The organism is Micromonospora sp. NPDC005299, from assembly GCF_042872345.1.
Classification (GTDB): domain Bacteria; phylum Actinomycetota; class Actinomycetes; order Mycobacteriales; family Micromonosporaceae; genus Micromonospora.
In genome coordinates, this window is the sequence record NZ_JBIAKG010000003.1 from 220,216 (window position 1) to 396,224 (window position 176,009).

The 176,009-nt window shown below is 73.5% G+C and carries 185 protein-coding genes, 4 tRNA genes, 2 pseudogenes and 1 riboswitch; of the genes and pseudogenes, 102 read left to right on the forward strand and 89 right to left on the reverse strand.

What is annotated here, in order from left to right; genetic code table 11:
* Positions 1 to 1,479, reverse strand: a 1,479-nt coding sequence (locus ACFYPD_RS10330) for a HAMP domain-containing protein (protein WP_387111081.1), incomplete at its 3' end; no start/stop codon positions are given.
* A gap of 180 nt (positions 1,480 to 1,659) precedes the next feature.
* On the opposite strand from ACFYPD_RS10330, the gene ACFYPD_RS10335 reads away from it, so the two are divergent.
* On the forward strand, positions 1,660 to 3,723 hold the full coding sequence (locus ACFYPD_RS10335; RefSeq protein WP_387111084.1) for a SpoIIE family protein phosphatase: 2,064 nt from the start codon (positions 1,660 to 1,662) through the stop codon (positions 3,721 to 3,723).
* Between the two features lie 547 nt (positions 3,724 to 4,270).
* On the opposite strand, the gene ACFYPD_RS10340 is transcribed toward ACFYPD_RS10335, so the two are convergent.
* Positions 4,271 to 5,698 carry an FAD-binding oxidoreductase gene (locus ACFYPD_RS10340; RefSeq protein WP_387111086.1) on the reverse strand — a complete coding sequence of 476 codons (1,428 nt, stop codon included), beginning with the start codon at positions 5,696 to 5,698 and terminating at the stop codon, positions 4,271 to 4,273.
* A gap of 100 nt (positions 5,699 to 5,798) precedes the next feature.
* On the opposite strand from ACFYPD_RS10340, the gene ACFYPD_RS10345 reads away from it, so the two are divergent.
* Complete coding sequence (locus tag ACFYPD_RS10345) at positions 5,799 to 7,913, forward strand: S9 family peptidase (protein ID WP_387111089.1); 2,115 nt, start codon at positions 5,799 to 5,801, stop codon at positions 7,911 to 7,913.
* A 29-nt stretch (positions 7,914 to 7,942) separates the two neighbouring features.
* Here ACFYPD_RS10345 and ACFYPD_RS10350 read toward each other — a convergent pair whose 3' ends face one another.
* Positions 7,943 to 8,884, reverse strand: a complete 942-nt coding sequence (locus ACFYPD_RS10350) for a threonine/serine dehydratase (protein ID WP_387111092.1) — start codon at positions 8,882 to 8,884, stop codon at positions 7,943 to 7,945.
* 63 nt (positions 8,885 to 8,947) lie between these two features.
* On the opposite strand from ACFYPD_RS10350, the gene ACFYPD_RS10355 reads away from it, so the two are divergent.
* Positions 8,948 to 9,112, forward strand: a complete 165-nt coding sequence (locus ACFYPD_RS10355) for a hypothetical protein (RefSeq protein ID WP_387111095.1) — start codon at positions 8,948 to 8,950, stop codon at positions 9,110 to 9,112.
* A 196-nt stretch (positions 9,113 to 9,308) separates the two neighbouring features.
* Here ACFYPD_RS10355 and ACFYPD_RS10360 read toward each other — a convergent pair whose 3' ends face one another.
* From ACFYPD_RS10360 to ACFYPD_RS10375, 4 genes are all read right to left on the reverse strand, one after another.
* Positions 9,309 to 10,832, reverse strand: a complete 1,524-nt coding sequence (locus ACFYPD_RS10360) for an FtsX-like permease family protein (RefSeq protein WP_387111097.1) — start codon at positions 10,830 to 10,832, stop codon at positions 9,309 to 9,311.
* A complete protein-coding gene (locus ACFYPD_RS10365; protein WP_387111100.1) occupies positions 10,829 to 11,530 on the reverse strand; it encodes an ABC transporter ATP-binding protein in 702 nt (233 codons plus the stop codon). Before ACFYPD_RS10365 ends, ACFYPD_RS10360 begins: the two co-directional genes overlap by 4 nt.
* Positions 11,527 to 12,063, reverse strand: coding sequence for a PadR family transcriptional regulator (locus ACFYPD_RS10370; protein ID WP_387111103.1), 537 nt, complete (start codon positions 12,061 to 12,063; stop codon positions 11,527 to 11,529). The genes ACFYPD_RS10365 and ACFYPD_RS10370 overlap by 4 nt, the downstream gene beginning before the upstream one ends.
* A gap of 77 nt (positions 12,064 to 12,140) precedes the next feature.
* Positions 12,141 to 12,707, reverse strand: coding sequence for a TIGR03086 family metal-binding protein (locus ACFYPD_RS10375; RefSeq protein ID WP_387111105.1), 567 nt, complete (start codon positions 12,705 to 12,707; stop codon positions 12,141 to 12,143).
* A gap of 31 nt (positions 12,708 to 12,738) precedes the next feature.
* Here ACFYPD_RS10375 and ACFYPD_RS10380 point away from each other — a divergent pair, with 31 nt between their 5' ends.
* A complete protein-coding gene (locus tag ACFYPD_RS10380) occupies positions 12,739 to 13,575 on the forward strand; it encodes a DUF6597 domain-containing transcriptional factor (protein WP_387111108.1) in 837 nt (278 codons plus the stop codon).
* 10 nt (positions 13,576 to 13,585) lie between these two features.
* Here ACFYPD_RS10380 and ACFYPD_RS10385 read toward each other — a convergent pair whose 3' ends face one another.
* The 6 genes from ACFYPD_RS10385 to ACFYPD_RS10410 are packed head-to-tail and all read right to left on the reverse strand — an operon-like array spanning position 13,586 to position 19,181.
* Positions 13,586 to 15,124: a SpoIIE family protein phosphatase gene (locus ACFYPD_RS10385; protein WP_387111110.1), complete on the reverse strand. Its 1,539-nt coding sequence runs from the start codon at positions 15,122 to 15,124 to the stop codon at positions 13,586 to 13,588.
* Positions 15,125 to 15,126: 2 nt separating this feature from the next.
* Positions 15,127 to 16,455 (reverse strand): ATP-binding protein, encoded by a 1,329-nt coding sequence (locus tag ACFYPD_RS10390; protein ID WP_387112324.1) that lies wholly within the window; start codon positions 16,453 to 16,455, stop codon positions 15,127 to 15,129.
* A gap of 32 nt (positions 16,456 to 16,487) precedes the next feature.
* Positions 16,488 to 17,501 carry an ATP-binding SpoIIE family protein phosphatase gene (locus tag ACFYPD_RS10395; protein WP_387112327.1) on the reverse strand — a complete coding sequence of 338 codons (1,014 nt, stop codon included), beginning with the start codon at positions 17,499 to 17,501 and terminating at the stop codon, positions 16,488 to 16,490.
* Positions 17,498 to 17,917: an ATP-binding protein gene (locus tag ACFYPD_RS10400; protein WP_387111113.1), complete on the reverse strand. Its 420-nt coding sequence runs from the start codon at positions 17,915 to 17,917 to the stop codon at positions 17,498 to 17,500. Before ACFYPD_RS10400 ends, ACFYPD_RS10395 begins: the two co-directional genes overlap by 4 nt.
* Positions 17,914 to 18,321: an STAS domain-containing protein gene (locus ACFYPD_RS10405; RefSeq protein WP_387111116.1), complete on the reverse strand. Its 408-nt coding sequence runs from the start codon at positions 18,319 to 18,321 to the stop codon at positions 17,914 to 17,916. Before ACFYPD_RS10405 ends, ACFYPD_RS10400 begins: the two co-directional genes overlap by 4 nt.
* The gene (locus ACFYPD_RS10410) at positions 18,321 to 19,181 is read right to left on the reverse strand and encodes an STAS domain-containing protein (protein WP_387111119.1); all 861 of its coding nucleotides are present in this window, start codon (positions 19,179 to 19,181) and stop codon (positions 18,321 to 18,323) included. The genes ACFYPD_RS10405 and ACFYPD_RS10410 overlap by 1 nt, the downstream gene beginning before the upstream one ends.
* Positions 19,182 to 19,342: 161 nt before the next feature.
* Here ACFYPD_RS10410 and ACFYPD_RS10415 point away from each other — a divergent pair, with 161 nt between their 5' ends.
* Complete coding sequence (locus ACFYPD_RS10415) at positions 19,343 to 19,702, forward strand: STAS domain-containing protein (protein ID WP_091264111.1); 360 nt, start codon at positions 19,343 to 19,345, stop codon at positions 19,700 to 19,702.
* Positions 19,703 to 19,712: 10 nt separating this feature from the next.
* On the opposite strand, the gene ACFYPD_RS10420 is transcribed toward ACFYPD_RS10415, so the two are convergent.
* The gene (locus ACFYPD_RS10420) at positions 19,713 to 21,011 is read right to left on the reverse strand and encodes an MFS transporter (protein ID WP_387111122.1); all 1,299 of its coding nucleotides are present in this window, start codon (positions 21,009 to 21,011) and stop codon (positions 19,713 to 19,715) included.
* A gap of 49 nt (positions 21,012 to 21,060) precedes the next feature.
* On the opposite strand from ACFYPD_RS10420, the gene ACFYPD_RS10425 reads away from it, so the two are divergent.
* The 5 genes from ACFYPD_RS10425 to ACFYPD_RS10445 all read left to right on the forward strand — a co-directional run bounded on the left by ACFYPD_RS10425 (position 21,061) and on the right by ACFYPD_RS10445 (position 23,273).
* Entirely contained in the window at positions 21,061 to 21,744 is a 684-nt protein-coding gene (locus tag ACFYPD_RS10425; protein WP_387111125.1) for a FadR/GntR family transcriptional regulator, read from the forward strand.
* Between the two features lie 39 nt (positions 21,745 to 21,783).
* Positions 21,784 to 22,254: a large conductance mechanosensitive channel protein MscL gene (gene mscL / locus ACFYPD_RS10430; RefSeq protein WP_387111128.1), complete on the forward strand. Its 471-nt coding sequence runs from the start codon at positions 21,784 to 21,786 to the stop codon at positions 22,252 to 22,254.
* Between the two features lie 77 nt (positions 22,255 to 22,331).
* Positions 22,332 to 22,580 (forward strand): hypothetical protein, encoded by a 249-nt coding sequence (locus ACFYPD_RS10435; protein ID WP_387111131.1) that lies wholly within the window; start codon positions 22,332 to 22,334, stop codon positions 22,578 to 22,580.
* Positions 22,581 to 22,609: 29 nt separating this feature from the next.
* Complete coding sequence (locus tag ACFYPD_RS10440) at positions 22,610 to 22,975, forward strand: hypothetical protein (protein WP_387111134.1); 366 nt, start codon at positions 22,610 to 22,612, stop codon at positions 22,973 to 22,975.
* Positions 22,976 to 22,997: 22 nt separating this feature from the next.
* On the forward strand, positions 22,998 to 23,273 hold the full coding sequence (locus ACFYPD_RS10445; RefSeq protein ID WP_387111137.1) for a hypothetical protein: 276 nt from the start codon (positions 22,998 to 23,000) through the stop codon (positions 23,271 to 23,273).
* Here the strand turns inward: ACFYPD_RS10445 and ACFYPD_RS10450 are convergent, their stop codons facing one another.
* Positions 23,274 to 24,482, reverse strand: a complete 1,209-nt coding sequence (locus ACFYPD_RS10450; protein ID WP_387111140.1) for a benzoate/H(+) symporter BenE family transporter — start codon at positions 24,480 to 24,482, stop codon at positions 23,274 to 23,276.
* A gap of 59 nt (positions 24,483 to 24,541) precedes the next feature.
* Between ACFYPD_RS10450 and ACFYPD_RS10455 the strand changes: the two genes are divergently transcribed.
* The 5 genes from ACFYPD_RS10455 (at position 24,542) to ACFYPD_RS10475 (ending at position 29,221) form a co-directional block, all read left to right on the forward strand.
* Positions 24,542 to 25,105 carry a helix-turn-helix domain-containing protein gene (locus tag ACFYPD_RS10455; RefSeq protein WP_387111143.1) on the forward strand — a complete coding sequence of 188 codons (564 nt, stop codon included), beginning with the start codon at positions 24,542 to 24,544 and terminating at the stop codon, positions 25,103 to 25,105.
* Positions 25,106 to 25,198: 93 nt separating this feature from the next.
* Complete coding sequence (locus ACFYPD_RS10460; RefSeq protein ID WP_387111146.1) at positions 25,199 to 25,918, forward strand: PP2C family protein-serine/threonine phosphatase; 720 nt, start codon at positions 25,199 to 25,201, stop codon at positions 25,916 to 25,918.
* A 51-nt stretch (positions 25,919 to 25,969) separates the two neighbouring features.
* Positions 25,970 to 27,169, forward strand: a complete 1,200-nt coding sequence (gene eis / locus ACFYPD_RS10465; RefSeq protein ID WP_387111149.1) for an enhanced intracellular survival protein Eis — start codon at positions 25,970 to 25,972, stop codon at positions 27,167 to 27,169.
* A 39-nt stretch (positions 27,170 to 27,208) separates the two neighbouring features.
* A complete protein-coding gene (locus ACFYPD_RS10470; protein WP_387111152.1) occupies positions 27,209 to 27,958 on the forward strand; it encodes a ZIP family metal transporter in 750 nt (249 codons plus the stop codon).
* 72 nt (positions 27,959 to 28,030) lie between these two features.
* Positions 28,031 to 29,221, forward strand: coding sequence for a hypothetical protein (locus ACFYPD_RS10475; protein WP_387111155.1), 1,191 nt, complete (start codon positions 28,031 to 28,033; stop codon positions 29,219 to 29,221).
* A 4-nt stretch (positions 29,222 to 29,225) separates the two neighbouring features.
* Here the strand turns inward: ACFYPD_RS10475 and ACFYPD_RS10480 are convergent, their stop codons facing one another.
* Positions 29,226 to 30,308: an NAD-dependent epimerase/dehydratase family protein gene (locus ACFYPD_RS10480; protein ID WP_387111158.1), complete on the reverse strand. Its 1,083-nt coding sequence runs from the start codon at positions 30,306 to 30,308 to the stop codon at positions 29,226 to 29,228.
* Between the two features lie 36 nt (positions 30,309 to 30,344).
* Positions 30,345 to 30,644, reverse strand: a complete 300-nt coding sequence (locus tag ACFYPD_RS10485) for a hypothetical protein (protein WP_355666357.1) — start codon at positions 30,642 to 30,644, stop codon at positions 30,345 to 30,347.
* Positions 30,645 to 30,793: 149 nt separating this feature from the next.
* Here ACFYPD_RS10485 and ACFYPD_RS10490 point away from each other — a divergent pair.
* The 3 genes from ACFYPD_RS10490 to ACFYPD_RS10500 all read left to right on the forward strand — a co-directional run bounded on the left by ACFYPD_RS10490 (position 30,794) and on the right by ACFYPD_RS10500 (position 32,300).
* Positions 30,794 to 30,865, forward strand: a tRNA-Lys gene (locus tag ACFYPD_RS10490).
* A gap of 170 nt (positions 30,866 to 31,035) precedes the next feature.
* Positions 31,036 to 31,392, forward strand: coding sequence for a PadR family transcriptional regulator (locus tag ACFYPD_RS10495; protein ID WP_387111160.1), 357 nt, complete (start codon positions 31,036 to 31,038; stop codon positions 31,390 to 31,392).
* Positions 31,389 to 32,300 carry a hypothetical protein gene (locus tag ACFYPD_RS10500; protein ID WP_387111162.1) on the forward strand — a complete coding sequence of 304 codons (912 nt, stop codon included), beginning with the start codon at positions 31,389 to 31,391 and terminating at the stop codon, positions 32,298 to 32,300. The genes ACFYPD_RS10495 and ACFYPD_RS10500 overlap by 4 nt, the downstream gene beginning before the upstream one ends.
* 342 nt (positions 32,301 to 32,642) lie before the next feature.
* On the opposite strand, the gene ACFYPD_RS10505 is transcribed toward ACFYPD_RS10500, so the two are convergent.
* A complete protein-coding gene (locus ACFYPD_RS10505; protein WP_387111165.1) occupies positions 32,643 to 33,722 on the reverse strand; it encodes an endonuclease/exonuclease/phosphatase family protein in 1,080 nt (359 codons plus the stop codon).
* 256 nt (positions 33,723 to 33,978) lie between these two features.
* Complete coding sequence (locus ACFYPD_RS10510; protein ID WP_387111168.1) at positions 33,979 to 34,905, reverse strand: hypothetical protein; 927 nt, start codon at positions 34,903 to 34,905, stop codon at positions 33,979 to 33,981.
* A gap of 9 nt (positions 34,906 to 34,914) precedes the next feature.
* On the opposite strand from ACFYPD_RS10510, the gene ACFYPD_RS10515 reads away from it, so the two are divergent.
* The 3 genes from ACFYPD_RS10515 (at position 34,915) to ACFYPD_RS10525 (ending at position 36,749) form a co-directional block, all read left to right on the forward strand.
* A complete protein-coding gene (locus tag ACFYPD_RS10515) occupies positions 34,915 to 35,124 on the forward strand; it encodes a hypothetical protein (protein ID WP_387111171.1) in 210 nt (69 codons plus the stop codon).
* A gap of 112 nt (positions 35,125 to 35,236) precedes the next feature.
* A complete protein-coding gene (locus ACFYPD_RS10520) occupies positions 35,237 to 36,118 on the forward strand; it encodes an SdrD B-like domain-containing protein (protein WP_387111173.1) in 882 nt (293 codons plus the stop codon).
* A gap of 148 nt (positions 36,119 to 36,266) precedes the next feature.
* The gene (locus tag ACFYPD_RS10525) at positions 36,267 to 36,749 is read left to right on the forward strand and encodes a hypothetical protein (protein ID WP_387111176.1); all 483 of its coding nucleotides are present in this window, start codon (positions 36,267 to 36,269) and stop codon (positions 36,747 to 36,749) included.
* Here ACFYPD_RS10525 and ACFYPD_RS10530 read toward each other — a convergent pair.
* On the reverse strand, positions 36,722 to 36,940 hold the full coding sequence (locus ACFYPD_RS10530) for a hypothetical protein (protein WP_387111179.1): 219 nt from the start codon (positions 36,938 to 36,940) through the stop codon (positions 36,722 to 36,724). The genes ACFYPD_RS10525 and ACFYPD_RS10530 overlap by 28 nt on opposite strands.
* A 112-nt stretch (positions 36,941 to 37,052) precedes the next feature.
* Between ACFYPD_RS10530 and ACFYPD_RS10535 the strand changes: the two genes are divergently transcribed.
* Positions 37,053 to 37,682: a phosphatase PAP2 family protein gene (locus ACFYPD_RS10535; RefSeq protein ID WP_387111182.1), complete on the forward strand. Its 630-nt coding sequence runs from the start codon at positions 37,053 to 37,055 to the stop codon at positions 37,680 to 37,682.
* A gap of 21 nt (positions 37,683 to 37,703) precedes the next feature.
* On the opposite strand, the gene ACFYPD_RS10540 is transcribed toward ACFYPD_RS10535, so the two are convergent.
* Positions 37,704 to 38,477, reverse strand: a complete 774-nt coding sequence (locus tag ACFYPD_RS10540; RefSeq protein ID WP_387111184.1) for a prepilin peptidase — start codon at positions 38,475 to 38,477, stop codon at positions 37,704 to 37,706.
* 590 nt (positions 38,478 to 39,067) lie between these two features.
* Between ACFYPD_RS10540 and ACFYPD_RS10545 the strand changes: the two genes are divergently transcribed.
* Genes ACFYPD_RS10545 through ACFYPD_RS10600 form a run of 12 tightly spaced genes read left to right on the forward strand, consistent with a single transcriptional unit; the run spans position 39,068 to position 48,175 of the window.
* Entirely contained in the window at positions 39,068 to 39,634 is a 567-nt protein-coding gene (locus ACFYPD_RS10545; protein WP_387111187.1) for a hypothetical protein, read from the forward strand.
* Positions 39,628 to 40,602, forward strand: coding sequence for a hypothetical protein (locus ACFYPD_RS10550; protein ID WP_387111189.1), 975 nt, complete (start codon positions 39,628 to 39,630; stop codon positions 40,600 to 40,602). The genes ACFYPD_RS10545 and ACFYPD_RS10550 overlap by 7 nt, the downstream gene beginning before the upstream one ends.
* Positions 40,599 to 41,261, forward strand: coding sequence for an SAF domain-containing protein (locus ACFYPD_RS10555; RefSeq protein ID WP_387111191.1), 663 nt, complete (start codon positions 40,599 to 40,601; stop codon positions 41,259 to 41,261). The genes ACFYPD_RS10550 and ACFYPD_RS10555 overlap by 4 nt, the downstream gene beginning before the upstream one ends.
* Positions 41,261 to 42,094: a ParA family protein gene (locus ACFYPD_RS10560; RefSeq protein ID WP_387111193.1), complete on the forward strand. Its 834-nt coding sequence runs from the start codon at positions 41,261 to 41,263 to the stop codon at positions 42,092 to 42,094. Before ACFYPD_RS10555 ends, ACFYPD_RS10560 begins: the two co-directional genes overlap by 1 nt.
* Positions 42,084 to 43,616: a CpaF family protein gene (locus tag ACFYPD_RS10565; protein WP_387111196.1), complete on the forward strand. Its 1,533-nt coding sequence runs from the start codon at positions 42,084 to 42,086 to the stop codon at positions 43,614 to 43,616. Before ACFYPD_RS10560 ends, ACFYPD_RS10565 begins: the two co-directional genes overlap by 11 nt.
* 58 nt (positions 43,617 to 43,674) lie before the next feature.
* Positions 43,675 to 44,574: a type II secretion system F family protein gene (locus ACFYPD_RS10570; RefSeq protein ID WP_387111198.1), complete on the forward strand. Its 900-nt coding sequence runs from the start codon at positions 43,675 to 43,677 to the stop codon at positions 44,572 to 44,574.
* Between the two features lie 55 nt (positions 44,575 to 44,629).
* Positions 44,630 to 45,490, forward strand: a complete 861-nt coding sequence (locus ACFYPD_RS10575; protein ID WP_387112330.1) for a type II secretion system F family protein — start codon at positions 44,630 to 44,632, stop codon at positions 45,488 to 45,490.
* Positions 45,491 to 45,514: 24 nt separating this feature from the next.
* Positions 45,515 to 45,724, forward strand: coding sequence for a hypothetical protein (locus tag ACFYPD_RS10580; RefSeq protein WP_387111200.1), 210 nt, complete (start codon positions 45,515 to 45,517; stop codon positions 45,722 to 45,724).
* A complete protein-coding gene (locus tag ACFYPD_RS10585; protein ID WP_387111203.1) occupies positions 45,724 to 46,212 on the forward strand; it encodes a TadE family protein in 489 nt (162 codons plus the stop codon). Before ACFYPD_RS10580 ends, ACFYPD_RS10585 begins: the two co-directional genes overlap by 1 nt.
* Positions 46,213 to 46,217: 5 nt before the next feature.
* Complete coding sequence (locus tag ACFYPD_RS10590; RefSeq protein WP_387111206.1) at positions 46,218 to 46,679, forward strand: TadE/TadG family type IV pilus assembly protein; 462 nt, start codon at positions 46,218 to 46,220, stop codon at positions 46,677 to 46,679.
* Entirely contained in the window at positions 46,676 to 47,107 is a 432-nt protein-coding gene (locus ACFYPD_RS10595; RefSeq protein ID WP_387111209.1) for a hypothetical protein, read from the forward strand. The genes ACFYPD_RS10590 and ACFYPD_RS10595 overlap by 4 nt, the downstream gene beginning before the upstream one ends.
* A gap of 15 nt (positions 47,108 to 47,122) precedes the next feature.
* A complete protein-coding gene (locus ACFYPD_RS10600; protein WP_387111211.1) occupies positions 47,123 to 48,175 on the forward strand; it encodes a LysM peptidoglycan-binding domain-containing protein in 1,053 nt (350 codons plus the stop codon).
* Between the two features lie 66 nt (positions 48,176 to 48,241).
* Here the strand turns inward: ACFYPD_RS10600 and ACFYPD_RS10605 are convergent, their stop codons facing one another.
* The 3 genes from ACFYPD_RS10605 to soxR all read right to left on the reverse strand — a co-directional run bounded on the left by ACFYPD_RS10605 (position 48,242) and on the right by soxR (position 50,443).
* A complete protein-coding gene (locus tag ACFYPD_RS10605; protein WP_387111214.1) occupies positions 48,242 to 49,093 on the reverse strand; it encodes a Rieske 2Fe-2S domain-containing protein in 852 nt (283 codons plus the stop codon).
* A 51-nt stretch (positions 49,094 to 49,144) separates the two neighbouring features.
* Positions 49,145 to 49,786, reverse strand: a complete 642-nt coding sequence (gene bluB, locus ACFYPD_RS10610) for a 5,6-dimethylbenzimidazole synthase (RefSeq protein ID WP_387111217.1) — start codon at positions 49,784 to 49,786, stop codon at positions 49,145 to 49,147.
* A 34-nt stretch (positions 49,787 to 49,820) separates the two neighbouring features.
* Positions 49,821 to 50,020: riboswitch (cobalamin riboswitch) on the reverse strand.
* 54 nt (positions 50,021 to 50,074) lie between these two features.
* Positions 50,075 to 50,443, reverse strand: a complete 369-nt coding sequence (soxR, locus tag ACFYPD_RS10615) for a redox-sensitive transcriptional activator SoxR (protein ID WP_387111219.1) — start codon at positions 50,441 to 50,443, stop codon at positions 50,075 to 50,077.
* Positions 50,444 to 50,536: 93 nt separating this feature from the next.
* Here soxR and ACFYPD_RS10620 point away from each other — a divergent pair, with 93 nt between their 5' ends.
* From ACFYPD_RS10620 to ACFYPD_RS10630, 3 genes are all read left to right on the forward strand, one after another.
* On the forward strand, positions 50,537 to 51,376 hold the full coding sequence (locus tag ACFYPD_RS10620) for an SDR family oxidoreductase (protein WP_387111221.1): 840 nt from the start codon (positions 50,537 to 50,539) through the stop codon (positions 51,374 to 51,376).
* A 95-nt stretch (positions 51,377 to 51,471) separates the two neighbouring features.
* Positions 51,472 to 52,374 carry a DMT family transporter gene (locus ACFYPD_RS10625; protein ID WP_387111223.1) on the forward strand — a complete coding sequence of 301 codons (903 nt, stop codon included), beginning with the start codon at positions 51,472 to 51,474 and terminating at the stop codon, positions 52,372 to 52,374.
* A gap of 44 nt (positions 52,375 to 52,418) precedes the next feature.
* A complete protein-coding gene (locus ACFYPD_RS10630; RefSeq protein WP_387111226.1) occupies positions 52,419 to 53,183 on the forward strand; it encodes a crotonase/enoyl-CoA hydratase family protein in 765 nt (254 codons plus the stop codon).
* 3 nt (positions 53,184 to 53,186) lie between these two features.
* Here ACFYPD_RS10630 and ACFYPD_RS10635 read toward each other — a convergent pair whose 3' ends face one another.
* Positions 53,187 to 54,671, reverse strand: coding sequence for a dihydrolipoyl dehydrogenase family protein (locus ACFYPD_RS10635; protein WP_387111228.1), 1,485 nt, complete (start codon positions 54,669 to 54,671; stop codon positions 53,187 to 53,189).
* 92 nt (positions 54,672 to 54,763) lie between these two features.
* Between ACFYPD_RS10635 and ACFYPD_RS10640 the strand changes: the two genes are divergently transcribed.
* Positions 54,764 to 55,864, forward strand: a complete 1,101-nt coding sequence (locus ACFYPD_RS10640; protein ID WP_387111231.1) for a serine hydrolase domain-containing protein — start codon at positions 54,764 to 54,766, stop codon at positions 55,862 to 55,864.
* Between the two features lie 194 nt (positions 55,865 to 56,058).
* Entirely contained in the window at positions 56,059 to 56,202 is a 144-nt protein-coding gene (locus tag ACFYPD_RS10645; protein WP_387111233.1) for a hypothetical protein, read from the forward strand.
* Between the two features lie 39 nt (positions 56,203 to 56,241).
* Here the strand turns inward: ACFYPD_RS10645 and ACFYPD_RS10650 are convergent, their stop codons facing one another.
* Positions 56,242 to 57,168, reverse strand: coding sequence for a phytoene/squalene synthase family protein (locus tag ACFYPD_RS10650; RefSeq protein ID WP_387111236.1), 927 nt, complete (start codon positions 57,166 to 57,168; stop codon positions 56,242 to 56,244).
* Between the two features lie 64 nt (positions 57,169 to 57,232).
* Here ACFYPD_RS10650 and ACFYPD_RS10655 point away from each other — a divergent pair, with 64 nt between their 5' ends.
* The 9 genes from ACFYPD_RS10655 (at position 57,233) to ACFYPD_RS10695 (ending at position 63,276) form a co-directional block, all read left to right on the forward strand.
* Positions 57,233 to 58,390: a polyprenyl synthetase family protein gene (locus ACFYPD_RS10655; protein WP_387111239.1), complete on the forward strand. Its 1,158-nt coding sequence runs from the start codon at positions 57,233 to 57,235 to the stop codon at positions 58,388 to 58,390.
* A gap of 29 nt (positions 58,391 to 58,419) precedes the next feature.
* Entirely contained in the window at positions 58,420 to 59,901 is a 1,482-nt protein-coding gene (gene crtI, locus ACFYPD_RS10660) for a phytoene desaturase family protein (protein ID WP_387111242.1), read from the forward strand.
* 55 nt (positions 59,902 to 59,956) lie between these two features.
* Positions 59,957 to 60,562, forward strand: a complete 606-nt coding sequence (gene idi / locus ACFYPD_RS10665; protein WP_387111245.1) for an isopentenyl-diphosphate Delta-isomerase — start codon at positions 59,957 to 59,959, stop codon at positions 60,560 to 60,562.
* Entirely contained in the window at positions 60,552 to 61,499 is a 948-nt protein-coding gene (locus ACFYPD_RS10670; protein WP_387111247.1) for a MerR family transcriptional regulator, read from the forward strand. The genes idi and ACFYPD_RS10670 overlap by 11 nt, the downstream gene beginning before the upstream one ends.
* A gap of 76 nt (positions 61,500 to 61,575) precedes the next feature.
* Complete coding sequence (locus tag ACFYPD_RS10675) at positions 61,576 to 62,376, forward strand: polysaccharide deacetylase family protein (protein ID WP_387111250.1); 801 nt, start codon at positions 61,576 to 61,578, stop codon at positions 62,374 to 62,376.
* Positions 62,377 to 62,531: 155 nt separating this feature from the next.
* Positions 62,532 to 62,604 (forward strand) — tRNA-Glu (locus tag ACFYPD_RS10680).
* 33 nt (positions 62,605 to 62,637) lie between these two features.
* Positions 62,638 to 62,711 (forward strand) — tRNA-Asp (locus ACFYPD_RS10685).
* 75 nt (positions 62,712 to 62,786) lie between these two features.
* Positions 62,787 to 62,860: transfer RNA gene (locus tag ACFYPD_RS10690), tRNA-Phe, on the forward strand.
* Positions 62,861 to 63,120: 260 nt separating this feature from the next.
* Positions 63,121 to 63,276 (forward strand): hypothetical protein, encoded by a 156-nt coding sequence (locus ACFYPD_RS10695; protein ID WP_387112411.1) that lies wholly within the window; start codon positions 63,121 to 63,123, stop codon positions 63,274 to 63,276.
* A 330-nt stretch (positions 63,277 to 63,606) separates the two neighbouring features.
* Here the strand turns inward: ACFYPD_RS10695 and ACFYPD_RS10700 are convergent.
* From ACFYPD_RS10700 to ACFYPD_RS10715, 4 genes and pseudogenes are all read right to left on the reverse strand, one after another.
* Positions 63,607 to 63,945: pseudogene (locus tag ACFYPD_RS10700) on the reverse strand (NUDIX domain-containing protein); the annotation flags it as partial.
* Positions 63,946 to 64,493: 548 nt separating this feature from the next.
* Positions 64,494 to 65,465 (reverse strand): hypothetical protein, encoded by a 972-nt coding sequence (locus ACFYPD_RS10705; protein ID WP_387111253.1) that lies wholly within the window; start codon positions 65,463 to 65,465, stop codon positions 64,494 to 64,496.
* 343 nt (positions 65,466 to 65,808) lie between these two features.
* A complete protein-coding gene (locus tag ACFYPD_RS10710; RefSeq protein ID WP_387111255.1) occupies positions 65,809 to 66,129 on the reverse strand; it encodes a hypothetical protein in 321 nt (106 codons plus the stop codon).
* 343 nt (positions 66,130 to 66,472) lie between these two features.
* Positions 66,473 to 66,940: an ArsI/CadI family heavy metal resistance metalloenzyme gene (locus ACFYPD_RS10715; protein WP_387111257.1), complete on the reverse strand. Its 468-nt coding sequence runs from the start codon at positions 66,938 to 66,940 to the stop codon at positions 66,473 to 66,475.
* 173 nt (positions 66,941 to 67,113) lie between these two features.
* Here ACFYPD_RS10715 and ACFYPD_RS10720 point away from each other — a divergent pair, with 173 nt between their 5' ends.
* The 6 genes from ACFYPD_RS10720 (at position 67,114) to ACFYPD_RS10745 (ending at position 70,985) form a co-directional block, all read left to right on the forward strand.
* Complete coding sequence (locus ACFYPD_RS10720) at positions 67,114 to 67,488, forward strand: ArsR/SmtB family transcription factor (protein WP_387111259.1); 375 nt, start codon at positions 67,114 to 67,116, stop codon at positions 67,486 to 67,488.
* Positions 67,485 to 68,216, forward strand: coding sequence for an aquaporin (locus ACFYPD_RS10725; RefSeq protein WP_387111261.1), 732 nt, complete (start codon positions 67,485 to 67,487; stop codon positions 68,214 to 68,216). Before ACFYPD_RS10720 ends, ACFYPD_RS10725 begins: the two co-directional genes overlap by 4 nt.
* Positions 68,213 to 68,728, forward strand: coding sequence for a GNAT family N-acetyltransferase (locus tag ACFYPD_RS10730; protein ID WP_387111263.1), 516 nt, complete (start codon positions 68,213 to 68,215; stop codon positions 68,726 to 68,728). Before ACFYPD_RS10725 ends, ACFYPD_RS10730 begins: the two co-directional genes overlap by 4 nt.
* Before the next feature lie 15 nt (positions 68,729 to 68,743).
* Positions 68,744 to 69,205 (forward strand): arsenate reductase ArsC, encoded by a 462-nt coding sequence (locus ACFYPD_RS10735; RefSeq protein WP_387111266.1) that lies wholly within the window; start codon positions 68,744 to 68,746, stop codon positions 69,203 to 69,205.
* Positions 69,206 to 69,407: 202 nt separating this feature from the next.
* Positions 69,408 to 70,061, forward strand: coding sequence for a class I SAM-dependent methyltransferase (locus tag ACFYPD_RS10740; RefSeq protein WP_387111268.1), 654 nt, complete (start codon positions 69,408 to 69,410; stop codon positions 70,059 to 70,061).
* Between the two features lie 135 nt (positions 70,062 to 70,196).
* A complete protein-coding gene (locus ACFYPD_RS10745; RefSeq protein WP_387111271.1) occupies positions 70,197 to 70,985 on the forward strand; it encodes a hypothetical protein in 789 nt (262 codons plus the stop codon).
* 11 nt (positions 70,986 to 70,996) lie between these two features.
* Here the strand turns inward: ACFYPD_RS10745 and ACFYPD_RS10750 are convergent, their stop codons facing one another.
* Complete coding sequence (locus ACFYPD_RS10750; protein ID WP_387111273.1) at positions 70,997 to 72,175, reverse strand: hypothetical protein; 1,179 nt, start codon at positions 72,173 to 72,175, stop codon at positions 70,997 to 70,999.
* A 218-nt stretch (positions 72,176 to 72,393) separates the two neighbouring features.
* Between ACFYPD_RS10750 and ACFYPD_RS10755 the strand changes: the two genes are divergently transcribed.
* The gene (locus ACFYPD_RS10755) at positions 72,394 to 72,909 is read left to right on the forward strand and encodes an SRPBCC family protein (protein ID WP_387111274.1); all 516 of its coding nucleotides are present in this window, start codon (positions 72,394 to 72,396) and stop codon (positions 72,907 to 72,909) included.
* 58 nt (positions 72,910 to 72,967) lie between these two features.
* Here ACFYPD_RS10755 and ACFYPD_RS10760 read toward each other — a convergent pair whose 3' ends face one another.
* Both ACFYPD_RS10760 and ACFYPD_RS10765 read right to left on the reverse strand, forming a co-directional pair.
* Positions 72,968 to 73,675 (reverse strand): DUF2786 domain-containing protein, encoded by a 708-nt coding sequence (locus ACFYPD_RS10760; RefSeq protein WP_387111277.1) that lies wholly within the window; start codon positions 73,673 to 73,675, stop codon positions 72,968 to 72,970.
* A gap of 49 nt (positions 73,676 to 73,724) precedes the next feature.
* On the reverse strand, positions 73,725 to 74,114 hold the full coding sequence (locus ACFYPD_RS10765) for a hypothetical protein (protein ID WP_387111285.1): 390 nt from the start codon (positions 74,112 to 74,114) through the stop codon (positions 73,725 to 73,727).
* Positions 74,115 to 74,280: 166 nt separating this feature from the next.
* Between ACFYPD_RS10765 and ACFYPD_RS10770 the strand changes: the two genes are divergently transcribed.
* Positions 74,281 to 75,630, forward strand: coding sequence for an ABC transporter substrate-binding protein (locus ACFYPD_RS10770; RefSeq protein WP_387111288.1), 1,350 nt, complete (start codon positions 74,281 to 74,283; stop codon positions 75,628 to 75,630).
* A 55-nt stretch (positions 75,631 to 75,685) separates the two neighbouring features.
* Here the strand turns inward: ACFYPD_RS10770 and ACFYPD_RS10775 are convergent, their stop codons facing one another.
* Both ACFYPD_RS10775 and ACFYPD_RS10780 read right to left on the reverse strand, forming a co-directional pair.
* Positions 75,686 to 76,429, reverse strand: coding sequence for an enoyl-CoA hydratase/isomerase family protein (locus ACFYPD_RS10775; protein ID WP_387111291.1), 744 nt, complete (start codon positions 76,427 to 76,429; stop codon positions 75,686 to 75,688).
* 52 nt (positions 76,430 to 76,481) lie between these two features.
* Positions 76,482 to 77,339 carry a 3-hydroxyacyl-CoA dehydrogenase family protein gene (locus ACFYPD_RS10780; RefSeq protein WP_387111294.1) on the reverse strand — a complete coding sequence of 286 codons (858 nt, stop codon included), beginning with the start codon at positions 77,337 to 77,339 and terminating at the stop codon, positions 76,482 to 76,484.
* Between the two features lie 167 nt (positions 77,340 to 77,506).
* On the opposite strand from ACFYPD_RS10780, the gene ACFYPD_RS10785 reads away from it, so the two are divergent.
* On the forward strand, positions 77,507 to 77,794 hold the full coding sequence (locus tag ACFYPD_RS10785; RefSeq protein WP_387111296.1) for a hypothetical protein: 288 nt from the start codon (positions 77,507 to 77,509) through the stop codon (positions 77,792 to 77,794).
* A 50-nt stretch (positions 77,795 to 77,844) separates the two neighbouring features.
* Here ACFYPD_RS10785 and ACFYPD_RS10790 read toward each other — a convergent pair whose 3' ends face one another.
* Positions 77,845 to 78,624, reverse strand: a complete 780-nt coding sequence (locus tag ACFYPD_RS10790) for a class I SAM-dependent methyltransferase (protein ID WP_387111299.1) — start codon at positions 78,622 to 78,624, stop codon at positions 77,845 to 77,847.
* A 113-nt stretch (positions 78,625 to 78,737) separates the two neighbouring features.
* Here ACFYPD_RS10790 and ACFYPD_RS10795 point away from each other — a divergent pair, with 113 nt between their 5' ends.
* Positions 78,738 to 79,115: a PPOX class F420-dependent oxidoreductase gene (locus ACFYPD_RS10795; RefSeq protein ID WP_313723643.1), complete on the forward strand. Its 378-nt coding sequence runs from the start codon at positions 78,738 to 78,740 to the stop codon at positions 79,113 to 79,115.
* Positions 79,116 to 79,206: 91 nt separating this feature from the next.
* Here ACFYPD_RS10795 and ACFYPD_RS10800 read toward each other — a convergent pair whose 3' ends face one another.
* Both ACFYPD_RS10800 and ACFYPD_RS10805 read right to left on the reverse strand, forming a co-directional pair.
* The gene (locus ACFYPD_RS10800; RefSeq protein WP_007073996.1) at positions 79,207 to 79,416 is read right to left on the reverse strand and encodes a BldC family transcriptional regulator; all 210 of its coding nucleotides are present in this window, start codon (positions 79,414 to 79,416) and stop codon (positions 79,207 to 79,209) included.
* Positions 79,417 to 79,672: 256 nt separating this feature from the next.
* Positions 79,673 to 80,512 (reverse strand): hypothetical protein, encoded by an 840-nt coding sequence (locus ACFYPD_RS10805; RefSeq protein ID WP_387111302.1) that lies wholly within the window; start codon positions 80,510 to 80,512, stop codon positions 79,673 to 79,675.
* 174 nt (positions 80,513 to 80,686) lie between these two features.
* On the opposite strand from ACFYPD_RS10805, the gene ACFYPD_RS10810 reads away from it, so the two are divergent.
* Positions 80,687 to 81,769 (forward strand): Glu/Leu/Phe/Val dehydrogenase, encoded by a 1,083-nt coding sequence (locus ACFYPD_RS10810; RefSeq protein ID WP_387111305.1) that lies wholly within the window; start codon positions 80,687 to 80,689, stop codon positions 81,767 to 81,769.
* 303 nt (positions 81,770 to 82,072) lie between these two features.
* Complete coding sequence (locus ACFYPD_RS10815) at positions 82,073 to 82,291, forward strand: DUF3073 domain-containing protein (protein WP_091315761.1); 219 nt, start codon at positions 82,073 to 82,075, stop codon at positions 82,289 to 82,291.
* Between the two features lie 142 nt (positions 82,292 to 82,433).
* Here the strand turns inward: ACFYPD_RS10815 and amcA are convergent, their stop codons facing one another.
* The 5 genes from amcA to ACFYPD_RS10840 all read right to left on the reverse strand — a co-directional run bounded on the left by amcA (position 82,434) and on the right by ACFYPD_RS10840 (position 87,183).
* Entirely contained in the window at positions 82,434 to 82,670 is a 237-nt protein-coding gene (gene amcA / locus ACFYPD_RS10820; RefSeq protein WP_151461157.1) for a multiple cyclophane-containing RiPP AmcA, read from the reverse strand.
* Positions 82,639 to 83,742, reverse strand: coding sequence for a cyclophane-forming radical SAM peptide maturase AmcB (gene amcB / locus ACFYPD_RS10825; protein WP_387112333.1), 1,104 nt, complete (start codon positions 83,740 to 83,742; stop codon positions 82,639 to 82,641). Before amcB ends, amcA begins: the two co-directional genes overlap by 32 nt.
* A 123-nt stretch (positions 83,743 to 83,865) precedes the next feature.
* A complete protein-coding gene (purM, locus tag ACFYPD_RS10830) occupies positions 83,866 to 85,020 on the reverse strand; it encodes a phosphoribosylformylglycinamidine cyclo-ligase (RefSeq protein ID WP_387111308.1) in 1,155 nt (384 codons plus the stop codon).
* Between the two features lie 57 nt (positions 85,021 to 85,077).
* Positions 85,078 to 86,661, reverse strand: a complete 1,584-nt coding sequence (gene purF / locus ACFYPD_RS10835) for an amidophosphoribosyltransferase (RefSeq protein WP_387111311.1) — start codon at positions 86,659 to 86,661, stop codon at positions 85,078 to 85,080.
* 168 nt (positions 86,662 to 86,829) lie between these two features.
* Complete coding sequence (locus ACFYPD_RS10840; protein WP_387111314.1) at positions 86,830 to 87,183, reverse strand: sterol carrier family protein; 354 nt, start codon at positions 87,181 to 87,183, stop codon at positions 86,830 to 86,832.
* Between the two features lie 158 nt (positions 87,184 to 87,341).
* Here ACFYPD_RS10840 and ACFYPD_RS10845 point away from each other — a divergent pair, with 158 nt between their 5' ends.
* The gene (locus tag ACFYPD_RS10845; protein WP_387111317.1) at positions 87,342 to 89,393 is read left to right on the forward strand and encodes a carboxypeptidase regulatory-like domain-containing protein; all 2,052 of its coding nucleotides are present in this window, start codon (positions 87,342 to 87,344) and stop codon (positions 89,391 to 89,393) included.
* 37 nt (positions 89,394 to 89,430) lie between these two features.
* Positions 89,431 to 89,586 carry a hypothetical protein gene (locus ACFYPD_RS10850; RefSeq protein ID WP_387111320.1) on the forward strand — a complete coding sequence of 52 codons (156 nt, stop codon included), beginning with the start codon at positions 89,431 to 89,433 and terminating at the stop codon, positions 89,584 to 89,586.
* 119 nt (positions 89,587 to 89,705) lie between these two features.
* On the opposite strand, the gene ACFYPD_RS10855 is transcribed toward ACFYPD_RS10850, so the two are convergent.
* The 4 genes from ACFYPD_RS10855 to purS all read right to left on the reverse strand — a co-directional run bounded on the left by ACFYPD_RS10855 (position 89,706) and on the right by purS (position 94,293).
* Complete coding sequence (locus ACFYPD_RS10855) at positions 89,706 to 90,455, reverse strand: 2-phosphosulfolactate phosphatase (protein ID WP_387111323.1); 750 nt, start codon at positions 90,453 to 90,455, stop codon at positions 89,706 to 89,708.
* A gap of 10 nt (positions 90,456 to 90,465) precedes the next feature.
* Positions 90,466 to 93,222, reverse strand: coding sequence for a phosphoribosylformylglycinamidine synthase subunit PurL (purL, locus tag ACFYPD_RS10860; protein WP_387111326.1), 2,757 nt, complete (start codon positions 93,220 to 93,222; stop codon positions 90,466 to 90,468).
* A 127-nt stretch (positions 93,223 to 93,349) separates the two neighbouring features.
* The gene (gene purQ / locus ACFYPD_RS10865) at positions 93,350 to 94,033 is read right to left on the reverse strand and encodes a phosphoribosylformylglycinamidine synthase subunit PurQ (RefSeq protein WP_091264340.1); all 684 of its coding nucleotides are present in this window, start codon (positions 94,031 to 94,033) and stop codon (positions 93,350 to 93,352) included.
* On the reverse strand, positions 94,030 to 94,293 hold the full coding sequence (purS, locus tag ACFYPD_RS10870; protein WP_030332194.1) for a phosphoribosylformylglycinamidine synthase subunit PurS: 264 nt from the start codon (positions 94,291 to 94,293) through the stop codon (positions 94,030 to 94,032). The genes purQ and purS overlap by 4 nt, the downstream gene beginning before the upstream one ends.
* Before the next feature lie 470 nt (positions 94,294 to 94,763).
* Here purS and ACFYPD_RS10875 point away from each other — a divergent pair, with 470 nt between their 5' ends.
* Positions 94,764 to 95,447 (forward strand): S1 family peptidase, encoded by a 684-nt coding sequence (locus ACFYPD_RS10875; protein WP_387111328.1) that lies wholly within the window; start codon positions 94,764 to 94,766, stop codon positions 95,445 to 95,447.
* A 69-nt stretch (positions 95,448 to 95,516) separates the two neighbouring features.
* A complete protein-coding gene (locus tag ACFYPD_RS10880; protein WP_387112336.1) occupies positions 95,517 to 96,038 on the forward strand; it encodes a YbjQ family protein in 522 nt (173 codons plus the stop codon).
* 5 nt (positions 96,039 to 96,043) lie between these two features.
* On the opposite strand, the gene purB is transcribed toward ACFYPD_RS10880, so the two are convergent.
* The 4 genes from purB to ACFYPD_RS10900 all read right to left on the reverse strand — a co-directional run bounded on the left by purB (position 96,044) and on the right by ACFYPD_RS10900 (position 99,544).
* Complete coding sequence (gene purB, locus ACFYPD_RS10885; protein WP_387111331.1) at positions 96,044 to 97,465, reverse strand: adenylosuccinate lyase; 1,422 nt, start codon at positions 97,463 to 97,465, stop codon at positions 96,044 to 96,046.
* 55 nt (positions 97,466 to 97,520) lie between these two features.
* On the reverse strand, positions 97,521 to 97,772 hold the full coding sequence (locus tag ACFYPD_RS10890) for a hypothetical protein (RefSeq protein WP_387111334.1): 252 nt from the start codon (positions 97,770 to 97,772) through the stop codon (positions 97,521 to 97,523).
* Between the two features lie 11 nt (positions 97,773 to 97,783).
* A complete protein-coding gene (locus ACFYPD_RS10895; RefSeq protein WP_387112339.1) occupies positions 97,784 to 98,149 on the reverse strand; it encodes a TNT domain-containing protein in 366 nt (121 codons plus the stop codon).
* A 102-nt stretch (positions 98,150 to 98,251) separates the two neighbouring features.
* Positions 98,252 to 99,544: an acetyl-CoA C-acetyltransferase gene (locus ACFYPD_RS10900; protein ID WP_387111336.1), complete on the reverse strand. Its 1,293-nt coding sequence runs from the start codon at positions 99,542 to 99,544 to the stop codon at positions 98,252 to 98,254.
* 54 nt (positions 99,545 to 99,598) lie between these two features.
* On the opposite strand from ACFYPD_RS10900, the gene ACFYPD_RS10905 reads away from it, so the two are divergent.
* The 3 genes from ACFYPD_RS10905 (at position 99,599) to ACFYPD_RS10915 (ending at position 102,786) form a co-directional block, all read left to right on the forward strand.
* The gene (locus ACFYPD_RS10905) at positions 99,599 to 100,957 is read left to right on the forward strand and encodes a 3-oxoacyl-ACP reductase (protein ID WP_387111338.1); all 1,359 of its coding nucleotides are present in this window, start codon (positions 99,599 to 99,601) and stop codon (positions 100,955 to 100,957) included.
* A 260-nt stretch (positions 100,958 to 101,217) separates the two neighbouring features.
* Positions 101,218 to 102,108 carry a MaoC/PaaZ C-terminal domain-containing protein gene (locus ACFYPD_RS10910; protein ID WP_387112341.1) on the forward strand — a complete coding sequence of 297 codons (891 nt, stop codon included), beginning with the start codon at positions 101,218 to 101,220 and terminating at the stop codon, positions 102,106 to 102,108.
* 66 nt (positions 102,109 to 102,174) lie between these two features.
* Entirely contained in the window at positions 102,175 to 102,786 is a 612-nt protein-coding gene (locus tag ACFYPD_RS10915; RefSeq protein ID WP_387111341.1) for a DedA family protein, read from the forward strand.
* A gap of 9 nt (positions 102,787 to 102,795) precedes the next feature.
* On the opposite strand, the gene ACFYPD_RS10920 is transcribed toward ACFYPD_RS10915, so the two are convergent.
* Complete coding sequence (locus tag ACFYPD_RS10920; protein ID WP_387111344.1) at positions 102,796 to 103,434, reverse strand: TetR/AcrR family transcriptional regulator; 639 nt, start codon at positions 103,432 to 103,434, stop codon at positions 102,796 to 102,798.
* A 77-nt stretch (positions 103,435 to 103,511) separates the two neighbouring features.
* Between ACFYPD_RS10920 and ACFYPD_RS10925 the strand changes: the two genes are divergently transcribed.
* The 4 genes from ACFYPD_RS10925 (at position 103,512) to ACFYPD_RS10940 (ending at position 108,600) form a co-directional block, all read left to right on the forward strand.
* Positions 103,512 to 103,964, forward strand: coding sequence for an SCP2 sterol-binding domain-containing protein (locus ACFYPD_RS10925; RefSeq protein WP_151465474.1), 453 nt, complete (start codon positions 103,512 to 103,514; stop codon positions 103,962 to 103,964).
* A 1-nt stretch (position 103,965) separates the two neighbouring features.
* Positions 103,966 to 105,180, forward strand: coding sequence for an acyl-CoA dehydrogenase family protein (locus ACFYPD_RS10930; RefSeq protein ID WP_387111346.1), 1,215 nt, complete (start codon positions 103,966 to 103,968; stop codon positions 105,178 to 105,180).
* A gap of 182 nt (positions 105,181 to 105,362) precedes the next feature.
* The gene (locus ACFYPD_RS10935) at positions 105,363 to 106,928 is read left to right on the forward strand and encodes an AMP-binding protein (RefSeq protein WP_387111348.1); all 1,566 of its coding nucleotides are present in this window, start codon (positions 105,363 to 105,365) and stop codon (positions 106,926 to 106,928) included.
* A 100-nt stretch (positions 106,929 to 107,028) separates the two neighbouring features.
* Positions 107,029 to 108,600: a N,N-dimethylformamidase beta subunit family domain-containing protein gene (locus ACFYPD_RS10940; protein WP_387111351.1), complete on the forward strand. Its 1,572-nt coding sequence runs from the start codon at positions 107,029 to 107,031 to the stop codon at positions 108,598 to 108,600.
* Between the two features lie 45 nt (positions 108,601 to 108,645).
* On the opposite strand, the gene purD is transcribed toward ACFYPD_RS10940, so the two are convergent.
* The 3 genes from purD to ACFYPD_RS10955 form a co-directional block, all read right to left on the reverse strand.
* Positions 108,646 to 109,893: a phosphoribosylamine--glycine ligase gene (purD, locus tag ACFYPD_RS10945; RefSeq protein ID WP_387111354.1), complete on the reverse strand. Its 1,248-nt coding sequence runs from the start codon at positions 109,891 to 109,893 to the stop codon at positions 108,646 to 108,648.
* Positions 109,894 to 109,933: 40 nt separating this feature from the next.
* Positions 109,934 to 110,854, reverse strand: coding sequence for a type IV toxin-antitoxin system AbiEi family antitoxin domain-containing protein (locus ACFYPD_RS10950; RefSeq protein WP_387111357.1), 921 nt, complete (start codon positions 110,852 to 110,854; stop codon positions 109,934 to 109,936).
* 212 nt (positions 110,855 to 111,066) lie between these two features.
* Positions 111,067 to 112,356 carry an adenylosuccinate synthase gene (locus ACFYPD_RS10955; RefSeq protein ID WP_387111360.1) on the reverse strand — a complete coding sequence of 430 codons (1,290 nt, stop codon included), beginning with the start codon at positions 112,354 to 112,356 and terminating at the stop codon, positions 111,067 to 111,069.
* Between the two features lie 122 nt (positions 112,357 to 112,478).
* Here ACFYPD_RS10955 and ACFYPD_RS10960 point away from each other — a divergent pair, with 122 nt between their 5' ends.
* Positions 112,479 to 113,477, forward strand: coding sequence for a diacylglycerol kinase family protein (locus tag ACFYPD_RS10960; protein ID WP_387111363.1), 999 nt, complete (start codon positions 112,479 to 112,481; stop codon positions 113,475 to 113,477).
* Between the two features lie 75 nt (positions 113,478 to 113,552).
* Positions 113,553 to 115,877, forward strand: a complete 2,325-nt coding sequence (locus tag ACFYPD_RS10965) for a chromosome partitioning protein (protein ID WP_387111366.1) — start codon at positions 113,553 to 113,555, stop codon at positions 115,875 to 115,877.
* Positions 115,878 to 115,924: 47 nt separating this feature from the next.
* Here the strand turns inward: ACFYPD_RS10965 and ACFYPD_RS10970 are convergent, their stop codons facing one another.
* Positions 115,925 to 116,353, reverse strand: coding sequence for a DUF3151 domain-containing protein (locus ACFYPD_RS10970; protein ID WP_387111369.1), 429 nt, complete (start codon positions 116,351 to 116,353; stop codon positions 115,925 to 115,927).
* Positions 116,354 to 116,615: 262 nt separating this feature from the next.
* Between ACFYPD_RS10970 and ACFYPD_RS10975 the strand changes: the two genes are divergently transcribed.
* Positions 116,616 to 117,830: an LOG family protein gene (locus ACFYPD_RS10975; protein ID WP_387111372.1), complete on the forward strand. Its 1,215-nt coding sequence runs from the start codon at positions 116,616 to 116,618 to the stop codon at positions 117,828 to 117,830.
* 53 nt (positions 117,831 to 117,883) lie between these two features.
* Here ACFYPD_RS10975 and fbaA read toward each other — a convergent pair whose 3' ends face one another.
* A complete protein-coding gene (fbaA, locus tag ACFYPD_RS10980) occupies positions 117,884 to 118,906 on the reverse strand; it encodes a class II fructose-bisphosphate aldolase (RefSeq protein ID WP_387111374.1) in 1,023 nt (340 codons plus the stop codon).
* A gap of 132 nt (positions 118,907 to 119,038) precedes the next feature.
* Entirely contained in the window at positions 119,039 to 119,422 is a 384-nt protein-coding gene (locus ACFYPD_RS10985; RefSeq protein WP_387111377.1) for a phage holin family protein, read from the reverse strand.
* A 136-nt stretch (positions 119,423 to 119,558) separates the two neighbouring features.
* On the opposite strand from ACFYPD_RS10985, the gene ACFYPD_RS10990 reads away from it, so the two are divergent.
* Positions 119,559 to 119,771 carry a hypothetical protein gene (locus tag ACFYPD_RS10990; protein ID WP_262283518.1) on the forward strand — a complete coding sequence of 71 codons (213 nt, stop codon included), beginning with the start codon at positions 119,559 to 119,561 and terminating at the stop codon, positions 119,769 to 119,771.
* Positions 119,772 to 119,803: 32 nt separating this feature from the next.
* Here ACFYPD_RS10990 and ACFYPD_RS10995 read toward each other — a convergent pair whose 3' ends face one another.
* Complete coding sequence (locus tag ACFYPD_RS10995) at positions 119,804 to 120,856, reverse strand: LCP family protein (protein ID WP_387111378.1); 1,053 nt, start codon at positions 120,854 to 120,856, stop codon at positions 119,804 to 119,806.
* Complete coding sequence (locus ACFYPD_RS11000) at positions 120,856 to 121,338, reverse strand: SigE family RNA polymerase sigma factor (protein WP_387111381.1); 483 nt, start codon at positions 121,336 to 121,338, stop codon at positions 120,856 to 120,858. Before ACFYPD_RS11000 ends, ACFYPD_RS10995 begins: the two co-directional genes overlap by 1 nt.
* A 177-nt stretch (positions 121,339 to 121,515) precedes the next feature.
* On the opposite strand from ACFYPD_RS11000, the gene ACFYPD_RS11005 reads away from it, so the two are divergent.
* The 3 genes from ACFYPD_RS11005 to ACFYPD_RS11015 all read left to right on the forward strand — a co-directional run bounded on the left by ACFYPD_RS11005 (position 121,516) and on the right by ACFYPD_RS11015 (position 124,055).
* Positions 121,516 to 122,400: a hypothetical protein gene (locus tag ACFYPD_RS11005; protein WP_387111384.1), complete on the forward strand. Its 885-nt coding sequence runs from the start codon at positions 121,516 to 121,518 to the stop codon at positions 122,398 to 122,400.
* A gap of 41 nt (positions 122,401 to 122,441) precedes the next feature.
* Entirely contained in the window at positions 122,442 to 123,104 is a 663-nt protein-coding gene (locus ACFYPD_RS11010) for an LPXTG cell wall anchor domain-containing protein (RefSeq protein ID WP_387111387.1), read from the forward strand.
* A gap of 186 nt (positions 123,105 to 123,290) precedes the next feature.
* A complete protein-coding gene (locus ACFYPD_RS11015) occupies positions 123,291 to 124,055 on the forward strand; it encodes a DedA family protein (protein ID WP_387112344.1) in 765 nt (254 codons plus the stop codon).
* 182 nt (positions 124,056 to 124,237) lie between these two features.
* Here ACFYPD_RS11015 and ACFYPD_RS11020 read toward each other — a convergent pair whose 3' ends face one another.
* The 14 genes and pseudogenes from ACFYPD_RS11020 to ACFYPD_RS11085 form a co-directional block, all read right to left on the reverse strand.
* Positions 124,238 to 124,615 carry a helix-turn-helix transcriptional regulator gene (locus ACFYPD_RS11020; RefSeq protein WP_076468717.1) on the reverse strand — a complete coding sequence of 126 codons (378 nt, stop codon included), beginning with the start codon at positions 124,613 to 124,615 and terminating at the stop codon, positions 124,238 to 124,240.
* A gap of 57 nt (positions 124,616 to 124,672) precedes the next feature.
* Positions 124,673 to 125,212: an orotate phosphoribosyltransferase gene (pyrE, locus tag ACFYPD_RS11025; RefSeq protein WP_387111389.1), complete on the reverse strand. Its 540-nt coding sequence runs from the start codon at positions 125,210 to 125,212 to the stop codon at positions 124,673 to 124,675.
* A gap of 166 nt (positions 125,213 to 125,378) precedes the next feature.
* Positions 125,379 to 126,188, reverse strand: a complete 810-nt coding sequence (locus ACFYPD_RS11030; RefSeq protein ID WP_387111392.1) for an SDR family NAD(P)-dependent oxidoreductase — start codon at positions 126,186 to 126,188, stop codon at positions 125,379 to 125,381.
* 218 nt (positions 126,189 to 126,406) lie between these two features.
* A pseudogene (locus tag ACFYPD_RS11035) lies at positions 126,407 to 127,012 on the reverse strand (hypothetical protein); the annotation flags it as partial.
* 71 nt (positions 127,013 to 127,083) lie between these two features.
* Positions 127,084 to 127,824, reverse strand: coding sequence for a hypothetical protein (locus tag ACFYPD_RS11040; RefSeq protein ID WP_387111395.1), 741 nt, complete (start codon positions 127,822 to 127,824; stop codon positions 127,084 to 127,086).
* Between the two features lie 69 nt (positions 127,825 to 127,893).
* The gene (locus ACFYPD_RS11045) at positions 127,894 to 128,922 is read right to left on the reverse strand and encodes a hypothetical protein (RefSeq protein WP_387111398.1); all 1,029 of its coding nucleotides are present in this window, start codon (positions 128,920 to 128,922) and stop codon (positions 127,894 to 127,896) included.
* Between the two features lie 10 nt (positions 128,923 to 128,932).
* The gene (locus ACFYPD_RS11050) at positions 128,933 to 130,501 is read right to left on the reverse strand and encodes a polyamine aminopropyltransferase (protein WP_387112347.1); all 1,569 of its coding nucleotides are present in this window, start codon (positions 130,499 to 130,501) and stop codon (positions 128,933 to 128,935) included.
* Between the two features lie 17 nt (positions 130,502 to 130,518).
* Positions 130,519 to 130,941: a DUF350 domain-containing protein gene (locus ACFYPD_RS11055; RefSeq protein ID WP_387111399.1), complete on the reverse strand. Its 423-nt coding sequence runs from the start codon at positions 130,939 to 130,941 to the stop codon at positions 130,519 to 130,521.
* 28 nt (positions 130,942 to 130,969) lie between these two features.
* Positions 130,970 to 131,395, reverse strand: coding sequence for a DUF4247 domain-containing protein (locus ACFYPD_RS11060; protein WP_387111402.1), 426 nt, complete (start codon positions 131,393 to 131,395; stop codon positions 130,970 to 130,972).
* Positions 131,392 to 131,883: a DUF2617 family protein gene (locus tag ACFYPD_RS11065; RefSeq protein WP_387111405.1), complete on the reverse strand. Its 492-nt coding sequence runs from the start codon at positions 131,881 to 131,883 to the stop codon at positions 131,392 to 131,394. The genes ACFYPD_RS11060 and ACFYPD_RS11065 overlap by 4 nt, the downstream gene beginning before the upstream one ends.
* A 2-nt stretch (positions 131,884 to 131,885) precedes the next feature.
* Positions 131,886 to 132,518, reverse strand: coding sequence for a DUF4178 domain-containing protein (locus ACFYPD_RS11070; RefSeq protein ID WP_387111408.1), 633 nt, complete (start codon positions 132,516 to 132,518; stop codon positions 131,886 to 131,888).
* 93 nt (positions 132,519 to 132,611) lie between these two features.
* Positions 132,612 to 132,989, reverse strand: coding sequence for a hypothetical protein (locus ACFYPD_RS11075; protein WP_387111411.1), 378 nt, complete (start codon positions 132,987 to 132,989; stop codon positions 132,612 to 132,614).
* A gap of 145 nt (positions 132,990 to 133,134) precedes the next feature.
* Positions 133,135 to 135,726 (reverse strand): ATP-dependent chaperone ClpB, encoded by a 2,592-nt coding sequence (gene clpB / locus ACFYPD_RS11080; RefSeq protein ID WP_387111414.1) that lies wholly within the window; start codon positions 135,724 to 135,726, stop codon positions 133,135 to 133,137.
* 88 nt (positions 135,727 to 135,814) lie between these two features.
* Positions 135,815 to 136,921, reverse strand: a complete 1,107-nt coding sequence (locus ACFYPD_RS11085) for a hypothetical protein (protein WP_387111416.1) — start codon at positions 136,919 to 136,921, stop codon at positions 135,815 to 135,817.
* A gap of 32 nt (positions 136,922 to 136,953) precedes the next feature.
* Here ACFYPD_RS11085 and ACFYPD_RS11090 point away from each other — a divergent pair, with 32 nt between their 5' ends.
* From ACFYPD_RS11090 to ACFYPD_RS11100, 3 genes are all read left to right on the forward strand, one after another.
* The gene (locus ACFYPD_RS11090; protein WP_387111419.1) at positions 136,954 to 137,454 is read left to right on the forward strand and encodes a cation:proton antiporter regulatory subunit; all 501 of its coding nucleotides are present in this window, start codon (positions 136,954 to 136,956) and stop codon (positions 137,452 to 137,454) included.
* A 7-nt stretch (positions 137,455 to 137,461) separates the two neighbouring features.
* A complete protein-coding gene (locus ACFYPD_RS11095; RefSeq protein WP_387111421.1) occupies positions 137,462 to 138,670 on the forward strand; it encodes a cation:proton antiporter in 1,209 nt (402 codons plus the stop codon).
* Positions 138,671 to 138,840: 170 nt separating this feature from the next.
* Positions 138,841 to 139,269: a hypothetical protein gene (locus ACFYPD_RS11100; protein WP_387111424.1), complete on the forward strand. Its 429-nt coding sequence runs from the start codon at positions 138,841 to 138,843 to the stop codon at positions 139,267 to 139,269.
* A gap of 201 nt (positions 139,270 to 139,470) precedes the next feature.
* Here ACFYPD_RS11100 and ACFYPD_RS11105 read toward each other — a convergent pair whose 3' ends face one another.
* The 5 genes from ACFYPD_RS11105 to dnaK all read right to left on the reverse strand — a co-directional run bounded on the left by ACFYPD_RS11105 (position 139,471) and on the right by dnaK (position 144,253).
* Positions 139,471 to 139,680, reverse strand: a complete 210-nt coding sequence (locus ACFYPD_RS11105; protein ID WP_387111427.1) for a hypothetical protein — start codon at positions 139,678 to 139,680, stop codon at positions 139,471 to 139,473.
* 169 nt (positions 139,681 to 139,849) lie between these two features.
* Positions 139,850 to 140,290: a heat shock protein transcriptional repressor HspR gene (locus ACFYPD_RS11110; RefSeq protein ID WP_387111429.1), complete on the reverse strand. Its 441-nt coding sequence runs from the start codon at positions 140,288 to 140,290 to the stop codon at positions 139,850 to 139,852.
* Positions 140,291 to 140,321: 31 nt separating this feature from the next.
* Positions 140,322 to 141,503, reverse strand: a complete 1,182-nt coding sequence (dnaJ, locus tag ACFYPD_RS11115; protein ID WP_387111431.1) for a molecular chaperone DnaJ — start codon at positions 141,501 to 141,503, stop codon at positions 140,322 to 140,324.
* Positions 141,504 to 141,582: 79 nt separating this feature from the next.
* The gene (gene grpE, locus ACFYPD_RS11120; RefSeq protein ID WP_387111434.1) at positions 141,583 to 142,341 is read right to left on the reverse strand and encodes a nucleotide exchange factor GrpE; all 759 of its coding nucleotides are present in this window, start codon (positions 142,339 to 142,341) and stop codon (positions 141,583 to 141,585) included.
* A gap of 49 nt (positions 142,342 to 142,390) precedes the next feature.
* Positions 142,391 to 144,253 (reverse strand): molecular chaperone DnaK, encoded by a 1,863-nt coding sequence (gene dnaK / locus ACFYPD_RS11125; RefSeq protein ID WP_387111436.1) that lies wholly within the window; start codon positions 144,251 to 144,253, stop codon positions 142,391 to 142,393.
* A 208-nt stretch (positions 144,254 to 144,461) separates the two neighbouring features.
* Between dnaK and ACFYPD_RS11130 the strand changes: the two genes are divergently transcribed.
* The 3 genes from ACFYPD_RS11130 to ACFYPD_RS11140 all read left to right on the forward strand — a co-directional run bounded on the left by ACFYPD_RS11130 (position 144,462) and on the right by ACFYPD_RS11140 (position 149,267).
* A complete protein-coding gene (locus ACFYPD_RS11130; protein ID WP_387111439.1) occupies positions 144,462 to 146,303 on the forward strand; it encodes an ABC transporter in 1,842 nt (613 codons plus the stop codon).
* A 17-nt stretch (positions 146,304 to 146,320) separates the two neighbouring features.
* Complete coding sequence (locus ACFYPD_RS11135; protein WP_387112350.1) at positions 146,321 to 147,979, forward strand: GTPase; 1,659 nt, start codon at positions 146,321 to 146,323, stop codon at positions 147,977 to 147,979.
* Between the two features lie 67 nt (positions 147,980 to 148,046).
* The gene (locus tag ACFYPD_RS11140; RefSeq protein WP_387111441.1) at positions 148,047 to 149,267 is read left to right on the forward strand and encodes a hypothetical protein; all 1,221 of its coding nucleotides are present in this window, start codon (positions 148,047 to 148,049) and stop codon (positions 149,265 to 149,267) included.
* A gap of 16 nt (positions 149,268 to 149,283) precedes the next feature.
* Here the strand turns inward: ACFYPD_RS11140 and ACFYPD_RS11145 are convergent, their stop codons facing one another.
* Positions 149,284 to 150,039, reverse strand: coding sequence for a hypothetical protein (locus tag ACFYPD_RS11145; RefSeq protein WP_387111444.1), 756 nt, complete (start codon positions 150,037 to 150,039; stop codon positions 149,284 to 149,286).
* A 487-nt stretch (positions 150,040 to 150,526) separates the two neighbouring features.
* Between ACFYPD_RS11145 and pdhA the strand changes: the two genes are divergently transcribed.
* The 5 genes from pdhA (at position 150,527) to ACFYPD_RS11170 (ending at position 157,606) form a co-directional block, all read left to right on the forward strand.
* The gene (pdhA, locus tag ACFYPD_RS11150; RefSeq protein ID WP_387111446.1) at positions 150,527 to 151,705 is read left to right on the forward strand and encodes a pyruvate dehydrogenase (acetyl-transferring) E1 component subunit alpha; all 1,179 of its coding nucleotides are present in this window, start codon (positions 150,527 to 150,529) and stop codon (positions 151,703 to 151,705) included.
* The gene (locus ACFYPD_RS11155) at positions 151,705 to 152,694 is read left to right on the forward strand and encodes an alpha-ketoacid dehydrogenase subunit beta (RefSeq protein WP_387111448.1); all 990 of its coding nucleotides are present in this window, start codon (positions 151,705 to 151,707) and stop codon (positions 152,692 to 152,694) included. Before pdhA ends, ACFYPD_RS11155 begins: the two co-directional genes overlap by 1 nt.
* A gap of 5 nt (positions 152,695 to 152,699) precedes the next feature.
* Positions 152,700 to 154,160, forward strand: a complete 1,461-nt coding sequence (locus ACFYPD_RS11160) for a dihydrolipoamide acetyltransferase family protein (protein WP_387112353.1) — start codon at positions 152,700 to 152,702, stop codon at positions 154,158 to 154,160.
* A 223-nt stretch (positions 154,161 to 154,383) separates the two neighbouring features.
* Positions 154,384 to 154,521 (forward strand): hypothetical protein, encoded by a 138-nt coding sequence (locus tag ACFYPD_RS11165; protein ID WP_387111451.1) that lies wholly within the window; start codon positions 154,384 to 154,386, stop codon positions 154,519 to 154,521.
* Positions 154,522 to 154,870: 349 nt separating this feature from the next.
* The gene (locus ACFYPD_RS11170; protein WP_387111454.1) at positions 154,871 to 157,606 is read left to right on the forward strand and encodes a hypothetical protein; all 2,736 of its coding nucleotides are present in this window, start codon (positions 154,871 to 154,873) and stop codon (positions 157,604 to 157,606) included.
* Positions 157,607 to 157,658: 52 nt separating this feature from the next.
* Here ACFYPD_RS11170 and ACFYPD_RS11175 read toward each other — a convergent pair whose 3' ends face one another.
* Complete coding sequence (locus ACFYPD_RS11175) at positions 157,659 to 158,237, reverse strand: TIGR03086 family metal-binding protein (protein WP_387111457.1); 579 nt, start codon at positions 158,235 to 158,237, stop codon at positions 157,659 to 157,661.
* Positions 158,238 to 158,324: 87 nt separating this feature from the next.
* Between ACFYPD_RS11175 and ACFYPD_RS11180 the strand changes: the two genes are divergently transcribed.
* The 6 genes from ACFYPD_RS11180 (at position 158,325) to ACFYPD_RS11205 (ending at position 162,545) form a co-directional block, all read left to right on the forward strand.
* On the forward strand, positions 158,325 to 158,975 hold the full coding sequence (locus ACFYPD_RS11180) for a TetR/AcrR family transcriptional regulator (protein ID WP_387111460.1): 651 nt from the start codon (positions 158,325 to 158,327) through the stop codon (positions 158,973 to 158,975).
* 70 nt (positions 158,976 to 159,045) lie between these two features.
* On the forward strand, positions 159,046 to 159,177 hold the full coding sequence (locus tag ACFYPD_RS11185; protein WP_387112413.1) for a hypothetical protein: 132 nt from the start codon (positions 159,046 to 159,048) through the stop codon (positions 159,175 to 159,177).
* Between the two features lie 24 nt (positions 159,178 to 159,201).
* Entirely contained in the window at positions 159,202 to 160,833 is a 1,632-nt protein-coding gene (locus ACFYPD_RS11190) for a recombinase family protein (RefSeq protein WP_387111463.1), read from the forward strand.
* Positions 160,808 to 161,155, forward strand: a complete 348-nt coding sequence (locus tag ACFYPD_RS11195) for a hypothetical protein (RefSeq protein ID WP_387111467.1) — start codon at positions 160,808 to 160,810, stop codon at positions 161,153 to 161,155. The genes ACFYPD_RS11190 and ACFYPD_RS11195 overlap by 26 nt, the downstream gene beginning before the upstream one ends.
* A 74-nt stretch (positions 161,156 to 161,229) precedes the next feature.
* The gene (locus ACFYPD_RS11200) at positions 161,230 to 161,628 is read left to right on the forward strand and encodes a hypothetical protein (protein WP_387111470.1); all 399 of its coding nucleotides are present in this window, start codon (positions 161,230 to 161,232) and stop codon (positions 161,626 to 161,628) included.
* A 41-nt stretch (positions 161,629 to 161,669) separates the two neighbouring features.
* Entirely contained in the window at positions 161,670 to 162,545 is an 876-nt protein-coding gene (locus ACFYPD_RS11205) for an abortive infection family protein (RefSeq protein ID WP_387111473.1), read from the forward strand.
* A gap of 181 nt (positions 162,546 to 162,726) precedes the next feature.
* On the opposite strand, the gene ACFYPD_RS11210 is transcribed toward ACFYPD_RS11205, so the two are convergent.
* Positions 162,727 to 162,999 carry a hypothetical protein gene (locus tag ACFYPD_RS11210; RefSeq protein ID WP_387111475.1) on the reverse strand — a complete coding sequence of 91 codons (273 nt, stop codon included), beginning with the start codon at positions 162,997 to 162,999 and terminating at the stop codon, positions 162,727 to 162,729.
* A 523-nt stretch (positions 163,000 to 163,522) separates the two neighbouring features.
* Here ACFYPD_RS11210 and ACFYPD_RS11215 point away from each other — a divergent pair.
* The 3 genes from ACFYPD_RS11215 to ACFYPD_RS11225 all read left to right on the forward strand — a co-directional run bounded on the left by ACFYPD_RS11215 (position 163,523) and on the right by ACFYPD_RS11225 (position 166,055).
* Positions 163,523 to 164,473 carry a hypothetical protein gene (locus tag ACFYPD_RS11215; protein WP_387111477.1) on the forward strand — a complete coding sequence of 317 codons (951 nt, stop codon included), beginning with the start codon at positions 163,523 to 163,525 and terminating at the stop codon, positions 164,471 to 164,473.
* Entirely contained in the window at positions 164,470 to 164,679 is a 210-nt protein-coding gene (locus ACFYPD_RS11220) for a hypothetical protein (RefSeq protein ID WP_387111480.1), read from the forward strand. Before ACFYPD_RS11215 ends, ACFYPD_RS11220 begins: the two co-directional genes overlap by 4 nt.
* A gap of 317 nt (positions 164,680 to 164,996) precedes the next feature.
* Positions 164,997 to 166,055 (forward strand): hypothetical protein, encoded by a 1,059-nt coding sequence (locus ACFYPD_RS11225; protein WP_387111483.1) that lies wholly within the window; start codon positions 164,997 to 164,999, stop codon positions 166,053 to 166,055.
* An 862-nt stretch (positions 166,056 to 166,917) separates the two neighbouring features.
* Here ACFYPD_RS11225 and ACFYPD_RS11230 read toward each other — a convergent pair.
* Both ACFYPD_RS11230 and ACFYPD_RS11235 read right to left on the reverse strand, forming a co-directional pair.
* Complete coding sequence (locus tag ACFYPD_RS11230) at positions 166,918 to 167,202, reverse strand: hypothetical protein (protein ID WP_387111486.1); 285 nt, start codon at positions 167,200 to 167,202, stop codon at positions 166,918 to 166,920.
* Positions 167,203 to 168,305: 1,103 nt separating this feature from the next.
* Positions 168,306 to 168,722, reverse strand: coding sequence for a hypothetical protein (locus ACFYPD_RS11235; protein ID WP_387111488.1), 417 nt, complete (start codon positions 168,720 to 168,722; stop codon positions 168,306 to 168,308).
* A 274-nt stretch (positions 168,723 to 168,996) separates the two neighbouring features.
* On the opposite strand from ACFYPD_RS11235, the gene ACFYPD_RS11240 reads away from it, so the two are divergent.
* Together ACFYPD_RS11240 and ACFYPD_RS11245 are read left to right on the forward strand one after the other, a co-directional pair.
* On the forward strand, positions 168,997 to 169,134 hold the full coding sequence (locus ACFYPD_RS11240) for a hypothetical protein (RefSeq protein WP_387111491.1): 138 nt from the start codon (positions 168,997 to 168,999) through the stop codon (positions 169,132 to 169,134).
* A 480-nt stretch (positions 169,135 to 169,614) separates the two neighbouring features.
* On the forward strand, positions 169,615 to 171,447 hold the full coding sequence (locus tag ACFYPD_RS11245) for an NHL domain-containing thioredoxin family protein (RefSeq protein WP_387111494.1): 1,833 nt from the start codon (positions 169,615 to 169,617) through the stop codon (positions 171,445 to 171,447).
* A gap of 59 nt (positions 171,448 to 171,506) precedes the next feature.
* Here the strand turns inward: ACFYPD_RS11245 and ACFYPD_RS11250 are convergent, their stop codons facing one another.
* The 3 genes from ACFYPD_RS11250 to ACFYPD_RS11260 are packed head-to-tail and all read right to left on the reverse strand — an operon-like array spanning position 171,507 to position 173,726.
* Complete coding sequence (locus ACFYPD_RS11250) at positions 171,507 to 172,256, reverse strand: LamB/YcsF family protein (protein ID WP_387111497.1); 750 nt, start codon at positions 172,254 to 172,256, stop codon at positions 171,507 to 171,509.
* Positions 172,240 to 173,115: a biotin-dependent carboxyltransferase family protein gene (locus ACFYPD_RS11255; protein ID WP_387112356.1), complete on the reverse strand. Its 876-nt coding sequence runs from the start codon at positions 173,113 to 173,115 to the stop codon at positions 172,240 to 172,242. Before ACFYPD_RS11255 ends, ACFYPD_RS11250 begins: the two co-directional genes overlap by 17 nt.
* Positions 173,115 to 173,726 (reverse strand): allophanate hydrolase subunit 1, encoded by a 612-nt coding sequence (locus ACFYPD_RS11260; protein WP_387111500.1) that lies wholly within the window; start codon positions 173,724 to 173,726, stop codon positions 173,115 to 173,117. Before ACFYPD_RS11260 ends, ACFYPD_RS11255 begins: the two co-directional genes overlap by 1 nt.
* 76 nt (positions 173,727 to 173,802) lie before the next feature.
* On the opposite strand from ACFYPD_RS11260, the gene ACFYPD_RS11265 reads away from it, so the two are divergent.
* Positions 173,803 to 174,480, forward strand: coding sequence for a hemolysin III family protein (locus ACFYPD_RS11265; protein WP_387111503.1), 678 nt, complete (start codon positions 173,803 to 173,805; stop codon positions 174,478 to 174,480).
* Positions 174,481 to 174,551: 71 nt separating this feature from the next.
* Here ACFYPD_RS11265 and ACFYPD_RS11270 read toward each other — a convergent pair whose 3' ends face one another.
* Positions 174,552 to 174,842 (reverse strand): DUF6458 family protein, encoded by a 291-nt coding sequence (locus ACFYPD_RS11270; RefSeq protein WP_151465410.1) that lies wholly within the window; start codon positions 174,840 to 174,842, stop codon positions 174,552 to 174,554.
* A 116-nt stretch (positions 174,843 to 174,958) separates the two neighbouring features.
* On the opposite strand from ACFYPD_RS11270, the gene ACFYPD_RS11275 reads away from it, so the two are divergent.
* Positions 174,959 to 175,495 (forward strand): SixA phosphatase family protein, encoded by a 537-nt coding sequence (locus ACFYPD_RS11275; RefSeq protein ID WP_387111506.1) that lies wholly within the window; start codon positions 174,959 to 174,961, stop codon positions 175,493 to 175,495.
* A gap of 26 nt (positions 175,496 to 175,521) precedes the next feature.
* On the opposite strand, the gene ACFYPD_RS11280 is transcribed toward ACFYPD_RS11275, so the two are convergent.
* Positions 175,522 to 175,791, reverse strand: a complete 270-nt coding sequence (locus tag ACFYPD_RS11280) for a DUF6458 family protein (RefSeq protein WP_013283345.1) — start codon at positions 175,789 to 175,791, stop codon at positions 175,522 to 175,524.
* Positions 175,792 to 176,009 lie beyond the last annotated feature (218 nt).

Genomic DNA, 176,009 nt, shown 5'->3' on the forward strand with positions numbered 1-176,009 from the left:
GGTGGTGACCGAGGCGATGTTCCGCACCTGGCTGGTCAGGTTCGACGCCATCGAGTTCACGTTGTCGGTCAGGTCCCGCCAGGTGCCGCTCACGCCCTTCACCTGGGCCTGACCGCCGAGCTTGCCCTCGGTGCCCACCTCACGCGCGACCCGCGTCACCTCGTCGGCGAACGACGACAGCTGGTCGACCATCGTGTTCACGGTGTTCTTCAGCTCCAGGATCTCGCCCTGCGCGTCCACCGTGATCTTCTGCGACAGGTCGCCCTTGGCCACCGCCGTGGACACCTGCGAGATGTTCCGGACCTGGCTGGTCAGGTTGCCGGCGAGCTGGTTCACGTTCTCGGTCAGGTCGCGCCAGGTGCCGGAGACCCCGCGCACCTGCGCCTGGCCGCCGAGCTTTCCCTCGATGCCCACCTCCCGGGCCACCCGGGTCACCTCGTCCGCGAACGACGAGAGCTGGTCGACCATCGTGTTCACGGTGTCCTTCAGCTCCAGGATCTCGCCCTGGGCGGCCACGGTGATCTTCTGAGAGAGGTCGCCGCGGGCCACCGCGGTCGAGACCTGGGCGATGTTGCGGACCTGGCTGGTCAGGTTCGACGCCATCGAGTTGACGCTGTCGGTCAGGTCCTTCCAGGTGCCGGCCACGTTCGGCACGTCCGCCTGGCCGCCGAGCTTGCCCTCGGTGCCCACCTCGCGGGCCACCCGGGTCACCTGCTCGGCGAAGAGCCGAAGCGTGTCGGTGAGGTAGTTCATCGTGTCGGCCAGCTCGGCCACCTCGCCGCGCGCGCCCACCGTGATCTTCTGCGACAGGTCGCCCTTCGCCACCGCCGTCGCCACCTGGGAGATCGACCGCACCTGACCGGTGAGGTTCGACGCCATGGTGTTCACCGAGTCGGTGAGGTCCTTCCAGGTGCCGGCCACGCCGCGCACGTCCGCCTGGCCGCCCAGCTTGCCCTCGGTGCCCACTTCCCGGGCCACCCGCGTCACCTCGTCGGCGAACGACGACAGCTGGTCGACCATGGTGTTCACGGTCCGGCCGATGCGCAGGTACTCACCGCGCAGCGGGCGGCCGTCGATCTCCAGCGCCATGTGCTGGGACAGGTCGCCGTCGGCCACCGCCACGATCACCCGGGCGATCTCCGTGGTCGGGCGGCCCAGGTCGTCGATCAGCGAGTTGACCGCCCGCTGCCCCTCCGCCCAGGAGCCGTCCAGGCCCTCGTCGTCGAGCCGCTCGGTGAGCCGGCCGTCGCGGCCGACCACCCGACTGATCCGGCGCAGGTCCAGGTGCTGCCGCTCCTGCAGCGACACCACGTCGTTGAAGGAGTCCGCCACCTCGCCGGCCAGGCCGGCCCGTCGGGGCAGCCGGACCCGGAGGTCGCCGCGACGGACCCGTCGCAGCGCCTCCACCAGCTCGCCGAGAAGCGCCTCGTGGTCGGACGCGGAGTTGTCCGCGGCTACCGACTGTTTCGCCGTGGTCATCATTCCTCGCTCAGCTCGGGGGCCATCCGGCTCGTGCCGACACGCGGCCATCCCACCATTCTGCCGCGTGTCCCGTCGAGGTCGCGGGCTCCGACCGCGCGCCGCGCCCGATCTGTCCCGTGCCGACCGGATCGGCGGAGCGGCTTGGCACCCGGGGCGGCGGCGGTGGAGGATATGAAGGTGTCAGCGGAGGCGGGGCCGGCGATGAACGGCGGCTCGGACGAACACATCCGGCGCGTCCGCCTCCCCGCCGACCGGCGCACGCCCGCGGCGGCCCGGGCGCTGGTGCGGTCCGTGCTCGCCGAGGCGGACCTGCACGAACTGCTCAACGAGGCGCTGCTGCTGACCACCGAACTCACCACCAACGCGGTCGAACACGCGCGCACCGAACTGGACATCGAGGTCGAAGCCGACCCGGCGGGCCTCACCGTCACGGTCACCGACTTCGCCTCCGGCCCCGTCGACGAGCTGATGGTCGGTGTGCGGAACACCACCTCCGACATCACCGAGGTCGCCGAGCGCGGGCGCGGGCTGCTGCTGGTCGACCACTTCGCCAGCCGGTGGGGCACCACCTACCTGCCCACCGGGAAGGGCGTCTGGTTCCGGCTCGACCGGCCCGACCTCGGGGCGGCCACCCGGCCGGCCGAAACCCGTGCCCCGCTCACCGCCCTGGCGCCGACCGACGGGGGCACCCCGAGCGCCGCCGCGATGAGCGAGCTGATGCAGACCATCCCCGACCCGTACGCGGACGACCCGCTGCCCGAATTCGCCGCCGGGCTGCTGACCCGGGTCGCCGAGATGGTCGGCGCGGCCGGCGGCGTGGTGCGGCTGGACCGCGGCGACGGGCAGGGCAGCCAGGTGCTCGCCCGCTACGGCCGGCAGCCCCGGGAGGGCAACGAGCTGCTGCGCGTGCCGCTCGCCGTGCACCGCCCGTACGCCGGGGAGCTGGAGCTGGACGCGGCGCCCTCCGCGTACGCCCGGCCCCTCGCGGTGCTGGCCGCCGAGCGGCTCTCCCTGCACCTGGAGAACGACCGGCTGCGCCGGGCCGACGTCCGCCGGTCGGCCTGGCTGACCTTCCTGGCCGAGGCGAGCGAGCTGCTCGCCCAGTCGCTGGACGTCGAGCTGACCATGGCGCTCGTCCCGCAGCTCGTGGTGCCCCGGCTCGGCCAGTGGTGCGCGGTGCACACCAGCGACGAGTGGGGGCGGCTGCGGCTCGCCGCGGCCAGCCACGCCGACGAGTCGGTGCTGCCGCAGCTGCACCGGGTGCTCCAGGAGACCGGGCCCGACTCGATCCAGGCCCGGCTGCGGGAGGCGTCCCGGAGCGCGGCCCAGGTGCCGCTGAGCGGGCCGATGGAGGGCTTCGCCGTACCCCTGATCGCCCGCGGGCAGCGGCTCGGCACCCTGGCCGTGGGCCGCCACCAGCGGCACCGGCACGACCCCGACGAGGTCTCGGTGCTGGAGGACGTGGCCCGGCGGGCTGCCCTGGCCATCGAGAACGCCCGGATCCACGCCGAGCGCCGGCGCGTCGCGCAGACGCTTCAGCAGTCGCTGCTGCCGCCGGTGCTCCCGGTGGTCGAGGGCATCGGCTTCGCCGCCGAGTACGTCCCGACCGGCGACGACGCCGAGGTCGGCGGCGACTTCTACGACGTGGTGCCGCTGCCGGACGGCCGGTGGCTGGTCGTGGTCGGCGACGTCTCCGGCAAGGGCGTGCAGGCGGCGGCGGTGACCGGGCTGGTCCGGGACGTGATCCGGGTGCTGGTCGGCGACGGCAAGCCACTGCCGGAGGTGCTCGGCCGGCTCAACGAGACGCTGGTCGAGCGGGGTGGCGGCCGCTACTGCACGCTGGCGCTGGCGGCGGTGGGTCCCGGCGACGGCGACCAGCTCGACGTCTCCCTGCACCTGGCCGGGCACGACCGGCCGGTGCTGCTGCACGGCGGCGGCGGGGCGGGCTTCGTCGGCACCGGCGGCACGGCGCTCGGGCTGCTCGACGCGATCGCCACCCCGACCGCCGAGATCGCGCTCAAGCCGGGCGACGCGCTGATCTTCTACACCGACGGGGTCACCGAGCGGCGGCGCGGCCGGGAACTGTTCGGCACCGACCGCCTGCGCGAGGCCGCGGCACCCCTGGCCGGCTACTCGGCGGACGTGATCGCCGCCCGCCTCCGCGCCACCACCATCGCCTTCTCCGTCGAACCCCCACGCGACGACATCGCCGTCCTGGTCCTCCGCAACGACGCCCTCTGACCCCTTTCCCCCTCGGCGTGCGGCCGCCCCCGCCCCGGCCCCGACCCCGTGCCCGACGATCATGAAGTTAGCGGCCGTGATTGCCCCTTTTGTCGCCGCTAACTTCATGATCGATGAGGCAGCGCCAAGCAAAGGCGGACCAGGGGCGGGGGCAGGTGCGCGCCGGGCCGGGCATCCCGGCCCGGGTACCGCTCCCCCAGCCGACCGGCGCACAGCCGACCGGCGCACAGACGACTGGCGCACGAGCAGCCGGCGCGCACCACGAGCGGTCGGCGTGCAGGCCACTGACCCACGACCGGTCGGCTCGCATGCCACTGGCGCCCGGCGCACGCAGCAGCCGGCGAGCGGACATCGCCCACGGCGCCCCCGCCCGGTCGATCAAGAGGTTTGCGTCCACGACGGGCGCGGTCCTGACGCAAACCTCTTGGTCAACTCCGCCACAGGCGGGCGGCTGCGCCACCGCGCTGTTGATCAAGAAGTTTGCGTCGGGAACGGGGCGGATCGTGACGCGAACTTCTTGATCAGCAACAGCAGGCAGGGGTGGGGGTTACAGGCCGCCGGGGAGGCGGCCGGGGGCGAGGCGGTGGTGGGGGTCGAGGTGGGCCTTGGCCCTGCGGAGGCGGGGCAGGGTGGGCAGTTCGCCCCAGAGGTCGACGGCGCGGCGGACCGGCGCGGGGGCGGAGACCACCACGCAGCGGCCCTGGCGGGCCAGGAGCACACCCCGGACGGCGGCGAGGATCGAGGCCACCCGCTCGGGCGGCAGCGAGCCGGGCAGCGCGGCGTGCACGGCGCCGATCCCGGCCGAGCCGCGGACCGGGACGGGGGTGCCGGCCGCGTCGCGCAGCGCGTAGACGGCGGCGTGCAGGTCGTTGATGGGCACCTCGATCCGCAGCGCCGTGTCGCCGGGGGCGAACGGGTAGCGGCCCCACCACTCGGGGGCGGCGTGGTTGACCACGGCCTCGGGGCCGAGCAGCGCGGCGAGCCGGTCGGCCCGTTCCGCCACGTCGGCGGGGCCGCCTTCCAGGAGCACCACCAGGCTGCCCGCGGCGGCGGGCCGCCCCGGACGCCCGGTCACCGCCGGGTGGTCGGGTCGACCGGCCACGGACGGGTGGGACGCGGGGATCCGCCGGCGCGGCAGCGGCACCGGCACCGGCAGGTCCAGCTCGACGGCCGCCGGGTCGAGCCGGGCGGCGAGCACCGCCCGGACCAGGTCGTGCACCTCCAGCGGGGTCCACACGGGACGGGACACCCAGACCCGGCCGGCCGGCACGGCCTGCACCCGCATGGTGGCCGACACCAGCACCCCGAGGCCGCCCTGCGAGCCGCAGAGCAGCCGGGCCACGTCGAGCCCCGGCACCTCGGCCGCGCCGAAGAGTGCCGCCGCGCCGCCCCGCGCCGGCCCGGCCCGGCCGAGCAGCGCGGTGCCGGGCTCTCCCACGCTGACCAGTTCGCCGTCGGCGTCGAGGTAGCGCACCCCGACGAGCTGGGCGCACGGGCTGCCGTGTCGGTGGCGCAGCGGGCCGGCCTCGTCGGCGGCCAGCACCCCGCCCACGGTCGCCCCGGGCGAGGGCGCGTCGACCGGGAGGCGCCGGCCGGTGCGCTCCAGGGTGGCCTGCACCGCCCGCAGCGGGGTGCCGGCGCCGATCTCGGCCACCGCGGAGCCCTGCGGCTCGTGCCAGACCCCGGCCAGCCGGCCGGTGTCGAGCATGATGTCGACCTGCGCCGGGGCGGCACCCCAGTCGATCTTCGTGCCGGCGCCGCGGGGCACCACGGTCAGGTCGTGCGCCGCGGCCAGCCGGAGCACCTCGGCCGCGGCGTGCGGGCCGCCGGGCACGGCCACCCAGCGGGCCGTCCGGCCGGCCACCTCGTCGGCCGGGCCGGCGAAGCGGGCGAACGGCGGGCCGCAGATCTCCGCCAGCTTCCGGGTGATGTCGAGGGCTCCGGGTCGGTCGGTGGATCGCGCTGCAGCCGCCATGGCGGTTATCGTACACATGTTCGAAAGACCTGGCGGCGAGTCGGCGGATTGCGGCGGCGCGCGGCCGCGGCGGCGGCCCGCCGGCCGGTAACGTGACGCCGTGACCACCAAGACCCGCGACCGGGAGCCGTCGCCCGTGCCCGTCGCCAAGCGCGTTCCGGCCGACCGGACCCACCACGGCGACACCGTCGTCGACGAGTACGCCTGGCTCGCCGCCAAGGACGACCCGGAAACGATCGCCTACCTGACCGCGGAGAACGCGTACACCGAGGCGCGCACCGCGCACCTGGCGGAGCTGCGCGCGGAGCTGTTCGAGGAGACCCGCCGGCGCACCCAGGAGACCGACCTGTCGGTGCCGACCCGCAAGGACGGCTACTGGTACTACACCCGCACGGTCGAGGGCCAGCAGTACGGCGTGCAGTGCCGCCGTGCCGTCCGCGACGGCGAGACCACCCCGCCGGTCAGCGCGGACGGCGCCCCGCTCGACGGCGAGGAGGTGCTGCTCGACGGCAACCGGCTCGCCGAGGGGCACGACTTCTTCTCCCTCGGCGCGTTCGACGTCAGCCCGGACGGGCGCTGGCTGGCCTACTCCACCGACTTCTCCGGCGACGAGCGCTTCAACCTTCGGGTCAAGGATCTCCAGACCGGCGAGGTGCTTCCCGACGAGATCCCGGACACCTTCTACGGCACCGCCTGGTCGAGCGACGCCTCGACGCTGTTCTACGTCACCGTCGACGACGCCTGGCGGCCGAACCGGGTCTGGCGGCACACGGTGGGCACCCCGTCGGGTGCGGACGTGGTGGTGCACCAGGAGGACGACGAGCGGTTCTGGGTGGGCGTCGAGCTGACCCGCTCCGAGCGCTTCGTGCTGATCGACATCCACAGCAAGATCACCAGCGAGGTACGGGTCATCCCGGCCGCCAACCCCACCGGCGAGCCGGCCGTCGTCGCACCGCGCCGGCAGGGCGTCGAGTACGCGGTGGAGCACCACGGGCACCGCTTCCTGATCCTGCACAACGACGGTGCGGAGGACTTCGCGCTGGCGTACACCTCGGCGGACGCCCCGGGCGACTGGACGCCACTGATCCCGCACACCCCCGGCACCCGGCTGGAGGCCGTCGACGCGTTCGAGAACCACCTGGTCGTCTCGCTGCGCAGCAACGGGCTGACCGGGCTGCGGGTGCTGCCGGTCGGCGGCGGCGACAGCTTCGACATCGACTTCCCCGAGCCGCTCTACAGCGTCGGGCTCGACGCCAACCCGGAATACCGCACGGCGGAGGTGCGGCTGCGCTACACCTCGCTGGTCACACCGGACTCGGTCTACGACTACGACCTGGTCACCCGGCAGATGGTGCTGCGCCGGCGGAAGCCGGTGCGGCCCGGCCCGGACGGGCGCGAGTACGACCCGGCCGACTACGAGCAGCACCGGGACTGGGCGCTCGCCGACGACGGCACCCGGGTGCCGATCTCGCTGGTCTGCCGCACGGGCACCCCGCGCGACGGCTCCGCCCCCGCCGTCATCTACGGCTACGGGTCCTACGAGGCGAGCATGGACCCCTGGTTCTCCATCGCCCGGCTCAGCCTGCTCGACCGGGGCGTGATCTTCGCGGTGGCGCACATCCGCGGCGGCGGCGAGCTGGGCCGGCGCTGGTACGACGAGGGCAAGCTGCTGGCCAAGAAGAACACCTTCACCGACTTCGTGGCCTGTGCCCGGCACCTGGTCAAGGCCGGCTGGACGGCCGGTGACCGGCTGGTCGCCCGGGGCGCCTCGGCCGGCGGCCTGCTGATGGGCGCGGTGGCCAACCTCGCCCCGGACGCGTTTGCCGGGATCGTCGCGCAGGTGCCGTTCGTGGACGCGCTCACCTCGATCCTCGACCCGTCGCTGCCGCTGACGGTCACCGAGTGGGAGGAGTGGGGCAACCCGCTCGACGACCCCGAGGTCTACGCGTACATGAAGTCGTACACGCCGTACGAGAACGTGACCGAGGTGGACTACCCGGCGATCCTCGCGGTGACCAGCCTCAACGACACCCGGGTGCTCTACCACGAGCCGGCCAAGTGGATCGCCCGGCTGCGGGCGGTCGCCCCGCAGGGCGACTACCTACTCAAGATCGAGATGGGTGCCGGCCACGGCGGTCCCAGCGGCCGGTACGACGCCTGGCGCGAGGAGGCGTTCGTCAACGCCTGGATCCTGGACCGGCTGGGCCGTGCCTGACCGTCGGGCTGAGGGGCGGCAACCGCCCCTCAGCCCAGCAGCGGGGCCAGCACGTGCGGGTCGGCGTTGCCGCCGGTGACCACCGCGACCGTACGCCCCGGCGGCAGCTCGTCCCGGTGGAAGAGCCGGGCGGCCAGCGCGACCGCGCCGCTCGGCTCGGCCACCAGCCGGGCCTCGCCGAGCAGCCGTCCCATCGCCGCGACGATCTCGTCCTCGGTCACCGTGACGATGCCGTCGAGCCGGTCCCGCAGGTGGGCCAGGGTCAGCTCGGACAGGGTGGTGCGCAGCCCGTCCGCGCAGGTCCGGTAGGTGCGTTCGACCTCCCAGACCACCACCTCACCGGCGGCCAGGGAGTCGCGGGCGTCGGCGGCGAGCAGCGGCTCGACCCCGATCACGGCGGCGGACGGGCGCAGCGCCTTGACCGCGGTGGCCACGCCCGAGGAGAGCCCGCCGCCACCCACCGGCACCAGCACCACGTCCACGTCGGGCAGGTCGGCGACGATCTCCAGGCCGACGGTGCCCTGCCCGGCGATGATCCACGGATGGTCGAACGGCGGCACCAGCACGGCCCCGGTGTCGACGACGATCCGCTCGGCCTCGGCGAGCCGGCGGGCCGGCGGGACGAGCCGCACGTCCGCGCCCAGCGCCCGCATCCGCTCCACCTTGACCCGCGGCGCGCCCTCCGGCACGACCACCGTGCACGGCACGCCGAACGCCCGGGCCGCGTACGCCAGGGCCTGCCCGTGGTTGCCGGAGGAGTGGGTCACCACGCCCCGGGACCGGGCGGCCGGGTCGAGCCGGGCCACTGCGTGGGTCGCCCCACGAAGCTTGAACGAGCCGACCGGTTGCAGGCTCTCCGGTTTGAGCCACAGTTCGTCGTCCCAGAGCGTCGGCAGCAGCGGGGTGCGCACCACGGCGCCGGCGACGTCCTCGGCGGCGGCGCGGACGTCGGCGATCGAGACCAGCTCCATCGCCCCATCCTGCCGCGCGCCGGGATCGGCCGCCGCCCCACGCCCGGCGCCTACACTGCCCGGGTGAGCGAGGACGAGCAGCGGGCGGAAAGCGGACCGGGGCCGGCCCGGCGCGCCCCCGTCTGGCTGATCCTCGGGGTGGTCGCCTCCGCCCTGGTGGTCTGCTGCTGCTCGGCGCTGATCGGCCTGGCCGTCTCCTGGTCCGCCGGCCTCCTCGGCGGCCACTGACCGGACCTGCCCTGCCAACGGGTGGCCCCGCCGCCGCCGGAGGCGTTCAGCAGGAGCCTCCCTGCACCAGCGCCGCTGCTTCGCCGGTGCGGACCATCCGCTGCCAGCGGAGGCGGTTGCCGACCACCGCGGTGCGGGAGGCCACGCCCCCGGGCCTCCCGAGCCAAACAGCGCTGGTGGCGCAGCCCGCGTCACGTCAGGTCGTGCGCAGCTCCTCCACGGTGGTGCTGGCGCGCAGGAAGAGCAGGCCGACGCCGACGGTGAGCAGCACCGCCGCCAGCCCGCCGGCCGCGAACCAGGCCAGCTGCTCCCACGGTACGTGCGGCGGGACGGTCACCTCGGGCACCCACTCGGTGCGGGTGTAGCGGGCCCGGGTGTCCGGGTTCCCGCAGAGCCGCTCGCCCGCGTCGCAGACCTCCTGCGCGTAGCCGCCGCCGGTCGGCGCGGGGAACGCGCCCCGGACGAGCAGGTAGCCGACGGCCAGTGCGAGGCCGATGGCGGGCACGGCCGGGGCGAGCGACTGCCAGAGCAGCGAGCGTCCGATGGTGGCGCGCGGCACCCCGGTTGCCACCAGCGCCGCGTACGCCCGGCGTCGGGTGGCGATGCCCTCGACGACCGCCACCAGCAGGCCGCCGCCCGCGATCGCCACGGAGACGGCGACGGTCAGGTCGACCAGATCCAGCGCGCCGAGGTAGAAGGAGTCCGAGCCGGCGAGCCCCGCGCCGGTCAGGCGGTTGAGCTCCATGGTGGCCAGGAAGTCGGCGCGGGTGCCGGCGGCGCCCGCGCCGAAGACCAGGGCCGCCAGCAGGGCGGCGAAGGTCCGGCTGCCCGCCCACGGGTCGGCGGTCAGCCGGCGCGCGGCGAGCAGCGCGGCCGGGCGGCGGCCGTAGCGGTGCAGCAGGCGGCCGGTGGCGTGGGAGAGCCAGCCGGTGCCGGCGATCACCCCGATCATGGCGGCGAGGGCGCCGAGGATCAGCAACGCCGGCAGCAGCCAGGACGGCGGCTGGGTGTGCCGCCGCTCGTACCAGAGGCCCACCGGCCGGAACGCGGCGAACAGGGCCAGCCCCACCAGGATCAGCAGGCCCGGCCACGGCCAGAGTGCCCGGGTGCGGACCCGACGGACCACGCCGAACGGGGTGGTGGTGACCCGGCGCAGCAGCACCGCGCTGACCAGGGCGGCGAGCAGCGGCAGGCCGAGCACCACGGCCAGCACGGCCGGCGGGGCCGGGTGGACGTCGGTGGGCAGCGGCAGCCGCCCGTCGGCGCCGGGCCGGTGCAGCAGCCGACGCCCGACCAGGAAGGCGGCGAGGCCGCCGACGGTGCCGAGCAGGCTGGCCAGCACGGTCTCCGCGGCCGCGATCCGGGTGACCTGGTGCGGGGTCGCCCCGGCCAACCGGAACGCGGCCAGGCGCCGGTCCCGGGCCGGCGCGCCGAGCCGGGCGCACTGCCCGGCCAGCCCGAGCACCGGCACGACGAGCAGCAGCAGGGCGAACGCCAGGCCGCCACGCAGGCCGGGCTCGCGCAGCAGCCCGTTGGTGTACTGGAGGGACCAGCGGACGGAGTTGTCGTCGGTGGCCGGCGGGGTAGGTATGGCCAGCACGGTAAGCGCGGCCAGGCCCGCGAGCGTGGCCAGGGCGGCGCTCAGCGCGGTCAGCGCGACCCGGGCGGTGTCGGTCCGGGTGCCGGCGCGGGCGAGCTGGAGCAGGGTGCCCGGGCTCACCGGTGGCCGCCGGGCACCGGCGCGTCGAGGCCGAGGCCCGACTGGTCGACCGCCCCGTCGCGCAGGGTCACCTCGCGGTCGGCGTACGCGGCGATCCGCGGCTCGTGGGTGACCAGCACGACGGTGGTGCGCTGCTCCCGGGCGAGCCGGACGAGCTGGGTGAGGACCTGCTCGCCGGTGAGGGTGTCCAGCGCGCCGGTGGGCTCGTCGGCGAAGAGCACCCGCGGCTCGGTGACCAGGGCCCGGGCCAGGGCACACCGCTGCTGCTGCCCGCCGGACATCTCGCCCGGCGAGGCGTCGGCGACCTCGGCCACACCCAGCCGCTCCAGCCAGGTGAGCGCCGCCGTCCGCGCCTCTCGCCGCCCCGTGCCGGCGAGAAGCAGCGGAAGGGCGACGTTCTCCGCCGCGGTCAGCTCGGCGACGAGCTGACCGAACTGGAAGAGCACCCCGAACTCGGTGCGCCGCAGCCGGGACCGGGCCGACTCCGACCACTCGTCGATCCGCTCCCCACGCCAGGTGACCTGCCCGGCGTCCGGGCGCAGGATGCCGGCGAGACAGTGCAGCAGGGTGGACTTGCCGCAGCCGCTCGGGCCGGTGACGGCGAGGATCTCGCCCTCGGCCACGTCGAGCGTCACGCCGCGCAGGGCCGGCGTCCTCCCGTACGCGCGGACCACGCCGCGCGCCTCCAGGAAACTCACGAATGCACCTCCCGGTGCCAGTCGGCGACCCGGTCGAGGGTGGTGTGCAGCCACCGCAGGTCGGCGTCGAGATGGGCGATGGCGAAGTCGGCCGCGATCACCTCGTCGAGGTCGGCCGCGGGGGCCGTCTTCACCGCGGTCAGCTCGCGCAGCCGCTCGGTGTGCGCCCGCCGCTGGGCGACCAGGTAGGCGCGGGCCCGCTCGACGTCGGCCACCATGAGCGCGACCACCACCTTGGCGAAGAGGGTGCTCGCCACGTACGGCATCGGCGGCTCGACGGTGGCCAGCCACCGGTCGAGCGCGGCCCGCCCCTCCCCGGTGAGCGCGTAGGACGTGCGGTCGGGGCCGCCCTCGCGGGCCTGCCCGGCCGGGGCGACCAGGCCGTCCCGCTGGAGCCGGGCCAGGGTGGCGTAGACCTGCCCGAAGGCGAGCGGCCGGGCCCGGGGCAGCCGCTCGTCGTGGGCGCGCTTCAGCTCGTAGCCGTGTCGGGGGCCGCGCGCGAGCAGCCCGAGCAGTACGTGCTGAGTGGACACGCCCCACACTATTCGTTGAGTGAATAGTGGTGTCAAGAGCGGCCCGTACGGGCGCGTCGCCGTACGGGCCGGTCGGGTCAGGGAGTCCAGGCGGGGTCGCGGCCGGCCCGGCCGAGCAGGGCGTCCAGCGTGGTCGGCTCGGCACTGGTCGGTACGGGTTCGCCGAAGGCGCCCATCTTCTGCCCGGTGTCGCCCATCCGGTCCATGAAGCCGTGCCCCGCCGCGAGCACCGCCGGGTCGACCTCCAGCCGCTGGCCGGTCGCCCGGGACAGGTCCCAGCCATGCACGACGAGGTCGATCAGGGCCATGTGACCGACGGTCTCCTGCGGCAGCCCCATGCCCGGCGAGACGCCCTCCAGCGCCGCCGGGTCGGCCCACGCCCGCGTCAGGCGGGCACTCTCGGTCGCGAACCGGTCGCGCCAGCCCTCGGTCAGGTGGTCGGTCTTGGCCGCCCAGTCCACCTCCCGCCGGGCGGCCAGGTCCTGGAAGTTCACCACCACGTCGAAGAGGTGGTTGAGCAGGTCGCGCACCGTGTAGTCGGGGCACGGGGTGGGCAGGCCGAGCTGGTCGTCGGAGATGCCCTGGACCACCGCCGCCGTGCGGGGCGCGGCGACGGCCAGCAGCTCACTAGTCTTCGTGGTCATAGGACCAGCGTATGAGGGCGGTCTTGAAGAAATGCGACATGAACCGCGGCGGGACAGCAGGGGGATTCTCGACCCCGGCCGGTTGCTGCGGCGGGTCCGCTTCCGGCGCCTGCTGGCCGCCCCGGCGCTGCAGCCCTGGGTCGAGCACTACTGGCTGGTCGACTGGGCGCTGACCGAACCGTTCGTCCAGCGGATCGTCCCGCACCCGGCGGTCAACGTGGTGTTCCAGGCCCAGGCCGGCGGGCCGGAGCACGGCGAACTCACCGGGGTGGACACCGGCCTGTTCACGGTCACCCTGCACGGCACCGGCAGGGTGACCGCCGTCAAGTTCCGGCCGGGTGGCTTCCGCCCCTTCTGGCGCCGCCCGGTTTCCGAGCTGACCGGCCGGCGCCTCCCACTGCCCGCCGGGCCACCACCGGCCGGCGCGGCCCCCACCGGACCGTTCGCCGCCGGGCCGGTCTGCCCGGGCACGGACGAGGAGCGGTGCCGCCGACTCGACGACCTGCTCACCGCCTGGCAGCCGGCGCCGGACCCGCTCACCGCCGAGGCCACCGCCCTGGTCGAGGAGATCCGCGCCGACCGGAGCGTCCTGCGCGTCGACGACTTCGCCGGGCGGCACGAGGTCTCCACCCGGCGCCTCCAGCGGCTGTTCCTGGAGCACGTCGGCGTCGGTCCGAAGTGGGTGATCCGCCGCTACCGGCTCCAGGAGGCGATCGAGCAGGCCGCCGCCGGGCCGCTGGACTGGTCGCGGGTCGCCGCCGATCTGGGGTACGCCGACCAGGCTCACCTGGTCCGCGAGTTCACCGCGGTGGCCGGGGTGTCGCCGGCCGCGTACGCCCGCTCGCTGGCGGCCTCGCGCGGCGGGTGACCCCGGGGGCTCAGCGGCGGCGGAGGGCCACCACCGCGACGTCGTCCTGGATCTCCGGCGGCGCCAGTTCGACCAGCAGCCGTTGGCAGAACTCGTCGAGGTCGTCGTCGACCCGGGCGGCGACCGCGGCGAGCGCCGCCATGCCCTCGTCGATCGTGGCGTCCCGCCGCTCGATCAGCCCGTCGGTGTAGAGGACCAGCGTGGCCCCGGCCGGCAGCACGAACTCCAGGTCCGGCGGGCGGGGCGCGCGCACCCCGAGCAGCGGGGCGGGCTGCTGCACGAACTCGGTCCGCCCGTCGCTGCTGATCAGGGCCGGCAGGTGCCCGGCGCTGGCCAGCCGGATCAGCCCGCTGCCCGGATCGAGCAGCAGCAGGCAGAGGGTCGCCAGCTCGGTCGGCAGCAGGGTACGCATCAGCTCGTTGACCCGGTCCAGGATCACCCCCGGCGGATGCCCCTCGACCGCATACGCACGCACCGCGTGTCGCAGCTCGGCCATCACCGTGGCGGCGTGCAGGGAGTGCCCGGCCACGTCGCCGATCGCCATCAGCAGGTGCCCGTCGAGCATCACCAGCTCGTAGAAGTCCCCGCCCACCTCGGTCTGGGCGCTCGCCGGCTCGTAGCGGACGGCCAGGTCGAGGCCGGCGACCTCGGGCAGCCGGCGGGGCAGCAGGCTGCGCTGGAGGGTCACCGCGATGCGATGCTCCTGGTCGAAGGAGCGCTGCGCCTCGACCGCCGAGGCGACCGCCTGGGCGAGCTGCACCAGCACCGGGGTGCGTACGGTCTGGGTGGCGGTCGGCACCACCACGTAGAGCGAGGCCCGGTCCTCCCGGAGCCGGGTGGCGGCCACGGTCAGCGTGTCGCCTTCGGGCCAGGCGGTCAGGTCCCAGGTGGCCGGGTCGTCGACCCGGACCCGGGTGCCGAGCGGCTGGCCGGTGTCGTCCACCGTCCACGGCACGATCACCGGCGGCGCCTCCGGCCCGACGGTCACTCCGGCCAGGCAGTCCCCGTCGAACGTCTCCGCCACCACGGCCGCCGGGCTCTTGAAGATCCGTGCCGCGCCGGCGGCCGCCGCCTCCAGCAGCCGGCCGAAGCTCGACGCCGCGTGCATCTCCACGGTCGCGTCGGCCAGCGCGGCCAGCCGCTCGGCGAGCAGTTCGGCCCGCTGCCGGGCCTGGTAGTAGCGGAGCACCGCATGCGCGGTGGCGACCAGTTCCTCCGGCTCGATCGGCTCGGCCAGGTACGCGTCCGCGCCCCGGGTCAGCCCCTGCGCCCGGTCCACCACGTCCACGGCGTGCGCGGAGACGTGGATGACCGGGGTCGACGGACGGAACTCCTTGATCAGCTCGCAGACCTCGAAGCCGCTCATGTCCGGCAGCCGGACGTCGAGCACCACGAGGTCGATGCGGTCCTTGCGTACCCGGTCCAGCGCCTCGGCGCCGTTCTCCGCCTCCAGGGTGGCGAAGCCCGCCCGGGTCAGCCAGTGCACCAGCAGGTACCGCTTCGGACTGCTGTCGTCGACCACCAGCACGGTCGCCGGGCCGCCCCCCACCGTCAGGCTCCGCCCACGGGTAGGACCACGGTGAAGGTGCTGCCCCGGCCCGGTTCGCTGGCCAGCTTGAGCGTCCCGCCGAGCAGCGTGACCAGCCGCCGCGCGTACGGCAGGCCGAGGCCGGTGCCGCCGACCCGGGTCGTGCCGGGCACCTGGTAGAACTCTTCGAAGATCCGCTCGTGCAGCTCCGGCGGGATGCCCGCGCCGGTGTCGGTGACCGTCAGCGACCAGAGTTCGCCCTGGCGTTCCGCCCGCAACCGCACCGCACCCCGCTCGGTGAACTTGAGCCCGTTGTGCAGCAGGTTGCGCAGCACCTGGGCGAGCAGCACCTCGTCCGAGCGGACCGCCGCCGGGGCGGGCGGCTCCTCCACCACCAGCTCCACCTCGGGCCGGGTGGCCAGCGCCCGCAGCGTGCCGCGGAGCTGCCCGAACAGCGCGCGCAGGTCCACCTCGGCCCAGTTCGGTTCGAGCCGGCCGGACTCGGCCTTGGCCAGGTCGAGCAGCTCGTTGACCAGGCCGAGCAGGTCGGCCGCGGACGACCGGATCAGCCCCACCTGCCGGGCCTGCTCGGCGGTGAGCGGGTCGGAGGCGGAGTCGGCGAGCAGCCGGGCCAGCCCGATGATCGCGGTCACCGGGGCGCGCAGCTCATGGCTCACGTTGGCCAGGAACCGGCTCTTCGACTCGCTGGCGGCGCGGAGCTGGGCGGACTTCTCGTCCAGCTCGGCGTAGAGCGCCACCACGCCGCGGTTGGTCTCCTCCAGCTCCTCGGTGAGCTGGTTGTAGAGCGCCATGACGCCCCGGTTGGTCTCCTGGAGCTCGGAGTTGAGCACCTCCAGCTCGTCGCGATGGCTGCGGACCTCGTCGAGGGCGGCGACGAGCTGCGTGTTCTGCGCGGCCAACTCGTCCAGGGCGGTGCCCGGAGCGCTGCTGGCCAGCTCGGTCCGGAGCTGGGCGAGGCGCTCCGGCGTGAACGGCGGCGCCTGCGCCGGGACTCGTCGGGACATCCTCACGACCGTATCGTCCCCGGCGGTCACCACACCCAGCAAGTCCACCAGACGCGCCACCGCACCGGACTGCGGCTCGTAGCGGCCGTCCGGCAGCGGGCGAACGGGGGCCAGATCGACCCGGAGCACCGGCTGGCCGGTGTGGGCGTCGACGACGACCGCGAAGGTGACGTCCGCGCCGCCGACCGCGCGCAGCAGGTCGCGGGCCACCTCGCTGAGCGCGGTGGCCAGGCGTACCTGGTCCTGGTGCTCCAGCCCGACCGCGGCGGCCACCTCCCGGCCGCGCTGCCGGACCAGGAAGATGTCCTGCTCCACCCGGAGCCCCATCTGCAGCAGCGGGTCCTGGGCGGACGGCCGGGTCACGGCTCCGCCCGGGCGACCAGGACGCAGGCGTCGTCGCGGCGGATCCCGGCGTCGCGAATCAGGGTGGCGGCGGCCAGCAGTGGCGCACGGCTGGCCAGGCCGGGGTAGTCGGCCAGGTCCCAGCGGTCCGTCACGCCGTCGCTGTGCATCACCAGGGTCGCGCCGGACGGGAACGGGTAGTCGTACTCCCGCACCGAGGGGCGCTGGTGTCCGGCGATGCCGGGCAGCGAGACGAGGCCCCGCCGCCGCTCGCCCGCGGCCACGATCATGGCTGCGATGTTGCCGAGCCCGGCGTACCGCAGCAAGCCCGACACGGGGTCCGGCTCGGCCACCGCCAGGGCGGCGCCACGGGTGTGCGACATGGCCCGGTGCAGGTGCTGCACCACGGTGGCCGGCGACCCGGCCGGCGCCGTCCGGAAGGCGGCCAGCGCGGCTCCGGTGGCGGCGGCGGCCAGCGGGCCGTGCCCGAGGCCGTCGCAGACCAGCACCTGCCGTCGGCCGTCGACCACCCGCACCGCGTACCCGTCGCCGCTGACCTGCTCGCCGGTGATCGGCCGGGCCAGCGCGCCGGCCCAGTCCGGCTCGGGGACCGGACCGTCCCAGACCTGGACGACCAGCACGGTGCCCCGGCCGGGCAGGGAGTAGCCGTCGAACCGGCTCGCCTGCCGGACGATCGCGCCGAGGCCGATGCCGAGGGTGCCGGTGGTGGAGTGCCCGTCCGCCGAGGAGAGGGCGAGGTCGGCCATGCCAGGGCCGGAGTCGATCGCCACCAGTTCCACCCCGGCCCGACCGCCCCGGCGTACCGGCCGGAGCAGCAGGGTGCCCTCCTGGGCGTGCTTCACCAGGTTGCTGGTGATCTCGGCGGCGACGATGGCCAGGTCGGCGACGCGCTGCTCACCGAGTTCCACCTGCCGGCCGAGCCGCTCGGCGGCCCGCCGCACGCTGCTCGCCGTGGCGCCGCTCTCCACCCGGAACCAGAGACCGTGGTCGGCGACCACGTCGCCGATCATCGGGACCACTTGGTGACGGTGATCCGGGTGCCCTCACCCACGGCGGTCCAGATGTCGAAGTCGTCGACCAGCCGGCGGGCGCCGCTGAGCCCCAGGCCCAGCCCACCACCGGTGGTGAAGCCGTCGGTGAAGGCCTCGTCGAGGTCGGCGATGCCCGGCCCCTGGTCGGCGAAGACGACGCGGACCCCGCGCCGGCGGCCGTCCTCCACCGTGGTCACCTCCGCGCTGCCCCCGCCGCCGTAGATCAACGTGTTGCGGGCCAGCTCGCTGGCGGCGGTGACCAGCTTGGTCTGGTCGACCAGCGAGAGCTTGCCCGCGACGGCGGTGGTACGCACCAGCTGCCGCACCCGGACCACGTCCTCGTCGCTGCGGATCGCCTGGGTCGCCGGCACCCCCAGGTCGACGCCGGCGGTCACGGCGTTGCCGTCGTCTCGGTGTCCTCGTCGTCCGCCTCGTCCCACTCGTCGCCCCGGCTCGCCGCGATCAGCTCCATGCCGCGCTCGACGTTCAACGCGGTACGGATGCCGTTGAGCGACAGCCCGAGCTCGACCAGGGTGATGGCGACGGCGGGACGCATCCCAACCACCACCGTCTCGGCGTCCAGCACCTTGGAGATGGACGCGATGGCGGAGAGCATCCGGCCGACGAAGGAGTCGACGATGTCCAGCGCCGTGATGTCGATGATCACGCCGTGCGAGCCGGTGGCGACGATCCGCTCGGCCAGGTCGTCCTGGAGCTGGATCGCCGTCTGGTCGGACATGTCGACCTGGATGGAGACCAGCAGGATGTCGCCGATCTTGAGGATCGGCACCCGCTCCATCAGAACTCCCGGCGCGCGCGGCGGGCGGGGGTCTCGACGCCGGTCAGGCGCAGCACGTGGCGCAGCGCGTCGGCCAGGCTCGCCTTGGTGGCGATGTCGCCGAACTCGATGCCCAGGGCCACGATCGTCTGGGCGATCTGCGGCCGGATGCCGGAGATGATGCAGTCGGCGCCCATCAGCCGGGCGGCCACCACGGTCTTGAGGATGTGCTGGGCGACCTGGGTGTCCACCGCCGGCACGCCGGTGATGTCGATGATCGCGTACGGCGAGCCCGTGTCGACCAGGGTCTGGAGCAGCCGCTCCATCACCACCTGGGCGCGGGCCGAGTCGAGGGTGCCGACCAGCGGGACGGCGACCACGCCCTCCCACAGCTTCACCACCGGGGTGGACAGCTCCAGCAGCTGCTCCGCCTGGTCGGCGATCAGGCCCTCGCGGGTGCGCACGAAGCTCTCGAAGGTGAACAGCCCCATCTGGTCGATCAGGGCGGAGATGGCGACGAAGTCGCGGAGGGTGCCCGCGTCCTTGTCCTGCTCCATCAGCTCCAGCAGCGCGTCCTTGAGCGCGAACACGCTGATCGCGGTCTCGGTGGCGCTGAAGCCCTGCCGGGCCCGGCTGGCGGAGAGCTCGGCCAGCACGGCCCGCAGCTCGCCGCCGTGCTCGTCGGCCAGGTCGGCGAGCCCGTGCTGCCCGGCGTCGATGAGGCTGCGGTGCAACTCCCGCGCCTGCCGCGCCAGTTCCGCCTGGCTGAGCCGGCCACGCAGCGAGCTCGCCACGATCTCTGTCCAGCGCGCGGTCAGCCGGTCGGCGTGCTCGGTCAGCAGGCGGGCGAGCCGACCACTCTGTTCGGCGCTCAACGCCATGTTGACCTCCCTGAACTCTGGACGGGCGGACTCTATCACCGGGGTCCGCGGCACTAGTTGTCGCGGAGCAAAGAAATGATCGACGGCACCCTTCTCGGCTCCCGTTCTGCACGCCGCCAGCTTCGTGGGATACCGTTCCACCGAACACAGGAGGTCGGCGAATGTCCCTGACGGTGCACACGGAACAGCGCGGCGACGTGGTCGTCGTGTCGGTCGCGGGCGAGCTGGACATGGCGACGGCACCGCAGCTCCAGGACCAGATCACGGACCTGCTGGACAAGGGGCGCAACCGCCTCGTGTTCGACCTGGCCGAGGTGTCGTTCTGCGACTCCACCGGGCTGTCGGTGTTCGTACGCGCCAAGAACAGCTGCGACGAGGCCGGCGGCGTGGTCCGGCTGGCCGCCCCGCAGCGCGGCGTGCTCCGCATCCTTGAGGTGAGCGGCCTGGTCGAGGTGCTGCACACCTACCCGACGGTGGAGCAGGCCGTGGCGGGCGACCCCACGCCGGCCTCCTCCTCCTGACCTTCTCCCCTCAGCGCTCGTCCTCGATGTGCCGGGGACGGGCGATCACCATGCCCGCCGCCGTCTGCACGGCGAGCGCCACCAGCAGGAAGCCGATCGGCGCGGTCCAGCCCCCGGTCGCCTCGTAGAGGATGCCGACCAGCAGCGGGCCGAGCGCGGCGATCACGTAGCCGGTGCTCTGCGCGAAGGCGGAGAGCGCGACCGTGCCCTCGGCGGTCCGGGCGCGCAGGCCGATCGTGGTCAGGATCAGCGGGAACGCGCCCTGACCGAAGGCCAGCAGCAGCACCCAGAGCGGCGCGAGGCCGTGCGGCGCGAGCGCCAGGCCGATGTACGCGGCCGTGGAGAACGCGGTCAGCGACAGCACCAGCGGGCGCAGCGTGGGCAGCCGGCCGGCCAGGGCCGGCATCATGAGCGCCACCGGCACGCCGAGCGCGGTCACCCCGGCGAGCAGCAGGCCGGCCGCCTCCGGTGCGTAGCCGGCGTCCCGGAAGAGCTGGGCCAGCCAGCCCATGATCGCGTACCCGCTGAGCGACTGCGCCCCGAAGTACACCGCCATGGCCCAGCCGAGCCGGGTCCGCGCCGGCCGCACCGGCGCCGGCGCGGCGGCGGTCACCGCCGGGGTCGCCGTGCGTCGCGCGCCGCGGGCCCGCAGCGCCAGCGGCACCCACGGGAGGACGGCCACCGCGGCCAGCCCGGCCCAGACGCCGAGCCCGGCCCGCCAGGAGCCGAAGGCGTGGGCGATCGGCACCGCCGAGGCGGCGGCCACCGTCGTGCCCACGGTCAGGGCCATCGTGTACGCCCCGGTGACCAGCCCGGTGCGGTGCGGGAAGTGCTGCTTGACCAGCATCGGCAGCAGGATGTTCGCGACCGCGATGCCGGCCAGCGCGAGCGCGCTGGTGAGCACGAAGACCGCCGTCGAGTCGGTGACCACGCGGAGCACCTGCCCGACGGTCAGCGCGACCATGGCCACCACCAGCACCCGGGCGGCGGGCCAGCGGCGGACCAGCCACGGGGTGAGCGCGCCGAGCCCGGCGAAGGCGATGGTGGGCAGCGTGGTGACCAGGCCGGCCGTCGCGCCGGAGAGGCCGAGCCCGTCGCGGATCTCGTCGAGCAGGGCACCCAGGCTGGTCACCGCGGCGCGCAGGTTGACCGCGACGAGCAGCATGCCGACCAGGACCAGCAGGCCGCCGCGGGCCGGGGTGGCCTGCGGCGCGGGGGCGGCGGCCGGGGCCGGGGCCGGCCCGGGCGTCACGTCGGTGGTGGGCATGTTGGTGACGGGGCCCGCGGTGGACGGGGGTGGCGGGGTCATGACCTCGAACCTACAATCATGGGATGAATTTCGGCAGAAGGTGTAACCGGTGACACCCGCCGTCGATTCCGTCGCCGTGCCGCCGCGCGGCCACCGGGTGCGCCAGACCATCGAGCAGCTCCGGGGCCGGATCCTCGGCGGCGAGTGGCCGGTGGGCGCGAAGATCCCCACCGAGCCGCAGCTCGTCGCCGCGCTGGGCGTCGGGCGGAACACGGTCCGCGAGGCGGTCCGGGCACTGGTGCACGCCGGGGTGCTGGAGTGCCGGCAGGGCTCCGGGACCTACGTGGTGTCGACCGACGAACTGGCCCCGGTGGTGGCCCGCCGGCTCACCGACGACCGGATGGCCGAGGTGATCGAGGTCCGGCGCGCCTTCGAGGTGGAGGCGGCCCGGCTCGCCGCGCTGCGGCGTACCCCCGAGGACCTGGTGGCGCTCGACGGCGCGCTCGCCACCCGGGAGGCCGCCTGGCGCTCCGGCCGGGTCGGTGAGTTCGTGGAGGCGGACGCCGCGCTGCACACCGCGGTGGTGGCCGCCGCGCACAACGCCATGCTGGCCGAGCTCTACGCCTCGGTCGGCGCCGCGCTGCGCAGCACCGTCGCCCAGGCGATGGGCGAGACCCTGGAGCCCGAGCGGTACGTGGACCACGGCCGGCTGGTCGAGGCCATCCGGGACGGCGACCCCGCCCGGGCGGCGATCGAGGCCGGTGCTTTCCTCGAAGGCCCCTCCCGGGCATAGGTTGTCCCGGACGGAAATTCGGACAGCACGGGAGTGCGGATGCTCAAGGGCTTCAAAGACTTCATCATGCGCGGCAACGTCGTCGACCTGGCGGTCGGTGTCGTCATCGGTGCCGCCTTCACCGGGGTGGTCACCCAGCTCACCAAGTCGTTCCTGGAACCGCTGGTCCGGGTGTTCATCGCGCTGATCACCGGCAGCAAGAACGGGATCACCGGGTCGACCCCGACCTTCCGCAGCATCCCGTTCGACTGGGTGGCCTTCGTCAACGCCGCGATCACCTTCCTGCTCACCGCGGCGGCGCTGTACTTCCTGGTCGTCTACCCGATGAACCGGCTCGCCGAGCGGCGCAAGCGCGGCGAGGAGCCGCCGCCGAAGGCCCCCAGCGAGGAGGTGCGGTTGCTCACCGAGATCCGGGACGCGCTGCTCGCCGGCAACCACGGCACGCCGGCCCAGCGCGGCGCTCTGGACGACGTGCTCGGCCGCCGGCAGGAGCCCCCGGCCGCGCGCTGACGCCATAGCCGATCGGCCCCCGTGGGAATCCCGCGGGGGCCGACGTGTGTCGAACACATGTTCGATAGAGTCCCGGCATGGAGCAGCGCAGGCACTGGTGGAACGGGAAATGGGGGCGGCTGGCCCGGCGGGACGTCTTCCTCCGGGTCGACGGCGACCGCTGGCACGTCGAGCAGCGCGCCGGCGGCGCCGAGGGGGTCTCCAAGTTCTACGAGTACGCCAGCGTCGAGCAGGCCGAGGAAACGGTCCGGGCGCTGCTGGAGGGGCCGGACACCTGGCGGGAGCTGTCCCCCCGCCCGCCGAGCGGCTGGGCTCCGCCCGTTTAGCGCCCGCGCGCCTCGGGAACCGCGCCTGTATGAGCCAGCAGCAGGACAGCGTCTCCCGGGTCACCACCGGCATGCGGGTGGTCGACTCCACCGGCGCGGAGGTGGGCACCGTGGATCTCGTCCAGCGCGGCGACCCGGCCGCCGTGACCGTGCAGGCGCCCGCCCCGGTGGACCCGGGCAGCAGCCTGGACGAGCTGATCGAGTCGGCGGCCGCCGAGGAGCCGGACGTTCCGGCCGACCTGGCCGCCCGGCTGCTGCGCGAGGGCTACCTCAAGGTCTCCACCGAACTGGCCCGCACCGGTGCGGTCTACGTGCTGGCCGACCGGATCGCGGCGGTCACCGACGACGGCGTACGCCTCACCGTCCCCGCCGGCGAACTCCCCCCGGAGGAGTGACTCCGCGCCTACGGTGGGCGGCATGTGGATGGTGATCGGAGAGCAGGGCGGCACGCCGACCGAGGCGGCCGCACGGGCCGCCCAGTTCGCGCACATGGCCGAGGTGACCCGGCAGAGCCCGGGCTTCGTCCGGGGTTGGTGGGGCGTGGACGACGACGAGCCCGACCTCAGCCACGCGCTGGTCGTCCTCGACACGCTGGAGCAGGCGCGGGCGCTCCGGCGGATGGTCGAGCAGAACGTCACCGGCGTCCGCCTGCGGATCATGGAGATCGGCGTCGAGGCGGAAGGCGTCGCCTGATCAGCCGGCCCGGGCCGGGGCGGCCGGTTCCGGTGCGGGCTCGGCCACCGGTGGCGTGGCCGGGCGACGGCGGCGGAACAGCAGGAGCATCAGCCAGCCGGCGACCAGCCCCCAGAACGCGCCGCCCACGCCGAGCAGGCTCACCCCGGAGGCGGTGACCACGAGCGTGACCACGGCGGCCTCCCGGGCGTCCGGCTCGGCAACCGCCGCCGCGACCGCGCCGGCCAGCGCGCCGAGCAGCGCGAGCCCGGCCACGGCCTCGACCAGGACCGGCGGGGAGAGCAGCACCAGGGCGGTCGCCACGCCGGCGCCCAGGCCGAGCAGCGCCAGGCCGATGCCCGCGGTGACCGAGGCGATCCAGCGTCGCTCCGGGTCGGGGTGGGCGTCGGGGCCGGCCGCCAGCGCGGCGGTGATCGCGGCCAGGTTCACCGCGTGCCCGCCGGCCGGCGCGCCGAGCGCGGTGGCGAGCCCGGTCACGCGGAGCGCGGAGCCCAGCGGGGCCCGGTAGCCGTAGCCGGCCAGCACGGCCGTTCCCGGCACGTTCTGCGCGGCCATGGTGACCAGGAACAGCGGCAGCGCCAGCCCGACGATCGCGGGCAGCGTCCAGGCGGGCGCGGTCAGCACGACGGCCGGGGCGGCGTCGATCCGGGCCGGCCCGGACGCGGTCAGCGCGATCGCCACCACCGCCACGGCGAGCGCGCCGGGCACCGCCCAGCGGCGGGCGAAGCGGTGCAGCAGGAGCCAGGCGAGCACCACCGGCCCGGCCAGCCGGGGCACCTCGACCAGCGCCCGGACGGGCGCGGTGCAGAGCGGCAGCAGCACTCCGGCGAGCATGGCGCTGGCGATCGGCGCGGGGATCGCGGCGACGGCCCGACCGAGCGCGGGGACGAGCCCGGCCGCGACGATCAGCGCGCCGGTGAGCAGGAAGGCGCCGACCGCCGCCGGCCACCCGCCGGGCACCGGCCCGGTGGCGACGAGCAGGGCGGCGCCCGGGGTGGACCAGGCGATGGCCAGCGGCAGCCGGTGCCGCAGACCGAGCCAGACGGCGCAGCAGCCGCTGGCCACGCAGAGGGCGAGCAGGCCGGAGGCCGCCTGTGCCTGGTCCGCGCCCACCGCGCGCAGCCCGGCGAGCACAACCGTGAACGAGCTGGCGAAGCCGACGAGTGCGGTCACCACGCCGGCCAGGACGGGTTGCAGTCGACCGGCCATGCTCTCCCCCTCACCCACCGTTCCGTTTACGGAACGGGCCGATGTAGCACGATAGCCGCATGGCAGCTGCCCCACCAGCCGGTGACCGGACCGCCGAAGCCGTCGGCCGGCGGATCCGCGCCCTCCGCGAGGAGCGGGAGATGTCCCTGTCCACGCTCGCCCGGCTGGCCGGCGTCGGGAAGGCCACCCTCTCCGGCCTGGAGAACGGCACCCGCAACCCCACCCTGGAGACCCTGTACGCGATCACCGCCCAGCTCGGCGTGCCGCTCACCGCCGTACTCTCCGGGCCGGCGGAGACGCCGACCGTCCGCGGCGCCGCGGTGGGGGCCACCCTGCTGGAGGTCTTCAGCGACACCGACGCGACCTACGAGCTCTACCGGATGCGGGTCCGCCCGGGTCCCGCGCAGCTCTCCCCCGCGCACCAGGCCGGCGTGACCGAACACGTCACCGTCTTCGCCGGCGTGCTCCGCGCCGGCCCGGTGGACGCCCCGACGACCGCCGGCCCGGGGGAATACCTCCGCTGGACCTCCGACGTGCCGCACAGCTACGCCGCCGTGGGCGACGAGGAGGTGCGGGCGAGCCTGCTGCTGCGCTACCCGCGAACGACCACAATGGATGGTTGATACATACCGCGTGTGCAAGCCGACGACATTTCTTTCAGCAGACCCAGCAGTGCGTAGAGACGCGGAGCCGATGTTCTTGGCAAGCTTGTCTCCATGACGCTGATCCTCCGCTCGGCCATCCTGAACGACGTCGGCCTCGTCCGGACCAACAACGAGGACTCCGCCCTCGCCGGTGACCGCCTCGTGGCGGTGGCCGACGGCATGGGCGGCCTCCCCGCCGGCGAGGTGGCCAGCGAGATCGTCATCCGCATCCTGGACGAGCTGACCCCGCCGACCGCTCCGGACGGGGCCGCCGACGCGCTGCGCGCCGTGGTGAGCACCGCAAACCAGCGCATCCGCGCGGCCATCACCGTCGACCCGGCGCGCGACGGCATGGGTACGACGCTGACCGCCGCCCTGCTCGCCGGCGACACCCTGGTCCTCGCCCAGGTCGGTGACTCCCGCTGCTACCTGCTGCGGGACACCGAGCTGACCCAGCTCACCCGGGACGACACCTTCGTGCAGGCGCTGGTCGACCAGGGCGCGCTCTCCCCCGACCAGGCCCGCCACCACCCGCAACGCTCCCTCGTCACCCGGGCGGTGCAGGGCTCGGACGCGCCGCCGGCCGTCGGGGTGCTCACCGTGTTCGCCGGCGACCGGCTGCTGCTGTGCAGCGACGGCCTCTCCGACTACGTGGAGGACGCCGCCATCACCTCGGCGCTGGTCACCTACAGTGACCGGCAGCAGTGCGGCGAGCAGCTCGTGAAGCTCGCCCACCAGGCCGGCGCGCCGGACAACGTCACCGTGGTGGTCTCCGACGTCACCGAGGCCTGACCCCGCCCGAATCGGGTTGCGCCATCCGGCCGGTCGGGTTGGGATGAGCGGATGCGCATTCGCCGGTTGGCCGCCGAGGAACGCCTGACCACCAGCTTCCCGCTCCAGGCGTACGCCTTCGAGGCATCGCCGATGGCCGCGTCACGGACGGAGGAGTTCCGCGAGTACCTGCCGTACAACGCGGGCAACCGGACGCTGGTCGTCGAGGAGGACGGGGTCACCACGGCCGCCGTCTCGGCGGTCCCGATGCGGCAGAACCTGCGCGGGGCCGTGCTGCCGATGGCCGGCGTCGCCGGGGTGTCCACCCATCCGCTGGCCCGCCGGCGCGGGCACGTGCGGACGCTGCTGCACCGGCTTCTCGACGAGATGCGGGACGAGGGGCACCCGCTGAGCGCGCTCTACCCGTTCCGCGCCTCGTTCTACGAGCGCTTCGGCTACGTCGGGCTGCCCCGGCGGCGTACCGCGGTCTTCTCCCCAGCGGACCTGGCCCCGCTGCTCCGGGCCGAGCTGCCCGGCGAGGTGGTGTGGGAGCGGGTCGGCGCCGGCTACGAACGGTGGCGGGCGTACACCGAACGCTGCCTGCGCGAGCGGCACGGGTTCGCGATCTTCCCCGACTTCCGGGCGGTGGGGCTGCGTGACCGGGACGACCGCTGGCTGCTCACCGCCGTCCGGGACGGCGAGACGGTCGGCGCGGTCACCTACCGGATCGACGACCACGGCGGCGCGCTGATCGCCGACGATCTACTGGCCGGCGACCCGTACGCCCGGGCGTCGCTGCTCCAGTTCTTCGCCCGCCACGTCGACCAGGTGGAGCGGATCAGCGTCGAGCTTCCCGCCGACGAGATGCCCGAGCTGTGGCTCACCGACCTCGCCGTGCACGTCGAGGCGCGGGTGGCCCGGCCCGGCTCGTCCGCCCCGATGGCCCGACTGCTCAGCCTGGACGCGCTCGCCGGCCGGCCCGCCGGGACCGGCCGGGTCGCCGTCGAACTGGTCGGCGACCGCTGGCTCGCCGGCACCCACCTGCTCGACGGCGACACCGGCACGCTGGAGGTGCTCCCCGGGGACACCGCCGCCGCCGGCACCGTGCCGACCGCGCGGCTCACCGCCGCCGGGCTCTCCGCCCTGGCGTACGGGGTGCTCGACCCGGCCGAGGTGGCCGTGCGCGGGCTCGGCGAGGTGCCGGTCGACGCGGCCGCCGAGCTGCGCCGGATCTTCCCGCGGGCGCTGCCCTACCTGTTCGCCGATTTCTGAGCCCGTTTCCGATCTCCGGCTCGGGGTAGGGTCCTGCGGGTGCCGGAGTGGTTGGAAGCGGGATTCTGGGGGCTGGTGGCCGGATCCGCCCTGCTCATCGGGGCGGTCGTCGGATACTTCGCGCGGGTGCCGCGGCGGGCCGTCGCCTCGGTCATGGCGTTCGGCGCCGGGGTGCTGCTCTCGGCGGTCTCGTTCGAGCTGATCGCCGAGGCGCACGAGCAGGGTGGGCTGAAGCCGGTGGTGATCGGCGCAACGCTCGGGGCGCTCGCCTACACGGGGGCGAACATCCTGCTGGCCCGGCGCGGGGCGCGGCACCGCAAGCGCTCCGGCGACGAGCAGCCCTCCGAACAGGAGCAGCCCGGTTCCGGCGCCGCCATCGCGGTCGGCGCGGTGCTGGACGGCGTACCGGAATCGGTCGTGATCGGCGCGAGCCTGCTGGCCGGCGGCCCGGTCAGCCTGGTCACGGTGCTCGCGGTCTTCCTCAGCAACGTGCCCGAGGGCCTGTCCAGCGCGGCCGGCATGCGCCAGGCGGGCCGGACCCGCCGCTACGTCTTCCTGCTCTGGACGGCGATCGCCCTGGTCTCCGGCGCGTCGGCCCTGGCCGGGTACGCGCTGCTCGGCGGCGCCCCGCCCGGGTTGCTGGCCGGCATCACCGCGCTCGCGGGCGGCGCGATCCTCGCGATGATCACCGACACCATGGTTCCGGAGGCGTACGAGGACGCCCACCTGCTGGTCGGCCTGATCACCGTCCTCGGCTTCCTGGTCGCGTTCGCGCTGTCCCACGCCTGACGCGGCTTAGCGGCGGGTTAAGGATCCCGTCCGGAGTCGTGCGGCGGCGGCCGGTCCTCCTAGCATCGGGCGGTGCGCGTGAAGTCCGCTGTCGCCCTCCTCGTCCTCGGTCTCGCCACCGCGGCCCTGCCCGCGTGCGGAGGTGACCAGCCGACGGGCTCGCCCGCGCCGGTCGCCGCCACCACCGGCACCGCCGCCGGCCCGACGCCGCCCCCGACCGGCGGCCCGAGCGCCCGAGCCGGTCTCGGCACCGCCAAGCCCAGCGCCGCTCCCGCAGCGGCGGCGTCCCGGGCCGGCAACCCGGACGGGCACGCCGCCGTGCCCGCCGAGGCGCGGGCCGTGGACACGTCGCGGCCGACCCGTACGGTCGGCACCGGCACACCGGCGAGTTGCACCTCGGCGGCGGTGGTGAAGGCCGTGGCGGCCGGCGGGATCATCACCTTCGACTGCGGGGCGGCCCCGGTGACCATCCGGATGAAGGCGACCGCGAAGGTGGTCAACTCGCACGGCCCGCGGGTCGTGCTGGACGGTGGCGGCAAGGTCACCCTCAGCGGCGGCGGCGAGCGCCGGATCCTCTACCAGAACACCTGCGACCAGGCCCAGGGCTGGACCACCTCGCACTGCCAGAACCAGGACCACCCGCAGCTCACCGTGCAGAACCTGACCTTCGCCGACGGCAACTCCACCGGCGACCGGACCGAGGGCGGCGGGGGCGGCGCGATCTTCGTACGCGGTGGCCGGCTCAAGGTGGTCAACACCCGCTTCGTGGACAACCGCTGCGACCGGACCGGGCCGGACCTCGGCGGCGCCGCGCTGCGCGTGCTCAGCCAGCACGACAACAAACCGGTGTACGTCGTGAACAGCACCTTCACCGGTGGCGTCTGCGCGAACGGCGCGGCGACCAGCAGCATCGGCGTCTCCTGGACCGTGCTGAACAGCGTGTTCCGCGACAACCGGGCGGTCGGCAGCGGGGCGAACCCGTCCCGGTCCGGCACCCCCGGCGGCGGCAGCGGCGGCGCGATCTACTGCGACGGCAACGAGTTCACCGTCCGGATCGCCGGCACGATCATCGAGGACAACGCGGCGAACGAGGGCGGCGGCGCCATCTTCTTCGTCAGCAACAACCGCACCGGCACCATGAGGATCGACGCCTCGACCCTCCGCCACAACCCCAGCAAGGGCTTCGAGACACAGGGCTACCCCGGCATCTTCTTCCTAGGTGCCCACCCACCCACGGTGTCGTCGTCCCGCTTGACGCGGTGAGCGATCAGTAGGGGTTCGGGTGGCCGGGGAGGCGGGCCTTCAGGAGGGCCGTCGGGCGGCCGGGGAGGGTCGGGTCCGCCGACATCGGCGGGGAGGTGGTGCCGGTGGCGTGGGACATGCCCTCGAACAGCTCCTTCAGCGCGGTGACGCTGTCGACCCGGGGCGTCCAGCCCAGTTCCCGCTCGGCGCGCTCGCTCGACATGAGCGGGGCGTTCAACGCCAGGTCCACCCAGCCGGTGTCGACCGGTTGCAGCCGCGCCCGCCAGGTCAGCGCCGCCGCCGCGCGCAGCACCGGGGTGGCCACCGGCACCGTCCAGCCGTGGAAGTGCCGGGCCAGCAGCTCCGGGGTCAGCACCGGGTCCGCGGCCACGTTGAAGGCGCCGTGCGCGTCACCGAGCACCGCCCGGGCGTACGCGTCGGCCACGTCGTCGGCGTGCACCGCCTGCATGCGCAGCCGCCGGTTCGTCGGGACCAGCGGGATCCGGCCGTACCGGAGCAGCCACACCGGCGCCAGCGGCCCGATGAAGTAGCGGCGGATCTCCGTGCCGGCGTCCCGCTGGAAGGTCAGCCCCGGCCGCAGCCGGACCACCCGCAGTTCCGGGCGCTCCCGCCGCACCCCGTCCAGCAACGCCTCCACCTCGGCCTTGTCCCGGCTGTACGACGACGTCTCCACCCCGGTCGCCGGCCAGTTCTCGCTCACCGGATGGTCCTTCGGGCCGGGCGCGTAGGTGCCGACCGACGAGGCGTACACGAGGGCGGGGACACCCGCCCGGACGGTCGCCTCGAACACCGCGCGGCTCCCGCCGACGTTGGTCCGGTGCAGGGTGCGCTGGTCGTGGCTGGGCTGGATCTGCCAGGCCAGGTGCACCACGGACCGCGCCCCGGCGAAGGCCGCAGCCAACTTCTCCACCGCGTCCGGCGCCCCGACGTCGCAGGAGTGCCACTCCACCCCGTCGTACGGCTCACCGGCGTCCGGCCCGGGCAACCGGCGGGCCACGCCGACCAGCTCCGCCCCGGACTCCCGCCGCAGCCGCCGCAGCAGAGCCGTCCCCACGTTGCCGCTGGCCCCCACGATCACGATGCGCATACCGGTGCCGTACCCGTTGAAGCGGACAGCAACCGCTCACGGACGGGGGTTCGTCCGCGCCCAGCCCTTCTCGCCTTCGCGTCGCCCCTGGGTGGCGGCCAGGCAGCGGGGGCAGACGTAGCCCTCGGGGTCCGCCTCGGTGAGCACGTCGGTGTCCGAATAGTCGAAGGGCACGTGGGGGAAGCGGCGCAGCCGGGTGCGGCTGAGCTGGAGCCCGCAGACCGTCTGGTTCTGGCCCGGCAGCCAGGCGTGGACCTCCCCACCGGGTCGGCGCACTCCGTCGTCCCCGGCCACCTCGCTGGACGCCGCCACGGCCGCCGTGCTGCTCACCCTCATGCGTGTTCCGGTTCCCCAGGCGGGCGTCGTCATGCCCGCCGGTCGCAGGCGCTCTCCCGCCAGGTCGGCGAGCTGGCGGGAGTCCGAAGATCGACAGGGGGCGGAAGCCGGAAGCCCCGCGCGGGCGGGTTCCGGTAGCCTGGTCGGACGGGCCGCTAGCTCAATGGCAGAGCTGTGGACTTTTAATCCATAGGTTCAGGGTTCGAGTCCCTGGCGGCCCACTCCTCCGCAGGTCAGCGGCCCCGACCGGGGTCGCTGTTGCCGTGAGCGGGCCGGCACAGCAGTGAAGAACAGCAGTAGACCGGTCAGCGGTCGAGTAAGCCAACCACTCCGCGTCGTCGCGCACGTCAGGTCTTGACCTATGCGTCGATCATCTGCTTATGTCGACGACATGACCAAGTCCTTCGCGTCGATGCGCGAACCCACCTACTTCATCTTGGCCGCGTTGCAGGACGAACCCCTGCACGGCTACGCGATCGTCAAGCGGGCGCAGGAGTTGTCCGACGGGCGGGTGCGCCTCACGACGGGCACCCTCTACGCCGCTCTGGACCGACTCACCGGTGAAGAGATGGTGCGGGTGGCCGAGGAAGCGGTGGTCAACGGCCGTGCCCGCCGTACCTACGAGCTGACCCAGCGAGGTATGTCCGCGCTGCGTGCGGAAGCGGAGCGGATGGCTGCGGCGGCGAGCGTCGTTCGTAACCGTTCCGTCCGCTCGACGCCTGCGGCGGGTTGGGTGGTGCCGGCATGACTGAGCTGGAGCGCCGTTACCGGTGGCTACTGCGGGCTTATCCCCGCGCCTACCGGCAGTATCGGGCCGACGAGATGCTCGAAACCCTGCTCGCCACGGCTGGCGAGCGGCGGCTGAACCTTCGAGAAGCGGTGGCGCTCGTGGTCGGAGGGCTACGCGCCCGCACCGGTGTTGACCGTCTCGGCTCGCGATCGGCGCTGGGATACTCCGCGCTGCGGCTGTCCGCGCTGTCCCTGCTCGTGTACGGCCTGACGCAGCGGGCCGGAGGCCCGATCGGGGTCTTGGTGACGATGCTGTCGGAGGGCCCATACAACCCCGGCGCATGGTGGTTCATCGTCATTCCGGCGCTGCTGACCATCGCGCTCTTCGCTGCGGCGTGGGGTAGCTACCGGCTGGCATTCGCTGCGGCGATCTTGACCGTGGCCGCGCAACATTTGTCGGCAAATGGGTGGGACCTGTCGTTCTGGTTCTCGTCGGTTTATGACCTCCAGGACGCAATGCTTCCCCAGTTCTGGCCAGCGCTGCTGGCTTCGCTGGCGTTGCTGCCACTGCTCCGCGCACCCCGAACGCCCGTAACCAAACCGTGGACCTGGCCCGTCCTCGGGGCACTGGCAGTCGTCGCTTTGGCGCCGAGCCCGATCAACGGCTGGTCGGACGCACCACTGATGTCCCTGTGCGCGTTCGCCGCACTGGCCGTCATCACCGCGCCGGTCGATGCACGGATGCCCATCGTCGCCTCGGTGCTTCTCCTGGCGCCGGCCTTGGCACAAGCCACCTATCTGCTCTGTTCCAAACAAGCGGGGTGGCCACTAGATATCTCCATCACCGCGATCCTTATTCTCGCGGCAGTCATGGTGATCACGCTTGCGGCCGGCACAATCGCAGGCCGCCGCCAAGCTCGCATGTAGACACGGGAGCGCCCCGCCCCCACTTCTCCTAGAGAGCGGCGGGGCGCACCGGTCGCGCCGACAAACTCGGATCGCCCATCTTGCCACCTGCAGGTTTTCCAGGCCGCTCCTGCGCTGCCCGTAGGCGACCGGCCCAACAGGGCACTGCTGGCCGATGACCGACAGCCGCCGACAGCAACCGCACCGGGCGGCGGCGGGCCAGCGGGCATGGACAGGACGGATGGCCTCGCACCGCACCCGATCCGGCCGGCTCGCGGCAATCCATAGGTTCGGGGTTCGAGTCCCTGGCGGCCCACTCACACGTCGGTCAGCGACCCTGACCGAGCCTCGGAAGGCCTTTGATCAGGGCGTGATTCGGGCCGCTACCGGCAGGTGGTCGCTGCCGCTGGCCGGCAGCACCCACGAGCTCTCCGGCTTCACGCCTCTCACCAGGATCTGGTCGATCCGCACCGCCGGGAACTGTGCCGGCCAGGTGAAGCCGAAGCCGTTCCCGGCCGTGTCCTGGACCGAGCGCAGCTGCGAGGTGATGCTGTCGAACGCGCGGTCGTCCATGGTGCCGTTCAGGTCGCCGAGCAGCACCATCCGCTCGTTCTGCTCGGCGGCGATGGCCTCGCCGAGCGCCTGCGCGTTTCTGTCCCGGTGGGCCGTCCAGAAGCCCGCCCTGGGATTCACCCGTGCAGACCCCAGGTGGGCTACGTACACCGCCAGTGGACCCTGGTTCGTGGTCACCGTGGTGCGCAGCGCCCGGTTGTAGGACATCTTGATGTCGGCCGGCTTGGTGTCCGCCAGCGGCCCGTAGTCCATCTTGGTGTCGACCGGCTGGGTGTCCGACAGCGGCAGCTTGCTCCACAGCCCGACCGTGCCCTGCACGGTGTGGTAGGGGTACGTTTTCGCCAGTTCGTTCTCGTACGTGCCCCGGTCCTCCGGGGTCAGCTCCACCAGGGCCAGCAGGTCGGCCCCGGAGGCGGCCAGGTCGCGGGCGGCGCCGGCCGGGTCGGGATTGTTGGCGCCGACGTTGTGCTCGGCCACGGTGAGGTCGCCGCCCGGGTGGGACTTGTCGCCGAGCAGCCCGCCGAAGAGGTTCAGCCACACCATGACCGGCAGCAGCAGCGCGGCCACCGCGGAGGCGGAGCGGCGCCAGAGCGCCCCGATCAGCAGTACGGGGATGAACAGACCGAACCACGGCAGGAAGGTCTCCACCAGGCTGCCGAGGTTCCCGATCCGGTTCGGGATCTGCGCGTGCAGCAGCATGAACAGCCCCAGCAGCAGCGCCAGCGCCGCGAGCACCCGGCCGCGCTTCCAGGGGGCCGGCCGGGAGGCGGCGCGTATCGCCCGGCGGATGCGCGGGAGCGAGGTCCCGGCGCCGGTGTCCCGGCGGCCGGCGCCGCCCTGCCCGGGTTCCGCCGTGTCCACCTGCGTCATCGTCTGTCCTCGCTCACCGCCGGTCACTGCTGCATCCGCGGGTCCTGGATGGGGTCGGCATCCATTCTCGGGCAGCAGCCGTCGTCGATCGCTTCGGGGCGTAATTCCTGGTGCCGGGCCTCGTTGCGGTAGATCTGGCACAGCCCCTGAAAGCCAGGCCGCATGACCTCGGACGGCACCGGATCCGGCCGGCTCGCCGGCAATCCACAGGTTCAGGGTTTGAGCCCTTGGCGGCCCACCACAGCCCGTTCGCTCACTAACTGCCCCGCTGCCACCAGCGCCGTTTCGCAACCGGCGCTGCCGGCGGTTCCTCGTCCTCTTCGTCGTCCTGCTCCGCACGGGCCAACACGGCCGTTGCCAGCGCCCGGTCGTCCTGACGGCAACCGGGCGTGAGGAGCATCAGCCGCGCCAGTGATTCCTCGATGGTGACCAGCCGGTTCGCCGCCACCGCCGCGTCGAGCCGGGCCCGGACGAGCTGGCGTACCTCCGGCCGTAGGTCCGGCTCCCGGTAGGCGGCGGTGACGAGCGCGAACAGCGCGGCGTCGGCGACCCAGTCCTCGACGCCGAAGGCGAGGTCCACCAGCACCTCGCGTCGGGTCGAGGTTGGCCACGGCTCGTCCTTGGCATGATGCAGGATGCCGAGGCACACCCACGGCTGCATGAGCCGGTACCAGTACGTCGGCGTCGATTTGGCGAGGTGCTGCCAGCGCGCGGTGTCCGGCGGGCCGGGCAGGTGCGCAAGTAGCCCGAGCAGGTCGTTCAGCGGCAGCTCGCCGAGCGGGGCGGCCTTCACGTACCCCGACAGCGGCGACTGCCACGGCTCGCCCGCGACTTCCTGCACCAGCCCGACTGCGGTGGCCGACGGCACCGGCCCAGCGGGCAGCGGCTCTGTGCCGTCGTACCGCCACACCGCGTACCGGCCGGGCCGTACGGGTGTCCGGATGTCGGGGGGCGGGAACTCGGCGATACCGATGTCGATCGGGCCGGCGACCCTGCGGCAGGCGGTCATGGCGCTGGCCGGCTCCGCCGCGGACAGTCCGAGGCCGCTGAGTTCGAGCTGCTCGCCGCGCGCCCGGCGGCCACCGACTTCGTTGGCGATGTTGCTGATCGCCTCGCTCGGCATCGGCACCCAGTTGAGCCAGGGCCGCTTCGATCCCGCCATGGCGAACACCACGTCGGTCATCCCGCACGGGTGCGGATCGTCGTGGACGGCAACCAGGTCCGCCACGTCGCCGGAGGCCCGGAACCGCACCGCGTGCCGGGCGGCATCGCGGTGCGGAAAGGTCGCATCGTCGGCCATCTGCCGCAGGTCAGCATCCGCATCGCCCGAAAACATGGCGCGGAGCCTAGCAATCCCGACAGCCAGGCAGGGGGCGGAGATCAGCGGCGCAGCCTGACCTGAATGGCCGGAGGGCCGCGTAACGCGGTGTGGATCGATGACGCCGGATGAGTGGAGACAGTTGATCTCCGCGGTCCGCCGTCCGGTCGGGCCGTCAGCCCGACGTGAGGAAGTCATGCGACCGCACTCCCTGTCCCGCTCGCTCCGACGTGTCGTGCCCACCATCCTGGCCGCCCTCGCCCTCGGCGCCGCGGCTCTTCCGGCCGACGCGGTGGCGGCCGGGAAGACCCAGCCCGACCTGCTTGTCGACCTCGTGATGACCAACCCGCTCAACCCGGCGGAGGGTGAGACCTTCTCCACGCGGATCGACCTGCGCAACTACGGCAACGGCGACTCGGGCCCGGTCAAGCTCACCGTCTCGGTGCCCGCCGGCCTGCGCACCACGACCCCGGACGCCGACACGGGCTGGACCTGCACGGTGGCGAGCGCGACCAGCTACTCGTGCGCGCACGCGGCGCTGCTGGCCGGGCAGCGCAGTCAGCTGTTCGTGCCGTTCGTGGTGGCCGGAGCGACGCCGGGCACCACCGTGCCGATCACCGCGACCATCGCCCCCGACAAGCGGGAGTCGAACACCGGCAACAACACCGGTTCGGTGACGGTGGCCATCGCGGGCACCTGCGTCATCCGCGGCGTCGTCTGGCACGACCTGGACGGCGACGGGCAGCGCGAGGAGGGCGAGCCGGGCATCGGCCCGGACGGCGTGCTCCAGGTGACCCTCTGGGCCCGGCAGGGAGACACGATCGGCGGCGGCTCGGCCAGCGTGAACCCGGACGGCACCTGGTCCATCATGGCCCGGACCGAGCTGCTCTACGAGGTGCGGGTGGAGGCCACCAACCAGTACGACCGGACCGCCGGGAACGTGGGTGACGACGCCACCGACTCGGACCTCGTGACGGCGTACCAGTGGGATCCGACCCTGCTCGCCGCGAGCGCCGAGTTCGAGGCCCACGCCGGTGGCGAGTACGTCGTCGACGCCGGTCTGGTCACCCGGAGCTGACCCCGGCCGCCGCCCGCCCGGAGGACCCGAACCCCGGGCGGGCGGTCCCGTCCTGGCGACACACCGCTGGCCCGTCGTGTCCGTGATCCGGTTGTCGGCGGCGTTCACCTGGTACGACGGTGTAACCAGCCGAGCCGAGGAGGTACCGATGACCAGTGGACGGGAGACCGTGGAGGTCGACCCGGTGGTGTTCCGCGCCGTCTACGATTCGCCCGCCTCGCTGCCGGGCCGGCACTGCTGGACCACCCCAGAGTCGGACGTGCGCCGCCTGGAGAAGCTGCTGAACATGCCGGCACGGAGCATCGGCGCCCCGCTGTGGGTGAGCGGCGACGAGCCGGACTGTCCGAAGTGCGGTCGCCGGGTGAACTGGTACGACATCGTCTCCTCCGCGCTGCATGGGGTGCATGACCGCGGGATGATCGCGCGGGTCATCCTCGGCGAGCGCAAGTACGTCAACACCGAGGTGCCGGAGGCCATCCCCGGGGTGCACTGCGCCGACTGCCGCACGCCGATCGAGGGGCTGCGCAGCTTCAAGTGCCACAACTGGGCGTACGCCTTCGAGGCGCTGGAGGAGATCGTCGGGCGCATGTCGGGCGTGCCGAGTCAGCCGGCGCCGCCCACCTCCGCCTGAGCGCGCCGGGCCGGCCGGCGGCCGGGTGGTGACGGCGGCTCGGGCCCGGGGTCCGGCACCGGCGGCATCGGCCGGCTGACCGGCGCCGCCCCGGTCACCCGGAGCCGTTCGCCGTGGTGCGCCAGCCGGTCGGGGTCCGCCCCGGTACGGCGGATCCGCCAACTCTCGTCGCCCTGAGGGCGGTGCGGCACGGGTCCCTCCCGAGGTCGGTACGTCGACGGCGCCTGAGACTTCGGTCCCCCCACAGTCATTCCCCCACCACCCTCCAGGTGAACGGAGTATGAACAGTTGGTGAGGTGATTCATGACCGACGCCCTGGTGACAGACGTCCCGGATGTCAGTGCCGACTGGTACCACGACATCGTCGAGTTCGCCGACCGCACACCGGAACCGGTGCACTGGTTCGCGCTGCACTTCACCGAGGGGGCGATCGTCCTGCTCGGGGTCCTGCTGGTGCTGGCCGCGCTGGCCCGGCTGGTCGGCGGCGACCTCCGCGCCCGGGCGCTCGCCCTGGCCGCCCCGGTCGCGGTGGTCTGCGCGTACGCCTCGAGTGAGGGGTTGAAGACCCTGATCGCCGAGGACCGGCCCTGCCGTAGCCCGGTCGACCTGGTCATCGTGGCCGGGCACTGCCCGCCGGCCGGCGACTGGTCATTCCCGAGCAACCACGCCACCATCGCGGGCGCGCTGGCCGCCACCACGCTGCTGCTGCACCGCCGGATCGGCCTGGTGGCCGTCCCCCTCGCCGTGCTGGCCGCGGTCTCCCGCACCTTCGTCGGCGTGCACTACCCGCACGACGTGGCCGCCGGGCTGCTGCTCGGCGTGCTGGTCGGCACCCTGCTCACGCCGGTGCTGGCCCGCCCGGTGGCCGACGTCATGCGCCGCCGGGTCCGCCGCGCCGCGACCCGACCGGCGGTCCGGCCCGCCCGGCGCTGACCCGCTCGCCCCCGCCGGCCCTCACGTCGTCAGGACGAGGGTGACGGCGGTGCCGAGGATGAGGAACGGGCCGAAGGGCAGGTGGCTGGACCAGCGGACCCGGCGGGCCGCCAGCAGCGCCAGGCCGGCCACGGCGGACAGAGTGACCGCGAGCACCAGCCCCGCCACCAGCACCGGCCAGCCGTACCAGCCGAGCAGCGCCCCGGCGCCGAGCGCCAGCTTGGCATCGCCGAGGCCGAACCCACGCCGGCCGAGCAGCAGGGTGGTCGCCGCGAAGCCCGCGCCGAGGGCGAGCCCGGCCGCGGTGGCCCGCAGCCAGGGCGCCGGGCCGGAACCGGCCAGCCCGGCCACCCCGAGCAGCACCCACACCCCGGCCGCCGCCGGCCAGGTCAGCCGGTCCGGGAGTCGGTGCACCGCCGCGTCGGCCAGGGCCAGCGGCACCGCCCAGGCGAGCCACCAGGCGACCGCCACCCGCGCGCCGGCCGGGCCGCCGGTGAGCGCCACGGCCGCAACCGCCGCGACCAGGGCCGTCTCCACCACCATCGGCGCCGCGCCGACCCGCGCCCGGCAGGACGGGCAGCGGGCCGCCGGTCCGAGCGCCGGCAGCGGCCGGTCCAGGCCGATCGGCGCGCCGCAGCCGTCGCATCCCGCCCGGTCGGGCACCCCCGGGGGTACGGCGTACCGCGCGACCGCCAGCCGCAGCAGCGGGACGACCGCGAGGGCGGCCAGCAGCCGGACGCGCGGGCGGCGGGCGGGGGCCGTCGGTGGGGCGGCGCGGACCCGTTCGGCGGTCACGCCGGCTCCCCCGAACGGTCGCGCATGTTTCCACTCTGGAGCACGCAGAGTGAATCCTGATCGATCGCCGTGTCACGGATGGCGCGGAAAACGGCGTCCCCCGCGCGGGTGGCGGGGTCCGGGAGGCCGGCGGCCGGAGACGGGCGGGCGGTCCGGGGGCCGGGGGGACGGATCGGACCAGAGGGACGCTTGCCCCCCATTCCACCGTCCGGTGACCCACGCCCGGGACACCGGATGTCGCGTGCGGGTGAACGCACTCCTGCCACCGGCCGACCCGCGTGCGGGCCGTTCGTCGTCGTCCGGACACCCACCAGCCGCCACCACCTGTCATCACGCACAGTGTTCGGATGAATTACCTCTGTTGCATCGGCGGACGTCAGCCTATGCTCGCCCCTTGGGTACGACGCAACCCCCGAACAATTCGCGTCGGAGGCCGACCAGAGACATCAGGATCCGAATTCGTTAAAGATCAGTACAGGTAAATGCAGCGGTAGCAGTTGTGGCCCGGCCGCACACATCCGGGCGCGCTTCCGCATGCCCGGAGTGCGTTGACGTGACCACTCCGGGCCGCCACCGAGGAGGGCCCGGCGTTGCGCACACGGCAATCCCGCCGATGGGAAATCTGCCTGCTCAGCCTTGCTCTGCTGACCGCGACCGCCGGTTGCGGCAGCGAGCCCGAGGCGGCGGCCCGCCCGCTGACCGGGCGCGCCGCGGTGCCCGCGGCGCATTCCACCGCCGAGGAGGAGGCGGCCGGAAAAGCCGCTCTCGCCGCCTATTCCGGCTATCTCGACGCGTCCCGTGCGGCGAGCGCACGCAGCGATCCCGGCCATCCCGCACTGGCCCGATTCGTGGCGGATCCGCTGCTGACCCGGGTGCGGGTCGCAATTCGTGACGCGAAGGAGCACGGCGCGATGCGTACCGGAAAACTCGTATCCGACCCCACCGTGGTGTCGGTCGACCTGGCCGCCGAGCCGCCCACCGTGGAGATCCAGGACTGCCTGGACGCCACCGGCTACCGCCTCGTCTACGCCAAGGATCGCCGGGTCGTCCCCGGCACCCGCGGCGGGCGCTACCTGGCGACCGCCACCGCCTCCCGCTACCCCGACGGCCGCTGGCTGATCAGCGCCGGTGCCGGCCACCAGGACCAGCCGTGTTGACCTGGGGAGGAAGGGGTGTCCCGGCCCGCCCGACCCGGGCCGGGACGCCCCGGCGGCTGCTGCTCACCGCCGGCCTGGCGCTGCTGCTCACGCTGACCGGCGCGCCCGCGCTGCTGTTGACCGGCTCGCCGGCCCGGGCCGGCAACCCCGGCGGCGAGTGCCCGCCCGGGCAGAACGACTGCAACGTCTGGGACGACGAGCCCGGCACCCCGGGCGGGCCGGGCGGCGGCGGGGGCAACCCCGGCGGTGGAGGCGGGGACGGCGGCGGCGCCGCCGCGAAGTGCCAGTGGAACGGCCGGGTCATCCCCTGCTACGACAACGTGCTCGGCTGGTTCAACAACGGCGACGGCTGCTACTACAAGCTGGCCGCACCCCAGCCCAGCGCGCCCGAGGGCCAGCAGTGGTACGTGCAGACCTGCAACGGCGGTGACCTGGGCGCGCAGACCGTCGTCCTGCGTGACGGGCCGCCACCCGGCTACGGCGCACCGCCCGACCCGGAGGAACTGGCCCGCCGCGCGCTGGCCTCGATCTCGCTGCTGCCGCCCCGGGTCGCGGTGGCGCCTCGGCGCAGCAAGGGGCCCGGCCTGGTGGGGCTGCCGGTCTGGATGTGGGCCAGTGGCGGGGAGTCCTATTTCGGGCCGCTGCACGCCTCCGCCTCGGATCGCGGGGTGACCGTCGAGATCACCGCCCGGGTGACCCGGATCGTCTGGGACATGGGCGACGGCACCAAGGTCACCTGCACGGGGCCGGGCACCCCGTACACCGCCGACGGTCCCCGGGCCGGGCGGACCTCGCCCGACTGCGGCTACGACCGCGGCTACGCCCGAGCGCGCACGTACCAGGTCAGCGCCACCACGTTCTGGACCGTCGAGTGGTCCGGCGGTGGCGAGAGCGGCGAGATCGCCCAGAGCCGGGTCAGCGGAAGCGTTCCCGTGCAGATCAACGAACTTCAGGTGGTGACGCGATGAGTGTGGCGACGCGAAACGGGACTCCTCTTGACGCGCCGGTGGCGCCGCCCAAGGTGGTCCGGCAGCGGCGGATCCGCCCCGGCCTGCTCGGCCTGGCCGTGCTGCTGATCGCCCTCGGCGGGCTGGGCGCGGCCTTCGCGGTCACCTCGGTCCGGTCCACCGGCAGCTACCTGGCGGTGGCCCGGCCGGTCGAGGTCGGCCGGCCGCTCACCACCGACGACCTGGTCCCGGTGCGGGTCTCCGGCGGGCGGGAACTCCAGCCGGTGCGGGCCGACCGGATCAAGGAGGTGCTGGGCCTGCGCGCCGCCGTCCGGCTCACCCCGGGCACGCTGCTGACCCCGGCCCAGCTCACCGACGCGCCGCTGCTCGGCCCCGGGCAGCAGCAGCTCGCGCTCGGGCTGGAGCCGAGCCAGGTGCCCGCCCGCAAGCTGCACCCGGGCGACCAGGTGCTCCTGGTCAGCACCCCGGACAGCAGCGCCGGCAGCGCCGGCGCCACGCGCGGCGGCGGCACCCGGTTCGAGGCCACGGTGATCGACACCGCCGCTCCGGAGAACGACGACGTGGTGGTCTACCTGGCGCTGGCCGTCCGGGACGTGCCGGCCGTGGTGGCGCTGGCCGCGGACGACCGGATCGCGCTCGTGCTCACCGGGGCGGCCTGATGGCCGTCATCGCCCTGGTCTCGGCGAAGGGCTCGCCCGGCGTCACCACCGCCGCGCTGGCCGCCGCGCTGAGCTGGCACCGGCGGCTCGTGCTGGCCGAGTGCGACCCGGCGGGCGGCTCGGTCCTCGCCGGCTACCTGGGCGGGGCACTCGACGGACCGCGCGGCCTCGGCGAGCTGGCCGTCGGGGAGCTGCGGGACGGCAACCTGGAGAGCGCGTTCTGGTCGCAGCTCGTCGACCTGGACGCGCCGAAGCGGGAGCGGCTGCTGCTGCCCGGCGTGGTCGACCCGGCCCAGGCCGGCAGCGTCACCCCGCTCTGGCAGCGCTTCGCCGACTTCTTCACCAGCCTGGAGAAGGGCGTCCCGCCGTACGACGTGCTGGTCGACTGTGGTCGGTTGCAGGTCGGCGGTCCACCGTGGCCGGTGCTGCGGGCCGCGGCCGTGGTGCTCCTGGTCACCCGCGCGCAGCTGCCCGACCTGTCCGCCGCCCGCGCCACGGTCAAGGCCATCGAGCGGGACTTCGCCGAACACCGGGTCCCCCCGGGCACCCTGCGCCTGCTGGTGGTCGGGGACGGGCACGGCAGCAGCGAGATCAGCAAGGCGCTGCGGCTGCCGGTGATCGCCCGGCTGCCGCACGACCCGCGTACCGCCGCGGTGCTCGGGCACGGCGGCACCGTACGCGCCAACCGGCCCCTGATGCGCGCGGCCGGCCAGTTGGAGGTGCCGGTCCGGGCGCTGCTGGACCGGCGGCGGGCCCGGCTGGCCTGGCCGGGAGCGCCGGCCCCGCGCGCGGTGACCGCGCCCAGCACGCCGGGGGTGTCCGGTGCGGTTTGAGCCGGTCTCCCACGACCCGCGCGGGCAGCAGCCCGGCGCCACGTCGACGGTGCCGCCGCTGGTCCCGCCGAACGGGCGGCACCACCTGGCCCCGCCGCCCGCCGTGCCGGTCGCGCCGGCGCCCCCGCCGCCCCGTCCCCGGGTCGACTTCGCGGTGGTGCGCGAGCTGCGCCGGGAACTCAGCGAACGGCTCACCCTGTGGCAACGCGGCCGGGAGTTCGACGCGGACGCCGAGGAGGTCGAGCGGGCCCGGCTGGCCGTCGCGGTGGTCTCCGCCTACGCGGACTCGGTGCGCCGGGCCGGCACGCCGATGGCCGCCGACGAGGAGCGCCTGCTGCTCGACCAGGTGACCGCCGAGCTGGTCGGTCTGGGCCGGCTCCAGACGCTGCTGGTCGACGACACCATCGAGGAGGTGCACATCCTCGGCTGCGACCAGGTGCGCATCACCCGGCACGGCGGCGGTGTCGACTGGGCCGAGCCGATCGCCGACAGCGACGACGAACTGGTGGAGATCCTCCAGGCGGCGGCCCGCCGGGCCGGGGCGACCGAACGCTCCCTCTCCACCTCCAAGCCGACGCTCGACCTGCAACTGCCCGACGGCAGCCGACTCGCCGCGGTGTTCCTGGTCAGCCACCGCCCGTACGCGGTGATCCGCAAGCACAACACGCTCGCGGTGAGCCTGGAGGACATCGCCGGTGCCCGGCCCGACCTGGACGAGATGATCGATCCGCTGCTGCGCGACTTCCTCCGCGCCGCCATGCGGGCCGGGTTGAACATCATGGTCGCCGGGCTGGCCGGTGCCGGGAAGACCACGGTCATCCGGGCGCTGATGGACGAGATCCCGGCGGACGAGCCGTACGTGCTGCTGGAGGAGAGCCGGGAGCTGCTGCCGGCCCGCCACGCGCACAAGCACCGGGCGGTGATGAGCTTCGAGTCCCGGGAGGGGCACGGCGAGCGCGGGCTGGACGGCCGACCGGCCGGTGAGGTCAGCATCGCCGATCTGATCCCGGTGTCGCTGCGGATGGGCGTGCTCCGGATCATCGTCGGCGAGGTGCGGTCCCGGGAGATCGTGCCGATGCTCCAGGCGATGACCACCAGCCGCGGGTCGATGTGCACGATCCACGCGCGTACCCCGGCCGGGGTGGGCGAGCGGATCATCGAGCTGGCGCTCGCCCACGGCCGGGAAATGACGGTTGACCAGGCCCGCCGGATGGCCGGCAACGCGCTGGACCTGATCGTCTACGTCACGGTCGAGGACGAGACCGCGATCGGCGGCCGCAAGCACCGTTTCGTGTCGCACGTCGAGGAGGTCATCGGCGTCGGCGAGGGCAACCGGATCACCACCACCAGCGTCTTCGGCCCGGGGCCGGACGGCCGGGCGGTGCCCCGCCACCTCCCCGAGCGGATCCGCGACCAACTGCTGCGGGTCGGCTACGACGCCCGGCTGCTCACCCGGTTCATCGAGGCCGGCACGGGTGCCTGGCGGCGTCCCCGGCACACCCGCCTCGGGCGGCGACCGTGAGCGCGAGGAGTGAGCCGGTCCTGCGAGCCCCGCAGTCGCGATCGAAGACGGGCTCAGCATGACGACGATCGAGCTGATCGCGCTGGTCTCCGGGGCGGCGTGCGTGGCCGGGCTGGTGCTGGCGGTGGTCGCGCTGGTCGGCACCCGCCGGCCGGCCCGGTCGACCCCGGGCGCCGGGCCGGGGCTGAGCCGGCTCTGGACCGGCTCCGGGGCCAGCCGCCGGGAGCAGCACCGCTACCAGCTGCTGCTCGGCGCGGCCGTGGTGGTCGGCGCGCTGGCCTTCCTGCTCACCGGGCTGCCGGTGGTCGGCCTGCTGGTGGCGCTGGCGGTGCCGGGGGTGCCGTGGCTGTTCGCGGTGGGCCGGGCCGAGCAGCGGGCCATCGCCCGGATCGAGGCGGTCGGCGAGTGGACCCGGCGGCTCAAGGACATCTCCGGCACCGGGCAGGGCCTCCAGCAGGCCATCATCGGCACCATCGCCACCGCGCCGGAGGAGATCCAGGAGGAGGTACGCACCCTGGCGGCCCGCCTGCAGGCCGGCTGGCTGGCGAGGTCCGCCCTGCTCGCCTTCGCCGACGAGATCGCCGACCCGGTCTGCGACCAGGTGGTGGCGGCGCTGATCCTGCACCTCACCGATCGGGGCGAACGCCTCGGCGACGTGCTCGGCTCGATCGCCACCGCCGCCTCGGCCGAGGTGGCCACCCGGCGGGAGGTCGAGGCGAAGCGGACGCAGCCCCGGTTCGCGGTCCGCTTCCTCACCGGGATGACCCTGGCCACGCTCGCGTACGGGCTGGTCAACAGCGACTACGTCCGGCCGTACGGGACGGTCTTCGGGCAGTTGGTGATGGCGGTGCTCGGGGCGGCCTTCGTCGGGCTGCTGGTCTGGGTGCGGTCGATGAGCCAGCCGCCCCGCCCGGCGCGCTTCCTGCCGGCGCCCGACCCGGAGGAGGCGATCGCGTGAGCGCGAGGAGTGAGCTTGCGAGCCCCGCAGTCGCGAACGGAAGGCGGGCCCGATGATGGTCAACTGGCAGTTGGCGATCGCCGTGCTGGGCGGGGCGGCGGTGGGGCTGGGCCTGTTCCTGGTGGTCCGCGAGGCGCTGCCGGCCACTCCGGCGCTCGGCCCGGCGCTGCGCCGGCTGCACCAGCCGCCCGGCCGGGCCCCGGTGGCCGGGAGCGGGCCGGACTGGCTCGGCGGCGTCTCCCGCTGGCTGCGGCCGCCGCACCGGCAGCTCGCTCTGCTCGACCGGACCCCCGAGCAGTACGCCCTGTCCGTGGTGCTCTCCGCCCTGGTCGGGTTCGCCACCCCGGCGGTCGCCTCGGCCGTGCTCTTCCTGGGCGGGGTGGCGCTGCCGCTGGTCGTACCGGTGCTCGGGAGCCTGGGGTTGGCGCTGGTCGCCGGCCTGCTCGCGCACCGGGCGGTGCTGGCCAAGGCGGACGCCGCGCGGGACGAGTTCCGCCAGGCGGTCTGCACCTACCTGGACCTGGTGGCGTTGCAGCTCTCCGCCGCGCACGGCCCGGTGCAGTCGCTGGAGCGCGCGGCGGCGGTCTGCGACGGCTGGGTCTTCGACCGGATCCGGGAGGCGCTGCGGATCGCCCAGCTCCAGATGCACTCCCCCTGGGACGAGCTCCAGGAGCTGGCCGACCGGATCGGCATCGCGGAGCTGGGCGACGTGGGGGCCATCATGCGCTCCTCCGGCAGCGAGGGCGCCCAGGTCCACGAGACGCTGCGCAGCCGCGCCGACTCGCTGCGCGACCAGATCCGGACCGACAACCTGGCGCGGGCCGAGGGGGTGACCAGCCGGCTGGACATCCCCGGCTCGCTGCTGGTCTTCGTCCTGCTCGGCTTCGCCGTCTACCCGTTCCTCGCCCGTCTGTGAACCCACCCCGAGAAGGAGAAGCCCATGCACCTCTACACCTACCTGTACGTCGCGGTGAGCAGCCGCCTGGCCGAGCTGCGGCGGGACACCGAGCGCGGCGACAGCCCCGTGCCGACCGCCGTGATCATCTTCGGCCTGGTCGCGGTGGCCATGGCGGTCACCGCCCTCGCCCTGGCCAAGGCCAACAACTGGATGAACGCCATCCCGAACAACACCGCGCCGCAGGCCCCGTGATGCCCCGCCCCGCCCGTACGGACCGGAGCCGGCCGGCACCCGCCGGCCGGCGCACCGGCCGGTGCGGCCCGGGGCGGATCGCCACCGTCCTGCGGGGACGCCTCGCCGCCGACGGGTCCGAGCGGGGGGCCAACCCGGTCGAGCTGGCGGTGGTGATGCCGGCGATCCTGGTGCTGCTCTTCGCCTCGATCCAGCTCGCCGTCTGGTTCGTCGCCCGGTCCACCGCCCTCAACGCGGCGCAGACCGGGGTGAACGCCCAGCGGGCTCTCCAGGCCCCGCCGGACGCGGGCCGGGACCGGGCGACGAACTTCCTGCACGCCGCCGGGGACTGGCTGGTCGACTGGCAGAACCCCGGCCCCACCTGCACGGCGACCGCCACCGAGGTCACCTGCACGGTCAGCGGGCGCTCCCTGTCGGTGATCCCGGGCGTGGACTTCGCGGTCACGCAGAGCGCGCACGGCACGGCCGAACGCTGGACGACGGGGTGAGGCGGATGGCGCGGGACCGGGGTTCCGTCTCGATCGAGGTGGCAGTGCTCGCCCCCGCCTTCATCGGGTTGATGGTGCTGGCCGGGGTGGCCGGACGGACGGCCGTCGCCGACGAGGCGGTGGAGTCGGCCGCGCACGACGCGGCCCGGGCCGCCTCGATCGCCCGGGACGCCCGGACCGGCCGGACCGCCGCCAGCGACGCCGCGCGGCGCCAACTCGACTGGTCGGGGCTGCGCTGCACCGCCCCGCCGACGTTGACCTTCCGCGGCTCGGTCGGGGACACCGGGACCAGCTTCCGGGCCGCGTACCGCAGCGCGCCCGGGGTGGCGGCGACGGTCACGGTCACGGTGACCTGCACCGTCTCCTTCGCCGACCTGCGGGCACCGGGGCTGCCCGGCGTGCCGGGCGGCAGGACCGTCTCGGCGAGCTTCACCTCCCCCCTGGACACCTACCGGAGCCGCCGATGACCGGGCGGCGCGCGTCGGAGAGCGGCCGGGTGAGCCTCTTCCTGGCCGTGGCGATGACCGGCGTACTCGTGATCATCAGCCTGGCGTACGACGGCGCCGGGCAGCTCCGCTCCTTGCAGCGCGCGGACAACCTGGCCGCCGAGGCAGCCCGCAGCGGCGGCCAGATGATCGACCGGGCCCGCGCCATCGAGGGCGGCCCGAAGCAGATCGACGAGGTGGCCGCCCGGAAGGCCGTGGCGGACTACCTGAGCGCCGCCGGCGGGGTCCGCGACCACGACGTCGGCTTCCCGGTGGTCGCGGGCGAGCGGCAGATCCAGGTACGCGTCCGCATCACCTACCGCCGGGACCTGCTCGGTCTCTTCGGCTTCCAGAACACCGCCACCGTCACCGGTGAGGCCACCGCACGCGCGCTCACCGGAGCCCCGTAGGAAGGGAAGGCAGCCATGGGTGCATCGCAACGCTCGGCCGTCCGACGGACCGGCCAGGTCCTCACCGGGCTCGGCGCCCTCGTCGTGCTCTGCGCGGTGCTGGCCGGTGGGCCGGTCGCCCTCCTGGCCTTCGCCGGCAACCCCCTCCCCGACCACCTGCCCACCCTGGCCGAGGTGGGCACGGTGTTGACCAGCCGGGACGACGGGCAGCTCTTCCTGCGGGCGCTGGCCGTGGTGGGCTGGTTCGGCTGGGCCACGTTCGCCTTCTCCGTACTCGTGGAACTCCTCGCGGCGGCGCTGCGCCGGCCGGCGCCCCGGCTGCCCGGGATGCGCCGCCAGCAGCGGGCCGCGGCCGCGCTGGTCGGCTCGGTGGCGCTGATCCTGGCGGCCAGCCCGGCCGCGGCGAGCGCCGCCGCCCTGGCCGCGCCGCAGCCCGTCGCCGCGGCGCCGGCGGTGGTCACCCCGCAGGCCGGTCCCACGCTCGACGCCCCGCCCGTCCGGGCCGCCTCGGTGACCATCGACCCGGCGGTGTACCGCGTCGCGAAGGGCGACTACCTGGGCGAGGTGGCCGAGCGCTACCTGGACGACTTCGACCGCTACCGCGAGGTGGCCCGGCTGAACCGGCTCGCCGACCCGGACCGGATCCGCCCGGGGCAGCTGCTCAAGCTGCCCGAAAGGGCGGTGGACGGGGGCGCCCGCCGGCACGCGACCGGCCGGCTCGTGGTCACCCCGGCCAGCCCGTCCCGGACGGCTCCCGGCTCGGCGGCGACGCCGGGCGGCGGCGGCTCGTCCTCCCAGACGCCGAAGGGCAAGCCTTCCCCGCACCCGGCCGAACGGGACACCACGCCCACGGTGGAGGCGCCGGCCGGGCAGCCGCCGGCCATGTCGGCGGGCGCCTCCCGGGCCACCCCCGAGGACGGGATCAACCGGCCGCTGGCCATCTCGGCGGTGCTGGCGGTGGCCGCCATCGTGGGCGCACAGATCGGCGCGGTCCTCGGCCTGCGGCGACGGCCGGTATCCCGGGCCGGCGTCCGGGCCCTCGTGACAGGCCGCCACCGCAGGGACTGACATGGGGCGATCGTGGACGGAAACGGCCCCCCGAGGGGCAGTTTCCGTCCACGATTCGGCCGGCGGTCAGGGGAGGCGGGCCTCCAGGCGGCCGTTGACCACCCGCGTGGGGAGGACGACCTGGTCGTTGCCGGACGGGCCGTGGACGACCTCCCCGCCGTTGAGGCGGAAGGTGCTGCCGTGCCAGGGGCAGACCACGCAGGCGTGGCCGTCGATCTCCTGCACCTCACCCTCGCCGAGCGGGCCGCTCTGGTGGGGGCACCGCTCCAGCATCACGGTCACGTCGTCGCCGTGCCGGTAGAGGATCACCGACACGTCGTCGATCTCCCGCGTGAGGAGCTGCCGCTGCGGCAGGCTCGACATGTCGCCGAGCGGGTGCCAGCCCTCGCTGACCAGGTGCAGCTCGGAGATGCTCTGGCTGACCTGCGCGCCCTGCTTGTACGCGAGGTGCCCACCCAGGTACGCCCCGGCGCTCACCGCCGACAACCCCAGGTAGGCCAGCGCCCTGCCCATGTTGTGCCGCCCGTTCAGCCGCGCCGCCAGCGAGCTGGCGTAGAGGGTCAGCCCGATGGTGTTCGCGGCGGCGTGCACGAGGCCGATCCGGCGCTGGTCCCGGGAGAGGGCCGCCCAGTCGTTGAGCCCGGCCACCACCGCCGGCAGCGCGCTGACCGTACCGACCCCGACCAGCGCGGTCGCCGCCCGGCGCTGACCGGGCATCAGGTCCACGACGGCGGCCGAGATCCAGGCGCCGACCGGCACCTGCACCATCGCCGGATGCAGTGGGTGCCCCAGCCATACGCCGTGCAGGAAGTCCCGGACCCGCTGGGGACGCAGGGTGCCCTGGACGGCGCGCTGCAACCGGTCACCCACCCGGTCGAACGCCGAGGCCTGTTCGATCTTCGTCAATAGTTCGCGCACGTGGTCCGACTTCCCGGCAGGAGAGGTCCCAAACCGGGCGGCGACGACGGATCACCCCATCGGGTGGTTCTCGTCCGCCCGCCAGCGGTCGACGTGCAGGGCCGCGGCCAGTGGTCGGGGCGTACGCCAGCCGTGCCGAACCAGGTCGGGGACGGTCTGGAGGTGGCTCACCGGGCCCACGCAGAGCCAGGCCACCGGGCGGATGCCGGGCGGGATGCCGAGCAGGTCGGCCAGGAACGGCTCCCGGTAGAAGGAGACCCAGCCGACGCCGAGGCCCTCGGCGGTGGCGGCCAGCCAGAGGTTCTGGATGGCCAGGCAGACCGAGTAGAGGCCGGCGTCGGCGATGGCGTGCCGGCCGAGCACGGCCGGTCCGCCCCGCTGCGGGTCGTACGTGACCACGACCGACAGCGTCGACTCCAGCACCCCGTCGATCTTGATGCGGGCGAACCGCTCGGCGGCCGCACCGTCCAGCGTGGCGGCGAAGGTGTCCCGCTCGACCTGGACGTGGGCGTGGAACCGGCGCCGGGTCTCCGGGTCACGGACCAGGACGAAGTCCCAGGGTTGCGAGTTGCCGACGCTCGGCGCGGCGTGCGCGGCGGTGAGGATCCGGTCCAGGACGTCGTCCGGCACCGGCTCCCCGGTGAACTCGGCGCGCACGTCGCGGCGGCGGTGGATGACGTCGTACAGGTCCACAGGCAGGCTCCCGCTGCACTCGGCCCACGGTCAGGTGGGCGACGGAACGCGAGGCCGGTCTTCGGACTCCCGGATCGACGCCTGACCGTCCGCCTTCCCGGCCGTACGGCCAGTGGCTGCGCGTGACGCGCGTGGACGGGGGCTCCCCGGTCACCGCGGCGGGCCCGTGCCGGATTTCCACCGGCTTCCCGATTCTCCCCGCACACGCGGGGCACCTCACCCGATCGTTGCCGTCGCCGATGCTACCGAGGGTGGCGCCGTCAACGTGAGGGCGGCTCGGGGCCGAGGTCAGGCGGGTGGGGCAAGCTCGCGCAGCACCTGGCTGAGCCGGTCGATGCGGGACTGGGCCTCGCTGCGCAGTCGCCCGGCGAGCGCATCCCAGTCCGCAGAGGTCGGCGCCTGCCCGGGTGGCAGCGCCGCGAGCGCCCGGCCCACCTCGGCCAGGGTGAGGCCGACCCGCTGGCACGCCTCGATCATCGCCAGGCGGCACATCACGTCGCCGTGGTAGCGGCGCTGGTTGCCGGCCGTGCGGTCGCTGCTGATGAGGCCCTGCGCCTCGTAGAACCGGATCGCTGACGCGGAGACGCCGCTGCGTTGCGCGACCTGACCGATCGTCAGGCCGGGCTCGTGCCAGTCGAAGGACGTGTCCTGCTTCACGCCCCGAGTATGCCCACCGGGAGTTGACCTCAACAATTGTTGAAGTTCTACGGTCGGCTCCATCGAGTTCACGAGAATTCCCTGGAGGAGACGATGATTTTGGTGACCGGTGCGACGGGCAACGTCGGGCGGCGCGTGGTCGAGCGGCTGGCTGCCGCGGGTCACGGCGTACGGGCCGTCACCCGCGACCCGAGCCGCGCGAGTCTGCCGGCGGGTGTGGAGACGGTGGCCGCCGACCTGGCCGATCCGGAGACGGTGCGCCCGCACCTGGACGGTGTCGAGGCCGTGTTCCTCATCTGGCCGTTCGTCGACCCGGCCGCGACGGCGCAGCTCGCCCCGCGCGTCGCCACCGTGCTCGCCAGTGCCGGGTCGCCCCGGGTGGTGTACGTGTCGGCCGCCTCCGCCGAGGCCGACCCGGGCTCGTTCTGGGCCGTGGTGGAACGCGCAATCGTCGCGTCCGGCCTGCCCTGGACGATGCTGCGCCCCACCGGAATCGCCACGAACACGCTGGGCTGGGCCGAGTCGATCCGCGCCGAGGGCGTGGTGCGCTGGCCGTACGGCGCGGCGGCCCGTTCGATGGTCCACGAGGACGACATCGCGGCGGTGGCGGTCGAGGCGCTGACCACTGACCGGCACGACCAGCAGACCTACGTGCTCAGCGGTCCTCAGACGGTCACGCAGGCCGAGCAGTTACGCATCATCGGTGAGGTGATCGGCCGCGACCTGCGGTGGCAGGACGTGCCCGCCGAGGCGGTGCGCCCGATGCTGGCCGTGGCGATGGGCAGCGCCGCGTTCGCGGATGCGGCGCTGACCGGCTGGGCCGCCATGGCGGAGACTCCGGAGCAGGTGACCGGCGACGTGGCAGCGGTACTGGGCCGCCCCGCCCGGACGTTCGCCCACTGGGCCGCCGACCACGCGGCCGACTTCGCCTGACCCGCCCGGGAGCGTGCGGTGCGGCACGCCCGGCTCCTGCGCCGTCGCCGGGAAATCCGTCGCGGCGCGCGCCGTCGCCGTCCATCGTGGTCCGGGTGCACGCACATGCCTCCCGTAATCCCTCGGCCGTACCGGCGGCCCGGCTCGTCGCGGCGCTGGGCCGGCCCGAGGCCGTGCCCCCACCGCTGCTGATGCTGCTCGGCATGGTCTCCACCCAGGTCGGCGCGGCGGTGGCCAAGCAGCTCTTCGCCACCACCAGCGCCGGGGGTACGACCACCCTCCGGCTCGGCCTCGGCGCGCTGGTGCTGCTCGCGGTCACCCGTCCCACGCGCTGGCCCGGCTGGCGGGCGGCCGGCGTGATCGTGGCGTTCGGGATGGCCATGGCCGCCATGAACCTCGCCTTCTACGCCGCGCTCCAACGGGTGCCGCTCGGGGTGGCCGTCACCGTCGGCTTCGCCGGCCCACTGGTCGTCTCGCTGCTGGGCAGCCGCCGGGTGGTCGACGTGCTCTGGGCGGTGCTGGCCGGCACCGGGGTGCTGCTCCTGGCCGGGCTCGGCGGCATCGGCGTCGACCCGATCGGTCTGCTGCTCTGTGGGCTCATCGCGGTCGGCTGGACCGGCTACGTGCTGCTCGGCAAGGCGATGAGCGGCCACCTGCCGGGCACCCGGGGGCTGGCGCTGGGGATGGCGGTCGGCGCGATCTGCGTACTCCCGTTCGGGATGGCGTCCGGCGGCGCCGAGCTGCTCGACCTCCGGATCGTGGCGCTCGGGCTGGGGGTGGCGCTGCTGTCCTCGGTGCTGCCCTACTCGGCGGAGCTGGCCGCGCTGCGCCGGATGCCGGCGCGGGTCTTCGCGGTGCTGCTCAGCCTGGAGCCGGCGGTGGCCGCGCTGGTCGGCGCGCTGCTCCTGGGTGAGCTGCTGGCCGGGCCGCAGCTGGCCGGCGTGGCCTGCGTGGTGGGCGCGGCCCTCGGCGCGACCCTGGCCCGCCGCGCGGAATAGCGGGACGCTGGCGCGGCGGGCGCCGTCGAGGGCATGCTGACCCGATGGGGGTACGCGTCGAGCACGCCGGACCGGTGACCACGGTGATCCTGGACCGGCCGGAGGCCCGCAACGCCGTCGACGGCCCGTCCGCCCGGGCCCTGGCCGACGCCTTCCGTGCCTTCGAGGCGGATCCGGACGCGGCGGTCGCCGTGCTCTGGGGCGCGGGCGGCACGTTCTGCGCGGGCGCCGACCTGAAGGCCATCGGCACGCCGCGCGGCAACCGGGTCGAACCCGAGGGCGACGGCCCGATGGGCCCCACCCGGATGCGCCTGTCCAAGCCGGTGCTCGCCGCGATCTCCGGGCATGCCGTGGCTGGCGGCCTGGAGCTGGCGCTCTGGTGCGACCTGCGGATCGCCGAGTCGGATGCGACGCTCGGGGTGTTCTGCCGGCGTTGGGGCGTGCCGCTGATCGACGGCGGGACGGTGCGGCTGCCCCGGCTCATCGGCGAGAGCCGGGCCATGGACCTGATCCTCACCGGCCGCCCGGTCCCCGCCGACGAGGCGTACGCGATGGGTCTGGTGAACCGGCTGGTCGCGCCGGGTGCGGCCCGCGCGGAGGCCGAGCGGCTGGCCGCCGAGATCGCCCGGCACCCGCAGACCTGCCTGCGCAACGACCGGGCCGCGGTGCTGGCCACCGGCGGCCTGCCCGAGCCGGAGGCGATGGCGACCGAGCTCGCCTTCGGCATGGAGTCCCTGGTCACCGACGGGATGCACGGCGCGAACCGGTTCACCGCCGGCGCCGGCCGGCACGGCGCACCGGCCGACTGACGGCTACTTGAGATTGCGCAGGGCGTCCTCGATGGCGCGGTGGAAGGTCGGGTACGCGTAGATCATGTGCCGGAGCTGGCTGACCGGGACGGCCGCGTGCACCGCCACGACCAGCGCGGAGAGCACCTCGCCGCCGGCCGGGCCGACCGAGGTGGCGCCGATCAGCACGCCCTGGTCGGCGTCGGCGATCAGTTTGATGAAGCCGGCATTGCCGGCCTTGTGGATCCAGCCGCGGGCCGACGAGGTCAGGTCGGCGTACCCGGTCTGGACGTTGATGCCCCGCTCGCGCGCCTGCTGCTCGGTGAGGCCGACCGCGCCCACCTCGGGGTCGGTGAAGGTGACCCGGGGCAGCGCCCGGTAGTCGGCGACCGGCACGCTGCCCGGCGCGACGGTCGAGCCGCGCGTGCTCATCGCCCCGCCGACCACACTGACCACGCCTGCCGCGCCGCCGACCATGCTGGCGGTGCCGCTGGCGTCCGGCCCGCCCCGGGTACGCCGCATGTGGTCGAGCACGTCGGCGACCACGATGCCCGCCTGGTACATGGCGATGTGGGTGAACGCGCCTTCGCCGGTGAGGTCGCCGACGGCCCAGATCCCGTCGGTGACGCGCATCCGCTCGTTCACCGGCAGGTAGCGCTGCCCCGCGTCCACCTGCACGGTCTCCAGGCCCAGCTCCTCCAGGTGCGCCCGGCGGCCGGTCACCACCAGCAGCTTCTCGCCGCTGAACGCGCGGTCGCCGGCATGGACGGTGAAGCTCGTGCCGTCGTGCGCGACCCGCTCGGCCCTGACCCCGGTGTGGATCTCCACCCCGTCGGCGCGCAGCGCCCCGGCGGCGATCCCGGAGGCCTCCGGCTCCTCGAGGGCGAGCACCCGGTCGGACGCCTCGACCACGGTCACCCGGACCCCGAACCGGGCGAAGACCTGAGCCAGCTCCAGCCCGATCGCGCCGCCGCCCAGCACCAGCAGCGACTCCGGCAGCTCCTCCACCTCGATGGCCTGGTGGTTGGTCCAGTACGGGGTGTCGGCCAGCCCGTCGATCGGCGGGACCGAGGGGCGGGTGCCGGTGCCGAGGACCACCCCGTACCGGGCCTCGAACACCTGGTCGCCGACGCGGACCCGGTTCGGGCCGTCGAGCCGGCCGCTGCCCCGGACGAACCGGCCGCCCTTACCGGTGAACCGGTCGACGGCGACCTTGTCGTCCCAGGTGTCGGTGGCCTCCTCGCGGATCCGCTTCGCGACCGGCGCCCAGTCGGGTCGCACCTCGGCGCTGCCGGCCAGTTCGTTGACCCGGCGCGCCTCGGCGAGGGCGTTGGCCGCCCGGATCATCATCTTGCTCGGGATGCAGCCCCAGTAGGGGCACTCGCCGCCGACCAGGTCGCGCTCGATCCCGACCACGGTGAGGCCGGCCTCGGCGAGCCGCCCGGCCACCTCCTCGCCGCCGACTCCCAGCCCGACCACGATCACGTCCACCAGCTCCGGCTCCGCCACCCCGCCAGCATTCCGCACCGCCGGGCCACCGGCCACCACGTCGGGCCGGAAATCCCGCGCCGGTGATCATCCCCACGGCCTACGGTGGCCGGATGCACGCACGCTTCGCCCCGGTCCGGGACTGCTTCCACGACCTGTTCGCGACGGGCCGGGAGACCGGCGCGGCGCTGGCCGTCTGGTACGACGGCGCTCCCGTGCTCGACCTGGTCGGCGGCACCCGCGCCGCCGTCCCGCCGGGCACGGCCGTCCCGGCCGTCGGGGCCGAGGCGCCGTGGCGGCCGGACACCCTGGTGAACGTCTACTCGGTGGGCAAGCCGGTGGTCGCGCTCTGCCTCCTGCTCCTCGTCGACCGGGGCCGGGTCGACCTCGACGCGCCCGTGTCGATCTACTGGCCGGAGTTCCGCTCCCCGGCCACCGTGCGGCAGGTGCTCGCCCACACCGCCGGGCTGCCCGCGTTCCCGGTCCCCCGGCCCGCCCCGGCGATCCCCGACTGGGGGCTGCTCTGCGCCGACCTGGCCGCCGCCGACCCCGAGTGGACGCCGGGCAGCCTCGCGGGCGAGCACGCCTGGACGTACGGGCACCTGGTCGGCGAGCTGGTCCGCCGGGTGGACGGGCGGCCGGTGGGGCGGTTCCTGGCCGAGGAGATCGCCGGACCGTGGCGCCTCGACCTGGCCTTCGGCCTCGACGGCGCGGACCAGCGGCGCTGCGCCGACCTGTCGTACGCCGATCCGGACTGGCCGGTGCGGATGCTGGGCGAGCCGGGGTCGCTGCGCGCCCGGGCGATCGGGAACCCGGCCGGCGGGCTGGACCTGGCGGTGGTGAACAGCCCGCTCTGGCGCGGCGCCGAGATCCCGGCGGTGAACCTGCACGCCACCGCGTCCGCCCTGGCCCGCCTCTACGCGGGCCTGCTCGCCGGCGGCACCCTCGACGGGGTACGGCGGTTCAGCCCCGAGCTGGTCGCCGAGGCGACCCGGGTGCAGTACGACGGGCCGGACCTGGTGCTGGACCGGCGGGCGTCCTGGACGTTGGGCATGCAGTGGGAGCCGGACGGGACCTGGGGCATGGGCGGGATCGGCGGCAGCAGCGCCTGGGCCGACCCGGAACGCGGCTACACCTTCGCATACGCGACCGCCCGCCTCGCCGACCACGACCGGGTGGAGGAGCTGGTCGAGGCGTTGCACTCCTGTCTCTGACGGGAAGCGGACTGATCGACACGCGTGGTGGCCCTGTCACGCTGCGTCACTCGCCGCTACGCTCCGGTCCTCGTGGAGAACGAAGCACCCGCGCCGGCCACCCGACTCAAGGAGCACTCCGGGGTGGCGGCCAACGTGGTCTCCGCCGTGGCCGGGCTGGTCGCCCTGGTGCAGGCCATCCGCTCCGACCCGCTGTGGATCGCGCCCCGCACCACTACGTCGGCAGCGGCCAGCAGTTCTGCTTCACCACCTCCAACGGGCACCCCGGCTGGTTGCAGGTGGTCAACCAGGCGGGCGACGGCGGCGCCGTGATCAAGCTGACCGTCTGGCGGGAGTGAGCCGTCAGCGCGGTGAGGAGCACGAGCGCCGTGCGTCGCTCACGCGGCCAGGGCCGGCCGGAGCGCCGGGCCGGGGATCCGCACCGGCGCGCCGGCCGGGGTGACCAGCGCCTGCGCGGCCACCGCCATCCGCCGCCGCCGGGGTACGCGGGCCCGCCGGGTGAACACGTCGAAATCCTGGGCGGCCACCTCGTCGAGGATCCCGCCGTAGAGCGCGTACGCGGTGCGCATGCAGGCCTGCGAGGCCGGGGCGAGCAGCGGGATGCCCGGCGCGGCGGCCGCGTAGTGCGCCTGGGCGCGGGTCACCTCGTACTCGATCAGCTCGCGGAGCCGCGGGGTGGTGCGGCCGGCAGCCCTGGCGGCGAGCAGGTCCTCCCGGGTGACGTCGAACGTGGCCAGGTCCTCGTCGGGCAGGTAGGTCCGCCCCCGGTCCAGGTCCTCGGCGACGTCCCGGATGAAGTTGGTGAGCTGGAAGGCGAAGCCGAGCTGGCGGGCCGGCTCCCGGGCGGCGGCCGGGTCGGAGCTGCCCAGGATCGGCAGCATCATGGTGCCGATGACCGCCGCGGACCCCTCCATGTAGTCGAGCAGGTCGTCGTAGGTCGGGTACGACAGGACCGTCAGGTCCATGGTCATGCTGCGGAGGAATGACGCGAAGTCGTCGCGGTCCAGGTCGAAGACGGCGATGGTGTGCAGCACGGCGGGGAGCAGCGGGTCGTCGACCGGCTCGCCGTGCAGGCCGGCGACGAACCGGGCGGACCACTCCGCGAGCCGGCCCGCGCGCTCGGCCGGCGGACGTTCCTCGATGCGGTCGACGATCTCGTCGGCGTAGCGCGTGAAGCCGTACAAGGCGTGCACGTGCCGCCGTTTCCAGGCGGGCAGCAACCGGGTGGCGAGATAGTAGGTACGGCCGTGACGCCGGTGCAGCTCGCGGCAGCGCTCGTAGGCATCGGTGAGATCCGTGTCCACCGGCCCTCCTCAGATTCGACGCAGCAATCGACGCAACTCGTAACCCTAGGGTACGCTCGCGCACATGGCCAACGACGCAGTTGCCGGTAGTCCGCCCCGCTTCGTCGCGCCGGCACAGCCCGGTGCGACGGACGACCCGGTCCGCGGGGTACTGGCCGCGTTCACGCAGGACCTGGTGAAGGGGATCGACGAGACCCTGACGGCGTTCCTGGCCACCGAGGTCGACGCGCTCGCCGAGATCGACCCGGCGATGGGCGGGTTCGCCGCGACGGCCCGCGACTGCGTGCTCGCCGCCGGCAAGCGGGTCCGGCCCACCTTCGCGTACTGGGGTTGGCGCGGAGTGGTGGGCGGCGACGCGCCCCTGCCCTCGGTGCTGCCGGCGCTCGCCGCGCTGGAACTGCTGCACACCTTCGCGCTGGTGCACGACGACGTGATGGACGCCTCCGACACCCGTCGCGGCCGGCCCACCGCGCACCGGGCCGCCGCCGTGCGGCACCGGGCGGCCGGGCACACCGGCGACCCGGACCGCTACGGCGAGGCCGTCGCCGTGCTCATCGGCGACCTCTGTCTGGTCTGGGCCGACCGGCTCATGGCGCACGCCGCCGTGCCCCCGGCCCGGCTGCTCGACGTGCGCCGCTGCTACGACCAGATGCGGGTGGAGACCGTCGCCGGACAGTTCCTCGACGTGCTCGGCGAGCATGACGCGGCGAACTGGTCGGTCGACCGGGCGCTGCGGGTGGCGCGCTACAAGACGGCCGGCTACACCGTCCAGCGACCGCTGCTCTTCGGCGCCGCCCTGGCCGGGGCCGAGGCGGACACCCCGCTGATCGCCGCCTACACCCGCTACGGGCTGGCCGTCGGCGAGGCGTTCCAACTCCGCGACGACCTGCTCGGGGTCTACGGCGATCCGGCCGCCACCGGCAAGCCGGCCGGGGACGACCTGAGGACCGGCAAGCCGACCGTGCTGCTGATGCTGGCCCGACAGCTCGGCACTCCGGCCCAGCGCCGCGCCCTGGAGCGGGCCGGCACGGTCACCGGGGCGGGCGAGCTGGCCCGGCTGGCCGACCTGGTCCGCGACACCGGGGCGGTGGCCCGGGTGGAACGGATGATCGCCGACCGGGTGACCGAGGCGCAGGTGGCGCTCGACAGCGCGCCGATCGACGGCACCGCGCGTACCGCGCTGACCGGCCTCGCCACCGCCGCCACCACGCGGCGGGCATGATGGGCAACTTCACGAACAAGGGGGCCGGGATGCGCACCGTGAGCGGGCGTACCGACCAGGTGGTGGTCGTCGGCGCCGGGCTGGGCGGGCTGGCCTGCGCGCTGCACCTGGCCGGCAGCGGCCGGCAGGTGACCGTGCTGGAACGGGAGCCGGTGCCGGGTGGGCGCGCCGGCCGGCTCGGCGTCGACGGGTACGAGTTCGACACCGGACCGACCGTGCTCACCATGCCCGACCTGATCGCCGAGGCGCTCGGCGCGGTCGGCGAGGAGCTGACCGACTGGCTCGACCTGACCCCGCTCGACCCGGCCTACCGGGCGTACTACCCGGACGGGTCGACGCTGGACGTCATCACCGACACCACCCGGATGGCCGCCGAGATCGCCCGGGTCTGCGGGCCGCGCGAGGCGGACGGCTACCTGCGCTTCGTCGACTACGCGCGCGACCTGTGGCGCTGGGAGCGGGCGGACTTCATCGAGCGCAACCTGGACGCGCCGACCGACCTGCTCACCGGCAACCTGCTCAGGCTGCTCGCCAACGGCGCCTTCCGGCGGCTCCAGACGAAGATCAACCAGTTCTTCCGGGACCCGCGTACCCAGCGGATCTTCTCCTTCCAGGCCATGTACGCGGGCCTCGCGCCGCACGACGCGCTGGCCATCTACGCGGTCATCGCGTACCTCGACTCGGTGGCCGGGGTGTGCTTCCCGCGCGGCGGCATCCATGCGGTCTCCCGGGGGATGGCCGGCGCGGCGGAGAAGCACGGCGTGCAGATCCGGTACGGCACCACGGTGACCCGGGTGGAGACCGCGCACGGCCGGGCCACCGGCGTGGTCACCGCCGACGGCGAGTTCGTCCCGGCGGACGTCGTGGTGCTCAACCCGGACCTGCCGGTCGCCTACCGGGACCTGCTGCCGGCGAGCCGACAGCGCAAGCTCACCTACTCGCCTTCCTGCGTGGTGCTGCACGTCGGTTCGACCCAGGGCTACGGCCGGATCGCCCACCACAACATCCACTTCGGGCGGTCCTGGAAGGGCACGTTCGACGAGGTGATCCGGCGGGGCGAGCTGATGACCGACCCGTCGCTGCTGGTGACCAACCCGAGCCGGACCGACCCGTCGGTGGCCCCGGCCGGGAAGCACACCTACTACGTGCTCGCCCCGGTGCCCAACCTCCACCGGGCGCCGTTGCACTGGCCGGGCGACCTGACCCGCCGCTACGCCGACCAGCTCGTGGCGACGCTGGAGGAGCGCGGCTACATCGACTTCGGCGACGGCATCGAGGTGCTGCGCACGGTGACCCCGGCCGACTGGGCGGCGCAGGGCATGGCCGCCGGCACCCCGTTCGCCGCCGCGCACAGCCTCTTCCAGACCGGCCCCTTCCGCCCCCCGAACCTGCACCGGACGCTGGGCAACGTGGTCTTCGTCGGCTCCGGCACCCAGCCCGGGGTGGGCGTCCCGATGGTCCTGATCAGCGGCAAGCTCGCCGCCTCGCGGATCACCGGCGGTGTCCGGTGAGCGCGAGGAGCGCGGCGGAGCGGAGCCCCGCGGTCGCGAACGAAAGGTCGGCGCGGTGACGGCCCGGGAGAAGCACCTCGTCGAACTGGTCGACGACGCCGGGCGCGTGCTCGGCGAGACCACCGTGGCCGCCGCCCACCAGCCACCCGGCCGGCTGCACCGGGCCTTCTCGGTGCTGCTGGTCGACCCGCGGGGGCGGATCCTGCTCCAGCAGCGGGCCGCCGTCAAGACCCGGTTCCCGCTGCGCTGGGCCAACGCCTGCTGCGGCCACCCGCTGCCCGGCGAGTCGCTGGTCGAGGCCGCCAACCGCCGGCTCGCCGAGGAACTCGGCGTCGACCCGGTCGACCTCACCGAGGTCGGGATCTACCTCTACTACGCCGAGGACCCGGCCACCGGTCGGGTCGAGTTCGAGTACGACCACGTGCTGCGCGCCGACGTCCCGGCCGACCTGCCCATCCGGCCCGACCCGGAGGAGGTGGCCACCCTGCGCTGGGTCGACCCGCGCGAGCTGGAGGCCGACCTGGACGTGGACCCCCGCGCGTACGCGCCCTGGCTCGGCGGGGTGGTGAACCGGTTGCTGCGCCCGGCCCGTCCCGCCGCCGACGTGGCCCGGGCGGGCGCGCCGGCCGACGAGGCACCGGAGCGGTCGGGTGGCGGGTGAGCCGCTGAGCGCGGGAGCCGTCGCGCGCCGGCTGGGGGTCGCCGTCACCACCCTGCGCACCTGGCACCAGCGCTACGGCCTCGGTCCGAGCGAGCACGTGCCGGGGCACCACCGGCGCTACACGCCGGCCGATCTCGCGCGCCTGGAGATCATGCGGCGGCTCACCGCGGAGGGGGTCGCCCCCGCCGAGGCCGCCCGCTGGGCCCGGCAGGCGCCGGCCGTCCTCCCGCCCGAGCAGCTCGGGCTGAAGCGGCGGGCCACCGCCGTCCGGGACGGCGGCGGGACCACCATCCCCGTCGGCCGCGCCGGACCGGTGGCCCGCGGCGTGGCCCGCGCCGCCATGCGGCTGGACTCGGTGGCGATCGGCGAGACCATCGCGCACGCCCTCGCCACCGGTGGCGTGGTGCCCACCTGGGACGGGCTGCTGCGGCCGGTGCTCGTCGGCATCGGCGAACGGCACGCCGCCACGGCCGGGCTGATCGAGGTGGAGCACCTGATGTCCCGGTGCGTCTCCGAGGCGTTCGCCACCGTCGCTCGGGCGCACCCGGTCGCCGGACCGGCCCGGATCCTGCTCGCCTGCGCCGATGAGGAACAACACACGCTGCCGTTGGAGGCGCTGGGCGCCGCCCTGGCCGAGGCCGCGGTGGGCTACCGGATGCTGGGCGCCCGGGTGCCGGTTGCCGCCCTGCTCGAGGCCGTCAACCGGACCGGCCCGGCGGCCGTGGTGCTCTGGTCGCACACCCGGGTCACGGCCGATCCGGACCAGCTCACCGCGGTGCTGGCGGCCCCGCGCCGCCCGCTGCTGGTGCTCGCCGCCGGGCCGGGCTGGCGGGCCGACACGCTCCCGGCCGGGGTCGTCCGGCCGGTGAACCTGGCCGAGGCGGTTTCGCTGGCCGTGGCCGTACGGGACTCCCTGGACCAGTCGACGACGGGCTGAGGGGCCCCCTCCCGATTCGGCGCGGCGTCCACTACGGTCGGAAGTCCGCCCGACCGACCCCCTCTCGGGAGCGACGATGCGTCCACGCGCCGTGCTGGCGTTCGCCCTCGGCCTGGTCCTCCTCCTGACCGGCTGCGGCGAACCCGGCAATACCCCACCCCAGGCCGGGGCTTCACCGTCCGCCTCGGGCGTCCCGACGCCGACGCCGACTCCCACCCCCACCCCACGGCCCAGCCCGAGCCGCACCACCCCGCCGAAGCCGAAGCTGCGCCCACTGCCGAAGACCCTGCCCGCCGGGCTGCACCGCTCCAGCGGCGACCGGGGCGTCGCCCTCACCTTCGACGACGGGCCGGACCCCCGGTTCACGCCGCAGATCCTCGACCAGCTCCGGGCGGCCCACGTCACGGCGACCTTCTGCCTGGTCGGCAAGCAGGCCAAGCGCTACCCGCAGCTGGTGGCCCGGATCGCCCGCGAGGGGCACCAGATCTGCAACCACAGCTGGCGGCATGACATCAACCTCGGCCGGCGACCGCTCGCCGAGATCCGGGCCGACCTGGTCCGCACCAACCAGGCCATCCGGGCGGCCGCGCCGCGCGCGCCGATCACCTGGTTCCGCCAGCCCGGCGGCCGCTGGACGGCGGAGGAGCTGATGGTGGCCCGCCAGCTCGGGCTGCGCCCGCTGCACTGGAGCGTCGACCCGCAGGACTGGGACCACCCGCCGGCGAAGACGATCATCAAGCGGGTGACCACGGCGACCCACCACGGCTCGATCGTGCTGATGCACGACGCGGGCGGCGACCGGACCCAGACGATGGCCGCCTGCCGGCAGCTGATTCCGGACCTCAAGCGGCGGTACGGGATCTCCCGGCTCCGGTGACATCGCCTTTGACCTGCGGTTTCGCCCGGATCTGCGCCCGTGGCCATACCGGTTTGGCCGGCCGAGGAGACATGGCTTATGCTTCTCATGCCTCCGGCGGGGCCGGATGGGAGCAAGTCCGCTTGAAGTTGCGAGTGTGCAATGATGGCGGGGCCGCCCTCATCGTCTAGCGGCCCAGGACGCCGCCCTTTCAAGGCGGTAGCACGGGTTCGAATCCCGTTGGGGGCACGGTCCGGCTCAGGCCGGATGCAACACCAGCTAGGTCCTGTGGAGCAGTTGGAGTGCTCGCCGCCCTGTCAAGGCGGAGGTCGCGGGTTCAAGTCCCGTCAGGACCGCAAGCGCTGACGCCGCGCCCTTCACGCGCGGCGTTCTGCGTATCGGCCTGTGCGGTAGCATGAGCCGAGCAGCACGGCCAGGTAGCTCAGTTGGTACGAGCGTCCGACTGAAAATCGGAAGGTCGGCGGTTCGACCCCGCCCCTGGCCACATAGCCTTTCGCCGGGCTACAGGAGCGCCGACCAGCGGAAACGCCGGTCGGCGTTCTGCTTTTCACCCCGGAAACCCGGCTGTCCGGTCTGACCCTCGTTGACCCCCGAATCCCTCTGATGGCCGCCCCTTGTTGCACGGGGATTGCACGACCCCTCGTCATGCCGGTCGGCCAAGAGCGCGTCGCCGACCCCTGCCTTGCAGAGATCAAAAATCCTGTCCGCCGGCGTCGGCTACTGCGGGTCTGACATGATCACGACGTGCCCGACCCCGAGCCCGCCGACGGCAGTCCGCCTACGGAGCCGTCTGCGCCGACGGCGCGGAACGAACTGCCCGCACTAATCGTGCTGCTGCTCGCATCGGCCGTTCTGCTGGCGCTGTCTTTCGGCTGTGCCGCCTTGTGGCTGTACAAGTAACTGGCCGTCCGTTCCGCTGGACCAGGAGCGCCAGTTTGGAAGAGCGTGCTCAACTGGTCGTGATGCCCGAAACGCCTGCACCCAGGGGCTTACCCGTTTGCCTCTCGCGCCCGCTCGTGCCCGATGGATGCCATGGCTACTGGCCCACCGATGGCCCGTGAGTCCAGGCGTCACCTGGCTTGGAACCGGCCAGTCAGGCGATACGCGGCGTGCATTTCCAGGACAACTCGGGTCTGTGCTTGCAGCGGGCCGGGGGTCACGTCCCGCGGGGTCAGCGAAAGCCACTTCGAGCACCTCCGTGCTCTCCGGCTCGATCACGCCTGACCATCGTCGCGCTTCGAAGCACATGGCGAAGCAGTGCATCCGGTCCCCGTTGGGATAGGTGATGACGTGAGCATCCGGCTCAGATAGGCAACCGAAGGCAGCGAGATCGGAGCTGTCGACTATGAGTCCGGTCTCCTCTCGGACCTCATCGATCGCGGTACCGACGAAGCTTCCTCCTGGCTCGGCTGCCCCTGCCGGTATCTCCCACAAACCAGAATCACGACGTCGCTGGAACAAGACGTGCTCAGCCGCGTCGAGGAGAACGACCTGTGCTCCGGGCATGAGCAGCAGTCGAGACCCGACCAACTGTCGAAGTTGCCAGGTGTAGGAACCGACATAACCCATCCGGTGATCAAACCAGAAGCGTGGCGTTGCCGCGCTAACCACGGAGCGGCGGATCTCCTCGTCGGGCAGTCGTAGACCGTCCAGCCTCCCTGGACGGGGTCAAGGTGGAGCGCCCTACCGGACGAACGACCTTGGCCCCGTCCAGGGAGGCTGGTAGCCCTTGTGGTGCCCGGCGAGGTGATCCGTGGCGGCATCTCTGAGGAGGGCCGGGGTTCGGGGCGGAGCCCTGAGGTCTTCTGATCCTGTGACTCCCAAGCGTGGCCGGTCGGCCCGGCCGATGCCGGCCGGAGGTCGCCAGCAGGCCGGGGCCGGGCCGGCGCGGCCCGCTTGCGGGCCGCCTTGATCCTAAAGAGGGGAATTCGGCAGTGCGCGGGCCTCAGCGGTTGTCCTCCGCCGGCTGATGTGCGACACACGTCTGTCAACTGCAACAGGCGCGCGGATCGCGGCAGATGTGCGCACTAGATCATGCTCCGCAGGGATTCTGTCGGGCGTTCTCGGGGCCGGGCCGATCACACTGCCGCCAGGGAGAACGCGTTCCGGTAGTGGGCTCACTCGTCGTGGTAGCGGGGGTCGGCGGCTTCCTCGCGGGCCCAGTCGCGCATATTGCGGTAGCGCTCGACGGTCTGCCACGGTTCCTTGCGGACGAAGTCGCTGCCGATGGCGTCGTAGAGGGTGCAGGCCTGCCTGAAGTACCGGCCGTAGGTCAGCGCAAAAGCGAAATGGTTCCAGAGAATGGGTGTCAGGGTTGAGGTCTCGTAGTCGTCATGCCAGAACGACTGCTCGGCCGCGTCGTAGGTCTCTGAGGCGACGTCCGGGCGCTGGTAGTACCGGGTTTCGCCGTTCTCGCTCTCCCAGCGGAAGTTGCGATGCACCTTCATGATCAGTAAGGGAACATTGGTGGCGGGGCAGGCCGCGGTTCGCTCCCGGGCGAACCGGAAGGCTTCGTCCCAGCTGCCGCCCCACTTGGGCAACAGGCTGTCGAGCATTGTCACGTGCCCAAACAAGTGGGACGGATCGATCTCGATAAGTCGATTGAATCGCCGCCAACGCTCCTCGGCTGGCAGTTGACGGTTGCGGCTCAGGGAGATCTTGTAGTGCCACGCCTCGGCCAGCGCCGGATGGCGGTCCAGGGCCTGATCGAGGAGATTCTCGGCGAGTTCCAAGCGCTGGAACCAGACGGGCCAGGCGTCCTTGGGCACGGTGCTAGCCCGGCCATCGCCGCGGGCTTCGCCGGCCCAGGAGATCGCGCGGGCGCCGCCGATGAGTAGCGGCAGCGGATCATCCGGCTGGGCCCGTATTGGTCCGTCGATCCACTCCTCGACTCCGTGGGTAGCGGCAGCAACCTGGACATAGTACATGAAGTGCTCTTTATCGGCCGCCGCGAGGATTCTGCGGGCCGCGCCCCACTCCCGATCCAGCAGCGCCTCGTTCAAAAGTTCTGACTCGTCGTCGAGGAAGCCGCCGATCGCTAACTCGTCGGCGCCGCCCGAAAGCTCCTGCTTCTTCTTGAAGAACCGCACAGCGGTGCAGAGTAGGGGGTGTCTCCCGCATTGCGGATCATGCATTCGGTCGGTGTCCGGCGGGACAAGGGTCTGCAACAGCGCCCAATGCCATCCGCTCATCGGCAGATCCGGATGCCGTCGGCGGTCCGGGCCAGTGGCGGTAGCGGAGGTCTGCAGCGCGCCTCGGCAGCGCGCGCCTGGTCAGAACTTGGGCTCGACCGATGAGGGCAGCATGTCGGCCCACTTGCGTAGTACGTCGACGGGCGTGACCGGGAGATCGCCAAAGCCCTGTCCGAGCTGGCCGCGCATGGCGATGCTGCACGGCTGCCGCGGCACATCACCATGCGGAGTTAGTTGTGGGCTACTCCCGCGATACGACGAACCAACCGAGCGCACCTAGAGCAACCAGCAGTGCTATCGCCAACAAGATGCCGGAGAGCAGGAAGGGCATGGGGATGAGCGACGTGGCCTCCAGGATCAGCACACCGGCCGCGACTAGCGCGACGCCAACGCCGATGCGGACCCTCCGAGCCTGCTGGTTCTCGGTCGGAGGGGCCGGGCGCATCCAAACTGCGGGGAACCGTCGTGACACGGCGAGACGGACGCCGGCCACGAAGAGGAAGAGGAAGAAGACCACGAGCACCAGGCGGACGGCGACCAACACCACGTTCGTGTCACTCATGCGGCCATCGTTCATGGCATGTCAAGGCTAGTCGCACGGGCCATCGCACGACGGGATGCGGCGGCCGTCTGACCTGCGGAAATGCGGGTGCCTGAAAATCGGAAGGTCGGCGGTTCGACCCCGCCCCTGGCCACATAGCCTTTCGCCGGGCTACAGAGATCCCCACCAGCGGAAACGCCGGTGGGGATCTTGCTTTGTGTGCGCCGTGCCGCACCGGTCGCTAGTTGTCCGCGTTCACCCCGGCCAGCCCGTGATCACCGCTACCAGTTGCACGTTCGATGCACGCCGGCAAAGTAACGCGCCCGCCCTCCGAACAGAGGACGGGCGCGTGGATTCCCGGCAGTCAGCAACAGCTCGACTGGGCGCCGCTGGCAACCGGCTCCTTCTCGGCGTCGTTCGGTTCGCCGCAGCGGCATTCGCCCTCAGTTGTCTTGCTGAGGGCGCCGGAGTCGGCTTTGACGGTGTAAACCTCCCACGGCTCGTTGCCGGGGCCGCGTACCCACACCTTGTCCTGGAGGGCGTAGCAGCACTCGGTGTTGTTCTCCTCCAGCGTGATCAGGCCGGAGTCGGTGAGGCGCTTGGTGGCGGCGTTGACCTCGTCGGTGCTGAACACCTCGACGCCTAGGTGGTCCATGACGGTGGGCTGGTCGGCCTCACCCTCCAGGAGGACGAGCTTCAGCGGCGGGTTCTCGATGGCGAAGTTGGCGTAGCCCGGGCGGCGCTTGGCCGGCTCAACGTTGAACAGCTTGGAGTAGAAGGCCACGGAGCCTTCGAGGTCGGACACGCGCAGGGCGAGCTGGACACGGGACATGGTGATCACTCCTGACAGGTTCAGCGGACGTAGTAGGGGAGAGCGGCGGTGCGGTTGCGCTCGTAGCGGGCGTCGGCGCGGCAAGCCGCGGTGCATGGCTTCGTCCTTGCCTAGATGTTTTTCGAAGCAGGACCCACGTTGCCCCCTGTTTTGAGATCTGTCAAGCTAGAGGCATGTCGAAACAAGAGCTGCCGGTGGTGGACCTCAACGCAGTCGCCTGCTGCTCCCCGATCGCGGTCCGCCCCATGGACCCCGAGCAGGCGGCGGTGGTTGCGCCGATGTTCAAGGCCCTGGGTGACCCGGTCCGGCTGCGGCTGATGTCGATGATCGCGTCGGTCCCGGAGATGTGCGTCTGCGACCTGACTCCGGCGTTCGACCTGTCCGGTCCGACCATCTCCCACCATCTCAAGGTGCTGCGGGAAGCCGGCCTGGTCGACTCGGAGCGGCGCGGCACCTGGGTCTGGTACCGGGTGAAGCCGGAAGCGTTCCGGCAGCTCGGCGCGCTCCTGGACATCTCCGCCGCCCCGGCCGCCAGCACCGCAGCGTGAGCCTCGCCCTGCCCCGGCGGGCGTCGGCGGAGTTCGCCGGCACCGCCCTGCTGGTCGCCGCCGTGGTCGGCTCGGGGATCGCCGCGGCCCGGCTCTCCCCCACCGATGTCGGTCTCCAACTGCTGGAAAACGCGATCGCCACCGCCCTGGCGCTGGGCGCGCTGATCCTGACCTTCGGACCGGTGTCCGGGGCGCACTTCAACCCGGTCGTCTCGGCCGTCGACTGGTGGCTCGGCCGCCGCGCCGGCACCGGACTGACCGCCCGCGACCTCGCCGCCTACACGGTCGCCCAAGTCGCCGGCGCGATCGTCGGTGCCGTCCTGGCGGACCTGATGTTCGGGCTGCCCGCCGTGGCCTGGTCCGGCACCAACCGGACCGGGGGGAACCTGTGGCTCGCTGAGGTGGTCGCCACCGCCGGCCTGGTCGTCCTGGTCTTCGCCCTCGCCCGCTCCGGCCGAACCTCCGCCGCCCCGGCAGCCGTGGGCGCCTACATCGGCGCGGCGTACTGGTTCACCTCGTCGACGTCGTTCGCGAACCCGGCTGTCACCATCGGCCGGGCCTTCACCGACACCTTCGCCGGCATCTCCCCGGCGTCGGTGCCCGGCTTCATCGCCGCCCAGCTCGTCGGCGGCCTGGTCGCCGTCGCCGCCCTCGCCGCCTGGTACCCGCACGCCGCCGACACCGCTGACACCGTCGTCGTGCCGCAGCTTGCCGAGGAGAACCGATGACCGCTCCCGCCCGCACCAGCGGCATCACCATCACCGCCATGGGCGAGCAGCACGCCGACGCCGTGCTCGACATCTACCGGCTCGGCATCGCCACCGGCCACGCCACCTTCGAAACCGAGCCGCCGACGTGGGAGCAATTCACCTCGACCCGGCTGCCTGACCACCGCTGGGTGGCCGTCGACGCCACCGGCCGCGTCCTGGGCTGGGTCGCCTGCTCCGCCGTGTCCGACCGGTGCGTCTACGCCGGGGTTGTCGCGCACTCCGTCTACATCCACCCCGACGCCCGCGGCCGAGGAGTCGGCCGGCTTCTGCTCGACGCCCTGATCGCCTCCACCGAGCAGGCCGGCATCTGGACCATCCAGTCCGGCGTGTTCCCCGAGAACACCGCCAGCCTCGCCCTGCACACCGCCTGCGGCTTCCGCACCGTCGGCACCCGCGAACGCGTCGGCCGCCACCACGGCACCTGGCGCGACGTCACCCTCATCGAACGCCGCAGCCCCACCATCGCCTGACAGGAACCCCCACCGATGAGCGACAAGCCCACCGTCCTGTTCGTCTGCGTCCACAACGCCGGCCGCTCCCAGATGGCCGCCGGCTGGCTGCGCCACCTCGCCGGCGACACCATCGAAGTCCGCTCCGCCGGCAGCGAACCCGCCGACCAGATCAATCCCGTCGCCGTGGAAGCCATGCGCGAAGTCGGCATCGACATCACCGGACAGACCCCGGCCCGACTCACCTGGGACACGGCCGAAGCCAGCGACATCATCATCACCATGGGCTGCGGCGACGCCTGCCCCGTCTTCCCCGGCAAACGCTACGAAGACTGGAAACTCACCGACCCCGCCGGACAACCCATCGACGTCGTCCGCCAGGTCCGCGACGGCATCCGCGACCGCGTCGAGAAGTTGATCACCGGCCTTGCATCGGCGCCTCCGGCTCCTGGGAGCGGCCGGAGCGGGGGCTCCTTCAACAACCTGTTCGCGCAGTGACCGGCGCATGTTGCACGCTCGCTGGCGTCCGCGGGCCCTCGTCGTCTCCTACTCGTAATGACCGCTGTTGCCCTTGGTCATCCGTCTGATCGGGCACGAATCGGGCGCGCACGGAGGCTAGGGTGGGCGACCAACACGGTGAGGCCCTTCGCGCCGACCCGGAGCCACGGGTCCAGGGCTTCTCGGAGGCGAGGAGGCGTCCGTGCACGACCACGATCTCACCCACCGGTTGTCTTCCCCGGCCACCGCCGAGGGCGATCCGGCCGGCAGGTTCGAGCGGCTCTACGCCGACGCCGAGCGGGGCGAGGCGGTCGTCCCGTGGGACCTCGCCCGGGCCCATTCCCTACTCAGCGAGTGGACCGACCGGACCCGGCCGGACGGATCCGGTCGGCGCGCCGTGGTCGTCGGGTGCGGCTTCGGCCGCGACGCCGAACATCTGGCCCGCCTCGGCTTCGCCACCGTCGCCTTCGACATCTCTCCCACGGCGGTACGGGCGGCCCGCCGCCGCCACCCGGACTCCCCGGTCCGGTACGAGACCGCCGACCTGCTCGACCCGCCGCACGACTGGCTGGGCGGGTTCGATTTCGTGCTGGAGAGCATGAACGTGCAGGCACTGCCGGCCGAGCTGCGGCAGCGGGCGATCCCGGCGGTCGGCCGGCTCGTCGCGCCGGACGGGACGCTGCTGGTGATCGCGGCCGGCCGGGGGGACGACGAGGTCGTCGAGGGCCCGCCGTGGCCGCTGGCCCGGGCCGAGGTCGACGCCTTCGCGGCCGGCCCGCTGGCCCCGAACCGGGTCGAGGAGATCGTCGCCCCCGACGGTGGGCTCCGCTGGCGCGCGGAGTTCCGCCGCGCCTGAGGTTGGCAACGCCGGGCCGGAGGTTGGCGACGCAACCCTCTTGATCGACAAGGCGTCGGGTCAGGGGCAGGATCGGGGCCGGGCCGGGGTTGGTCCCGATGGTGCATCGGCGGAGTGGGGCGAAGACTGAGCCGTATGACGAGAGCGCAGCGGGACATCTTCGCGCCCTGGTGGGTCACCTACGGGGCCGAGAGCCGGCGACGGCTCGCCTGGTCCGTGGTCGCCGTTCCCCGGGCGCTGGGCGCGTTCGGCGGGGCAGTGCGCCGGCCGGGTCGGCTGGGCGGGGCTCTGCTCGCTCTACCGGTCGCGGTCGCCTCCACCGCGCTGACCGCGGTGCTCGCCTTCCTGATGCTGATCAACGTGCTGGCGTACCCGTTCCGTCCCTGGCTCGGGCTCGGCGAGCAGGCCGGCACCGGCTGGTACGCCAACGCCTGGGGCGGCCCGACCCTGGCCGGCGCGTGGGCGACCCACGCGGCGCTGGTCCTGCTGCTGGTCGTACCGCCGATGGTCTGGGCCGTCCGAGGGCTGACCGCCCTCCAGTGGCGGCTGACCGGCCAGTACCCGGCCGCACCGGCCGTCGCGCCGTCCCCCGCAGTCGGCGTCCGACCCGCCGTCGTCGCCGAGCCGGTGGCCGTCCGGACGGCACCGTCGCTCCCCGTGCCCGTCGCGGTGGTCAGGCGGCCCGGTCGGGAGGACGCCCGGGCCACGCGCGGCCGGCGTCGGGTCGGGGCCGTGCTCGCGGCCGTCGGGCTGCTGGTGGCCTGCTCGCTCACCGCGCATGCCACCGGGATCGGAGACAACCTGGTCTGGGTGCCGCGCGACCTGACCAGCGGCGCCGCCCTCGCCGTGACGATTGCGCCGGTTGCGGGGTTGCTGCTGCTCCGGCGTACGGCCTGGTGGCGGTCCCCGGCCCAGCTTCGCTGAGCCTCCCGGGGCTACCGCTTCGGTCGATGCTGGTTCATGCCGTTCTGGATCGCCTCCCAGACGCTCCGGCCGGCCTGCAACAGCGTCTCCCCGGCCTGGCCGGCGAGCTGGGCGGGTCCGGGCGGGCCACCCGGCCCCTTCTCCGCTTCCTCCGGCTTCCCGGCGCCGCCCGGCTTCCCCCGCTCCCCGGCCCCGGGGCCAGGTGCGTTTGCGCGGCCGGTGGTCGGTTGGCCGGCACCCTCGCCGGACCGGCCGCCCTGCTGACCGGGCTGCCAACCCTCGCGGGACGGGCCGCCCTCGCCGCCGGCCTGCCCACCTTCGCGGGTCTGCCCACCTTCGCGGGACGGGCCGCCCTCGCCGCCGGTCTGCCCACCCTCGCGGGACGGGCGGCCACCCTCGCGGGACGGGCCGCCACCCTGGCCGCTCAACGGGCCGCCCTCCCGGCAGGCGCCGGCGCTCTCGCCGCCGCCCCCGCGACCGGACGGCTGCCCGCCACCACCGGCAGCGGGCGGAGCGCCGGCAGCGCCGGACGGCGGCCGCCCCCCGCCGCCCGCTGGCGGCTTCGGCTGACCCTGGTCGCCCGTTGGCGGCTTCGGCTGACCCTGGTCGGCCGTTGGCGTTTTTGCCTGCCCCCGGTCACCCGTCGGCGGCTCGGGGGCACGCGCCCCGCTCGGCGCCGCCGGGGGCGGCGGTGCGGGCTGGCCGAGGCCCTCCCGGAGGGCCCGGTCGGCCACCGCACCGACCGTCCCGATGCGCTGCCCGCGCTCGTCCAGGACGGGGGCGCTGGCGAGTTGCTGGGTCGCCCGGTTCTCGTCGCTGCCGCCCCCGGCCGAGCGGGCCAGCGCTTCGATCAGGTGCGGATTACGGTCGATGGTGGTGAGCGCGCGGTCCAGGATCTGCACCAGCTTCTCCAGGCGTATCTTGAGCAACACCTCGGCACTGGCGCCGGTGACGTCCAGTTCCACGTCGTCCAGGTGCACCCGGACCCCGGCGTCGAGCTGGAGCAGGTTGGCCAGCCGGGCGCGCAGGGACAGGTCGGCGTCGAGCGCTTTGACGGAGAGCCGGATCTGGTCGACCGTCACCTCCGGGATGTCGAGCAGGACGTCCGGCTCGGACTGCCCGCCGCCCCGGTGGGCGGCTCGCCCGCTCGTCGGGTCCGGCTCCCGCTCGGTCGCTCCGTTCTCGCTCATGCTTCCCGCTCCCCGCTGGCCCGTCGGCTGGGCCGAATCAGCCGCGGTTACCCGGTTTCCGGTCCGGCATCCCTGGTGGTCCGGTACGCCCTTCGCGAGCGGCGGCGACGACCGGCATCGCACGGCCCGGGGCTGTCGGGAAGCGGGTCTTCCGCTGTCCGGAAGCGGCCGAATATGAAAGCTGCACAGCGGGGCATCAGCCGGTATGGTCCGGGCCTATGGGACAGGGGATGGCCGATCCGGATGAGGTCCGCCAGGAATTCGACCGATTCTCCCTCCGCAGCACACTCTTCGCCCCCGCCTCCGCCGACCGGGCGTACGCCGTGTTCACCGGGTCGCTGACCGACTGGTGGGTGCGCGAATACACCTGGTCGGGGCCGGAGGCGCTGGCCGAACTGGGCATCGAACCCCGGGCCGGCGGCATGCTCTACGAGATCGGCCCGTACGGCTTCCGTGGCGACTGGGGCCGTGTGCTGACCTGGGATCCACCCCGGCGGCTGGTCTTCACCTGGCAGCTCGGGCCGGACCGGGTGCCGGTGCCGGATCCGGCGCGGGCCAGCGAGGTCGAGGTCCTCTTCCAGCCCGAGGGGCCGGAGCTGACCCGTGTCGATGTCGAGCACCGCTACTTCGACCGGCACGGCGAGGCCGCCGAGGGCTACCGCGAGGCGCTCACCGCCGGCTGGCACGAACTCCTCTGCCGCTACCTGGCCACGGTCGCCCGCACCACGGACTGACGACGGCGGCTCAGCCGCCGATGCCCGGTCGCCCGTACCACCGTCTGACGGCGGCGGGTCAGCCGCCGATGCCCCTCGCCGGGGTTCCGGTGCCGGTCACGCCGGTGCTGCCGAGGTCGGCGCGGCGTCCCGCGGCCGCGCCCGGACCGAAGCCGCTGCCCGCCAGCCGGCGACGTGGGGCGGTGCGCAGCCGCGGGTACACCTCGGCGAGTCGGCGCTGGACCCGGTCGGAGCGGTCGGCGAGCACCAGCGCCACCGAGGGCACCCCGGACCCGGCGACCGCCCCGGCCTCGGCGGTACGCAGCCGATCGGCGACCACGTGGGCGAAGCCGGCCAGCCAGGTACGCCGGAAGGCGGCCGGATGCTCCCCGCCCGGTACGGCGGTGCCGGCCAGCCCGTGCGCGGCCTGCACGAGCAGCGAGGTGAAGAGCAGCTCGACCCGTTCCAGGTCGCTGGCGAACCCGAACAGGTGCAGGTCGAAGCCGCTGCCCTGCCGGCGGCGTACGCAGCGGCAGCGCAGCGGGTCGGCGACCGCCGCGAGCAGGCCGGCCTTGTCCCGGGCGTACGGGGCGACCACCTCGACCACCCGGTCGCCGACCGGGTCGGTGCCCGGCTCGCGGGCGGCGAGCAGCGCCCGGTCGACGCCGTAGCGGGCGATCAGCTCGGTGGCCTTGGCCATGAAGGCGGCCGACTCGGCGGGCGTGCAGGCCGGGTCCTCGGCCTGGGCGAGCAGCTTGCGGACCTTGCTGAGCATCGCCTCGGACATGCACCACAGCTACCACAGCGGTGGGACCCGGACGGGATGAGGCGGTGGGTCAGCCCGCCCGGCTGCGCAGCGTCGCGACCGTCGACCCGGCGAGGGTGAGCAGGCAGTCGGGCAGCAGCCCGTCGGCCGCCGCCGCTCCGAACAGCGCTTCGCCGGTGTCGGCGTCGTCGTTGGCGTACGCGCTGACGAAGCGGGCCACCCATCGCGTGTCGTAGTCGGCCTGGTCGATCCCGGGAAAGTCGAGCGCGGCGCCGCCCGCGGGGGCTTCGTCGCCGACCATGGTGGCGGCCAGGCACCAGGCCACCCCGTACGCCCCGGCCAGCCCGGAGCGGTCCACGACGGCGTCGAAGGTGCCCACCACGCCGTCGCCGTCGCCGGCCAGCGCCGAACGGAGCACGGCGGTCGCATCGTCCAGCGTCTGCTGTGCTTCGTCGGTCACCTGCGGAACAGTAGTTCTGAGGGTCAAGCGGTGACCCCGGAACGGCCCAGCCGTCACGGAGAGTGATACGGGCAGTCGGGGTGCCGACGGACCGACCTCCACGGTCCCGCTCTCCGCGCCGGCACGCTAATGTGCGCAGCGGACCTTCGCCGGAGGAAGGACGACCATGCTCAAATCTCGCGCGTCGCGTGCGGCCCTGTCCACGGCCTGCGCGGCGCTCCTGCTCGCCACCAGCGCCTGCGGGAGCGACAAGCCCGAAGAGGCCACCGCCACCCAGGTGCGCCTCTACGGCACCGACGGCAACATGCAGAACTCGTACGTCGACGCCCTGAAGGACCGCGCGGACCTTCTCAACGGCATGAAGGGCACCACCCCGCTCACGCCGCTGCCCGAGAGCTTCAAGGAACGGCTACGCACCGTAGACCCGAGGCTCAAGGACTTCCTCTACTCGGCGGAAACCTACGACGCCATCGTGATAAGCGTGCTGGCCGCCCAGCTCGCCGGCACGACCGAGCCCCGCGAGATCGCCCAGCAGGTCGTCGGCGTGACCACCAGCGGCCAGCGCTGCGATGAGGTCACGACCTGCCTCCAGCTGGCCCGGGCGGGCCAGGACATCGAGTACCGCGGGGTGTCGCTGACCCGGGCCGGGTTCACCGACGTCGGAGAGCCGGCCGCCGCCAGCTACGCGACGCTGCACTTCGGCGACCGGCAGCTCGACGACGGCAAGACCGAGTTCGTCGGCGCCGGGGACGAGTCGGGGGCGAGCACCAAGACGCCGCCGCGGGGCAAGAAGTCGCGTCCGGGCAAGTCCTACAAGGAGGACGGCTCCCCGCTGGTGCTCGGCGGGCTGCTGCCGAAGACCGGTGACCTGGCCCTGGCGTACCCGCCGATGGCGGCCGGCGCGGCGCTGGCGATCCGTGAGATCAACGCGGCGGGTGGCGCGCTCGGCGAGCCGGTGGTGTGGATCGACGGCGACGACGGCACCGACCCGAAGGTGGCGAAGGCGACCGTGGCCTCGCACGTCCAGCAGGGCGCGCACGTCATCATCGGTGCCGGGGCCTCGGGCATCTCCCGGGCCGTGCTGCCCGACGTGGTGGCCGCCGGCCGGATCCTCTTCTCCCCGTCGAACACCGACGCCGGGCTGAGCACGGTGGACGACAAGGGCCTCTACTTCCGCACCGCACCGCCGGACGGCCTACAGGGTCGGGCGCTGGCCGACGTGATAATGCGCGACGGACCGCACAAGATCGCGATCGTCGCCCGTAAGGACTCCTACGGCGAGGGCCTCCAGGAGAACGTCCGCTCCGAGCTGGAACGGGCGGGCATGGGCGCCGACAAGGTGAAGCTGCTGTCGTACGTGCCCCCGGACGGCGCGTCGGCGCCGCCGGTGGACTTCGCCGCCGGCGCCAAGGAGATCAAGGACTACGGGGCGGACGCCGTGCTGGTGATCGGCTTCGGTGAGTCGGCGCGGGTGATCACCGCGCTGGCCGACGCCGGGGTGCAGATCCGGCAGTGAGACGACGACGAGGGCCGCACCGGGCGAACCGGTGCGGCCCTCGTCGTGTCCGCGGTCAGCGGGAGCGGCGCCGCTCCAGGAACTCGGTCATCCGCCGCTGCTTCTCCTCGTCCTCGAAGAGCACCGCCTGGCTGAGCAGGTCGAGCTGCGGGTGGGCGGCCGCCGGGGCGTCCATCGCCAGCTTGGTCAGCCGCAGCGCCAGCGCCGAGCCCTTGGCCATCTCGTCGAGCAGGCCGTGCGCGGTGGGCAGCAGCTCCGCCGGCTCGGCCACCACCCGGTTGACCAGCCCGATCCGCAGCGCCTCGTCGGCGTCCACCCGCCGGCCGGTGAAGAGCAGCTCCTTGGCCCGGGCCTCCCCGACCAGAGCGGGCAGCCGGTAGGTCGCGCCGGCGCCGGCGAGGATGCCCAGCCGCACCTCGGGCTGCCCGAACACCGCACGCGCCGTGCACACCCGCAGATCGCAGGCGTACGCCAGTTCCGCGCCGCCGCCCAGCGCCGGGCCGTCCACGGCAGCCACGGTGGGCATCGGCAGCGCCCGGATCCGGGCGAAGGCGGCCTGGTTGATGGCGGCCAGCGCGTCCAGCCGGCCGCGTTCGCGAAGCTGCGCGATGTCCGCGCCACCGGCGAAGATGCCGTCCGTCCCGCCGGTGAGCAGCAGCAGCCGGGGCCGCGCCTCCAGCTCGGCGCAGACGGCGTGCAGCTCGGCGATCAGGTCCGCGTCGATCGCGTTGCGCTTCTCCGGCCGGTCCAGGGTGACCACCAGCCGGTCCGGCAGCTCCTCGATCCGCAGCCCGCTCACCGTGCCTGCCTTTCGTTCGCGACTGCGGGGCTCGCAAGCTCACTCCTCGCACTCACTGCTTGACCCCGCCTTCCCAGGTGTAGAAGCCCTGGCCCGACTTCTTGCCCAGCCGGCCGGCGGCCACCATCTCCGCCAGCAGCGGCGGCGGCGCGAACCGGTCCCCGTACGCGGCCTGGAGCGTGCGGGCGATGTCGAGCCGGACGTCCAGCCCGACCAGGTCGGTCAGCTCCAGCGGGCCGACCGGGTGCCGGTAGCCGAGCACCATCGCCTTGTCGATGTCGGCGGGGCTGGCCACGCCGTCGGCGACCATCCGGATCGCCTCCAGGCCGAGGGTCACGCCGAGCCGTGAGGTGGCGAAGCCGGGCAGGTCGCGTACCACGACGGGGTCCTTGCCCAGCCGGCCGGCGAGCGCGACGGCCGCCTCGGTGGTCTCCGGCGCGGTGGCCGGGCCGACCACGACCTCGAGCAGCGCCATCGCCCAGACCGGGTTGAAGAAGTGCAGCCCGAGGAAGGCGGCCGGCCGCTGCAGCCCCTCGGCCAGCTCGGCGATCGGGATGCTGGACGTGTTGCTGCCGAGCAGGGCGGGCCGGCGGGCCTCGGCGTCCCGGAGGACGGCCCGCTTGAGGTCGAGCCGCTCGGGGACCGCCTCCACGATCACGTCGGGGCCCTCGGCCACCTCGGCGAGCCCGGCCCGCAGCGTGACCCGCTCGCGGTTCGCCGTCGCCGCCTCGGCGGTCAGCTTGCCGCGCTGCACGCCGCGCTTCCACAGCTCGCCGAGCCGCCGCACCGCGTCGGCCCCGCGTGCCGGGTCCACCTCGACCAGCTCGACCGCGTAACCGGCGCCGGCCGCCACGTACGCGATGCCGAGGCCCATGGTGCCGGCCCCGACGACCACAAAACGACCACTCATCGATGTCCCTCCGCCGCGGCCTCCAGGACGGGCGGGGTCTCCGCCGCGCCGGGTGGGTCCGCTCGCTCGTTCCTGGGTGCGACCCTATGCAGGGCCGGCCCGCGGGCATGCGTGGGGGCGCGCCGGATCGGGTACAGACGGCCGTCAACGCCGAGGGAAGGATCGAGATGAGCCAGGCACCGGAGAGCGCGGAGAGCACCGAAACCGTGGAGACCCGCGGCGACGAGCGGGTGGACCTGCTCCGCGCGGACACCAACAACGACGGGAAGACCGACGTCTGGGTGGTGGACACCGACGGCGACGGGAAGGCCGACCTGTTCCAGTTCGACACCGACGGCGACGGCAAGGTGGACATCACCATGGTCGACCTCGACGAGGACGGCACGCCGGACGAGGTGGTCGACGGCGACGGCGGCCTGCCCCCGGAGCAGACCACCCCCACCGTGCAGGTCTAAGAGCGAAGGAGGGGCCCTTGTTGTCGCCTGCGCGACAACAAGGGCCCGTCCTAACGCTTCAGCTTGAGGGTGGCCAGGTAGTACGGGCGATCTTCGGCGTCCACGTCGACCAGTCGCCACGGCGAGCCCTGGACCAGCTCGGCGAACTCCTCGACCGAGCACACCAGATAGTCGAACCACTCGGTGCCGAGCTGCCGGTAGCGCAGCCGCAGCCGGAGCTGCCCGCCCAGCCGCCCCCGCCGCCGGTTCAGCTCGTGGTAGCCGGTGTGCACCGGATCGGTCGTGCCGTACGGGTCGGTGCCGTGCGCGATGACCTGGGCGCCGGGGCGGGCCAGCGCGGCGAGCGCGGCCAGCAGCACGGGGGCCCGCTCCCGCCCCTCGAACAACCCCAGGTTGTTGCCGAGCAGCAGGAAGGTGTCGTAGCGCCGGCCGTCGGCGACGTGCTCGTCCACGGTGCCGTACACGAGGTCGCGTACGCCCCGGTGCCGGCTAACCCGCAGCGCCCCGGCCGAGGTGTCCAGCCCGGTGACCGGCACGCCGCGCTCCTGGAGGTGCAGCGCGATCCGGCCGCCCCCGACGCCGATGTCCAGCACCTGCCCGTGCACCCGGTCCACGGCCCGGTGGTCGTACGGCTGCCACCGCTCCGGCGGGTCCAGGTAGTGCTCGGTGGGTGCGCCGTTGACCAGCCCGTCGTCGCGCTCGATGATCTCGATGACCGGCCGGGGCAGCCGCCCGCCGACCAGCGGCCGCGGTCCGATTCCGGTGCTGACCGCGTACGCGTCGCGGATCATCTCGCCGAACACGTCGCCGATCGTGGGTTCCCCGGTCACGGCGCTGTCTCTGTTCGCGACTGCGGGGCTCGCAGACCCGGCTCACTCCTCGCGCTCACGGCGATCACGCTATCCGGGCTCGGCCGGCCTGTCGCGGCCGTATCCTGAGCGGCGTGACAGACCTCGACCGCCTGGCGGCGGAGAAGTACGTGCTGCTCACGACCTTCCGCAAGGACGGGCGGGCGGTGCCGACTCCGGTGTGGGCGGTGCGGGACGGGGAGGCGCTGGCGGTGTGGACCGTGTCGGACTCCGGCAAGGTGAAGCGGATCCGGCGCGACGGCCGGGTCACGGTGGCCCCGTGCGACGTGCGCGGCCGGCCGCACGGCGAGGCGGTGCCGGGACACGCGACCGTCAGCGGCCCGGAGTCGACCCGGCGGATCCGGGGGCTGCTCAAGCAGAAGTACCGGCTGATCGGCCGGCTGAGCCTGCTGGGCAGCCGGCTGCGCCGGGGCGAGGGCGGCACGGTCGGCCTGCGCATCGTGCTCGACTGAGCCGCCCCCGGAAACGATTGAGGGCGGCGGATCGTCGCTGGCGCGACGTCCCACCGCCCCTGATCGGAACGCCTGAGAAACGTGCGGGTCGTCAGTCCCCCTGACGCTGCTGGGGAATCTGCCCCTGCAGCAGGGCCCGAACCTCCGACTCGCGGTAACGGCGGTGGCCGCCCAGGGTCCGGATGGCGCTGAGCTTGCCAGCCTTGGCCCACCGGGTCACCGTCTTCGGGTCGACACGGAACATCGACGCCACCTCGGCCGGTGTGAGTAGCGGCTCTGGTTCGTGCGTTCGCGATGCCATCGGGGTCACTCCTCCACATGTATAGACATCGGCCGGGGTCCCGCCGGCCGACGCGTCTCCCATGGTCCGGCTAGTCCCCGATGTCCGACATGGGCCGAACGGCTGAAGGTCCCTAGACGGACGGATGAACCATGCCCGATTTTTACGACTTTTATGCCGCAGAAGCTACCTTAATGGGACTCATGATCACGGTTCGTGATGCGTCAACTACGAGACACTCTCGCATCGAGAGGCCTCAACCCGGGCAAACCCGGCCCTAGTTGCAGCGCTCCAGCAGCTGCACCGCGCGCCACCGGGCGACCAGCTTGTCGTACGCCGCGGAGGCATCCTCCGCCTCGCCGCGGGAGAGGCCGGCCAACCCGGCCGCGACCAGCTCGGTCGAGTCGTCGGCGACGAGCGTCTCGTCGGGCAGCAGCTGCACCAGACCGCCGTAGTCGAGCTCCACCACCGAGCGGGGGTGGAACTCCTCCAGCCAGCGGGCGGCCTCCTCGACCGCCTCGGTGATCGGCGCCTCGCCGACCGACTTACGCAGCACCGACAGCGCCCGGGACGACCGGCGGCGCGCCTTGGAGATCTCCGTCCGGTAGCGCAGCGCCCGCCGCTCCGGCTCGGTGACCAGGTGCCGCTCCTGCGCGTCGAAGAGCACGAACCAGCGCAGCGGCACCCCCCAGGTGGCGATCTGCTCGTGCACCCGGGGCACCCCGTGCTCCAGCACGCGCGCCCCGCTGCGCCAGTCCTCCACCACGGCCTTCGCCTGGCCGGCCAGGACCGGCGGGACGAACGCGTCGGCCAGCACCGAGGGCACCCCGTCCCGGGCGGTCAACGCCGCCTCGGCGACCCGGATCCGCAGGTTCCACGGGCAGACCAGCAGCGTGTCGTCGGTCTCCAGGACGTACGCCTCGTCGGGCAGGTCGGGCAGCCGGGTCCAGCCCGCGCCCAGCGCCTCGATCACCGCCGTCCGCTGCCGGACCGGCCCCTCCAGCGGGGCGACCGCGCGGCCGTCGTTGACGTAGCGGCGCCAGTACGACTGGCGGTCGCGATCGAAGGCGGTCAGCGGCTCGTACACGCGCAGGTATGAAGCGAAGAGCGACGGCACGGCGCGATCCTCCCACGAGACGGGACTTCTCCGCCGCCGCCGTCACGAGGCGTCGTGACGTGCGCGACAGTACGGCTGCGGCCGATATTAGGCTCAGCAGCACCGGCACCATCCCGCCGGCGTGCCAACAGGGTCCGCGCCCCACAAGGGCGCACACCGACACAGGAGTCAGCCATGGGCGTATTCGCCAGCACCGACGACCCGGGATCCACGGGTCACGAACAGGTCGTGTTCTGCCAGGACAAGCAGTCCGGCCTGAAGGCGATCATCGGGATCTACTCCACCGCGCTGGGCCCCGCGCTCGGCGGCACCCGGTTCTACCCGTACGCCACCGAGGCGGAGGCGTTGGCCGACGTGCTCGACCTCTCCCGGGGCATGGCGTACAAGAACGCCCTGGCCGGCCTCGACCTCGGTGGCGGCAAGGCGGTCATCTGGGGTGACCCGGAGCAGATCAAGAGCGAGGCGCTGCTGCGGGCCTACGGCCGCTTCGTGGAGTCCCTGGCCGGCCGCTACTACACCGCCTGCGACGTCGGCACCTACGTCGCCGACATGGACGTGATCGCCCGGGAGACGAGCTACGTCACCGGCCGCAGCGTGGAGCACGGTGGCGCCGGCGACTCCTCGGTCCTCACCGCCTGGGGCGTCTTCCAGGGCATGCGGGCCGCCGCCGAGCACGTCTGGGGCAGCCCGACGCTGGCCGGCAAGCGGGTCGGCGTGGCCGGCCTGGGCAAGGTCGGCAAGTACCTCACCGGCCACCTGCTGGAGGACGGGGCCGAGGTCGTGGCGACCGACGTCAACCCGAAGGCCCGGGAGTGGGTGCGCGCCACCCACCCGGAGGTCACGCTGGTCGACGACACCGCGGCGCTGGTCGCCTCCGACATCGGCGTGTACGCCCCGTGCGCGCTGGGCGGCGCGCTGAACGACGACACGGTGCCGGTGCTGCGCGCGAAGGTGGTCGCCGGGGCGGCCAACAACCAGCTCGCCCACCCGGGCATCGAGAAGGTCCTCGCCGACCGGGGCATCCTCTACGCCCCGGACTACGTGGTGAACGCCGGCGGCGTGATCCAGGTCGCCGACGAGATCGAGGGCTTCAACTTCGACCGCGCCAAGCTGCGGGCCACCCGGATCTTCGACACCACCCGGGAGATCCTGCGACTCGCCGACGACGAGGGCGTCCCGCCGGCGGTGGCCGCGGACCGGCTCGCCGAGCGCCGGATGGCCGAGGTCGGCCGGCTGCGCACGATCCACCTGCGCTGAATGTCACCCGGGGGCGGGCCGCCCGGCTCGGCCCCCGGGCCGCAGCGCCGCCGGCACCGGCGTTAAGCTGGACGCTGGGGTGCTTCGTACCCATTTGACCGCTGTCACGGCCGGTCCCGCTGTCCGCTCCTTACCGGGTACACTGTGTGACGGCCGGTTCACTGCGACTCGCAGGGCCGGTTGGCGGTAACCCGAGGTGCCGAACGGTGGCATCCCCATGTACCGTAAGAGCCACGAGAGATGCCTGACGTCATCGGGGCCCGCCTTCGGGCTGCCCCGCATTCTGTGCGAGGGGGTCGAGCCATGGGGCGCGGCCGTGCTAAGGCCAAGCAGACGAAGGTGGCCCGGGAGTTGAAGTACCACTCCCCGAACACCGACCTCACCGCCTTGCAGCGCGAGTTGGCGGGTGCTGGTGGGAAGTCTGAGCAGCACTTCGACGACGACTACAAAGAGTATGTCGACGACGATGATGAGGATCACGCGGACGACGACCCGGACACCTGGGTTCGTCCGACCCGCTGACCTCCGGTCGCATCTGAGCACGCGGTGACTCCCCGCGTGCTCACGCATGTGCCCTTCCAACGCGACGCGCCGACGATCAGGGGCCACGCCGGCCCGAGCCACTCCGGCCGACCGGCAGGTCCCTGATCGCGGACGCGCGCCCTCAGCGGGGCCGGTTGTTCCAGTTGTAGAACGTCGGGATGTTCTCGAAGTGGTTCCAGGCGCACACCGCGCTGGCGCCGTCGCCCCCCGACACCTCCGCCCGCAGCAGGCGCGCGGCCTCGGCCTCGTGGAGAAGTGCGGTCAGTCCGCCGGCGGCTTCCCGCACCCGGTCCGCGACCGGATCGGGCTCGGCTCCTCCGACGCGCTCAGGCTGCCGGTGACTCGTGGTCTCGGGCATGCTCCAACACTCCCTCCAGTAGGCGGATCTTGCTGTTGCGGCAGTGCTCGGTCTCCGTACCGTCAAAACGCCCCAGCTCGAAGTAGCGGTTGGCCGCGTGGCCACCGCCGCAGAAGCCGAAGTAGGGGCAGGACGACCGGCACGCCTCCACGCCGGTGAGGAACTCGCCCACCCAGGGCGTCCCCCCGGCGCCGGCCAGAATCTCGGCCAGCGGGGTGCTCAGCACGTTACCGCTGCTGAAGTCGCCGTAGTGCGGGTCGGTGAAGCCGGCGAGCTCCGGGGAGAGCACCACCACCGAGCCGTCCTGGGCGACCGTGGGGATCGGGTCGAGCCGGCGGGGCAGCAGGTCGTCCGCCGTGCCGGCCAGGACGGCGCCGGCGTAGCGCAGCGACCACTCGACCTCGCGCAGGTGGATCCGGGGATCCCGGCGCCAGGCGCCCACCAGCTCCGCCCAGAACCCGGTCACCGCGGCCGCGTCCCGGGCGTTCGTCCGGGTGTTGACGCCCTCGGTCTCCTCGATGTTGATCCCCAGCACGTCGCAGCCGAGATCGAGGAAGTAGTCGTAGAGCTCGGTGGCCAGCCCCGGCTCCGGCCGGGAGACCACCGCCAGCGCCGAGAACGGCAGCCCGTGCCGGCGCAGCGCCGCCACCCCGGCCACAATCCGGTCGTACGCCGGCCGGCCGCCCCGGGTGACCCGCTCGCCGTTGCGGTCCCGGGGGCCGTCCACGCTCACGCTGACCCGGATCCCATGCTCGGCGAAGAACGCGCACCAGGCGTCGTCGATCAGCGTGGCGTTGGTCTGGACGTGGTGCTCCACCTCCGGCCCGAACGGGGCCAGCAGGGCGGCCAGGTGCTCCCGGCCGGCCGCGAGCGGCTCCCCGCCGTGCCAGACCACCGAGAAGCGCCCGGCGGCCGCCCAGGGGTTCACCGAGGCCGCCACCGCCTCGGCGACGGGCACGGGCATCCGCCGGTCCACCGCCCGCAGCGGCAGGTAGCAGTAGACGCAGTCGAGATTGCAGAGTGTGGTCGGCTGCATCACCACGTACGAGGGGACGGCGGCGATGCCCCGCATTCCGGTGTGCGTACGCGCAGCCATCAACCCTCCCCCGCTAGCCTGAACTGCCCTTCAGGCTAGGCGGCGGTGGCCAGTCGGGTGAACCCCCGATCAGGTGCCCGGATGATCACCGGAGAGTGATCACCCGCGCGTGTGCTGACCGATCATCTGCACGTTGCCCGAGCCCTCGATGATCTCGCCGGCCTGCCAGGCGTCGACGCCGCGGCCGGTCAGGGTCGCCAGCGCGCGGTCGGCGTCCTCGGGGGAGACGATCGCGAACATGCCGACGCCCATGTTGAACGTCGCCTCCATCTCCGGGTCCTCGATCCGGCCCTTGGACTGGATCAGGTCGAAGATCGGCTGCGGCTTCCAGGTGGAGCGGTTGACCACCGCGTCGACGTGCTCGGGCAGGATCCGGACCAGGTTGCCCGGGATGCCGCCGCCGGTGACGTGGGCCAGCGACCGCACCTCGGCCTCGGCGATGAGCTTGAGGCAGTCCTGCGCGTAGATCTTGGTCGGGGTGAGCAGCTCCTCGCCGAGGGTCCGCTGCCGGCCGAAGTCCTCGATCACCACGTCCAGCCGCATCCGGCCGGCGCCCAGCAGCACGTGCCGGACCAGCGAGTAGCCGTTGGAGTGCAGGCCGGAGGAGCGCATCGCGATCACGACGTCGCCCACCTCGACGCGCTCCGAGCTGAGGATGTCGCTCTCCTCCACCACCCCGACACCGGTGGCGGAGATGTCGTACTCGTCGGGGCGCAGCACCCCCGGGTGCTCGGCGGTCTCGCCGCCGAGCAGGGCGCAGCCCGCGTAGCGGCAGCCGTCGGCGATGCCCGCGCCGATCTCGGCGACCCTGTCGGGGACGACCTCGCCGGTGGCGATGTAGTCGAGCAGGAACAGCGGCTCGGCGCCGCAGGCCACCAGGTCGTCGACCACCATGGCGACCAGGTCGATGCCGACCGTGTCGTGGATGTCGAGCTGCTGGGCGATCACCAGCTTGGTGCCCACCCCGTCGGTGGAGGAGGCCAGGATCGGGTTCTTGTACTTCTTCGTGTCCAGCCGGAACAGGCCGGCGAAGCCGCCCAGGTCACCCATGACCTCCGGGCGCCGGGTCTGCCGGACCTTGGACTTCAGCAGCTCGACCGCGCGGTCGCCCGCCTCGATCGACACCCCGGCGTCCGCGTACGAGACCGAGCGTTTGCGCTGCGTACGGCCGGCCCCCGCCGACCAGGGCTGGCGGTCGCCGCCGGCGCCCGTCGGGCTGGATCCTGCGCCGCTGCGCTCGGACACGTGCGTCACGGTTCTCCCCTTTGTGGTTCCCGCGAGCCGGCCGGTGGCCGCCCCGCGTCGGTGGTGCTACGGGCGGTGGGTGGCTGCGCCGCCCGGAGTGGCGACCGACGGCTTCAGGTCGGGGCGCGGCGTCAGACGCGCCGAGCTGAAGTTGTCGTTCAGTGGGGCGGTGGGCTCGGACACCTCGGCGGCGACCCGGCGGCCCACCCCTTCGAGCACGTGCTTGCCGATCAGGTTCCCGGCCGGCAGCTCGATCGGGTATTCCCCGTCGAAGCACGCCCGGCAGAGCCGCGTCTTCGGCTGCTCGGTCGCGGCGATGAGACCCGGAAGCGATACGTAACCCAGCGTGTCGGCCCCGATCGACCGCCGGATGCCCTCGTTGTCCAGCCCGTTGGCCAGCAGCTCGGCCCGCGTGGCGAAGTCGATCCCGTAGAAGCAGGGCCAGTTGACCGGCGGGGACGAGATCCGGACGTGGACCTCCAACGCGCCCGCCTCGCGCAGCATCCGCACGATGGCCCGCTGGGTGTTGCCTCGGACGATCGAGTCGTCCACCACCACCAGGCGCTTGCCGCGCACGTTCTCCCGCAGCGGGTTCAGCTTGAGCCGGATGCCGAGCTGGCGCAGGGTCTGCGACGGCTGGATGAAGGTGCGCCCGACGTACGGGTTCTTCATCAGGCCCTGGCCGTAGGTGATGCCGGACTCCTCGGCGTAGCCGATCGCCGCCGGGGTGCCGGATTCTGGCACCGGGATGACCAGGTCGGCCTCGACCGGGTGCTCCTTGGCGAGCTGGCGGCCGATCTGCACCCGGGCCGAGTGCACGTTCCGGCCGGCGATGGTGGCGTCCGGGCGGGCGATGTACACGTACTCGAAGAGGCAGCCCTTGGGCTCGGGTGCGGCGAACCGGCTGGACCGCAGCCCGTCCTCGTCGATGGCGATCAGCTCGCCCGGCTCGACCTCGCGCACCACGCTCGCGCCGACGATGTCCAGCGCCGCGGTCTCGCTCGCCACCACCCAGCCACGCTCCAGCCGGCCGAGCACCAGCGGGCGGACCCCGTGGGGGTCACGCGCCGCGTAGAGGGTCGACTCGTCCATGAAGACGAAGCTGAACGCGCCGCGCAGCTGGGGCAGCACCTCCAGGGCGGCCGCCTCGACGGAAAGGTCGGGGCGGCTGGCCAGCAGCATGGTGACCAGCGAGGTGTCGTTGGTCGAGCCGTCGGAGTCCAGACCGCGGTCGGCCACCTCGCGCTGGAGCTCGGCGGTGTTGACCAGGTTGCCGTTGTGGGCCAGCGCGATCGTGGTGCCGGAGGTGGTGGCCCGGATGGTCGGCTGGGCGTTCTCCCAGGTCGACCCGCCGGTGGTCGAGTAGCGCGCGTGCCCGATCGCCACGTGCCCGCGCAGGCTCGCCAGGGTCGGCTCGTCGAAGACCTGGGCGACCAGGCCGAGGTCCTTGTAGACCACCACGCCCGATCCGTCGCTCACCGCGATGCCCGCGGCCTCCTGGCCGCGGTGCTGGAGGGCGTAGAGCCCGAAGTAGGTCAGGTTCGCGACCTCCTCCCCCGGCGCCCAGACGCCGAAGACGCCGCACGCGTCCTGGGGGCCGGGTCGCTGGGGGTCAAGGTCGTGGCTCAGCCGGCCATCGCCTCGGGGCACCTGCCGCTCCCTCATGCTGGGGTCTGGACTGGCCTGGCGGAGGTCGGGGGCAAACTCCGCGCCGTGGGCCGGGGACCGTCGTCGCCTCACAGTGTACGCGAACAGCAGTCGATACCGACAGTCACGGAGTGCCCGCTGTGCGTGATCGCGCGCGGCGGGTCGCCGCAGCTAGAGCGGAAGGTGATCGGAGAGGTCCGCCCGGATGCCGGACACCCGTACGCGACCCTCGGTGACGGCCTCCGCCCAGCCGAGGCGGCCGGTGGCCAGCGCCAGCCAGGTCGCCGGGTCCATTTCCACCACATTCGGGGGCGTTCCGCGGGTGTGTCGCGGCCCCGCCACGCACTGCACCGCGCCGTAGGGTGGAACCCGCACCTCCACCGATCGGCCGGGGGCGCGCTCCGCGAGGGCGGCCAAGAGGGTACGGACCGCCTCCCGGTACACCGGCCGATCGGGCGTACGCCCCTCATCCAGCGCCGTCAACGTCGCCGCTACCGCGGCGGAATAAGTGTGCGGAGAGGACACGACGGGACGATACGACCCGGCGGCAACGAGCTCGACGCTGGCCCTGGGTAGAGATAGCCCGGCCAGACAAGGCATAGTTGCCGACGGCGTATTCGTACCGTGAGTGATCACCCGGCCGGAACGGCCGGCGGGGAGATCAGACCCGGAAGGCGGTGGACGTGTCAACACACCGACGTGCCTGGAAGCAGCGGGCCGGTGTGGTCGTGGCGCTGGTCTTCGGCGCGCTGCTCACCGTCCCCGCCACATCGGCCTCGGCCGCCAAGATCAGCACCGCCGACAATTCGGTCACGATCGACGCCGGCAGGAGCAGCACCGTCAACGTCGTGGTGCGGCCGGACGCCGGCGAGTCGTCCGCGGACATCGACGTGACCGGCCTGCCTGACGGAGTCACGTGTGGGGGATGTGGGCCGATCGACTTCGGCGGCATCCCGGCCCCGAAGCCGGTGACCCTGACCCTGTCGGCCGCGGCCACCGCGCCCGCGGCCAACGGGACCCAGGCGAGGATCACGGTCACCGGGGACAATCCCCGCACGCTGCGCGTCACCGTTCGGCCCGCCGCGCCCCCGACCCCGGATCAGCCGCAGACGGTCAAGTCCATCTCCGGCAAGGTCGTCATCGCGGACAACGGCGATCCCGTCGAGAACGCTCTCGTCATGCTCCGGGACAGCCGGAACAACAAGCGCGAGACCCACACGGACGGCAGCGGCAACTTCCGCTTCACCGGCTCCGCCTCTGACCCGATCGCGCCGGGCCGGATCGACCTGGGCGCCACCAAGGGTGACGCCAACCCCGGCACCAAGTCGGTCAACGCGTCGGCCGGCCAGTCGGTGACCGGTGTGCGGATCAGCGTGCCGATCAAGGTGGAGGCCTCGCCGAGCCCCAGCGCGTCGGCCAGCGAAGAGGCCCTGCCGAGCGAGGAAGCCACCGACGAGGCGACCGACGAGGCGGCCAGCGAGTCGCCCGCCGCCCAGCAGCCGGCCGCCAACGAGGACTCGGGCGGCTTCAGCTCCTGGCTGCTGATCCTGCTCGGCGGCCTCTTCGTCGCCGTCGGCGTGGGCACCATCGTGCTGCTCTACATGCGGCGCAAGAACGAGGACGGCGACGGTGACGGCGACGGTCCGAACGGGCCGATCGGCCCCGGTGGTCCGGCTGGAGCGGCCGGCGCCGTGCCGGGTGCCCGGGGCGCCTACCGGGGCGCGGACGACCAGACCCGGGTGGTGAACGGCATGGGCGCCGGGGCGGCCCCGACCATGCTCGGCGGCACCTCGCTCAGCGACGCGCCGACCATGATGCACCGCCCGGTCGTGGACGACGTCCCGCCGGATCCGTATGGCGCGCCGCCCGGGCCCTCGTACGGCGCCGGGGCGGGACAGCCCGGCTACGGCGGCTACGGCGACGAGGCTCCCGGTCAGGGCGGCTACGGCGGCAACAACGGCTACGGCACCGCCCCCGCCTCGGGCGGCGGCTACGGCGCGGCCCCGTCCTCGGGCGGCGGCTACGGCGGCCCCGACTACGGTGCCGGCGCCGCCGGCTACCCGCCAGCGCAGGGCGGCGGCTACGGCAGCGAGCGCTACGACGAGCCCACCGGCCGCTACACGGGTGACAGCACCCAGTACGCGCCGCCGGCCGACCCGTACCCGACCAGCACCTACCAGCCGGACCAGGGCCGGGGCTACGACCAGCCCGGCCAGGGCCAGTACGGCGGTGGCCCGGAGCAGGGCGGCTACGGCGCCGGCCCCGCCGGCGGCTACGGCGCCCCGGCAGGTGGCTATGACAACGGTCCCGCGGGCGGCTACGACAACGGCCCGGCCAGCGGCTACGACGGCGGCCAGGCCGGTGGTTACGACAACCGCCAGGGCGGCTACGACGGTCGCCAGCAGGCCGGATACGACGCCGGCCAGCAGGGCGGCGGGTACGACGGCGGCCAGCAGGGCGGCTACGACGGCGGCCCGCAGGGCGGCTACGACGGTTACGACCAGCGCGGCGGCTACGGCGGCGGCAACGGTTACGGCCAGCCTCAGCAGGGTGGCTACGGCCAGCAGGGCGGCTACGGCCAGGAGCAGCAGCCGCCGCAGCAGCGCGGCGGTGGCTACGACAAGCCGGGCCACGACCAGGGTGGCTACTACGCCGACCCGGCCGAGGCCGGGCGGGGCCGACCCGACGCCCCGCAGGACCGCGGCGGCCGCCGCCTGGACTGGCTGGACGACTGACGGCCGGGGCGCGAGCGCCCCACCGAGCACGACGAGAGTGGCCGCCCGGCTGAGCCGGGCGGCCACTTCGCTGATCCGGCTGGCCCCGGAGCTGCGCCGGCTGCTCCCCGACGACGGCGAGGAGCCGGCCACACCACGCACACGGCGGCCGCATCACCTGCAGGGCTCGCCCGGCCCGCCGCTGACTCGTTGACGTCATCACGTTCGTAGCGCCGGCGCTGAACGGCACCGCAGCCGGGCGGACCGACCCGGGGGGCCGTCGACGAGCGTGTCGGGATCCTCGGCGAGCACCGCGGCGAGGGGGCCGCCGGCTCAGCCGGCGGCGAAGTAGCCCTGGCGCAGCACCGGCACCACGTCGGAGACGCCGAGTTCGACGGCGACGGCCACGTCCTCGGCGAAGCCACCCTCGACGAGTTCCCGGCCGGAGACGCAGCCCCGCACCGCGGCCGGCACGTCGGGCGTGCTGGCCAGGGCGGCCAGGGCCATGGCCGCCTCCACCGAGAGCCCGCCCGGGACCCCGGAGAGGGCGTCGAGCACGCTGGCCGCCCCGAGCTGGTCCTCCACGCCGGGGCGCAGGGAACCGTCCGGCCAGCGTTCACCGGCGGCCACCACTCCCACGGGGGCGTCGGTCGAGCCGTACCCCTGGGCGCGGAGCCAGCGCCCGACGGCGGGCGCGTTACGCAGGCACGCCGCGACCACCGGCACGCCGGTGGCGCTCGCGGCGGCGCTGATGGCCGAGCCGTTCGGCGACGGCAGCACCAGGTCGGCGACGACCGGCGCGGTCCGCAGCGCGGCCGGGGAGAGCGACCACGGGTGTTCCGGGGTCGTCTTCCGGCGGCCGACAGCCGCGACGGCGCCGACCCGGCGGGCGTAGTCGGCGGCCTGTTCGCCCCAGGGGAACGGGTGCACCCGCATGCCGCGGCTGACCGCCACCTCCACGGCGGTGGTGAACGAGAGCACGTCCACCACCACCAGGGCGGCGCAGACCCGGCCGAGTTCCGCGGCCCCGCTCAGCCCCCAGTCGAACCGGGCGCCGGCGCCGGGTTGGGCGAAGACGGCCAAGGCCAGGGCCTCAGCGCTGATCCGGGGCGGGACGCTGGTCCGGGTCAGCGGTGGCCGTCGCGGCGCCGTCCGGGCCGCCCGTGGCATCGGAAGCGTCGGCGGGACCGTCGGTCGGGCCGTCGGCCTCGTCCGCCGGTGCCTCGTCCGCCGCAGCCTCGTTCACCACAGCCTCGCCGGTCGGGGCGTCGTCGGCCACCGGAGCGTCCGCCACGTCGGCGGAGGCGGTCGCCTCGGCCTCGGCCTCGGTCTCCACCGGAGCGGCGCCGGCCTGCGCGATCGGCTCGGAGGCGACCTCGGCCGGGTCGACGTCGACCGGCTGCTCGGCGGTGGCCGGCAGGACGGTGGTCGTCCCGGTGCGGGCGGCCTCCACCTCCACCCGGGCCGCTTCCGCGCCGCCGAAGAGGCGCGGGAGGGTGGCGGTGTGCGCCTCGCGCAGCTCGTCGAGGCCGATCCGGAACTGGCCGTGCACCTCCAGTGCGCCGCCGGCCGGGTCGGTGACCCCGATGAACTCCCACGGCACCCCGCGCTCGGCGCAGAGGGCGGTGAACGCCTTCTCGTGCCCGCGCGGCACCGACACCAGCACGCGGCCGGCGGACTCGCTGAACAGGAAGACGAACGGCATCGAGCCGCCGGCGAAGTGCTCCGGCAGCACGACCCGGGCGCCGACGCCGCGCCGCAGGCTGGACTCGACCAGGCTCTGGGCGAGACCACCGTCGGAGAGATCGTGCGCGGAGCTGAGGTGCCCGACCCGGGCCGCGTCGGCGAGCAGCTCGGCGAGCTGCCGCTCGCGGGCCAGGTCGACCTGCGGCGGGATGCCGCCCAGGTGCTCGTGGGTCACCCAGGCCCACTCCGAGCCGGAGAGCTCGACGTGCGTCTCGCCCAGCAGGAAGAGCTGGTCGTGGTCGCCGGCCGGCCGCGGCACGAAGCCCATCGGCACCCGGTCCGCGACGTTGTCCAGCACGCCCAGCACGCCGACCACGGGAGTCGGGTGGATGGCCGCCGCGCCGGTCTGGTTGTAGAAGCTGACGTTGCCGCCGGTCACCGGGATGCCCAGCTCCAGGCAGCCGTCGGCCAGGCCGCGCACGGCCTCGGCGAACTGCCACATGACGCCCGGGTCTTCCGGCGAGCCGAAGTTGAGGCAGTTGGTCACGGCGATCGGCTTCGCGCCGGTCACCGCCACGTTCCGGTACGCCTCCGCCAGCGCGAGCTTCGTCCCGTGGTACGGGTCGAGGCGCGCGTACCGGCCGTTGCCGTCGACGGAGAGGGCGACGCCCAGGCCGGTCCGCTCGTCGATCCGGATCACGCCGGAGTCCTCCGGCTGGGCGAGCACGGTGTTGCCCAGCACGTACCGGTCGTACTGCTCGGTGACCCAGGTCTTGTCGGCCAGGTTCGGCGACGCGATCATGCGGAGCAGGGTCTCCCGGAGGGCCTCCGGGTCGCTCGGGCGGGGCAGCGTCTCGGCCCGGTCGGCCTGGAGCAGGATCAGGTCGGCCGGCTCGCGCATGGGGCGGGCGTAGACGGGGCCGTCATCGACCAGCGAGCCCGGCGGCACGTCCACGACCAACTGGTCGCGCCAGGTGATCAGCAGGCGGCCCGGCTGTCCGTCCGGCGACGGCGCAGTGACCTCACCGATGGCGGTGGCGAGGACGCCCCACTTCTCGGCGGTCTTGAGCACCGCCTCCAGCTTGTCGGGAGCGACCACCAGCAGCATCCGCTCCTGGGACTCGCTGGCCAGGATCTCGTGCGGCTCCATCGACGGCTCGCGCAGCGGCACCCGCTCCAGCCAGACGCGCATGCCGGTGCCGGCCGCGGCGGCCGTCTCGGTGAGCGCGCAGGTCAGGCCGGCGCCGCCGAGGTCCTGGATGCCGACGACCAGCTCGGCGTCGTACAGCTCGAGGCACGACTCGATGAGCAGCTTCTCGATGAACGGGTCACCCACCTGCACGGCCGGGCGGCGCTGCTCGCTGCCCTCGTCGAAGGTGGCGCTGGCCAGCACCGACACGCCGCCGATGCCGTCCCGGCCGGTCTTGGCGCCCAACAGCACCACGACGTTGCCCGGCCCGGCTGCGGCCTTGTTCTGCAGCCGGGACACCGGCAGCACGCCGAGGCAGAGCGCGTTGAGCAGCGGGTTGCCCTGGTAGCTGGGATCGAAGACGAGCTCGCCGCCGATGTTGGGCAGGCCGAGGCAGTTGCCGTAGCCGCCCACGCCGGCCACCACGCCGGGCAGCACCCGGGCGGTGTCCGGGTGGTCGGCCGCGCCGAAGCGCAGCGGGTCCATGACGGCCACCGGGCGGGCGCCCATGGCGAGGATGTCCCGGACGATGCCGCCCACGCCGGTCGCCGCGCCCTGGTACGGCTCGACGAAGCTCGGGTGGTTGTGCGACTCGACCTTGAAGGTCACCGCCAGCTCGTCGGAGACCTGGACCACGCCGGCGTTCTCGCCGATGCCGGCCAGCAGCCGGTCGCTCGGCGGGGCCTTCTCGCCGAACTGGCGCAGGTGCACCTTGCTCGACTTGTAGGAGCAGTGCTCGCTCCACATGATCGAGTACATGGCCAGCTCGGCCTGGGTGGGCCGGCGGCCGAGGATGTGCCGGATCCGGTCGTACTCGTCGTCGCGGAGGCCCAGCTCAGCGTAGGGCTGGAGCTCCTCGGGGGTGCCGGTGGCGCGGGGCACGGTGTCCACGCCGAGGGCCCAGTCGTCGACCGGGCCGGCCTGCGGCACCACGCCCGGCGTCTCCCGCAGGGCCGGGTCCGGATGGGTGGTCATGACCTCTCCTCGCTGCGCTCGCCGCCGTGGCGGCGGGTGAGCCGACCGATGATCCCGCCGCGCACAGTCACCGAGCCGATCTTCGTTCGCGACTGCGGGGCTCGCAGACCCGGCTCGCTCCTCACGCTCACGCGGGGGCTCCCACCAGGTGCTTGAGCACCGAGGTGAAGAAGCCGAGACCGTCCAGGGAGGGGCCGGTGAGCGCCTCCACCGCGTGCTCGGGATGCGGCATGATGCCGACCACGTTGCCGGCCTCGTTGGTGATCGCGGCGATGTCGCGCTGCGATCCGTTGGGGTTGCCGCCGACGTAGCGGGCGACCACGCGGCCCTCGGCCTCCAGGCGGTCCAGCGTCGCCGGGTCGGCGACGTAGCAGCCCTCGCCGTTCTTGACCGGGATGAGCACCTCCTGGCCGGGCTGGAACGCGTTGGTCCAGGCGGTGCCGACGGCCTCGATCCGGAGGACCTGGTCCCGGTTGCGGAAGTGCAGGTGCTGGTTGCGGGTGAGCGCGCCGGGCAGCAGGTGGGCCTCGCAGAGGATCTGGAAGCCGTTGCAGATGCCGAGCACCGGCAGGCCGCCGCGGGCGGCGTCGACGATCGAGCCCATCACCGGGGCGAACCGGGCGATCGCACCGCAGCGCAGGTAGTCACCGTAGGAGAAGCCACCGGGCAGGACCACCGCGTCCACGCCGTGCAGGTCCGGGTCGCCGTGCCAGAGCCGGACCGGTTCGGCGCCGGCGATCCGGACGGCCCGGGCCGCGTCCCCGTCGTCGAGTGAGCCGGGGAACGTCACCACACCGACCCGCGCGGTCACGAGCGCGCGTCCGCGGTCTCGTCGGCCTCGACCAGGCGGACGGTGAAGTCCTCGATGACCGGGTTGGCGAGCAGCTTGTCGGCGATCTCCCGGGCCCGGTCCAGGTCCGGTTCACCGGTGAACTCGATCTCGATCCGCCTGCCGATCCGGACCGAGGCGACGTCGCTGACGCCGAGCCGGGGCAGCGCGTTTGCGACGGCCTGGCCCTGAGGATCGAGGATCTCGGGCTTGAGCATGACGTCGACGACGACGCGAGGCACGGGGCACTCCTGACTGTGTACGCAGTTGGGTGCCGGCCCACAACGGGCGAGCGCAGCCAGCCTACCTGGCAGATACCGTCCCGCCCGCACCGGCCGGTGCCCGGTCAGGCAGTGATCGGCGTAACCGGCCGCCCGGGCGAAGGGCCGATACGCGTTCGTTGCGGCGTCGATATGAATTCGTTGCCCGGCGCGGTGGCCTGGTCGCGCCGCCGGGGCTGCCACCAGGCATTTTCCCGCGAAACGTCGGCGGTCGGACCGGTTTCCGACAGGCGGGCGGCAGCTCGGCCCGACCGGGTCGTAACATCGCTTGATTTCGATTTAACTCTTGTGACGAACATCGGACCACCCTTAGCATGCATCGTCAGACGTCGATGAGTTAATCGACTCCCGCCGCTGGACCCACCCCGCCCGGCGGCACCACCACCTGCCCGGCGATCCCGGGCCCCCCGCCGCAGAAGGAGTCCCCCGAGATGCGTCTCCGTCCCCTGCTCGCCGTGCTGACCACCACCCTCGCCGGCGTGCTCGCCACCGCCTCCGGTGCCACCGCCGCGCCGGCCGGCCCGCAACCGATCATCGGTGGCAGCACCGTCTCGTCCGCCCCGTGGGCCGCCGCCGTTTTCAGCAACGGCTCGTTCACCTGTTCCGGCAGCGTGATCGCGTCCCAGTGGGTGCTCACCGCCCGGCACTGCGTCAGCGGCTCGATGTCGGTCCGGGTCGGCAGCGTCTACTACGCCTCGGGCGGGGTCACCCGCACGGTGAGCGCCTCCTACACCCGCAACGACCTGGCCCTGCTCCGCCTGTCCAGCGCGGTCAGCACCTCCACCGTGACGCTGGCCAGCAGCAACCCGCCGGTCGGCTCCACCAACTCGATCTACGGCTGGGGCATGACCTGCTACAGCGGCTGCGGCGCATCCCCCCAGCTCAAGACCGCCAACGTGCAGGTCACCAGCACCAACGCCACCGACGCCTACGGCGGCCAGGCGATCCGCAGCACCCGGATCAACGGCAACGCCTGGCGGGGCGACTCGGGCGGCCCGGAGTTCTACAACGGCCGGCAGGTCGGTGTCGCCTCCACGGCCGACGGCTCCAGCATCCAGAACTACGGCAGTGTCGCGTACAACCGGGCCTGGATCACCTCGGTGGCCGGTGTCTGACGGTTAGCGCCGGTGCGGCGCGGATGGGTCGGTGGCATCCCGACCGTCCGCGCCGCGCTGTTTTGCAGCATCCGATCAGGTGAACACGGCTCACGAATCGGCCGCCCGACGGCTGACAGCATCGGAACCGTGCTGGTCGTGACGACGGATCAACTGCCCGGCTACGAGATCCGCCAGATCCTCGGCGAAGTGGTCTCCTCGATGGCGCGGACCCGCAACCCGTACCGCGAAGGGGTCAAGAACCTGCGCGGTGGCGCCTACGACCCGATGGCGCCGGACAATCTCACCCGCTGGCGTACCGACTCGGTGGCCCGGCTCGGCGAGGAGGCCATGCGGCTCGGCGCGAACGCGGTGATCGGCATGCGCTTCGACAGCCGGGACTGCGGCGAGATGTGGATGGAGATCTGCGCGTACGGGACGGCGGTGATCGTCGTACCCAAGACGCCCGACGTCATGCCGCCGGACCAGCCGATGATCGCGGCGGAGACCGCCCACGACGCGGAGATCACCTCCGCGCCCGGCGGCATCGCCGAACCGGCCAGCGCCCCCAACCTCCGGACCGCCGGCGAAACCCCCACTCCCGGCTCCTGACCCGGTCACAGGATGGGGGGCGGGGAGTAGGCGGCGGCTTCGGGGTGGGCTTCCACGATCGTGGTGATGCGGGCGGTCACCCGGTCGACCTGGGCTCCGGCGGCGCCGACGAAGGCGTTGCGGTCGGCGACCAGGGCGTCGATCTCGGCCCGGCTCAGGCCCAGCCGGCCGTCGGCGGCGAGCCGGTCGAACAGGTCGTTCTCGGCGGCGCCCTTCTCCCGCATGGCCAGCGCCACGCCGACCGCGTGCTCCTTGATCACCTCGTGTGCGACCTCTCGGCCCACACCCCGGCGCACCGCCGCGACCAGGATCTTGGTGGTGGCCAGGAACGGCAGGAAGCGCTCCAGCTCCCGGTTGATCACCGCCGGGTACGGGCCGAACTCGTCCAGCACGGTGAGGAACGTCTGGAACAGCCCGTCGGCGGCGAAGAAGGCGTCCGGCAGGGCCACCCGGCGGACCACCGAGCAGGAGACGTCCCCCTCGTTCCACTGGTCGCCGGCCAGCTCACCGACCATCGACAGGTAGCCCCGGATGATCACCGCGAAGCCGTTCACCCGCTCCGACGAACGGGTGTTCATCTTGTGCGGCATGGCGCTGGAGCCCACCTGGCCGGGCTTGAAGCCCTCGGTGACCAGCTCCTGGCCGACCATCAGCCGGATCGTGGTGGAAAGCGACGACGGCGCGGCGGCGACCTGGGCCAGCGCGGAGAGCACGTCGAAGTCCAGCGACCGCGGGTAGACCTGGCCGACGCTGTCCAGCACCCGGGCGAAGCCCAGGTGCTCGGCGACCCGGCGCTCCAGCTCGGCCACCTTGTCGGCGTCGCCGTCGAAGAGGTCGAGCTGATCGGCGGCGGTGCCCACCGGCCCCTTGATGCCGCGCAGCGGATAGCGGTCGATCAGGTCCGCCAGCCGCTCGTACGCGATCAGCAGCTCCTCGGCGGCGGACGCGAAGCGCTTGCCCAGCGTGGTGGCCTGCGCGGCGACGTTGTGCGACCGGCCGGTCATCACCAGGCCGGAGTATTCGTGGGCGTGCCAGGCCAGCCGGGCCAGGGTGGCGACCATCCGGTCCCGGATCAGCTCCAGCGAGGCCCGGATCTGGAGCTGCTCGACGTTCTCGGTGAGGTCCCGGGAGGTCATCCCCTTGTGCACGTGCTCGTGCCCGGCGCGGGCGCTGAACTCCTCGATCCGGGCCTTCACGTCGTGCCGGGTGACCCGCTCGCGTTCCGCGATCGAGGCCAGGTCCACGTCGTCGACCACCCGCTCGTACGCCTCGACCACCCCGTCCGGCACCGGCACGCCGAGGTCCCGCTGGGCCTTGAGCACGGCGAGCCAGAGCCGCCGCTCCATGCGTACCTTCTCCTCCGGCGACCAGAGAGCGACCAGCTCGGGCGAGGCGTAGCGGTTGGCGAGCACGTTCGGGATCGTCACGGCCCCATTCTCCCGTACCCACCGACCAGCGCTCCGGCCGGCCCACGAGGCCGGATCACGCAGGAGCCGGGCGGCCGGTGAGGGCGTGGTAGAGCCCGGCGCAGGCCTCCTCCTCGGTGTCGAAGTGCTGGCGGACGTCGTGCACCCCGCGCTCGTAGAGGCCGATCTCCCAGCCACCGCCCGGTGCGTGGCGGAGGAACCAGAAGTCGGCCGGCACCGGCACATGCTCGTGGACATCCTCCAGTTCGAAGGCGTCCGGCGAGATTCCCGCCGCCAGCAGGGCCCCGCGCACCTGGTGCCGATCCACCGCCCACCTCCTCAGCAGATGCCGACGTCCGCCGCTGTCGCACACGTGATCGGGTCGCTGCCCAGGTCCTCCTCGACGAGGTACCCGTTGTCGAGCAGCCACCGCACGCTCAGCACGGCCCCGGCCTGGGGCAGGTACGCCGGGTTGAGCCGGATCTGCGTACCCATGCCGGGCTGGGCGAACCACGGCGCGACCGGGCCGGAGTCGACGGTGAACGGCGTGCGTACGCAGTAGACGTGGTAGTTGGCGAGTGGGGCGTCCTCCGGGGTGTTCAGGTTCTGCGGGGTGAGGGATCGCGAGCTGAACGGCGTGCCGAGCGGGGCGAGGAGCGTGCCGCCGGGGAAGCCGAACCGGTCGAGCCGGTAGCCCGGGAGCAGGGTCTGCGCCTGCTTGACCGGCCGTCCGTCCCGGGCCGATGACGAAGCACGACGAGCGACGCCCGCCCGGTTCGACCCGGGCGGGGCGTCGGCCGTTCAGGATCAGCGCTCCAGGATCGCCGTGACGCCCTGCCCACCGGCCGCGCAGATGGAGATCAGCCCCCGCCCGCTCCCCTTCTGGTCGAGGAGCTTGGCCAGGGTCGCCACGATCCGGCCGCCGGTGGCCGCGAACGGGTGCCCGGCGGCCAACGAGGAGCCGTTGACGTTGAGCCGGTCCCGGTCGATCGCGCCGAGCGGCGCGTCCAAGCCGAGCCGCTCCTTGCAGAACTCCGGCGACTCCCAGGCGGCCAGGGTGGCCAGCACCTGCGAGGCGAACGCCTCGTGGATCTCGTAGTAGTCGAAGTCCTGCAGGGTCAGCCCGGCCCGGGCCAGCATCCGGGGCACCGCGTACGCGGGGGCCATCAGCAGGCCCTCGTCGCCGTGCACGAAGTCGACCGCCGCCGTCTCGGACCAGGAGAACCAGGCCAGCACCGGCAGGTGGTGCTCGCGCGCCCACTCCTCCGACGCCAGCAGCACAGTGGACGCCCCGTCGGTGAGCGGCGAGGAGTTACCGGCCGTCATGGTGGCCCCCTCGGCGTCCGGACCCTTGGCCCCGAAGACCGGCTTCAGCGAGCCGAGCTTCTCCAGGCTGGTGTCCGGGCGGAGGTTCTGGTCGCGGGTGAGCCCCAGATAGGGGGTCATCAGGTCGTCGAAGAACCCCTTCTCGTACGCGGCGGCGAGCCGCTGGTGCGAGCGGAGTGCCAACTCGTCCTGGGCCTGCCGGTCGACGTTCCAGCGCAGCGCGGTCTTCGCGGCGTGGTCGCCCATCGACAGCCCGGTCCGCGGTTCCGCGTTGCGCGGGATCTCCGGCTTGAACGGCTGGAGCGGGCGGAGCTTGGCGGCGATCTTCAGCCGCTCGCCGAGGGTCCGGGCGGAGTTGAGCTGGATCAGGGTCCGGCGCAGGTCCTCGTTGACCGCCAGCGGCGCGTCCGAGGTGGTGTCGACGCCCCCGGCGATGCCGACCTCGATCTGCCCGAGGGCGATCTTGTTGGCGACCAGGATGGCGGCCTCCAGCCCGGTGCCGCAGGCCTGCTGGATGTCGTACGCCGGGGTGTGCGGGTCGAGCCGGGAGCCGAGCACCACCTCGCGGGTGAGGTTGAAGTCCCGGGAGTGCTTGAGCACGGCGCCCGCCACCACCTCGCCGACCCGCTGCCCGGCCAGCCCGAACCGGGCCACCAGCCCGTCCAGCGCCGCACCGAGCATGTCCGCGTTGGACGCGTGCGCGTAGCGCGAGTTGGACCGGGCGAAGGGGATGCGGTTGCCGCCGATCACCGCGACCCGCCGGACACTCTGCACGATCGGCCTCCTCGAAGCTGTTGCCCGAACCCTACTCGCCAGTAGGCTACGCCTATGACCGACAGGTACGCGAGCTTCGTCCATACGGGGGCCGGCCGCGCGCTGGTCAAGCGCCTCGGGCTGCCCGACCCGCCTCGCCTGCGCCGGCACACGCCGGGCGACCCGCTCGTCCCCGGGCCGGTCCTGCTTGGCTCGTCGACCGACGGCCGGCTCGCCGAGCCGGTGGGCAAGGTGCTGACCGCCGCCGGGGTCGAGCTGGTCGACCCGGCCGCCGCCACCGACGCCACGGCCCGCTTCGCAGCCCTGGTGTACGACGCCAGCGGCATCACCGACTCCACCGGCCTGCGCCAGCTCTACGACTTCTTCCACCCGCAGGCCCGGGCGCTGCAGCCCAGCGGCCGGGTGATCGTGCTGGGCACCCCGCCGGCCGAATGCGGCTCGCCCCGGGAGGCCACCGCCCAGCGCGCGCTGGAGGGGCTGACCCGCAGCATCGGCAAGGAGTTCGGCCGGGGCGTGACGGCCCAGCTCGTCTACGTGACGAAGGACGGCGACGCCGGCACCCCGGCCAGCCTGGAGGCCACCCTGCGGTTCCTGCTCAGCGGCCGGTCCGCGTACGTCTCCGGCCAGGTGATCCGGATCGGCGCCGGGACGGCCGCCGCGCCGGCCGACTGGGACCGGCCGCTGGACGGCCAGGTCGTCCTGGTCACCGGGGCGGCCCGGGGCATCGGCGCGGCGCTGGCCCGGGTGCTCGCCCGGGACGGCGCCTCGGTCGTCGCGCTGGACATCCCGGCCGCCGGGGACGAGTTGGCCGCGGTCGCCAACGAGATCGGCGGCAGCGCGGTGCAGCTCGACCTGACGGCGCCGGACGCACCGACCCGGCTGGCCGAGCACCTGGCGAGCCGGCACGGCCGGGTCGACGTGGTGGTGCACAACGCCGGCATCACCCGGGACAAGACGCTCGGCCGGATGGACGCCGACCGCTGGGACTCGGTGATCGACGTGAACCTCTCCAGCCAGGAGCGGATCAACGACGTGCTGCTGGAGCGCGACCTGATCCCGGCCGGCGGCCGGATCGTCTCGGTCTCGTCGATCGCCGGCATCGCGGGCAACCGGGGGCAGACCAACTACGCGACCAGCAAGGCCGGGGTGATCGGCCTGGTCGACTCCCTCTCCCCGGTGCTGGGCGAGCGGGGCATCAGCCTCAACGCGGTCGCGCCCGGCTTCATCGAGACCCGGCTGACCGCCCGGATCCCGCTGCTGATCCGCGAGGCGGGCCGGCGGATGAACAGCATGGCCCAGGGCGGCCTGCCGGTGGACGTGGCCGAGACGATCGGCTGGCTGTCCTGGCCGGCGAGCGGCGCGGTCAGCGGCAACGTGGTCCGGGTCTGCGGCCAGAGCCTGCTGGGGGCGTGATGGCGCGGCGGAAGCAGCGGCCGGAGGAGCCGGCCGAGGAGCTGTCGGTGCACGACCTGATCGAGGGGCCGACCCAGGACCTCACCTCGGCCCGCGCGGCGCTCGCCGCCCGGGATCTCCCGGAGCCGCAGGTCGAGGCGACCCAGGATCTGTCGGCGCTGGCCGACGACCGCACCCAGGACCTGTCCGCGCTGGCCGACGACCGCACCCGCGACCTGTCCCGCGCGGCCGCGGCGGTCACGTCGGGCGGCGCGGCCACCCTGACCGCCCCGGAGCGCACCGGGCCGGACGGCCGCCTGCGCATCGACCTGCCGCGGCTGCCGGCGCCGGGGGCGCTCTACCGGCGGGCCCTGCTGGGGGCGCTGCCCGGCATGGGCGGCCGGCGCCGGCAGGACGTGCCCGCGGTGGAGCTGGGCGTCTCCGGGGTGACGGTCGACCCGGCCCATCTGGCCGACTACGACCGGGTGTGCGGGTTCCGGCTGGCCGACCGGCTGCCGGCGACGTACCTGCACGTGCTGGGCTTTCCGCTGTCGCTTCGGCTGATGACCGCGCCGGAGTTCCCCATCCCGCTGACCGGGGTGGTGCACGTGGCGAACCGGATCACCGTGCACCGGCCGGTGGAGGTCGGCGAGACGGTGGACTTCCGCACGTACGCCGAGAACCTGCGCCCGCACGAGCGGGGCCGGCAGCTCGACGTGGTGCTGGTCGGCTCGGTGGACGGGGAGGAGGTCTGGCGGGGCGTCTCGACGTACCTCGGGCGGGAGCGCGCGGCGGGCGGCGGCCCGCGGCGCGAGCTGGGTGACCGCCCGACCCCGCCGGCCGCCTCGGCGCACTGGCGGGTGACTCCCCGGGTGGGCACCGACTACGCGCGGGTCTCCGGCGACCACAACCCGATCCACACCTCGAAGCTGGGCGCACGGCTGTTCGGCTTCCCGCGCCCGATCGCCCACGGCATGTGGAGCAAGGCCCGCTGCCTGGCCGCGCTGGAGAGCCGGCTGCCGGAGTCCTACACGGTGGAGGTGGCCTTCAAGCTGCCCGTGCCGCTGCCGTCGACGGTGGCCTTCAGCGCCGCCGCCACGGGCGCGACCTGGGACTTCGCGCTGCACGACGCGCGGCGGGGCCGGCCGCACCTGGTGGGCACCGTCCGCTGAGCCCCTTGCTGACGCCTTTGCAGAGGAAGTGCCCCCTGCTGACACCGCACCCCAGAGCATGGGGGCATGGGGGACGTGCTCGACCTGCTGCACCAGACGGTGACCTCACCGTGGGCGTACCTGGTGATCATCGCGGTCACCGCGGTCGACGCGTTCTTCCCGGCGGTGCCCGGCGAGACCGTGGCGATCACCGCGGGGGTCTTCGCGGCCGGCGGGGAGCCGAACCTGGTCGGGGTGATCGTGGCCGCCGCCTTCGGCGCGTTCCTCGGCGACCACATCTCCTACGCGATCGGGCGCGGCGGCGGCGCGCACCGGCTGGCCCGGCTACCCGTCGACAGCCGGCGCCGGGCGAGTTCCGAGTGGGCCCGACGGGCGGTGGACCGGCGCGGTGGGATCATCCTGACCACCGCCCGGTACGTCCCCGGCGGCCGGACCGCGGTCACCCTGACCATGGGCGCGGTCCGCTACCCGGCCCGCTCCTTCCTCATGTACGACGCGCTGGCCTGCGGCACCTGGGGGATCTACTGCGGCCTGCTCGGCTATTTCGGCGGGCTGGCCTTCGAGCACAACCCGGTCCAGGCCCTGCTCGCCGGCGTCGGCCTCTCGGTGGCGGTCACCGGCCTGTTCGAGGCGGTCCGCTGGGCCCGCCGCCGCGCCCGCGCCACCGCACGACGATGACCGGCTCCTTCATGAGGTCGGCGGGTGCCAGGTGATGCCGCGCAGCAGCTGGTCGGCGCCGAGCCAGGCCACGTTCATCATCCGGGTCGCGGTCTTCTCCGGGTCCGCCTCCGGGTGGTCGGCCAGCCAGTCGGCCAGCGACTCGGTCGCGCCGACCAGGGCGTACGCGACGACCTCCAGGTCGGTGGCGCCGACGTCGCGTCCCTTGGCGCGCAGCGCGTGGTCGAGCATCCCGGCGACCACCTCGACCAGCCGGCCGCGCATGGTGGCCAGCTCGGCGGCGAACGGCTGCTCGCCACGGGCCTGCCGGTAGAGCACCGCCCAGCCGTCCCGGTGCGCGCCGACGAAGCCGAAGAAGGCGCGCAGCCCGCGCCAGAGCCGCTCGTCGGCGGGCAGGTCGGGAGCGGCCGCCCCGGCGATGGCCTCCATCATCCGGGTGCCCTCCCGGTGCAGGCAGGCGACGAAGAGCTCTTCCTTCGTCCCCAGGTACGCGTAGACCATCGGCTTGGAGATGCCGGCGTCGTCGGCGATCTCGTCCATGCTGGCCGCGTGGAAGCCCCGGCGGGAGAAGACCTTGACCGCCGCGTCGAGCATCTGCTGCTCGCGCACGGCGCGGGGGAGGCGCTTGAAGGTCGGTGTGCTGGACACCCTTGCGAGCATACCTACTCGTGCGTAGGGTTACGCCTGAGTAACCAAAGTCGGCTCGCCCGAGAGGTGCATCCCCCATGAGTGACTTCGACCCGGCCAACTTCGCGAACGTCGGCCCGAAGGAGTTCGCGCAGCTGGTCAAGTCCACCCCCGACGACAAGATCGCCGAGGTCATGTCCGGCGACCTGCGCGGCAAGATCCTCAGCGAGGTCTTCAACCGGATGCCGACGCTGTTCCGGGCCGACCGGGCCGGCTCCACCAACGCGGTCATCCACTGGAACATCACCGGTCGCCCCGACGGTGGCACCGACACCTACGAGATCGTCATCGAGAACGGCACCTGCGCCGTCTCGGAGACCCCGACCCGGGACCCGAAGCTCAGCCTCACCATGGGCCCGGTCGAGTTCCTGAAGATCGTCTCCGGTGGCGGCAACCCGGTCATGATGTTCATGACCGGCAAGCTGAAGGCCAAGGGCGACCTGGGCCTCGCCGCCAACATCGCCAACCTGTTCGACATCCCCAAGGCCTGACATGGCCGAGTTCTCGCTCGACCTGAACGAGGAACAGCGGGACCTTCGCGACTGGGTGCACGGCTTCGCGGCCGAGGTCGTGCGCCCGGCCGCGGCCGAGTGGGACGCCCGGGAGGAGACTCCCTGGCCGATCATCCAGGAGGCCGCGAAGGTCGGCCTGTACGGCTTCGAGTTCCTCGCCACCTGCTGGGCCGACCCCACCGGACTCTCCCTCCCGATCGCCAGCGAGGAGCTGTTCTGGGGTGACGCCGGCATCGGCCTGAGCATCTTCGGCACCTCGCTGGCCGTCGCCGCCATCTACGGCGCCGGCACCCCCGACCAGCTCATCGAATGGGTGCCGCAGTGCTTCGGTGACGTCGACCAGCCGGCGGTCGCCGCGTTCTGCACCACCGAGCCGGAGGCCGGCTCCGACGTCGGGTCGATGCGGACCCGCGCCGTCTACGACGCGGCCACCGACGAGTGGGTGCTGAACGGGCAGAAGGCGTACGCCACCAACGGCGGCATCGCCGGGGTGCACGTGGTCACCGCCTCGGTCGAGCCCGACCTGGGCTCGCGGGGCCAGGCCGCGTTCGTCGTGCCGCCCGGCACGCCGGGGCTCACCGCCACCCGCAAGCTGCGCAAGCTCGGGCTGCGCGCCTCGCACACCGCCGACGTCTTCCTCGACGACGTACGGGTCCCGGGGCGCTGCCTGCTGGGCGGCAAGGAGGCGCTCGACGAGCGGCTGGCCCGGGCCCGCACCGGCCAGCGCGCCTCCGGGCAGGCCGCGATGCGCACGTTCGAACTGTCCCGCCCGACCGTCGGCGCGCAGGCGCTCGGCGTGGCCCGCGCCGCGTACGAGTACGCCCTCGACTACGCCAAGGAACGGGTCCAGTTCGGACGCCCGATCATCGAGAACCAGGCGATCGCGTTCGCGCTCGCCGACATGAAGATGGAGATCGACGCGGCCCGGCTGCTGGTCTGGCGGGCCTCCTGGATGGGTCGCAACAACCGGCCGTTCACCGCGGGCGAGGGCTCGATGTCCAAGCTCAAGGCCGGCGAGGTGGCCGTCTCCGTCACCGACCGGGCGGTCCAGCTCCTCGGCGGCGCCGGCTTCCTGCGTGACCACCCGGTCGAGCGGTGGTACCGGGACGCCAAGATCTACACCATCTTCGAGGGCACTTCCGAGATCCAGCGGCTGGTCATCTCCCGGGCCATCTCCGGCATGCAGATCCGCTGATCGCCGGCGGACCCCGACCCGACCCGCGACGGCACCGCCGTGCCGGGCGTACCGCCGTCGCGGGTCGGGCCGCCGGTCCCTGCTTCGAATTCCGCTGGCTGGGCAACTGATCACGTGGGCTGGGCCCCGCGCCGCCGCGGGTGCATGATCGGGAGAACATCGAACGCGAAGGAGGTTGCGACTTGGACCTGCCGTTCATCGTCGCCACGCTGACCCGACGCGGACTGCTCAACCCGGGCCGCCCGATCCGGGTGGCCTCCCAACTCAGCGCCCTGCGCCGCTGGGGCTGGAGCCTGGCCGGAGAGCTGCGCCAAGCCGCCGCACGCGACCCGGGGCGGACCGCCATCGTCGACGAACACGGCGCCTCGCTGACCTACCAGGAGCTGCTGCACCGGTCGGAACGGCTGGCCCGGTCGCTGCGGGCCGGGCTCGGCGTGCAGTCCGGCGACCGGGTGGGCGTGCTCTGCCGCAACCACCACGGCCTGATCGAGGCGATCGTCGCCGCGATGCTGCTCGGCGCCGACGCCGTACTGGTCAACACCGGTCTCTCCGCGGCCCAGCTGGCCACCGTGGCCGAGGAGCAGGGCCTGCGCGTGCTGGTGCACGACGCCGAGTTCGCCGAGCGGGTCCTCGGTCTTCCCGCCGAGCTGCACCGGGTCGACGAGCGCCGCCAGGAGGAGCTGATCGCCGGCGCGCTGCCCGGGGACCAGCTCCAGCCGCCGGAGCGGGACGGCCGGACCATCGTGCTCACCTCCGGCACCACCGGCGCACCCAAGGGCGCCCGCCGGCCCACGCCGCACGGCTTCGGCCCGCTGGTGTCCATCATCGACCGGATCCCACTGCACGTGCACGACACCGTGCTGATCGCCGCGCCGATCTTCCACACCTGGGGGTACGCCGCCCTCCAGGTGTCCTTCGCGCTGCGCGCCACGATCGTGCTGCACCGCCGGTTCGACCCGGCCGCCACGCTGGCCGCCCTGGCCGGGCAGCCCTGCGACGCGCTCTTCGCCGTACCGGTGATGCTGCAACGGCTGATGGAGGCGCCGCCGCCCGAGCCCCGGCCGCCGCTCAAGGTGGTCGCGGTCAGCGGCTCCGCCCTTCCCGGCGGCCTGGCCACCGCCTTCATGGACCGCTTCGGCGACGTCGTCCACAACCTCTACGGCTCGACCGAGGTCTCCTGGGCGTCCATCGCCGGCCCGGCGGAACTGCGGGCCGCCCCCACCACGGCGGGCCGCCCGCCGCACGGCACCCGGGTGGAGATCGTGGACGAGGCCGGTGAGCCGGTCCGGGACGGCCGGGTCGGCCGGATCTTCGTGGGCAACGAGATGCTCTTCGAGGGATACACCTCGGGGGTCGGCCGGGAGAGCCGCGACGGCCTGCTGGACACCGGCGACCTGGGCCGGATGAACCCGGACGGCCTGCTCTTCGTTGACGGGCGGGCCGACGACATGATCGTCTCCGGCGGCGAGAACGTCTTCCCGTCCGAGGTGGAGGATCTGATCGCCCGGCTGCCGCAGGTCCGCGAGGTCGCCGTGATCGGCGTGCCGGACCCGGACTACGGCCAGCGGCTGGCCGCGTTCCTGGCCCTGCACCCCGGCGAGACGCTCGACCCGGAGGCGGTCCGCGAGTACGTCCGGCACTACCTGGCCCGCTTCTCCGTGCCCAGGGACGTGGTGTTCGTCAAGTACCTGCCGCGCAACGCGACCGGCAAGGTGCTCAGCCGCGAACTCCGCCGCTACTACGGCTGAGGGGGGTCGCACAGGGGACAGACGGAGCCGCCCCGCCGGTGGTACCTTCCGTGCGCCGGCTGCCCCGGCAGTGACTCTCACCCCACCGGGAGCTGCTCGCATGGTGCGACTCCGTCGGCGCTGGGCCCTGGGCCTTCTCCTCGGCGGCGTCTCCGCCACCGCGCTCGCCGGCACCCCCGAGCCCGTTCTGAGCGGGCGCCGCGCCCGCCCGCCGATGCGCCGCGAGACCCCACCGGTCGAGGTCGAGAACCGCGCGGCCGGCGAGCCCTGGTGGCCGCCGGACGACACCCGGACCACCGACGACCGACGGCGGCAGATCCAGGGGTACGCCTCGACGACCAGCCTCGCCCCCGGCGAATCCGTCGACTTCCACGTCGCGGTCAACCCGGCCCGACGGTTCCGCATCACCGTGCACCGCCTCGGCTGGTACGACGGCGCCGGCGCCCGGACCATGCTGACCAGCCCGGAACTGGACGGCACGCCGCAACCGGTGCCGGCCGCCGACCCGGCCACCGGAGCGATCGCCTGCCGCTGGCCGGTGTCCTGGACCCTCCGCATCCCCGAGGACTGGACCTCCGGCCTCTACCAGGCGGTCTTCACCTCCGCCGACGGCTGGCGCGCGTGCACCCCCTTCGTGGTGCGGGACGACGCGCGGGCCGCCGCGCTCTGCGTGGTGCTGCCGGTGACCACCTGGCAGGCGTACAACCAGTGGCCGCGGGACCGGCGGGCCGGCAAGAGCCTCTACAACGGCTACGCGGCCAGCGGGCGGCGCGACCCGGCCCTGCGGGCACGCGAGGTCTCCTTCGACCGCCCGTACGCCGACGCGGGCCAGCCGACGCAGTTCAGCCGGGACCACGACGCCGTCCAGTGGCTGGAGCGCAACGGCTACGACGTCAGCTACGCGACCAGCTTCGACCTGCACTCGGGGCGGCTCGACCCGGCCCGGCACCGCGGGCTGGTGTTCTGCGGGCACGACGAGTACTGGTCGGCGGAGATGCGCCGCGCCGCCGAGGCCGCGCTGGCCGACGGCACCAGCCTCGCCTTCCTCGGCGCGAACAGCGTCTACTGGCACATCCGGGTGCGTCCCTCGGCCGGCGGCCGTCCGGAGCGGGTCATCGCCTGCGCCAAGTCCACCCCCGACCCGGACGAGGACGCCGCCGGGCCGACGGTGACCTGGCGCAGCCTCGACACCCCCGAGCAGGCGCTGCTCGGCGTCCAGTACAACGGCATCGTGGCCACCCCGCAGCCGCTGGTGGTCCGGTCGGCCGACCACTGGGTGTGGGCCGGCACCGGGGCGGCCGACGGCGACCGGATCCCCGGGGTCGTCCGGGGCGAGGCGGACGGCGTCCACAGCGCCACCCCCCGGCCCGGCGGGCTCGGCGAGACCCTGCTCAGCCGGTCGCCCTACCCCGCACAGCAGGGCGGGCGGCGGATGCAGAGCACCCACGTGTACGAGACGCCCCGGGGAGCGGTGGTCTTCGCCACCGGCACCCTCGGCTGGACGATGGCGCTGAACCGGCGCGGGCACCGCGACGAGCGGATCGAGCGGGCCACCGCCAACGTGCTCGACCGAATGGTCGGCCGCGCGCCCGGCGGCTCGGCGCCGCCGCACGGCACCGGCCCGGAGACGGCGGGTCAGCCGGGGGTCTCACCCGGCGCGACGAACCGCTGACGACCGAGCCAGGGCGTCAAGCGGCGACGAGGTGGCCGGGCCCGGTCAGGCGGGAAGGTCGATCCGGCCGTCCACCGCGGCGGCGGCGATGTCGGAGCGGTGGTGCGAGCCGGCCAGCTCGATGCCGCGTACCACCTCGTAGGCGGCGTCCCGCGCGGCGGCCAGGGTCGGGCCGGTGGCCGTACCGCAGAGGACCCGGCCCCCGGCGGAGCGCAGGCTGCCGTCGGGGTCCCGGCGGGTGCCGGCGTGGATGACCCCGGCGCGGTCCGCGCCGGTGATCACACCACCGGTACGCGGCGCCGCCGGGTAACCCTCGGCCGCCACCACGACGGTGACCGCCGCGCCGTCACGCCAGCGCAGCGGCGGGTGCGCGGCCAGCGTGCCGGTGGCGGCGGCGTGCAGCAGCCCGGCCAGCGGCGTCTCCAGCAGGGCGAGCACCACCTGGGTCTCCGGGTCGCCGAAGCGGGCGTTGAACTCGATCACGCGCGGGCCGGCGGCGGTGATCGCCAGGCCCACGTAGAGCAGGCCGGCGAACGGGGTGCCCCGGCGGCGCAGCTCGGCCAGCGTCGGGTGCACGACGTCACGCATCACCTCGTCGACCAGGCCGGGCGGGGCCCAGGGCAGCGGCGCGTACGCGCCCATGCCTCCGGTGTTCGGCCCGGTGTCGCCGTCACCGACGCGCTTGAAGTCCTGGGCGGGCAGCAGCGGCACGGCGGCCTCGCCGTCGGTGACCACGAAGAGGGAGACCTCGGGACCGGCCAGGTACTCCTCGATCACCACCCGGCCGCACTCCGCGGCGTGCCGCTCGGCGGCGGCGCGGTCATCCGTCACCACGACACCCTTGCCGGCGGCCAGCCCGTCGTTCTTCACCACGTACGGCGCACCGAACTCGTCCAGCGCCTTCCCGACGCTCGCCGCGTCGGCACAGGTGTACGCCCGGGCGGTCGGCACGCCGGCCGCGGTCATCACCTCCTTGGCGAAGGTCTTCGAGCCCTCCAGCCGGGCCGCCTCGGCCGACGGGCCGAACGCCGCGATGCCCTTGGCCCGCACCGCGTCGGCAACCCCGGCCACCAGCGGCGCCTCCGGCCCGATCACCACCAGATCCGCCGCCACCTCGACGGCGAGCGCCGCCACGGCCGCCGGATCGGCGCCGTTCACCTCCCGCAACTCGGCCACGGCCGCGATGCCGGGGTTACCCGGCGCGGCGACCAGCGCTTCGACGGACGGATCGCCGGCCAGTCCGAGCGCGAGCGCATGCTCCCGCCCCCCACCACCCACAAGAAGAACCCGCACGACCCCGCATTCTACTGACCACCCCACCTCGCCCCGACGATCATGAGGCCCGCTGCCCGGATGGTGGTCTCCGCGCGTTGACGGCCTGCCGGACCACCCAGGGGATGTAGTCGGGGCGGAGGGTGTCGGCCCAGGTGAAGCGCAGCACCGTCCAGCCGGCGTTGACCAGGCGGTTCTGGCGGTGCCGATCGGCGAAGAGCGCGCTGGGCCCCCCATGCGCCCGCCGGCCGTCCGCCTCGGCGATGACCCGGGCGGCGCGCCAGGCCAGGTCACCGACGCCCAGCAGGTAGCCGTCGCCGTCGCGGACCTCCTCCTGAAGGGCGTCCGGCGGGATCCGGCCGTCGACGCACCGGAGCCGGGTACGCGTCTCCAGCGGCGACTGGGCCAGGCCGTTGGCTTCGGCGAGGTAGCCGCGTGCGGTGACTGCGCCGCGTCGCCCCCTGAGCAGCGCCGGCATCCGTTCGATATCGCCGGGAGCGAGCAGGCGTCGATTCAGCGCGGAATCCACCAGCGAGACCGCCTGGTACCGGTCCTCCCGCAGCACGAGATCGGCCACCGTGCGCAGCGGATCGGTCGCCATGATCCCGGCCACCCGCTGGAACTGCCCCGGCCCGATGACGAGCTGATGTACCACCACGTCGGGATGGGACGCACGGACCGGTCGCGCCGCGGAGCCGGGCACCGACAGGTGGATCAGGTCGCTGCGTGGCAGCCCCTCGATGCGGTGCAACTCGGCGGCGGTGCCGAGCACCGCCACAGCGCCCGGACCGAACGAAGCCACTGCCGCTCTGATCCGCGCACGTCGCGGGATGCCGTCGTAGGCGTCCGCGTCGACCAGGTAGCCGCCACGAGCCAGGGGCCGCCACCGACCGGCCCGGCACATGCGCTGCACCTCGTGCACGCTGAAGCCGGCGGCGCGCGCCTGAGCCAGCGTCACCACACCGTCCCGAGCCGCAGCCACCCGCCGCACGATCCCCAGAGCATCCACACCCCGCACAATCCACCGCCCCACCCCCACCGACCACCCCTGTGGACAACCCTGTGGACAAAAACCACGGGGGACCGGGTTGATCATGAAGTTATTACCACCGGAATCGGCGTGTCGGAGCAATAACTTCATGATCACCGGGCCGGGCCGTGCCGGGTGGTCCGGGCCGGGAGGGGGATCGAGGGTTAGGGGAGGAGGGGGTGGCGGATTACGTTTTCTTCGCGGCCGGGGCCTACGCCTACGATGCTCACCTTGGTGCCGCACAGTTCTTCGATGCGGGCGATGTAGCGCCGGGCGTTCTCCGGGAGCTCGTCTTCGGTTCGGGCCTTGGTGATGTCTTCCCACCAGCCGTCGAGCTCTTCGTAGATCGGGGTGGCGTGGTGGAAGTCCGTCTGCGTCATCGGCATGTCGTCGAAGCGCTCGCCGTTGATCTCGTAGCCGACGCAGATCGGCACCTTGGGCATGCCGGTCAGCACGTCCAGCTTGGTGATGACCAGGTCGGTGACGCCGTTGAGGCGGCAGGCGTACCGGGCCACGACGGCATCGAACCAGCCGGTGCGGCGCTCACGGCCGGTGGTGGTGCCGTACTCGTGGCCGATCTTGCGCAGGTGCTGGCCGTTGTCGTCGAACAGCTCGGTCGGGAACGGGCCGGAACCCACCCGGGTGGTGTACGCCTTGCTCACCGCGATGACCTTGGTGATCGCGGTCGGCGGGATGCCGGCGCCCACGCACGCCCCGCCCGCCGTCGGGTTCGACGAGGTGACGAACGGGTACGTGCCGTGGTCCATGTCGAGCATGGTGGCCTGGGCACCCTCCAGCAGGACGGTCTCGCCGCGGTCCAGCGCGTCCCAGAGCATGACCCGGGTCTCCGCGATGTACGGCCGGAGCCGCTCCGCGTAGCCCAGGTACTCCTCGATCGTCCCGTCGACGTCGATCGCCTTGCGGTTGTAGACCTTGAACAGCAGCTGGTTCTTCTCGCGGAGCGCCAGCTCCAGCTTCTTGCGCAGGATGCCGGGGTCCAGCAGGTCCTGGAGCCGGATGCCCATGCGGGCGACCTTGTCGCCGTACGCGGGGCCGATGCCCCGGCCCGTGGTGCCGATCCGCGAGCTGCCCAGGTAGCGCTCGACCACCCGGTCCAGCGCCCGGTGGTGCGGCATGATGAGGTGCGCGTCACCCGAGATCCGCAGCCGGGAGACGTCGACGCCCCGCTCGGCGAGACCGTCGATCTCCTCCAGCAGCACCTTCGGGTCGACGACTACGCCGTTGCCGATGACGATCATCGCGTTCGGCGACAGCGCGCCGGACGGCATGAGGTGCAGCGCGTACTTCTGGCCGTCCGGCGTGATCACCGTGTGGCCGGCGTTGTTGCCGCCGGAGTAGCGCACGACGTAGTCGACCCGCTCACCCAGCAGGTCGGTAACCTTGCCCTTGCCCTCGTCGCCCCACTGAGCGCCGATGAGCACGATCGCTGGCATCTTTTCCGCCTCCAGAAGGCTCGGGTGCCAGGTGGCGACCGGTCGGCGAGCCCGGGGTGTCAGGCTAACAAGTAGTGACGGCGGGACCGGCAGGGGTTCGTCGAGAAGCAGGAGGCTCCTTCGTGTACGACGTGGTGCTGCTCACCCTCGGCTCGGAGCGGGACGCTCCCGGTGGAGGCTGCGGCAGCGGTGGAGCCTGCTGCGGTGGCGCGTCGGAGGCGGCCGGCGAGCAGCCCGAGGAGCGCTGCGAGACGCCGCGCGTACCGGTGCTGGCCTGTGCGGACGCGCTGACCGCCCGGGGTGCCCGGGTGGAGACGGTGACCGCCCGCTCGGACGCGGAGATCGACGAGGTGCTGGCGCGCCTCGACGGCCCACCCCGCGCCGACGGCCTCACCTGGCCGGACCCCGACTCCAAGACCCGGCTGGTCGTCGCCACGGCCAGTGACGGGCAGTTGCGCGCCGTGCTGCGCCGGCTGGTCCGGCGGTACGCTCCGCCGCCCAGCCGCCGCCCCGCCGACCTGCCCGACAACCGGACCGTGCCGGACCTGCCGCCGGTCGGCGTACTCCCGCTCGACCCGGCCCGGTCGGGGACGGCGCGGGACCTGGCCGCGCAGCTCGGCCTGCCCCGCGACCCGGCGGCGGTGGCCGCCGCGGTGCTGGACGGCACCGCCCGCCGGCTCGACCTGCTGCGCAACGACGGCGGCTCGGTGACCCTGGACGGCGCGCTGCTCGGTGCGGCCGACGAAGTGGGCCGCCCGCTGCACTGGCGGGCCAGGATCGAGGTCGACGGCACGCTGCTGAGCACCGGCGAAGAGCCGATCATGGCCTGCGCGATCGGCAACGCCGGCGGGTACGCGCGCCTGGACGACGTGGTGCTGCTGGCCGACCCGGACCCGTCCGACGGCCGGGTCGAGGTGGCGGTCGCCGTGCCCGTGGTCACCCGGTCCGCGTTGGGCCGGAAGAAGGTACGCCTGGAGGTGCGCCGGGCCCGGGGCCGGGCGGCGGCGGTCGTGCCCCGCGACAAGAAGGTGCCCTTCCTCGACGACGGCGTCGAGGGCGAGCTGAGCCGGAAGCGGTCCTGGTGGACCGAGCCGGGCGCCTGGGCGGTCTGGACGGCCTGACCCCCGTCGATCCCCCGCTCGGGCCACCCGGCTGGCCGGACGGCCTATCCTCGGCGGGAGGAATGGGGAGGAACCGTGGTGCACGAGAACGCCGACCGGGCCCACGTGCCGGGTCAACCGCAGGTGCCGGAGCGGGACATCGAACCGCTCTGGCCGCCCGAGCAGATCGACGGGGTCGTCACCGCCCCGCCGTGGGCGGCCCCGGCCCAGCCCAACGTGGCGGCCTGGCCCGTCCCGTCCGCCCGGCCCGCGCCGTCGCCGCCCGACCCGGCGCCCTCGGCGGCCGACTCGGGGAGGGACGGGGCACAGCCGGGCGACCGGACGCCCACGCCCCACGCGGCGCCGGCTCCGGTCGACCTGGATCTGCCGTTCACCCTCGACCAACCGGCCCCCGCCCCGGCGCCCACTACCCCCGAGGCCACCGCCTCCCGAGCGGCGACCACGGCAGACCCGGACGGTGCGGTCGGCTCGGACGCCGCGTTCCGGCCGGACGCCGCAGTCGGCGCGGCCGGCCCGGCGGCCGGTGTCAGGACGGACCCCGAGGTCGCCCCCGGCCCGGACGGCCTGGTCGGCCCGACGAGGGCCGGCGGCCCGGATGGTGCCGTCGACCCGGCCGGCCCCCTCGGCGCGGACAGCGCGGGCGGCGCGGGCAGCGCGGACGGTGCGGTCGGTGCGGTCGGCCCCCTCGACAGCCCGCCGACGACCGCCCCGGAGGCGGTCGTGACCGCGGCGGATGCCCCGGCCAGCGCCGACGGGACGCCGGGCGGAGCGGCCGCAGCCTCCCCCGACGGCCCGGCCGGCACGCCACCGAACGGCCGGCCGGAGTCCCCCTGGGCCCAGCCTCCGCAGCGCTCCACCGCCGACGCGTCCACGGGGACGTCGCACCCCGGGCCGGTCCCGGCGCCGACCCAGGCCGGACCGCCGAACCCGGTTTACCAGCCCGAGCCGACTGCCACCGCCCCGGCGACCCCGGCCCACCCCGTGGATCCGAACACCACCGGCCCCGCCCACCCCGTGGACCCGAACGCCACCGGCCCGGCGACCGAGCCCGACCAGGCCGGCCCTGCGCAGGCCACCGTCGGCCCGACCGCTCCCGGCCCGGTGGCGCCCGCGGCCGGGATCACGCGGGGCGTTGCCGACAGCCCGGCCGAGGGCTCGCCCGAGGCCGCCCCGCCGCGGCTCGGACCGTTCCCGCCCTCACCGGGCGTACCCCTGCAGCAGCCGTACGGCGACGGGACGGGGTACCCGCCGGGTCCGGTCGGCTACGGGCAACCGGCGCCCCAGGCGGGTGCCCCGGGCTGGTACCCGCCGGCCTGGCCTCAGCAGGCCGGCCCGCCCCCGCAGTCGGGCGCACCACAGCAGCCGCCCGCACCGCCACACCCCGGACACCACCAGCCCGGGCCGCAGCCGCCCGGGCCGCAGCAGCCGGCGCCGGCCGCGTACCCGGAGCAGGTCTGGACGCCGGCGAGCGGCACCCCGCCGACGGCGGAGGACTTCGCCCGGCGGCGGCAGGTCCGGCCGGTCGACCCGGTCGCCACCATGGGCGTCCGGGCGGTGGTCAACAAGATCGGGCTGGTCCGGCTCGCGCCGGGGCGGCAGGAGCAGGAGATGCGGCGCGACATCGAGATGGTGCGCCGCAACTTCGGCGGGCTGCGCCAGGTGACCGTGGTCAACCCGAAGGGCGGCGCCGGCAAGACCGTCGCCATCCTGCTGCTCGCCATGACCTTCGGTCAGAAGCGCGGCGGGTACGTGCTGGCCTGGGACAACAACGAGACGCAGGGCACTCTCGGGATGCGGGCCCAGCAGGACTTCCACTCCCGCACGGTGCGGGACATGCTGCGCGACCTGGCCCAGTTCCAGGGGCCGCACGGCCGGGTCGGCGACCTGTCGCAGTACGTCCGCTCGCAGGGCGAGGGGATGTTCGACGTGCTCGCCTCGGACGAGTCGGCGACCGGCGGCGAGATGCTGACTGCCGCCGCGTTCGCCGAGATCCGGGAGGTGGTCAGCCGCTTCTACAAGCTGATCTTCGTGGACACCGGGAACAACGTCCGGGCGCAGAACTGGCAGGCCGCCATGGACGCCACCGACCAGCTGGTGGTGACCATGTCGGCGCGGAACGACTCGGCCGAGACCGCCGCGCGGATGCTCGACCACCTGGAGCAGAGCGGCCGGCAGCGGCTGGTCCGGCAGGCGGTGACCGTGGTGTCGATGCCGCCGTCCCGCAAGGAAATCGACCTGCCGGCCATCCAGGAGCACTTCGCCGCGCGGACCCGGGCGGTGCTGCTGGCGCCGTACGAGCGGCTCATCGACACCGGCGAGCCGATCCGCTACGGCCAGCTCTCCTCGGCCACGCGGGACGCCTGGCTGAAGATCGCCGCGTCGGTGGCGGAGGGGCTGTAACGCCGCGCGACGGCCGGCTCCATGCGGGGAACCGGCCGTCGCATGCGTCAGTGGCTGGCCAGGGCGTCGCCGGCGGCCGGGTCGCAGTCGCGGAGGAACTGGGCGCACCGAGCCGCCTCGTCCGCCTCCCCGATCTCGCCGGCCGCCCGCGAGAGCACGTAGAGGCAGCGGAGGAAGCCCCGGTTGGGCTTGTGCGACCAGGGCACCGGGCCGTGGCCCTTCCAGCCGCTGCGCCGGAGCTGATCGAGGCCGCGGTGGTAGCCGGTGCGGGCGTACGCGTACGCCGGGACGACCTGCCCGGCGGCGAGCGCCCGGGTGGCCAGCGCCGCCCAGCCCGCGCTGTAGGTCGGGAAGCGGGCCGCGACCTCGGCGTACGCCTCGTCGGTGTCCTGCTCGACGGCGGACGCCAGCGCGGCGTCCGCCTCCTCGTGTACGGGGAGCAGGGTGGCCGGTGGCTCAGGCAACAGGTTCTGCATCGCCCCATTCAACCCGCTTCGCCCGTGGCCATGCGAGGGGGTCCGGCCAGTCGGTCGGCTGAACGGCTGAGGGTTTCGTCACGCCTGCGGTGTCCCGCGCACGTACCCGCGGCCCATGCCGCGGCGAGGATTTTTCCACTACAACTACAGATCCGGAGCCTCCCCAGGACCGGGTAATGCAGGAGCCCGGCGGCCTGGCCACCGGGCTCCTGTCCGTGCCACCCGGGTTTGCCGGCTTGCCGGCCGGGGGCAGGATGATCTGGTGCCGACCCCACCACCCGCGGACGTCATCGAGCCGCACGACACCAGCATCGACGAGATCGAGACCCGGACCGAGTTCGACCGGCGGCTGGCCGAGGGGACCCTCGCCGGCCTGACCGTGCAGGGCCTCCGCCTCGACCTGGACCCGGTCCCCGACCTGCGCGGCGTCGACGTCGCCGGCACCCTCTTCGTGGGCTGCCGGTTCGCCGACCGCGAGGTCGGCGCGGACCTGGTCCGGCGGGGCGCGAACGTCGTCCCGCCCTTCTCCGGGCTGCCCTACCCGACGCAGCCGGCCCACCTGTACACCGCCGACGACCTGGCCGCCGGCTTCGCCGAGGGCGGCTTCGCCGGGATGTACGACACCCGGGTGTACGCGCACTTCCGGGCGCACGGCGGTGCCCTGCCCGACGTGCGGGAGGCGCTCGGCCAGCGGCTGCACGACCATGGCGTGGACAACGCCCTGGCCGACGCCACCCGGGCCTGGCTGGCCGTGCACGGGCCGCAGTCCGTGGTGGGCGTGATGGGCGGGCACGCGGTGCCGCGCGGCAGCGCCGCGTACCGGATGGCGGCGGTGCTGGGCTGGGAGCTGGCGCGGGCCGACCGGCTGGTGGTGACCGGCGGCGGCCCCGGCGTGATGGAGGCGGCCAACCTGGGCGCGTTCCTCGCGGCCTGGCCGGCGGAGGAGCTGACCGCGGCGATCGACCTGCTGGCCACCGCGCCCGACTTCAGCGACCACGACCGCTACACCGACGCGGCCCTGCGGGTCCGGGCCCGGTACGCGGCCGGCCCGACCCTGCCCACGCCCCGCCCGGCAGCGGCCGGCACCGAGTGGGCCCGCTCGGGTGGGCTGGCCATCCCCACCTGGCTGTACGGCCACGAGCCGGCGAACCTGTTCGCCGGGCGGATCGCCAAGTACTTCTCGAACGCCATCCGGGAGGACACCATCCTGCGGCTGGCCCGGGGCGGCATCGTCTTCGCGCCCGGCCGGGCCGGCACGGTGCAGGAGGTGTTCCAGGCGGCCACGAAGACCTACTACGGCACCGACGGGGCGAGCGGCGCGTACGTGTTCCTGGACCGGACCTACTGGACGACCGAGCTGCCGGTGGAGTCGCTGCTGCGGCCGCTCTTCGCGGCCTCCCCGTTCGGCGACCTGTCGGCCACGATCCACCTGACCGACGACGCCCGCGAGGCGGTCCGGGTGCTCACCGCGAGCTGAGACGCGCGGAGGCCGGCACCCGATCGGGTGCCGGCCTCCGGCTCACGCGGTGGTCACTTCATGGTGGTGCCGGTGGAGCGCAGGTGCTCGCAGGCCTCCACGACGCGGGCGGCCATGCCGGCCTCGGCGGCCTTGCCCCAGACGCGCGGGTCGTACATCTTCTTGTTGCCGACCTCGCCGTCGACCTTCAGCACGCCGTCGTAGTTGCGGAACATGTGGTCCGCGACCGGCCGGGTGAAGGTGTACTGGGTGTCGGTGTCGATGTTCATCTTCACCACGCCGTAGTCCAGCGCCTCGCGGATCTCGGACAGCAGCGAGCCGGAACCGCCGTGGAAGACCAGGCTGAGCGGCTTGTCCTTGTTGTACTTGGCGCCCACCGCCACCTGGATGTGGTGGAGCACCTCGGGGCGGAGCTTGACGTTGCCCGGCTTGTAGACGCCGTGCACGTTGCCGAAGGTCAGCGCCGCCATGTAGCGGCCCTTCTCGCCCAGGCCGAGCGCGTCGACCATGGCCAGGCCGTCATCGACGGTGGTGTAGAGCTTCTCGTTGATGGCGTTCTCGACGCCGTCCTCCTCGCCGCCGACGACACCGACCTCGATCTCAAGGACGATCTTGCCCTTGGCGGCCTCGGTGAGCAGCTGCTCGGCGATCTCCAGGTTCTCCGCCACCGGCACGGCCGAGCCGTCCCACATGTGCGACTGGAAGAGCGGCTCCTGGCCGTTCTTCACCCGCTCCTGGGAGATGGCCATCAGCGGCCGGACGAACTTGTCCAGCTTGTCCTTCGGGCAGTGGTCGGTGTGCAGCGCGATGTTCACCGGGTACTTCTTGGCCACCTCGTGCGCGTACGCCGCGAACGCCACCGCGCCGGTCACCATGTCCTTCACGGACGGGCCGGACAGGTACTCCGCACCACCGGTCGAGACCTGGATGATGCCGTCGCTCTCCGCGTCGGCGAAGCCCTTGAGCGCCGCGTTCAGCGTCTGCGAGGAGGTCACGTTGATCGCGGGGTACGCGTACCGGCCGGCCTTTGCCCGGTCCAGCATCTCCGCGTAAGCCTCGGGGGAAGCGATGGGCATGTCGAACGCTCCTTACTTACCGCTCTCGGCCGTGCAGGCCGCTGTCTTCCTCTGGGTGCGCCGGACCGCGCTGTCCACCGCGGGAAGTATCCCGTAGGAGCGCGCGGTGGACACCACCGACCCGGGAACCGCTCACCGTTCCTCCAGGCTGTCCGGCACCACGACGCTGATCAGCCAGCTCACCACCGCCATCACGATGGCGCCCCAGAAGGCGGCCCAGAAGCCGTCCACGTGGAACGGCAGGTCCAGCCCGCGGGCGATCCAGTTGGTGAGCAGGAACAGCAGGGCGTTGACGACGAGCGCGAACAGGCCGAGGGTGAGCAGGTAGAACACGCAGCCGAACACCTTGATGACCGGCTTCAGCACCGCGTTGACCACGCCGAAGATGAGCGCCACCACGATCAGGGTGAGCGCGGTGTTCGCCCCGTTCCGGCCGGTCACCTCCACCCCGGGCACGACCAGCGTGGTGATCCACAGTGCGATCGCGGTGATCGCCAGCCGGATCAGAAAGCCCACGCCACCATCCTGGCACCGGTGCCCGACCCGGACGGCACAATTGGCGATCCACCGTTCCACCCGCTGCCGAGCGCGGAGCCAGGTCACCCCGTACGGTGTGGTGGGAACTGTCCGCACCGAGTTCCAGGGAGGGAAGATGGGTCAGCCCGACGAGGACTTCGCCCCGAGCGACCACCTCGCTCCGGAGGAGCGGGACCTGGAGGCGGAGCCGGCCGACGCGGTCGAGCAGGCTGCGGCGGTCACCCCCGACGACGCCGACGGCGAGCCGCACCGGGGGCTGGAGGTCGGCGACTGGGACGCCATGGAGCAGGCCCGGGTGGTCACCGCCGACGAGGACGACTACCGCTGAGCCGCGCGGGCGGGGCCGACGCCCCGCCCGCCTCAGCGCAGGCCGGTGACCTGGTCCGGGTGTGCAGCGGTCCACTCGCCGAGCCGGTCGCCGCGCAGCGCGTCGAGGAAGCCCGGAGCCAGCGCCGGGTCGAGCCGGAACCCGTACGGCTGCTTCTCCTGATACCGGACCGGCAGGCCGAGCGCGACCGGCTCGGCGGTGGCCGCATTCCCGGCCGCGGCAGCCAGCGCCGGCAGGGACATCTCCCCGGCGTCGGTCACCGCGCTCGAGCCGACCTGCGTGATCAGCCGGGTGAGCAGCACCGGGTTGGTCAGCATTCCCTTCTCCTGGATCCGCCGGAGCAGCCCGGCCGCGTACCGGCCGGCGTTGCGGTCCCGGTCCAGTCCGCCGTCCCGAAGGCCGTAGCGCTGCCGCAGCAGGTCCACCGCCGCATTGCCGTCGAGCTGCTGGCAGCCGGCCGGAAACCGCCGCTCGGTGTGCACCGAGCGCACCGTCGCCGGCAGGCAGACCGGCACGCCGCCGACCGCGTCGGTGAGCTCCCGGGTCGCCCGGTAGGTGAGCACCGCGCCGGCGTCGATCCGTACGCCGGTGAGCTGGGCGACCACCTGTCGCGTCGCCTGGTATCCGGCGGCCAGGTCCGTTCCGGCCGGCCCGGCGCCGACGGCGAAGGACGCGTTGAGCTTGTCGGTCTCCCGGCCGGGGATCGGCACCAGCAGGTCGCGCGGGAGCGAGACCAGGTAGAGCCTGCTGCGGTCTGCCGGCACATGCACCAGCAGCACGGAGTCGGCGCGCCGCCCCCCGCCGGCCTGGTCCAAGCCGAGGAGCAGCACGTTCAGCGCCCCGCTGGGCGCGGGCGCCGCCGGCGTACCGAGCTGGTGCGCGCTCTCCGGCGGTCCCGGCGCGACCGCGGTGAAGCCGGCCAGGGCGGCGGCCACCACCGCCAACGCCGTGCCGGCGAGCCGGAGCCGGAACCGGCGGCGCCGGCGGCGGACCACGGCCCGGTCGATGGCGACCCGGACCGGGCCGACCGCCGGGGTCAACTCCTCGCGCCGCGCGAAAGCGGCCCGCAGGTCGTCCTCGATCATCAGCAGACCTCCACGTACTCGGCTCGGAGGGTGGCCAGGGCCCGGGAGATGCAGGAGCGGACGGTGCCGACGGCGCAGCCGAGGATCTCCGCGATCTCCGCGTCGGGCAGGTCCTCGTAGTAGCGCAGCACCAGCGTGGCCCGCTGCCGCCGAGGCAGCCGGGACAACCAGGACCAGAGCTGGTCGCGGTCCACCGCGGACTGCGCGTGGTCGGTCGGGGCCGGCACCCCCTCGTCCGGTTCGCCGCGCAGCAGCACCCGGCGCGCCCACGAGCCGCGCCGCCAGTCGATGAACTGGTTGGTGAGCATCCGGCGCACGTACCGCTCCGGCGCGTCGCTGCGGGCGACCCGCCGCCAGTTGAGCTGGACCCGGACCATGGTTTCCTGCACCAGATCCTGGGCCTGGTGCGGATCCCCGGTCAGCATGACCGCGTACCGCAGCAGGGCGCCCAGCCGCGCGTCGGCGAACTCCTCGTACGTCACTGCACCTCCCGGTGTCCCGCCCTTGTTGACGGGTACGGGCCGGCGGAACATTGCACCACCGCTGATCAACCGTTCGGTCAATATCTGCCGTCCGGCGTCGGCTGGGACAGCGCGGCGACTTAAGAGTTCTCTAAACTCCACGGGCTCCACCTGATCATTCACCGGAGGAACCCCCACATGCTCACCAACTCCACCCGGCGCTGGCTCGCCGGGTTGGGCGTCGCAGGCGCGTTCGTCGCCGCCTCCGCCACCCCCGCCTTCGCCGCGGACCCCACCATCGCCGACGCGATGGGGGCCGAGGGCTTCTCGCTGTACGCGAACGACGTCATCGTCGCTCCGGACGGCCCCGAAAAGTGGATCTCGCTCTACTCACTGGTGGACGAGGCGTTCACCAGCTACACCGTCAAGGTGGACCGCAGTGGCGTCGACGGCTTCGCGGAGGTGCAGAACCCCGAGGGGCCGGGCTCCTGCACGGAGGCCGGCGCCGTGCTGACCTGCACCGTGAAGAACGACGCGGAGCCGGACCTGGACCTGCTCTCCCTCGCGGTGCTGCCGCGCGACGGGGCCAAGGCCGGGCAGGAGGGCCAGCTCGCGTTCACCGTCACCACCCCGGACGCCGGAACCGCGACCTTCCGCTCCACGGTAACGGTGGGTGAGGGCGTGGACCTGACGTCCGAGCCCTTCGTCAACCTGACCGGTACGCCGGGCAGCACCGTGCCGGCGCCGTTGTCCGTGGGCAACCAGGGCAAGACCGACGCCGAGGACGCGGTGCTGTTCTTCTTCGGCTCCTACGCTCTCGCACCGGCCAAGCGGTACGAGAACTGCGAGTACTTCGAGGACAACTTCGACGAGTACGCGTACGCCTGCACCCTCGACGCCACGGTGGCGGCGGGCGGCAGCGCGAAGCTCGACGACTCCTTCGGCTTCGCCGTCCCTCGTGACGCCTGGGCGCCGAACACCGACTACGGCTTCGCCATCTGGATGACGCCCGCGGACTGGCAGGCGTTCCGGTCGCAGGTGCCGGACTTCGGCAAGAGCGCGAAGGGGACCAGGGGGTCCTGAAGCTCACCGCTGCCGCTCCCTCCAAGGCCCTGGCCCGTGCGATGCGGCAAACGGACGTCGACCCGACCAACAACGAGACCATGATCCAGCTGGCGGTCAAGGGCAACCAGAAGGCCGATGTCGCGGCCAACGGCGCCACCCTGAACGCCGAGGTCGGCGCCACCGTCCCGGTCACGGTCGGCTTCACCAACAACGGCCCGGCGGCGATCAACGCCGGCGGCGAGGACGGCATCTACACCCTGGCGTTGGTCACCCTGCCCAAGGGCACCACCGCCGTGAAGGCGCCGGAGCAGTGCGCCGACGCCGAGGGCGAGTTCGGCCAGGACTCCGGCAAGGCGGGCGCCGCCGTCTACGCATGCTTCGTGCCGGGCGTGGTGGGCAGCGGCAAGACGGTCGAGTTCCCGTTCTCGCTCCGCGTCGACCAGCCCGGCACCCTCGCCGGCGAGGTCCAGCTGTTCCACGGCGGCCCGGACGAGACCGGCCGCAAGGACCTGAACCCGGCCAACGACACTGCGAAGATCGTGGTGAAGGCCGCGGGCGGCGGTGGCCAGGGTGGCGGTGGCCAGGGTGGCGGTGACGGCGGCACCCTGCCGATCACCGGTTCCTCCACCGCCCTGATCGCCGGCGTCGGCGCGCTCCTGCTCGCCGCCGGCGCGGCCGGCTACGTGGTGTCCCGCCGCCGCCGGACCCGCTTCGTCGCCTGACCGGAGCACCATCGCAACACGGTGCCCCGCCGACCCTCCGGTCGGCGGGGCACCGACATGTCGGGGCCCGGTCGACCCACAGCGGTGACCTACGCCCGGTCCGGTGAGGCGCCTGACGGCACCCGGGTACCCTTTGTGGCCGTGGACACAGCAGAGAAGACCCGGGCGCTCTCCGAGAGCGTGGCGATGAACCCGCTCGACCCGAAGGACCTCATCCACACCTTCGGGATGATCGGCGTCTGGGTGATCCTCTTCGCCGAGACCGGCCTGCTGGTCGGCTTCTTCTTCCCGGGCGACTCGCTGCTCTTCCTGGCCGGGGTGGCGGCCTCCCCGGTGGCCGACGCGATCTTCGGCGACGGCACCCGGCTCTCGCTGGCCGGCCTGCTGATCGGCGGCCCGCTCTGCGCGATCGCCGGCGCCCAGCTTGGGCACTGGCTCGGCGGGCGCTACGGCAAGCGGATGTTCGACCGCCCCAACTCCCGCCTGTTCAAGCGGGAGTACGTGGAGAAGGCCGAGTACTACTTTCAGAAGTTCGGCCCGGCGAAGGCCGTGGTGCTGGCCCGGTTCATCCCGATCGTGCGGACGTTCCTCAACCCGGTGGCCGGCGTGCTCGGCATGCCCGCCCGGCAGTTCCTGCTGTGGAACGTGGTCGGGGCGATCCTCTGGGTGGACGGCATCCTGCTGATCGGCTACCTGCTGGCCCACCAGATCTACGAGGCGATCGGCGACAAGATCGACCGGTACATCCTGCCGGTGGTCGCGCTGATCGTTCTGATCTCGGTGCTGCCGATCTTCTTCGAGTTCCTCCGTGACCGGCGGGCGCGCAAGCGCGGCGAGGCGGTCGCGGTGGTCGCCGCGGCCAGCGCGGCGGGCGCGGTGGACGCGGTCCGGGACGCGATCGACGGCGACGACGACCCGCAGCACCGGCGCGGCGGCCAGCACCGCCGCTGACCTCCGGCACACCGAAGGCCGGCCCCCTCTGGTGGGGACCGGCCTTCGACTACGACTGCCGACCTGCGGGTGGTACGGATGACGGACAGCCGTCACCGTCCGCTGGTGGCGCCACCCCTGGCACGCCACCCATCGCCGCACTCAGCTGAGGCGGCCACCCCGGACCTCGGACACGTCCGGATTCAGCGAGCCTTCTTGGTGGCCCGCTTCCGCGGCGGGGTGAGCAGATCCGCGATCGTGGCGATCGCGGTCGGCACCAGCCGGTAGTACGCCCAGACACCGCGCTTCTCCCGCTCCAGCAAGCCGGCCTCGGTGAGGATGCGCAGGTGGTGGCTGACCGTCGGCTGCGAGAGGCCGAGCGGCGCGGTGAGGTCACACACGCACGCCTCCCCCTCGGGAGCCGACTGGATCAGGCTGAGCAGCCGCAGCCGGGCGGGGTCCGCGAGGGCCTTGAGGACCCCCGCGAGCCGCTCGGCGTCGGCACGTTCGATCGGCTCGCCGGCAAGCGGCGAGATCTGAGGCATGGTCATTTCAGCCAACGCAGTTCCCACGTTTTCCATCCTTCCACCAGCAGCATCGATCCGCCTGCATATCAGCAGATCCGAATCGGCAAACTTTTACGCCACAAGGCCGAGGTCAGCCAACGTATAGGCCGCCCGATAAGGCAGTCCGGCGGCTCGCACCGCGTCGCCGGCGCCTCGATCAACAATAACCGCCACACCCACCACCTCGGCCCCGGCCTCGCGCAATGCCTCGACGGCGGTCAACACGCTGCCGCCCGTCGTCGAGGTGTCCTCGACGGCCAGGACCCGGCGCCCGGCCACGTCCGGCCCCTCGATCCGCCGCTGGAGGCCGTGCGCCTTGCCCGCCTTGCGGACCACGAAGGCGTCCAGCGGGCGGTCGGTCCCGGCCGACGCGTGCAGCATCGCGACGGCCACCGGGTCGGCCCCGAGGGTCAACCCGCCCACCGCGTCGTACGCCCAGTCGGCCGTGAGGTCGCACATCACCCGGCCGATCAACGGCGCCGCCCGGTGATGGAGCGTGACGCGACGCAGATCGACATACCAGTCCGCCTCCCGACCCGACGAGAGCACCACCCGGCCGTGGACCACAGCCAGGTCAGTGATGAATTTACGCAGGTCGTCGTGGTCCCCCATGGCGATAGAGGGTACTTCGCAAGTCTGGGAGGCGGGCGTGGGGTCCACCCTGGTCAACCCTGCGGGCGACCGACGGGTGGCGATGCCCGACTACGCTGTGCGACCGTCCATCCCGGTCAGCGGGCGGGCACCCCGGCGACGGGACCTCCGACGGGTCGGCCCGCGGTCAGCCGCCGGCCCGGCCGACCCGCCCGCGGGTGTCCCGGGAGACGCCGCGCAGCAGCCGCCGGGGCGCGTGCCGCAGCCCGGCCACGGCCAGCTTGTACTTCCAGCTCGGCACGCTGACCGGCTTGCCTTTGCGCAGGTCACGCAGCCCTTCGTCGACCACGTCCTCGGCCCGCAGCCACATCCACGCCGGGGTGCGCGACATGTCGATGCCGGCCCGCTCGTGGTAGCCGGTGCGGGTGTAGCCGGGGCAGAGCGCCATCACGCGTACGCCGAGCGGTGCCACCGACTGACCGATCGATTCACTGAAGTTCGTCACCCAGGCCTTGCTGGCCGAGTAGGTCGATCCCGGCATGGGGACACCGAAACCCGCAACGGAAGAGACATTTATCACTGCCCCGTGGCCTCGCTCGGTCATCGGACCGAGGGCCGCGTGGGTCAGCCGGAGCACGGCAAGCACGTTGAGCCGGACCAGTCGGGCCTCGTCCGCGACGGTCGACCGGACGAACGGGGTGTTGAGGCTGATCCCCGCGTTGTTCACCAGCAGTTCCACCGGCGGCTCGGCGGTCAGCCGGCCCTCCACCACGGCGCAGCCGTCGTCGGTGGACAGATCCGCGGCGATGGTCTCGACCCGGTGGCCGTGCCGGCCGGTCAGCTCGGCCGCCAGACCGTCGAGCCGGCCCGCGTCCCGGGCCACCAGGACGAGGTCCCAGCCGTCGGCCGCGAGCCGGCGGGCGAACGCCTCGCCGATGCCCAGGCTGGCGCCGGTGATCAGGGCCCGGCGCGGTGTGGGGGGTGGTACGTCGGTCATGGTCGGTCCTCGGGGGGTGGGGTCGGCCTGGGCGGGGCCGACGGCGGCGGGGTGGGGGGCGCGCCGGGCGGCGCCGGCACCGGCCCGGTCGGCGGCCCCCAGGGCGAGGGGTGCCCGTACGCCGAGGCGGCCGAGGCGGGGGGACCGTATCCCGGTGCGGGCGTACCCGCGGGCGGGGCCGGTACCGGCGGCGGACCGTAACCCGGACCGGCCGGGACCGGCCCGGCCGGCGGAGTCGGCCCGGCCGGCGGGCGCGGCGGGCGGCGGTGGAAGAAGGCGCCGGCCGACGGCAGGGTCAGCAGGGCGGCCACCACCAGATAGCCGAGGATCTGCGCCACCGACAGCGCCGCGTTCACCGGGATCCACCAGTCCGGGTAGGCGTCACCGACCCGGGCCAGCAGGTCGGCGGTGACCCGGTCGTCGGCGCCGAGCCGAAGCGGGGCGGTCCGCTGCCCGACCAGCACCGCCAGGCCGCAGCAGCCGCAGAACAGGCCCAGCCCGGCGACCACCCAGGTGGCCACCCGGGCGCCGGCCCGGCCGGCGTGCAGCCCGAGGGCCAGCCCGACGAGCAGCAGCGCGACCAGCACGCCGAGCACGGCGGAGAGCACCGTGGAGCCGCGCAGCAGCGACGCCACCCCGTCGATCTCGCTGCCGCCCGCGCCGGTCGCCCGCGCCGCCTCCCGGAAACGGTTCACCGTGCCCGCCGTGACCAGCAGGTTGGCGACCGCGTACGCCACGGCGCCCACCGCCATCAGCAGCAGCAGCGCCGCCGCCGAGACCACCGCCCCCGGCCGGCGGGGCGGAGCCTCATGGGGGTACGACACGACGAATCCCTCCGGTAGGCGTGGCTTGCAACCTACTCGGAGGGATCGTCGGCGTCGCTCTTATCCGGACGTCAACTTGCCGATGGCGGCTCACCGTCCCGGCGCTCCCCGGACTCCGGCGACGGGCCGGCCTGGCCCGGCTGACCGGGAGCCGGCTGGCCGGGGTAGCCAGGCGTGGCCGGGTAGCCCGGGGCCTGCGGGTAGCCGGGCTCCGCCGGGTAGGCGCCACCCGGGACCGGGGGCTCCCAGGCCTGCTTCGGCTTGCGGAAGAACTCGTTGGCCTTCGGCAACGCCAGAAGGATCAGCGCGACCAGCAGCGAGATCAGCCCGAGCACGCCGAGCAGCGTGTTCACCGGCCCGAACCAGGACGGCAGGGCGTCGTTGAGGCTGCGCCGGATCTCCTCCCCGGAGGGCCCGTCGCCACCGGTGTTGCCACCGACGGCCCCGGTGGCGCCGCTGATCAGGCTGCCCCCGAGGCAGCAGATGAGAATGCCGCCCACCACCCAGGTGGTGATCCGGGTGCCGTTGTTCCCCCGGTTGTTGAACAGGGACAGGACGACCAGGGCCAGCGCGAGGACGAGCAGCAGGGCGGCGGTCCCGATGGTGAACGCCACCACGAACGTGCCGACGTCCTGGGCAGGCGTCTTCGTGCCCTCGTACGCCCGCTCGAAGCCTTCCTTCAGCCGGCTGCTGACGGCGATGGTCACGATCAGACCGATCACCTGGGTGAGCGCGAAGAGCAGCAGCAGATAGAAGGATGCCGCCACCACGCCCGGACGCGCTCGGCCCGGCGCCGGGGAGGAATCGGTCATGACTCTCTCCTTCTCTAGATCAGGCCCACACAGTATCGGCCGCGACCCATCGATGCCGCGCGCCGAAGGTCAGCCCATCGGATCCGCCCCGGCCTCCCGGCGCAGCCGGCGGTACTCGGCGGTCACCACCGCGAGCAGGAAGAGATCCACGCCAAGTGCGAAGACCGCGCCGAACTGGTCAACCGTGAAACTGAAGATCTGCCCGAACAGCAGGTCCACGAGGAGCGCGAGCTTGAACAGCCGGAAGGCCCGCGCCTGGTCGCTGGGCAGCAGCAGGGCGCCGCGGATGCTCAGCACCACGGTGATCAGGGCGGAGACCGAGACCCCGAGCAACGCACCCCACTCCCGCTGGTCGGGCAGATGGCCGGTGATCGCGTCCAGCAGGACCCGCAGCACGACGACGAACGGCTCGCCGACCACGTAGAGCACCACCAGGGACACCACCCACCGGTGCGTGGTCACCCAGACCACGGCGCGGCGGGCCAGGCCGAGCCAGCGGTGCCAGAACCGGGGCGCGGGCGTTTCCCGTCGGGGCACCACGTCCAGCAGCCGGGTGACCGCCTCCTCGACGTCCGGGCCGCAACCCTGGATCATCCGCAGCACCGCTGCCCGGCGCCGGGCCGTGAGACCGGTGGTGAGGCCGCCGACCACGGTGTACAGCGCGTTCGCCGTGCGCTCCGGCCCGGAGAGCCGGGTCCGGCCGCGCAGCGCCTGGGTGAGCACGACCAGCAGGGCGAAGGCCACGTAGATGATGCTGGCGGCCGGGGCGTAGAAGTAGTCCGTCCCGGCGGTGACGAACTTGCCGACCTCGTCGATGAAGAGCCCGAAGCCCATCCCGCCCAGGATCGCGCCCAGGATGCGCGCCGCGCTGCCGAGGAAGACCAGCCCCACCGCGAGGCCCGCGGTCATCAGCAGGCCGCCCCAGAGCACGTGCGCGATGTGCAGCCCGCCGCCGCCGAGCTGCGGAAAGCCGGTCGCCTGGAGGTACGCCCGGGTGACCAGCACGGTCACCACCCCCGACAGCACGAACGCCTGAAGGTAGGACGGCGCCTCCAGTGCCCGGGGCGGTTTCGACCAACGGGACGGACGGGCGGGCATGGCTACGACGCTAGTAGCCGCGCCACTCCACGCGGGCGTACTCCAGCACCCTGGGCTGCAGCAACGTCGAGGCGGGCACGTCCACCCGGGCCCGGTCGGCGGGGAAGGTGGCCGCCGCGGCGAGCACCGACGGGGTCAGGAAGCGCAGCGGCGGCGCGTCGGCGGGCAGCCCCAGCGCGGGCGGCTTGCCGCCCGGCGCGGCGAGCACGAACCCCCAGTCGCCGAAGCTCGGCACGTCCACGTGGTACGGCACGGTGGCGAAGCCCGCCTCCCGGATCGACCGCTCGATCGACCAGTACGACCGGGGCGCGAAGTAGGGCGAGCCGGACTGGACCACGAGCCGGCCGCCGGGGGCGAGCACCGGGCGGATCAGCGTATAGAACTCGACCGTGTAGAGCTTGGCGGTGGCCGTCTCGTCCGGGTCGGGCAGGTCGGCGACGACCACGTCGAAGCGTTCCGTGGCGGTCCGCAGCCAGCCGAACGCGTCGACGTTGAGCACCCGGACCCGGGGGTCGGCGAGCGAGTGGTGGTTCAGGTCCCGCAGCTGCGGCTCGGTACGGGCCAGCCGCACCACGGCCGGGTCGAGGTCGACCAGGGTCACCTGGCGCACGTCCGGATATTTGAGGATCTCCCGCAACGCCAGCCCGTCCCCGGCGCCGAGCACCAGCACGTTGCCGTGCGGTCCGCGCATCGCCGGGTGGACCAACGACTCGTGGTAGCGGTACTCGTCGATCGAGCTGAACTGGAGGTCGCCGTTGAGGAACAGCCGCAGGTCGGTGTCGGCGTGGCCGACCTCCCGCACCGACCGGGTCAGCACGATCTCCTGGTAGCGGCTGCGCTCGGCGTGCACCACCGGGTCGCGGTAGAGCTGCTGCCGGGCGGTCACCTCGAAGTCGTGGGCCGTGACCCAGGCGTACCCCAGGCAGAGGGCGACCACGACGGCGCCGGCGCCGAGCGCGACCCGGGCCCGGCGGCCGAGGTCGGCGCGGAAGACCGTGCAGACCAGGGCGAGGCCGGCCACGGCGTTCACCGCGCCCACCACGAGGGCGCCCTTGAGCTGGCCGAAGACGGGCATCAGCAGGAACGGGAAGGCCAGCCCGCCGAGCAGCGCGCCGACGTAGTCGGCGGCGAAGAGGTCGGCCACGGCGCTGCCCGCGGACTGCTCGCGGATGCGTTGCAGCAACACCATGAGCAGCGGGATCTCGGCGCCGATCAGCAGGCCCAGCACGAACGCGGTGCCGACCAGCGCCGGCCCGTAGAGGTCCAGCCAGGCGAACGCGGCGTAGAGGCCGAGCACGGAGAGGCCGCCGAGCAGGGCCAGGGCCAGTTCGATCGCGGCGAACGCGGCCGCCGCCCGGGACTGGAACGGCTTCGCGACCAGCGCGCCGATGCCCATCGCGAAGACCATCACGCCGAGCACGATCGACGCCTGGCCGACCGTGTCGCCGATCAGGTAACTGCCGAGCGCGACCAGGGCCAACTCGTACACCAGGCCGCAGGCCGCGCAGACGAAGACCGCGAGCAGGACCGCCGCGCGGGCCGGGCGCCACCGCGGCCGTGCCGGCGCGTCGGTGGTCACGCCGTTGCCGGTTGTCATCAGCTGATCGCGGCGGCGATGATCGCCCCCGTCGCCAGGTGCACGACGGCGGAGACCCAGACCGCGGGGTGCGGCTCCGGGTCGACCAGGATCTCCCCGAGCCGGCCCGGGGTGGCCATGTCGAGCAGCAGGAACGACGCGGCCATGATGACCAGCCCGAGAATGCCGTACGCGGCCGCGCCGACCAGGCCGAGCGCGAAGTCGTCCGCGCTGGCGGCGATCGCGGCGACCACGATGATGCCGACGCCGGCCAGGTTCGAGGCGAGCAGCAGCGCGGCGTTGCGGTTGCGCTCCACCCAGATCAGCTCGTGCAGCTTGCCGGGGGTGGCGACGTCGACCAGCACGTAGCCGACGGCCATCAGGGCGACGCCGACCACACCGTAGGCCAGCGTGACGAGCAGGTCGGTGAAGAGGGTCTGCACAGGGGACTCCAGGATTCGTCGGGTCAGGTCACTTGCCGGAGCCGGGTCCGCCGCCGCGGACCGTGCTGCCCCGCCCCCAGCCCCAGTGGCTGCCCACCCGGGAGTGGTAGCGGGGGTACGCGGTGGTCATCCGCTCCAGCAGGATCACCGAACCGGCGGCGAGCGGCAGGATCACCACCGAGTCGTCGTCGTAGCGCAGGTAGACCCCGCTGCCGTCGACGTACTGGTCGGCCGGCTGCCAGGCGTCGGTGATGTCCTTGGACACCTGACTCGGGGCCCGGTTCGACGTGTAGGCGATCGCGTCGGAGCCGAGGTCCCGGCTGGTCGCCCGGGTGTAGCGGTCCTCCACGTAGCCCCGCGGCGAGAAGTTGCCGTAGAAGATCGCGAAGGCGGCGACCACGGCGCCGATGACGGCGAACGCCACCCCCACCACGAACCACCGTCGGTACGTCACAGCTGCACCACCGTCTCGGTCAGGACCAGCTCATTGGTCTGGGGATACGCGTGCCAGGTGCGCCAGGCCACCGAACCGTCCGGCGGCTCGGGGCGGACGGCGAGCGCGGTGACGGCGTCCTCGTCGCCGGGAAAGACCCCGACCAGCGCGTACGGGTCGTCGGCCAGGTCGGCGCGGAGCGCGGCGACCCGGGTGCGCAGGCCGTCGCCCGCCGGCCGGAGCACCGTGGCGGTGAACCGGTAGCCGGCGGTCTCGTCGTGCAGGGCGTCCGGCAGGTGCGGGGGGAGGCCGGGCAGGCAGGCGACCGTCTCGGTGAGGTCGCCGCAGACCACCTGGTGCGAGGCGCCGAGCAGGCGCAGCCGCAGCCGCAGCCCGCCGGGCAGGGTCAGCTCGCGCACGTGCAGGGCGGGGTGCTCGGGGCCGCCGAGGGCGAGGCTCAGGTCGGCGGCGCGGGTGTCGACGTACGGGGCCTCCAGGGCGACGAGCACGCTCAGCCCACCGTCTCCGGGCCGCCCTGCGGGTAGATCATCACCTCGGCCCGGTGCACCTGCTCGCCGAGGTTCACCTCCCAGCCGGCCTCCCCGTACGCCTCGAAGGAGAGCCGGGCCCCGCCGGGCGCCTGGTAGTCGTGGTAGCGCATGGTGCCGCGCGGGTCGAGGCCGGTGCCCTCGGTGGCGGTGAACTTCGCCTGGCCGGACTCGTCCCAGTTGTAGCGGCGGCCGGCGATCTCCAGCGTCGGCGCGCCCGGGGTGACGGTGGCCGACGGCTCGCTGGTCCAGAGCACCAGCTCCAGGTCGGGCTCCGACTCGACGGAGAGCCAGCGCTTCACCCCGCCGGCGTCGTCGAGCAGGTGCTCCGCCCAGCTCCAGCCGCCCTCGACCAGGTGCACCGAGCCGCGCACGGTGTAGGGCACCTGGCGGATCTCCACGATGTCGCCGGGCTTGAGCGCGCGGGGGTCGCCGCGCAGCGCGTCGGCGTCCCGGTCCCGGAACGGGTCACCGGGGGCGGCCTTCGGGCGCGGGGCGGAGCGGGCCCTACGCAGGGCGATCACGGCGATCACCACGCCGGCCACCCCGACCAGGCACCCCACCGTGGTCACCACGTACGCCAGCGAACCGTTCACGGCCGTCTCCCCCCAAGGTGCGTCGGCGGAGACGGTAACAACTCGACGCACGTGCGCCGAAGTGACGTTCGTTGAGTGACCGATCAGCTACGGTCAGGCGCCGGCGAGGCGTTCGGCGGCGTACTCGCGCAGGCTGGCGCGGCCCATGAGGCAGCCGCTGAACGTGGTGAACTCGCCGTCGTCGTCGCGCAGCCGCTCCCAGGCGGCCCGGCCGGCCGCCGGGTCGACCGTGTCCAGCAGCGCGGCCGCGTACGCCTTTCCGGCCGGCGACCCGTGCTTCAGCAGCCGGTCGACCTTCTTCCGGGCTGCCTCGGGGTGCTCCCGCAGGGCCCGCTCCACGTGCCGGTACGCGTCGGTGGCCGGCAGCATCTGCCCGGCGATTCCCACCCCGCCGAAGGCGAGCGTGTCCGCCCGCCGGAGTTCCTCGACGGCCGCGTCCAACTCCCGGTCCTTCTCACCGATCCCCACCATGCCCTCACTATTTCCCCGGCCGGCCCCCACCGACCCTGTTGATCAAGAAGTTTGCGTCGGCCGAGGCGCATCTGCCGACGCAAACTTCTTGATCGCCGAAGCCGGGCGAGGGTCGGGCGAGGGTCGGGCGGGGGTCGGGCGGGGGTCAGGCTGCCGTTACCGTCAGGGAGTCCTTCGTGTCGGCCAGGTCGACCTTCACCGTGTCGCCGTCGCGGATCTGGCCGGCCAGCAGGGCCTTGGCGAGCTGGTCGCCGATCGCCGACTGCACCAGGCGGCGCAGCGGCCGGGCGCCGTAGATCGGGTCGTACCCGTGCTCGGCGAGCCACACCCGGGCGGCGTCGCTGACGTCCAGCGTCAGGCGGCGGTCGGCGAGCCGCTTCCGCATCCGGTCGAGCTGGATGTCGACGATCGCCCGCAGGTCCGCGCCCTGGAGGGCGGCGAACACCACGATGTCGTCGAGGCGGTTGAGGAACTCCGGCTTGAAGTGCGACCGGACCACCGCGAGGACACCCTCCCGGCGCTGCTCCTCGGCCAGCGTCAGATCGCTGATCACCGACGCCCCCAGGTTCGAGGTGAGGATCAGGATCGCGTTGCGGAAGTCGACCGTGCGGCCCTGGCCGTCGGTGAGCCGGCCGTCGTCGAGCACCTGGAGGAGCACGTCGAAGACGTCCGGGTGGGCCTTCTCCACCTCGTCCAGCAGGATCACCGAGTACGGCCGGCGGCGCACCGCCTCGGTGAGCTGGCCGCCCTCCTCGTAGCCGACGTAACCGGGCGGGGCGCCGACCAGGCGGGCCACGGAGTGCTTCTCGCCGTACTCGCTCATGTCGATGCGGACCATGGCCCGCTCGTCGTCGAAGAGGAACTCGGCGAGCGCCTTGGCCAGCTCGGTCTTGCCGACACCGGTCGGGCCGAGGAAGAGGAAGCTGCCGGTCGGGCGGTCCGGGTCGGCGACGCCGGCCCGGGCGCGGCGGACCGCGTCGGATACCGAGGTCACCGCCTCGGCCTGGCCGACGACCCGCGAGCCCAGCGTCTCCTCCATCCGGAGCAGCTTGGCGGTCTCGCCCTCCAGCAGCCGGCCGGCCGGGATGCCGGTCCAGGAGGCGACCACGGCGGCGATGTCGTCCGCGCCGACCTCCTCCTTGAGCATCGCGCCGTCGGCCTGGAGCCGGGCCAGCTCCTCCTCGGCCTGCTTCAGCTCGGCCTGGAGGGCGGGGATCCGGCCGTAGCGCAGCTCGGCGGCGCGCTCCAGCTCCCCGTCCCGCTCGGCCCGCTCGGCCTCGCCACCGAGCCGCTCCAACTCCTCCTTGGCGGTGGAGAGCTTGGTGATGTGGCTCTTCTCCAGCTGCCAGCGCTCGGAGAGCGCGGTGAGCTGCTCGCGCTTGTCGGCCAGTTCCTTGCGCAGCCGGGCCAGCCGCTCGGCAGAGGCGGCGTCCGGCTCCTTGGCCAGCGCCATCTCCTCGATCTCCAGCCGGCGCACCGCCCGCTCGATCTCGTCCACCTCGACCGGCCGGGAGTCGATCTCCATCCGGAGCCGTGAGGCGGACTCGTCGACCAGGTCGATCGCCTTGTCCGGCAGGAACCGGTCGGTGATGTAGCGGTCGGAGAGGGCGGCGGCGGCGACCAGCGCGGCGTCGGTGATCCGGACGCCGTGGTGCACCTCGTAGCGCTCCTTGAGGCCGCGCAGGATGCCGATGGTGTCCTCGATGGTCGGCTCGCCGACCAGCACCGGCTGGAAGCGCCGCTCCAGCGCCGGGTCCTTCTCGATGTGCTCGCGGTACTCGTCCAGCGTCGTGGCGCCGACCATCCGCAGCTCGCCGCGGGCCAGCATCGGCTTGAGCATGTTGCCGGCGTCCATCGAGCCCTCGCCCTTGCCGGCGCCGACCACGGTGTGCAGCTCGTCGAGGAAGGTGATGACCTGGCCGTCGGAGTTCTTGATCTCCTCCAGCACCGACTTCAGCCGCTCCTCGAACTGGCCCCGGTACTGCGCGCCGGCCACCATGGCGCCGAGGTCGAGCGAGACGAGCTTCTTGTCCCGCAGCGACTCCGGCACGTCACCGGCGACGATCCGCTGGGCCAGGCCCTCGACGATGGCGGTCTTGCCGACGCCCGGCTCGCCGATCAGCACCGGGTTGTTCTTGGTACGCCGGGACAGCACCTGGATCACCCGGCGGATCTCCGAGTCGCGGCCGATGACCGGGTCGATCTTCCCCTCGCGGGCGCTCGCGGTCAGGTCGACGCCGTACTTCGCGAGGGCCTGGTAGGTCTGCTCCGGGTCGGCCGTGGTGACCCGCCGGTCCCCGCCGCGCACGGTCGGGAAGGCGGCGACCAGGTTCTCCTCGGTGGCGCCGGAGTTCTTCAGCGCGACGGAGACCGCGCCACCGACCCGGGCCAGCCCGGCCAGCAGGTGCTCGGTGGAGGTGTACTCGTCGCCCAGCGGGCGGGCGATCTGCTCGGCGGCGCCGATGGCGTTGACGAACTCGCGGGCCAGGGTGGGCTCGGCGATGCTGGAGCCGCGCGCCGCGGGCAGGGCGTCGACCGAACGCTGGGCGACCCGGCGCAGCTCGGCCGGGTCGGCCCCGACGGCGCGCAGCAGGCCGGCGGCGGTCGAGCCCTCGGTGTCGAGCAGCGACAGCAGCAGGTGCCAGGGCTCCACGGTGGCGTGGCCGCGCTGGTTCGCCAGCGCGACGGCACCGGTGATGGTCTCGCGGCTCTTGGTGGTGAGTCGTTCCGTGTTCATGGGCTCCCCCGGATCGGCGTATCCACTGGGAAGGACACAACCAGAGTTGAGTCTATTCCGCTCAAGTCCAGCCGTGTGACGCCCGTCACTACGGTTGTCCGTCGAGCACCACCCTGACCCAGCGCCGGTTCGCCGTCCAGCCCGTGCCGAGCACCACGTCGTCCGGGCCACGGGCGGCGATCGTGCCGTCGCCGAGCACCGTGAGATGGTGCTCGGCGGTGAGCGGCCAGTCCACCCGGTAGTAGCGGCCGCCGGCCACCACGCCCACCCCGTCCGGGCCGGTCACCGCCACCAGCTCGGCCCCGAGCGGCGCCACCGAGCGGGCCTGCGCGGGGTGCCCGACCGCGCGGACCGGCGCCCACTCCCGGCCGCCCACCAGCCGCCAGAGCGCCGGGAAACCCGTCCGGTCCGGGCGCTCCCCGACCAGCCAGGCGCCGCCGTCCGGGGCGATCACCACGCGCAGCACCCCCACCTCGTCGCCCCGCCAGGACAGCGGCGTCGACGCCCAGTGCCGGCCCCCGTCCCATGACACCGCCGCGGAGGGCCGGCCGTCGCGTGCGCCGGCCGCCACCACCAGGTCGCCCGAGTGGCCCACGGTGTTCAACCCGGGTACGGACGGCTGGACGGGCAACGGCCGCAGGGTCCGGCCGTCCCACTCGGCCACCGCACCGAGCGCCTCGGCCACCTGGAAGCGCCCACGGGCCGCCACCAGCGCCGCCGGCTCACCGCCGGTGGTGTGGGCGAAGGTGGCCCCGCCGTCGGTCGAGGTGTACCAGCCGTACGGCTCGGCGAGCAGCACCAGCGCGCCCGGAACGGCGTAGAGCTGCTGGCTCACCGCCACCGGACGAGGGTGTCGCAGGGCTCGCCAGGTACGGCCACCATCCACGGTGGCGTAGAGCAGGGCGGCGGGGCAGCCGCGGCTGGGCGGCGGGTCGTCGCAGGCCGCGACGAAGAGCGCGTATCCGTGGTCGGCGTCGGCGAACTCCAGGAACGGGCGGTCGTACCGGCGGTCGACGGCGACGCGGACGTGGCGTACCTCGTCGAAACCGACCGGCCGCGACGGCACCGGCGCGGTCGGCGCCGGCCGCGGGGACGACCGGTCGGGTGGGGTCCGGCGGACGTCGCCGATCGAGCAGGCCGCGAGGGCCGGCACCAGCAGCAGACCGATGGTCGGGAGCACACGGCGACCGATCATGGGGTCCTCCTCCGCACGGTAGCCTTGCGCGGGTGCGAGTACGTGTCGAACAGACTGCCCTACCGGGGATCGGCGTCCGTCACGATCTGATGACGGAATCCGGCCGCCGACTCGGCGTGGTCTCCCACCGCAATGGCCGCCGCGACCTGGTCCTCTACGACCCGGACGATCCCGACTCCTGTCAGCACGACATACCGCTGACCGACGACGAGGCGGAGGCGCTGGCCGACATCCTCGGCGCGTCGCTCATGCTCGGCCAGCTCGCCGGGCTGCGCGAGCAGGCCGCCGGGCTGCTCACCGAGCAGGTCCTCATCCCGGCCGGCTCCCGCTACGTCAACCGGCCGCTCGGTGACACCAAGGCGCGGACCCGCACCAGCGCCTCCATCGTGGCGGTGCTGCGTCAGGGCGAGGTGAACGTCTCGCCCGATCCCACCTTCCGGTTCCAGGCAGGTGACGTGGTCGTCGTGGTCGGCACCCGGCAAGGGCTCGACGGGGTCACCGCGATCCTCGCCGAAGCCGACCCGGACGGCTGAGGCGCGGATGCACGAATCCACCACGCTGCTCGTCGAGGTCGGCGCGCTGCTGCTCCTGCTCGGCCTGCTCGGCCGGCTCAGCCGCCGCTTCGGTGTCTCGCCCATCCCCCTCTACCTGCTCGCCGGCCTCGCCTTCGGCCACGGCGGCCTGCTGCCGCTCAACGCCAGCGAGGAGTTCTTCGCCGTCGGCGCGGAGATCGGCGTCATCCTGCTGCTCGTCATGCTCGGCCTGGAATACAGCGCCAACGAACTGGTGGGCAACCTCCGCTCGGCCGCGCCGGCCGGCCTGATCGACGCGGTGCTCAACGCGCTGCCCGGCTTCGCCTTCGCCCTGCTGCTCGGCTGGGGCTGGGTGGCGGCCGTCGTGCTCGCCGGCGTCACCTGGGTCTCGTCGTCCGGCGTGATCGCGAAGGTGCTCGGCGACCTGGGCCGGGTCGGTAACCGGGAGACCCCCGTGATCCTCTCCGTCCTCGTGATCGAGGACCTGGCCATGGCGCTCTACCTGCCGCTGGTCACCGCGCTGCTCGCCGGGGTCGGCCTGGTCAAGGGCGGCATCGCGCTCGCCGTCGCGGTGCTCAGCGTGGTCGTCGTGCTGGCCGTCGCCATCAGGTACGGGCACCTGATCTCCGCCGCGCTCTCCGCGAAGGACCCCGAGGCGCTCCTGCTCGGGGTGCTCGGCCTGACCCTGCTGGTCGCCGGGGCCGCGGCCAAGCTCCAGGTCTCCGCCGCGGTCGGCGCGTTCCTGGTCGGCATCGCCCTGTCCGGGCCGGTGGCGCACCACGCCACCGAACTGCTGTCGCCGCTGCGGGATCTCTTCGCCGCGGTCTTCTTCGTCTTCTTCGGCCTGGTCACCGACCCGCTGGACATGCCGCCGGTGCTGCTGCCGGCGCTGCTGCTGGCCGTGGTGACCATGGGGACGAAGCTGGCCACCGGCTGGCTGGCCGCCCGCCGGGCCGGAATCGCCGAGCCCGGTCGGTGGCGGGCCGGCTTCGCGCTCACCCCGCGCGGCGAGTTCTCCATCGTCATTGCCGGCCTGGCCGTCGCCGCCGCCTATCCGGTCGAACCCCGGTTGGCGGCGCTCGCCACCGCGTACGTGCTGATCACCGTGGTGACCGGGCCGATGCTGGCCCGCCTGCCCGACCTGCCCTGGTTCAAGCGCTGGCTGCGCAAGCGCAGCGCCGCCCGGCGACCGGCGCCGGCGGGAGTGACCGACTGACCTCGGCCGGGCCGGGTTGACCGTACGGTGGACCCGGCCCGGCCAACGGTTGCCGAATTGATTCCGGGAAGGTCTACCGCCGCCCCGCGAAACCGCGTTAACGTGTCGCCCCAGCAGCCAGGGTCCGCGGGTGGCCGCTGCCCCCGCCAGCGCAAGCGGAAGGTCGGCCGGTGAGCGTGCAGGAAGAGACGTTCCACGGCTTCGCCAACCCCGTCGACCCCTCGCCGGGCGAGCTGCGGTCGTGGGCCTACCAGCCGGATTCGGTCCCGCTGACCTCCATGCCCCCGGACTGGGACCTGTTGGTCGCCGGGGACCACCTGGTGCAGACCCTCTTCGACCTGGCCATGGACCCGGCCTGTCCGGCCCGCCGGTTCGCCCTGCACTGCCTCTACATCTACGCCGCCGACGGCATCCGGACGAACTTCCGGGCCCACCCGAAGCGCCGCTTCCGCAAGCTCGTGGAGCAGGCCGAGCGGGCCGGCGACGAGCTGATGCGCAACTGGGCGCACAACAGCCGGGTGCTGCTCGCCCGGCCGGACCTCTTCGTCTACCGGGACTGGTGCGAGGGGGGCCTGGTGCGGGAGAACCGGCGGCTCTAGGTTTGCTTCGCTGCGGGGGGCGGGGCCCCACCGTGCCCGGCTCCGGGCGGTCAGGCTTGATCCCTGCGCCGGTCACGGCGGGCCCCACCGAGCTCCGTGGGTCGCCGCCGGCTTCGTGTGATTGATCTTCTGTGTCCCGCCCTGGGAAGGCGAACGGGCCGGGACCCCCCGTGGGTCCCGGCCCGCACGTCGACGGATCGGTCAGCCGGTCGATCCGCCCTGCTTCTTGCGCCGCTCGTCGTCCCTGACGCGGTCGACGCCGTGGTCGACCTGGTCGGCGAAGCGCCCTTCCTTGACCTTGTCGGTGAAGCGACCCTCGGTGATCCGGTCGAATCGCTCCCGGACGTTCTCGGCCACCTGCTCCAGCCGTTCCTCCGCCCGTTCCGCCACCTTCTTCGCCGATTCCGCCATGGCTCCCCCTGCCAGTTCGGAGTCCGAATTGAGTCGGTTGGCCGCATTCACAGGCTAGCGAATCCGCCCCTGCCACACCCCGCTTTCGTCCAACCGCCGGCCCCGCCGGACGCACACGAAAGGCCGGCGCGGCCCGGGTGGGCGCGCGCCGGCCTGTGGCTCGGTGGGGTCAGCGGTCGGGGGTGCGGCGGGGGCGCCAGACGACGAGCGCGGTGGAGGTGCGGTTGGTGGGGACGAGGTCGCCGCGGGGGAAGCCGCCCAGCGACTCCAGCTCGGCGATCCGGCGGTACGCGGCGTCCAGCTCCGCCTCCAGCCGGGCCACCCGCTGCTGGGCCTCCTCCAGCAACCGTTCCAGGTTGATGATCCGCTTCACCCCGGCCAGGTTGATCCCGTCGTCCTGGCTGAGCCGCTGCACCTCGCGGAGCAGCACCACATCCCGGACGCTGTACCGGCGACCGCCGCCAGCCGCCCGGCCGGCCTGCACGAGGCCCAGCCGGTCGTACTGGCGCAGGGTCTGCGGGTGCATCCCCGCCATCCGGGCCGCCACCGAGATCATCAGAACCTTGGCCTCGTAGGCAGGGTCACCCGAGCCGACGAACTCCTGTGACATCCCCGCTCACCTCCGCTGCCTCGTCACCCGGTCAACTGAATCGACGCACCCGCGCGTCGAGATGTTCCCGCGCGGCCGGCGGGGTCTGCTCCGCGAAGGTTTCCAGCGCCGCCCGCGCCTCGTCCGACAGCTTCGCGGGGACCACCACGTCGAGGGTGACCAGCAGGTCACCGGCGCGGCCGTCCCGGCGTACGACGCCCTTGCCCCGGGCGCGCAGCACCCTGCCGCTGGGCGTACCCGGCGGCACCCGCAGGGTCACCGTGCCGTCCAGGGTCGGCACCCGCAGATCCGTGCCGAGCACCGCCTCCGCGAACGTGATGGGCACGGTCAGGGTCAGGTCGTCCCCGGTGCGCCCGAACAGCTCGTCCGGGCGGACCTTGACGTGCACGAACAGGTCGCCCGCCGGGCCGCCCCGCTCGCCGGGCTCGCCCCGGCCAGCCAGCCGGATGCGCTGGCCGTCGGCCACTCCGGCCGGGAAACGCACGTTCAGCGTGCGGGTCTTGGTGACCCCGCCGGTGCCGTGGCACTCCGGGCACTTCTCCTCGACGACGGTGCCCACGCCCTGGCAGTTGCGGCACGGCTCGGAGAAGCTGAACGACCCCTGGTTGCGGGTGGTCACCCCGGCGCCGTGGCAGACCGGGCAGGCCACCGGCTGGGTGCCCGGCTTCGCCCCGTTGCCGTGGCAGGTCTCGCAGACCCCGGGGGCGCGCAGCGTCAACGGGAGGGTGACGCCACGGACCGCGTCGGGGAAGTCCAGAGCCACCTCGGTCTCGACGTCCCGGCCCCGGGCCGGGCCACGCGGACGGGCCGCGCCGCCGGCGCCCCCGCCCGTGAAGATCGAGCTGAACAGGTCACCCAGGCCACCACCGCCGAACCGAGCCTCGCCGCCGGCCGCCCCGCCGAACAGGTCGGAGACGTCGAACGGCATGCCGCCGGGCTGGCCCGCGCCCCGGGCGTTGCGCCGGAAGGCGCCGGAGCCGAAGAGCGACCGCATCTCGTCGTACTCGCGGCGCTTCTTCTCGTCGCCGAGCACGGCGTACGCCTCGGAGACGGTCTTGAACCGCTCCTCGGCCTTCGGGTCACCGGGGTTGTGGTCCGGGTGCGACTCCCGAGCCAGCTTCCGGTACGACTTCTTGATCTCGTCCGAGGAGGCGGACTTCTCCACGCCCAGCGCGGCGTAGTAGTCCTTCTCGATCCAGTCCTTGGAACTCACCGGTCCACCCCCTTCCACGGGACGTACCCCGGTCGTCCCGCCCGCCCGGCGTGGGCGGGCGGGACGTCACGGGTCGGCACTACTCGGGCTCGGCGACCGCGACCAGGGCGGGCCGCAGCAACCGTTCGCCGAGCTGGTAACCCCGGCGCATGACCTGCACGCAGGTCGGCTCGGTCACGTCGGCGGAGGTCTGGTGCGCCACCGCCTCGTGCCGGGTCGGGTCGAACGGGTCACCCTGCTCGCCGAACGCGGTCAGGCCGAACTTGGCCAGCGCGGTGGTGAGCTGCTCGGCCACGCTGCCGAACGGGCCCACCAGGTCGCCGTGCTCGCGGGCCCGGTCCAGGTCGTCGAGGATCGGCAACAGCGCGGTCAGCACCGTGCCGATCGCCTGCTCCTGGACCAGGCTGCGGTCCCGGTCGACCCGCTTGCGGTAGTTGGCGTACTCCGCCGACACCCGCTGGACGTCGCGGGTCCGCTCGTCCAGCTCGGCCCGGAGCGACTCCACCTCACCGCCGAGCGGCGCGTTCACGGCGGCGGACTCCTCGCTCGGCTGGGCCGGGGCGTCGACCACCGGCGGGCCGGAGACCGGGGCGTCGGACTCGCCCTCGATCTCGTCGACCACGACCTCGACCTCCTCGACCAGCCCCTCGGCGGGCGCGTCGGTCGCGGCGTCGGCGGCCGACGTGTCGGCCACCGACTGCTCGGTGGTCTTGCCGATCTTGCGCTTGTCACGGATGACGACGCGCGGCTCCTCGCCGGCGCCCTGCCCGGCGGTCGCGGAGCCACCCGGCGCCGACCCGGTGGACGCCGGGTCGGCGGCTCGTGGCTTCTCCGTCATGCGGCTACCTCATCCTTCTGCCGGCGAGAAACGTGTCCGGGACCGAAGGTCACTTCTTGTCCTCGTCCACGATCTCCGCGTCGACCACGTCGTCGGGGCCGCCGGCCTGCGCGCCGCCGGTCGCACCCGCGCCCGCGCCCGGCCCGGCCTCGCCCGGGGCACCCTGCTCGCCCTGCTGCTGCTGCGAGTAGAGCAGCGAGCCGGCCTGCTGGGAAACCTGCGCCAGCTTCTCGTGCGCGGCCTTGATCTTGTCGATGTCCTGGCCGCCGAGCGCGCTGCGCAGTTCGCCGAGCGCCTCGTTGAGCTGGTCGCGGTTCTCGGCGGGCAGCTTGTCGCCGCTCTCGGCGAGGAACTTCTCGGTCTGCCACTGGAGCGCCTCGGCCAGGTTGCGGGTCTCCGCCTCGTCGCGCCGGCGCTTGTCCTCGTCGGCGTGCTCCTCGGCGTCGCGGCGCATCCGCTCGATGTCGTCCTTCGGCAGCGAGGAGCCGCCGGTGATCGTCATCTTCTGTTCCTTGCCGGTGCCCAGGTCCTTGGCGTGCACGTTGACGATGCCGTTGGCGTCGATGTCGAAGGTGACCTCGATCTGCGGCACGCCGCGCGGCGCCGGCGGGAGGCCGGTCAGCTCGAAGGTGCCGAGCTTCTTGTTGTAGGCCGCGATCTCCCGCTCGCCCTGGAACACCTGGATCAGCACCGACGGCTGGTTGTCGTCGGCCGTGGTGAAGACCTCGGAGCGCTTGGTCGGGATGGTGGTGTTGCGCTCGATCAGCTTGGTGAAGATGCCGCCCTTGGTCTCGATGCCCAGGCTCAGCGGGGTCACGTCGAGCAGCAGGACGTCCTTGACCTCACCCTTGAGCACACCGGCCTGCAGGGCGGCGCCGACGGCGACGACCTCGTCCGGGTTGACGCCCTTGTTGGGCTCCTTGCCGGTGAGCTGCTTGACCAGGTCGGTCACGGCCGGCATCCGGGTCGAGCCGCCGACCAGGATGACGTGCTCGACGTCCGAGACCTTGATCCCGGCGTCCTTGACGGCCTGCTCGAACGGGCCCTTGCAACGGTCCAGCAGGTCCTGCGTCATCCGCTGGAACTCGGCGCGGCTCAGGGTCACGTCGAGGTGCAGCGGGCCCGCCGAACCGGCGGTGATGTACGGCAGGTTGATGTTGGTGGTGGTGGCGGCGGACAGCTCGATCTTGGCCTTCTCGGCCGCCTCCTTGAGCCGCTGCATGGCCATCTTGTCCTGGGACAGGTCGATGCCGTGCTCGCCGCGGAAGGTCTTCACCAGGTGGTCGATGATGCGCTGGTCCCAGTCGTCACCACCGAGGTGGTTGTCACCGCTGGTGGACTTGACCTCGATGACGCCCTCGGCCAGCTCCAGCAGCGAGACGTCGAAGGTGCCGCCACCCAGGTCGAAGACCAGGACGGTCTGCTCCTTGGAGCCCTTGTCGAGGCCGTACGCCAGGGCCGCCGCGGTCGGCTCGTTCACGATCCGCAGCACGTTGAAGCCGGCGATCTCACCGGCCTCCTTGGTGGCCTGCCGCTGGCCGTCGTTGAAGTAGGCCGGCACGGTGATGACCGCGTCGGTGATCTGCTCACCCAGGTACGCCTCGGCGTCCCGCTTGAGCTTCATCAGCGTGCGGGCCGAGATCTCCTGCGGGGTGTACTTCTTGCCGTCGATGTCGACGGTCCAGTTGGTGCCGATCTCCCGCTTGACCGACCGGATGGTCCGGTCCGGGTTGGTCACCGCCTGGCGCTTCGCGACCTCACCGACGAGCACCTCGCCGTTGCGGGCGAACGCGACGATCGAGGGGGTCGTCCGCGAGCCCTCCGCGTTGGCGATGACGGTGGGCTCACCGCCCTCGAGAACGCTGACGCAGGAGTTCGTCGTGCCGAGGTCGATGCCGACCGCACGTGCCATGTTCGCTTCCTCGCTTCATAACGGTGAGCAGGTCAAGGGGCCTGCCCGGCGGGTCGCCCGCAGCGACCGCACCACAAGTTGAGTGAACTTGACTCAATAGTGCCACGCCCCGGGCAATCTGCAAGTCCAGGTTGAGTCGACCCGACGCAACCTGACCGTTATTACCGTCCGGTTGTCTTACCTTGCATCGGTCGGGCACGCTTTAGCGGTGACGACGCACGGCGATCCCGCCACCCATGCCGGCGCGCCCGCCGTCGCAGCCCGCACCGGACCCGACGACGCCGGTGGGGACCTGCCCGCCGACGCGGCGGGGGGTCTGCCCGCCGCCCTCACCGGCCTGCGGGCCGCGATCGCGGCGGCCCGGTTCCCGCTCGCCCTGCCCTCGGCCGAGCCCGCCCGGCGCACCGCCGCCGGCCTCACCGACCAGCTCGACGACTATCTGCTGCCCCGGCTCGCCCGCCTCGACGCCCCGCTGCTCGTGGTGGTCGGCGGCTCGACCGGCGCCGGCAAGTCGACGCTGGTCAACAGCCTGGTCCAGGCACGGGTCAGCGCCGCCGGGGTGCTCCGCCCGACCACCCGCTCGCCGGTGCTGGTCTGCAACCCGGCCGACGCGGCCTGGTTCCGCCAGGGCGAGCTGCTGCCGGGCCTGACCCGCACCACCGAGCCGAGCGAGAACCCGGGCACCCTCCAGTTGGTCACCGCCCCCGCGCTCCCGGCCGGGCTGGCCTTCCTCGACGCGCCCGACATCGACTCGGTGGTCGACGCCAACCGGGCGCTCGCCGGTCAACTGCTGGCCGCCGCCGACCTCTGGCTCTTCGTCACCACGGCCGCCCGCTACGCCGACGCCGTCCCGTGGGAGCTGCTGCGCAGCGCCCGGGCCCGGGGCACGGCCGTCGCCATGGTCCTCGACCGGGTCCCCCCGGAGGCGGCCGACGAGATCGCCGCCCACCTGTCCGAGATGCTCGCCGCGCAGGATCTCGGCGCCGCGCCGCTGTTCGTCCTGCCGGAAACCTGGGTGGACGGGCAGGGCCTGCTCCCCGACAAGGTCACCGCCCCGCTCGCCGCCTGGTTCGCGCGGCTCGCCGCCGACGCCGAGGCCCGCTCGGCGGTGGTGCGGCAGACCCTCGACGGCGCGCTGGCCGCCCTGCACCCCACCGTGGGCGTGCTGGCCGACGCCGCCGACGAGCAGGTGGCCGCCGCCGATGCCCTGGACGAGCGCGTCCGGGCGGCGTACCGGGGGGCGGAGCGGACCGTCGACCAGGGGCTCAAGGACGGCCGGCTGCTCCGCGGCGAGGTGCTGGCCCGCTGGCAGGAGTTCGTCGGCACCGGCGAGTTCTTCCGCAGCCTGGAGGCGCGGATCGGCCGGCTGCGCGACCGGGTGGTGGCCGCGGTCACCGGCCGGCCGGCCCCGGCTGCCGAGCTGAGGAACGCCATCGAGTCGCAACTGGTCACGCTGCTGCGCGGGGTATCCGCCGAGGCGGCGGAGAACGCGTACACCGGGTGGAAGGCGCACCCGGCCGGGGCCGCGCTGCTCGACCCGGAGCTGGCGCACGCGTCGGCCGACCTCCCCGAGCGCGCCGAGCGGCTGGTCCGCGACTGGCAGCGCGGCGTGCTCGAGCTGGTCCGGGCGGAGGGCGGCGACCGCCGCTTCGTGGCCCGCACCGCCGCGTACGCGGTCAACGCCACCGGCCTGGCCGTCATGATCGCAGTCTTCGCGGCCACCGCCTTCATCCCGACCGGGCTGGAGGTCGCCACCGGCGCCGGCACCACGGTCGCCGCGCAGGCGGTGCTCCAGGCGATCTTCGGCGACCAGGCGGTCCGCAACCTGGCCAGCAGGGCGCGGGTGGACCTGCTGGACCGGATCGGCGCGCTGCTGACGGAGGAGGCCGACCGGTTCCTCGCCCGCACCGCCGAGGCGCGCCCGGCCGCCGAGACCGGCACCGAGCTGCGCCGGTCTGCCCGCGAGGTGGAGAAGGCCCGGCACCGCGCCGGCCTCTCCGGCACGCCGGGTGCGGCGTTGCCCGCCGCCGACCAGGGCGGGCGCGCGTGAGCAACATCGTCGGCCGGATGCGGGAGGCGTTCCGGGGCGGGCAGCGGGTCGACCCCGACGTCCTGATCGCGCGTCTCCAGGCGGTCCGGCGCTTCCTCGGCGCGGTCGACGGCCAGGTGCCCGACGCCCAACTGGTCGCCGCGCACACCGTGGTCGAGCGGGCCGGCACCCGGCTCGCCCTCTCCGGCCACCACACCGTGGTCGCGCTGGCCGGGGCGACCGGCAGCGGCAAGTCGAGCCTGTTCAACGCCCTCGCCCGGCTGGACCTCTCGCCGGTCGGCGTCCGCCGGCCGACCACCGGGGTGGCGCACGCCTGCGTCTGGGGGCAGCTCGACGGCGCGTCCCGGCTGCTCGACTGGATCGGGGTGCTGCCCCGGCACCGGTTCGTCCGGGAGAGCCCGCTGGACGGCGACGACGAGTCGGCCCTGCACGGCCTGGTCCTGCTGGACCTGCCCGACTTCGACTCGGTGCAGCGGACCCACCGGCTGGAGGTGGACCGGCTGCTCGGCCTGGTCGACCTGGTGGTGTGGGTGGTCGACCCGCAGAAGTACGCCGACCGGGTGATCCACACCAGCTACCTGCGCGAGTTCCACCGGCACCGCGACGTGACGGTGGTGGTGCTCAACCAGGCCGACCGGCTGCCTCCGGCCGAGCTGCCCCGCGTCCTCGGCGACCTGCGCCGGCTGCTCGACGCCGACGGGCTGGAGGGCGTGCCGCTGCTGCCCACGGTGGCGGTGGACCCGGCCGGGCTGGACGGACTCCGCGCCGAACTGGAGCGCACGGTCGCCGAGCGGCAGGCCGCGCTGCGCCGGCTGGCCGGCGACGTGGACGCCGTGGTGGCCGGGCTCGACCCGCTGGTCGGGCCGGAGCCGCCGCGCACCGGGCCGGGTGACTCCTCGGCACGGGAACTCACCACGGCGCTGGCCGGAGCGGCCGGGGTGCCGACCGTGGCCGAGGCGGTCGAGGGGGCGTACCGGCACCGGGCCGTCGGCAGCACCGGCTGGCCACTGGTCCGGGGCTGGCGGAAGCTGCGGCCGGACCCGCTGCGCCGGCTGCACCTGCCCGGCGGGAGCGCCGACGCGCCGGCGGAGAGCCTGGTCGCGGCCACCTCCGTACCCGATCCGACCGCCGCGCAGCGCTCGGCGCTCAACCTGGCCATCCGCGCGGTGGCCGACCGCTCCGCCGCCGACCTGCCGGCGCCCTGGCCGGCCGCGGTGACCGCCGCGGCCCGGTCCCGGCTGGCCGACCTGCCGGACGCGCTGGACCACGCGGTGGCCGCCACCGACCTGGGCATGGACCGCCGGCCGACCTGGTGGCGGGTGATCGGTGCGGTCCAGTGGCTGGTCACCCTCGCCGCGCTGGCCGGCCTGGGCTGGCTGGTGCTGGGCTACGCGCTGCGCATCCTCGGCCTGCCCGCCCTCGACTACCCGGAACTCGGCGAGGTGCCCTGGCCCACCGTGCTGCTGCTCGGCGGCCTGCTGGCCGGGCTGCTGGTGGCGGCGCTGACCCGGCCGGTGATCCGGTGGGCGGCGCGGCGCGCCCGCCGCCGGGCCGAGCAGCGGCTGCTCACCTCGGTGGGCAGCGTCGGCGAGAAGCACGTGCTGAACCCGGTCTGGGCGGTGCTGGCCCGCTACGGCGAGGCACGTGAGGCGCTGCGGGAGGCGGCCCGGGGCTGAGCCCCGGCGCGGAATGCCCGGCGTGCTGACCGGTGTCCGGGCGGGCCGGGCGGCGTAGGGTCGGTGCATGGCCACGCCACAGACCCCCTACGAGGCGGTGCTGCACGCCGCTCGCGACGTGACGAGGCTCGACTCCGCCCTGGACGCGGAGATGCTCGGCGCCGCGCTGCTCGGCAGCGTCTACGCCGTTGCCGAGACCGACCGGGACAACGCCGTCCGCGAGTTCGTGGCCGGCTTCCTCACCGCCACCTCGCGCCGCCGCAGCGCCGCCGCAACCACCATCCGCGCCGTCTTCGCCACCCTGGTGCCCGACGCCGAGGGCGCCGCCCGGGTCCGCCCCGGCGCGTACGCCCCGGGCTGGGTCGGCCAGCTCGGCCGGGTCCACCTCACCGGTGTCTGGTCGTACGGCGACGTGTACGGCGACCAGACCTCCTACCTGGCCACCTTCGCCTACGACGACGCCGAGGGCGGGCCGGAGCACGCCCTGGTGGCCCTGGTCGACCACAACATCGGGATCACCAAGGACGTGTTCGTGGGCGGTCCGGCCGCCCGGATCGTCGAGCAGGCCCGGGAGATCTGCACCCAGGACGAGTTCACCTGGTTCCGCACCGAGGACCCGGCCCGCATGCGCACCGAGGTGAGCCGCCACCTGGCGGTCACCGACGACCTCGGCGAACTGCCGGCGCAGGGCTCGCTGGCCACCGACCGGGCGCTGGTGGGCGCGCGGCTGGCCGCGCTGCCGGGCCCGGTGCCGGCGACGACGGCCGACGGCCCGTCGCTCACCGACGAGGCCCGGACCGGGCTGGTGCGGGCCTTCCTCGGCTCGCCGGAGGCGGTTCGCTTCGGCCTCGACCGGGTGGCCGACGGGGAGCTGGCCTCGCTGCACTTCTGCCTGGGGCTGCTGCTGGACCACGCGGCGAGCTTCCCGGACGCCGACCCGATGCGGTGGAGCCCGACGGTCGCTGAGCTGTTCCTGCTCGACTGGGTGCACCGGCGGGCCGTGCTGGACATGGACGACGCGGCCATGCTGCCCCGGGTGCTGCGCGGCTGGGCGGCGTACGCGGCCCGCCAGCGGGGGCTCGCGCCGGCGGCGGCCGCCCGCACGGACGAGGCGATCGAGGAGATGGTTCCGGAGTTCGCCCGGCTCTACAGCACGGGCGAGCGCCGCAGCCCGGCCACGGCCGCGGTCGCCCAACTCATCGCGGACGGCGTCGACCCGGACGATCCCGCGGCGCTGGACGCCTGGATCGAGGCGAACCGCCACCGCCTCACCGACGACCCGGCCTGACCCCGCCGGGAACGGGTCACGCTCCCGGTGCGGTCGGGGCCGTGGTGCCCGACGCCGTGGCGCTGGGGTGCGGGTCGTCGCGCGGGCTGAGCGTCGGCGTGGGCGACTCCTCCGGCGGTGTGCCGGTCGGTGACGGTGTGCCGTCGGGTGGCTCGGTCGTCGGGTCCGGGTCGTCGGTCGGCGACGGCTCGGGGGTCGCGGTGGGTTCGGCGGTCGGGCTGGGGCTCGGCTCCGGGGTGACCGGGTCGTCGGACGGCGTCGGCGAGGGCACCGGCGACGGGCGCGGCGGGCCGGCCGGCCTGGTCCGGGTGGGGCCGGGTGTCGGCACCGGCGCGGGAGCGGCCGGGCGGGACCGGTGCCGGGAGCCGAGGTCGCTGTCGTCCGGCAGGGCCGGGGCGGCCGGGAGCACCGGCGTCGCGGGCGGCACGGTGGAGGCTCCGGCGACCGGCGACGGGGTGGGCAGCAGCGGGGACTGGGTCCCCTCGGGCAGCGGGATCACCACCGGGCCGACCGAGGGGGTCGGGATGAACGGGGTGCTGCTGTCCGGGAGGGCGCTGTTCCCCACGGTGGCCGACCCGGCGCTGATCGCGGCGAGGATCGGCATGGACGCGGTGCCGGCCAGCAGCGCGACGGTGAACAGGTAGCCCCGGCTCGGGCCGCCCAAGCCCTGCGCGCGGTGGGCGCCGACCACCCGCCGGTAGCCGGATGGCGGCACCGCCCGGTGCCGGCCGAGGAACGGAGCACCCGGAGGACCCTCTGGCGGCTCGGACACCGGCACACTCCTCGTACGCGTCGACAGGGCGGGATCCCGGCGCAGACTAAAGGGACAAATGCCGCAGGGGGACCATCGCCAGCTTGAACCAGTGACGCTCAGTTCACCAGCCACCACAGCGTGTCGACACACAAATTGTCCGTCCTCCGAGAGCGACTCACCAGACAAATACGTCTATGGGTCGTGAACGAGTCGGAACGTCACCGGTGGCGGAGGCCGTACTGTGGGCCCGCTCACCTCCTCTGCAATCATTCAGGCACGACGGCAACGCAGCCGCCACCTCCGCGCACCCCGCGGCTGGTGCGGTACGGCGCCGGCGCTCCCGGGTCGGGCTCCTTCAACGGACCCGGCTCACGCCGCGCGGCAACCCTCACCGGGGCTAGGCGCGGCCGCCAGGGACCGGTCCGGCACCAGTCGGGTCGGGCGCACGATGTGCGCGGCACGGGTCACCCCCCGGCGCCGGCGCAGACCAGACAGGGAGAGACGGATGGCAAAGGGCGACCCCGGGGCCGCCACCCGCAGCAAGCGGGCCGCACCCCGTACCAAGCGCGCCGCCGCCACGGGCGAACCGGAGCTCGTGCAGCTGCTCACACCCGAGGGCGAGCGGATCGAGAGCGCGCTCGGCCCGGACGGGACCGAGTACCGCGTCGACTTCACCGACGAGGAGTACCGCGGGCTCTACCGCGACCTCGTGCTGGTCCGGAAGCTCGACGCCGAGGCCACGGCGCTCCAGCGCCAGGGCGAGCTGGGCCTCTGGGCCAGCCTGCTGGGCCAGGAGGCGGCGCAGGTCGGCTCCGGCCGGGCGCTGCGTACGCAGGACATGGCCTTCCCGACCTACCGGGAGCACGGCGTCCTCTACTGCCGGGGCATCGACCCGATCATGCCGCTCGGCCTGTTCCGCGGCGTCGACCAGGGCGGCTGGGACCCGAACGAGTTCAAGTTCAACATGTACACGATCGTCATCGGGGCGCAGACGCTGCACGCGACCGGGTACGCCATGGGTGTCGCCATGGACGGCAGGACCGGCAGCGACGAGGGCGAGGCGGTGATCGCCTACTTCGGTGACGGCGCCACCAGCCAGGGCGACGTCAACGAGGCGTTCGTCTGGGCCAGCGTCTTCAACACCCCGCTGGTGTTCTTCTGCCAGAACAACCAGTACGCCATCTCCGAGCCGCTGGAGCGGCAGACCCGCGTCCCGCTCTACCAGCGGGCCGGCGGCTTCGGCTTCCCCGGCGTCCGGGTGGACGGCAACGACGTGCTCGCGTCGTACGCGGTGACCCGGCACGCGCTGGACAACGCGCGGCACGGCCAGGGCCCGAGCCTCATCGAGGCGTACACCTACCGGATGGGCGCGCACACCACCTCCGACGACCCGACCCGCTACCGGATCGCCAGCGAGGTCGAGGCCTGGCAGGCCAAGGACCCGATCGCCCGGATGAAGGCGTTCCTCACCAGGCAGCAGATCGTCGACGAGTCGTTCTTCGCCGAGATCGACGAGCAGGCCCGCGCCGAGTCGGTGCACCTGCGCGAGCGGGTGCTCGCCATGCCCGACCCGGAGCCGGTGACCATGTTCGACCACGTCTACCCCAACGGGTCCCCCGAGCTCGACGAGCAGCGGGCCCAGTTCAGCAAGTACCTGGAGTCGTTCGAGGGGAGCGCCCACTGATGGCCACGGAGACGCTCACCCTCGGCAAGGCCCTCAACGCCGGCCTGCGCAAGGCCCTGGAGAACGACCCGAAGGTCGTCATCATGGGCGAGGACGTCGGCAAGCTCGGCGGCGTGTTCCGCATCACCGACGGCCTCCAGAAGGACTTCGGCGACCAGCGGGTGATCGACACCCCGCTCGCCGAGTCCGGCATCATCGGCACCGCGGTCGGCCTGGCCATCCGCGGCTTCCGGCCGGTCTGCGAGATCCAGTTCGACGGCTTCGTCTACCCGGCGTACGACCAGATCGTGTCGCAGGTCGCGAAGATGCACTACCGCTCGCAGGGCAAGGTGCGGATCCCGATGGTCATCCGGATCCCGTACGGCGGCGGCATCGGCGCGGTCGAGCACCACTCGGAGTCGCCCGAGGCGTACTTCTCGCACACCGCCGGCCTGAAGGTCGTCACCTGCGCGAACCCGCAGGACGGCTACTCGATGATCCAGCAGGCCATCGCCTCCGACGACCCGATCGTCTTCCTGGAGCCGAAGCGTCGCTACTGGGAGAAGGGCCCGGTCGAGCTGGACGCCCCGCTGACCGACGCGTACCCGCTGCACGCCGCCCGGGTCGCCCGGCCGGGCACCGACGCCACCGTGCTGGCGTACGGCCCGATGGTGCGCACCGCCCTGGACGCGGCCACCGCCGCCGCCGAGGACGGCCGGGAGTTGGAGGTCATCGACCTGCGCACCCTCTCCCCCCTGGACCTGACCGCCGCGTACGAGTCGGTGAAGCGCACCGGCCGCTGCGTGGTCGTCCACGAGGCCCCGGGCAACCTGGGCCTGGGGTCGGAGATCGCCGCCCGGATCACCGAGGAGTGCTTCTACTCCCTGGAGTCCCCGGTGCTGCGGGTCACCGGCTTCGACACCCCCTACCCGGCCGCCCGGGTGGAGGAGGAGTACCTGCCCGACCTCGACCGGGTGCTCGACGCCGTCGACCGCACCTTCGGCTGGTGAGCGGCATGTCGCGGATCAAGGAGTTCAACCTCCCCGACCTGGGCGAGGGCCTGACCGAGGGCGAGATTCTCGCCTGGCTGGTCAAGGTGGGCGACGACATCGAGCTGAATCAGCCGATCGTCGAGGTGGAGACCGCCAAGGCGGCGGTCGAGATCCCGGCGAAGTGGGCCGGCCGGGTGCAGGCGATCTTCCACCCGGAGGGCGCCACGGTCGAGGTCGGCAGCCCGATCATCGCGATCGACACCGACCCGAGCGCCGGGCCGATCGAGCAGTCGACGACCGGTGCGCCGGCCGCCGACCTGCCCACCCCGTCGGCGGCCTCGCTGGCCGCCGTCGAGGTCGCGCCGGAGGAGGGCATGGTCGAGCCGGGCCTGATCGGCGGTGTGGCGCCCGGTGGGCGTACCGCCGTGCTGGTCGGCTACGGCCCGCGGAACGCGCCGGCCAAGCGGCGGCCGCGCAAGGGCGGCGTCCCGGCCCAGGCCGCGGCGGCCCCGACCGCCCCGGTCCAGCCCGCCCCGGCGCCGGTGGTCCCGGTGCCGGCCGCCCCGGCGGTGAACGGCAACGGCCGGGCGACCGGCGCCGTGCTGGCCAAGCCGCCGGTCCGCAAGCTCGCCAAGGACCTCGGCGTCGACCTCGCCGCGCTGACCGGGTCGGGCCCGCTGGGCTCGATCACCCGGGAGGACGTACAGCGGGCGGCGGCGGCCCCGGCGGCGGCCGAGCCGCTGACGGTCGCGGCGCCGGCCACGGTCGCCGCGAGCTTCGGCGCCGACCGCGAGCAGCGCATCCCGGTCAAGGGCGTACGCAAGCTCACCGCGGAGAACATGGCCCGCTCGGCGTTCACCGCCCCGCACGTCACGGAGTTCCTGACCGTCGACGTGACCCGGGCCATGAAAGCCCTGGACCGGCTCCGCGAGCGGCGCGAGTGGCGGGACGTGCGGGTCTCGCCGCTGCTGCTGGTGGCCAAGGCGGTGCTGCTGGCGGTCAAGCGTCACCCGATGGTCAACTCGACCTGGGCCGGCGACGAGATCGTGGTCAAGGACTACGTGAACCTGGGCATCGCGGCGGCCACCGAGCGTGGCCTGATCGTGCCGAACATCAAGGACGCCGGCCGGCTTTCGCTGCGCGAGCTGGCGGACGCGATGACCGCGCTCGTCCAGACCGCCAAGGCGGGGAAGACCTCGCCGGCCGACATGTCCGGCGGCACGCTGACCATCACCAACGTCGGCGTCTTCGGCGTCGACACCGGCACCCCGATCCTGCCTCCGGGCGAGTCCGCGATCCTCGCCTTCGGCGCGGTGCGGGAGCTGCCCTGGGTGCACAAGGGCAAGGTCAAGCCGCGCCTGGTCACCACGCTGGGCCTCTCCTTCGACCACCGGATCATCGACGGTGAGCTCGGCTCGAAGTTCCTCCGCGACATCGGGGACTTCCTGGCCGATCCGGAGGCGGCGCTGCTCGCCTGGACCTGACGGTCGCATCGCACCAGGCCACGGCCGGTGTGCCCGGGGTGATCGCCCGGCACACCGGCCGTTGCCGTTGGGGAACGAAACGTCGGGCCGAAGGGGCACCTGACCTACGATCCGTAGGTACGTGGCTCAGCTCACCTAACAATCGATGGAAGTTCGCGGCGTTCTGCGGTTCAATAGACACATCAAGGGGCTGACAACCGAATAGCCAGGAGGAGAGACCCAGATGAGCATGATCGAGCGAATCCGCAACCGCCGCGACGCCAACCGCCGCGCCCGTGCCATCGAGCACGCGCTGCGTTCCGCCAACTCGCCGGCCGTCCGCGAGGAGCTTCTCGCCATCGCCCAGCGTCACATCAGCTGACGCCCCCCTACTTTCCTCACCTCCTCCAGTTCGAAGACCCGCCCGGGCCCACCGGGCGGGTCTTCGGCGTTTCACGTCGATTGACACCGGGATTCCACCCCGCCGCACCGCCCGGTACGGTGGGGCTCGGTCGCCAACCGCCCGCCGCCGGACCGATCGCCTCGAGAGCAACCGATCGATATCGTCCGGTGACGTTCGGTGACGGCCCGTGCTCCCCCGGGCGCCTCCGGGCGGCCACCGGATACGGTGCGGGGAGCCCGCACGGCCGGTACCTGCCGGCGACGCCGGCAGCCATGCCGACGGTCCCGATCGGCATCGGCGGCCGACATGTGATGGAGGAGGCGCACCCATGACGTCCGAGGCCCCGCACCGCCCCGGCCAGGAGCCGGGCGAGGTGTCGCCGGGCGCCGGCGGACCGGTGCCGTACGGCGACCGCCCGGCGCAGCAGGACAACGGGTACGGCGCACCCGACCTCGGCTGGGCCCCGCCCCCGCCGGCCGGTCGGCCCGCGCAGCCGGCCCCCGCCTGGGCCGCGGCCGACGACCAGCCCCCCGCCTGGACACCGCCGGGCGGCCAGCCCGCCGCCGGCCGGGCCACCGCCCAGGTGCCGCCGCCGGCCGAGCCGGGCGACTGGGGCGCCGCGCAGCCCGCCTGGGCCGCTCCGGAGCAGTCCGCCCCGGCCTGGGGAGCTCCCGACCAGGGAGCACCGGCCTGGGGCGCCCCCGAGCAGGCCGCCCCCCAGCGCAGCGCCGAGCCGGGGCCGCCCGCCTGGGCCGCCGCCCCGCCGGACAACCCTGCCGAGTCGGCCCCGCCGGCCTGGGCGAACGAGCAGGGCGGGCCCGCCTGGGGCGCCGCCCCGGCCCCGTCCGGTGAGCAGCCGGCCTGGGCGCAGGCCGGCGAGCCGGGTGCCCGCGGCGCCGCCCAGGTGCCCGCGCCCGCCACCGTGCCGAACGAGTCGTGGGCGACCCCCGCCGGGCAGGACGACCCGAACCGCTCCGGCGGGTGGAACCCGGCGACCGGGCAGCAGGACGACGACCCGGGCCGCTCCGGCGGCTGGCGCGCGGCGCAGGAGGACAACTCCGGCGGTTGGGCCGTCGGGGCCGCCGCCCAGCAGCAGGACGACCAGCCCGCCTGGGGTCAGCAGGGCGAGCAGGGCTGGTCGCCGGCCGAGCCGACCGCCCGCGCCGCCGCGAAGGTCTCCGTCCCGGGTGCCGCCCGGCCCGAGAGCGCCTGGCCGGCGCAGGATGATCAGGGCCACCCGGGCGGTTGGAACAGCCAGACCGCGTCGCCGGGCGAGGACCAGGGCCACGCCGGCGGCTGGCAGCACGGCCCGGCCGCATCGCAGGACGACGATCCGGACCGCTCCGGCGGCTGGGCCGCGGGCCGGTCCGCCGGCGCCGCCGAGGCGCCGCAGCCCTCCGCCTGGGGCGGCCCCGAGGAGCAGCGTCCGGCGGCCGCGTGGGGCGGCGCCGCGGCGGTGCCGCAGCAGCGTGAGCCGGAGCGGCCGGCGGACGAGCCGAGGCAGCCCGGCTGGGGTTCCGCCGCCGTGCCGGCGCCGGCCCGGGCCAGCGCGTCCGTCCCGTCCCCCGACTCGCCGCCCGCCTGGGCCGGCAACCAGGACAACCAGGGGCAGTGGACGCGCGAGCGTCCGGCCGTCCCGGAGGCCGAGCCGTGGGCGCCCGGCGAGGCGTGGGGCCGCGCCGCCGAGGCCCCGCCCGAGCAGTCCGCGTCGCCGGGTTGGGAGCCGATCCGCGCCGACGACGGGCCGATCTACCAGCCGGCGCCGGGCCCGGGGATCTCCCCGGCCAACGCGGTGCCGCTGCCGCCCCAGGAGCAGCGCGTGCCGGGCGCCGCCCTGGCCGCCGCGCCGCCCGCCGACTACGCGCCGTTCACGCCGAGCGGCGAGCCGGGCGACCGCAACCCGCAGGCGTACGAGCCGGAGTCGGCCGCCGACGCCGGCTGGGGTACGCCCGGTCCGGCGCACGAGGAGCCGCAGTCGCCGGCCGGGCCGATGGTGCCCGGGCCGCGTACCTCGCCGGAGGCCGGCGCGGGCGGTGCCGTCTCGGCCAGCGCCTCGGTGCCGATGACCAGCCGGGTCACGCCTCCGGCCGACCAGCCGCTGCCCACGGGCGGGGCGCCCGTCCCGCAGCCGCGCGTCTACGGCCGGCCCGCCCGTTCGGAGCCGGAGGAGGCGCCCGGGCAGGACGGCCCGAACGGCTTCGCCGAGCCGGGCCCGCACTCCCGGGCGGACGAGTCGGACCGCCCGCACGGATACACCGACGCGCCCCCGGTGCACTCGGCCCCGCCGCCCTCGCCCGCCGCCCCGCCGCCGTTCCCGCCCGGCGTGCCGTCCTTCGTGGACCCGCCGGGCAACAACCGGCCGGTCAACGGGGTGCACCCGCACAACGGCGAGCGCCCGGGCGGGCCGCACGACCCGTTCGGCGGCCCCGGGGGCACCCACGAGCCGTTCGGCGCTCCCGGTGGGCACCAGGACCCGTTCGGCGGCCCCCCCGGCCACCGCGACCAGTTCGGCGGGCCGGGCGGGCCCGGTGAGCCGTTCGGCGGGCCGGCCGGCGGCCGCGCCTCGGTGGGCGTACCGGGGCAGGGGCCGACGGGCGAGCCGGGCGGCTTCCCGCCCGCGTTCCCGCCGCCGCCCCAGCAGGGCCCGCCGGCCTGGCCGCAGGCGGCTCCGGGCGGCGACCCGGACCACGGCCGCTTCGAGGCGTTCAAGCCGGACGCGGAGCCGAAGACCGAGGCGCCCGCGCCGAAGGTGCGCAACGGCCGGGTGCTGGCCCTGGTGCTGATCGCCGCGGTGCTCATCCTCGCCGTGCCGCTCGGCCTGCTCACCCTGCTCGGCAAGATCGGCGGGGACGACAAGCCGGCGGCCTTCGACCCGGCGGTGGGTTCCTGCGTGAAGCAGTCCGGCACGACCGCCGAGGCGGCCAACTGCGGCGAGCAGGGGGCGTTCACCGTGGTGTCGAAGGTGGACAGCAAGGACAAGTGCGCCGACCCGGCGCAGCCCCAGGTGGTCCTTCCCGGCGACGGGACCAACCGGGTGCTCTGCCTCAAGCCGGCCGGCCAGTAGCGACTCGCAACGACGGCGGGGCCACGATGATCCGTGGCCCCGCCGTCGTTCGTCACTTGTGCCAGTGGGGGTCGCGACCGAGATAGGCCAGCAGGGCGGCCACCGGGTCGGCACCGGTCTCCGCGGGCAGCGCGGCGGCGTACGCGAATCCGCGCAGCGGCTCGGCGGTCGCCCGGGCCGCCGGCATGAGCTGTTCGGCCAGCTCGGCGGTGAGCGGGGCCGGCTGCCCAGTGGCCACCGCGACGTCCCAGGCGTGGATCGCGGCGTCCAGCGCGCAGGCCGCGGCGGCGAGCTGCGGGTCCATGGTCGGCACGGGCGGCAGCGGCGTGCCGACCGGACCGGCGGCCGGGTCGACCCGCGCCCACGCGGCGGTGGCGGCCTCGACCGCGCTCCGGACGACGCTCTGGACGCCCTCGTCGTGGCCGCGCGGCGGGTCGAACGGGTTGTACGCCGGCATCGTGCCGGTGCCGACGGACGCCGCCCACGCGTGCTGGTCACCGGCGGCGTGCATGAGCACCTGCCCGACGGTCCACTCGGCGCACGGGGTCGGGTCGTCGAGCCGGTCGGCCGGCACCCCCTCGGCGGCGCGGCGCAGGAGGTCGAGAGCGGTGGTGAGGACGGGGAAGCTCACGAGGCCGGTCCTTTCGGGGAACGGAATGTTTCGTTCCGTTCCAGCTTAACAGAACGGAACGATCCGTTCCACTGCTATCGTCGACCCATGTCCGAACCCGAGACCGGCCCGCTCAGCGGCCGCCGCGCCCAGGCGGCCCGCAACGACACCCGCATCCTCGACGCCGCCCGCGAGGTCTTCCTGGCCGACCCCGAAGCGCCGGTCTCGGCCGTGGCCGCCCGTGCCGGCGTCGGCATCAGCGCCCTCTACCGGCGCCACCCCAGCAAGCAGGACCTGCTGCGCGCCCTCGCGGCCGACGGCCTGGCCCGCTACATCGCCGACCTGGAGGACGCGCTCTCCGCCGAGGCGCCGCCCTGGGACGCCTACGTCGCCTGCCTGCACCGGGTCGTCGAGGGCGGCGGCCAGGCCCTCGCGCAGCGGCTGGCCGGCACGTTCGCCCCCACCCCGGAGCTGAGCCGCATGGCCGAACGGGCGACCCGGCTGGCCGACACGCTCCTCGACCGGGTACGCCGGTCCGGCGACCTGCGCGACGACGTCAGCGGGGCCGACATCGTGCTGCTGCTGGAGACCGTCATGCTGGTCGACCTCCCCGGCGCCGACCGGGGGGCCGCGCTGCGACACCGCTACCTCACCCTGCTGCTCCAGGCCCTGCACAATCCCGTCGAGGCCCCGCTCCCCGGCGCCCCGGCCCGGCAGGAGGACCTGGTGGCCCGCTGGCGAAGCCGGTCCGACGGGTGACCGCCGGAAGGTGTCGCTCTTCACCGCCCCATCGGGCCGGCGGCCGCCGGCCGTGCGGCACGATGGGGGCATGAGCGCACGAGTACGGGCACCCGAGCTGCGCGGCCGCGGCTGGCTGAACACCGGCGGCAGGGACATCACCCTGGCCGACCTGCGCGGCAAGATCGTCCTGTTGGATTTCTGGACGTCTCGGACGGTCTAACGAACTCGTGGTACGGTGCGCCGCGTGACCCCCCACGAGATACCCGACCCCTCGCGCTGCTGCGCCCTCTACCGGCGCAGATCCCATAAGAACGCCGACGGCGACGCGCGTAACGGCCGGTCGCTTGCCGAGCAGGAATCAGAGCTACGCGACCTCGCCGCTCGCCTCGGGCTCGTCGTCGTCGCCGACTACGTCGAGCGCGAAGGTACGGGGGCCTCGCGCTTTTCCATAAAGGCCCGCCCCCAGTGGCAAAAGGCCCTGGACGACCTGCGGGCCGGCGACCGCTTCCGAACCGTCCTCGCGTGGTCGCTGGACCGCGCCGACCGCCGAGGCGCTGTCGAGATCGGAAAACTCCTCGACGAGCACGCCGACGGCTCTCGGCGCATCGTCGGGGCCGACGGAACCGACACGGGCGACGCCCGCCGCAGGCTTGAGCTGATCATCCGCGCAGAGATCGCCCGCGAAGAGGTTGAGAACCTGTCCAAGCGCGTCGGCCGGGCGAAGAAGTATCGCCGCGCCGAGGGTGCATGGCTGGGAGGCGCGGCACCGTTCGGCCTGCGCATCGCCGACGGCAAGCTCGCCCACGACCCGGAGACGTACCCGGTCGCTCGGCGCATCGCCGACGAACTGCTAGCCGGCTCGACGATCTGGCAAACCGTGAAGGGCCTCAACGCAGACGGCATCCCGTCGCCGCGCGGTAAGACCTGGGGAATCGGCAGCGTGGGCGCGCTGGTGCGCTCGCCCGGCTGGGCCGGCCTCCAGTCCATCCGTGAGCGGACGCCCGCTGGACGCTGGGCCTACGTGGCCGAGCCTTACCGGGACGAGCGGGGCCAGACCGTCAGCGTCGGCGAGGGCGTGGTCACCGCCGGCGAGCGTGCCCGCATCCTGCGCGCGATCGACGCCCGCTCGGCGACCGTCGCCCAGCGCGGGCAGTTCGTCCGACGCGGCGACCGCCGCTCGTCGACCGTCCTCGCCGACGTCCTGCGCTGCGGCGAATGCGGGGGCCGGACCTCGCAGAGCGGGGCCACCGGCAGGAAGGTTTACCGCTGCGGCAACTACGGCAACGGCAAGACGTGCGCCGGCTTTACGGCCCCGCTCGCCGAGACGGACGAGGCCGTGTCCCTCGCGTTCCTGTTGCGCCTTGCCACCCTGGAGCCCGGCGACCCGCTGCTAGACGCCGTCGCGGACGCGTGGGTAGCTCGCGTCGCCCCTGACGATCTCGTCGCCCGCGACGCCGCACAGGACACCCTGGACAGCGCCCGCGCTGATCTCGCCCGCGTGCGCCGCCTCGTGGCCGCTGGCACGTTCACCGACGACGACGCCGCCGAGGTTATGCCCGAGCTTCGCGCGAAGGTCCAAGCCGCCGAGGACGCCCTTGCCCGTATCCCGATTCCTGAAGCTGATATCTCACCCCTCCTCGACCTGGCGCAGAGCGTCCCGGCGTGGTTTGACCTCCCCGAGGCCGAGCGTCGCGGCCTGCTGGGCCTCGCCGTCGCCGAGGTCACCGCGACCCGCGCCGGTACCCGCGGCGTGCGATTCAAGCCCGCCGAGCGGCTGCTGATCACCTGGGCCGACGGGACGACGTCCCGCCCGGCCCCGTCCACCCGTTCCGTCACCCGAGGAGCCCCCGATGCCTTGGCGCCCGCAGCCCGCTGACCTCGTCTACGCCCCGCCGAGCTACCCGTCGCACGACTACAAGGGCGAGGGGGAGATCTTCACTATCCGGCTCGGCGACGAGATCGTCGGCCACCTCACGCGCAAGGTCGGCGACTGGACGGCCCTCGGCTTCCTGCCCCGCCCCAGCCTGTCCGCCGACGCCGACATCATCCGCGTGATGGTGTACGACATCCTGCGCCAGTTCGCCCGCGACGGGCGGCCCATGGTCGACGCGTGGGCCGAGGTCCTGAACTACACCCAGCACGACGCGCCGGTGAGGGCGCCCCTGGAGGGCTTCCGCCATCCGCTCGCGGACGAATAGCCCCTCGGGCCGGTACCACGCATCGACATTGGCTGCTAGGCAATGTCATGTTTGGGATAGATCGACTTCGAGGCGTGCTTGCGACCATGCACTCCGTACCCATGAAGGGTATCGGTCGCTACTGGGGATATTTGGCTTTCATCCTTCTCATCTCCGGCCTGTGGACGCGCAGCATGGGGCCGGCAGCCCTGATCCTGCTCTCAGGTGTGGTCACGTTTTACTTCCTGCTGCAGGCGCCGCTTTGGTGTGCAGCGATCAACCGCGACGGGACTCTGTGCCGCAACAACTCGTCAGGTCTCCTGTTGGGGTGTAGGCACCGGCAGCACAAGTTCCAAAAGCTGAAGATGAGGGTCGTTCCCCAGGGCTGGGCGCGAATGAACCGCGACCTCTGGACCTCTCCCCGCCAAGGTCTGGCGACCCTGGGCCTGCTTGTCGGCATCTTCTCCGGGATTGCCGGAGTGGTCCTCAAATAGGGAGTGACCGTGAGCCGCGTCGATCGATAGGCTTGGCGGCCGTGACCATTCGCCAGCTCGTCCCGCTGCCCGTGCGACGGCACTTCCGCGAACTCGCCGTTGATACCTCAGTGCTGCGCTTGATCGGGGAGATGTGGCAGGACCAAGGCTTCGTTCCCTCCGGCGAGCCGAACGACGAAGTAGGCGAGCGGCGCACGCTTTGGCACGAGTACGAGGACAACGTTGATTGGACCGACCCCGCCCATGTGGCGAGAGTGCTCCAGGTGTACGAAACACTGCTCGACGGGCTGAACGACGGGACGCTTGACGCTACGCGGAAGTTTCTGGACCGCCAAGGGTTCGACCTCGACGCGGACGGCAGGATCAAGCCGAAGCCGGACAGCTTCGCGGCCGTCGCCACAAGGTTGCCGAGATCCCTGAAGGCACTGCGAGACCCGACAGTGATCCTGGACTCGTTCGACAGGATCGACCGAGCACTACCGGCCGACCCGGCCCAGGCCATCGGCTCCGCGAAGGAGCTGATCGAGGCGACCGCCAAAACCGTCCTCATTGAACTCGGCGTACCGTTTGAAGACAAGACGGCGAAATTGCCGGCGTTGATCGACCTCGCACAGCGTGCGCTGCTACTGCACCCGCAAACGCAGGTGCCGGGACCGGACGGAAGCAACGCGGTTAAGCGCATCCTCGGCGGCTTGATCAGCATTGCCACGGGGCTCGGCGAACTGCGGAACGAGGGCTGGGGGACCGGGCACGCTCCGGCGGCGCCGCGCGTCGGCCTGCGTCCCCGTCACGCCCACCTTGCGGTCGGCGCGGCTCATACCTGGTGTCAGCTCATCCTTGACACCCTGGCAGATCCGGCCGCGCCTTGGCGGAAGCAGGCAACCAGCGGCCTACCCACGGTGTCGACGACGACTTGACGCTGCCGAGGGTGCCGGGCGAGGCGGGCGAGCGCTTGGGCAAAGCCGACGAGCTGGCCGCCGCGCACCGACCCGAACGCTCCGCTGGACGCCGCCCCCGTGCGGCCCCGGCGGGGCGCTTTCGTCGTGGTGGGCCAGCGTGGCCGGCGACGCCGTGAGGACGACGCCGCGTAGCCCCTAACTAACGACCGCCCTCGGCCGCCGCACGCGCCGCCGCCTCGGCCTCGGTCACGACGCGCCGCCGAGCCTCCTCGGCCGCCGCCCGGAAATCCTTATTGATCCGCGCCGTGTCGACGTCCAGGCACGTTTGGTGCCAGCCCTGGAGCTTTTCCGGCTCCACCGTCACCGGCTTACCGCCGGCCACGACCACACGCCCCTTAACGACGACCGTGTCCTCGACGCAAATCCCCCGCCCCGCCGCGCGCTGGGCCTCGCGCTCCTCCTCGGGCGCCATCAACGAGTTTCCACACTCAGGACAACGCCACATAGCCATGCCCGCACCGTAGCCGCGCACCCCGACAAGCCCGGCTCGCCGCGATCGCCCGGCGGGGCGACGCCCTGGACGTCGCCGAGGAGGGCGGGGAGCGCCCTGGACGACGCCGGGACGACGCCCGCTCGGGGTGCAAAAACCTGTCACAGTGACGAAACTTCACCCCTCCCTATTAGTTGTGTTGTTTTCCACCACCACCACCACGTGAGAATTAATAGGAGAGACGCTCAAAACGTCACTGTGACAGGTTTTTGCATTGCCTCCGGCCGTCGCTAGGGAACCGTCGCCAGCCTGCCTGTCACCGCGCCCAGCTCGGCGCGAGCGTATGAACACCCTGGCGCATAGGCATAGTGAGAGGGAAAACGCGCCCGCCGCCGGTCGTGAACACCCCGACCCCCGCTGGCCCATAGGCCAGACATGCCCCCCGCTCGCGCATCACCGTCCCTCAGCGTCGCCCGCCCCGCCCTCACATAACGGAAGGAGAGCCGTGGCAACCGCCGAAGGCTTATCATCAACCGCGGCCGCGACCACGCGGCCCGACGACGCCCTCGCCGCCCTGCGCGACGGCGGGCGGTACCCCCGCCCGGCCGACCGGCCCCGCCGGCTACGGCTCGACGGTGGCCTAACCCTGGAACTTCCCGCCCCCCGCATCCTCGCCCGCGCCTGGGCGCTACCGACGCTCGCCGCCGCCGCCGACGTCTACGCGTCCGGGGCCGCGATCCTGCGCCGATCATCCGGCGCGACGGGCGACCCGCGCCCGGCCGACTTCCGCCGGCTGGCCGACGAGCTGCGCGCCGAGCTGGCCGCGCTGCCCGACCGCGACGACGCCGGCCGCCCCTACACAGACCTCCTCCTGTACGTCCGCCACGGCGAGCCGTCACAGATCGCCGGGTACCTCCTGGAAGTCGTCAACGCCGCCCGCATTGCGGCGCCCAGGTGGCGCCCGCCGGCCGTGCGCAAGGAGCGCACCGGCCCGCCGCCGACGGCCACTGAGCGCCAGCGCATCGCCCGCGACCGCCGCAAGGCCCGCGAGGTCGAATCCGCGGAGCACTGGCTCCGTCTCTGGCTCGCCGACGCCGCCCCCGGCCGGTACGACGCCCGCGAACTACACGCCCAGGCCGTCGACGCCTTGGGCGAGTTCGTCGAGTGGTACGAGGACGACCCCGACGGCTGGGCCGAGGAGGCCGCCGACGACGGCTCGCCCGCCGTGCCGGTCGTCCCCGGCGTCAAGGCGTTCTACGCGGTCGCCGACCGCCTCGTCGGCCCGCGCTCACGCACGGCCGCCGGCTACGCGTACACCGTCCCCAAACCTGCCGTAATCGCCGAGGTCACCGACCGCGTAGCGCGCCTCGCGTGGAAAGACACCCGGCCCATCCTGGCCCGCGCCCTCGTCCAGCTTCGCAACACCCGCAACGCCGAGAGGAACGCCGCCGCATGAATGAGCAGGAATCCACCGCCTTCGCCGAGGCCGTCCTAGACCGCGTGGCCGAGCTTGCCTATGAGGAACTCCGCCCGCACCTGAACCGCTGGGCCGCCGCCCTTCAGACCGACTGCCCGACGACGGCCGCCCAGTCGACGCCCGCCGCCGCCGGTAGCGCCCAGGTTCTCCCGCTGGACCGCGCCCGGCGTCGCCGCTCGGCGTAGCACCCCGCACCGCCCGCACGGCCCGCCTACCGGCTCACCCCCGTACGCGGGTCGTACGTGTTTAGACGCCTCCTCGCCCTTGGGCGGGTCCGAGGAGGACGAGCGCGCGCCGTCTCCGGCCGCTGCGCTCCCGAGGGGGACGCCGTGCGCCGTTAGGCAGCGTGCGGCGCCCTCCCCGGTCTGCCCCGTCCACCCCCTCAGAGAGCCCCGTACACCGCCGAAGAGAGCGCCCTCACCCGTGACTGCCCCGAGCCCTACGCGGCCGTCTGGCAAGCACTTCCAGCAACTGACCACAACTCCAAGAGGAGCCGCACCCCATGACTGAGCTGATCACCCCCGAGGCCCGCGCCGCGGTCAACGCCTACAAGATTCAGCAGGTAGCCGAGTCCGCCGCGCTCACCGCTGCGATGTCCCGCCCGACGCCGGCCGTTGGCGCCAACTCCCCGAACGCCGAGGTGCGGCCCGTCGCCGTCTCGCAAGGCGACCACTTCAACCAAAACAACTTCGACCCTGAGGCCGTGGTCGCCGACATTAAGCGCCGACCGCTCCGCGACTCCTACGTCTCCAGCGACCGAGACGAGCCGACGGGGCCGATGCTGCCCCCGGCCGGGGTCGACATCCCCGACGAGTTGCGGGCCGCTATGGCGAAGCACGACGCCGCCTATGACGCCTGGCGCGACGCCGTCGAGGCGCGCGACGACTACCAGGACGAGGCCGGCGCATCTCGGAACAAGCGCGCCGCCGCGATCAGGGCCGCCGGCATCGCCGCCGCCCAGGGCAAGCCGAGGCCGAAGATCCCCGCCGCGATCAGTGAAGCGGACGAGGCGGTCGAGGTCGCCGTCCTGTCCCACGTCATCGCCTCCCGGCGCCGCGAGGCGTCCAAGGCCGCCGAGGACGTCACGGCGCTGACCCTTTGGCACGCTCACCGCTGGGTGGACACGATCGCCGACGGCTTCGCGCCGTCGATCGACGAGGCGCGAGCTGCGGTCAGCGCGGCGATTCAGGCCGTCGAGAAGGCCGAGGGTGTGCTCTCGCAGGCCGCTAGGCTCCGCGGCTTCGCCCACATGATCCGCGTGACCGACGCTGGGGGCCGCGTGAGCGCGCGAGACGTACCGCTGCTGGTCGGCGCGTACTCCGACGCGATGGTGAGCGAGGGACACCGGATGGCCGAGGCCCACCAACGTTCGCCGTTGCCCCTCCTCGCGCGTACTCGCGCCGCCCTGGACGATCTCGCCGCGTGCGACCTGGCCGCGAAGCCGCACCCGGACACGACTTGGCGGGTCGACTCGACCGCGCAGCGCGTCACCTCGGGGCCTGTCACTTTCACCTCCGGGCCGGCTGACCCGTTCGAGAACTCGCACGACGGCACGGTCTGACACCTCACCGCCCCCGGCCCGGCCCCGCCCTCACCCGCTCACCCGGCGCGGGTCGGGCCGTCGGCGTTGTGCGCGTGCCCGTCGCCCTTACGCGTAGGACGCCTCACGCACGCCCAGCCCGTCGACCTGGACGACGCCGACGAGGCCGGCCCCGCTCGGCCACGGCCGGCACCCCCGGCCCGGCCCCGCCCTACCCCGACCGACCCCGGCACCCCCGCCTACCCCTACCCCCACCCTCCCCGGCCCAGCCCCCGCAGGCCCGTTAGGCCGCGCCATCGCCAGCGGCGTCGCGCTGACGGCTTGTGGCGCGAATAGCGGACTCCACCCTCAGTAGCAAGCCACCGACTACAAGCACCACCCCGATAAGGAAAAGCCGACTTGGTAGCGAGGTGGCCGCCAGTTGCAACAATATGATCAAGACTCCGATGGCTGCCGCCACGGTGCCTACAACGCCAACTATCGCCCCTGGTGGCGTTTCCTGATTGGTCGGGTTCGGTCGCGTGTTCATCGCGGCAGTCTAAACAGCGACCACTATCGCTACCGTCCCCAAGCCCGACAGCCGACCGCGCCATCGCCGCCCGCGTCCGACTGTCTCGCGGAGCTGGTCTACGACCCACTGCGGATATCGCTCACGGTGAGCGAGGGCGATGGCCTCCCCCAGGGGGAGGGACCCCGGTCCGAGTCGCCCCGCACCGAAGCGGCATAGCGTCTCGCCCCGCGCGCAAGTCTGGGCGTCGCAAACAGCCGTCAGCGGGGGGCTGGGGAGGGAGCCCCTCCCAGCGCCACCCGACACCGAAGCGGCATAGCGCCTCAGACTGTGTACGGGCATAGGGGTCGCAACGGCCGTCGACGCCTGCCGAAACTAGGCCTCGCGCTCATCGTCGCCTTTGTCGACGACCGCCCCGATGTCATCCGACCCACCACGAAGCAGCGCCCGCGTCGTTTCACCGTCTTGCCGAAGGCGCTCGCGCTTTGTCTCGCCGGCTTGCTTGATGGCCTCGCGCAGAACGACGCTACTACCGCCCAGGACTGCCATGATCAACGAAGGATCGACGCTGATCGCATCCAGGTGACCCCTGCTGTTCAGCTCCGCCAAGATGTCCCGCCGCATGCGCTCATCGCGCTCTTCCCCTGTCTCGCCACTCATGCACTCAGTGTGATGCCGCTGCACCACCCTGTCGACCTTCCCTGCCTATGAGGCCATGGACGGGTCAGGAAGGTCGCATCGACAAAGGGTGCGCCACTTAAATCCACTGTGATTAGATGCGGCGCATGACATCCCTCGGTGCCAGCGTGACTACAGAGACGCCTACGTTGCTGGTGGTTGCCGATCTTGATGACGCTCCGCCACTCGGCAAGGTTCGTCAGTACATCGAGGCGCTTGACGACGTAAGAATAGTCGCGGAAGCCCTGGTTGCTGTGCAGGAGAACAGGCGACCAGGCCTACGCCGGAGCGCCACCAGCGGGTCAGTTCCGGTGCTGAATATGGCGAAGGCCATGCGAGTAGCCTCTAGCCCTAGCCACTCAGCGGGCAGGCTCCGAGTAGCGAGGATGCGACTAGAGAGCCCTTTTGAGGTCGTATTGACAGAAGTTGCTAACCAGTACTCTCCCGTTGCTTACGGCGTAGCAGGCATTGCCATCGTAGAGCGAATTGTCCGGCTAATCATGGAGTGGCAAAAGCACAGACGCGAAATGCTCCAGATGGTGGAAGGTACACGGGCAAGTTGGGGCGGCAGGAGCAGCGGCCAGGCCGGCGGCCGGATAGCGCGGCAGGTTATCGAGCCGGTCTACCAGGAGCAGCCCTGGGAGCCAGAAGTGTCCGATGAGGAACTTGAGGAGGCAGTCGAGACCGCTGCCGAGCCGATCCGGAATCTGTCGGACTTCCGGCTTACGCGGGTAGTGTCCTCCGGTACGGGTCTGCGCCAATAGAGTCAGGGTAGCCGGAGGTCGCTCCGCCGCTGGACAGTACCCGGGGCAACTACTCGCCTATTCTGGGCACCTCAACGCCTTAAAAGGAGGCCGCCATACCGACCCCGCCCCGCTGGCCCGCCGACCTTATCGACGGCCTGGCCGCCCTGATCGCCGCCGACCTGGGCGAGCCCGCGCCGGTCCGCCGGCCCGACTGCCGGCCCGTCCTGACCAGCCGGCGTCGCCGAGCCTGACCGCGACACGCCAGCGCAACAAGGCTCCTCGTCCGTACCGCGCCGGGTGAGGGGCCGTTTTGCGTTTACACGCCCGCACGGCCTCGACCTACTCGATTGGCCGCCCCTTCGCGTCCCTCTTACGGGGGACGACATCTTGAGCTAGGCCCGCCGCGCCGATTGTGCCCACAAGAACCGCCGCCACCCAAAGGACGACCGATAGGAGCCCAGAGGCTTGGAAAGCGTAGTAGACGGCCGTGAGCGCCCCAGCGATGAAAATGATCGCGAGCACAACCCCTGTCCAGTCACGTCGCTTCTCGGATTCCACGCCGATCAGCTTCGTCACCGAGGAATCGATATGTTTCGTCATAAGCCTGTGCGCCTCGCTGCCTTTCGGAAGCAGCGCCAGCAGTTCTAGGTCTTGCCGGATCTCAGCGCGGCGGCCCCCGCGACGTTGGACCTGAAGAACGGCTGCGCCGATCGTCAGCACAGCGACCGTGATTTGGCCGTACGTATCCCAACCCACGGCGGCCAGGGTAGACGGGGTCGGCAAGCTTGCCGAGCTGCGCCGGTCGCACACAGTGACCGGAGACGCCCCGACGGGGCCGTGTGCGCGACCAGCTCCCGCCCGCAAGCCCGTCTATCCGTTACCGCGCGTCATTCGCTACGCCGCCGCCTCCTCGGCCGCGATCTCGGCGAGCCGCTGGGCCTCCGGGTCACCGAAGACGCGTTTCTAGGAAGCCCGGGCACGAGCCTCCGGCGTAATCTCAGGCCCTGTGAGCGCCCACGAAGGAGACGACTTGACGCCGCCCCGATGGCCCGCCGACCTGATCAACGACCTTTGCGCGTGGATCGCCGACGAGCTGGGCGAGCCGCACCCCGCGCCGCGCCGCGCGGTCTGCCGGCCCGTCCAGACGAGCCGTCGCCGCCGCGCCTGACCCCCCGTAGGGCCCCTTCTCGCGCCCGCTCGGCCCCGGTACCTAGTCCAGCTAGGGCCGGGGCCGTTTGGCATTTCTGGGGCCCCTCACGGCGCCCGGCGTGGTGAAAGGACCGGGGGGAGCTTCACGCCTTACCGTGATCCAGTGAATCTCACTCATGCCCCCGCCGTCACCGGTACGCCCGCGACTATCCACGTCGGCGACGACGCCTACCCTGCCGTCGTCGTCCGCGCGTCGGCGACTGCCGTAACCGTCCGGCGCGTCGAGGCCGTCGGCGAGCGCCGCAACCGCGAACACTCAGCGATCGTCGGCGCGGGCGACCTGGCCGCGCCGGTCGGGCCGCCGGAGGTGTACCGACTTCTTGACGGCCGTTACCGCACCCGCTCAGCGTTCCTCACGCTCGGCGACGCCGTGTCCCGTACGCCTCTTCCTGCGCCCCGTCGCGCCGGCTGGTCGCCCATGGTGAGGCAGGATGGACCCATGGCAGCACGCGTACGCGCGCCCGAGCTTCGTGGCCGGGCCTGGCTCAACACCGGCGGCAAGGCCCTCACGTTGGCCGACCTGAAAGGTCGTATAACCGTCCTAGATTTTTGGACCTTCTGCTGCATCAACTGCCTCCACGTGCTCGACGAGCTGCGCCCGCTCGAGGAGAAGTACGGGGACGTCCTGGTCGTGATCGGGGTGCACTCGCCGAAGTTCGAGCACGAGAAGGACGCCGCGGCCCTCGCCGCCGCCGTCGAGCGGTACGGCGTGCACCACCCGGTGCTCGACGACCCCGAGATGGACATGTGGCAGCAGTACGCGGCGAAGGCCTGGCCGACCCTGTCGGTGGTCGACCCCGAGGGCTACGTGGTCGCCACCATGGCCGGCGAGGGGCACGCCGAGGGGCTGGCCCGGCTGATCGACGACCTGATCGCCACCCACGAGGCGAAGGGCACCCTGCACCGGGGCGAGGGCCCGTACGTGCCGCCCGCCCAGCCGGAGACCGCCCTGCGCTTCCCCGGCAAGGCCGTGGTGCTCGACGGCGGCAACCTGTTGGTCTCCGACTCGGCCCGGCACTCCCTGGTCGAGCTGGCCCCCGACGGGGAGACCGTGGTCCGGCGGATCGGCACGGGCAACCGCGGCCACGCCGACGGCCCGGCGGGGGATGCCACGTTCTCGGAGCCGCAGGGGCTCTGCCTGCTGCCCCCGCAGGTGGCCGAGCTGGCCGGCTACGACTTGGTCGTCGCGGACACCGTCAACCACCTGCTGCGCGGCGTGCAACTGGCGACCGGCGAGGTGGTCACGGTTGCCGGCACCGGACGGCAGTGGCGCTCGACGGTCGACGACCACGCGCACGACGCCCGCTCGGTCGACCTCTCCTCCCCCTGGGACGTCGCCTGGTACGACGACCGGGTCATCGTCGCCATGGCCGGCATCCACCAGCTCTGGTGGTTCGACCCGGCGAAGCGGACCGCCGGCATGTACGCCGGGACCACGGTGGAGGCGCTGCGCGACGGCCCGCTGCCGGACGTCTGGATGGCCCAGCCTTCCGGCCTCTCCGTCTCGGCCGACGGCGCGCGGCTCTGGGTCGCCGACAGCGAGACCAGCGCGATCCGCTACGTGGAGAACGGCGTGCTGGGCACCGCCGTCGGGCAGGGCCTGTTCGACTTCGGCCACGTCGACGGTCCGGCCGACCGGGCGCTGCTCCAGCACCCGCTGGGGGTGTGCGCGCTGCCGGACGGCTCGGTGCTGATCGCGGACACCTACAACGGCGCGGTGCGCCGCTTCGACCCGGAGACCGACCAGGTCGCGACGGTGGCCGACGGGCTGGCCGAGCCGAGCGACCTGGTGCTCACCGCCGAGGGCGAGGTGCTGGTGGTCGAGTCGGCCGCGCACCGGCTGACCCGGCTGGCCCCGGGCGCGTTGACCGCGGCGGGCGCGAACACCGTGGACGGCCCTCGGCACAAGCTGGAGCGCAAGCCCACCGACGTGGCGGCCGGCGAGCTGACCCTCGATGTGATCTTCACGCCCGCGCCCGGGCAGAAGCTGGACGAGACGTACGGGCCGTCGACCCGGGTGGTGGTCTCGGCGTCCCCGCCGGAGCTGCTGGTCGAGGGGGCCGGGACGACCACGGACCTGTCCCGCCGGTTGGTGCTCAGCGGCGACGTGGCGGAGGGCGTGCTCCAGGTGACCGCGCAGGCGGCCACCTGCGACGCCGACGTCGAGCACGCCGCCTGCCACCTCACCCGGCAGGACTGGGGTGTCCCGGTCCGGGTGGTGGCCGGCGGGGCGACCCGCCTGCCGCTGGTGCTGCGCGGCCTGGACGCCTGAGCCTCCGTGTCAGGACGGGGCCCGTCCTCCACCGGAGGCGTCAGGAAGGGGCCCTTCCGTCAGGCGAACGGGGTGGGGGTGACCCCGGCGTCGATGAGGGCTGCCCGCACCAGTTCGGCGCAGCGCACCGCGCCGGGGGTGTCGCCGTGCAGGCAGATCGACTCGACCGGGCACGGCACCACGCTGCCGTCGACCGCCACCACGATCCGCTCGGTGGCCATCCGGACCGCCCGCGTGGCCACCTCGTCCGGGTCGCTGACCAGCGCGTTCGCGGCGCTTCGGGGCACCAGCTGCCCGTTGGGCAGATAGTTCCGGTCGGCGAAGCCCTCGGCGACCACCCGCAGGCCCGCGCCCACGGCGAGCTGGGCGAGCACGGAGCCGGGCGGGCAGAGCACCGGCAGCTCGTGGTCGTAGCCGCTGACCGCGGCGACGAGCGCGGCGGCCTGGACCTCGTCGGAGGCGGCCGCGTGGTAGAGCGCGCCGTGCGGCTTGAGGTAGCGCACCCGCGTGCCGGTCAGCCGGCAGAAGGCGTCCAGCGCCCCGAGCTGGTAGACCGTCTCGTCGCGCAGGGCCGCGAAGTCGTACGCGATGTGCCGCCGGCCGAAGCCGGCGAGGTCCCGGTAGCCGACCTGGGCGCCGACGGCGACCCCGCGCCGCACGGCGGCCGCGCAGACCCGGTGCATGGTGGACGCGTCACCGCCGTGGAAACCGCAGGCGACGTTGGCGGAGGTGACCAGCCCCAGCAGCGCCTCGTCGTCGCCGAGCCGCCAGATGCCGAATCCCTCACCGAGGTCAGCGTTGAGGTCCATGGAACGTCACCGTAGTCCCTGGGCGGGCCTGCGCGAGCGGGGTCACGTCCTCCACCACCCCGATGACCGGGTATCCGCCGGTGGTGGGGTGGTCGGCCAGGAAGATCAGCGGTTGGCCGTCCGGCGGCACCTGCACCGCGCCGAGGACGAGGCCCTCGCTGGGCAGCTCGCCGGCCACCGCGCGGGGCAGGGCCGCGCCGAGCAGTCGGGCGCCGACCCGGTTGCTGGCGGGACTGATCGCGTACGCGGTGCGGAACAGCAGGTCGAGTGCCGCGGGGGTGAACCAGTCCTGCCGGGGGCCGGGGCGCAGGGTCAGCCGGAGCCGGGCCGGCATGCCCGGGGCGACGGTGAGGTCCACCGGGGCCGGCGGACCGGTCGGGGCGCCCAGGGGCAGCCGGTCGCCGTCGCGCAGCGGGGGCGGGCCGAGGCCCGAGAGCGTGTCGGTGGCCCGGCTGCCGAGCACGGGCTCGACCGCGATGCCGCCGGAGACGGCGAGCCAGCTGCGCACCCCGTCGCGGGCGGGACCGATCCGCAGGGTCGCCCCGGCGGGCAGCGACAGTGGCCGGCCCATGTCCCCGGGCCGGCGCTCGACCGGCCGGGCACCGTCGGGCGGGCGCTCGACCAGCACGTCCACCTCGGCGCCGCTGAGCGCCACGGTGACCGCCCGGCTGACGCGCAGGGTGCAGCCGGTCAGGGTGATCTCCAGGCCGGCGGCGTGCTCGGGGTTGCCGACGAGCCGGTTGGCCAGCCGCAGGGCGGCCGGGTCGAGCGCGCCCGAGCGGGGCACGCCGAGGTGGGCCCAGCCGGGGCGGCCCTGGTCCTGCACGGTGGTGAGGGCACCGGCCCGGAGCACCTCGATTACGCGCCCACCAGCCGGACGCGGGTGCCCGGGGTGAGCCGGGCGGGTGGGTCGGCGTGCACGTCGAAGAGGACCAGGTCGGTCCGACCGACCAGCAGCCAGCCGCCGGGCGAGGCGGTCGGGTAGATCCCCGCGTACGGGCCGGCCAGCGCCACGGAGCCGGCCGGCACCCGGGTACGCGGGGTGGCGAGCCGGGGCACCGCCAGCTCGGCCGGCAACCCGGTGAGGTACGCGAACCCCGGCGCGAAGCCGCAGAACGCCACCCGGAACTCGGTCCCTCGCAGCCGCTCGACCACGGCGGGCACGTCGACGCCCCAGTGCTCGGCGACGGCGGGCAGGTCCGCGCCGTCGTACACCGTGGGGACCCGGACCTCGGCGGCGCCGGCGGTGGTGGCCACGCCTCCCGGGGTCCACCCGGCGATCCGCGGGGCTGCCGCCGCCGGGTCCGGCACGCCGTCGACCAGGACGGTGGCCGCCGCCGGGACGATCTCGACGGCGCTCAGCTCGCCCGCCGCCCGGCGGCGCCACAGCTCGGCCCGCCACGCCTCGACCTGCTCGGGGCCGTCGCAGTCGAGCAGCAGGGCGTGCGCGCCGACGGGCCGGATCCGCATCCCGTCATCCTCGCGTCAGCGAAGGTGACGGTCCACACTACTTGCAAGTAACCTACGGTGTCGTAACCTGATTGACGTGACCACCTCCGCACCGCTCCGGCTCAAGCCGGCCGACATCGGGAAACCCCGCATGCGCGGCTGGCTGCACACCTACGCGTTCTTCGCCGCGCTGGTCTGCGGCCTCGTGCTGTGCTCCATCGCCGCCGCCCGCCCCGGCTGGGCCCCGCTGGTGAGCTGCCTCATCTACAGCCTGACCGTGTGCGGTCTCTTCGGCACCAGCGCGCTCTACCACCGCCGGGTCTGGTCGAAGCAGGGCTACCAGATCATGCGCCGGATGGACCACTCGATGATCTTCGTGTTCATCGCCGGCACCTACACGCCGTTCTGCACGCTGCTGCTGGACACCCGGCACGCCACGATCATGCTCGGCCTGGTGTGGGGCGGGGCGCTGGCCGGGGTGGCGATCAAGCTGATCTGGCCGCACGCGCCACGCTGGGTCTCCGCCCCGCTCTACCTGGCGCTCGGCTGGGTCGCGGTGACGATGCTGCCGCAGATCCTGCACGCCGGCGGCGTCACCGCCCTGGTGCTGCTGACGGTCGGCGGGGCGATCTACAGCGTCGGCGCGGTCTTCTACGCGCTGCGCCGGCCGAACCCGTGGCCCACCGTCTTCGGCCACCACGAGTTCTTCCACGCCTGCACGCTCGTCGCGGCGATCTGCCACCACATCGCGATCTACTTCGCGCTGTTCGCCTGACCGCCGGCCGCTCCCGGAAGACGGGCGAGGGCCCCGCGCCGTCGCGGGGCCCTCACAGTTCGTGGTGCCGGTCAGACCGGGTAGCCCGAGCCCGGGCGACGCACCTCGCGGTACTCCTCGCGCACGACCCGGTCGTCCTGCACCGGCACGACCGGCTCGGCGACGACGCGCTCCCGCACCGGGGCGGCCACCACCCGGCGGCGGCTGTTCCAGAAGTAGAGCGTGGTGAGCAGACCCGCCACCCCGGCGAGCATGAGCACCCAGCCCACCACGTTCAGGTTCAGCCATCCCAGGTTGGCGTCGATGGCGAACGCGAAGATCGCGCCGAGCGCGATGAGGAAGATGCTGGCACCGATGCCCATGACGTCGCCTCCTTGGCGTCCTGCTGGCGTTTCCTGCCCGCCGCGGCCATGGATGAGGTAGCGGCACACATCGACATACCCAGGCGCCGAGATCGCCAATCAGGCAAGCTGAGCGCATGACGGACGGCAGGAACCAGCAGCGGACGTTGGTGCTGTTGCGACACGCCAAGGCCGAGCAGTCGCAGGCGATTCCGGACGAGGAGCGGCCGTTGACCGCACGGGGGCACGCCGACGCGGCGGCGGCCGGCGCCTGGCTGGCCCGGCACGCGCTCCTCCCCGACGTGGTGCTCTGCTCGCCCGCCCGGCGGACCCGGCAGACCTGGCACGGGGTGGCGCTGGGCGCGACGGGATCCCCGCCGGAGGGGGGCCCGGCGGGGTCTGCGCCGGCGATGCGCTACGAGCCGGCCGCGTACGAGGCACACCCGGACGCGCTGCTGGACGTGGTCCGGACGGTCGACCCGACGGCCGGCTACGTGCTGCTGATCGCCCACAACCCGGGCATCTCGCTGCTCTCCGCGCTGCTCGACCCGGAGCGGGCGGATCCGGACGGGCTGCGTACCACCGACCTGGTCGTGCACCGGCCGACCACCCGGTGGGCCGAGCTCGGGCCGGGCGGCGCGCCCATCACCGCCCGGCACACCGCACGCGGCTGAGCCCACCGCGTGGTGGGCTCAGCCGGTCAGGACGGTGGGGCGGTCGGCGGCGGCGGGTCCGGCGGCGGGGGCATCATCGCGGTCGGGTGGGAGAGCCGGTTCTCCTCCACGATGAGCGTGCGTGCCCGCTTGCGGCGGTCCTGCCAGAACCAGAGCGTGGTGAGCAACACGCCCAGCCCGGCCAGGATGAACACCCAGCCGACCGCGCGCAGGTCGATCCACCAGACGTTGGCCCGGATGGCGAAGGTCATGATCGCGCCGAGCGCGATGAGAAAGATGGCGCTGCCAATGCCCATGTGCGCTGCACTCCCCCGTGCGGTGGCCCTTGGGCGTGCCCTGTCGTGGTCCGCGACGGTTACCCGCCAGGGGGCCGGCCTACCGGCCGGGGAGTGAAAACACGACGGCGGGGCGGGGGGGGGGCGGGGGGGGGGGGCCGGGGGGGGGGGGGGGGGGGATAAAACCCCCGGGGGTGAAAAAACCAACGAAAGGGGTGTGAAAATATAAAAGTAAGTGT

Excerpts from the sequence above, each read along its gene's own strand:
- ACFYPD_RS10925 (WP_151465474.1), top strand. The coding sequence starts at position 103,512 with ATGAGTGACTTCGACCCGGCCAACTTCGCGAACGTCGGCCCGAAGGAG.
- ACFYPD_RS11135 (WP_387112350.1), top strand. The coding sequence starts at position 146,321 with ATGCGGGAGGCGTTCCGGGGCGGGCAGCGGGTCGACCCCGACGTCCTG.
- ACFYPD_RS11040 (WP_387111395.1), bottom strand. The coding sequence starts at position 127,824 with ATGACCGATTCCTCCCCGGCGCCGGGCCGAGCGCGTCCGGGCGTGGTG.
- clpB (WP_387111414.1), bottom strand. The coding sequence starts at position 135,726 with ATGAACACGGAACGACTCACCACCAAGAGCCGCGAGACCATCACCGGT.
- ACFYPD_RS10485 (WP_355666357.1), bottom strand. The coding sequence starts at position 30,644 with ATGAGGGTGAGCAGCACGGCGGCCGTGGCGGCGTCCAGCGAGGTGGCC.
- ACFYPD_RS11220 (WP_387111480.1), top strand. The coding sequence starts at position 164,470 with ATGAATGAGCAGGAATCCACCGCCTTCGCCGAGGCCGTCCTAGACCGC.
- ACFYPD_RS10810 (WP_387111305.1), top strand. The coding sequence starts at position 80,687 with ATGGGCGTATTCGCCAGCACCGACGACCCGGGATCCACGGGTCACGAA.
- ACFYPD_RS10750 (WP_387111273.1), bottom strand. The coding sequence starts at position 72,175 with ATGAGCGAGAACGGAGCGACCGAGCGGGAGCCGGACCCGACGAGCGGG.
- ACFYPD_RS10710 (WP_387111255.1), bottom strand. The coding sequence starts at position 66,129 with ATGAGTGACACGAACGTGGTGTTGGTCGCCGTCCGCCTGGTGCTCGTG.
- ACFYPD_RS10600 (WP_387111211.1), top strand. The coding sequence starts at position 47,123 with ATGGGTGCATCGCAACGCTCGGCCGTCCGACGGACCGGCCAGGTCCTC.
- ACFYPD_RS10715 (WP_387111257.1), bottom strand. The coding sequence starts at position 66,940 with ATGTCCCGTGTCCAGCTCGCCCTGCGCGTGTCCGACCTCGAAGGCTCC.
- ACFYPD_RS10815 (WP_091315761.1), top strand. The coding sequence starts at position 82,073 with ATGGGGCGCGGCCGTGCTAAGGCCAAGCAGACGAAGGTGGCCCGGGAG.
- ACFYPD_RS10640 (WP_387111231.1), top strand. The coding sequence starts at position 54,764 with ATGCACGCACGCTTCGCCCCGGTCCGGGACTGCTTCCACGACCTGTTC.
- ACFYPD_RS10375 (WP_387111105.1), bottom strand. The coding sequence starts at position 12,707 with ATGACCACGAAGACTAGTGAGCTGCTGGCCGTCGCCGCGCCCCGCACG.
- ACFYPD_RS10970 (WP_387111369.1), bottom strand. The coding sequence starts at position 116,353 with ATGCAGAACCTGTTGCCTGAGCCACCGGCCACCCTGCTCCCCGTACAC.
- ACFYPD_RS10655 (WP_387111239.1), top strand. The coding sequence starts at position 57,233 with ATGGCCAACGACGCAGTTGCCGGTAGTCCGCCCCGCTTCGTCGCGCCG.
- eis (WP_387111149.1), top strand. The coding sequence starts at position 25,970 with ATGCGCATTCGCCGGTTGGCCGCCGAGGAACGCCTGACCACCAGCTTC.
- ACFYPD_RS10455 (WP_387111143.1), top strand. The coding sequence starts at position 24,542 with ATGGCAGCTGCCCCACCAGCCGGTGACCGGACCGCCGAAGCCGTCGGC.
- ACFYPD_RS10555 (WP_387111191.1), top strand. The coding sequence starts at position 40,599 with ATGAGTGTGGCGACGCGAAACGGGACTCCTCTTGACGCGCCGGTGGCG.
- ACFYPD_RS10770 (WP_387111288.1), top strand. The coding sequence starts at position 74,281 with ATGCTCAAATCTCGCGCGTCGCGTGCGGCCCTGTCCACGGCCTGCGCG.
- ACFYPD_RS10585 (WP_387111203.1), top strand. The coding sequence starts at position 45,724 with ATGCCCCGCCCCGCCCGTACGGACCGGAGCCGGCCGGCACCCGCCGGC.
- ACFYPD_RS10410 (WP_387111119.1), bottom strand. The coding sequence starts at position 19,181 with ATGGCGTTGAGCGCCGAACAGAGTGGTCGGCTCGCCCGCCTGCTGACC.
- ACFYPD_RS10520 (WP_387111173.1), top strand. The coding sequence starts at position 35,237 with ATGCGACCGCACTCCCTGTCCCGCTCGCTCCGACGTGTCGTGCCCACC.
- ACFYPD_RS10440 (WP_387111134.1), top strand. The coding sequence starts at position 22,610 with ATGAGCCAGCAGCAGGACAGCGTCTCCCGGGTCACCACCGGCATGCGG.
- ACFYPD_RS10955 (WP_387111360.1), bottom strand. The coding sequence starts at position 112,356 with ATGCCAGCGATCGTGCTCATCGGCGCTCAGTGGGGCGACGAGGGCAAG.
- ACFYPD_RS11225 (WP_387111483.1), top strand. The coding sequence starts at position 164,997 with ATGACTGAGCTGATCACCCCCGAGGCCCGCGCCGCGGTCAACGCCTAC.
- ACFYPD_RS11250 (WP_387111497.1), bottom strand. The coding sequence starts at position 172,256 with ATGGACCTCAACGCTGACCTCGGTGAGGGATTCGGCATCTGGCGGCTC.
- ACFYPD_RS10785 (WP_387111296.1), top strand. The coding sequence starts at position 77,507 with ATGAGCCAGGCACCGGAGAGCGCGGAGAGCACCGAAACCGTGGAGACC.
- ACFYPD_RS10990 (WP_262283518.1), top strand. The coding sequence starts at position 119,559 with ATGGGTCAGCCCGACGAGGACTTCGCCCCGAGCGACCACCTCGCTCCG.
- ACFYPD_RS10525 (WP_387111176.1), top strand. The coding sequence starts at position 36,267 with ATGACCAGTGGACGGGAGACCGTGGAGGTCGACCCGGTGGTGTTCCGC.
- ACFYPD_RS10780 (WP_387111294.1), bottom strand. The coding sequence starts at position 77,339 with ATGAGTGGTCGTTTTGTGGTCGTCGGGGCCGGCACCATGGGCCTCGGC.
- ACFYPD_RS11140 (WP_387111441.1), top strand. The coding sequence starts at position 148,047 with ATGGCCACGCCACAGACCCCCTACGAGGCGGTGCTGCACGCCGCTCGC.
- ACFYPD_RS11260 (WP_387111500.1), bottom strand. The coding sequence starts at position 173,726 with ATGCGGATCCGGCCCGTCGGCGCGCACGCCCTGCTGCTCGACTGCGAC.
- ACFYPD_RS11045 (WP_387111398.1), bottom strand. The coding sequence starts at position 128,922 with ATGCCCGCCCGTCCGTCCCGTTGGTCGAAACCGCCCCGGGCACTGGAG.
- ACFYPD_RS10350 (WP_387111092.1), bottom strand. The coding sequence starts at position 8,884 with ATGGAGCTGGTCTCGATCGCCGACGTCCGCGCCGCCGCCGAGGACGTC.
- ACFYPD_RS11245 (WP_387111494.1), top strand. The coding sequence starts at position 169,615 with ATGGCAGCACGCGTACGCGCGCCCGAGCTTCGTGGCCGGGCCTGGCTC.
- ACFYPD_RS10580 (WP_387111200.1), top strand. The coding sequence starts at position 45,515 with ATGCACCTCTACACCTACCTGTACGTCGCGGTGAGCAGCCGCCTGGCC.
- grpE (WP_387111434.1), bottom strand. The coding sequence starts at position 142,341 with ATGACGGAGAAGCCACGAGCCGCCGACCCGGCGTCCACCGGGTCGGCG.
- ACFYPD_RS10760 (WP_387111277.1), bottom strand. The coding sequence starts at position 73,675 with ATGTCCGAGGCGATGCTCAGCAAGGTCCGCAAGCTGCTCGCCCAGGCC.
- ACFYPD_RS10905 (WP_387111338.1), top strand. The coding sequence starts at position 99,599 with ATGACCGACAGGTACGCGAGCTTCGTCCATACGGGGGCCGGCCGCGCG.
- ACFYPD_RS10420 (WP_387111122.1), bottom strand. The coding sequence starts at position 21,011 with ATGACCCCGCCACCCCCGTCCACCGCGGGCCCCGTCACCAACATGCCC.
- ACFYPD_RS11275 (WP_387111506.1), top strand. The coding sequence starts at position 174,959 with ATGACGGACGGCAGGAACCAGCAGCGGACGTTGGTGCTGTTGCGACAC.
- ACFYPD_RS11010 (WP_387111387.1), top strand. The coding sequence starts at position 122,442 with ATGCGGCAAACGGACGTCGACCCGACCAACAACGAGACCATGATCCAG.
- ACFYPD_RS11110 (WP_387111429.1), bottom strand. The coding sequence starts at position 140,290 with ATGTCACAGGAGTTCGTCGGCTCGGGTGACCCTGCCTACGAGGCCAAG.
- ACFYPD_RS10720 (WP_387111259.1), top strand. The coding sequence starts at position 67,114 with ATGTCGAAACAAGAGCTGCCGGTGGTGGACCTCAACGCAGTCGCCTGC.
- ACFYPD_RS10675 (WP_387111250.1), top strand. The coding sequence starts at position 61,576 with ATGCGTCCACGCGCCGTGCTGGCGTTCGCCCTCGGCCTGGTCCTCCTC.
- ACFYPD_RS11095 (WP_387111421.1), top strand. The coding sequence starts at position 137,462 with ATGCACGAATCCACCACGCTGCTCGTCGAGGTCGGCGCGCTGCTGCTC.
- ACFYPD_RS11005 (WP_387111384.1), top strand. The coding sequence starts at position 121,516 with ATGCTCACCAACTCCACCCGGCGCTGGCTCGCCGGGTTGGGCGTCGCA.
- pdhA (WP_387111446.1), top strand. The coding sequence starts at position 150,527 with ATGGCAAAGGGCGACCCCGGGGCCGCCACCCGCAGCAAGCGGGCCGCA.
- ACFYPD_RS11195 (WP_387111467.1), top strand. The coding sequence starts at position 160,808 with ATGCCTTGGCGCCCGCAGCCCGCTGACCTCGTCTACGCCCCGCCGAGC.
- ACFYPD_RS10415 (WP_091264111.1), top strand. The coding sequence starts at position 19,343 with ATGTCCCTGACGGTGCACACGGAACAGCGCGGCGACGTGGTCGTCGTG.
- ACFYPD_RS10445 (WP_387111137.1), top strand. The coding sequence starts at position 22,998 with ATGTGGATGGTGATCGGAGAGCAGGGCGGCACGCCGACCGAGGCGGCC.
- ACFYPD_RS11170 (WP_387111454.1), top strand. The coding sequence starts at position 154,871 with ATGACGTCCGAGGCCCCGCACCGCCCCGGCCAGGAGCCGGGCGAGGTG.
- ACFYPD_RS10380 (WP_387111108.1), top strand. The coding sequence starts at position 12,739 with ATGCGACATGAACCGCGGCGGGACAGCAGGGGGATTCTCGACCCCGGC.
- ACFYPD_RS10505 (WP_387111165.1), bottom strand. The coding sequence starts at position 33,722 with ATGACGCAGGTGGACACGGCGGAACCCGGGCAGGGCGGCGCCGGCCGC.
- dnaK (WP_387111436.1), bottom strand. The coding sequence starts at position 144,253 with ATGGCACGTGCGGTCGGCATCGACCTCGGCACGACGAACTCCTGCGTC.
- ACFYPD_RS10735 (WP_387111266.1), top strand. The coding sequence starts at position 68,744 with ATGAGCGACAAGCCCACCGTCCTGTTCGTCTGCGTCCACAACGCCGGC.
- amcB (WP_387112333.1), bottom strand. The coding sequence starts at position 83,742 with ATGCGGGGCATCGCCGCCGTCCCCTCGTACGTGGTGATGCAGCCGACC.
- amcA (WP_151461157.1), bottom strand. The coding sequence starts at position 82,670 with ATGCCCGAGACCACGAGTCACCGGCAGCCTGAGCGCGTCGGAGGAGCC.
- ACFYPD_RS11280 (WP_013283345.1), bottom strand. The coding sequence starts at position 175,791 with ATGGGCATTGGCAGCGCCATCTTTCTCATCGCGCTCGGCGCGATCATG.
- ACFYPD_RS10590 (WP_387111206.1), top strand. The coding sequence starts at position 46,218 with ATGGCGCGGGACCGGGGTTCCGTCTCGATCGAGGTGGCAGTGCTCGCC.
- ACFYPD_RS10435 (WP_387111131.1), top strand. The coding sequence starts at position 22,332 with ATGGAGCAGCGCAGGCACTGGTGGAACGGGAAATGGGGGCGGCTGGCC.
- ACFYPD_RS10395 (WP_387112327.1), bottom strand. The coding sequence starts at position 17,501 with ATGATCGGCGACGTGGTCGCCGACCACGGTCTCTGGTTCCGGGTGGAG.
- ACFYPD_RS10595 (WP_387111209.1), top strand. The coding sequence starts at position 46,676 with ATGACCGGGCGGCGCGCGTCGGAGAGCGGCCGGGTGAGCCTCTTCCTG.
- ACFYPD_RS10480 (WP_387111158.1), bottom strand. The coding sequence starts at position 30,308 with ATGCGCATCGTGATCGTGGGGGCCAGCGGCAACGTGGGGACGGCTCTG.
- ACFYPD_RS10630 (WP_387111226.1), top strand. The coding sequence starts at position 52,419 with ATGGGGGTACGCGTCGAGCACGCCGGACCGGTGACCACGGTGATCCTG.
- purL (WP_387111326.1), bottom strand. The coding sequence starts at position 93,222 with ATGACCACCCATCCGGACCCGGCCCTGCGGGAGACGCCGGGCGTGGTG.
- ACFYPD_RS10495 (WP_387111160.1), top strand. The coding sequence starts at position 31,036 with ATGACCAAGTCCTTCGCGTCGATGCGCGAACCCACCTACTTCATCTTG.
- ACFYPD_RS10510 (WP_387111168.1), bottom strand. The coding sequence starts at position 34,905 with ATGACCGACGTGGTGTTCGCCATGGCGGGATCGAAGCGGCCCTGGCTC.
- ACFYPD_RS10560 (WP_387111193.1), top strand. The coding sequence starts at position 41,261 with ATGGCCGTCATCGCCCTGGTCTCGGCGAAGGGCTCGCCCGGCGTCACC.
- ACFYPD_RS10755 (WP_387111274.1), top strand. The coding sequence starts at position 72,394 with ATGGGACAGGGGATGGCCGATCCGGATGAGGTCCGCCAGGAATTCGAC.
- ACFYPD_RS10450 (WP_387111140.1), bottom strand. The coding sequence starts at position 24,482 with ATGGCCGGTCGACTGCAACCCGTCCTGGCCGGCGTGGTGACCGCACTC.
- ACFYPD_RS10500 (WP_387111162.1), top strand. The coding sequence starts at position 31,389 with ATGACTGAGCTGGAGCGCCGTTACCGGTGGCTACTGCGGGCTTATCCC.
- mscL (WP_387111128.1), top strand. The coding sequence starts at position 21,784 with ATGCTCAAGGGCTTCAAAGACTTCATCATGCGCGGCAACGTCGTCGAC.
- pyrE (WP_387111389.1), bottom strand. The coding sequence starts at position 125,212 with ATGGGGGACCACGACGACCTGCGTAAATTCATCACTGACCTGGCTGTG.
- ACFYPD_RS11085 (WP_387111416.1), bottom strand. The coding sequence starts at position 136,921 with ATGATCGGTCGCCGTGTGCTCCCGACCATCGGTCTGCTGCTGGTGCCG.
- ACFYPD_RS10575 (WP_387112330.1), top strand. The coding sequence starts at position 44,630 with ATGGTCAACTGGCAGTTGGCGATCGCCGTGCTGGGCGGGGCGGCGGTG.
- ACFYPD_RS10730 (WP_387111263.1), top strand. The coding sequence starts at position 68,213 with ATGACCGCTCCCGCCCGCACCAGCGGCATCACCATCACCGCCATGGGC.
- ACFYPD_RS10940 (WP_387111351.1), top strand. The coding sequence starts at position 107,029 with ATGGTGCGACTCCGTCGGCGCTGGGCCCTGGGCCTTCTCCTCGGCGGC.
- ACFYPD_RS11210 (WP_387111475.1), bottom strand. The coding sequence starts at position 162,999 with ATGGCGCCCGAGGAGGAGCGCGAGGCCCAGCGCGCGGCGGGGCGGGGG.
- ACFYPD_RS11075 (WP_387111411.1), bottom strand. The coding sequence starts at position 132,989 with ATGGTGGGGATCGGTGAGAAGGACCGGGAGTTGGACGCGGCCGTCGAG.
- ACFYPD_RS10875 (WP_387111328.1), top strand. The coding sequence starts at position 94,764 with ATGCGTCTCCGTCCCCTGCTCGCCGTGCTGACCACCACCCTCGCCGGC.
- ACFYPD_RS11155 (WP_387111448.1), top strand. The coding sequence starts at position 151,705 with ATGGCCACGGAGACGCTCACCCTCGGCAAGGCCCTCAACGCCGGCCTG.
- ACFYPD_RS11030 (WP_387111392.1), bottom strand. The coding sequence starts at position 126,188 with ATGACCGACGTACCACCCCCCACACCGCGCCGGGCCCTGATCACCGGC.
- ACFYPD_RS11020 (WP_076468717.1), bottom strand. The coding sequence starts at position 124,615 with ATGGAAAACGTGGGAACTGCGTTGGCTGAAATGACCATGCCTCAGATC.
- ACFYPD_RS10535 (WP_387111182.1), top strand. The coding sequence starts at position 37,053 with ATGACCGACGCCCTGGTGACAGACGTCCCGGATGTCAGTGCCGACTGG.
- ACFYPD_RS10390 (WP_387112324.1), bottom strand. The coding sequence starts at position 16,455 with ATGGGGCTCCGGGTGGAGCAGGACATCTTCCTGGTCCGGCAGCGCGGC.
- ACFYPD_RS10570 (WP_387111198.1), top strand. The coding sequence starts at position 43,675 with ATGACGACGATCGAGCTGATCGCGCTGGTCTCCGGGGCGGCGTGCGTG.
- ACFYPD_RS10340 (WP_387111086.1), bottom strand. The coding sequence starts at position 5,698 with ATGGCGGCTGCAGCGCGATCCACCGACCGACCCGGAGCCCTCGACATC.
- ACFYPD_RS10995 (WP_387111378.1), bottom strand. The coding sequence starts at position 120,856 with ATGATCGAGGACGACCTGCGGGCCGCTTTCGCGCGGCGCGAGGAGTTG.
- crtI (WP_387111242.1), top strand. The coding sequence starts at position 58,420 with ATGCGCACCGTGAGCGGGCGTACCGACCAGGTGGTGGTCGTCGGCGCC.
- ACFYPD_RS11270 (WP_151465410.1), bottom strand. The coding sequence starts at position 174,842 with ATGGGCATCGGTGCCAGCATCTTCCTCATCGCGCTCGGCGCGATCTTC.
- ACFYPD_RS10915 (WP_387111341.1), top strand. The coding sequence starts at position 102,175 with ATGGGGGACGTGCTCGACCTGCTGCACCAGACGGTGACCTCACCGTGG.
- ACFYPD_RS10800 (WP_007073996.1), bottom strand. The coding sequence starts at position 79,416 with ATGGCATCGCGAACGCACGAACCAGAGCCGCTACTCACACCGGCCGAG.
- ACFYPD_RS10745 (WP_387111271.1), top strand. The coding sequence starts at position 70,197 with ATGACGAGAGCGCAGCGGGACATCTTCGCGCCCTGGTGGGTCACCTAC.
- ACFYPD_RS11160 (WP_387112353.1), top strand. The coding sequence starts at position 152,700 with ATGTCGCGGATCAAGGAGTTCAACCTCCCCGACCTGGGCGAGGGCCTG.
- ACFYPD_RS11165 (WP_387111451.1), top strand. The coding sequence starts at position 154,384 with ATGAGCATGATCGAGCGAATCCGCAACCGCCGCGACGCCAACCGCCGC.
- ACFYPD_RS10620 (WP_387111221.1), top strand. The coding sequence starts at position 50,537 with ATGATTTTGGTGACCGGTGCGACGGGCAACGTCGGGCGGCGCGTGGTC.
- ACFYPD_RS11230 (WP_387111486.1), bottom strand. The coding sequence starts at position 167,202 with ATGAGTGGCGAGACAGGGGAAGAGCGCGATGAGCGCATGCGGCGGGAC.
- ACFYPD_RS11105 (WP_387111427.1), bottom strand. The coding sequence starts at position 139,680 with ATGGCGGAATCGGCGAAGAAGGTGGCGGAACGGGCGGAGGAACGGCTG.
- ACFYPD_RS10405 (WP_387111116.1), bottom strand. The coding sequence starts at position 18,321 with ATGGAGCGGGTGCCGATCCTCAAGATCGGCGACATCCTGCTGGTCTCC.
- ACFYPD_RS10930 (WP_387111346.1), top strand. The coding sequence starts at position 103,966 with ATGGCCGAGTTCTCGCTCGACCTGAACGAGGAACAGCGGGACCTTCGC.
- ACFYPD_RS11185 (WP_387112413.1), top strand. The coding sequence starts at position 159,046 with ATGAGCGCACGAGTACGGGCACCCGAGCTGCGCGGCCGCGGCTGGCTG.
- ACFYPD_RS10460 (WP_387111146.1), top strand. The coding sequence starts at position 25,199 with ATGACGCTGATCCTCCGCTCGGCCATCCTGAACGACGTCGGCCTCGTC.
- fbaA (WP_387111374.1), bottom strand. The coding sequence starts at position 118,906 with ATGCCCATCGCTTCCCCCGAGGCTTACGCGGAGATGCTGGACCGGGCA.
- ACFYPD_RS11180 (WP_387111460.1), top strand. The coding sequence starts at position 158,325 with ATGTCCGAACCCGAGACCGGCCCGCTCAGCGGCCGCCGCGCCCAGGCG.
- ACFYPD_RS11015 (WP_387112344.1), top strand. The coding sequence starts at position 123,291 with ATGAACCCGCTCGACCCGAAGGACCTCATCCACACCTTCGGGATGATC.